The sequence below is a fragment of the Bacillus sp. JK74 genome (assembly GCF_053663395.1).
In genome coordinates this window covers 56,201-286,886 of record NZ_JBSJQB010000003.1, presented here as the reverse complement: position 1 = coordinate 286,886, position 230,686 = coordinate 56,201, and the positions used below count along the sequence as shown (strand labels likewise).

Annotated in this window: 225 protein-coding genes, 2 tRNA genes, 4 pseudogenes, 1 riboswitch and 5 other annotated features (2 of these 237 cut by a window edge); of the genes and pseudogenes, 48 read left to right on the top strand and 183 right to left on the bottom strand. The window is 47.2% G+C overall.

Translation table 11 applies throughout. The features are described 5' to 3' along the window. From rpmA to ACWJJ5_RS11505, 16 genes are all read right to left on the bottom strand, one after another. Positions 1-220, bottom strand: partial view of a 50S ribosomal protein L27 gene (gene rpmA / locus ACWJJ5_RS11580; RefSeq protein WP_003152662.1) — the 5' portion only. It extends 65 nt beyond the left edge of the window; only the first 220 of its 285 coding nucleotides appear in the window; it begins with the start codon at positions 218-220; its stop codon lies off the left edge, out of view. Positions 221-232: 12 nt separating this feature from the next. Then, the gene (locus ACWJJ5_RS11575; RefSeq protein ID WP_060674727.1) at positions 233-574 is read right to left on the bottom strand and encodes a ribosomal-processing cysteine protease Prp; all 342 of its coding nucleotides are present in this window, start codon (positions 572-574) and stop codon (positions 233-235) included. A gap of 2 nt (positions 575-576) precedes the next feature. Then, positions 577-885 carry a 50S ribosomal protein L21 gene (gene rplU, locus ACWJJ5_RS11570; RefSeq protein ID WP_003152660.1) on the bottom strand — a complete coding sequence of 103 codons (309 nt, stop codon included), beginning with the start codon at positions 883-885 and terminating at the stop codon, positions 577-579. A gap of 13 nt (positions 886-898) precedes the next feature. After that, positions 899-972: a sequence feature (ribosomal protein L21 leader region), on the bottom strand. 58 nt (positions 973-1,030) lie between these two features. Beyond that, entirely contained in the window at positions 1,031-1,897 is an 867-nt protein-coding gene (locus ACWJJ5_RS11565) for a M50 family metallopeptidase (protein ID WP_454022416.1), read from the bottom strand. After that, positions 1,890-2,693, bottom strand: a complete 804-nt coding sequence (locus ACWJJ5_RS11560) for a M23 family metallopeptidase (protein WP_007408168.1) — start codon at positions 2,691-2,693, stop codon at positions 1,890-1,892. Before ACWJJ5_RS11560 ends, ACWJJ5_RS11565 begins: the two co-directional genes overlap by 8 nt. 127 nt (positions 2,694-2,820) lie before the next feature. Next, positions 2,821-3,624, bottom strand: a complete 804-nt coding sequence (gene minD, locus ACWJJ5_RS11555; protein ID WP_003152655.1) for a septum site-determining protein MinD — start codon at positions 3,622-3,624, stop codon at positions 2,821-2,823. A 2-nt stretch (positions 3,625-3,626) separates the two neighbouring features. Continuing rightward, positions 3,627-4,307, bottom strand: coding sequence for a septum site-determining protein MinC (minC, locus tag ACWJJ5_RS11550; RefSeq protein ID WP_003152653.1), 681 nt, complete (start codon positions 4,305-4,307; stop codon positions 3,627-3,629). Between the two features lie 53 nt (positions 4,308-4,360). Further along, positions 4,361-4,879 (bottom strand): rod shape-determining protein MreD, encoded by a 519-nt coding sequence (mreD, locus tag ACWJJ5_RS11545; RefSeq protein WP_454022415.1) that lies wholly within the window; start codon positions 4,877-4,879, stop codon positions 4,361-4,363. Beyond that, the gene (gene mreC, locus ACWJJ5_RS11540) at positions 4,876-5,739 is read right to left on the bottom strand and encodes a rod shape-determining protein MreC (RefSeq protein ID WP_003152649.1); all 864 of its coding nucleotides are present in this window, start codon (positions 5,737-5,739) and stop codon (positions 4,876-4,878) included. Before mreC ends, mreD begins: the two co-directional genes overlap by 4 nt. A gap of 30 nt (positions 5,740-5,769) precedes the next feature. Then, positions 5,770-6,783, bottom strand: a complete 1,014-nt coding sequence (gene mreB / locus ACWJJ5_RS11535; protein WP_003152647.1) for a cell shape-determining protein MreB — start codon at positions 6,781-6,783, stop codon at positions 5,770-5,772. Positions 6,784-6,874: 91 nt separating this feature from the next. Next, positions 6,875-7,570, bottom strand: coding sequence for a RadC family protein (gene radC, locus ACWJJ5_RS11530; RefSeq protein WP_007408165.1), 696 nt, complete (start codon positions 7,568-7,570; stop codon positions 6,875-6,877). Positions 7,571-7,601: 31 nt separating this feature from the next. Beyond that, on the bottom strand, positions 7,602-8,171 hold the full coding sequence (locus tag ACWJJ5_RS11525) for a Maf family protein (protein ID WP_070082167.1): 570 nt from the start codon (positions 8,169-8,171) through the stop codon (positions 7,602-7,604). Positions 8,172-8,311: 140 nt separating this feature from the next. Continuing rightward, the gene (locus ACWJJ5_RS11520; protein WP_278071204.1) at positions 8,312-9,313 is read right to left on the bottom strand and encodes an SPOR domain-containing protein; all 1,002 of its coding nucleotides are present in this window, start codon (positions 9,311-9,313) and stop codon (positions 8,312-8,314) included. Positions 9,314-9,439: 126 nt separating this feature from the next. Then, positions 9,440-10,192 (bottom strand): prepilin peptidase, encoded by a 753-nt coding sequence (locus ACWJJ5_RS11515; RefSeq protein WP_367069102.1) that lies wholly within the window; start codon positions 10,190-10,192, stop codon positions 9,440-9,442. 139 nt (positions 10,193-10,331) lie between these two features. Further along, positions 10,332-11,624, bottom strand: coding sequence for a bifunctional folylpolyglutamate synthase/dihydrofolate synthase (locus tag ACWJJ5_RS11510; RefSeq protein WP_454022414.1), 1,293 nt, complete (start codon positions 11,622-11,624; stop codon positions 10,332-10,334). 58 nt (positions 11,625-11,682) lie between these two features. Then, positions 11,683-14,325, bottom strand: a complete 2,643-nt coding sequence (locus tag ACWJJ5_RS11505) for a valine--tRNA ligase (protein WP_003152640.1) — start codon at positions 14,323-14,325, stop codon at positions 11,683-11,685. A gap of 58 nt (positions 14,326-14,383) precedes the next feature. Beyond that, positions 14,384-14,605 (bottom strand) — a binding site (T-box leader). A 172-nt stretch (positions 14,606-14,777) separates the two neighbouring features. Here ACWJJ5_RS11505 and ACWJJ5_RS11500 point away from each other — a divergent pair. Further along, positions 14,778-14,969: a hypothetical protein gene (locus tag ACWJJ5_RS11500; RefSeq protein WP_003152639.1), complete on the top strand. Its 192-nt coding sequence runs from the start codon at positions 14,778-14,780 to the stop codon at positions 14,967-14,969. Between the two features lie 14 nt (positions 14,970-14,983). On the opposite strand, the gene ysxE is transcribed toward ACWJJ5_RS11500, so the two are convergent. The 8 genes from ysxE to hemA all read right to left on the bottom strand — a co-directional run bounded on the left by ysxE (position 14,984) and on the right by hemA (position 24,526). Next, the gene (ysxE, locus tag ACWJJ5_RS11495; protein ID WP_070082724.1) at positions 14,984-16,006 is read right to left on the bottom strand and encodes a spore coat protein YsxE; all 1,023 of its coding nucleotides are present in this window, start codon (positions 16,004-16,006) and stop codon (positions 14,984-14,986) included. 33 nt (positions 16,007-16,039) lie between these two features. Further along, positions 16,040-18,145 (bottom strand): LysM peptidoglycan-binding domain-containing protein, encoded by a 2,106-nt coding sequence (locus tag ACWJJ5_RS11490; protein ID WP_454022413.1) that lies wholly within the window; start codon positions 18,143-18,145, stop codon positions 16,040-16,042. A 132-nt stretch (positions 18,146-18,277) separates the two neighbouring features. Further along, on the bottom strand, positions 18,278-19,567 hold the full coding sequence (gene hemL, locus ACWJJ5_RS11485; protein WP_110085406.1) for a glutamate-1-semialdehyde 2,1-aminomutase: 1,290 nt from the start codon (positions 19,565-19,567) through the stop codon (positions 18,278-18,280). A gap of 28 nt (positions 19,568-19,595) precedes the next feature. Further along, a complete protein-coding gene (gene hemB / locus ACWJJ5_RS11480) occupies positions 19,596-20,570 on the bottom strand; it encodes a porphobilinogen synthase (protein ID WP_094247687.1) in 975 nt (324 codons plus the stop codon). Between the two features lie 2 nt (positions 20,571-20,572). Next, on the bottom strand, positions 20,573-21,355 hold the full coding sequence (locus tag ACWJJ5_RS11475) for a uroporphyrinogen-III synthase (protein ID WP_077722657.1): 783 nt from the start codon (positions 21,353-21,355) through the stop codon (positions 20,573-20,575). After that, positions 21,345-22,286: a hydroxymethylbilane synthase gene (gene hemC, locus ACWJJ5_RS11470; protein WP_454022412.1), complete on the bottom strand. Its 942-nt coding sequence runs from the start codon at positions 22,284-22,286 to the stop codon at positions 21,345-21,347. Before hemC ends, ACWJJ5_RS11475 begins: the two co-directional genes overlap by 11 nt. Before the next feature lie 34 nt (positions 22,287-22,320). Then, positions 22,321-23,151, bottom strand: coding sequence for a cytochrome c biogenesis protein (locus tag ACWJJ5_RS11465; RefSeq protein ID WP_003152629.1), 831 nt, complete (start codon positions 23,149-23,151; stop codon positions 22,321-22,323). A gap of 7 nt (positions 23,152-23,158) precedes the next feature. After that, positions 23,159-24,526, bottom strand: coding sequence for a glutamyl-tRNA reductase (hemA, locus tag ACWJJ5_RS11460; RefSeq protein WP_003152628.1), 1,368 nt, complete (start codon positions 24,524-24,526; stop codon positions 23,159-23,161). Positions 24,527-24,720: 194 nt separating this feature from the next. Here hemA and ACWJJ5_RS11455 point away from each other — a divergent pair, with 194 nt between their 5' ends. After that, a complete protein-coding gene (locus ACWJJ5_RS11455) occupies positions 24,721-25,212 on the top strand; it encodes a hypothetical protein (RefSeq protein ID WP_014305520.1) in 492 nt (163 codons plus the stop codon). Between the two features lie 32 nt (positions 25,213-25,244). Here the strand turns inward: ACWJJ5_RS11455 and yihA are convergent, their stop codons facing one another. From yihA to ilvB, 13 genes are all read right to left on the bottom strand, one after another. Continuing rightward, entirely contained in the window at positions 25,245-25,832 is a 588-nt protein-coding gene (gene yihA / locus ACWJJ5_RS11450; protein WP_003152626.1) for a ribosome biogenesis GTP-binding protein YihA/YsxC, read from the bottom strand. After that, the gene (gene lon, locus ACWJJ5_RS11445; RefSeq protein ID WP_454022411.1) at positions 25,829-28,153 is read right to left on the bottom strand and encodes an endopeptidase La; all 2,325 of its coding nucleotides are present in this window, start codon (positions 28,151-28,153) and stop codon (positions 25,829-25,831) included. Before lon ends, yihA begins: the two co-directional genes overlap by 4 nt. A gap of 199 nt (positions 28,154-28,352) precedes the next feature. After that, positions 28,353-30,011: an ATP-dependent protease LonB gene (lonB, locus tag ACWJJ5_RS11440; protein ID WP_003152622.1), complete on the bottom strand. Its 1,659-nt coding sequence runs from the start codon at positions 30,009-30,011 to the stop codon at positions 28,353-28,355. A gap of 149 nt (positions 30,012-30,160) precedes the next feature. Continuing rightward, positions 30,161-31,423, bottom strand: a complete 1,263-nt coding sequence (gene clpX, locus ACWJJ5_RS11435) for an ATP-dependent protease ATP-binding subunit ClpX (RefSeq protein WP_003152620.1) — start codon at positions 31,421-31,423, stop codon at positions 30,161-30,163. Positions 31,424-31,694: 271 nt separating this feature from the next. Then, a complete protein-coding gene (gene tig / locus ACWJJ5_RS11430; protein ID WP_003152618.1) occupies positions 31,695-32,969 on the bottom strand; it encodes a trigger factor in 1,275 nt (424 codons plus the stop codon). A 216-nt stretch (positions 32,970-33,185) separates the two neighbouring features. Next, positions 33,186-34,190, bottom strand: coding sequence for a DNA damage checkpoint antagonist DdcA (gene ddcA, locus ACWJJ5_RS11425; RefSeq protein WP_070082174.1), 1,005 nt, complete (start codon positions 34,188-34,190; stop codon positions 33,186-33,188). A 117-nt stretch (positions 34,191-34,307) separates the two neighbouring features. Then, positions 34,308-34,907, bottom strand: a complete 600-nt coding sequence (leuD, locus tag ACWJJ5_RS11420; protein WP_007408146.1) for a 3-isopropylmalate dehydratase small subunit — start codon at positions 34,905-34,907, stop codon at positions 34,308-34,310. Positions 34,908-34,922: 15 nt separating this feature from the next. Further along, the gene (leuC, locus tag ACWJJ5_RS11415; protein ID WP_007408145.1) at positions 34,923-36,341 is read right to left on the bottom strand and encodes a 3-isopropylmalate dehydratase large subunit; all 1,419 of its coding nucleotides are present in this window, start codon (positions 36,339-36,341) and stop codon (positions 34,923-34,925) included. A gap of 49 nt (positions 36,342-36,390) precedes the next feature. Further along, entirely contained in the window at positions 36,391-37,488 is a 1,098-nt protein-coding gene (leuB, locus tag ACWJJ5_RS11410; RefSeq protein ID WP_146284273.1) for a 3-isopropylmalate dehydrogenase, read from the bottom strand. A gap of 20 nt (positions 37,489-37,508) precedes the next feature. Continuing rightward, on the bottom strand, positions 37,509-39,065 hold the full coding sequence (locus tag ACWJJ5_RS11405; protein ID WP_454022410.1) for a 2-isopropylmalate synthase: 1,557 nt from the start codon (positions 39,063-39,065) through the stop codon (positions 37,509-37,511). Then, positions 39,052-40,080 carry a ketol-acid reductoisomerase gene (gene ilvC / locus ACWJJ5_RS11400; RefSeq protein ID WP_007408142.1) on the bottom strand — a complete coding sequence of 343 codons (1,029 nt, stop codon included), beginning with the start codon at positions 40,078-40,080 and terminating at the stop codon, positions 39,052-39,054. Before ilvC ends, ACWJJ5_RS11405 begins: the two co-directional genes overlap by 14 nt. 22 nt (positions 40,081-40,102) lie before the next feature. Beyond that, positions 40,103-40,621 carry an acetolactate synthase small subunit gene (gene ilvN, locus ACWJJ5_RS11395; protein WP_003152598.1) on the bottom strand — a complete coding sequence of 173 codons (519 nt, stop codon included), beginning with the start codon at positions 40,619-40,621 and terminating at the stop codon, positions 40,103-40,105. Next, positions 40,618-42,342 carry an acetolactate synthase large subunit gene (gene ilvB, locus ACWJJ5_RS11390; protein WP_060387298.1) on the bottom strand — a complete coding sequence of 575 codons (1,725 nt, stop codon included), beginning with the start codon at positions 42,340-42,342 and terminating at the stop codon, positions 40,618-40,620. Before ilvB ends, ilvN begins: the two co-directional genes overlap by 4 nt. Before the next feature lie 119 nt (positions 42,343-42,461). Beyond that, positions 42,462-42,713 (bottom strand) — a binding site (T-box leader). Positions 42,714-43,135: 422 nt separating this feature from the next. Between ilvB and ACWJJ5_RS11385 the strand changes: the two genes are divergently transcribed. Next, positions 43,136-43,486: a hypothetical protein gene (locus ACWJJ5_RS11385; protein ID WP_020954258.1), complete on the top strand. Its 351-nt coding sequence runs from the start codon at positions 43,136-43,138 to the stop codon at positions 43,484-43,486. A 39-nt stretch (positions 43,487-43,525) separates the two neighbouring features. Here the strand turns inward: ACWJJ5_RS11385 and ACWJJ5_RS11380 are convergent, their stop codons facing one another. The 14 genes from ACWJJ5_RS11380 to sdhC form a co-directional block, all read right to left on the bottom strand. Next, on the bottom strand, positions 43,526-43,711 hold the full coding sequence (locus tag ACWJJ5_RS11380) for a hypothetical protein (RefSeq protein WP_007408136.1): 186 nt from the start codon (positions 43,709-43,711) through the stop codon (positions 43,526-43,528). A 249-nt stretch (positions 43,712-43,960) separates the two neighbouring features. After that, positions 43,961-44,034 (bottom strand) — tRNA-Arg (locus tag ACWJJ5_RS11375). A gap of 121 nt (positions 44,035-44,155) precedes the next feature. Continuing rightward, positions 44,156-44,229, bottom strand: a tRNA-Arg gene (locus ACWJJ5_RS11370). Positions 44,230-44,342: 113 nt separating this feature from the next. Next, entirely contained in the window at positions 44,343-44,852 is a 510-nt protein-coding gene (locus ACWJJ5_RS11365) for a YfcE family phosphodiesterase (protein ID WP_038459402.1), read from the bottom strand. A 15-nt stretch (positions 44,853-44,867) separates the two neighbouring features. Next, positions 44,868-45,464: an XTP/dITP diphosphatase gene (locus ACWJJ5_RS11360; RefSeq protein ID WP_095315571.1), complete on the bottom strand. Its 597-nt coding sequence runs from the start codon at positions 45,462-45,464 to the stop codon at positions 44,868-44,870. A gap of 11 nt (positions 45,465-45,475) precedes the next feature. Further along, positions 45,476-46,213 (bottom strand): ribonuclease PH, encoded by a 738-nt coding sequence (rph, locus tag ACWJJ5_RS11355; RefSeq protein ID WP_003152583.1) that lies wholly within the window; start codon positions 46,211-46,213, stop codon positions 45,476-45,478. A gap of 109 nt (positions 46,214-46,322) precedes the next feature. Further along, the gene (locus ACWJJ5_RS11350) at positions 46,323-47,408 is read right to left on the bottom strand and encodes a GerMN domain-containing protein (protein ID WP_003152582.1); all 1,086 of its coding nucleotides are present in this window, start codon (positions 47,406-47,408) and stop codon (positions 46,323-46,325) included. A gap of 107 nt (positions 47,409-47,515) precedes the next feature. Next, complete coding sequence (gene racE, locus ACWJJ5_RS11345) at positions 47,516-48,334, bottom strand: glutamate racemase (RefSeq protein WP_012118125.1); 819 nt, start codon at positions 48,332-48,334, stop codon at positions 47,516-47,518. Positions 48,335-48,341: 7 nt separating this feature from the next. After that, positions 48,342-48,782, bottom strand: coding sequence for a MarR family winged helix-turn-helix transcriptional regulator (locus ACWJJ5_RS11340; RefSeq protein ID WP_003152580.1), 441 nt, complete (start codon positions 48,780-48,782; stop codon positions 48,342-48,344). Positions 48,783-48,968: 186 nt separating this feature from the next. Further along, positions 48,969-49,193, bottom strand: a complete 225-nt coding sequence (gerE, locus tag ACWJJ5_RS11335) for a spore germination transcription factor GerE (RefSeq protein ID WP_003152579.1) — start codon at positions 49,191-49,193, stop codon at positions 48,969-48,971. A 120-nt stretch (positions 49,194-49,313) separates the two neighbouring features. Then, complete coding sequence (locus tag ACWJJ5_RS11330; RefSeq protein ID WP_003152577.1) at positions 49,314-49,751, bottom strand: acyl-CoA thioesterase; 438 nt, start codon at positions 49,749-49,751, stop codon at positions 49,314-49,316. A gap of 59 nt (positions 49,752-49,810) precedes the next feature. Further along, entirely contained in the window at positions 49,811-50,569 is a 759-nt protein-coding gene (gene sdhB / locus ACWJJ5_RS11325) for a succinate dehydrogenase iron-sulfur subunit (RefSeq protein WP_003152575.1), read from the bottom strand. Positions 50,570-50,571: 2 nt separating this feature from the next. Beyond that, positions 50,572-52,332, bottom strand: coding sequence for a succinate dehydrogenase flavoprotein subunit (sdhA, locus tag ACWJJ5_RS11320; protein WP_003152573.1), 1,761 nt, complete (start codon positions 52,330-52,332; stop codon positions 50,572-50,574). Positions 52,333-52,365: 33 nt separating this feature from the next. After that, a complete protein-coding gene (sdhC, locus tag ACWJJ5_RS11315) occupies positions 52,366-52,974 on the bottom strand; it encodes a succinate dehydrogenase cytochrome B558 (RefSeq protein ID WP_003152571.1) in 609 nt (202 codons plus the stop codon). A gap of 296 nt (positions 52,975-53,270) precedes the next feature. Between sdhC and ACWJJ5_RS11310 the strand changes: the two genes are divergently transcribed. After that, positions 53,271-53,717 carry a YslB family protein gene (locus tag ACWJJ5_RS11310; protein WP_077722664.1) on the top strand — a complete coding sequence of 149 codons (447 nt, stop codon included), beginning with the start codon at positions 53,271-53,273 and terminating at the stop codon, positions 53,715-53,717. Between the two features lie 46 nt (positions 53,718-53,763). On the opposite strand, the gene ACWJJ5_RS11305 is transcribed toward ACWJJ5_RS11310, so the two are convergent. From ACWJJ5_RS11305 to ACWJJ5_RS11265, 9 genes are all read right to left on the bottom strand, one after another. Beyond that, a complete protein-coding gene (locus ACWJJ5_RS11305) occupies positions 53,764-54,993 on the bottom strand; it encodes an aspartate kinase (protein WP_454022409.1) in 1,230 nt (409 codons plus the stop codon). 125 nt (positions 54,994-55,118) lie between these two features. Then, positions 55,119-55,298, bottom strand: a riboswitch (Lysine riboswitch). Between the two features lie 61 nt (positions 55,299-55,359). After that, entirely contained in the window at positions 55,360-57,132 is a 1,773-nt protein-coding gene (gene uvrC / locus ACWJJ5_RS11300; RefSeq protein WP_071391533.1) for an excinuclease ABC subunit UvrC, read from the bottom strand. 143 nt (positions 57,133-57,275) lie between these two features. Further along, positions 57,276-57,590, bottom strand: a complete 315-nt coding sequence (gene trxA / locus ACWJJ5_RS11295; protein WP_003152560.1) for a thioredoxin — start codon at positions 57,588-57,590, stop codon at positions 57,276-57,278. 152 nt (positions 57,591-57,742) lie between these two features. Further along, a complete protein-coding gene (locus tag ACWJJ5_RS11290; RefSeq protein WP_454022408.1) occupies positions 57,743-59,233 on the bottom strand; it encodes an alpha-N-arabinofuranosidase in 1,491 nt (496 codons plus the stop codon). A 208-nt stretch (positions 59,234-59,441) separates the two neighbouring features. Next, on the bottom strand, positions 59,442-60,419 hold the full coding sequence (locus ACWJJ5_RS11285; protein ID WP_017418309.1) for an electron transfer flavoprotein subunit alpha/FixB family protein: 978 nt from the start codon (positions 60,417-60,419) through the stop codon (positions 59,442-59,444). Positions 60,420-60,450: 31 nt separating this feature from the next. Next, entirely contained in the window at positions 60,451-61,224 is a 774-nt protein-coding gene (locus ACWJJ5_RS11280; RefSeq protein ID WP_017418310.1) for an electron transfer flavoprotein subunit beta/FixA family protein, read from the bottom strand. Between the two features lie 13 nt (positions 61,225-61,237). Further along, positions 61,238-62,017, bottom strand: a complete 780-nt coding sequence (locus ACWJJ5_RS11275) for an enoyl-CoA hydratase (protein ID WP_102421648.1) — start codon at positions 62,015-62,017, stop codon at positions 61,238-61,240. Between the two features lie 13 nt (positions 62,018-62,030). After that, positions 62,031-62,615, bottom strand: a complete 585-nt coding sequence (locus ACWJJ5_RS11270) for a TetR/AcrR family transcriptional regulator (RefSeq protein WP_007408119.1) — start codon at positions 62,613-62,615, stop codon at positions 62,031-62,033. A gap of 88 nt (positions 62,616-62,703) precedes the next feature. After that, positions 62,704-64,392 carry an AMP-binding protein gene (locus ACWJJ5_RS11265; RefSeq protein ID WP_153986677.1) on the bottom strand — a complete coding sequence of 563 codons (1,689 nt, stop codon included), beginning with the start codon at positions 64,390-64,392 and terminating at the stop codon, positions 62,704-62,706. A 105-nt stretch (positions 64,393-64,497) separates the two neighbouring features. Between ACWJJ5_RS11265 and ACWJJ5_RS11260 the strand changes: the two genes are divergently transcribed. Continuing rightward, positions 64,498-65,175 carry a DUF2711 family protein gene (locus ACWJJ5_RS11260; RefSeq protein WP_436335074.1) on the top strand — a complete coding sequence of 226 codons (678 nt, stop codon included), beginning with the start codon at positions 64,498-64,500 and terminating at the stop codon, positions 65,173-65,175. A gap of 138 nt (positions 65,176-65,313) precedes the next feature. Here ACWJJ5_RS11260 and ACWJJ5_RS11255 read toward each other — a convergent pair whose 3' ends face one another. The 5 genes from ACWJJ5_RS11255 to zapA all read right to left on the bottom strand — a co-directional run bounded on the left by ACWJJ5_RS11255 (position 65,314) and on the right by zapA (position 70,729). Next, the gene (locus ACWJJ5_RS11255; protein WP_229154299.1) at positions 65,314-65,718 is read right to left on the bottom strand and encodes a DUF350 domain-containing protein; all 405 of its coding nucleotides are present in this window, start codon (positions 65,716-65,718) and stop codon (positions 65,314-65,316) included. Between the two features lie 16 nt (positions 65,719-65,734). Next, a complete protein-coding gene (locus tag ACWJJ5_RS11250; protein ID WP_454022407.1) occupies positions 65,735-68,092 on the bottom strand; it encodes an endonuclease MutS2 in 2,358 nt (785 codons plus the stop codon). Between the two features lie 20 nt (positions 68,093-68,112). Further along, positions 68,113-69,825 (bottom strand): DNA polymerase/3'-5' exonuclease PolX, encoded by a 1,713-nt coding sequence (polX, locus tag ACWJJ5_RS11245; RefSeq protein ID WP_102421682.1) that lies wholly within the window; start codon positions 69,823-69,825, stop codon positions 68,113-68,115. A gap of 105 nt (positions 69,826-69,930) precedes the next feature. Further along, the gene (locus tag ACWJJ5_RS11240) at positions 69,931-70,464 is read right to left on the bottom strand and encodes a CvpA family protein (protein WP_003152534.1); all 534 of its coding nucleotides are present in this window, start codon (positions 70,462-70,464) and stop codon (positions 69,931-69,933) included. A gap of 7 nt (positions 70,465-70,471) precedes the next feature. Continuing rightward, on the bottom strand, positions 70,472-70,729 hold the full coding sequence (zapA, locus tag ACWJJ5_RS11235; RefSeq protein WP_003152533.1) for a cell division protein ZapA: 258 nt from the start codon (positions 70,727-70,729) through the stop codon (positions 70,472-70,474). Positions 70,730-70,862: 133 nt separating this feature from the next. On the opposite strand from zapA, the gene rnhC reads away from it, so the two are divergent. Then, complete coding sequence (rnhC, locus tag ACWJJ5_RS11230) at positions 70,863-71,804, top strand: ribonuclease HIII (protein ID WP_012118136.1); 942 nt, start codon at positions 70,863-70,865, stop codon at positions 71,802-71,804. 37 nt (positions 71,805-71,841) lie between these two features. Here the strand turns inward: rnhC and pheT are convergent, their stop codons facing one another. From pheT to ACWJJ5_RS11215, 3 genes are all read right to left on the bottom strand, one after another. Beyond that, on the bottom strand, positions 71,842-74,256 hold the full coding sequence (gene pheT, locus ACWJJ5_RS11225) for a phenylalanine--tRNA ligase subunit beta (protein WP_146277289.1): 2,415 nt from the start codon (positions 74,254-74,256) through the stop codon (positions 71,842-71,844). 13 nt (positions 74,257-74,269) lie between these two features. Next, positions 74,270-75,304 carry a phenylalanine--tRNA ligase subunit alpha gene (gene pheS, locus ACWJJ5_RS11220; RefSeq protein ID WP_059367994.1) on the bottom strand — a complete coding sequence of 345 codons (1,035 nt, stop codon included), beginning with the start codon at positions 75,302-75,304 and terminating at the stop codon, positions 74,270-74,272. Between the two features lie 361 nt (positions 75,305-75,665). Next, positions 75,666-76,412, bottom strand: a complete 747-nt coding sequence (locus ACWJJ5_RS11215; protein WP_007408111.1) for a TrmH family RNA methyltransferase — start codon at positions 76,410-76,412, stop codon at positions 75,666-75,668. Between the two features lie 120 nt (positions 76,413-76,532). Between ACWJJ5_RS11215 and sspI the strand changes: the two genes are divergently transcribed. The 4 genes from sspI to ACWJJ5_RS11195 all read left to right on the top strand — a co-directional run bounded on the left by sspI (position 76,533) and on the right by ACWJJ5_RS11195 (position 80,731). Continuing rightward, entirely contained in the window at positions 76,533-76,748 is a 216-nt protein-coding gene (gene sspI, locus ACWJJ5_RS11210) for a small acid-soluble spore protein SspI (protein ID WP_003152527.1), read from the top strand. A gap of 60 nt (positions 76,749-76,808) precedes the next feature. Further along, the gene (locus ACWJJ5_RS11205) at positions 76,809-77,894 is read left to right on the top strand and encodes a CdaR family transcriptional regulator (protein ID WP_102421654.1); all 1,086 of its coding nucleotides are present in this window, start codon (positions 76,809-76,811) and stop codon (positions 77,892-77,894) included. 99 nt (positions 77,895-77,993) lie between these two features. Continuing rightward, positions 77,994-79,406 (top strand): glycolate oxidase subunit GlcD, encoded by a 1,413-nt coding sequence (glcD, locus tag ACWJJ5_RS11200; protein ID WP_094247674.1) that lies wholly within the window; start codon positions 77,994-77,996, stop codon positions 79,404-79,406. After that, a complete protein-coding gene (locus tag ACWJJ5_RS11195; protein ID WP_025649708.1) occupies positions 79,403-80,731 on the top strand; it encodes a (Fe-S)-binding protein in 1,329 nt (442 codons plus the stop codon). Before glcD ends, ACWJJ5_RS11195 begins: the two co-directional genes overlap by 4 nt. 67 nt (positions 80,732-80,798) lie before the next feature. Here ACWJJ5_RS11195 and cstA read toward each other — a convergent pair whose 3' ends face one another. From cstA to ACWJJ5_RS11135, 12 genes are all read right to left on the bottom strand, one after another. Beyond that, positions 80,799-82,595: a carbon starvation protein CstA gene (gene cstA, locus ACWJJ5_RS11190; protein WP_102421657.1), complete on the bottom strand. Its 1,797-nt coding sequence runs from the start codon at positions 82,593-82,595 to the stop codon at positions 80,799-80,801. A gap of 111 nt (positions 82,596-82,706) precedes the next feature. Further along, a complete protein-coding gene (arfA, locus tag ACWJJ5_RS11185; RefSeq protein WP_172614882.1) occupies positions 82,707-84,206 on the bottom strand; it encodes an arabinosylfuranosidase ArfA in 1,500 nt (499 codons plus the stop codon). An 18-nt stretch (positions 84,207-84,224) separates the two neighbouring features. After that, entirely contained in the window at positions 84,225-85,052 is an 828-nt protein-coding gene (locus ACWJJ5_RS11180) for a carbohydrate ABC transporter permease (RefSeq protein WP_007612991.1), read from the bottom strand. Between the two features lie 18 nt (positions 85,053-85,070). Further along, a complete protein-coding gene (locus ACWJJ5_RS11175; protein ID WP_367069110.1) occupies positions 85,071-86,012 on the bottom strand; it encodes a carbohydrate ABC transporter permease in 942 nt (313 codons plus the stop codon). A 41-nt stretch (positions 86,013-86,053) separates the two neighbouring features. Next, complete coding sequence (locus ACWJJ5_RS11170) at positions 86,054-87,349, bottom strand: ABC transporter substrate-binding protein (RefSeq protein WP_454022406.1); 1,296 nt, start codon at positions 87,347-87,349, stop codon at positions 86,054-86,056. Positions 87,350-87,380: 31 nt separating this feature from the next. Further along, on the bottom strand, positions 87,381-88,565 hold the full coding sequence (locus ACWJJ5_RS11165) for a sn-glycerol-1-phosphate dehydrogenase (protein ID WP_454022405.1): 1,185 nt from the start codon (positions 88,563-88,565) through the stop codon (positions 87,381-87,383). Continuing rightward, a complete protein-coding gene (locus tag ACWJJ5_RS11160; RefSeq protein ID WP_454022452.1) occupies positions 88,562-89,368 on the bottom strand; it encodes an HAD-IIA family hydrolase in 807 nt (268 codons plus the stop codon). The genes ACWJJ5_RS11165 and ACWJJ5_RS11160 overlap by 4 nt, the downstream gene beginning before the upstream one ends. Further along, the gene (araD, locus tag ACWJJ5_RS11155) at positions 89,346-90,035 is read right to left on the bottom strand and encodes an L-ribulose-5-phosphate 4-epimerase (protein WP_003152509.1); all 690 of its coding nucleotides are present in this window, start codon (positions 90,033-90,035) and stop codon (positions 89,346-89,348) included. Before araD ends, ACWJJ5_RS11160 begins: the two co-directional genes overlap by 23 nt. Next, a complete protein-coding gene (gene araB / locus ACWJJ5_RS11150) occupies positions 90,028-91,713 on the bottom strand; it encodes a ribulokinase (RefSeq protein WP_454022404.1) in 1,686 nt (561 codons plus the stop codon). Before araB ends, araD begins: the two co-directional genes overlap by 8 nt. A gap of 1 nt (position 91,714) precedes the next feature. Continuing rightward, entirely contained in the window at positions 91,715-93,208 is a 1,494-nt protein-coding gene (gene araA / locus ACWJJ5_RS11145) for an L-arabinose isomerase (RefSeq protein ID WP_173613159.1), read from the bottom strand. A 185-nt stretch (positions 93,209-93,393) separates the two neighbouring features. Continuing rightward, positions 93,394-94,359, bottom strand: coding sequence for a glycoside hydrolase family 43 protein (locus tag ACWJJ5_RS11140; protein WP_015387871.1), 966 nt, complete (start codon positions 94,357-94,359; stop codon positions 93,394-93,396). Positions 94,360-94,501: 142 nt separating this feature from the next. After that, the gene (locus ACWJJ5_RS11135; protein WP_007408096.1) at positions 94,502-95,587 is read right to left on the bottom strand and encodes a M42 family metallopeptidase; all 1,086 of its coding nucleotides are present in this window, start codon (positions 95,585-95,587) and stop codon (positions 94,502-94,504) included. Positions 95,588-95,770: 183 nt separating this feature from the next. Here ACWJJ5_RS11135 and ACWJJ5_RS11130 point away from each other — a divergent pair, with 183 nt between their 5' ends. Continuing rightward, positions 95,771-96,163, top strand: a complete 393-nt coding sequence (locus ACWJJ5_RS11130) for a hypothetical protein (RefSeq protein ID WP_003152498.1) — start codon at positions 95,771-95,773, stop codon at positions 96,161-96,163. Between the two features lie 13 nt (positions 96,164-96,176). Here the strand turns inward: ACWJJ5_RS11130 and ACWJJ5_RS11125 are convergent, their stop codons facing one another. The 8 genes from ACWJJ5_RS11125 to ACWJJ5_RS11090 all read right to left on the bottom strand — a co-directional run bounded on the left by ACWJJ5_RS11125 (position 96,177) and on the right by ACWJJ5_RS11090 (position 101,756). After that, on the bottom strand, positions 96,177-96,443 hold the full coding sequence (locus ACWJJ5_RS11125; RefSeq protein ID WP_003152496.1) for a DUF1294 domain-containing protein: 267 nt from the start codon (positions 96,441-96,443) through the stop codon (positions 96,177-96,179). 57 nt (positions 96,444-96,500) lie between these two features. Next, a complete protein-coding gene (gene rplT / locus ACWJJ5_RS11120; RefSeq protein ID WP_003152495.1) occupies positions 96,501-96,860 on the bottom strand; it encodes a 50S ribosomal protein L20 in 360 nt (119 codons plus the stop codon). A gap of 31 nt (positions 96,861-96,891) precedes the next feature. Further along, positions 96,892-97,092, bottom strand: coding sequence for a 50S ribosomal protein L35 (gene rpmI / locus ACWJJ5_RS11115; protein ID WP_003152493.1), 201 nt, complete (start codon positions 97,090-97,092; stop codon positions 96,892-96,894). 12 nt (positions 97,093-97,104) lie between these two features. Then, entirely contained in the window at positions 97,105-97,626 is a 522-nt protein-coding gene (infC, locus tag ACWJJ5_RS11110) for a translation initiation factor IF-3 (protein ID WP_071543361.1), read from the bottom strand. Between the two features lie 58 nt (positions 97,627-97,684). Next, positions 97,685-97,815 (bottom strand) — a sequence feature (ribosomal protein L20 leader region). Positions 97,816-97,996: 181 nt separating this feature from the next. Next, positions 97,997-98,680 (bottom strand): antiholin-like protein LrgB, encoded by a 684-nt coding sequence (gene lrgB, locus ACWJJ5_RS11105; protein WP_063174677.1) that lies wholly within the window; start codon positions 98,678-98,680, stop codon positions 97,997-97,999. Between the two features lie 12 nt (positions 98,681-98,692). Continuing rightward, positions 98,693-99,133 carry an antiholin-like murein hydrolase modulator LrgA gene (gene lrgA, locus ACWJJ5_RS11100; protein WP_003152485.1) on the bottom strand — a complete coding sequence of 147 codons (441 nt, stop codon included), beginning with the start codon at positions 99,131-99,133 and terminating at the stop codon, positions 98,693-98,695. Between the two features lie 129 nt (positions 99,134-99,262). Further along, a complete protein-coding gene (locus ACWJJ5_RS11095; RefSeq protein WP_058906272.1) occupies positions 99,263-99,997 on the bottom strand; it encodes a LytR/AlgR family response regulator transcription factor in 735 nt (244 codons plus the stop codon). After that, positions 99,975-101,756, bottom strand: a complete 1,782-nt coding sequence (locus ACWJJ5_RS11090; RefSeq protein WP_031379151.1) for a sensor histidine kinase — start codon at positions 101,754-101,756, stop codon at positions 99,975-99,977. The genes ACWJJ5_RS11095 and ACWJJ5_RS11090 overlap by 23 nt, the downstream gene beginning before the upstream one ends. Positions 101,757-101,940: 184 nt before the next feature. Here ACWJJ5_RS11090 and ACWJJ5_RS11085 point away from each other — a divergent pair, with 184 nt between their 5' ends. Then, positions 101,941-102,735 (top strand): HAD family hydrolase, encoded by a 795-nt coding sequence (locus ACWJJ5_RS11085; protein ID WP_014418604.1) that lies wholly within the window; start codon positions 101,941-101,943, stop codon positions 102,733-102,735. Positions 102,736-102,788: 53 nt separating this feature from the next. Here ACWJJ5_RS11085 and thrS read toward each other — a convergent pair whose 3' ends face one another. The 9 genes from thrS to ACWJJ5_RS11040 form a co-directional block, all read right to left on the bottom strand. Then, positions 102,789-104,720 (bottom strand): threonine--tRNA ligase, encoded by a 1,932-nt coding sequence (gene thrS / locus ACWJJ5_RS11080; protein ID WP_015417978.1) that lies wholly within the window; start codon positions 104,718-104,720, stop codon positions 102,789-102,791. A 409-nt stretch (positions 104,721-105,129) separates the two neighbouring features. Then, positions 105,130-105,960, bottom strand: coding sequence for a putative sporulation protein YtxC (gene ytxC, locus ACWJJ5_RS11075; protein WP_003152478.1), 831 nt, complete (start codon positions 105,958-105,960; stop codon positions 105,130-105,132). 65 nt (positions 105,961-106,025) lie between these two features. Beyond that, on the bottom strand, positions 106,026-106,667 hold the full coding sequence (locus tag ACWJJ5_RS11070) for a TVP38/TMEM64 family protein (protein WP_070082726.1): 642 nt from the start codon (positions 106,665-106,667) through the stop codon (positions 106,026-106,028). A gap of 31 nt (positions 106,668-106,698) precedes the next feature. Next, entirely contained in the window at positions 106,699-107,634 is a 936-nt protein-coding gene (gene dnaI, locus ACWJJ5_RS11065) for a primosomal protein DnaI (protein WP_007408085.1), read from the bottom strand. Between the two features lie 24 nt (positions 107,635-107,658). Then, positions 107,659-109,068, bottom strand: coding sequence for a replication initiation and membrane attachment family protein (locus ACWJJ5_RS11060; RefSeq protein ID WP_326359622.1), 1,410 nt, complete (start codon positions 109,066-109,068; stop codon positions 107,659-107,661). Between the two features lie 111 nt (positions 109,069-109,179). Next, the gene (gene nrdR, locus ACWJJ5_RS11055) at positions 109,180-109,638 is read right to left on the bottom strand and encodes a transcriptional regulator NrdR (RefSeq protein ID WP_003152473.1); all 459 of its coding nucleotides are present in this window, start codon (positions 109,636-109,638) and stop codon (positions 109,180-109,182) included. Positions 109,639-109,886: 248 nt separating this feature from the next. After that, the gene (speD, locus tag ACWJJ5_RS11050) at positions 109,887-110,267 is read right to left on the bottom strand and encodes an adenosylmethionine decarboxylase (protein ID WP_003152471.1); all 381 of its coding nucleotides are present in this window, start codon (positions 110,265-110,267) and stop codon (positions 109,887-109,889) included. Between the two features lie 238 nt (positions 110,268-110,505). Further along, complete coding sequence (locus ACWJJ5_RS11045) at positions 110,506-111,528, bottom strand: glyceraldehyde-3-phosphate dehydrogenase (RefSeq protein WP_063174674.1); 1,023 nt, start codon at positions 111,526-111,528, stop codon at positions 110,506-110,508. Between the two features lie 207 nt (positions 111,529-111,735). Beyond that, a complete protein-coding gene (locus tag ACWJJ5_RS11040) occupies positions 111,736-112,122 on the bottom strand; it encodes a winged helix-turn-helix transcriptional regulator (RefSeq protein ID WP_003152469.1) in 387 nt (128 codons plus the stop codon). A gap of 183 nt (positions 112,123-112,305) precedes the next feature. Here ACWJJ5_RS11040 and ACWJJ5_RS11035 point away from each other — a divergent pair, with 183 nt between their 5' ends. After that, complete coding sequence (locus ACWJJ5_RS11035) at positions 112,306-113,505, top strand: MFS transporter (protein ID WP_063174673.1); 1,200 nt, start codon at positions 112,306-112,308, stop codon at positions 113,503-113,505. A gap of 58 nt (positions 113,506-113,563) precedes the next feature. Continuing rightward, positions 113,564-114,406, top strand: coding sequence for an aldo/keto reductase (locus ACWJJ5_RS11030; RefSeq protein ID WP_003152464.1), 843 nt, complete (start codon positions 113,564-113,566; stop codon positions 114,404-114,406). Positions 114,407-114,444: 38 nt separating this feature from the next. On the opposite strand, the gene coaE is transcribed toward ACWJJ5_RS11030, so the two are convergent. From coaE to citZ, 9 genes are all read right to left on the bottom strand, one after another. Further along, entirely contained in the window at positions 114,445-115,038 is a 594-nt protein-coding gene (coaE, locus tag ACWJJ5_RS11025; RefSeq protein ID WP_031379146.1) for a dephospho-CoA kinase, read from the bottom strand. A gap of 15 nt (positions 115,039-115,053) precedes the next feature. Next, positions 115,054-115,686: a sporulation membrane protein YtaF gene (gene ytaF / locus ACWJJ5_RS11020; RefSeq protein WP_454022403.1), complete on the bottom strand. Its 633-nt coding sequence runs from the start codon at positions 115,684-115,686 to the stop codon at positions 115,054-115,056. A gap of 136 nt (positions 115,687-115,822) precedes the next feature. After that, the gene (gene mutM, locus ACWJJ5_RS11015) at positions 115,823-116,653 is read right to left on the bottom strand and encodes a DNA-formamidopyrimidine glycosylase (protein WP_454022402.1); all 831 of its coding nucleotides are present in this window, start codon (positions 116,651-116,653) and stop codon (positions 115,823-115,825) included. Between the two features lie 24 nt (positions 116,654-116,677). After that, positions 116,678-119,317 (bottom strand): DNA polymerase I, encoded by a 2,640-nt coding sequence (gene polA, locus ACWJJ5_RS11010; protein WP_156735640.1) that lies wholly within the window; start codon positions 119,315-119,317, stop codon positions 116,678-116,680. A 246-nt stretch (positions 119,318-119,563) separates the two neighbouring features. Continuing rightward, positions 119,564-121,303, bottom strand: coding sequence for a two-component system histidine kinase PnpS (gene pnpS / locus ACWJJ5_RS11005; RefSeq protein WP_101562335.1), 1,740 nt, complete (start codon positions 121,301-121,303; stop codon positions 119,564-119,566). Further along, positions 121,296-122,015, bottom strand: a complete 720-nt coding sequence (locus tag ACWJJ5_RS11000; protein WP_003152457.1) for a response regulator transcription factor — start codon at positions 122,013-122,015, stop codon at positions 121,296-121,298. The genes pnpS and ACWJJ5_RS11000 overlap by 8 nt, the downstream gene beginning before the upstream one ends. 215 nt (positions 122,016-122,230) lie before the next feature. Next, positions 122,231-123,169 carry a malate dehydrogenase gene (mdh, locus tag ACWJJ5_RS10995; RefSeq protein ID WP_003152455.1) on the bottom strand — a complete coding sequence of 313 codons (939 nt, stop codon included), beginning with the start codon at positions 123,167-123,169 and terminating at the stop codon, positions 122,231-122,233. A gap of 45 nt (positions 123,170-123,214) precedes the next feature. Continuing rightward, positions 123,215-124,486 (bottom strand): NADP-dependent isocitrate dehydrogenase, encoded by a 1,272-nt coding sequence (gene icd, locus ACWJJ5_RS10990; RefSeq protein WP_003152454.1) that lies wholly within the window; start codon positions 124,484-124,486, stop codon positions 123,215-123,217. Positions 124,487-124,646: 160 nt separating this feature from the next. After that, positions 124,647-125,765: a citrate synthase gene (gene citZ, locus ACWJJ5_RS10985; protein WP_017418343.1), complete on the bottom strand. Its 1,119-nt coding sequence runs from the start codon at positions 125,763-125,765 to the stop codon at positions 124,647-124,649. 454 nt (positions 125,766-126,219) lie between these two features. On the opposite strand from citZ, the pseudogene ACWJJ5_RS10980 reads away from it, so the two are divergent. Next, positions 126,220-126,327 (top strand): annotated as a pseudogene (locus tag ACWJJ5_RS10980) (peptidoglycan-binding domain-containing protein); the annotation flags it as partial. Between the two features lie 494 nt (positions 126,328-126,821). On the opposite strand, the gene ACWJJ5_RS10975 reads toward ACWJJ5_RS10980, so the two are convergent. Both ACWJJ5_RS10975 and ACWJJ5_RS10970 read right to left on the bottom strand, forming a co-directional pair. Next, positions 126,822-127,232 carry a YjdF family protein gene (locus tag ACWJJ5_RS10975; RefSeq protein WP_077722693.1) on the bottom strand — a complete coding sequence of 137 codons (411 nt, stop codon included), beginning with the start codon at positions 127,230-127,232 and terminating at the stop codon, positions 126,822-126,824. A 422-nt stretch (positions 127,233-127,654) separates the two neighbouring features. Next, a complete protein-coding gene (locus ACWJJ5_RS10970) occupies positions 127,655-128,119 on the bottom strand; it encodes a DUF441 domain-containing protein (RefSeq protein ID WP_077722694.1) in 465 nt (154 codons plus the stop codon). A 97-nt stretch (positions 128,120-128,216) separates the two neighbouring features. Between ACWJJ5_RS10970 and ytvI the strand changes: the two genes are divergently transcribed. Beyond that, entirely contained in the window at positions 128,217-129,332 is a 1,116-nt protein-coding gene (gene ytvI, locus ACWJJ5_RS10965; protein WP_007408071.1) for a sporulation integral membrane protein YtvI, read from the top strand. Between the two features lie 31 nt (positions 129,333-129,363). On the opposite strand, the gene ACWJJ5_RS10960 is transcribed toward ytvI, so the two are convergent. From ACWJJ5_RS10960 to dnaE, 7 genes are all read right to left on the bottom strand, one after another. After that, positions 129,364-129,747: an FxsA family protein gene (locus tag ACWJJ5_RS10960; RefSeq protein ID WP_012118168.1), complete on the bottom strand. Its 384-nt coding sequence runs from the start codon at positions 129,745-129,747 to the stop codon at positions 129,364-129,366. Between the two features lie 110 nt (positions 129,748-129,857). Further along, positions 129,858-131,615 carry a pyruvate kinase gene (pyk, locus tag ACWJJ5_RS10955; RefSeq protein ID WP_017418349.1) on the bottom strand — a complete coding sequence of 586 codons (1,758 nt, stop codon included), beginning with the start codon at positions 131,613-131,615 and terminating at the stop codon, positions 129,858-129,860. A 39-nt stretch (positions 131,616-131,654) separates the two neighbouring features. After that, positions 131,655-132,614, bottom strand: coding sequence for a 6-phosphofructokinase (pfkA, locus tag ACWJJ5_RS10950; RefSeq protein WP_003152443.1), 960 nt, complete (start codon positions 132,612-132,614; stop codon positions 131,655-131,657). Between the two features lie 191 nt (positions 132,615-132,805). Next, entirely contained in the window at positions 132,806-133,783 is a 978-nt protein-coding gene (gene accA / locus ACWJJ5_RS10945; RefSeq protein ID WP_007408067.1) for an acetyl-CoA carboxylase carboxyl transferase subunit alpha, read from the bottom strand. Further along, on the bottom strand, positions 133,768-134,640 hold the full coding sequence (accD, locus tag ACWJJ5_RS10940) for an acetyl-CoA carboxylase, carboxyltransferase subunit beta (RefSeq protein WP_003152441.1): 873 nt from the start codon (positions 134,638-134,640) through the stop codon (positions 133,768-133,770). Before accD ends, accA begins: the two co-directional genes overlap by 16 nt. Positions 134,641-134,968: 328 nt before the next feature. Continuing rightward, positions 134,969-136,201 (bottom strand): NAD(P)-dependent malic enzyme, encoded by a 1,233-nt coding sequence (locus ACWJJ5_RS10935; RefSeq protein ID WP_007613079.1) that lies wholly within the window; start codon positions 136,199-136,201, stop codon positions 134,969-134,971. Between the two features lie 139 nt (positions 136,202-136,340). Next, positions 136,341-139,679 (bottom strand): DNA polymerase III subunit alpha, encoded by a 3,339-nt coding sequence (gene dnaE, locus ACWJJ5_RS10930; protein ID WP_454022401.1) that lies wholly within the window; start codon positions 139,677-139,679, stop codon positions 136,341-136,343. A 142-nt stretch (positions 139,680-139,821) separates the two neighbouring features. Here dnaE and ACWJJ5_RS10925 point away from each other — a divergent pair, with 142 nt between their 5' ends. From ACWJJ5_RS10925 to ACWJJ5_RS10915, 3 genes are all read left to right on the top strand, one after another. Continuing rightward, a complete protein-coding gene (locus ACWJJ5_RS10925) occupies positions 139,822-140,163 on the top strand; it encodes a YtrH family sporulation protein (protein ID WP_017418353.1) in 342 nt (113 codons plus the stop codon). After that, positions 140,160-140,663: a sporulation membrane protein YtrI gene (gene ytrI, locus ACWJJ5_RS10920; protein ID WP_071391505.1), complete on the top strand. Its 504-nt coding sequence runs from the start codon at positions 140,160-140,162 to the stop codon at positions 140,661-140,663. Before ACWJJ5_RS10925 ends, ytrI begins: the two co-directional genes overlap by 4 nt. 105 nt (positions 140,664-140,768) lie before the next feature. Continuing rightward, complete coding sequence (locus tag ACWJJ5_RS10915; protein ID WP_003152436.1) at positions 140,769-140,960, top strand: hypothetical protein; 192 nt, start codon at positions 140,769-140,771, stop codon at positions 140,958-140,960. 17 nt (positions 140,961-140,977) lie between these two features. Here the strand turns inward: ACWJJ5_RS10915 and ACWJJ5_RS10910 are convergent, their stop codons facing one another. After that, positions 140,978-141,919 carry a DHH family phosphoesterase gene (locus ACWJJ5_RS10910; RefSeq protein ID WP_003152435.1) on the bottom strand — a complete coding sequence of 314 codons (942 nt, stop codon included), beginning with the start codon at positions 141,917-141,919 and terminating at the stop codon, positions 140,978-140,980. Between the two features lie 116 nt (positions 141,920-142,035). Between ACWJJ5_RS10910 and ACWJJ5_RS10905 the strand changes: the two genes are divergently transcribed. After that, entirely contained in the window at positions 142,036-142,338 is a 303-nt protein-coding gene (locus tag ACWJJ5_RS10905) for a YtpI family protein (RefSeq protein WP_003152434.1), read from the top strand. Positions 142,339-142,366: 28 nt separating this feature from the next. On the opposite strand, the gene ACWJJ5_RS10900 is transcribed toward ACWJJ5_RS10905, so the two are convergent. The 14 genes from ACWJJ5_RS10900 to sppA all read right to left on the bottom strand — a co-directional run bounded on the left by ACWJJ5_RS10900 (position 142,367) and on the right by sppA (position 154,924). Next, positions 142,367-143,683, bottom strand: a complete 1,317-nt coding sequence (locus ACWJJ5_RS10900) for a CBS domain-containing protein (protein ID WP_003152433.1) — start codon at positions 143,681-143,683, stop codon at positions 142,367-142,369. Between the two features lie 139 nt (positions 143,684-143,822). After that, positions 143,823-144,509, bottom strand: coding sequence for a metal-dependent hydrolase (locus tag ACWJJ5_RS10895; protein WP_003152432.1), 687 nt, complete (start codon positions 144,507-144,509; stop codon positions 143,823-143,825). A gap of 60 nt (positions 144,510-144,569) precedes the next feature. Then, positions 144,570-145,337 (bottom strand): SDR family oxidoreductase, encoded by a 768-nt coding sequence (locus ACWJJ5_RS10890; protein WP_003152431.1) that lies wholly within the window; start codon positions 145,335-145,337, stop codon positions 144,570-144,572. 137 nt (positions 145,338-145,474) lie between these two features. Further along, entirely contained in the window at positions 145,475-145,603 is a 129-nt protein-coding gene (locus tag ACWJJ5_RS10885; RefSeq protein ID WP_003152430.1) for a hypothetical protein, read from the bottom strand. A 74-nt stretch (positions 145,604-145,677) separates the two neighbouring features. Continuing rightward, positions 145,678-147,054 (bottom strand): argininosuccinate lyase, encoded by a 1,377-nt coding sequence (gene argH, locus ACWJJ5_RS10880; RefSeq protein ID WP_110085480.1) that lies wholly within the window; start codon positions 147,052-147,054, stop codon positions 145,678-145,680. Next, entirely contained in the window at positions 147,051-148,262 is a 1,212-nt protein-coding gene (locus ACWJJ5_RS10875; RefSeq protein ID WP_003152428.1) for an argininosuccinate synthase, read from the bottom strand. The genes argH and ACWJJ5_RS10875 overlap by 4 nt, the downstream gene beginning before the upstream one ends. Before the next feature lie 151 nt (positions 148,263-148,413). Continuing rightward, on the bottom strand, positions 148,414-148,926 hold the full coding sequence (locus ACWJJ5_RS10870) for a MogA/MoaB family molybdenum cofactor biosynthesis protein (protein ID WP_003152427.1): 513 nt from the start codon (positions 148,924-148,926) through the stop codon (positions 148,414-148,416). Between the two features lie 99 nt (positions 148,927-149,025). Continuing rightward, positions 149,026-150,213, bottom strand: a complete 1,188-nt coding sequence (locus tag ACWJJ5_RS10865) for an acetate kinase (RefSeq protein WP_003152426.1) — start codon at positions 150,211-150,213, stop codon at positions 149,026-149,028. 311 nt (positions 150,214-150,524) lie between these two features. Further along, positions 150,525-151,511, bottom strand: a complete 987-nt coding sequence (locus tag ACWJJ5_RS10860; protein WP_173613153.1) for a class I SAM-dependent methyltransferase — start codon at positions 151,509-151,511, stop codon at positions 150,525-150,527. A gap of 61 nt (positions 151,512-151,572) precedes the next feature. Continuing rightward, entirely contained in the window at positions 151,573-152,076 is a 504-nt protein-coding gene (gene tpx / locus ACWJJ5_RS10855; RefSeq protein ID WP_007408050.1) for a thiol peroxidase, read from the bottom strand. A 115-nt stretch (positions 152,077-152,191) separates the two neighbouring features. Beyond that, entirely contained in the window at positions 152,192-152,632 is a 441-nt protein-coding gene (gene ytfJ / locus ACWJJ5_RS10850) for a GerW family sporulation protein (protein ID WP_003152423.1), read from the bottom strand. Positions 152,633-152,644: 12 nt separating this feature from the next. Next, positions 152,645-153,334 carry a DUF2953 domain-containing protein gene (locus tag ACWJJ5_RS10845; RefSeq protein WP_069473535.1) on the bottom strand — a complete coding sequence of 230 codons (690 nt, stop codon included), beginning with the start codon at positions 153,332-153,334 and terminating at the stop codon, positions 152,645-152,647. Between the two features lie 77 nt (positions 153,335-153,411). Beyond that, entirely contained in the window at positions 153,412-153,903 is a 492-nt protein-coding gene (locus ACWJJ5_RS10840; protein WP_017418361.1) for an RDD family protein, read from the bottom strand. 13 nt (positions 153,904-153,916) lie between these two features. Beyond that, the gene (gene sppA, locus ACWJJ5_RS10835) at positions 153,917-154,924 is read right to left on the bottom strand and encodes a signal peptide peptidase SppA (protein ID WP_003152419.1); all 1,008 of its coding nucleotides are present in this window, start codon (positions 154,922-154,924) and stop codon (positions 153,917-153,919) included. Between the two features lie 181 nt (positions 154,925-155,105). Here sppA and ACWJJ5_RS10830 point away from each other — a divergent pair, with 181 nt between their 5' ends. Continuing rightward, positions 155,106-155,912 (top strand): NAD kinase, encoded by an 807-nt coding sequence (locus tag ACWJJ5_RS10830; protein WP_176283467.1) that lies wholly within the window; start codon positions 155,106-155,108, stop codon positions 155,910-155,912. Positions 155,913-155,928: 16 nt separating this feature from the next. On the opposite strand, the gene ACWJJ5_RS10825 is transcribed toward ACWJJ5_RS10830, so the two are convergent. The 5 genes from ACWJJ5_RS10825 to ACWJJ5_RS10805 all read right to left on the bottom strand — a co-directional run bounded on the left by ACWJJ5_RS10825 (position 155,929) and on the right by ACWJJ5_RS10805 (position 161,935). Continuing rightward, positions 155,929-157,524: an amidohydrolase gene (locus tag ACWJJ5_RS10825; RefSeq protein ID WP_176283468.1), complete on the bottom strand. Its 1,596-nt coding sequence runs from the start codon at positions 157,522-157,524 to the stop codon at positions 155,929-155,931. A gap of 23 nt (positions 157,525-157,547) precedes the next feature. After that, entirely contained in the window at positions 157,548-159,134 is a 1,587-nt protein-coding gene (mbcS, locus tag ACWJJ5_RS10820) for an acyl-CoA synthetase MbcS (RefSeq protein ID WP_020956201.1), read from the bottom strand. A gap of 147 nt (positions 159,135-159,281) precedes the next feature. Continuing rightward, positions 159,282-159,500 carry an alpha/beta-type small acid-soluble spore protein gene (locus ACWJJ5_RS10815; protein WP_003152415.1) on the bottom strand — a complete coding sequence of 73 codons (219 nt, stop codon included), beginning with the start codon at positions 159,498-159,500 and terminating at the stop codon, positions 159,282-159,284. Positions 159,501-159,580: 80 nt separating this feature from the next. Then, entirely contained in the window at positions 159,581-160,786 is a 1,206-nt protein-coding gene (gene thiI, locus ACWJJ5_RS10810; protein ID WP_032858466.1) for a tRNA uracil 4-sulfurtransferase ThiI, read from the bottom strand. Positions 160,787-160,789: 3 nt separating this feature from the next. After that, on the bottom strand, positions 160,790-161,935 hold the full coding sequence (locus tag ACWJJ5_RS10805) for a cysteine desulfurase family protein (protein WP_065180631.1): 1,146 nt from the start codon (positions 161,933-161,935) through the stop codon (positions 160,790-160,792). A 193-nt stretch (positions 161,936-162,128) separates the two neighbouring features. On the opposite strand from ACWJJ5_RS10805, the gene brnQ reads away from it, so the two are divergent. Next, on the top strand, positions 162,129-163,469 hold the full coding sequence (brnQ, locus tag ACWJJ5_RS10800; protein ID WP_454022400.1) for a branched-chain amino acid transport system II carrier protein: 1,341 nt from the start codon (positions 162,129-162,131) through the stop codon (positions 163,467-163,469). 113 nt (positions 163,470-163,582) lie between these two features. On the opposite strand, the gene ezrA is transcribed toward brnQ, so the two are convergent. Further along, complete coding sequence (ezrA, locus tag ACWJJ5_RS10795; protein ID WP_052586432.1) at positions 163,583-165,274, bottom strand: septation ring formation regulator EzrA; 1,692 nt, start codon at positions 165,272-165,274, stop codon at positions 163,583-163,585. Between the two features lie 195 nt (positions 165,275-165,469). Between ezrA and hisJ the strand changes: the two genes are divergently transcribed. Next, the gene (gene hisJ / locus ACWJJ5_RS10790; RefSeq protein ID WP_014305577.1) at positions 165,470-166,282 is read left to right on the top strand and encodes a histidinol-phosphatase HisJ; all 813 of its coding nucleotides are present in this window, start codon (positions 165,470-165,472) and stop codon (positions 166,280-166,282) included. Here the strand turns inward: hisJ and refZ are convergent. Further along, positions 166,272-166,895, bottom strand: a complete 624-nt coding sequence (refZ, locus tag ACWJJ5_RS10785) for a forespore capture DNA-binding protein RefZ (RefSeq protein ID WP_007408038.1) — start codon at positions 166,893-166,895, stop codon at positions 166,272-166,274. The genes hisJ and refZ overlap by 11 nt on opposite strands. Before the next feature lie 125 nt (positions 166,896-167,020). Here refZ and ACWJJ5_RS10780 point away from each other — a divergent pair, with 125 nt between their 5' ends. Beyond that, complete coding sequence (locus tag ACWJJ5_RS10780; protein WP_025853271.1) at positions 167,021-167,503, top strand: GAF domain-containing protein; 483 nt, start codon at positions 167,021-167,023, stop codon at positions 167,501-167,503. A 34-nt stretch (positions 167,504-167,537) separates the two neighbouring features. Here the strand turns inward: ACWJJ5_RS10780 and ACWJJ5_RS10775 are convergent, their stop codons facing one another. Continuing rightward, positions 167,538-169,286 carry a sensor domain-containing diguanylate cyclase gene (locus tag ACWJJ5_RS10775; RefSeq protein WP_454022399.1) on the bottom strand — a complete coding sequence of 583 codons (1,749 nt, stop codon included), beginning with the start codon at positions 169,284-169,286 and terminating at the stop codon, positions 167,538-167,540. A 290-nt stretch (positions 169,287-169,576) separates the two neighbouring features. Here ACWJJ5_RS10775 and rpsD point away from each other — a divergent pair, with 290 nt between their 5' ends. Continuing rightward, a complete protein-coding gene (gene rpsD, locus ACWJJ5_RS10770; RefSeq protein ID WP_003152406.1) occupies positions 169,577-170,179 on the top strand; it encodes a 30S ribosomal protein S4 in 603 nt (200 codons plus the stop codon). 142 nt (positions 170,180-170,321) lie between these two features. Here rpsD and ACWJJ5_RS10765 read toward each other — a convergent pair whose 3' ends face one another. Both ACWJJ5_RS10765 and ACWJJ5_RS10760 read right to left on the bottom strand, forming a co-directional pair. Continuing rightward, positions 170,322-170,471 (bottom strand): PhrK family phosphatase-inhibitory pheromone, encoded by a 150-nt coding sequence (locus tag ACWJJ5_RS10765; RefSeq protein WP_454022398.1) that lies wholly within the window; start codon positions 170,469-170,471, stop codon positions 170,322-170,324. Further along, entirely contained in the window at positions 170,472-171,584 is a 1,113-nt protein-coding gene (locus ACWJJ5_RS10760; RefSeq protein WP_454022397.1) for a response regulator aspartate phosphatase, read from the bottom strand. It abuts the gene before it with no gap. Between the two features lie 287 nt (positions 171,585-171,871). On the opposite strand from ACWJJ5_RS10760, the gene ACWJJ5_RS10755 reads away from it, so the two are divergent. After that, the gene (locus ACWJJ5_RS10755; protein WP_146284211.1) at positions 171,872-172,555 is read left to right on the top strand and encodes a hypothetical protein; all 684 of its coding nucleotides are present in this window, start codon (positions 171,872-171,874) and stop codon (positions 172,553-172,555) included. A 427-nt stretch (positions 172,556-172,982) separates the two neighbouring features. Here the strand turns inward: ACWJJ5_RS10755 and ACWJJ5_RS10750 are convergent. The 5 genes and pseudogenes from ACWJJ5_RS10750 to hmpA all read right to left on the bottom strand — a co-directional run bounded on the left by ACWJJ5_RS10750 (position 172,983) and on the right by hmpA (position 176,085). Further along, positions 172,983-173,254 (bottom strand): annotated as a pseudogene (locus ACWJJ5_RS10750) (HNH endonuclease). Positions 173,255-173,292: 38 nt separating this feature from the next. Further along, positions 173,293-173,475 (bottom strand): hypothetical protein, encoded by a 183-nt coding sequence (locus ACWJJ5_RS10745; protein WP_088461261.1) that lies wholly within the window; start codon positions 173,473-173,475, stop codon positions 173,293-173,295. Between the two features lie 162 nt (positions 173,476-173,637). Beyond that, positions 173,638-174,384: a hypothetical protein gene (locus ACWJJ5_RS10740; RefSeq protein ID WP_454022396.1), complete on the bottom strand. Its 747-nt coding sequence runs from the start codon at positions 174,382-174,384 to the stop codon at positions 173,638-173,640. Positions 174,385-174,606: 222 nt separating this feature from the next. Next, positions 174,607-174,785: pseudogene (locus tag ACWJJ5_RS10735) on the bottom strand (site-specific integrase); the annotation flags it as partial. Between the two features lie 109 nt (positions 174,786-174,894). Continuing rightward, positions 174,895-176,085 (bottom strand): NO-inducible flavohemoprotein, encoded by a 1,191-nt coding sequence (gene hmpA, locus ACWJJ5_RS10730; RefSeq protein WP_454022395.1) that lies wholly within the window; start codon positions 176,083-176,085, stop codon positions 174,895-174,897. Between the two features lie 236 nt (positions 176,086-176,321). On the opposite strand from hmpA, the gene ACWJJ5_RS10725 reads away from it, so the two are divergent. The 3 genes from ACWJJ5_RS10725 to ACWJJ5_RS10715 all read left to right on the top strand — a co-directional run bounded on the left by ACWJJ5_RS10725 (position 176,322) and on the right by ACWJJ5_RS10715 (position 177,515). Further along, positions 176,322-176,549, top strand: coding sequence for a hypothetical protein (locus ACWJJ5_RS10725; RefSeq protein WP_003152402.1), 228 nt, complete (start codon positions 176,322-176,324; stop codon positions 176,547-176,549). 181 nt (positions 176,550-176,730) lie between these two features. After that, positions 176,731-177,240 (top strand): type 1 glutamine amidotransferase domain-containing protein, encoded by a 510-nt coding sequence (locus tag ACWJJ5_RS10720; protein WP_063636788.1) that lies wholly within the window; start codon positions 176,731-176,733, stop codon positions 177,238-177,240. 146 nt (positions 177,241-177,386) lie between these two features. After that, entirely contained in the window at positions 177,387-177,515 is a 129-nt protein-coding gene (locus ACWJJ5_RS10715; protein ID WP_255219918.1) for a hypothetical protein, read from the top strand. 15 nt (positions 177,516-177,530) lie between these two features. Here ACWJJ5_RS10715 and ACWJJ5_RS10710 read toward each other — a convergent pair whose 3' ends face one another. The 4 genes and pseudogenes from ACWJJ5_RS10710 to ACWJJ5_RS10695 all read right to left on the bottom strand — a co-directional run bounded on the left by ACWJJ5_RS10710 (position 177,531) and on the right by ACWJJ5_RS10695 (position 179,821). Further along, positions 177,531-178,283, bottom strand: coding sequence for an SGNH/GDSL hydrolase family protein (locus ACWJJ5_RS10710; protein ID WP_029973317.1), 753 nt, complete (start codon positions 178,281-178,283; stop codon positions 177,531-177,533). 180 nt (positions 178,284-178,463) lie between these two features. Then, a complete protein-coding gene (locus ACWJJ5_RS10705) occupies positions 178,464-178,682 on the bottom strand; it encodes a hypothetical protein (protein ID WP_454022394.1) in 219 nt (72 codons plus the stop codon). Between the two features lie 47 nt (positions 178,683-178,729). Beyond that, positions 178,730-178,780: pseudogene (locus ACWJJ5_RS10700) on the bottom strand (hypothetical protein); the annotation flags it as partial. A 171-nt stretch (positions 178,781-178,951) separates the two neighbouring features. Beyond that, entirely contained in the window at positions 178,952-179,821 is an 870-nt protein-coding gene (locus ACWJJ5_RS10695; protein WP_007408764.1) for a cation diffusion facilitator family transporter, read from the bottom strand. A gap of 222 nt (positions 179,822-180,043) precedes the next feature. Between ACWJJ5_RS10695 and ACWJJ5_RS10690 the strand changes: the two genes are divergently transcribed. The 3 genes from ACWJJ5_RS10690 to ACWJJ5_RS10680 all read left to right on the top strand — a co-directional run bounded on the left by ACWJJ5_RS10690 (position 180,044) and on the right by ACWJJ5_RS10680 (position 181,974). Then, a complete protein-coding gene (locus ACWJJ5_RS10690; protein WP_017418381.1) occupies positions 180,044-180,850 on the top strand; it encodes a TrmB family transcriptional regulator in 807 nt (268 codons plus the stop codon). A 72-nt stretch (positions 180,851-180,922) separates the two neighbouring features. Further along, positions 180,923-181,654, top strand: coding sequence for an AzlC family ABC transporter permease (locus tag ACWJJ5_RS10685; protein WP_077722711.1), 732 nt, complete (start codon positions 180,923-180,925; stop codon positions 181,652-181,654). Next, complete coding sequence (locus ACWJJ5_RS10680) at positions 181,651-181,974, top strand: AzlD domain-containing protein (RefSeq protein ID WP_003152394.1); 324 nt, start codon at positions 181,651-181,653, stop codon at positions 181,972-181,974. Before ACWJJ5_RS10685 ends, ACWJJ5_RS10680 begins: the two co-directional genes overlap by 4 nt. 40 nt (positions 181,975-182,014) lie before the next feature. Here ACWJJ5_RS10680 and sr7p read toward each other — a convergent pair whose 3' ends face one another. From sr7p to acsA, 3 genes are all read right to left on the bottom strand, one after another. Next, positions 182,015-182,140, bottom strand: a complete 126-nt coding sequence (sr7p, locus tag ACWJJ5_RS10675) for a small protein SR7P (protein WP_255219922.1) — start codon at positions 182,138-182,140, stop codon at positions 182,015-182,017. Between the two features lie 119 nt (positions 182,141-182,259). Continuing rightward, positions 182,260-183,525, bottom strand: a complete 1,266-nt coding sequence (gene tyrS / locus ACWJJ5_RS10670; RefSeq protein WP_007613147.1) for a tyrosine--tRNA ligase — start codon at positions 183,523-183,525, stop codon at positions 182,260-182,262. Positions 183,526-183,575: 50 nt separating this feature from the next. After that, positions 183,576-183,808, bottom strand: a binding site (T-box leader). 53 nt (positions 183,809-183,861) lie between these two features. After that, positions 183,862-185,580, bottom strand: coding sequence for an acetate--CoA ligase (acsA, locus tag ACWJJ5_RS10665; RefSeq protein WP_003152391.1), 1,719 nt, complete (start codon positions 185,578-185,580; stop codon positions 183,862-183,864). Positions 185,581-185,738: 158 nt separating this feature from the next. Between acsA and ACWJJ5_RS10660 the strand changes: the two genes are divergently transcribed. From ACWJJ5_RS10660 to ACWJJ5_RS10650, 3 genes are read left to right on the top strand one after another with little or no spacing between them, the layout of a single operon-like run. Beyond that, positions 185,739-186,371: a GNAT family N-acetyltransferase gene (locus ACWJJ5_RS10660; protein ID WP_003152390.1), complete on the top strand. Its 633-nt coding sequence runs from the start codon at positions 185,739-185,741 to the stop codon at positions 186,369-186,371. A gap of 24 nt (positions 186,372-186,395) precedes the next feature. Further along, on the top strand, positions 186,396-187,040 hold the full coding sequence (locus ACWJJ5_RS10655; protein WP_003152389.1) for an acetoin utilization AcuB family protein: 645 nt from the start codon (positions 186,396-186,398) through the stop codon (positions 187,038-187,040). Continuing rightward, a complete protein-coding gene (locus ACWJJ5_RS10650; protein WP_070082223.1) occupies positions 187,037-188,203 on the top strand; it encodes an acetoin utilization protein AcuC in 1,167 nt (388 codons plus the stop codon). Before ACWJJ5_RS10655 ends, ACWJJ5_RS10650 begins: the two co-directional genes overlap by 4 nt. Before the next feature lie 8 nt (positions 188,204-188,211). Here ACWJJ5_RS10650 and motS read toward each other — a convergent pair whose 3' ends face one another. The 12 genes from motS to ACWJJ5_RS10590 all read right to left on the bottom strand — a co-directional run bounded on the left by motS (position 188,212) and on the right by ACWJJ5_RS10590 (position 199,808). Further along, the gene (gene motS / locus ACWJJ5_RS10645) at positions 188,212-188,901 is read right to left on the bottom strand and encodes a flagellar motor protein MotS (RefSeq protein WP_070082224.1); all 690 of its coding nucleotides are present in this window, start codon (positions 188,899-188,901) and stop codon (positions 188,212-188,214) included. Continuing rightward, a complete protein-coding gene (gene motP, locus ACWJJ5_RS10640; protein ID WP_094247648.1) occupies positions 188,891-189,706 on the bottom strand; it encodes a flagellar motor protein MotP in 816 nt (271 codons plus the stop codon). The genes motS and motP overlap by 11 nt, the downstream gene beginning before the upstream one ends. A gap of 68 nt (positions 189,707-189,774) precedes the next feature. Beyond that, the gene (ccpA, locus tag ACWJJ5_RS10635) at positions 189,775-190,779 is read right to left on the bottom strand and encodes a catabolite control protein A (protein ID WP_003152385.1); all 1,005 of its coding nucleotides are present in this window, start codon (positions 190,777-190,779) and stop codon (positions 189,775-189,777) included. Positions 190,780-191,057: 278 nt separating this feature from the next. Next, entirely contained in the window at positions 191,058-192,134 is a 1,077-nt protein-coding gene (locus ACWJJ5_RS10630; protein WP_003152383.1) for a bifunctional 3-deoxy-7-phosphoheptulonate synthase/chorismate mutase, read from the bottom strand. A gap of 237 nt (positions 192,135-192,371) precedes the next feature. Further along, positions 192,372-192,698, bottom strand: coding sequence for a bacillithiol system redox-active protein YtxJ (gene ytxJ / locus ACWJJ5_RS10625; RefSeq protein WP_017418385.1), 327 nt, complete (start codon positions 192,696-192,698; stop codon positions 192,372-192,374). Between the two features lie 25 nt (positions 192,699-192,723). Beyond that, positions 192,724-193,137, bottom strand: a complete 414-nt coding sequence (locus tag ACWJJ5_RS10620) for a YtxH domain-containing protein (RefSeq protein WP_003152380.1) — start codon at positions 193,135-193,137, stop codon at positions 192,724-192,726. Positions 193,138-193,169: 32 nt separating this feature from the next. Then, entirely contained in the window at positions 193,170-193,592 is a 423-nt protein-coding gene (locus ACWJJ5_RS10615; RefSeq protein WP_003152378.1) for a DUF948 domain-containing protein, read from the bottom strand. Positions 193,593-193,750: 158 nt separating this feature from the next. Beyond that, positions 193,751-195,049 carry a UDP-N-acetylmuramate--L-alanine ligase gene (gene murC, locus ACWJJ5_RS10610; RefSeq protein ID WP_003152377.1) on the bottom strand — a complete coding sequence of 433 codons (1,299 nt, stop codon included), beginning with the start codon at positions 195,047-195,049 and terminating at the stop codon, positions 193,751-193,753. 240 nt (positions 195,050-195,289) lie between these two features. Next, positions 195,290-197,872 carry a DNA translocase FtsK gene (locus ACWJJ5_RS10605; protein WP_102422694.1) on the bottom strand — a complete coding sequence of 861 codons (2,583 nt, stop codon included), beginning with the start codon at positions 197,870-197,872 and terminating at the stop codon, positions 195,290-195,292. Between the two features lie 167 nt (positions 197,873-198,039). Next, positions 198,040-198,645: a YtpR family tRNA-binding protein gene (gene ytpR, locus ACWJJ5_RS10600; protein WP_003152375.1), complete on the bottom strand. Its 606-nt coding sequence runs from the start codon at positions 198,643-198,645 to the stop codon at positions 198,040-198,042. A 14-nt stretch (positions 198,646-198,659) separates the two neighbouring features. Continuing rightward, entirely contained in the window at positions 198,660-199,469 is an 810-nt protein-coding gene (locus ACWJJ5_RS10595) for a DUF1444 domain-containing protein (protein WP_014305597.1), read from the bottom strand. 15 nt (positions 199,470-199,484) lie between these two features. Next, positions 199,485-199,808, bottom strand: coding sequence for a thioredoxin family protein (locus ACWJJ5_RS10590; RefSeq protein WP_003152373.1), 324 nt, complete (start codon positions 199,806-199,808; stop codon positions 199,485-199,487). 197 nt (positions 199,809-200,005) lie between these two features. Here ACWJJ5_RS10590 and ACWJJ5_RS10585 point away from each other — a divergent pair, with 197 nt between their 5' ends. Continuing rightward, complete coding sequence (locus ACWJJ5_RS10585) at positions 200,006-200,452, top strand: YtoQ family protein (protein WP_071391484.1); 447 nt, start codon at positions 200,006-200,008, stop codon at positions 200,450-200,452. Between the two features lie 252 nt (positions 200,453-200,704). Here ACWJJ5_RS10585 and ACWJJ5_RS10580 read toward each other — a convergent pair whose 3' ends face one another. The 3 genes from ACWJJ5_RS10580 to ACWJJ5_RS10570 all read right to left on the bottom strand — a co-directional run bounded on the left by ACWJJ5_RS10580 (position 200,705) and on the right by ACWJJ5_RS10570 (position 203,616). Further along, positions 200,705-201,193, bottom strand: coding sequence for an HPP family protein (locus tag ACWJJ5_RS10580; protein ID WP_026092269.1), 489 nt, complete (start codon positions 201,191-201,193; stop codon positions 200,705-200,707). Positions 201,194-201,663: 470 nt separating this feature from the next. After that, positions 201,664-202,245, bottom strand: a complete 582-nt coding sequence (locus ACWJJ5_RS10575) for a CGNR zinc finger domain-containing protein (protein WP_102422696.1) — start codon at positions 202,243-202,245, stop codon at positions 201,664-201,666. Between the two features lie 297 nt (positions 202,246-202,542). After that, entirely contained in the window at positions 202,543-203,616 is a 1,074-nt protein-coding gene (locus ACWJJ5_RS10570; protein WP_003152370.1) for a M42 family metallopeptidase, read from the bottom strand. Positions 203,617-203,774: 158 nt separating this feature from the next. Here ACWJJ5_RS10570 and ACWJJ5_RS10565 point away from each other — a divergent pair, with 158 nt between their 5' ends. Continuing rightward, complete coding sequence (locus ACWJJ5_RS10565) at positions 203,775-204,092, top strand: PepSY domain-containing protein (RefSeq protein WP_003152366.1); 318 nt, start codon at positions 203,775-203,777, stop codon at positions 204,090-204,092. Between the two features lie 55 nt (positions 204,093-204,147). On the opposite strand, the gene ACWJJ5_RS10560 is transcribed toward ACWJJ5_RS10565, so the two are convergent. From ACWJJ5_RS10560 to trmB, 3 genes are all read right to left on the bottom strand, one after another. Further along, entirely contained in the window at positions 204,148-205,845 is a 1,698-nt protein-coding gene (locus tag ACWJJ5_RS10560; protein ID WP_024085698.1) for an NAD-dependent malic enzyme, read from the bottom strand. A gap of 78 nt (positions 205,846-205,923) precedes the next feature. Then, positions 205,924-206,769 carry a YtnP family quorum-quenching lactonase gene (locus ACWJJ5_RS10555; RefSeq protein WP_454022393.1) on the bottom strand — a complete coding sequence of 282 codons (846 nt, stop codon included), beginning with the start codon at positions 206,767-206,769 and terminating at the stop codon, positions 205,924-205,926. Positions 206,770-206,827: 58 nt separating this feature from the next. Beyond that, positions 206,828-207,481: a tRNA (guanosine(46)-N7)-methyltransferase TrmB gene (trmB, locus tag ACWJJ5_RS10550; RefSeq protein WP_003152359.1), complete on the bottom strand. Its 654-nt coding sequence runs from the start codon at positions 207,479-207,481 to the stop codon at positions 206,828-206,830. Positions 207,482-207,667: 186 nt separating this feature from the next. Here trmB and ACWJJ5_RS10545 point away from each other — a divergent pair, with 186 nt between their 5' ends. After that, positions 207,668-207,946, top strand: coding sequence for a YtzH-like family protein (locus ACWJJ5_RS10545; RefSeq protein ID WP_003152357.1), 279 nt, complete (start codon positions 207,668-207,670; stop codon positions 207,944-207,946). Here ACWJJ5_RS10545 and ACWJJ5_RS10540 read toward each other — a convergent pair whose 3' ends face one another. The 4 genes from ACWJJ5_RS10540 to thpR form a co-directional block, all read right to left on the bottom strand. Beyond that, entirely contained in the window at positions 207,947-208,744 is a 798-nt protein-coding gene (locus tag ACWJJ5_RS10540; protein ID WP_003152355.1) for a phosphotransferase family protein, read from the bottom strand. Between the two features lie 270 nt (positions 208,745-209,014). Continuing rightward, complete coding sequence (locus ACWJJ5_RS10535) at positions 209,015-209,944, bottom strand: YegS/Rv2252/BmrU family lipid kinase (protein WP_138092787.1); 930 nt, start codon at positions 209,942-209,944, stop codon at positions 209,015-209,017. Positions 209,945-209,996: 52 nt separating this feature from the next. After that, a complete protein-coding gene (locus ACWJJ5_RS10530; RefSeq protein WP_454022392.1) occupies positions 209,997-210,923 on the bottom strand; it encodes a hypothetical protein in 927 nt (308 codons plus the stop codon). Positions 210,924-210,949: 26 nt separating this feature from the next. After that, on the bottom strand, positions 210,950-211,501 hold the full coding sequence (gene thpR, locus ACWJJ5_RS10525) for an RNA 2',3'-cyclic phosphodiesterase (protein ID WP_071391478.1): 552 nt from the start codon (positions 211,499-211,501) through the stop codon (positions 210,950-210,952). An 89-nt stretch (positions 211,502-211,590) separates the two neighbouring features. Here thpR and cysK point away from each other — a divergent pair, with 89 nt between their 5' ends. Further along, positions 211,591-212,562 (top strand): cysteine synthase A, encoded by a 972-nt coding sequence (gene cysK, locus ACWJJ5_RS10520; protein WP_454022391.1) that lies wholly within the window; start codon positions 211,591-211,593, stop codon positions 212,560-212,562. A gap of 37 nt (positions 212,563-212,599) precedes the next feature. Here cysK and pepV read toward each other — a convergent pair whose 3' ends face one another. Next, positions 212,600-213,991, bottom strand: coding sequence for a dipeptidase PepV (gene pepV, locus ACWJJ5_RS10515; protein WP_003152345.1), 1,392 nt, complete (start codon positions 213,989-213,991; stop codon positions 212,600-212,602). Positions 213,992-214,086: 95 nt separating this feature from the next. On the opposite strand from pepV, the gene ACWJJ5_RS10510 reads away from it, so the two are divergent. Next, on the top strand, positions 214,087-215,391 hold the full coding sequence (locus ACWJJ5_RS10510) for an NCS2 family permease (RefSeq protein ID WP_003152343.1): 1,305 nt from the start codon (positions 214,087-214,089) through the stop codon (positions 215,389-215,391). A 32-nt stretch (positions 215,392-215,423) separates the two neighbouring features. On the opposite strand, the gene ACWJJ5_RS10505 is transcribed toward ACWJJ5_RS10510, so the two are convergent. Continuing rightward, positions 215,424-216,584 (bottom strand): ABC transporter permease, encoded by a 1,161-nt coding sequence (locus ACWJJ5_RS10505; protein ID WP_003152341.1) that lies wholly within the window; start codon positions 216,582-216,584, stop codon positions 215,424-215,426. After that, a complete protein-coding gene (locus tag ACWJJ5_RS10500; protein ID WP_003152339.1) occupies positions 216,581-217,285 on the bottom strand; it encodes an ABC transporter ATP-binding protein in 705 nt (234 codons plus the stop codon). The genes ACWJJ5_RS10505 and ACWJJ5_RS10500 overlap by 4 nt, the downstream gene beginning before the upstream one ends. Positions 217,286-217,564: 279 nt before the next feature. On the opposite strand from ACWJJ5_RS10500, the gene ACWJJ5_RS10495 reads away from it, so the two are divergent. Beyond that, positions 217,565-217,786 carry a DeoR family transcriptional regulator gene (locus ACWJJ5_RS10495; protein WP_003152337.1) on the top strand — a complete coding sequence of 74 codons (222 nt, stop codon included), beginning with the start codon at positions 217,565-217,567 and terminating at the stop codon, positions 217,784-217,786. Positions 217,787-217,913: 127 nt separating this feature from the next. On the opposite strand, the gene ACWJJ5_RS10490 is transcribed toward ACWJJ5_RS10495, so the two are convergent. Both ACWJJ5_RS10490 and ACWJJ5_RS10485 read right to left on the bottom strand, forming a co-directional pair. Next, on the bottom strand, positions 217,914-218,633 hold the full coding sequence (locus tag ACWJJ5_RS10490) for a pseudouridine synthase (protein WP_007408795.1): 720 nt from the start codon (positions 218,631-218,633) through the stop codon (positions 217,914-217,916). 56 nt (positions 218,634-218,689) lie between these two features. Then, positions 218,690-220,327, bottom strand: a complete 1,638-nt coding sequence (locus ACWJJ5_RS10485; protein WP_071391475.1) for a putative polysaccharide biosynthesis protein — start codon at positions 220,325-220,327, stop codon at positions 218,690-218,692. A 206-nt stretch (positions 220,328-220,533) separates the two neighbouring features. Here ACWJJ5_RS10485 and ACWJJ5_RS10480 point away from each other — a divergent pair, with 206 nt between their 5' ends. Then, entirely contained in the window at positions 220,534-221,799 is a 1,266-nt protein-coding gene (locus ACWJJ5_RS10480; RefSeq protein ID WP_454022451.1) for an NAD(P)/FAD-dependent oxidoreductase, read from the top strand. Positions 221,800-221,975: 176 nt separating this feature from the next. After that, entirely contained in the window at positions 221,976-223,511 is a 1,536-nt protein-coding gene (gene opuD, locus ACWJJ5_RS10475) for a glycine betaine transporter OpuD (protein WP_012118228.1), read from the top strand. Positions 223,512-223,546: 35 nt separating this feature from the next. On the opposite strand, the gene ACWJJ5_RS10470 is transcribed toward opuD, so the two are convergent. Beyond that, positions 223,547-223,729 carry a sporulation protein Cse60 gene (locus ACWJJ5_RS10470; protein WP_003152309.1) on the bottom strand — a complete coding sequence of 61 codons (183 nt, stop codon included), beginning with the start codon at positions 223,727-223,729 and terminating at the stop codon, positions 223,547-223,549. 200 nt (positions 223,730-223,929) lie between these two features. Here ACWJJ5_RS10470 and ACWJJ5_RS10465 point away from each other — a divergent pair, with 200 nt between their 5' ends. Genes ACWJJ5_RS10465 through melA form a run of 5 tightly spaced genes read left to right on the top strand, consistent with a single transcriptional unit; the run spans position 223,930 to position 229,324 of the window. After that, positions 223,930-224,955: a LacI family DNA-binding transcriptional regulator gene (locus ACWJJ5_RS10465; protein WP_454022390.1), complete on the top strand. Its 1,026-nt coding sequence runs from the start codon at positions 223,930-223,932 to the stop codon at positions 224,953-224,955. Between the two features lie 41 nt (positions 224,956-224,996). After that, complete coding sequence (locus tag ACWJJ5_RS10460) at positions 224,997-226,274, top strand: ABC transporter substrate-binding protein (protein ID WP_176283484.1); 1,278 nt, start codon at positions 224,997-224,999, stop codon at positions 226,272-226,274. Beyond that, positions 226,271-227,185 (top strand): carbohydrate ABC transporter permease, encoded by a 915-nt coding sequence (locus ACWJJ5_RS10455; protein ID WP_176283485.1) that lies wholly within the window; start codon positions 226,271-226,273, stop codon positions 227,183-227,185. The genes ACWJJ5_RS10460 and ACWJJ5_RS10455 overlap by 4 nt, the downstream gene beginning before the upstream one ends. After that, positions 227,182-228,003: a carbohydrate ABC transporter permease gene (locus ACWJJ5_RS10450; protein WP_278071246.1), complete on the top strand. Its 822-nt coding sequence runs from the start codon at positions 227,182-227,184 to the stop codon at positions 228,001-228,003. Before ACWJJ5_RS10455 ends, ACWJJ5_RS10450 begins: the two co-directional genes overlap by 4 nt. A gap of 22 nt (positions 228,004-228,025) precedes the next feature. After that, positions 228,026-229,324, top strand: coding sequence for an alpha-galactosidase MelA (gene melA, locus ACWJJ5_RS10445; protein WP_077722724.1), 1,299 nt, complete (start codon positions 228,026-228,028; stop codon positions 229,322-229,324). 36 nt (positions 229,325-229,360) lie between these two features. On the opposite strand, the gene ACWJJ5_RS10440 is transcribed toward melA, so the two are convergent. The 3 genes from ACWJJ5_RS10440 to leuS all read right to left on the bottom strand — a co-directional run. Further along, on the bottom strand, positions 229,361-229,912 hold the full coding sequence (locus ACWJJ5_RS10440) for an N-acetyltransferase family protein (protein WP_454021491.1): 552 nt from the start codon (positions 229,910-229,912) through the stop codon (positions 229,361-229,363). A gap of 9 nt (positions 229,913-229,921) precedes the next feature. Then, complete coding sequence (locus ACWJJ5_RS10435) at positions 229,922-230,233, bottom strand: rhodanese-like domain-containing protein (RefSeq protein WP_003152299.1); 312 nt, start codon at positions 230,231-230,233, stop codon at positions 229,922-229,924. 116 nt (positions 230,234-230,349) lie between these two features. Then, on the bottom strand, positions 230,350-230,686 hold the 3' portion of the coding sequence (gene leuS, locus ACWJJ5_RS10430; RefSeq protein ID WP_003152297.1) for a leucine--tRNA ligase. Its footprint extends 2,078 nt past the window's final position; the window shows 337 of its 2,415 coding nt (coding positions 2,079-2,415); its start codon lies off the right edge, out of view; it ends in the stop codon at positions 230,350-230,352.

Genomic DNA, 230,686 nt, shown 5'->3' with positions numbered 1-230,686 from the left:
TTCCGTCGATTTTAGCAAAAAGAGTGTCATCTCCTCCGCGGCCCACGTTTTCACCTGGGTAGATTTTCGTTCCGCGTTGACGGTAAAGGATAGATCCGCCTGTTACGAATTGACCGTCTGCACGTTTAGCGCCTAAACGTTTAGATTCAGAGTCACGTCCGTTCTTTGTAGAACCTACACCTTTTTTAGAAGCGAAAAACTGAAGATCTAATCTAAGCATGTAACTCACCTCCTATATTTGGTTTGCAGTCAACCGTAAGTGTTCACTGTAATCCCGCTCGATCGTTTCAAGAGAAACAATCATGCCTTCAATCAGCAGCTGCGCTTTTTGCAAAGCTTCCTGATCAGCGGCTTCAGGGAATTCAAAGTAGAAATACCCCCCGTCCTCGCCTATATCAAGAATCGGTTCGAGAGGAGCCAGCGCGATAACCGCATTGACCGCTCCGAAAACGACAGCCGTGACCCCGGCGCAAACGAGATCTCGTCCATGTTCAGCAAAATCGGCATGTCCCGTCATTTCAAAGGACAAAATGCCCCCGTCATCCCGGGATCTTCGAATTGTTGCCTCAATCATGCTTACGCGTTGATTTTTTCGATTGTCAATTTAGTATAAGGCTGACGATGACCTTGTTTTTTATGAACATTTTTCTTTGGCTTGTAACGGAAAACAGTGATTTTTTTCGCACGGCCTTGTTTTTCAACTTTAGCTGTAACTGTCGCGCCTGCAACTGTTGGGTTGCCGACTTTCACGCTGTCTCCGCCAACAAACAATACGTCTTCAAACGTCACTGTTTCACCTGCTTCAGCAGCAAGTTTTTCGATGTAAACAGTTTGACCTTCTTCAACTTTGATTTGTTTTCCGCCTGTTTTAATGATTGCGTACATTCTCTGCACCTCCTATTAGACTAAGACTCGCCAGCAACAGGGGGCTTTAAAGCTCTTATCACCTGTCCCGAGCGGTTGTAGCATTGGTGCTACATCCATAACATTAAAAAATATATCAGAACCAAAAGGATATGTCAATCTATTTCTAGTAAGGCAGCAGCAGGTCTTCCATAGAGGAATCTGTCCGTTTATCGGCAAAATACGCATGAAGCACTTCATTTTCATCGAGCTGGCTGAGCTTTTCGCCGGCTTTTTCAATGATAATGGAGTGCTTGCATCCCCGTTTGAATTCGGCCATGACATGCTTTACTTTGGCATCGGCCGCGACCGTCAAAGGATGCAGCATGGCGACATCTCGGTTTTTGCCGTAGTATCTCTCCAAAAGAAACCTCAGCTGAATATAATGCCGCTTCCGGTATTCATCCCATAAAGAAGCGGCGAGAAAGACGAACAGCACCCATGCGCTGACCTGAAGGGGGACGGCCAGCACAATCCAGCAGCAGAGCAAAAGAGCGGAAACGGCCGATGTCTGCAGGCTGAGGAGATGCGCTTTTTGAAAAGCCATTTGTTTAGAGAAGTATAAAAACACGAACTTGCCGCCGTCAAGCGGCCAGATCGGCAAAAGATTGATGAAAAGAATGGAGAGATTATAAAAGGTAAACATCTCAAATGTCTGCTCACTTGCAAAGCCTGACATGAAAAAGAGCCAGGCTGCCGCCTGAAGCCACACATGCTGAAGCGGCCCCGCCAGGATGACCGCGAATTCCTCTTTAAGCGGCCGGTTTCCGTGCTCCTCCACCTCAACCGTCCCGCCGAAAGGGAGCAGAAAGATGCGTTTAATGCGCCACGAAAAAAACACAGCCAGAACAGCATGCCCCAGCTCATGAACGGATACGACCAGCAAAAGACACAGCAGCGCTTTGATGTGCCCCGTCATAAGACCGAGCCCCATAATAATCCAAAGAAAAGGATGGACATGAATTTTAAAAAGGAGGATGAGCCATTTATTCATCAAAAGTGATCACCTGGATCGGATCTATGAATTTATCGCCATCCTGGATCGCGAAATAGTACTGGCCTTTACTTTTATCGTTAAGCTTGATCGAACCGATCTTTTTCCCTTTATCGACAAAGTCGTACAATGAAACGTTAACATCTTTTAGCCGGCCGTAAATGCTGCTTGTATTGTCGGCGTGCTGCACCTTCACCGTCAGCCCTGTTTTTTTATCTTTGCTCACTTCCATAATGTAGCCTTCTTTTACGCTGTCAATGGCTTCACTGGCGGTTTCGACGACGACGCCCTCTCCGTTATTTTGAAAGTCCTGCTGGATTTTCCCCGCGGCAGGAACGGCCATATCCTGACTGACCGCCACCTGACCGTCCTTCTTTTTCGTTCCCGGCGTAAGAAAAGCGAGCGGGTTTCCGAAGGAAGATACGAACCAATTGCTTACGGCAGCAAACTGAAATTCTTTTTGAAAGGTTTGTGCGATTGCCGGTTTGATCTGACTCAGCGGCTGTTTGTCAGTTTTATAGGCAATAGCGGAGATCAGTACGAGACAGGCGGCCAGCAGGCATTTTAAAATAATAGAATGAGCGCTGATCAATGGATGCCGCCCGTTAAATTCGGGCGGGTGTTCCGTTTGATATTCGTAGTCCGGAAGAAGCTTGTGCTTTTCCTGCTCCTTGACCGTCTGCCACGCGGGAAAATTCTGCGTTTGAGCGTTTTGAACGAAAGTCCGTTTTGATTCAGGCCGCTGTTTTCTTCTTTTGGCCAGTCTTTTTCTAATTTCATCAGCTCTGTGACTCATCGCCATCATCCTTTGCAATCGTTGGGTTTGTACATCCTATGTCTTGTCCATTGCAAATATGCGCTCTTAAAAAACAAAAAAGACCTGATAAGCTGGGCTTCATCAGATCTTTGTATTCTGGTATATATTATGAACGCACGCCGAAAAATGACTTGATTTTCGCCATCATCCCTTTTTGCTGCTCTTCAAGCACCTGCAAAGGAACGGATTCTCCTAAAATGCGCCGGGCGATATTGCGGTACGCAATGCTGGCGCGGTTTTTGGAATTCATGGCAATCGGTTCGCCGATATTTGAAGCCCTGATCACTTCATCATCGTCAGCAACGATTCCGAGGAGATCAATAGACAGATGATGAACAACTTCATCCACATCCATCGTGTCACCGTTTTTCACCAGGTGATTTCTGATGCGGTTCACGATAAGGCGCGGCGGTTCGATATCTTCCTGCTCCAAAAGTCCGATAATGCGGTCAGCGTCCCGCACCGCTGATATTTCCGGCGTCGTCACAACAATCGCCTTATCAGCTCCGGAGACGGCATTTTTATAGCCTTGTTCAATTCCGGCCGGACAATCAATAATGACATAATCAAATTCCTGCTTAAGCTCCTGCACAAGCGATTTGATCTGCTCAGGGACAACAGCCGTCTTGTCGCTTGTCTGGGCAGCCGGCATTAAATGTAGCAGATCATCAAAACGTTTGTCTTTGACAAGCGCCTGATGCGTCTTGCATCTGCCTTCAATTACATCTACTAAGTCGTAAATAATTCTGTTTTCAAGACCCATTACGACATCAAGGTTGCGCAGTCCGATATCTGTGTCTACCAAACAGACGCGCTTCCCTAAAATGGCTAAGGCGGTACCGAGGTTTGCAGATGTTGTTGTTTTACCTACTCCGCCTTTTCCCGAAGTTATTACGATAGCCTCACCCAATTTCACATTCCTCCCTCAAGCCTTGTTAGATCAGGTCTTAAATGAGCCAATTGCTGAAGGCGTTCAATGACCATATTTCCGTCAGTATCTAAATAAGCACATTCCATGTCGTTCCCTTTTTGAATGTGGTCTGGGGAGCGATTTAACACGTGATTGATCCTCAATTGTGTCGGCATCATTTCGGATGCGGCGATCACAGCCCGGTTATTTCCGTTATAACCCGCGTGGGCAATCCCTTTTAATGAACCGAGAACAAATATATTTCCTCCGGCTCTGATCGTACCGCCGGGATTCACATCTCCGATTAAAAGCAAATCTCCCGTCACGTGAAGCACCTGGCCCGAACGGACGATTTTGGAAACCGAAACAATTTCCTGCTCCTCTTTCATCCGCTGCGCTTCTTCTTTGGCGATGACTTCACTGTCAATTGAATGCACGACTAAATCTTTCTTTGACGCGATCAGATCAGTCAGCTGCTCTGCCTGTTCCTGATACAGATACCGATGCCCGAGTTTAATATGAACACTGATTTTTTGGCCTTTGCCATCAGTATATTGTTCAATCGACAGCATGTTTTGAAGACCATCGAGGAGCTCATCAAAAGAACACGCATCATCCAGATGCAATGTTAAGCCGTTTTTTGTTCCTTTTATTGTTACATATTGCTGCTTTTTGGTCTTCATCAATGTTCACCTCAACAACATACTCTTTTCGTCAAAAAAAGATAAAATCCTTTTTACTCATCTCTTAATTCTTTCTTCAGACTTATATAAAACAGCCTGAAGGGCAGGACTAATATAACGGCTCCCGCGATATTCAGCAAAGCGGTCGGCAAGAACCGCTGAATGACAAAATCGTTAAACGTCATAGTGCCGCTGCGGATTAACGTCTGAATGCCGTAGACGTAAAATTCAAGCACACATACGCTCAGCACCGCGACCAGAATAACCATCAGGGCGTTTGTCTGCAGCACTTTAAACGCTTTGGCCGCCAGATAGCATAATCCGGCAAAACCAAACATATAAACGCCTAAAACACCCGTATAATTGATGTCATAAAGAAGTCCGAAAATGAGACCGTAGATCACCGCATGCTTTTGGTTGATATAAGCCGACATAAAAATCACCGCAAGCAAAAGAAAATGCGGAACGACCTGCTGCTCGACGGAAACGAAAGGAAAACGCACCAGATCGGTATAGATGCTTTCCGCACAAAAGACCAAAATCATAATCAAAGGGAGAAGGAAACGTTTCACGATCCTTCCTCCCCTGTTGCTACGCTTCGGTTCACGACGATGACATGGTCAAGATCGTACAAGTCGGCAGCCGGTTTCACGTAAGCGATTTTCGTCAGGCCGTAAGCATCTGATTCTACATCGGTCACTTCGCCGACCGTCAGCCCTTGAGGAAATACGCCGCCCGTTCCGGAGGTCTCCACGAGGTCGCCTTTTTTCACTTCACGTTTTTCATCCGGTTCAAGGATGGTCATTTTCAGGGTCTGTTTCTTTTTATCATACCCTTCAATTAAACCGTAGCCTTTGCTTCCCTTTTTGCCGGAGATTTTGGTGGCCACTCTGTTATTGCGGTCAACATCGCTCAGCAACTGAACGGCGGATGTGAAACTGTTGAGTCCGCTGCTTTTGATCTTCCCGACCAGCGCACCCTTTTCGTTCGTGACAGCCATGTCTTTGGCCACTTTGTGCTTCGTTCCCTTATTGATCATGATCTGCTTGTACCATTGATCAGGGTTTCTCGCGATAACGGTCGCTAAAATCGGATCATAGTCGGAAATTGATTTGACATGCCCGAGTTCATCACGCAGCTTCTTGTTTTCATCTTTGAGTTCTTGGAGCTTTGCTTCATATTGTGTCTGTCCGTCCAGCTTTTGTCTTAAGCGTTCGTTTTCTTTGTACGTGTTTTTCAGGTCTTTTATGTCCCCGAAGAACCCTGCAAAATATTCGGCAGGCGTGTGAAAAATGTTTTGAAATACTCCCGTCGTATCACCGATCAGCTTTTCAGGCCAGGTGGTATTACGGCCGTTCTTCAGCGAGAATCCAATCATAGCCACCAATATGATAATACACAGAAGTAATAGCATTAACCGTTTGTTCGGCATCGTGATACACCTCTTCTATTTAACTCCTGATTATCTTGTTTTTCCTTTGAAAAGATGGATGTGCTCCAGTGCTTTTCCAGTGCCGATCGCAACACAATCCAGCGGATCTTCAGCGATAAGAACAGGCATTTTCGTTTCGTCGCTGATGACTTTGTCGAGATTGCGGAGCAGGGCGCCTCCCCCTGTTAATACAATACCTCTGTCCATAATGTCAGCGGCCAGCTCAGGCGGTGTTTTTTCAAGCGTGCTCTTCACCGCATCAACGATTGAGAGAACTGTATCACGCAGTGCATTTGCAATTTCCGTTCCCGTGATTTCGATCGTTTTCGGCAGACCTGTCAGAAGATCACGGCCGCGGATTTCCATTGACGCATTTTCTTCACCGGTTTCGGCTGAACCGATTTCCATTTTAATGGCTTCCGCCGTACGGTCACCGATCATCAGATTATATGTTTTTCTGATATAGCTGATGATTGAGTCGTCCATTTCGTCACCGGCTACGCGGATGGACTGGGACGTGACAATGCCGCCTAAAGAAATGATCGCCACTTCAGTTGTTCCGCCGCCGATATCAACGACCATGCTGCCCGTCGGCTCCCATACAGGAAGATTCGCGCCGATTGCGGCCGCAAACGGTTCTTCAATCGGATAAGCGTCACGTGCGCCCGCTTGTCTTGTCGCGTCGATGACCGCCCGTTCTTCAACGGCCGTAATACCTGACGGCACACACACCATAACGTACGGCTTTCTCGCAAACAATCCTTTATTTTTCACAGCCTGATTAATATAGTATTTCATCATTGTCGCAGTTGTTTCATAGTCAGCGATAACGCCGTCTTTCATCGGACGGAGCGCAACCACGTTGCCCGGAGTTCTTCCGATCATGTTTTTCGCATCGTTACCGACCGCAACGATTGACTTCGTATCCGTTTGCAGAGCAACGACAGACGGCTCTCTCACTACGATTCCTTTACCTTTAACAAACACAAGCGTATTCGCGGTTCCCAAATCTATACCAAGGTCTCTTGTACCAATTCCGAACATATGTATGTATCTTCCTTTCTTAAAGCAAAAATACCCTAAAGGGAAAAACTCATAAAATCTATTATATCTTAAATCAACGAAAAAAAAAGTGTTACAAATATCCTTTTTCCTTTAAACTCACAAATTTTTTATCACCAATGACCAAATGATCCAGCAGCTCGATGCCGATTAAATTTCCGCACTCAAAAAGCCGCCTGGTTACCTCTATATCTTCCCTGCTCGGTGTAGGATCTCCTGAAGGATGATTGTGAACGCAAATGAAGGACGCGGCGGATCGTTTGAAAGCTTCTTTAAACACCTCCCGCGGGTGGACAATAGATGAATTCAGACTTCCGATAAAAACGGTGCGTTTATGAATGACTTGATTTTTGGTATTTAAATATAAACAGACAAAATGCTCCTGGGATAAAAAGCGCATATCCTCCATCACATACTTCGCCCCGTCTTCCGGAGAGCGGATGACGCAATGCTCCCCGGCGGATGTCTTATGAATGCGGCTCCCCAGCTCAATTGCGGCAAGAATCTGAACGGCTTTCACCGTGCCGATTCCCGGAATGCTGGAAAGCTCCTGGGCAGAGGCGCCTTTTAACAGGCGCAGCCCGTCAAACGTCCGCAGCAGCCGGTGAGCGAGGTTCATGACGGACTCATGTTTCGTTCCCGTCCGCAGCAGGATGGCGAGCAATTCATTGTTAGAGAGATGTTCGGCTCCGAAGTGCAGAAGCCGCTCTCTCGGTTTTTCTTTTTCGGGGAAATCTCTTAATTTTAACGGCAGATCACGGATGATCAACCCCTCCTTGTTCCCCTTCCCGGTTTGAACATCAAGCTTTTATATTAAATTCTTTCAAGGCTCTCATTGTTTTAGCGACAGGAAGCCCGACGACAGAATAAAAATCACCGTCTATTTTTTTCACTAAAAGCGCGCCTTTTCCTTGGATGCCGTATGCACCTGCTTTATCCATCGGTTCTTTTGTTTCAATGTAGAGCTGTATGTCGTCTTCACTGAGCGGCCAAAACGTCACTTCCGTCGTGTCACAGAATGTTTCTTTCCGGTCATGCGTCTGAATGCTGACCGCCGTAATGACTTGATGGCTTCGGCCGGAAAGCCTCCGCAGCATCTGTGCCGCTTCTTCCCTGTCACGCGGTTTGCCGAGGCACTCGCCGTCTATGCACACCATCGTGTCAGCCCCGATAACGACTGCATCGGGATTTTCGGCCAATACAGCACCGGCTTTTTGCTCGGCCAAACATTGGACGTTTTCTTCCGGCGAAAGGTTTCGATTTAATTTTTCTTCTGTGCGGCTCGCAATAATGCTGTAAGGAATCTGAAGAAGATTAAGGAGTTCTTTTCTTCGCGGAGATTGTGATGCGAGTATTAAGCGTTTTGTCATGGTTGTCATCCTTTCAGGGTTTGCTTAAGAAAAAAAGATACTTGTCTATCCTACCAAATCAAACGGGCAACCACAATTTCAGAAAAATAACTTTTTGATGACAAAATAAAAAATCCCGCCGGATGACGGGAAATGAGATACTATTTTACAACACTTAAAAGCTCTTTTTGGGCTTTCCAGCCGGATTCTGACCCCGACGTTTCCAGTTCTTTCAGCGCTTGAAGCACGGCCTCTTTCTGCTTTTTGTCAGCGGCGTCTGCGCCGTCTGCCGCTTTTGCCGCTTCAGCCACTTCCGTTTTTGAAAGATCTTTGCCGATAATCGCTTTGGCGGAGAGCTCAGATGCCTGTTTAAAAGAGTCTTCCAGCCCTGAATCGACCGCAAAGCTGAGCTCTTTTCCGCCCCAAGCCTCAAAATCATGGTCTATCAGTGTCTGACCCAATTGCTGTGATAAGCTTTTTTCCGCTGCAAGCCCGGCGATCACGTATGTGTATCCGTCTTCTTTTGCCAGAGAGACGGCCGAGTATCCTTTTTCAGTCAGCTGGTCAACAAGCGTTTGCGCTCCTTTTTCTGATGAAAATTTTCCGGCCTGCACCGCATATGTTTTATAGTTTCCCACTGAAGATTCCGCATCTCCTGTGCCGGCTGTTTCAGATTTGTCTTTAGAAACATCACCCGCTTTCACCGTCTGCCCTTGTGAACCTTTGTCAGCTGATGCCGGAGCGGAGGCTTCTTTACTTCCCGACATATTTAAGGCGACAAGGCCGAGCCCGGTGCCTAAAACAGCCGCAACGGCAATTGTCGTGACCGCTTTTTTAACTGGAGAAGACGGCTGCTTTTTTTTCGGAAAATGAGGGCCTGTTTTTTTCTTCTGGTATGGCGGAACGACTTTCGGGTCATCTTCAAATACCTCAGAATTCTTCTCATGATCCCAATTGAAATCTTCTTCTTTCGGATCTTCATGGGAAGCGGCGGTCTCCTGTTCCGCCTTTTTTGTTTCTTCCCAATTGGAAAATGTGACGGTCTTCTCCCCGCCTTCATTCACATCTTCTTGTCCATACATCGTTTCTTCTTGTCCGTTAATGGTTACTTTAAGGGCATTGTTTTTAGCTTTGCTGTGCTTTTTGCTCTTCCTTTTTTTCAACGTCTCTTCCCCCTTGCATTCGTCTTGGCCGTACCTTGAACTGATCATGGTTCACACTTTAGCATAGGCGAAAAAAAAAAGAACAAGACTTTTGTCGTCTTGTCCAAAAAACGTTCGCCAAATTTTTCAAGCTCCGCCTGAAGCGAGCTTGATGTAAAACGAAAACAGCTCATCACCGTATAAATAACTCAAAGCGCTCCCGGCTGAGATGGCCGGCGCAAACGGAAATGGCTGCTTTTTACCAAGACTGCCCCGGGCTGCAGCGCACATACCGTATACGGCTCCGATCATAACGGAAAGAAAGAATGCAATGAGCACGAGCTTCACGCCGAGCGTCAGACCGATCACCCCAAACAGTTTCACATCACCTGCGCCGATGCCTCCTTTACTGACAAACATGATAAAAACTAGCAGAAAAAATCCGCAAACAGCTCCGGCAAAACCCGCATACCATGAATCCAGCGGAGAAAACATACGGCCGGCGATAAAAAGCGGAAGAAAAAACAGCAGAACTTTGTCAGGAATCAGCATATATTGCAGATCCGTCATAGTAACAATCATGAGCAGAGACAGAAATAACAGCGCGACTAACAGTTCTTTTGAGAAACCGAAATGAATGCCTGCAGCCGTGAATAAACACGCCGTCCAGCATTCCGCCGCCGGATACATAACCGACAGCTTCGCACGGCAGTTTCTGCATCTGCCTCTTTGCAGAATATAGGAGACGACGGGCACAAGCTCCCCCCAGGAGAGCGGCAAGCCGCAGAACGAGCAGGCTGAACGCGGCGAAATAACCGAGATTCGAAGCGGGATACGGCACGCTGCTGTATAAAAAAAAGAACCGAAAATTAAGCCGAGAAAAAACAGAATCAAAAGCACTCAGACCACACCTTTACTATCAATCTGGCTCAGATTATAGCAAAGAAAAACACCATGACTGAAATGGCTGAAAATATATTTTCAGCATAAAAACACCCGGCAAAACCGGAAAATGGTCTGCCGGGCATCCGAGGGGCTGTCAGATAAGCCGCTTTCTCATTTCTGAAATAAAATATAAGGAGCCGGTAATGATGATGACATCATCCGCCCCGTCTTTTTGTTCTATCCATTCTTTCACACTGTCCGGGTTCTCATCGAAGCTCTTAGACGCAAGACTGCTTGCATTGTAAAGAGCTTCGGCGCTTGAAGCACGCGGAAAGTCAAATGATACAAAGTGAATGGAATCTGCTTCGGTTTCAAGCTTTTTAATCATTTCCTGATACGGTTTGTCTTTTAATGCGCTGAATACGACATGGACGTTTTTATCGGCAAAGCGCTGCCGGATCGTTTCTGTCAGCGTTTCAACGCCCTCTTCGTTATGCGCGCCGTCCGCAAACACTAAAGGGCGGCTTTGAAGACGTTCAAACCGGCCCGGCCAGGAAGCTTTTTTCAGGCCGTTTCGCATCGCTTCTTCTGAAATGACTGCGGCTTCCAGGCGATTCAGCCATTCAGCGGCCAATATCGCCAATGCCGCATTCTGCCTTTGGTGAATGCCGATCAGTGACGTTTGAATGTCTTCATAGCATTTCGTTTCTGTTTCCAGCGAAAAGCTTTCGCCGGACGGAAGCGCCGCTTCATTAAACAGTCTGCACGTTTTATAAAGTGACTGATACGGAGCCTGCTTTTTTTCGGCTTCCGCTTCAATAACGCCGAGTGCTTCCGGCTGATTGACACCCGTAATGACCGGAATGGAATTTTTAATAATACCGGCTTTCTGCCCGGCGATCTCCTCGATGGTATTGCCTAAAATGGCCATATGGTCATGTCCGATACTTGTAATGACCGACAGAAGCGGTTTCACAATATTGGTTGAATCAAATGTGCCGCCGAGCCCCGCTTCAAAAATGACAAAATCGATATCAGCCCGCTTCGCAAAATATAAAAATGCACACGCTGTAATGATTTCAAATTCCGTCACCGTTCCGGCATCGGTCTTATCAAGCTCATCGACTATCGGTTTTATGTCATTAACGAGCGTTCTCCATTCCTCATCGGTAATCGGCGTGCCGTTGACGCTGATTCGCTCATTAAACGTAATCATGTAAGGCGATGTGAACGTGCCGACCGTATAACCGGCTTCTTGAAGGACGGAACGGATAAAAGAAACGGTTGATCCTTTGCCGTTTGTGCCCGCCACATGAATGGCGCGAATGTTCTTTTCCGGGTGTTCCAGTTTTTGCATCAGCTTTTCCATACGGAGAAGGCCCGGCTTAACGCCGAACTTGAGTCTGCCGTGAATCCAGCTGATCGCTTCTTTGTACGTATTAAACAATGAAATCCCCTCTTTTATACGACAAGGCGGTTTCTTAGGAAACCGCCCCGCTGTTTTATCAGCCTTTCAGCTCTGCAATCCGCTGCCGGACAGCTTCGCGTTTTGCCGTGTAGTCTTTCTCTTTTCCGCGTTCTTCTTCAATGACATGCTCAGGAGCTTTTTTAATGAATCCTTCGTTGCCGAGTTTTTTCTGAACGCGTTCGACTTCTTTTGTCAGCTTGTCGAATTCTTTTTGCAGACGGGCGATCTCCTCATCAATGTTAATCAGCCCTTCAAGCGGCAGAATGACTTCCGCTCCGGTGACGACAGCTGTCATCGCTTTGTCTGCCGCAGCGATATCCGTCCCGATTTTCAGCGTGCTCGGATTCGTAAAGCGTTCAACGTAAGAACGGTTCTTCTCAAGGCGGCCGGCAATGTCTTCGGTAGATGTTTTAATGTAAAGTTCAACCTGCTTGCTCATCGGCGTGTTGACTTCGCTCCGGATATTGCGGACAGAACGGATTAATTCAACGAGCAGTTTCATATCCGCCGCTGCCTCTTTATCCGTATGTTCCGGCACCGGAACCGGCCAAGAGCTGATCGTGATTGACTCGCCTTCATGAGGAAGGTGCTGCCAGATTTCTTCCGTTAAGAATGGCATAAACGGGTGAAGAAGACGCATCGTCTGGTCAAGCACGTATGCCAGAACAGACCGGGTTGTTTTCTTCGCCGCTTCATCTTCCCCGTACAGCGGAAGCTTCGCCATTTCGATATACCAGTCGCACACATCGTCCCAGATAAAGTTGTACAGGTGGCGTCCGACTTCACCGAATTCATAACGATCCGCAAGCTGTGTTACGTCTTCTATCGTTTCATTCAGTCTTGTGAGGATCCACTTATCAGCAACTGATTTTTCACCGGACAGATCAAGCTCGTCATACGTCATGCCGTCCATGTTCATTAATGCAAAACGGGAGGCGTTCCAAATTTTATTTGCGAAGTTCCATGTGGATTCCACTTTTTCATAGCTGAAACGGAGATCCTGTCCCGGTGAACTTCCGGTTGCCAGGAAATAGCGCAGGGAATCCGCTCCGTACTTGTCGATGACATCCATCGGGTCCACGCCGTTCCCAAGGGATTTACTCATTTTTCTGCCCTGCTCGTCACGGATTAAGCCGTGAATCAGCACGTCTTTGAACGGACGCTCGCCGGTAAACTCAAGACCTTGGAAAATCATCCGGGATACCCAGAAGAAAATGATGTCATATCCCGTTACAAGTACATCGGTTGAGTAATACCGCTTAAAGTCTTCAGCGTTTTCATCAGGCCAGCCCATTGTAGAAAACGGCCAAAGCGCGGAGCTGAACCATGTATCAAGCACGTCTGAATCCTGCTCCCAATTTTCGCTGTCCTCAGGCGCCTCAAGGCCGACGTACACTTCTTTTGTTTCTTTATGATACCAAGCCGGGATGCGGTGGCCCCACCACAGCTGACGGGAAATACACCAATCACGGATGTTTTCCATCCAGTGCAGGTACGTTTTCTCGAAACGGTCAGGAACGAAGTGAACCTTCTCTTCTTTTGCCTGAAGGTCAACCGCAGCATCAGCCAGCGGCTGCATTTTGACAAACCATTGTGTGGACAGGTACGGCTCAACAACGGCGCCGCTTCTCTCACTGTGGCCGACAGAATGCATATGGTCTTCGATTTTAAAGAGAACGCCGGATTCCTGAAGATCTTTGACGAGTTTTTTGCGGCATTCAAACCGGTCCATGCCGTTATATTGCAGCGCTTTTTCATTCATTGTTCCGTCTTCATTCATGACGAGAATCCGCTCTAAATTGTGGCGGTTTCCGAGTTCAAAGTCATTCGGGTCATGGGCAGGCGTAATTTTAACGGCGCCTGATCCGAATTCCATATCAACATAATCATCGCCGACAATCGGAATTTCGCGGTTTGTAATCGGCAGAATCACCGTTTTGCCGATTAAGTGCTTGTAGCGCTCATCTTCAGGATGAACCGCGACAGCCGTGTCGCCAAGCATCGTTTCCGGACGGGTGGTCGCGATTTCAATTGAGCCTGAGCCGTCTGCTAACGGGTAGCGCAAATGATAAAACGCGCCCTGTACGTCTTTGTAAATCACTTCAATATCGGATAAAGCCGTTTTTGTGGCAGGGTCCCAGTTGATGATATATTCGCCTCTGTAAATCAAGCCTTTTTCGTACAACTTGACGAATACTTCACGCACGGCTTTGTTCAGCCCTTCATCAAGAGTGAAACGTTCGCGTGAATAATCGAGTCCGAGTCCCATCTTGGCCCATTGGCTGCGGATGAAATCAGCATACTCTTCTTTCCACTTCCACGTTTCTTCTAAAAACTTTTCACGGCCGAGGTCATAACGGCTTGTGCCCTGTTCGCGGAGTTTCGCTTCGACTTTTGCCTGAGTGGCGATGCCGGCGTGATCCATGCCCGGAAGCCAGAGCACGTCATAGCCCTGCATGCGTTTCATACGTGTAACGATATCTTGCAGCGTCGTATCCCACGCATGTCCGAGGTGCAGCCTGCCCGTCACGTTCGGCGGCGGAATGACGACAGAATACGGCTGTTTCGTTTGATCGCCGCCCGCTTCAAAATATTTTCCTTTCAGCCAAAAATCATAGCGGCCTTTTTCAATCGCAGACGGATCATATTTTGTCGGCATTGTTTGTTCGTTTGTATCCATGATAACCCTCCAGCATGTTTAGAAATGGCTGAGCAACTAAAAAAGAGCCTTCATCCTGATAAAGGACGAAAAGCTCTTTCGCGGTACCACCTTTTTTCATGAACAGATTTGTTCATGCACTTAAACGGATAACGGGTGCGACCCGAATTTCTCTACTGTATGTTCAAGAAATTATGCTCCCGGGCGACCTTCCAATGAGACGGCATAAGAAGCCTTTCAGCACAGTAGCTTCTCTCTCTTCATGCGTCTTTCTTGTACTCTTCCCGTTCAAAGCAGGTGTATTTATATCAGCTCATGATCTTATTTATTATGTTCTTTATTATAGTAAAAGTGTTTTTGATTCGTCAATCATCTTTTCCAAAAACCGCTGCCGTCATACATAAATGGGCATGCACCCCGCTCTTCCCCTTACATACGATACATAGAAAGGCGAATGTGAGGAGGAATTGCCCGTGAGAAAAAAATTCAATTCTTATTCGCTCCCCCAGTGGGCCAGACAGGTCCGCCTTGTATCCGTGCAAGTCATTATCCCGATTACGATCTTTCAGGGGATCAGGACGATTTTCTTTCCGACGACTTTTGATGTCCTGCTGCTTGCCATCCTGCTGTTTTTAGCGTGCGCCCTGCATTTGGAATGGATATAAAAAAACGAGTCCCGTTATGAAGAGGACTCGTTTTCCGCTTTTATTTTTTTCTCCCGCTCAATCTGATGAACCTTCATGAGAAAAGGCTCAACATTTTTCATCTGCCAAAACGCTCTTAATAATTGCGTGCATTCTTCTTTTTCAGAGCCCCTTTGGCCGGTCTGATACCGTTTCAGCACTTTGTACATGGCGGACGGATAAGCCATATAGCTGAGAAACAGGCTGATTTCCGCTTCACGGAGCGGGAATGATTTGTGATACGTATAAAACCAGTCCAGGCATTCCGGACATGCTTTCGGATAGCTTCTGAACATTCTGGAGTAAAAGCTGAGCAGGTCATTTTGCGGAGGGCCCAGCGCAGCTTTCTCGAAATTTGTGAAAAAGCCTGATCCCGCATCATTATACAGAAAGTGGCGGCTCGATAAACTGCCGTGGTTGATCACCGCTCTCGTCTTGTCATGATCCTTTGCCGCGTCAAACCATTCTTCCAGACGTTCGAGAGCAAAATTGACGGCGGAAACCGTTTCTGTAAGATACGTAACAGCCTGCAGTTCAAAAGGTGAAAGGTACCACTCTTTTTCCGCCCGGTCGGCGAATTGTTCATAGACAAGTTTATCATTTTCCCAATCTCTTTTCGTTGCTTCATAAAAGCGGCTGATATCTTCAGTCCGGATTTGGATGTCCCGCACAGTCGCAGAATGGAGCTTCGCGACCTCTTTAAAAAGGTAAACATGTTTTTGGTCCCGTTCTTCTTCCTGATCGTACTGAAGCCAAGGCATTAAATAATAAGAATTCTCCGTCTGTCTTCCCGCAAAAAAATCGCCTGCATACGTGCGGCAGATCGGCACAAATGATCGGTAGCCTTTCTCCTCAATCTCAATCATAAGATCCGTAAATTCACTGCTGCGGGCCGGCTTGAGCTGTTTCAAAGCAAAAATGCCGTAGTTTGAGTAGACCTTCCAAACATGCGGGCTGACAGGCTCAATGTACTCAGCCGTCAGCCCGTATTCCTGAAGCACTGATTGGACTGCTTCCATTCCATTCACCACATTTTTACGGCCTCTTTGTGCTTACACATGGCTGTTATTATATTCAGGTATATACAGAAGCTGACCTTCCTCAAGCTCGTCATCAAACGATAAAGCATTCGTTCGGATGAGCTGCTGGGATGTAATGTCATATCGTTCACACACCCGGTCGATTGTATCTTGCTGCTGCACGATACAAATTTTCATTCTTGAAAACTTTTCTTCTTCCCTTGTAAATAATTTTGTCAAGTAATGAGAGTTGTCATTTTCCTTCTGCTCGGTTCCCGGTGCCGCTTCTTCATTCTTTCTTTCAGGCTTAAGCGGCTCAGGCTGTTCCGCTTGCGCCGGCTCCTCCGGCGGCAGTTTGGAAAACTGAAAAGACAAATCGAGAGGCTTCCCGGTTTCCTCCTCCGGCGGCGCCATCTTCCTTACCTCAATTTCAAACCCTTCTTCATCATGAGCCTCTTCTTCAAGCAGCTTAGGAGCGCTGTAAAACTCCTCTTCCTGCCGTTCCGGAACGAACTCACGATAAACGGGCGCCTGCTCTTCTTGAAAAACCGCAGGCTCATCTTCGTCTTCTGCCGCCTTATGATCGCTCTGACGGAGAAGCGGCTCGGCCTCTGGCTGTTCTTCTTTTTGAAGGAAGGGCTGTTCCGCAATTTTTGTTTTTTCTGCATGCGGAGTCAGAGTGAATGCAGGGAAAACCGGTTCGATATCATCTTTTGGCTCTTCCTGCGCTTCTGCTGAATCATCCTCAAATACGGGTTCATTCCTCACAGCTGACATGATTGCAGGCTCCTCAGCTTCTTCCGGTTCTTCTTCGTGCTGAAAGGAAACGGGAGGAGGAGGCTCAGTAAAGGAAACAGGTTTCGGCACCTCTTCTTGCTCCCTCAGAATCGGGGCTGCTTCCTGCTCTTCTTCCTGCTCCCTCAGAATCGGGGCTGCTTCCTGCTCTTCTTCCTGCTCCCTCAGAATCGGGGCTGCTTCCTGCTCTTCTTCCTGCTCCCTCAGAATCGGGGCTGTTTTCTGCTCTTCTTCCTTCCGCTCCCTCAGAATCGGAGCTGCTTCCTGCTCTTCTTCCTGCTCCCTCAGAATCGCTGCTTCCTGCTCTTCTTCCCGCTCCCTCATAATCGGGGCAGTTTCCTGCTCTTTTTCCTGCTCACTCAAAATCGGGGCAGTTTCCTGCTCTTCTTCCTGCTCCCTCAGAATCGGGGCTGCTTCCTGCTCTTCTTCTTCCCGCTCCCTCAAAATCGGGGCAGTCTCCTGCTCTTCTTCCTGCTCCCTCAGAATCGGGGCTGCTTCCTGCTCTTCTTCTTCCCGCTCCCTCAAAATCGGGGCAGTCTCCTGCTCTTCTTCCTGCTCCCTCAGAATCGGGGCTGCTTCCTGCTCTTCTTCCTCCCGCTCCCTCAGAATCGGGGCTGCTTCCTGCTCTTCTTCCTGCTCCCTCAGAATCGGGGCTGTTTCCTGCTTTTCTTCTTCCCGCTCCCTCAGAATCGGAGCTGCTTCCTGTTCTTCTTCCTCCTGCCTGAGTGAAGGCGGGATTTCTTCCTCGTTTTTCTCTGTTTCTTGTGCTGCTTCTTCTGATACAGTCAAAGGTATTTCAGGCTCATGGCGTATCATTAATTCTGGTTCATTTTCGTCCTCTGAATGATGTCCGGCAAGATTGATCATTTCTTCTCTGGCAAATTCAGGCGCCACGTACAAAGGGATCTCCGGCTCTTTTGGCTCGGATTCCTCAAGCAGCCCTTCAATTGCCAAATCAGCTTGAATGGTTAAGATCCTTGAATCCGTCAGCTGATAATCAAAGGCATCAATAAATACGAAAACATCATTGAGGTGGCTCACTTTATTTTTCGGAATCGTGATGTCCACCGGGAAACAATGAATGAGCTCGGCCGTGCCATCCTCCCTTGCCCTCACTTCCTCTACATGCCTCAGCTCACTATTAAGCTCTTCAAAATGACTGCTGTGATCTATGTTGTACTCGCCAGTAAGTTCTAATGACCCTTTAATTGAGACATAATCATTTACTTCCTGCACCCTGATGTCAGGGTCTAATGAAATCGAAAGTAATTCAGAAACTTCCTGTCCTTTTTGGAAACAGATTGATTCTTCAACAGAAAATTGCAATCGGTGATTATGCGGCAAGTTCATATCCTCCTTTCATCTAATCCATACAATTAGATGTCACTAAAGGTGTATGCCGCAATCCGGGAAAATATGATAATGGAGGCATTGAAAAAAGCCGATACAAGTCTTGCTTGCATCGGCTTTTCGGTATCAGCGGCTGATCGCCTGGAACACTTTCTCAGCGGCTTGAATGGTATTTTCAATATCCTCCATTGTATGCGCAGTGGAGAGAAACAATCCTTCAAATTGAGACGGCGGCAGAAATACGCCTGCGTCGGCCATCCCTTTATAATACTTGGCGAACAGCTTTAAATCAGAAGATTTGGCTGATTCATAGTTAATGACAGGCTCATTGGTGAAAAAGAAGCCGATCATTGACCCCGCCCGGTTAAACGTGTGCGGAATGCCATGTGCTGCAGCTGCTTTTGAAATGCCTTCTTCAAGCATATCGCCTTTTTTCACAAATTCTTGGTAAGATTCAGGTGTGAGCTGCTGTAACGTCTCAAGTCCCGCTGTCATGGCAAGCGGATTTCCTGACAATGTTCCCGCCTGGTAGATCGGACCGCTCGGCGCGATTCGTTCCATGATTTCGGCTTTGCCGCCATACGCACCGACAGGAAGACCGCCGCCGATGACTTTGCCGAGACACGTTAAATCAGGCGTCACGCCGAAATATCCTTGCGCACAGTTATAGTCCACGCGAAAACCGGTCATGACCTCATCAAAAATGAGCAGCGCGCCATACTGTTCCGTAATGTCGCGAAGTCCTTGTAAAAAGCCTTCCTGCGGCGGAACAACGCCCATATTGCCCGCTACCGGTTCAACAATGACCCCGGCAATATCTTCACCGTACTCCCGGAATGCGAGTGCAACGCTTTCCAAGTCGTTGTATGGAACGGTAATCGTATTCATCGCTATTCCTTCCGGCACGCCCGGGCTGTCCGGCAGGCCGAGTGTCGCCACTCCGGATCCCGCTTTGATCAGCAGCGAATCACCATGGCCGTGGTAACAGCCTTCAAATTTCAAAATTTTGTTGCGGCCGGTATATCCTCTTGCCAGACGCAGGGCGCTCATTGTCGCCTCTGTGCCGGAGCTGACCATCCGCACGATTTCAACAGACGGCACACGGTCAATGACCAATTTGGCCAGTTCGTTTTCCACTTCAGTGGATGCCCCGAAACTTGTCCCGTTCTCGGCTACTTTTTTCAGGCTTTCAACGACCCGGTCGTTCGTGTGACCCAAAATGAGCGGCCCCCAGCTCAGGACGTAGTCGATATATTCATTGCCGTCAATATCAAAAATTTTCGATCCTTTTCCGCGCTGCATAAAGATCGGGTCCATATCAACTGATTTAAACGCGCGCACCGGGCTGTTCACTCCGCCCGGCATCAGTTTCTGCGCTTCTTTAAAAGCGGCTTTTGATTTTTCATAGCTTCTCATCTGCCTCAGCTCCCGTCAAATGAAATCGTTACTCAGCAAGCCATTTTGCTGCGTCTTTTGCATGATACGTCATAATCAGATCGGCTCCTGCACGTTTCATGCCCGTTAAAATTTCCAGCACCATTTCTTTTTCTTTAATCCAGCCGTTTTGGGCTGCCGCTTTCACCATGGAATACTCCCCGCTCACATTATATGCGACCAGCGGCAGGTGATGGCGGTTTTTCACATCACGCATAATATCTAAGTATGACATAGACGGTTTGACGATTAAAAAGTCAGCGCCTTCTGCCGCGTCTGATTCAGCCTCACGTAGCGCTTCCAGGCGGTTGGCCGGATCCATCTGATATGTTTTTCGGTCACCGAACTGCGGCGTGCTGTCAGCCGCGTCGCGGAACGGGCCGTAAAATTCACTTGAATATTTCACGGCATAAGACATGATCGGAACATTCGTGAATCCTTCTTTGTCGAGCGCTTCCCTGATCACTGTGACAAAACCGTCCATCATATTTGAAGGAGCGATGATGTCAGCGCCGGCTTTAGCCTGGCTGACGGCTGTCTGCGCCAGCAGTTCAAGCGACTCGTCATTCAGGATTACTCCGTCTTTCACGACGCCGCAATGGCCGTGATCCGTGTATTCACAAAGACATGTATCAGCGATGACGATCATTTCAGGATAATGCTTTTTAATCTCAGCAATCCCTTTCTGCACAATGCCGTGGTCGTGAAAAGCCTGGGTTCCGCAGGCGTCTTTTTCTTCCGGCACGCCGAAAACGATGACCGACTTAATGCCGAGCGATATCAGCTCAGCCATTTCATCCTTTAACAAATCGAGTGATACATGATAAACCCCCGGCATGGAAGGAACTTCTTTTTTTCCTTCGAGTCCTTCAACGACAAATAACGGGTAAATAAAATCTGAAGGGTGAAGACGTGTTTCTTTTACTAAATCTCTCATCGCAGCGTTCGCGCGCAAACGGCGGTGTCTGTTAAATGTTTGATTCATCATTATCTATCCTTTCCCGACATGCTGCACATGACGTCCAGCATGCCTTCAATCGTATAGGTGTCAGGCACATGGGATGAGATCCCGTATTCCAAGAGCGCTTTCTCTGTCAAAGGGCCGATGCTGATATAGCTCGCACCGCTGTTTTCCCACGCTTTTTCTCCGTCTCCGACCGCGTGCATAAACGTATGCACCGCCGATGAGCTGGTAAACGTAATAAAATCAAAATGAGAGCGGGATGCAGCCCGTCTCAGCTCGTCCATGCCTTTTTCATCCTGAATGGTATTGTATAACACCCATTCCCTTATTTGATAGCCAAGCGGCTCAAGCTCCGCTTTTATGACATCGCGTGATAAATTGCCCTTTATCACTGAAATGGGTTCGGCAGCTGATGCGTGCCGTTTTAAAGTATCAGCCAGACATTCCGCCACATACTCGTCAGGCATCGCATCCGTCCGGGCTCCCCGCTCTTTCAGGGCGCGCGCTGTCTTTTCACCGACGGCTGCGATTTTTTTCCGTCCCGAAAGCGCAAGGCCATGCTGATCAAGGTAGGAAAAAAAGAACCGGACACCGTTTACGCTTGTAAACACAAGCCAGCCCGGTTCAGAAAGGTCTTCCCGCAGACTGTCCGCACATTCATCCGGGAGCGCTTCCTGAAAAGCGATCAGAGAGGCGGAAACAGCCGTTCCGCCGAGCGCCTCCACTTTTTTTCGGAACGGTGCTGCCTGTCTTTTGTTCCGGGTGACGAGCACGGTCTTTCCTTGTAAAGGAAGGTCAATTGCCATCCTGATCGAGCTCCTGTTTCACGCTGTCGATTAGTGCTTTGGCTCCTTTTTCAGACATCATCGCCGCACAGCGTTTCCCGATTTCTTCCGGATCATGTCCCGCCGCTGTTTCTTTATAAATCGTCTTTCCGTCCGGAGACGCGACAAGACCGACCAATTCAACCTCATCCCGGTCATTGACGGACGCATACCCGGCTATCGGCACTTGGCAGCCGCCTTCCATCGCGTGTAAGAAAGCCCGTTCGGCTGCCACCGTGCGCTGCGTATACTCATCGGTAAATTGCGCAAACAGCTTCAAAAGCTCTTCATCCGACTCTCTGCATTCAATGGCAAGAGCGCCTTGGCCGACCGCAGGCAGACAGCGGTCCGGTTCGAGGAATTCAGATACGACATCATCTTTCCAGCCCATTCTCGAAAGCCCCGCAGCCGCTAAAATAATAGCATCGTAATCTTCCGTTTCAAGCTTTTGAAGTCTCGTATCGATATTGCCTCTGATCCACTTAATTGTAAGGTCAGGGCGTTCAGCAAGAATCTGGGCGCTTCTTCTTAAACTGCTGGTGCCGATGATGCCCCCTTCTTTTATGCCGTCCAGCATTTGATGCCCTTTTGAAATGAGCGCATCACGCGGATCCTCACGTTTCGGTATGCAGCCTATGACAAGACCCTCAGGCAAAACGGCGGGCATGTCTTTCATGCTGTGAACCGCCATATCAATCTCCTGATGCAGCAACGCCTGTTCAATCTCTTTGACAAACAAACCTTTGCCGCCCACTTTTGACAGTGTAACATCGAGGATGCGGTCGCCTTTTGTGACAATCTCCCGGATTTCAAAGTCATAGGAAGGATTCAATTCCTTCAGTTTGTTAATCACCCATTTTGTCTGGGTCATAGCCAGTTTGCTCCGTCTGGAACCTACCTTAATCGTTCTCATTTTCTTTCCTCCCGAATCTGTTTGGGCGCGTGCGTTAACTGAACCAATGGAATTGTGACAGGCTTCCGAGCAGGAAGTAATTAATCATCAGCACGAGAAAACATGCTGAATTCCATAACGCCGCCACTTTTCCCTGCAGTTCCTTAATCATTCTGATATATAAATAGTAGCTGTATAAAAGCAGCACAATAAACGAGCCGAGCACTTTTGAATCAAACCAGTACAGCGTTTCCAGCGACACATACGCCCAGATCACGCCTAATATCAGGCTCAACAGCAGCATCGGAACCCCGATGACATTTAAAACGTAAGCCATATAATCAAGTTTTGACAAATCTTCAATTCTCAACAGCCATTTTCCCCATTTTTTCTTCTTTAATAAAGAATATTGAAACTGATAAAGAAGCGAAAAGACAAAAGAAAGGGAAAAAGCGCCGTAAGACAGAATCGCCATTGTAATATGAATGACCAAAAGCTCTGAGACCAGCTGACCGGAAAAGGCGGCCGAATGCTGATCCGTCGGTGAAAACGTATGGATCGCAATCATCGAGAAACCGATGACATTCGTGAAAAACACGATAAAATCAACCCGCAGAATCTGCGTGACCACAAGTGAGAGCGTGACAAGCACCCACGCATAAAAGTAAAGGGCCTCTGTAATATTCAAGACCGGAAATCTGCCCGTCTGCCACATGAAATAAGAAAGATAGACGGTTTGCAGAGTCCAGACAATAGAAAGCAACCAGAAGGCTATTTTTCCAGCCTTCCGGTTGTGTTGAAGAAAATCTATAAAGTAAAAAAGGACGCTTACTGCATAAATAACAATTGTCGCTTCATTAAGTCTTGCCATTGCTGTATCAATCATACAGCCCTCACTCACTTACAAGCGGACGTAAGCCCGTTTTTGCTTCTGCCTTTTGAAACGAATGAACCGTCTGGCGGTTATCCAGGCTTTTGTCCAGCTGGCGGCCGGCCTCTTCCTCAATATCGAAAATCTGCATAAACAGCTTCAGCTTTTCATCTGAATCCGCTTCAGCCGCAAGCTCTTTCGCTTTCAGAATCGGGTCGCGCAGCATTTGGTTAATGATGCTTTTCGTATGTTTGCTGAGAAGTTTTTTCTCTCTCACCGTCAGATGAGGCAGCTTGCGCTCAATGCTCTGCATCGTATCGGACTGGATGGACAGCGCCTTTTCACGCAGCGCCGAAATGACCGGCACGACGCCGAGCGTATTAAGCCACTGCTTAAACTCAACAATTGCTGCTTCAATAAACAGCTCGACTTTTTCAGCGGTTTCGCGGCGTTCTTGTAAGTTGGCTTCAACGATTCCTTCAAGGTCATCAATATCGTACAGAAAAACACCTTCAAGATCGTTAAGCGCCGGATCGAGGTCTCTCGGCACAGCGATATCCACCATAAATAACGGACGGCCTTTCCGCTGTCTGCCCGCTCTCTCCATCATTTCTTTAGACACGACGAAATCACTTGCGCCTGTCGAACTGATTAAAATATCAGCTTCAGCGAGTGCATGTTCAAGCTGGTTTAAGCTGCGCGCTTCTCCGGAGAAACGGTCAGCAAGCGCTTTTGCCTTCAAAAACGTTCTGTTGATGACCGTTACTTTGCCGATACCCTGACCGTGCAGGTTTTCTGCGGCGAGCTCGCCCATTTTTCCCGCACCGAGAATCAAAATGTGCTTATTTGACAATGAGCCGAAGATTTTTTTCGCGAGTTCAACGGCGGCGTAACTGACGGAAACGGCATTAGCGCCGATATCGGTTTCGGCATGCGTGCGTTTGCCGACGGTCACCGCCTGTTTAAACAGCTCATTGAAAATGGTGCCGATCGTCTTTTCTGCCTGCGCCGTTTTAAAGCTCGAGCGGACCTGGCCGAGTATTTGCGTCTCTCCGATGACCATGGAATCCAAACCGCACGCCACACGGAATAAATGCTCGATCGCCGCGTCGCTCTCATAAAATTTCAGAAACGGAGACAGCTCTTCTTTCGGCAGCGAGAACCATTCGGATAAAAATGTCTTTATATAATAACGGCCGGTATGAAGCTGGTCGACCACCGCATATATTTCGGTGCGGTTGCAGGTTGACACGATAATGTTTTCAAGAACGCTTTTTTCTTCTTTTAAACGGAGCATCGCTTCTGCAAGCTCATCCGGCTGAAAACTTATTTTTTCGCGTATTTCAATAGGGGCGGATTTATAATCTACTCCCACAACAAGAATATGCATCGCTTTCATGCACCCCCGTACATCGCAATTTATTTATAATCATTCTAACATAGAATTTATTATTTATAATAATTATAACATAGTTTCTTCGGGAAAATGTGAACAGATTTCAAAAATGTTATGCTATAGTATAAAAAGCGCGTTTCCACTGTAATCATCATACTAAAAATCCTTTACTGCGGGTAGGTGACAGGATGAAAAAAACATCAATTTTATTACCGGGACTTCTGCTAGCCGCTTCATTATTCGCATGGCTTCAGAGCGGACAGGTTCACCTGTTTGCGAATCAGGGGGAATGGCCGGTGCTCCTTATGCTCTTGGGGGCCGTGCTCTTGTATCAGGGCAAAAAGGAAGCGGCCGGGCCTCACGTCCTGATCGGCATGCTTCTTTTCGGCATAGGTTTACACTTTTTCGCCAAACCTGAGCTCTCATGGTGGCCGGGAGATTTTGAAATGATTCTCTTCGTCTTCGGATTCTCCTTATTTGCGGCTGCCAGAAAAGAATATGTATACGAAGCGGCTGCCATGATTGGTTTTTCCCTCTTTTTATACTTCTTTAAACAAATTACGGCGTGGCTGGAGTCCGTCCATATTCCGACGGAACACTTCAAAACATACTGGCCGTATGTTTTCATCGGAATCAGCCTTTTATTATTGTTTATCAAGCGGAACAAAACTATACGATAAAACCCAAAACGCACTGCGTTTTGGGTTTTTCATTACCGGCTGATCATTTTTTTAATGGCTCCCCATGCTTCATCTTTGCCTTTTTTCGTTTCAGAGGAAAATAAAATCAGCTCATCTTCAGGATCCATATCAAGCGTCTGTTTGACAACCTTTAAGTGCTTGTCCCATTTTCCTTTTGGAATCTTATCCGCTTTTGTCGCGATAACGATGACGGGAATGCCGTAATACTTCAGGAATTCATACATGTTCACGTCTTCAGCAGACGGCGCGTGCCTGAGGTCGACAATCTGCACGCAGGCTTTCAGCTCTTCGCGGGTCGTCATATAGGTTTCAATCATTCTCCCCCATGCTTCCCGCTCGCTTTTGGAAACTTTCGCAAATCCGTACCCGGGAACGTCGACAAAATGCAATTCATCATTGATGATGTAAAAGTTTAAAGTCTGTGTTTTCCCCGGTTTTGATGACGTTCTGGCCAAGTTTTTCCGATTGATTAATGAATTGATAAAAGATGACTTTCCTACATTTGATCTTCCCGCCAGCGCGATTTCCGGAAGCCCCCCATCTGGGTACTGCTCAGGTTTGACCGCGCTGATCACGATTTCTGACTTTGTGACTTTCATTTCTTCTCTCCTACTAAGGCATGTTCCAAAACGTCATCCAGGTGAGAAACGAATATAAACTTCAGTCCTTCTCTGACGCTTTCTGGAATATCCTCTATATCTTTTTCGTTATCTTTAGGCGCAATAATCGTGGTCAGGCCCGCTCTGTGCGCGCCGAGCGCCTTTTCTTTCAGTCCGCCGATCGGAAGCACGCGGCCCCGCAGCGTGATTTCTCCCGTCATACCGACTTCGCGTTTTACCGCACGGTCCGTTAATGCTGAAACGAGCGCCGTGGCCATCGTAATTCCGGCAGAAGGGCCGTCTTTCGGCACCGCTCCTTCAGGGACATGGATATGAATGTCATACTTCTCATGGAATTTCGGGTCGATTCCGAACTGTTCCGCTTTCGAGCGGACATAACTGAAAGCGGCCTGCGCTGATTCCCGCATGACATCTCCAAGCTTCCCGGTCAGAATCAGCTTTCCTTTTCCCGGTGACAATGACACTTCGATTGACAGCGTATCTCCGCCGACCGTCGTATACGCGAGCCCCGTGACAACCCCGATTTGATCTTCGGTTTCCGCCTGTCCGTATCTGAATATCCGTTTTCCGAGATAGTCGGCCAGATTTTTCTCTGTAACGGTAATGCGTTTTCTCTCCTCAGACACAATGGCTTTCGCAGCCTTTCGGCAAATGGCGGCAATCTGGCGTTCAAGCGTTCTCACGCCGGCTTCCCTCGTGTAGTAGCGGATGATGTCCGTAATCGCCTGATCCCGAATCTGCAGGCTGCTCTTTGTGAGCCCGTGCTCTTTGATTTGTTTCGGAAGCAGGTGGTCTTTCACGATCTCCAGCTTTTCGTTTTCAGTGTAGCCTGACAGGCTGATAATCTCCATTCTGTCTCTGAGAGGGCCCGGGATGGAAGCAAGGTTATTCGCAGTCGCGATAAACAGCACTTTCGATAAATCGAACGTCTCTTCAATATAGTGGTCGCTGAATGTGCTGTTTTGTTCCGGATCCAGCACCTCAAGCATCGCCGAAGACGGATCGCCTCTGAAATCAGACGACATTTTGTCGATCTCGTCGAGGAGAAAGACCGGATTTTGTTTGCCGGCTTTTTTCATTCCCTGGATAATCCGGCCCGGCATCGCCCCGACGTATGTGCGCCGGTGCCCGCGGATTTCAGACTCATCGCGCACTCCGCCCAGTGAAATTCTCACAAAACGGCGTCCCATGCTCGTACTGATTGATTTTGCAAGAGATGTTTTACCGACTCCCGGAGGTCCGGCGAGACAAAGAATCGGCCCTTTCAGCGTTTTCGTCAGCTGTTTCACGGCCAAATACTCCAAAATCCGCTCTTTCACTTTCTCTAAGCCGTGATGCTCTTTATCTAAGATTTCCCCGGCTTTTTTAATATCAAGTTTATCTTCTGTTTCATCCGACCACGGAAGGGCGATGAGCCAATCAATATAGTTGCGGATAACAGAGCTTTCCGCTGAGCTTGACGGCACTTTTTCGTAACGGTTTAATTCCTTAAGCGCCGTTTCTTTGACACGCTCAGGCATGCCTGCTTCTTCTATCTTTTCCGTGAGCGACTGAACTTCGCCGGTTTTTCCTTCTTTGTCGCCAAGCTCCTTCTGAATGGCTTTCATCTGTTCACGCAAATAGTATTCCTTTTGAGTGCGTTCCATCGAACGTTTGACGCGCTGACCGATTTTTTTCTCAATCTCCAGCACTTCTTTTTCATTATGAATGGAACGAATGACCTTATTCAGACGTTCTTTAATATCCGCCGTTTCTAAAATGTCCTGCTTGTCCTTTAATTTCAGCGGGAGATGAGAAGCGACGATATCCGCCATTCTGCCGGGCTCTTCAATATCAGTCACAGCCGCATACGTTTCTGCGGAGATTTTTTTAGAAATTTTTATGTACTGGTCAAAATGGTCCAGCAGCGTCCGCATAAGCGCTTCGTCTTCCACGTCTTTTGAATCATCCTCATGCATCAGCTGTATATCGACCGAAGTATAATCTTCGAGTTCGGTGTATTCAAGGATCTGCGCCCGCTGAATGCCTTCTACAAGCACTCTGATCGTACCGTTGGGCAGCTTCAGCATCTGTTTAATTTTTGTATAAGTGCCGACGGCGAAAATATCCTCTTCACCCGGTTCGTCTATCGAAATATCCTGCTGAGTGGCTAAAAAAATCATATGATCATGCATCATTGCCTGTTCAAGAGCCTGAACCGACTTGTCACGGCCTACATCTAAATGTAAAACCATTGTCGGGTATACCAATAAGCCTCTTAAAGGGAGGAGCGGGATGCTGCGTTTTGTATCTTCTGCCATGTGACTGACACCTCCGTGACTTTAGTATGAACCATTATAATACAACTTTTTCATCGTTGTACAATTCCGGGATCGGGCTTTAATCGGCTTATCCGCCTGCCCTGTATATAAAACAGTCTCTTCGTAGTATACCCTTTCTTTCTGTTCTGAAAAAGGAAAAGATGTCCTCCATAAAAAAACCCCATTATAAAAATGGGGTTTATACAGATTCTTTATTCATTTGGATATCAAACGGTTTTTGTTCTGAAGGAGGGTCAACCAATATGACGTCAAGCACTTCCTGGAACGTTTTTACCGCTTTAATGGTGATTCCGTCTATTCGTTTCAGAATGGACTGCTGATTTTCATATGGGATAATGACCGTTTTTGCTCCGGCCTGTTTTGCGGCTTTAATTTTCGGAATGACGCCGCCGATCGGTTTGACAAGCCCCGTCAGGCTGATTTCTCCCGTCATCGCCACCGTATGGTCGATCGGGATGCGGTGAATCGCGGAAAAAATCCCCGCGGCCATCGCGATACCTGCTGAAGGTCCGTCAATCGGGCCTCCGCCCGGAAAATTGACGTGAATGTCATAGTCTGAAGGTTTGATGCCCATTGTGCGGAGAACCGTCAGAACATTTTCCACAGATCCCTTCGCCATGCTTTTGCGGCGGATCGACTTCGATTGGCTGCCGATGCTTTCTTCCTCTGCAATTCCCGTGATATTCAGGCTTCCTTTGTCCTGCGCCGGTGTGACATTCACTTCGATTTCCAGCAATGCGCCGCTGTTCGGCCCGTAGACGGCGAGTCCGTTCACGATGCCGACTTGCGGTTCATCGGCGATTTTCTGCTCATTTTTAGGTGTGAGCTGACTGGAATGAACAACCCATTCTATATCTTCTGTCGTGATTTCTTTTCTGTCCTCAGTCACCGCCATGCCGGCGGCGATCTGGATCATATTGACGGCTTCACGTCCGTTTCTCGTATATGCGGTCAGCACGCTGAGAGCTTCATCAGAAATCTCTTTCTGAATTTTGTCGGCTGCTTTCTTCGCAACGATTTTAAGTTCATCCTTTTCCAGCTCGCGGAAAAATACTTCAAGACAGCGCGAACGGATGGCCGGCGGAATTTCAGTCGGCATTCTCGTTGTCGCTCCGATCAAACGGAAATCTGCCGGAAGCCCATTTTGAAAAATATCATGGATGTGATTCGGTATTTGCGTATTTTCTTCACTGTAATACGCACTGTCTAAAAATACTTTTCGATCTTCAAGCACCTTCAGCATTTTATTCATCTGAATCGGGTGAAGCTCGCCGATTTCATCAATAAACAATACCCCGCCGTGCGCATGAGTCACAGCCCCCTGTTTCGGCTGCGGAATGCCCGCCTGGCCCATCGCACCCGCTCCCTGATAAATCGGATCATGCACTGAACCGATAAGCGGATCGGCAATCCCCCGTTCATCAAACCGCGCGGTCGTCGCATCAAGTTCAACAAAAACAGCCTGCTTTTGAAACGGTGACTGTTTATGTTTTTTCGCTTCTTCCAATACCAGCCGCGCCGCAGCCGTTTTACCGACTCCCGGAGGACCGTAAATAATGACGTGCTGCGGGTTCGGTCCGCAAAGCGCTGCTTTTAACGCTTTAATTCCGTCTTCCTGGCCGACAATGTCCTGAAAGCTTTTCGGCCGCACCTTTTCTGATAAAGGTTCTGATAAACTGATGGCGCGCATTTTGCGCAGCTGTTCCATTTCCTTTTTTGATTCTTTATCTATCGTCACTTTTTGTGTTCGCTGGTTTTTGAGCAGATTCCAAAAATATAGTCCGATGACTATCCCGAAAAACAGCTGTACAAATAATGCGATCCCTGTCCAACTCATACTGGTCCCTCCTGAAAAAACGATTTATGTATCCAATTCATTCCTCTGTCCGCTAGTATCTCCCAGCAAAGCCCGGAATAAACATTTTCAGAAGGGTCAGGACAAGAAAAAAACCTCCTGATCAAATCGGGTCAGGAGGTTTTGTCGTGTTATGCTGATGTTTTATCTTGGCCAACAACAGTGCCGTCTTTTAATACAAGACGCGGCGCTTCACCGTCTGCGACTGTCGCTCCGGTAATGACACATTTTTCAATATCATCACGGGACGGCAGATCAAACATGACGTCAAGCATGATGCCTTCAATGATAGAACGCAGGCCGCGTGCGCCTGTTTTACGCTCGATCGCTTTTTTCGCAATTTCAGATAATGCCTCGCCTTCAAATTCAAGCTCGACATCATCAAGTTCTAACATTTTCTTGTATTGTTTGACGAGTGCGTTTTTCGGTTTAGTCAGAATTTCAACCAGTGCCGTTTCGTCAAGCTGCTCAAGGCTTGCAATGACAGGAAGACGGCCGATGAATTCAGGAATCAGACCGAAACGGAGCAAGTCTTCCGGGAGAACTTTAGAAAGCAGTTCTTCTTTTTCCAGGTCCGCCGCTTTATTATCTGAGCCGAAGCCGATGACTTTTTGTCCGAGACGGCGTTTGATGATTTGTTCAATGCCGTCAAATGCACCGCCGCAAATGAACAGAATGTTCGTCGTATCGATCTGGATGAATTCCTGATGAGGATGTTTACGTCCTCCTTGAGGCGGCACGCTTGCAACCGTTCCTTCAAGAATTTTCAGCAGCGCCTGCTGAACGCCTTCGCCTGATACGTCGCGTGTAATGGACGGGTTTTCAGATTTCCGCGCTACTTTATCGATTTCATCGATATAAATAATGCCTTTTTCTGCTTTTTCCACATCATAGTCTGCTGCCTGAATCAGCTTGAGGAGGATGTTTTCTACGTCCTCACCGACATATCCGGCTTCAGTCAGAGATGTAGCGTCCGCGATCGCAAACGGAACGTTCAGAATACGCGCAAGCGTCTGGGCAAGAAGTGTTTTCCCGCTTCCAGTCGGTCCGATTAAAGAAATATTACTTTTAGAAAGCTCAACATCATCCACTTTACTGTTGGAATTGATGCGTTTGTAATGGTTGTATACCGCAACCGCAAGTGATTTCTTCGCCTGATCCTGTCCGATGACATATTCATTCAGAATCTCACGGATTTCCTGCGGCTTCGGAACGTCTTTAAATTCGACTTCTTCTTCTGTACCAAGCTCTTCCTCTACGATTTCTGTACAGAGCTCAATACATTCGTCGCATATATATACACCCGGTCCTGCAACCAGCTTACGAACCTGATCTTGCGTTTTTCCGCAGAACGAGCATTTCAATTGTCCTTTTTCCTCGTTGAATTTAAACATTCTTTCACCCCTTAATCTTGTCTCACTTTTTCTTTTACCTGAAGGGCAAAAGAAAACGGTTCTTGCTACGATCGAGTATGTATTGCATTTTACCATACTTTCCAGTAAGACGGTAACAATGTGTTTCGCACTTGCACATTCTATATGTATGACGAAAAACAGCCCGGCAATGACTATCTTGCCCCAAGAAAAAGAGTTATATCATAATTGTACAAAACAAGGCACGAATTAATCGCGCCCTGTTTTATTATGTCTATTATTATGAACCATATTAACGGTTTTCTACAAGAAAATCAATTGCTTTTCGAACTTTTAAATCTTCTTTCATCGCGTCAGTTGAACCGATTGCCTGCTTGATGTTTTCAACCGGCATGTTGTAAGCTTCAGCCATTTTAGTCAGCTCAGCTTCAACTTCTTCGTCCGTTACTTCAAGGTTTTCAGCTTGAGCAATCGCTTCAAGAGTCAGGTTTGATTTTACGCGTTTTGCGGCATCTTCTTTCATTTGCTCTTTTAACGCGTTTTCGTCTTGGCCTGAGAATTGAGTGTAAAGCTCAAGGTTCATGCCTTGCATTTGCAGACGCTGTTCGAATTCTTTCAGCATGCGGTCAAGCTCAGTGTCGATCATCGCTTGAGGAACATCAGCTTCAGCGTTTTCAGATGCTTTCAGAACAAGCTCTTCACGCAATTTAGCGTCAGCTTCGTTTTCTTTTGCTTCTTCAAGGCGTTTTTTTGTTTTCTCAGTTAATTCAGCAAGCGTTTCAACTTCTTCGTCAATGTCTTTTGCGAATTCGTCATTAAGCTCAGGAAGCTCTTTCGCTTTGATTTCATGAATTTTCACTTTGAAAACAGCTGGTTTTCCGGCAAGCTCTTCAGCGTGATACTCTTCAGGGAATGTTACTTCAACATCCTTTTCAGCGCCTGCTTCAAGGCCTGTTAACTGCTCTTCGAAGCCCGGGATGAATGAACCTGATCCTACTTCAAGTGAGTAGTTCTCAGCTTTTCCGCCTTCAAACGCTTCGCCGTCAACGAAACCTTCGAAGTCAAGAACGACTGTATCGCCGTTTTCAACAGCGCCTTCTTCTTTCACGACAAGCTCAGCCTGACGCTCTTGAAGCGCTTTAAGTTCGTTTTGTACATCTTCGTCAGTAACGGCAGTGTCATCTTTTTCGATTCCTAAGCCTTTGTAATCGCCAAGTTTCACTTCCGGTTTTACAGTCACTTTTGCAGTGAAAATTAAGCTTTCGCCTTTTTCGATTTTTTCAACATCGATTTCAGGGCGGTCTACAGGCTCAATGCCGGCTTCTTCAACCGCTTTAGGGTATTCTACAGGAAGTAAAATATCTAAAGCATCCTGGTAAAGAGCTTCAACGCCGAAACGCTGTTCGAATAAACCGCGGGGAACTTTCCCTTTGCGGAATCCAGGAATAGAAACCTGTTTTACTACTTTTTTAAATGCATCATCAAGAGCTGTTTTGAACGTATCCGCATCAACTTCAACCGTTAATACGCCTTCGTTGCCTTCTTGTTTTTCCCATTTTACAGACATGTGTTTCCCTCCAAAAATCTATTCAGGTTGTGTCGGTCTTCCATTCTAAAGCAATCCGCGGCTTTGTCAAAGAAAAAACCGCTTTGAATCAGAATCATTATGTAATGAACTGGCAGCCTGTCCAACCGTAATTCTCATTTCAGTTAAACCGCTATACATAAATACAACCACTATATTATAACATAACACCTACTGCTTTCAACTATATGGTGTGATTTACAAATAAGAAATTTCTTCAATATCCTTAATCATCGTGCAGGCTTCTTCGAGTTCGCGGCTGTCAAACTCGTACATCATATGAAGTTCCTCCGGCTCAATGTCAATGCCGTGCATCTCGTAACCGACCTTATGAAGCGCAGCCGCCCATAAATCCGCGTTCAAAAACTTCGGCATAAAAGGGTGCAGGACGTACAGATGCCTTCTCCACAGCTCCTCGACGGCAGCGTATAATGTAGGGTTTTCATTGCCGAGCGTTTCATCAAGCACCCGAAGAACGCGATGCAAAATCGGAGCTGCATCAGGCTGAACCGTTTCACTCGGAACCGCGGTCATTGAATCGCCGAATTTTGTAATATGAACCGGCTTGCTGTAGTCATGCTCCGCCATCAGCGTCAAAATCATCGTCTTGATAAGCGGATGCGCGCCCGGATCTTGAAGAATTGTTTTTAAGAGACCCGTGTATTTTGCAATATTGCGGTCTTTAAGAGAATGAATCAGATTCATTTGTTCAGCGGGGCTGTTCAGCACTTTTTCCGCATCAAGAATGTCCTCGTATTCCTCCTCCCACGCCTCATCCTGCTGATCGGGATCGGTCATTTTGCGGCTGAATTCGAGCAGCCGGTAGAATTGCTCCGCACTTTCTGCGGGCAGCTGGTTTTCTTCCAGCACAGCTTCAATTGTGCTTTTGACTTCTTCATATTGTTTCAGCTGAATTAAAATGGTCATGTACACCTGCAGCACGGTGAAATAATGGCCGTACCCTTCATTCAGCATTTTCTCGCAAACTTGTTTTGCTTCTTCCAATTCCCCGAGTTCCAGAAAACAAATCGCCATGCCTAAATGTACGTCGGACTCGGTATCGCCGTGGCTTACCGCCTCTGAAAACAGTTCGAGGGCCTCCTCATACTGTTTATCCTTCATGGCGGCCATCCCTTTATCAACCAAGCGTTCTTTCAGACGGGGGAAAGGAATGATATCAGCTTTTTTCTTGTCATGCGTCATACTTTATTTCCTTTCAGGCGCTATTTTGTTCAAGTGTATCAACACGCGTCATGAAACACAAGAAAGGATGATGCACACGGTAAAAAAAGCTGCCGGACAGATGCCGGGCAGCTTTTTTCAGGCTTGAAGCCATGAACTCCTTTTCGATTCAAACTGCTGAATGTCGTCCTCCAGCAGAAGTGTTAATGAAATTTCATCATAACCGTTAATCAGCATTTCCTTCCAGTGAGGATCGACTTCAAATGAAATCTCTTTTCCTTCACTGTCATGAATGAGCTGGTTTTCCAAATCAACCGTCATGTTAAGAGACTGATTTTCATATTGGCCGGCGAGTTTTTTCCACTGATCATACGGCATACGGATGGGAAGCATACCGTTTTTAAAACAGTTTTGATGAAAAATATCGGCAAATGACGGAGCAATGATGATTTTGAAGCCGTAATCATCCAACGCCCAAGGAGCGTGTTCACGGGATGATCCGCAGCCGAAATTCTCTCCGGCAATTAATATGGACGCGCCTTCATAGACTTTACGGTTTAATTCAAATTCAGGGTCAGGCTCACCGTTCTCAAGGTATCTCCAATCAAAAAACGCGAATCTGCCGTATCCGGTTCTTTCAATTCTTTTCAAAAACTGTTTCGGAATAATCTGGTCCGTATCGACGTTGATCCGGTTTAAGACGGCCGCTTTTCCCGTATGCGTTTTTAAAGGTTCCATCTTTTCGCGCACTCCTTACACAACTGTTTTTTCTTGATAAAACTTTCTTACATCGACGAAATGCCCGTGAATGGCCGCCATTGCCGCCATCGCCGGGCTGACAAGGTGTGTTCTCGCGCCTTTTCCCTGTCTGCCTTCGAAGTTGCGGTTGGAAGTGGAAGCGCATCGTTCCCCTTCAGGCACGACATCATTATTCATACTGAGGCACATGCTGCAGCCTGATTCTCTCCATTCAAAGCCGGCCTCGAGAAACACGCGATGCAGCCCTTCTTCCTCGGCCTGCTGTTTCACGCTTTGAGAACCCGGCACCACAATGGCTCTGACGCTGTCGGCGACTTTTCGGCCTTTGATCATATCCGCAGCCTGGCGAAGATCGGTCATCCGCGAATTTGTACAGGAGCCGATAAACACATGCTCGACTTTAATATCTTCAATTTTTTGATTCGGTGAAATTCCCATGTATTCGTACGCGCGGATGGCTTCTTTTTTACCGTCTTCAGAATCAATCGTTTCCGGCGCCGGTATTTGGGCATCGACCGGAAGAACCATGCCGGGATTGACGCCCCATGTTACCATTGGAGAAATCTCGCTGCCGTCTAACACGATGGAATGATCGTATACGGCGCCCGGATCGGTTTTTAACGCTTTCCATTCTGCGGCGGCTTTTTCAAATTCCTCGCCTTTTGGCGCGTATTTACGGTTTTTACAGTATTCAATCGTCGTGTCATCTGGAGCGATCAGTCCCGCCCGTGCTCCCGCTTCTATTGACATATTGCAGACGGTCATGCGTTCGTCCATAGACATGTTTCTGAATACTTCCCCGGTGTATTCAATGACATATCCGGTACCGAATTTCACCCCGTATTTTCCGATGACCGACAAGATGACATCCTTCGCTGTCACTCCTTTTTGGAGCGTTCCGTCAACGCGGATTTCAAGCGTTTTCGGCCGCTGCTGCCATAATGTCTGTGTGGAAAGAACATGTTCCACCTCACTTGTGCCGATACCGAAGGCAAGCGCTCCGAACGCGCCGTGAGTCGATGTATGGCTGTCTCCGCAAACGATCGTTTTTCCCGGAAGTGTCAGACCAAGCTCAGGCCCGACCACGTGAACGATCCCCTGGTCTGCGCTGTGAAGATCCGCAAGACGGACGCCGAACTCCTCGCAATTCCGTTCAAGCGCGGTTACTTGGCGCTTTGCGACTTCATCTTTAATGTCAAAACGGTTGACGGTCGGAATATTGTGGTCCATCGTCGCGAATGTGTTCTGCGGCCGTCTGACCTTTCTTCCCTTCTGCCTTAACCCTTCAAACGCCTGAGGAGACGTAACCTCATGAATGAGGTGCAGATCAATATAGAGAAGGTCGGGTTTTCCTTCACCGCTTTTTACAACATGCCGATCCCAAATCTTTTCGATGATTGTTCGAGGCATCATCTTTGTTTCCTCCCTCTACCTATGAACTAAGACCGCTTTCTTTAAAGCGTCACACTATAGATTTTGTATTCGAGCCGGCTAATGCGGCTTTTACTTTTTCAGTAATGTCATGCGTTCCGGCATATTGGCCGTCCCGGGCGATATCACGTGTACGGCTGCCATCTGCAAGCACCTTTGCGACCGCTCTTTCCACCGCCTGCGCTTCGTTTTCAAGTCCGAAAGAAGTTCTCAAAAGCATCGCCGCTGATAAAATCGCCGCAAACGGATTGGCCATCCCTTTACCGGCGATGTCAGGCGCAGATCCATGCACGGGTTCAAACAAGTGAAGACCTGAACTTGATAAACTGGCTGACGGCAGCATGCCGAGCGAGCCTGTCAGCATTGAGGCTTCATCGCTTAAAATATCGCCGAACATATTCTCTGTTACGATGACGTCAAACTGGCTCGGAGCGTAGATGAGCTGCATCGCGGCATTATCGACAAGCATATGTTCAAGCGTCACATCAGGAAATTCTTTTGCGATTTCATCTGCCGTTTCCCGCCACAGCCTGCTTGAAGAAAGCACATTCGCCTTATCAACGGACGTCACTTTTCCTTTTCTGCCGGCAGCCATCTTAAAGGCTTCTCTGACAACGCGTGCGATTTCTTCTTTCTTATAAAAAAGGGTATCGACCGCTTCCTTTTCTCCCGCTTCATTGACATACTGTCTGCTCGGTTCTCCGAAGTAGAGGCCGCCCGTCAGTTCCCTGACGATTACAAAGTCGACGCCGCTGATATATTCTTTTTTCAGCGGAGACGCCTCAGACAGGCTTTCAAATACGGTCACGGGACGCAGATTCGCAAACAGGCCGAGTTTTTTTCTGATGCCGAGCAGGCCTTTTTCCGGTCTGAGCTCCGGAGGATTTTGGTCCCATTTCGGTCCGCCGACTGCCCCGAGCAGGATGGCGTCGGATCTTTCACAAAGAGCCACCGTCTCCTCAGGAAGGGGGTTTTGATGGGCGTCAATGGCTGCTCCCCCGATCAGTCCGTTTTCAAATTCAAATTCATGTCCGAATTGTTCGGCAACGCTTTTCAATACATCTGCCGCTGATTCCGCCACTTCCGGTCCGATTCCGTCACCGGGAAGCAAAGCAATGCGTTTTTTCAAATCAAACGTTCTCCTTTCTATTACGAGCCGACCGCAGTCCGTCTCTTTAATCCGTCTAAATTGCAATCCAGCACCAACTGCCGGTTCACGGCGTTCAAATAAGCTTTAGCAGAAGCTTCCAGAACATCCTGCGCGATTCCCCGCCCTGATGTTTCTTTTCCGTTCACGGTCACTCTGACATAAACTTGAGCCAGCGCGTCTTCGCCTTTCCGGTTGGATTGGATGCGGTAGTCTGTCAGTTCAATATTTTTATCGATGCAGCGCCCGAGCGTATTATAAACGGCTTCTACGCTGCCCGCCCCCGTTGCCGCCTCTTGCATCAGCTGTTCGTTTTCCTGATTCTTCAAAGAGACTGTTGCAGTCGGCACCTGAGACGTCCCGTAATGCACTTGCAGAGACAGAAATTCATAGCCGATTTTTTTGTCCGTCACTTTTTCTTCTAAAATAAGAGAAATCAAGTCATCATCGGTGATTTCTTTTTTCTTTTCGGTCAGTTCTTTAAACATCGTAAAAAATTTATTGATTTCCTCACTATCAAACTGGAATCCAAGCGCATTCAGGCGGTCTTTGAACGCATGGCGTCCGGAATGCTTTCCGAGTACGAGCGCATCAGCAGTCACGCCGACAAGTTCCGGTGAAATGATTTCATATGTTGATTTTTCTTTCAGGAAACCGTCTTGGTGAATGCCGGATTCATGTGCGAAAGCGTTATCTCCGACGATTGCTTTATTGCGGGGAACGGCCATGCCCGTCAGTTTGCTGACAAGATCACTCGTCCGCTTCAATTCATGAAGATTGAGAGATGAATCGGCTTGATGCGCGTCATTTCTGACATGAAGCGCAACGGCGATTTCCTCTAGCGCGGCGTTCCCGGCTCTTTCTCCTATGCCGTTAATGGCGCATTCAATTTGATCAGCGCCGTTCTCAATTGCCGAAAGTGAGTTGGCAACCGCCATTCCGAGATCATCGTGGCAATGGGCTGAGAGCTTTACCCGGCTGATATTCGGAACGTGTTCCTTCATATATTTAAAGATGTTTCCGTATTCAGCCGGCGTCAGGTAACCTACAGTGTCCGGCAGGTTGATGACGCTCGCGCCGGCATCAATCACTTCTTCTACGATTTCAGCCAGAAACGGAAGTTCGGTGCGGCATGCGTCTTCTGCTGACCATTGAACGATCGAAAAGCGTTCTTTTGCATACTTCACCATTTCAACCGCTTTTTTCTTAACCTCTTCCCGCGTCATTTTCAGCTTATGCTTCAGATGAATGTCAGAGGTGGCGATAAAGATGTGAATGCGCGGGCTGGCCCCGTCTTTCAGCGCTTCCCAGGCTGCGTCGATATCACCTTTGACAGATCGGGCAAGCCCTGTTACCGAACAATTTTTAATCGTTCTTGCGATTTCCTGCACGGCTAAAAAATCACCTCGGGATGAAGCGGGAAATCCCGCTTCAATAATGTCCACCCCGAGTCTTTCAAGCTGCTTGGCTATCGCCAGTTTCTCCCGGGAATTGAGGTTGACCCCGGGAGATTGTTCACCGTCACGAAGGGTCGTGTCGAAAACATTAATTTTGCGCAACGGAGACCACCGCTTCCTTCTTCTTGCCTTGTTTGACAAACGGCATCATTTCACGAAGCTGTCTGCCGACCTTTTCAATCTGATGCTCGTTTTCGCTTGCATTGATCGCATTGAAACGAGGACGGTTCACTTGGTTTTCCACGATCCATTCTTTTGCGAATGTACCGTTTTGAATATCCGTTAATACTTGTTTCATCGATTCTTTTACCTTCGCATCGACTACGCGCGGTCCTGATACAAAGTCTCCCCATTGAGCCGTATCGGAGATAGAGTATCTCATGCCCGCCAATCCTTCTTCATACATCAAGTCTACGATCAGCTTCAGTTCGTGCAGACACTCGAAGTATGCGAGTTCAGGCTGGTAGCCGGCTTCTGTCAGCGTTTCAAAACCCGCTTTGACAAGCGCCGTTAAACCTCCGCACAGAACAGCCTGCTCACCGAACAAATCTGTTTCCGTTTCTTCCTTAAATGTTGTTTCAAGAACCCCCGCACGCGCTCCGCCGATTCCTTTTGCATAAGCAAGAGCCGTATCTTTCGCTTCGCCTGATACATCCTGGTAGATGGCAAACAATGCCGGTACGCCCGCGCCTTGTTCATATGTTCTTCTGACAAGGTGTCCAGGTCCTTTAGGGGCGACAAGGAATACATCCACATCAGCAGGAGGCACGATCTGATGGAAATGGACGTTAAATCCGTGTGCGAATACCAATGACTTGCCCGCCGTCAATTCATCTTTGATTTCAGCTTCATATACTTTTTGCTGCTGTTCATCCGGAAGAAGAACCATAATGATATCAGCCTGCGCAGCCGCTTCTCTTACCGAAAAGACTTGATGACCGTCTTCTTGGGCCTGTGTAAATGATTTGCCTTGTCTGACGCCGACAATGACATCAATTCCGCTTTCTTTTAAGTTCAGCGCGTGTGCATGACCTTGTGAACCGTAACCGATAATCGCTACTTTTTTACCTGCCAATACGTTCTCTTTGATATCACCGTTATAATATACTTTTACCATTTTAATCTCTCCCTTTTTTGTGTTATACAATTGAAATTGTTTTATTGGATGACGCCTTCTGCTGGGTTCCCCTCGCAAAAGCCGTTGTGCCCGTTCTCGCGATTTCTTTAATTCCGTAAGGTTTGAGAAGCTCTATGAGCGCTTCGATTTTATTAGATTCGCCGGTAACCTGAACGACGATGCTGTCTCTTGAGACATCAACGACAGAAGCTCTGAACGGCTCAATGATTCCATTGATTTCCGTTCTGGCCGACGGTGCGGAAACAACTTTGATTAATGCCAGCTCACGCTGTACAATCGATTGGTTTGTAATATCCGTCACTTTCAGGACGTCAATTTGTTTGTTAAGCTGCTTTGTCAGCTGCTCTACGTCATTTTCGCCTTCCACATGGACGACAAATGTAATCCTTGAAACACCGCTTGTTTCCGTGTGGCCTACAGTGATGCTTTCGATATTATAGTGTCTTTTTGTAAACAGGCCGGTGATCCGGTTTAATACCCCCGAGCGGTTGACCACCGTTAATGTGATAATGCGTTTCAAGGTTTCACCCCCACCATTTCATGAAGTCCTTTACCCGGCGCGATCATCGGGAATACTTTCTCGCTTTTGGCGACCCGGACGTCAATAACGGCCGGTTCTTTTGATGAAAGCGCCTTTTTAAGCTCTTCTTCCGCCTCTTCTTCCGATGAAATCCGGACGCCTTTAATGCCGTAGGCTTCTGACAATTTGACAAAGTCAGGCTGCGCCGAGAATTTGGATTCAGAATAGCGTTCTTCATAGAAGATTTCCTGCCACTGTCTGACCATGCCCAGACATTCGTTGTTCAAGATAACCACTTTGACAGGAAGATTCAGCTGCCGGATGACATCTAATTCCTGAAGGGTCATCTGGAAACCGCCGTCTCCGAGGATGGCAACGACCGTGGCGTTACGATCGGCCAGCTGCGCTCCGATAGCCGCCGGAAGGCCGAAGCCCATTGTGCCGAGCCCCCCCGAGGTCACCCACTTATCAGCCTTTCGGAAAGGATAAAACTGAGCCGCCCACATCTGGTGCTGGCCGACATCCGTCGCCACAATCGCCTCACCGTTTGTGAATTGGTGAATATACTCAATCAGCTTTTGGGGTTTCAAGCCCTCTTCTCTGTCGTCTGTATACCAAAGGGGATATTCTTCTTTCCATTCTGAAAGCTGCTGTTTCCATTCCTCTGTCTGTCCCTGTTTTCCGTTTTGCTTCAATAATTCCTGAAGGACGATTTTACTGTCGCCGACCACCGGAATCTGCGTTTCAATAATTTTTCCGATTTCAGCAGGATCAATATCGATATGCGCTACTTTGGCCGATTTTGCAAAATGCTTCAGATTTCCGGTCACGCGGTCATCAAACCGCGCTCCTATGCTGATCAGCAAGTCACAGTGGTAAAGCGCCATATTCGCTGTGTATGTGCCGTGCATCCCCGCCATTCCCAGAAAAAGAGGATGGTCTGCCGGGAAACCGCCCAGACCGAGAAGCGTGTGCGCTACCGGAATTTGCTGCTGTTCGGCATAATTTTTTAAATCTTCTGAAGCTTTACCATGCAAAACACCCGCTCCGGCTAAAATAACCGGCTTTTTCGCACTGCTGACAGCTTCCACGAGCTTTCGGATCTGCAGATAGTTAGGCTCTTTTACCGGCTGATAACCCGGAAGATTGATCTCGTGATCATATCTGAATTCTCCTTCAAATGCTGCGACATCCTTCGGTATATCAATTAATACCGGGCCCGGTCTTCCCGTCGTGGCGATATGGAACGCCTCTTTAATCACACGAGGGAGATCTTCCGGACGGCGGACTTGGTAGCTGTGTTTCGTAATCGGCATCGTAATTCCTAAAATGTCGGCTTCCTGGAAAGCGTCGCTGCCGATGACCGAAGTGGCCACCTGACCGGTAAACACTACGAGCGGCAGTGAATCAATCATCGCATCCGCAAGACCGGTAACTAAATTTGTCGCTCCGGGTCCGGAGGTAGCAATCACAACCCCCGGCTTTCCGGAGACTCTCGCATACCCTTCTGCCGCATGGATCGCGCCTTGCTCGTGGCGGGGCAGGATGTGAACCAATCCTGATTGATACAGTTTATCGTAAATCGGAAGGACGGCTCCCCCCGGATAGCCGAAGATCATCTCGACATTTTCTTTCTTTAATGATTCAATCAGCATCAGAGCCCCGTTCATTGTTTTTGTACAATCGGCAGACAAAGAATCCGCCTGTACATTTGTGCCCATTTTCAGTTCCTCCTTTTCAATGTTCCCTTCTAAAATCCAATTCATAAAACGCAGCGCCGGCTGACGCAAATAAAAAAGCCTTCCCACCCACATTCAGCCAAGCATTTCATGCGATAGCCAAAAGGGGCGAAAAGGCTTTGCTCTCCGCGGTACCACCCTTGTTTACGGTCATATGCAGACCGTCTCATGGATAATGATTATCCGTTTTGATAACGAGTAAACATTGCGTTCACTCGGCCGAGTCCTACTCTTTACATTTCAGACCGGCACTCTGAGGGGAGTTCACTTTGATTTGTTTTACCGGCTCTCAGCGTTACCGGCTCTCTGTGAAAAACTTCAGCAAAGCTACTTATCCTCTTCTGCGCTTTTTATTATGGCAGCTCTTTTATTAAAAAAGAACCTTCATTTGTTTGTTTTTTCAGTGTTTTATGATTTTTCTTTTTAGCGTGAATCATTTATTTATTTTTGTTTGAACTCATATTACGCCCGTTTGCAGACAGTGTCAACAGCATTTTTATAATTATTAGACAATTTAGATTAATCAATCTACTTTGTATACGCTTTCATTACTGGTACAAAGGGATCTGTAAATATTAAAAGTTTTTATCATTTTTTTATTAATCTCTCAAGATTACATGAAATTTTTCCGTTCATATACGAATATGTCACATTTTATTACACGATTTTTCTCTGTCCTTCCGGCATGCTTGTCAGATATTCCGTTCGATTGAACAGGCTCTTTATACAGACATACGCATACACTGTTCTTATCTCGTAAGAAATGAGTGATGTCATGAATAAGATGTTATCAGGCATGCAGGGCCTGCCTCCTGGATTTCCGCCTTTACCGGTCTTACCGCCGCAGTCTTACTATCCTCCGGCCCCGATGCATACAGCACCATATCAAGGCGGCCCTTCTTTTCAGCAGGGATTCCCGTCATCCGGATACGGACAGCAGACCCCGCAAAGCACGCTGTCATTCGCCGGACAGCAATTCGTTCCGTACCCTTATACATCCGGGTACTACGGCCAAACCTTCAGTGACGTCGGCGGAAGCCTCGGCGCCGGGGCACATCCCGGCGCGCTCGGAGGCGGTTTCAGCGGCCATGCCGGGGGCTTCAGCGCTCCGAGCGGATTCAGATGATACAAAAACCGGTCTCACACGGCCGGTTTCTTTTCTTATTCACAGAGTATAACGGTCATTCCACTGATTCATTTCCTGCTCCGTATAGTAATCAGCCCTTGAAACCTCAACAATGATTAAACCGCATTGAGTGATTAAAAATTGTTTCAGTTCCTCAAACAGCTCGTCTTTTCCGCAAAAGATCGTTTCTATATTGTGATTTTTATATGCAAATGCGTACTTCAAAAGCTAATTCCTCCTGCTGTCTTTCTAACAATCACCGACAAAACGTATGATAGAAATCAGATAATTTATCACTCAAGGGCGCCTTAAGTATCTTTATACATATATTTATTACGGTAAATATTACATTAAGTTTCATTTATATTAAAATTACTTTACAATTTTCATCAAATACGGAACTTTTGTTTCGTAAAATAAAAATAAAATACAAAAAAACCTCAAACCCATTGTCAGGGCTTGAGGTTTTTTATACGTCCCAGGAGAGATTCGAACTCCCGACCGACGGCTTAGAAGGCCGTTGCTCTATCCGGCTGAGCTACTGGGACATGAAAACAAATATCTGCTGATTATTTTACCATGATATCAGCGAATTGACAATATAGTCATCCGATAAAAAAGGCCAGCGGCATCAGTTTTCACTCTGATGTCACCAGCTCTTTTTTTGTACGTCCCAGGAGAGATTCGAACTCCCGACCGACGGCTTAGAAGGCCGTTGCTCTATCCAGCTGAGCTACTGGGACAGCTTTTGCTTTATGTATCAGCGACAAGATTTATTATATACAGGTTCAAATCATAAGTCAATATTTTTTTAAAAACTTTTGATGGGGAAGAATGAAATCTCCCCCATCACTTGTTAAAAACTGATTGTATTCCCCAAGTCCTTCAATTCCCGACCCGTTTCGTCGTAAAATGTCACGGCGCCTTCTCTTTCTGTAAGAGTAAGAATGGCATAGCTTTTCACATTGCGGACTCTCGGAAGACGAATGCTGCCCGGATTAATCAAAAGCTTGCCCCGAAGCACTTCACTCCCGGCAATATGTGAGTGGCCGAAGCAGACGATATCCGCCCCAAGCTCTTCCGCCCGGTAAAAAACAGTTAAAAGTGACTGTTTAATGCCGTGAAGATGCCCGTGAACGGCCAGAATTTTCTTTGAGCCGGCGTCCAGAAGGAGTTCATCCTGAAACCCGCCGCCAAAGTCGCAATTGCCTTTTACCGTGTGATACGGCGTGAGCGCCGGATGTGCGGCGTCAAGCTCTGAATCACCGCAATGAATCATCAGATCCGCTTCGTCTTCGTGCCGCTTTGCAATCGTCTCCAGCTCGTCTTCAAGGCCGTGACTGTCACTTATTATCAGCACTTTCATTGCATACGCTCCCCCTTATGAATCAAGCAGCTTTGACAGTTTCTTGAGCGCCTCAGCCCTGTGGCTGATTTTGTTTTTCTCAGCGCTTGTCAGCTGGGCCATGGTTTTATCTTTATCTTTTACAATAAAAATGGGATCATAGCCGAACCCGTTATCTCCTTCGGGTCCTTCCGCAATATACCCTTCAACATGACCTTCGACCGTTTTTGTTTCCTGCCCCGGCATGCTGACGGCAAGGGCGCAGCGGAAACGGGCCGTGCGCTGCTCTTTTTCGATGCCTTTTAATTCTGACAGCACCTTGTCCATATTCGCCTTATCATCTTTTGCTTCTCCGGCATAACGGGCTGAATAAACGCCCGGTCTGCCTCCAAGGTTGTCCACTGATAAACCGGAGTCGTCTGCAATGACCATTTTGTTGACGGCTTTTGCCACGGCTTCCGCTTTTAAGATGGCGTTTTCTTCAAAGGTATGTCCGGTTTCCTCAATTTCTTCCGTAAATCCGATTTCCGCCAAAGAAGAGACGCTGTAGCCTTTCGGTTCGAGTATTTCCTTGAATTCTTTCACTTTTCCCTGATTGTGTGTCGCAATAATGACTTCTTTCACGCTGATCAGGCCCCTCTTTCTTATTTCAGTTCAGGCAATGTTTCTCCCAGCACTTCTTTTTGCTTTTGAATAAGCGTCTGGATTCCTTTTTCGGCAAGGCTTAACAGTCCGTTTAAATCTTCACGGGAGAATGTGGCTTCTTCGCCCGTCCCTTGAAGCTCTACAAAACGTCCGCTTCCCGTCATGATGATATTCATGTCGACTTCAGCCGCCGAATCCTCTTCATAATTCAGATCTAAAAGAAGGCCTTCTTCTTTATCCATCCCGACAGAAATGGCCGCGAGATAATCTGTCACGGGAGAGGTTTTGATAACGCCGCTTTTTACGAGTTTGCCGGTCGCAATGGCCATTGCCAAGAATGCGCCGGTAATGGAAGCCGTTCTTGTTCCGCCGTCAGCTTGAATGACGTCACAGTCGATCCAGATCGTCCGTTCGCCGAGCTTCTCCAAATCAACGACGGCCCGGAGCGCGCGCCCGATCAGCCGCTGAATTTCCATCGTTCTGCCGGAGACCTTTCCTTTTGAAGATTCTCTTATCGTTCTTTGATTCGTCGCGCGGGGAAGCATGCTGTATTCCGCTGTGATCCAGCCTTTTCCTCCGCCGCGTAAAAATGGCGGCACCCGGTCTTCCACAGATGCATTACAGATGACCTTTGTATTTCCCGCTGTAATTAAAACAGAGCCTTCCGGGTGAGTGATAAAATCCAAATCAAATGTGATAGGGCGCAGCTCATCGTGCTGTCTTCCGTCGTGTCTCATATTTTACCTCCGATTATATGTACATAAACCTTTTGTTCCGGATTGTGAATAAAGAAAGAGGCAGCCGGAACGCTAACCTCTTTTTTACTAGTATATCAAAAATCGCAAATTAAAAACTACCCGTATTCACTTGTGCCGGCCTCGAAACAGGTTTTGAAAGGGATTCTCCTTTTTCATTCACCAGTTCTGATTTTCCATTTACTTTTATAGAAACACTTTTAATCGACGGCTGTTCGGTTAACGTGAGAACGATGCTGTCCAGTACGCCCGATGACACCATTTTTGTTTTTTCGTCGGCGCTTCCGTAAATAGAGCTGTTAAAGTCCAGTGTAACCTGGCCGTCTTTCACTTTCGGCTTGCTGAGAAGCTTAACATCGTTATTAAAGTCCGTCAAAAGCCCGCTTGCTTTGCCCGGTCCGTCGGTGAGCTGTTCAACGGCAGCCGTGATGTCATTTGTTTCCGAATTGTCAATCCGTTTTGTAACAGGCACGTAGTATTCGCTTGTCTCTGTTTCCGCCAGATAATATACAGTCAGCGGATGGGTGTCTGTCAGATCATTCACTCCGGCCGTTTCAATATTAATCCCGTCTTTTCTGCTTAAGTCGCCCGTAATCGGCGTGCCGCCCACCGGCATTTCTTTCAATTCGTGCCCGTTGATTCTGATTTTGACTTTATCTATTGAGCTGAATTGGGTAAGCGTCCATGTAATCGATTGCAGGATTTTTTGTTCGTCTTCTTTTTTATAGTTTTTAAATTCCTTCGAAAAATCAGCGACGGCAGTTCCATCTTTTTTAATATCGACATTTACCGTCGTATCCGCAGGGAGCACCGCTCTGAAGCCGTTCGGCAGGATTTCTGATACAGGCCCTCCCTGAACCAAGTACTCAAGGGCCTGCTTTGCGGTTCCCTCACTGTTCGGAAGAGGCAGTGTCTGTGCTGCGACATAGCCGTTTTTATCAATCAGATACAGTTCTCGCATGACTGTATTGGCCGGCTGGTCGGCTTTAGAAGTGCCGTTTTTCTCTGACTGCTTTGGTTTTGCCTGAATTCCCGCTTCATCCTTTACATATGAAATGTCTTGAGGCGGGTCAATTTCCCCGGCTGTTTTATCGGATTGAAACAAACCGCATCCAGATAACACAAAAGCCGAAGTAAGACATGTTGCAGCAATAACTGCAGGTCCTTTTTTCAGCATACTTTTCCCTCCTAAGGCTGTTTGTACTATGATGTATACGAGCCCTGTCCGGGAAATAGACCGGGAAGCGCAAAAAAACCCGCCGTAAACAGCGGGGTTTTTTTGATTTATTTTCTGACCGGCTCTTGAAGGGAGATGCACTCGACATGGCCGATTTCGTGGCCGAACCAGTCTTCGGCAATTTTTGCGAAGCCGTTCCGCTCTCCCGTTGTAAGAAATTGATGCTCCGGTGCATGTTTCGATTGGTTTAACAAACCTTTATAAGACAAGATGGTGCTCACTTCTCTCGCCGTCTCGTCTCCGGAGGAAATGATTTTCACATGCTCTCCCATATAATTCTGAATCGGGTCTTTTAAAATCGGATAATGCGTACATCCTAAAATCAAGGTGTCAATTGATGTACCTTTTAAAGGTTCAAGCGATGCTTCAACCGCTTCCTCCGCTGATTCCTGAAGAAACCGTCCGCTTTCCACAAACGGCACGAGCAGCGGACAAGCCGTGTTCTCAACTTGAAGTTCTGCGTTTAACCCGAGCAGCGCCTGCTCATATGCTCTGCTTTTAATGGTATTGACCGTGCCGATGACGCCGATATGCTGGTTTTTCGTGACCTTTATCGCCGTTCTCGCACCCGGCTGAATGACGCCGACAACCGGAATATCCGTTTTACGCTGAATATCCTCCAAGGCAATGGCCGTGGCCGTATTACAGGCGATCACGAGCATTTTGATATGGTGGTTTTCCAGCAGGTAATCGGTCATTTCCCACGTGTATTGAAGAACTTCTTCTTCAGGACGCGGGCCGTACGGGCAGCGTTTTGTATCTCCCACATAGATGATATTTTCCTTCGGTAGCTGTCTCATGATTTCCTTAGCAACGGTTAACCCGCCAACCCCGGAATCAATGACTCCTATCGGCTGTTCCAACAAAATCGCCTCATTTTCTTTTCATTTCATGCTGCAGTTTCAATAATGATTTTTCGAAAGCGGCTGTTTCTTCTTCGGAAAATGTCGCAAACATATCCCGCAAATAAGCCTGTCTTTTCAAAATCACTTCTTGGATAATGCGTTCTCCTTCAGCGAGAAGATGAATTCTGACGACCCGTCTGTCAGCCGGGTCTTTGACCCGCTCGACAAGCTTATTTTTTTCCATGCGGTCTATCAGATCCGTCGTCGTGCTGCAAGCCAAATACATTTTGCCTGATAATTCGCCTATTGTCATATCCCCCAATTCATAAAGCCATTGAAGCCCCACGAATTGCGGCGGTGTAATTGCATATTGGTTAAGGATTTCTCTTCCTTTTTGTTTAATGATCGCAGCGATATGGCGGAGTGATTTTTCGATATCCGCAACATGCTCTACAGATTTTGATGTCATTTGTCCATCCCTCACTCAAGGATCTTTCTGGGCTATGCGCTCCGTGTCTATTTTCCTTCTTTTTTTAAGAAAATGCAAGACTGACGGAGAAAAAGGAAAAACCGGGATTTTCACCGCATGCCCATCAGCCCGGGCGCCAACGCAAATAACCGGCTCCTTCTCGTAAAGAAGGAAAACCGGCAAGAATCAGAGCTCTAGCTCACCCATTCTAAGAAGCTCGACAACAGCTTGCGAACGCCCTTTCACACCTAACTTCTGCATGGCATTTGAAATGTGATTCCGTACAGTTTTTTCACTGATAAATAGCTCGCTTGCAATTTCCTTTGTTGTCTTGTCTTGAACGAGCAATTCGAATACTTCTCTTTCTCTTTTGGTCAGCAGCGGCTTTGATTGAAAATCTTTCTCCTTCAAGTATTGTAACCCTCCTTGCTAAGGTGAGAGCGAATCTGAAACGAATGGGTTTATATAGTCAAGATATCATATGTAAAGGGCGCTTCGGAGGTGACGTCTCTTAGAGAAATAGTTATCCGTTCAGGCGAGCAGAATGCCTTTCTCCCGCTCCGTCCAGCTGACCGCTTTGCCGCTTTTCTTCGACACTTGAACCATAACGACGGAACCTGTAAAGCACGGCAGGCCCGACTCATTTTCTCCAAGGTAATGAAGGGTGACGGACGCATTTCCGGCAGCGCTTGCTTTCACATAAATCCGCAGATTTTCATACGGCATCACCTGACGCATATAGTCGCACTGCTGGCTTGCGACGACCGTCATCGTTTCCGAGTTTTGCGCCGTCATGCCCCGCTGTTTAAAATAAGCGATCCGTGCTTCTTCAAAATAGATGAAAGGGGTTACATTATTCATATGGCCGAACATATCCGTTTCTGAAAAACGAACCGATACTTCAGTAAAGAAAGAAAACGACTGTCTCCATTCTTCAAACGGGATATCAATATATTGCGGTTGTTTCATCACCTTCAGCTCCTTATAAAAAAACCTCTCCCGTGCGGAAGAGGCTCTTTTTCTCTTTCTTATACTCTGTCGCTTCCGAAGAAATTACGGAATGCTTGTAAATTGGTATCTCTGTTCAAAGCAGCGATTGAAGTCGTAAGCGGAATGCCTTTCGGGCAGGATTGCACACAGTTTTGTGAATTCCCGCAATCTCCGAGGCCGCCGTCTGTCATTAAAGCTTCTAAACGTTCTGCTTTGTTCATCGCGCCCGTCGGATGGGCGTTAAACAGACGCACTTGCGACATCGGGGCAGGCCCCATGAATTTCGACTTGCTGTTGACGTTCGGGCAGGCTTCGAGGCAGACGCCGCATGTCATGCATTTAGACAATTCATATGCCCACTGGCGGCGTTTTTCCGGCATTCTCGGCCCCGGCCCCAAATCGTAAGTTCCGTCAATCGGCACCCATGCTTTCACTTTTTTCAGTGAATCAAACATTCTGCTGCGGTCAACCTGAAGGTCACGGACAACCGGGAATGTTTTCATCGGCTTCAGACGGATCGGCTGTTCCAGCTTATCAATCAGCGCAGTACATGACTGGCGCGGTCTTCCGTTGATGACCATGGAGCAGGCGCCGCATACTTCTTCAAGACAGTTCATGTCCCATGCGACCGGAGTGGTTTTCTCTCCTTTTGCATTCACGGGATTTCTGCGGATTTCCATCAGGGCGGAAATCACGTTCAGATTCGGGCGGTAATTGATTTCGAATTCTTCATCGTATGGCGCGCTTTCGGGCGTATCCTGGCGTGTAATGATAAACCGTATCTTTTTCTCACTCATGATTATTTCGCCACCTTCTTCTTCGAGTAGTCGCGTTTACGGGGCGCAATCAGTGATACATCGACATCCTGATATTCAAATTCCGGAGCTTCAAACGGACCGGCATGTTTAGCCATCGTCGTTTTGAGCCACTCATCGTCATTTCTTTCAGGGAAATCCGGTTTATAGTGCGCTCCCCGGCTTTCATTTCGGTTATATGCGCCGAGCGTGATGACTCTGGCAAGCTGAAGCATATTGGAGAACTGGCGGGTGAACATCGCCCCTTGGTTGCTCCATTTTGTCGTATCGTTGATATTGATTTTCTTAAAGCGTTCCATCAGCTCTTGGATTTTGTCATCCGTTTTCAAAAGCTTGTCGTTGTGGCGGACCACCGTGACGTTGGCCGTCATCCATTCTCCGAGCTCACGGTGAAGCACGTAGGCATTTTCGTCGCCGTCCATCTTCATGATATCGGCCCATTTTTCTTCTTCTTTTTTCACATAGGAATCAAATAATGAAGAAGACAGGTCTTCCGCTGATGTTTCAAGTCCGGAAACATATTTCACCGCATTCGGTCCGGCCACCATTCCTCCGTAGATGGCGGAAAGCAGAGAGTTCGCCCCTAAACGGTTTCCTCCGTGCATTGAATAATCACATTCACCCGCTGCGAACAGTCCGCGGATGCTTGTCATCTGATCATAATCAACCCACAGTCCGCCCATTGAATAGTGAACGGCAGGGAAAATTTTCATCGGAAGCTTGCGCGGATCATCGCCCATGAATTTTTCATAGATTTCGATAATGCCGCCAAGCTTAACGTCAAGCTCTTTCGGATCTTTGTGCGACAGATCGAGATACACCATGTTTTCTCCGTTGATGCCGAGTTTCTGATTCACGCACACGTCAAAGATTTCACGTGTCGCAATATCCCGCGGCACGAGGTTTCCGTAAGCCGGATATTTTTCCTCGAGGAAGTACCAAGGTTTTCCGTCTTTGTACGTCCAGACTCTTCCGCCCTCGCCGCGCGCCGATTCACTCATCAGACGCAGTTTATCGTCCCCCGGGATTGCTGTCGGGTGAATTTGGATAAATTCGCCGTTTGCATAATAAGCGCCCTGCTGATAGACGATTGATGCGGCAGATCCCGTGTTGATCATGCTGTTTGTTGATTTTCCGAATACGATTCCGGGTCCTCCCGTCGCCATAATAACGGCGTCAGAACGGAATGACTCGATTTGCATATTGGTCAGATTTTGGGCTACGATACCGCGGCACGTGCGCTCATCATCAAGAACGGCGCCGAGGAATTCCCAGCCTTCGTATTTTGTGACGAGACCCGCCACTTCATATCTGCGCACCTGCTCGTCCAGTGCGTAAAGAAGCTGCTGACCCGTCGTCGCTCCCGCGTAAGCGGTTCTGTGATGCTGTGTACCCCCGAAACGGCGGAAGTCCAAGAGCCCTTCCGGCGTTCTGTTAAACATAACCCCCATGCGGTCCAATAAGTGGATAATGGACGGCGCCGCTTCACACATCGCTTTTACAGGAGGCTGGTTTGCCAAAAAGTCGCCTCCGTATACCGTGTCATCAAAATGCTCAAACGGAGAGTCTCCTTCCCCTTTTGTGTTGACAGCTCCGTTTATCCCGCCCTGCGCGCAGACCGAGTGAGAGCGTTTGACCGGAACGATGGAAAACAATTTAACGGCCGTGCCTGATTCCGCTGCTTTAATTGTCGCCATGAGGCCGGCTAGACCCCCGCCGACTACGATAATGCTTGATTGACTCATGATAGCCCCTCTCCCTCTAGTAATCTAGTTCTCTTACACAAACGCAAAAATCGCTTTTAAACCTACGTATGAAAGCGCTAAAAATATAATCAGCGTCACGTAAGTCGAAATTCTTTGAGAACGCGGCGTAACCGTGATCCCCCATGTGACCGCAAAAGACCATAAGCCGTTTGAAAAGTGGAAAATGACCGATAAAACGCCTACAATGTAAAAACCGAGCATAAACGGCGAGCTCAGAATATTCGCCATCATATCGAAGTTGACTTCAGCGCCCATCTGCGCGGCAATCCGCGTCTGCCACACATGCCAGCTGACGAAAATAAGGGTGAGAATACCAGTGACACGCTGAAGCACAAACATCCAGTTTCTGAAATAACTGTAGTGGCCAGCGTTGTTTTTCGCAGTAAATGCTATGTACACACCGTAAACCGCATGATAAATTAAAGGTAAGAAAATAATAAAAATTTCTAACGCATACCTGAACGGCAGACTGTCCATAAAGCCGGCCGCCTTGTTAAACGCATCCGCTCCCCTTGCGGCAAATTGGTTGACGACTAAATGCTGGATCAAAAAGATGCCGACCGGAATAACACCGAGCAAGGAATGCAATCTTCGAAAATAAAACTCTCTGTTCCCAGACATTACTTTACCCCCTGTTTGATTTAAGTGCGAAATGTACTAAAATCTCTGCCCCCACTTCGTTTCAATTGTAAGCACTTTATTAAAATTTATTGACAATTTCATTTTACTCCTCCCTCAAAAGGGCGTCAAGAAAACGTGTACATAAATTATAATTTTCGGAATTGATTATCTGGAGGGAAAATTTTATTTTCCTGCGATATCTTTCTCACTTTTTTTCACGGGTTTTATAGGATCATCCTGTAATCCTCCCCCCTGTTTAAGCTATAATAAACGAAGGAGAGAGGGGAATACATAATATGAAGAATAATTATGAAGCAGCTTTAGAACCTTTAACTGAACTCGACGTCAGCGCATACGGCTACGAATTAATCCGGGAAATCGTGCTTCCGGATATCCTCGGCCCGGATCATTCATCGATGATGTATTGGGCGGGAAAACGCCTCGCCCGCAAATTTCCTCTTCAATCGTGGGAAGAAATCCCCGCCTTTTTTGAAAAAGCCGGCTGGGGAACTTTGACAAACGCAGGATCAAAAAAACAAGAATTGGAATTTGAACTGGAAGGACCGCTCGTGTCCAACAGGCTCAAACATCAGAAAGAGCCTTGTTTCCAGCTTGAAGCCGGTTTTATAGCCGAACAGATTCAATTGATGAACGATCAGATTGCAGAATCTTATGAACAGGTAAAAAAGAGAGCGGATAAAGTCGTCCTGACCGTAAAATGGGATATGAAGGACCCTGTATAATTGAAAAAGGCGGTGACTCAAAAGTCCCGCCTTTTTGCCTGCCCGTTTATACGGCAGACGGCTGTTTAGAAAGCTCAAACGCGTCATGAAGCGCTTCGACCGCTTTCACCATATCATTTTCGCTGACAACCGCTGATACTTTTATTTCGGATGTGCTTACCATTTTGACTTGTACATTTTTTTCCGCCAGTACGGCAAACATGTCCGCGGCGACGCCGGGATTTGAAACCATGCCCGACCCGACAATGGAGACTTTCGCCAGTTTTCTTTCGGTTTCAATTTTTTCATAGTTAAGCGCGTTTTTATATTCTTCAAGCACGGCGACCGTTTGCGCGGCATCTTCCGTTTTCACTGAGAAAGAAATATCCGCTTCCCCATCGTCCGACTGTGTCTGAATAATAATGTCAACGTTGATGTTTCGTTTTGCCAGCGCGGTGAAGATTGTTGAAAGTGTTGTCAGTCCGCTTGCAAGGCCCGTAACGGACACCCTTGTGATCTGGTCTTCAAATGCAATTCCTCTGACGATTAAATTCTGCTCCATTGATGATTCCTCCTCAATTAATGTTCCGGCTTCATGCTCCGTGCTTGACCGCACTTCTAAAGGCACTTGGTAGTTTTTTGCGAACTCAACCGCCCGCGGGTGAAGAACACCCGCTCCGAGATTTGCAAGCTCCAGCATTTCATCATAAGAAATCCCCGCCAGTTTTCTCGCTGACCGGACATACCGCGGATCTGTCGTAAATACGCCCGGAACATCTGTATAAATGTCGCATTTATCCGCATCCAGCGCTGCTGCAAGAGCGACCGCCGTCGTATCGGAACCGCCCCGTCCGAGCGTCGTGATGCCGCCGTCTTCCGTTACGCCCTGAAAACCGGCAACGACTGTAATTTTGCCTTCTGCAAGCTGCGAACGAATCGCCGTGATATCAATATCCGTAATTCTCGCATTGCCGTGAACGGCTTCCGTGCGGACACCCGCCTGCCAGCCCGTATAAGAGACGGCGTCATATCCTTTTTCCTGAAGCGCCATGGCCAAAAGCGAAATCGTGACCTGCTCCCCCGTAGACAAAAGCATATCCATCTCGCGTCTGCTTGGTTCAGATGTGATTTCAGCCGCGAGGTTAACGAGCGCGTCGGTTGATTTTCCCATTGCCGAAACGACGACTACGACATCATGGCCTTTTTGCTTTTCAGCAATGGCGCGATTTGCGGCATTTTGAATTTTTTCGGCAGAGCCCACGGAAGTGCCTCCGAATTTTTGTACGATAAGACCCATACTAGACCACCCTTTACATTTTGGTTCGTGCGGGTGAGGAGAAAAGAGCGTTTTGTCCACAATAAAAAAAGCAATGAGAGGAATAGCTCTCATTGCTTTTTCATATCATTACGATTGATTATGAACAACGAGATAGCCCTCCAAGAAAATGAATTCTTGACAGCCTTACATTTATTTAATGCAAGGCCAGCAAATCACACCGATGGGATGTGATACACTTCGGCGACGCTCCCCTTTCAGCCTTTTTCACAGAATCCATCATTCTCCAAAGGCTTACTATTGAAGTTCGCACCTCTATCTTCACCATATAACACGATCTTATGAAATTAGTTCACATTCTAGCAGATTTTTCAGGAAAGCACAATACTATTTTTTTAATTTTTCAAACAGCAGCTGGGCCGCCGCGGCCGGGACACCGGCTTTTTTGATATCGTCAAGGCTTGCTTCCTTCATCTTTTTGACAGATCCGAAATGTTTTAAGAGCATTTTTTTGCGTTTTTCGCCGATTCCGGGGATATCATCCAGAACGGATTGAAAGACGCTTTTTCCCCGGATCTGTCTGTGAAAGCTGATCGCAAAACGGTGAACTTCGTCCTGAATGCGCTGAAGCAGGTAAAACTCTTGGCTGTTCCGCTCCAGAAACACCGGTTCAAGCGGGTCGCCGATCAACAGGTTCGATGTCCGGTGTTTATCATCTTTCGCCAATCCCGCTACCGGGACATCAAGGCCGAGCTCATTCTCGAGCACGTCGCGCGCCGCGTTAATCTGCCCTTTTCCGCCGTCAATGATGATTAAATCCGGCAGCGGAAGGTTTTCGCGGAGCACCCTCGTGTATCTTCTTCTGACGACTTCCCTCATTGAGCCGTAATCATCAGGCCCTGTTACGGTTTTAATTTTATATTTGCGGTATTCCTTTTTATTCGGTTTTCCGTCTATAAAGACAATCATGGCCGATACGGGGTTTGTGCCTTGAATATTGGAGTTGTCAAACGCTTCAATCCGATGCGGCGTGTAAATATTCAGTGCGTCGCCAAGCCGTTCGGCTGCACCGATTGACCGTTCCTCATCCCGCTCGATTAACGAGAATTTTTCCCGCAGGGCGATTTTCGCATTTTTGTGCGCAAGCAAAAGCAGCTCTTTTTTCGGGCCTTTTTTCGGCTGATGCACGGCGGTTTCCAACAGCTCGCTGATCATGTCCCTGTCAACGCTGTCAGGCACCAGAATTTCCTTAGGCAGAAAGTGATTGTTTTTGGAATAGAACTGGCCGATGAAGGTCAGAAACTCTTCATCCGCTTCCTGATACATCGGAAACATGCTGACATCGCGTTCGATCAGTTTTCCTTGGCGTATAAAAAAGACTTGGACGCACATCCAGCCTTTATCGTAGGCATATGCAAACACATCGCGGTCCAGAAGGTCATTCATGGTCATTTTCTGCTTCTCCATCGTCGATTCGATGTGAGCAAGCTGGTCGCGGAATTCTTTAGCCCGTTCAAATTCAAGCTTTTCGGCCGCTTCTGCCATTTTCGCTTCAAGCTCTTTTTTGATTTCGTTATGCCCTCCCTTTAAAAAACGGGTGATGTCTTCAACAATCTCGCGGTTTGTCTCCTCAGATATATCCTTTACACATGGGGCGAGGCATTGTCCGAGATGATAATAAAGACAGACGCGGTCCGGAAGCTTTGAGCATTTCCTGAGCGGGTAAAGGCGGTCCAGCAGTTTTTTCGTTTCCCGCGCCGCCTGCACATTCGGATACGGGCCGAAATAGCGTCCTTTGTCTTTTTTGACATTCCGGGTGACAATCAGCCGAGGATGGCGTTCATGGGTGATTTTTATAAAGGGATAGGTTTTATCATCTTTCAGCATGACGTTGTATTTCGGATCGTATTTTTTAATCAGATTCATTTCCAAAATAAGCGCTTCAAGATTGGAGGAAGTCACGATATATTCAAAGTCCTCAATCTCCGTCACAAGCCGTTGGGTTTTTGCGTCGTGAGAACCGGTGAAATAAGACCGCACCCTGTTTTTCAAGACTTTCGCTTTCCCCACGTAGATGACTGTTTTTTGACGGTCTTTCATTAAATAACAGCCCGGCTGATCGGGAAGGAGGGCCAGCTTTTCTTTCAGTTGTTTATTCATACGTTACCCTTCCTTACATTCATTTCTCGTGTCCATTCAGTGTATCACGAACATTTGTTTTTCTCCATTCTCAGCTTTTGGAAGATCAAAAAAAGGCGATTCCCTTTCAAAGGAATCGCCCTGCCGTAACGGAAGCTTTCGGCTTACAGATGTTTGTTTACAAGCTCTTCAAGAGCTTCTTTCGGTTTGAAGCCGACAGATGTTTCAACGACTTCTCCGTCTTTTAGCACGAGAAGTGTCGGGATGCTCATGACGCCGTATTTACCGGCAGTTTCTTGGTTTTCATCCACGTCGATTTTGACGATTTTCAATTTGTCTCCCATTTCTTGATCAAGCTCTTCAAGAACGGGCGCGATCATTTTACAAGGTCCGCACCAAGGAGCCCAGAAATCAGCCAATACGACACCTTCACTTGTTTCAGCTGAGAACGATTGATCAGTTGCTTTTACGATAGCCATTTGTTATTCCTCCAATTGTCAAATGATGATTTTTAGTATAGCATCTCCCATTCGTTCATGCTAATTTAATGCTTATATTATTTTCTCCCGAACCCGCCGGAAATAATCTTATTTATACAGTGTATTATAACCGGGCGGCGGGCGTTCAAAACTTAAGATGGATCCGCAGGCAGCGTGATTAATACAATCGCCATCGGAGGAAGCTCCGCCTCAAGTTTTCCTCCCTTTTGAGCAAACCCGGAAAACGGCTTCGGTTTGACGTTTTCCGGACTGCTGAATGTATTGCGGGCATTCATTTTTTCCGCGTGCAGAATCGTTCCCGAAGGCGTCCCTGTCTTTTTCATGCCCCGCAGTTCAATCTTCACGTCAGCTTTGTGCAGATGATCGATATTGCAAATGCTGATATGTATGTCTCCGTTTTGCTGTTTGGACGCTGAAATGCTGACTTGCGGGAGCCGGCCGTCATTCCATTCGTACCCGGCCGCTATTGTTTCTGAGGCTAAAAGAGATGCGTCCTGGTGCACCTTAAACATATCAAACACATGATACGTCGGCGTCAACAGCATATCGTTCCCTTCTGTCAGGATCATTGCCTGAAGCACGTTGACGGTTTGCGCGATATTGGCCATCTGTACGCGGTCTGCGTGCTGATGAAAAATGTGAAAATGCGCGGCGGCGACAAGGGCGTCGCGGATCGTATTCTGCTGATACAGAAAGCCCGGATTCGTGCCCGGCTCAGGATCAAGCCACGTGCCCCATTCATCAATGATCAGCCCGACTCTTTTTTCGGGATCGTACTGATCCATGATGGCGCTGTGCCTTGTGATCAATTCATCCATATGCGCCGCTTTTTTCATCGTGATGAACCATTCATCTTCCGTAAACTCCGTCGCTGATCCTTTCCCCTTCCAGAAGTCGCCCGGTATTGTGTAATAATGCAGGCTCAGCCCGTCCATGAGATCAGCGGCTTTTTTCATTAAAATTTCAGTCCAGCGGTAATCGTCGACATTCGCGCCGCCGGCAATTTTATAGATTTCATTACCGCTGTAATTGCGGACATAGGTTTGAAAGTTTCGGTAAAGGTCGGCATAATACTCAGGATGCATGTTTCCGCCGCAGCCCCAGTTCTCATTTCCTATTCCGAAATATTTCAGCTTCCACGGTGTTTCCCGCCCGTTTTCTTTTCTCCAGTCAGACATCGGGGTGCCTGCTTCAAACGTCATGTATTCAATCCAATCAGCCATTTCTTTAACCGTTCCGCTGCCGACGTTTCCGGCGATGTACGGTTCGCATCCGAGCATTTCACAAAGCATCATAAACTCGTGCGTGCCGAATTCATTAGAATCAATCGTCCCGCCCCAATGGGTATTCAGCATGGTTTTGCGTTTCCCTACGCCGTTCGCCCAATGATATTCATCAGCAAAACAGCCGCCCGGCCACCTGAGGACGGGAATCTGAAGCTGTTTGAGGGCGGCGGCGACATCCGTCCTGACCCCTCCGGTATTCGGAATATCGGAATCTTTTCCGACCCAGATGCCCTCATATATGCCTCTTCCCAGATGTTCCGCGAAATGTCCGTATATGTTTTTATTAATGGTTCCCCGTGTGATATCAGTTTGAATGACTGCCGTATTGTGAGACAAACTTGATCATTCCTTCCCCTTAATAAGAATGAAAGCACTACAGCCGATCTATCTGGGATGTATGCTGACTGGATAAGTTTGTAAGCGCTTTACAAAAGCTTATTACATTGGTTCGTACATGTCAATCTATTGTTTTATCAATATGTAATTTGTACGAATCAATTAACGCAAACCAAAACCCTCTGACAAATAAGCCAGAGGGTTTTGATTATGAATGAATATTGGCATTTTTAAATTCCTGGGTCAGAAGCGGTACCACTTCGAACAAATCGCCGACAATTCCGTAGTCCGCTATTTTAAATATTTCCGCTTCCGGGTCTTTGTTAATGGCAACGATGACCTTACTGTTTGACATGCCCGCCAAATGCTGAATCGCTCCGGAAATGCCGCAGGCGATATACAAATCCGGCGTGACGACTTTCCCCGTCTGGCCGATTTGAAGAGAATAGTCGCAGTAGTCCGCGTCACACGCGCCGCGCGAAGCGCCCACGGCTGCTCCGAGCACCTCGGCAAGTTCTTTTAACGGTTCAAATCCATCTTTGCTTTTTACACCGCGGCCGCCTGCTACGATAATTTTCGCTTCTGATAAATCCACGCCGTCCGCCGTTTTTTTGACTACTTCTTCAATGACCGTCCGCAAATCTGCCGGAGGCGCCGCAAGCTCTTCAATATCACCCGTCCGGTTCGCGTCTTTTTCTAATGCCTGAATATTATTCGGACGAATTGTCGCCAGAATGAAAGGATCGGTTGAAATCACCTGTTCAAAGGCTTTGCCGGAATAGATCGGTCTTGTAAAAACGATGTTATCTCCGGTAACGCTTACATCCGTGCTGTCTGAAATCAGCCCCGTTTCAAACCGGGCCGCAAGCTTAGGTGACAAATCTTTTCCCATAGAAGTGTGGCCGAAAATGACCGCATCAGGCTTTTCATTTTCGATCAAATCCCCGAGAACCGCGGCATATCCGTCCGCCGTATACTGAGAAAGCCCCGGCGAATCGGCCGTAAATACTTTGTCGGCGCCGTACTGAATGAGTTCTGATGCTGCATCAGCCGCGCCCTTTCCCATCAGCACGCCGATGACATCTCCTCCGCCGGAAATGGTTTTGCCTGCGGCTATGGCTTCAAAGGTGACGTTCCGTAAGGCGCCGTCACGAATTTCTCCGAGTACGATCACTTTTTTTCCCATTCTGACATCCCCCAGTTTCTTTAATATCAGTTTATACGACTTTGGCTTCTTTTCTCAGCAGTGACACAAGCTCTTTCGCCTGCTCAGCGGCTTCTCCTTCGATCAGTCTGCCCGCTTCTTTTTGCGGCGGCAGAAAACGTTCGATCGTTTTGAGCTTCGGTGCGGCATCATCTTCATCAATGCCGAGATCATCGAGCTCAAGTTCTTCCAGCGGTTTTTTCTTCGCCTTCATAATGCCCGGAAGCGACGGATAGCGCGGCTCGTTTAAGCCTTGCTGTGCCGTGATGACTAAAGGAAGTGAGGTTTTAATGATTTCGGTATCCCCTTCGTTGTCTTTCTCTGCCACAGCTTCATCGCCGCTGATTGTCAGTTTTGTAATCGTTGTGACGCAAGGAATGTTCAGCAGTTCGGCAAGCCTTGGAGCCACTTGGCCGGAACCGCCGTCAATCGCGACATTTCCGCCGAGAATCAGATCATATTCCCGGTCCTTGAAATAATGATATAAGATAGTTGAAATGGAGTATTGGTCAGGATCGCTCAGATCATCTTCAATATTGATTAACACCGCCTGGTCACAGCCCATCGCAAGGGCGGTTCTCAGTTCTTTCTCCGCATCTTCTCCGCCGACGGTTACGGCGGTCACGGTTCCGCCGTGCTCTTCCTTCAGCTGAATGGCTTCTTCAATGGCGTATTCATCATACGGATTAATGATAAATTCGGCCCCGTCCTCCTGAATCTTTCCTGCTTCAATGACGATTTTCTCTTCTGTGTCAAACGTCCGTTTCATCAGTACAAATAGATTCATATTCTTATCCCCTTTATCTTCGCCCACCGAATTGAGGCTTTCTTTTTTCGAGAAATGCCTGAATGCCTTCTTTTGCGTCATCTGATGCAAATGCTTCCCCAAAGCGCTTTGCTTCAAGCTTTAAGCCGCCGTCATAAGAATAGACCTTGTTTGAATAAAGGAGCTCAAGCAGAGAAGCCATCGACTGCGGGCTTTTTTCCGCAAACTTGCCCGCGAGCATTTTCGCTTTTTGCAGCAGCTCTTCCTCATGTTCGGCGCCTATCGTGACAAGACCGAGGCTGAGCGCTTCTTCTCCGGTCACAGGTTCTGAAGTGCCGATCATTTCAAGCGCTTTCGCCGTACCGACGTACCGGGGAAGCCGCTGCGTCCCGGCAAAGCCCGGAATAATGCCGAGATTCAGCTCGGGCAGGCCGAGCTTTGCATCTAATGTAGCGATTCTGATATGGCAGGCCATGGCAAGCTCAAGGCCGCCGCCGAGCGCAGCGCCGTGAATCGCCGCGATAACGGGCTTCGGAAACCCTTCAATTCTTTCCATCAGCTGCTGGCCTTTATCCGCCATGGCAGAAGATTGCTCAAGATTTTCAAGCGACGTAAATTCCTTTATATCAGCGCCCGCCGAGAAAAATTTCCCCTCTCCGCGAATGATGATGCTTCTGACACTGTCATCTGTTTCACAGCGGTCGAACAGACCGGACAACTCATCTAAAACCGCGCCGGACAGCGCGTTTGCCGGCTGATGATTAATGGTGATCACCGCAACAGATTGTTCTACCGCCATCGAAAGGCTGTTCATCCGTCAACCCCCTTTAGTTTTGATGAATCCCTGACACCAACAGCTCCAATACCTTGTCTGACAAATCCGGAAGATCATATTTCTGATCGTTCATCACCCATGTTGTCACTGTTTCATCTATCGTCCCGAATATCATCTGCCGGGCGAGGCGGACGTCGAGATTGTCTTTCCATTCCCCCGACTTGATTCCTTCGGTCAAAATGGTGTCCAGCATGTTTAAATAACCTTTTAAAATATCATTGATTTTCAGGCGCAGCTTGATATTCGACTGTCTGAGCTCAAGCTGGGTCACAATCGCGAGGTGGCGGTCATTGCCGAGCAGTGTGAAATGCTGCTTAATAACGAGAGCGAGTTTTTCTTTTGCCGTCGTTTTTTCTTTCACTTCTTCTTCCATGCGTTCAATGAACTGGCCCATCTTTTCTTTAAAAAGAGAAATGAGTATATCCTCTTTGTTTTTGAAATATAAATAGATGGTGCCGTCCGCAACGCCGGCCTGCTTGGCGATTTTGGACACCTGTGATTGGTGATAGCCGTTTTCCGCTATGACTTCTACTGCTGCATCAATAATCTGCATATACTTTGGCCGTTTTTGGTTCAATGTCATCGTTCCTTCCTTCGATAAATGAATGACCATTCATTCATAACTTCATGATAAAAAGGAATCCGGATTTTGTCAAGTTTTTCTTTTAAGGCACCTTGTTTTCATGGGAAGCATCTTCCTCTTCGACTAAACGCCTTCTTAATATTTTTCCGACGGCCGTTTTCGGAAGCTCTTTTCTGAATTCGTACAGCTTCGGGACTTTGTACGGCGCAAGCCGCTCTCTTGCAAACGCATCAAGCTCATCGGCATCTGCCTCGGCGCCTTTTTTCAAAACGATAAATGCTTTCACCGTTTCCCCCCTGTAGGAATCAGGGACGCCCGCTACGACGATTTCCTGAACGGCTTCATGCTCATAAAGCGCCTCTTCCACCTCCCGGGGGTAAATGTTGTATCCGCCGGCAATAATGATGTCTTTTTTCCTGTCGGCGATGTAGAAAAATCCTTCCTCATCCATATATCCCATATCTCCGGTAAACAGCCAGCCGTCTCTGATGACACGCGCCGTCTCCTCCTGCTTATTCCAGTATCCTTTCATGACCTGAGGGCCTTTTACGATCAGCTCGCCGTGTTCATACGGCTCCGCAAGCCCGCCTTTTTCTTCTGAATAGATTCCCGCATCGGTATTGGGCCAGGGACAGCCGATGCTGCCGGGTTTATTTTTTCCCCAGATGAAGTTTGAATGGGTAACCGGTGATGCTTCGGATAATCCGTAGCCTTCCACAAGCTTTCCTCCGGTCACTTTTTCAAATTTCTGTTTGACCTCAACCGGAAGCGCCGCTGAACCGCTCGGACAGCTTTCAATGGAGGACAGATCATACTTATTCAGCTCCGGGTGATGCAGCAGCCCGATGTAAATCGTCGGCGCCCCGGGGAAAACCGTCGGCTTCAGCCTGTCGATTGTTTTCAGGGTATCAAGAGCATTGAATTTAGGAAGAAGGATCATTTCACACCCCTGCATAATGGAAAAATTGAGCACGGCGGTCAATCCGTACACATGAAAAAAAGGCACGATGCCGAGCACCTTTTCGGCTCCCTTTTTCATTTTGTACATCCAGGCGGCGCACATTTCTGTATTGGCCTGAATGTTTCGGTGTGTGAGCATGACGCCTTTCGGATAGCCGGTTGTTCCGCCCGTGTATTGAAGCACGGCGATGTCATGCGCAGGGTCAATATCAAATGGCTCCGCTTCCTCCGCTTTTTCGTTTTTTAAAATATCCGCTAATTTGTGAATTTGTTCGCAGCCGTCATAATCAATATGCACCTGTTGTTTTTGCGTGAGCGTATAAAGCATATTTTTCGGAAACGGCAAAAAGTCTTTTATACTTGTTGTAATAATGCGTTCGACGAGTGATAACGTTTTCATTTTTATCACTTTCGGAAACAGCATATCGAGGGTGATGATCACGCGCGGCGCACTGTCTTTCAGCTGATACTCAAGCTCGTGTTCCGTGTAGAGAGGATTGGTCTGAACGACAATGCCGCCGGCAAACAATACGCCGTAAAAAGCGATGACCGACTGCGGACAATTGGGCAGCATAATGGCGGCTCTGTCACCTTTTTTCAGGCCTGTTTTGCGTAAAAAAGCGGCTAGCTTTAATGAATCTGTGAGAACGTCTTGGAATGTGAGTTTTTTTCCGAGAAAATAAATGGCGGTATGGTTCGGGAATTGAGCTGCGGAGTTTGTCAGATTGGATGGCAGGGTTTGATCGGTAAATTCAAGCTCATGCGGAATCTCTTCGGGATATTGAGAAAGCCATGGCTTTTCAGACTGCATAATACCTCTCCCTTCTGTTTTCCTATACGCTATTATTATAGCAGAAGGGTGATTGGAATGGGAAAGCGTTTCATGTGAAATTTCGAGTTTCGGGAGGTGTTGAGTTTGCTGGAAACGCTGCATTTTGAAGAGGGAGTTCCTATCCTGCGCCAGCTGCCGAAGCCGTTTACGTCGGCCGCCTTTTTGCTCCATCCCTTTGTCCGGATGCCGGATGGTCGGGAAGAGCAAAAGCGCAAACGGCCTTATGAATATATGTATCCGAGTGATGAGGAGATCATCGCGATGGGCAGACCCGTTTCCTGGCAAACCGTCATGAGCATTTGCGGCCTGCGTTCTGAAAAAGAAACGGCGCTTGCGCTTATGACTGCTGTCATGGCATTGCGGGAGGAATATGCACATCCTGAATCCGCCGAGCGGTTAAATCGGCTCCATCATCCCGATCTGTACTTGCCGAGCGATGATGTCACTTCGCCATTTTTGATTCCGGGACTTTTGGATGTGTTCCGTTCAAAAGGCATAAAGCGCTGCACTTATTATGAACCTGTCGAAGAGAAAGGCATATTTTCACTCAATCAAACGGCGGCTTCGGATGTATGCGGACTGCTGCGGGCTGACATGATCATTGCCGATGTAAAGCGGCGCGCCGCTTTTATGAGCATATATGATTCTTTTACGACACTCTTTCTTATGGAAGAACAAGACATGCCGTCTGTTGTCCACGCCATGAATTGGGAAGCCGTCATTTGCTCTGATACGGCCTGCATAAACTGGTATTCTCAATAAAAAAGGCCGCCGATTTGAGTTCGGCAGCCTTTTTTCAGTATTAAGATGTCATGACCAGATAAATAAGTCCGATGAACAGAAAAATCCCCGCTGCCGACAGCAGCACTTTCGCAAGCTTCTCCATTTTTCCCCGTCCCCTTAAATCCCGGCGGCCACCACAAATGACAGGCCGACTGAGATGACAAATGAAATAAAGCCGACAGCTCTGTTATCTTTTTCAATTTCTTTATCAATTTTAAACCGGGGCGTCAGAAATTCAAAGATAAAATAGCTGATTAAAAGCATAATAAATCCGTATACGCCCCAGCCGATCATTTGCAAAAGCGAATTATGCTGGGCGATGCTGTGCTGAAAGACATTCGCGATACCAAGAATTTTCCCTCCGGTCGCCATTGCCACCGCAAGATTGCCTTGTTGGATTTCCACCCAGTTTTTATAGGATGTCACCAATTCAAACACGGTCAGAAAAATGACGAGACACAAGACGGCCACACTGTAATAAGCCGCGATTTCAACAAGCTCATTTTCCCAAAAAGCATTCATGACGTTTTCTCCCTTTTTATTTTAGTTCGACAATCGTTACGCCTGATCCTCCTTCTCCCGCTTCCCCGAACCGCGAGCTTTTCACGCTGCGGTGGTTTTTCAGAAGATCCTGCACCCCTTTTCGGAGGGCGCCCGTGCCTTTTCCGTGAATGATGGACACTCTCGGATAGCCGGCAAGCACCGCGTCATCTAAATATTTTTCGACGCGGCTGAGGGCGTTTTCGTAACGCTCTCCCCTGAGGTCAAGTTCAAGGGATACGTGATAATCCTTCCCTTTTACGGCGGTGATTGCTTTTTCTTTTTTCGGTTCAGGAGCCGATTTGAGAAACTCGAGATCTTTTTCCTTCACCTTCATTTTGAGGATGCCGATTTGGACGTTCCATTCTTTCTCGCCGGTTTTTTCAAGCAGCGCCCCTTTTTGTCCGAATGTGAGCACCTTTACTTCGTCGCCCGGCTTCAGCTCGCGTTTTTTCTCTGTTTTTCTTTCCGGCTGCTTTGATTTTTCAAAAGCCGGCATCGCGTCTCCGAGACGTTTTTTGGCGTCAATCAGCTCGTGTTCCTTAAAGGATCTGTGTTCTTGCTTGATGGACCTGAGCTCGCGGATAATCTGTTCGGCTTCATTTGCGGCGGCTTCCAGTTTTTCAGCAGCTTTTTGCTCGGCTTCTTCCATCATTTTATCTTTTTGAGCGTTAAGCTCAATGATTTGCTGCTGAAGCTCTTTGTGCAGTTTTTCTGCTTCTTTTCTGAGTGATTCGGTTTCAGAAAGCTCTTCATCCGCTCTTTTTTTGCTTTTTTCAAGCGATGCAATCATCAAATCGACTTCGTTATGTTCGGCGGTCATTTCTGACTTCGCCTGGCCGATGATATGCTCCGGAAGCCCAAGGCGTCTTGAGATTTCAAATGCGTTGCTTCGGCCCGGCACTCCGATCAGGAGCTTGTAGGTAGGCGAAAGCGTTTCAATGTCAAATTCAACGCTGGCATTCATGACGCCTTGTCTGTTATATCCGTATGCTTTCAGTTCCGGATAATGGGTTGTCGCAAGCACTCTGGCGTTTGTCCGGTGAACTTCGTCAAGGATGCTCATGGCAAGCGCCGCCCCTTCCTGCGGATCTGTTCCGGCACCGAGTTCGTCAAACAGCACAAGACTGTTTTCAGACACGTCTTTTAAAATATTGACGATATTGACCATGTGGGATGAGAACGTACTCAGACTTTGTTCGATCGACTGTTCATCGCCGATATCGGCAAACACATTGTCAAATACAGCTGCTTCCGAGCCCTCGTCAGCCGGTATGTGCAATCCTGCCTGCGCCATTATCGTCAGCAGCCCGAGTGTTTTTAACGTAACGGTTTTACCGCCCGTATTCGGTCCCGTGATGACGATCGTTGAATAATCTCCGCCCAGTTCAATATCGTTGGCCACGACTTGATCTTGGGGCAGCAGCGGATGGCGCGCTTTTTTCAGACGGATAAAGCCGTCTCCGTTCATGAATGGTTTTGTCGCCTTCATTGCTTTTGCGTATCTCGCTTTGGCGAAAATGAAATCCAGTGTCTGCAGCACTTCCACATTTTGAGCGATTTCTTGTGTGTGTTCAGCCGTATGCTCCGTCAGCATCCGGAGAATCCGTTCGATTTCCTGTTTTTCTTTTACTTTCGCCTGCTGAAGCGAGTTGTTCATATCTACGATCGCCTGCGGTTCAATAAACAGTGTCGCACCGGATGAAGATGTATCGTGGACAATTCCGCCGTAGCTTGATCTGTATTCCTGTTTGACCGGGATGACAAAGCGGTCATTCCGAATCGTAACGATGGTGTCAGACAGCATTTTAGAAGCGGAAGATGAACGCAGCATCGATTCAAGCCGGTCTCTGACTCTTGATTCAAGCGTCCTGAGCTGCGTGCGGATTCCCCTTAAAGCGGGAGACGCATGATCAAGCACTTCACCATGGTCATCAATGCAGGAGTTAATCTCCCTTTCCAAATCGCCTAATGTAATCAGCTCTTCTGCATGGGCCTGTATCAGCGGAATGCCGACGCCGTCTTCTGTCATTTGGCTGATAAAATGCTTCATTTGTTTAACGGCATACAGCAGCCCGGACAATTCGGTGAATTCCGCCGGCGTCAGCACACTGCCGATTTCCGCCCGCCGTAAAGCGGATCTTATGTCGGTCAGGCCGCCGAACGGAGCATGGCCTCTCAAGCGCATGACCGCGGATGCTTCTTCGACTTCATCCAGCTGTTTTTGGATGTCGGCGAGATCCGTCAAAGGTTTCAGCTGCAGAAGCTTCTCCCTGCCGAGCGATGAGGCGGCATGTGCGGTAATCTGTTCTTTTACTTTATGAAATTCAAGTGATGATAACACTTTTTGCTGCACGGTTTTATGGTCCTCCTTACTTAATCATTGCGCGTCAGAAATGCTTTGACCTCATGTAACGGCCGGGCGTTTAACACATGTTTTGTCTCCGTCCAGCCTTTGCGCGCAGCGGTCACGCCCGTTTTCATATCATCGAGCATCTCGATATTATGGGCATCGGTATTAATGACCAAAGTCACACCTTTTTCATTTGCTTTGATCAGATGCTCAGTCCGTAAATCGAGGCGCGCGGGGTTTGCATTCAGTTCAAGCGCCGTATTTGTTTTGGCTGCGAGTTCAATCAGCATGTCGATGTCGACTTCATAGCCGGCCCGTCTGCCGATCAGGCGTCCCGTCGGGTGAGCGATAATGTCCACGTGCTTATTCGTCAGCGCCTGTTCAAGCCGTTTCATAATGACATGCTCCGGCTGGCTGAAGCTTGAATGAATAGATGCGATGACAAGATCCATTTCAGACAGAACGCTGTCATCATAATCAAGCGAACCGTCGGGGAGAATGTCCATTTCTACGCCTTTAAAAATATGAAAATGTTCAAATTCAGCGTTTAACGCGTCAATTTCTTCCGCCTGTTTTCTGAGCCGTTCGGCCGTTAACCCGTTGGCTACCTTTAAATATTGGGAATGGTCGGTGATCGCCATGTACTGGTAGCCTTTTGCCATACACGCTTCTGCCATTTCTCTGATGGAAAAAGCGCCGTCACTCCAGGCTGAGTGCATGTGGAGATCGCCTTTTATCGCTTTATGCTCCACAAGGTCCGTTTCTTCCCGGTACGTGTCGACCTCCTGCCCGCTTTCTCTGAGCTCAGGAGGAATAAACGGCAGACCGAAGTGGGCGTAAAACGCTTCTTCGCTCGGGAATGTTTTGACGTCTCCCGTTTCTATGGTTTCTACTCCGTATTCACTGATCCGTTCACCGCGCTCTTTCGCCAGCTGGCGCATTTTAATGTTGTGATCTTTAGAACCGGTAAAATGATGCAGTGTGGTGGCAAACTGTTCCTCTGTCACAAGCCGGAAATCCACACTCGTCTCATATTCAAATGTGAGGATAACCGATACTTTTGTATCCCCGCTCGCTATCACGTCTTTTACGTTCGGGAGGGAAAGAAGCTGTTCTCTGACAGCCTCCGGATGATCTGTAGCGATAATGTAATCCAGATCTTTTACGGTTTCCCGCGCTCTTCTGAGACTGCCGGCCCGGGAATATTTCTGAATATCCGTCAGCCGGGCCAAATGTTCTTCAATGACTGAAGCAATGCTGAGCGCATAGCCGATCGGAAACCGTTCCGGCTGTTTTCCGGCTTCTCCGAGAGCCTGAAGGATTTTCTCCTCCGTTTTTTTGCCGAAACCGGCGAGCCCCTGTACTTTTTGCTGCTCGCATGCTTCTTTCAGCGATTCCGCGTCATGAACACCCAGTTCCTGGTACAGCTTGGCGATTTTTTTGCCGCCGAGGCCCGGAAGCTTCAAAAGAGGAACCAAGCCTTCCGGGACTTCTTTCTGCAATTGGAGAAGCGTGCCGGACACACCTTCCTGCATATATTCACGAATGACGCCGTAGGTGCCTTTTCCGATTCCGGATAAAGACATCATGTCGTCGATTTCCGACAGGCTGCGGTCATCCTGCTCAAGCGCCGCTGCCGCTTTTCGGAAGGCTGATATTTTAAACGGGTTGTCCCCTTTCAGTTCCATATAGACCGCAATCGTTTCAAGCAGCCTGATGATATCTTTTTTATGCATACTGTTAACCCCCAGTCGTTTCCTGCTTTTCATCATACAAATTTTTCTCCTCCGGCACAACTGACGCAGAGCTTGAAAAAAACTTCTCCGGTCAAGAGAAGTTTTTTATGCCCCGTACTGGGCCCACAGTTCTTGCAGGAGCCCCGACAGATACGGCGTATGATGTGTGATGATATTTGCAAGCGTCGATTGTGCGAGCATATCCTGAAGCGCGCTTACCGGCAGTACGGATGCGACGTATAACAGGATAAACGCAAATAAATAGACTTCCAGAAATCCAAGCACCCCGCCCAGCAGTTTGTTGATCTGTTTAATGACCGGAATGCCGGCGATGATATTAAGCGCCGCTCCGATAATCCGGAGCAGGATCTTTGCGATGATAAACAAAATGACAAACGCGATCGCGTTGTAATAAGCCGTCTCCACGTTTCCTTTAATAAAAGACAGAGCCGCCTGCCCGCCGGAAAAATCAGGGGCGGGTATAAAGCTCAGATGCGGGGCCAGGTTTTTGTAAAAAAGCGCCGCAAACGCAATCGAGAGGATGAAACTCGTCAAGTATATAAATTGGAGGATAAATCCTCTTTTTAATCCAAGCAATGTGCCCATTAAGAGCAGAACTAAGATGATGATATCTATCATATGGTGTTCATTCCTTTTCTTTAAGCTGCCGCTCCAGTATTTCATATTTTTCTTGCAGTTTCATATAATCATGCACGACATTGACCGCAGTCAATACAGCGAGCTTATTTATATCAAGATATGGATTTTTCTCGTTGATTTCTCTCATTTTATCATCAACCATTCCGGCCACATGGCGCATGTGCGCTTTGCTTTCTTCCCCGATAATGGTGAAGTGCTGGCCGTAAATGTTTACTGTCGTTTTGGTTTTTTTGCCGTCAGACAACGTTTCTCCTCCATTCCGCGAGAATCCTAGTTCCTATCATACCACGATTATCGTTTGAATGGAAAGACGAGCCTCGGGCTGTTATGATACACTGGTATATACAGTGAAAAGTGCCAAAAAAGGAGATTATATCGTGTCCCATTCTGTTATAAAAGTATCCGCTTCCGCTATGGAACAAATGAAACAATCCTATGCCGGCTCCCTTACTCCCGCCGTTCCGCAGGGCGCCGTCTTCCAGGCCAAGCCCCCGGGCTGTACCATTACAGCCTACCGCTCGGGCAAGGTTCTCTTTCAAGGAAAAAACGCCGGCACAGAAGCGGCCCGCTGGGGAACGGCTGAGGCGCCGAAGGCAAAGAAAACCGTCAAAAAAGCGGCCGACCCGCTTTACGCTCCCCCGGCGGGCATTGCCTCCATGTCAGTGATCGGCTCTGATGAAGTCGGAACAGGCGATTACTTCGGGCCGATAACGGTTGCCTGCGCTTACGCCGACAAAACAAAGCTTTCTTTAATGAAAGAACTCGGTGTGAAGGATTCGAAGGATTTAAAAGATCCGCAGATTATTGAAATCGCCAAACTGTTAATTAAAACCATTCCTTACAGCCTGCTTGTGTTAAAAAACGAAAAATACAATCAGATGCAGGAAAAAGGCATGAGCCAAGGAAAAATGAAGGCGCTCCTTCATAATCAGGCGATTTCCAATCTGCTGAGAAAAATGAACGGCGTTAAACCGGAAGCGATTCTGATTGACCAATTCGCAGAGCCCGGCATTTATTTTAAGCATCTTTCCGGACGGGATATCGTAAAAGAAAAAACGTTTTTCAGCACGAAAGCGGAAAGCATACATCTTTCCGTCGCCGCAGCCTCTATCATTGCGCGATATTCTTTCTTAATTGAAATGGATAAGCTTTCCCGTGAGGCTGGGATGACGATTCCAAAGGGCGCGGGGCCGCACGTCGATGAAGCTGCCGCCAAGCTGATCATCAATAAGGGAGAAGGTGCGCTCAGAACGTTCACCAAACTTCATTTTGCCAATACGCAAAAAGCGAAACGCCTTGTAGAACGGAAACGGTCATAATAAAAAAAGCTTGCAGAATGATCTGCAAGCTTTTTCTTTATCCTCTTAATACCGCTTGATACGTTTCTTCCAGCGCTTTCAGCACGTTTTCATGTACTTTTGTCACTTCTTCTTCTGTCAATGTTTGTTCAGGGTTAACATATTGGAGCGAGAAGGCGACGGATTTTTTGCCCTCTTCCATATGCTCACCTTCGTACACATCAAATACGGTGACTTCTTTCAGCAGCGCGCCGCCGGCTTCTTTGATCACGGCTTCGAGCTGTCCGCTTGTAACGGTTTTATCTGCCACAAGCGCAATGTCGCGCGTGACAGACGGGTACTTCGGAATCGGCGTATACACGACAGGTTCTGTTTCCTCGGTCAGAAGCGCGTGCAGATCAAGCTCGAACACATACGTTTCTTTGATATCCAGCTCTTTTTCCATTGCCGGATGCACCTGGCCGATAAATCCGGCAAGCGAACCGTTCAATAGAATGTTTGCCGTCCGGCCGGGATGCATGTTTTTGCGTTCAGACTGGACAAATTCAACCCGGTCTGACACATTCAATTGATGCAGCAGGCCTTCAACGATTCCTTTGGCGACGAAGAAATCAACCGGCTTTTTCTCACCCTGCCATAAATTTTTGCGCCACAATCCGGTTACAGCTCCGGCAACCCGTTCTTTTTCAACCGGTTTTGTGTTTTCTTCTTTCGTCAGAAATACAGAACCCGTTTCATATAAAGCAACGGAATCAGTCTGTCTGGCCAGATTGTATGAAACGGCTTCAAGAAGATTCGGCACGAGGCTGTGTCTGAGAATGCTTCTTTCTTCGCTCATCGGCAGAGAAAGCATCGTGTTGAATGATTTTTCGATCGCAAAAGCGGCCGCTTTTTTATCATTCGTTAATGAATAAGTGGTCGCTTGTGAAAGACCCGCTCCTTCAAGGAAACGTCTCACTTTCCGGCGTTTTGCCTGATACGGTGTCAAGCCGCCTGTCGTGCCGGCCGTTTCCGGAAGCGTGGACGGAATATTGTCATATCCGTACAATCTCGCCGCTTCTTCAATCAGGTCTTCTTCTATTCTAATATCTCCGCGGCGCGACGGCACCGTTACGACGAGAACGTCTTCAGCTTCACCGACTGCAAACCCGAGGCGCTTGTAAATGCTGATGATTTCTTCTTTAGCGATTGCCATGCCAAGCACGGCGTTCACTTTTTCAACAGACACGTGAATGTTGTTTGCTTCGATTTTCAGATGGTTTTCTTCAACCGTGCCTGAGAGCACTTCTCCGCCGGCATATGCCTGAATGAGACTGCAGGCCCGTTCAGCCGCCAGCAATACGCGGGCCGGATCAATGCCTTTTTCATATCTGGCGCTCGCTTCGCTTCTCAGTCCGAGGTCTCTCGATGCTTTGCGGACGGTCTGTCCGTCGAAATAAGCGGCTTCCAGTAAAATCGCAGTGGTGTCTTCACGGACTTCAGACTCAGCTCCGCCCATGACTCCCGCAACGGCTTGCGCTTTTTTTCCGTTTGTGATGACCAAATGGCTGCTTGACAGCTTGCGCTCTTGTTCATCCAGCGTCACGATGGTTTCGTTTTCCGCCGCTTTTCTGACGACGACCTCTTTTGAACCGAACCGGTCGTAATCGAAAGCGTGAAGCGGCTGTCCGTACTCAAGGAGGACGAAGTTTGTAATGTCCACGACGTTATTATGCGGGCGGATGCCTGCATTCATCAGCTTCGTCTGCATCCAAAGCGGTGACGGGCCGATTTTGACGTTTTTAATGATTTTTGCGGCATAATGCGGATTGGCCTGCGTATCTTCAATCTTGACGGAGACAGCATCCGCCGCTTTTTCTGCCGCTTTTTCATATGAAGCCTCCGGAAGCTTTACCTCTGCGCCGAGGATAGCCGCCACTTCATAAGCCACGCCAAGCATGTTCATCGCGTCGGCGCGGTTCGGCGTTAAGCCCAATTCTAAAATCGCATCATCAAGCTGAAGGGCCGCCATTGCGTCAGCTCCCGTTTCAGCATCATTCGGAAAAACGAAAATGCCCTCCGCATATTCTTTCGCCACGAGCTTGCTTTCAATGCCGAGCTCCTGAAGGGAACAGATCATGCCGTGAGACGCTTCGCCGCGCAGCTTGGCTTTTTTAATTTTGAAATTGCCGGGAAGCACGGCTCCGACCGTTGCAACGGCAACCTTCTGTCCTTTATCAACATTCGGGGCGCCGCAGATAATCTGCACGGGTTCCTCCGCACCGATATCAACAAGGCATTTGTTGAGTTTGTCGGCATTCGGGTGCTGTTCACGCTCAAGCACGTGTCCGATGACAACGCCTTTTACGCCTTCCCCTTTATACTCGATACCCTCAACTTCAATACCGGCTCTTGTAATTTTTTCTGCAAGCACGGCCGGGTCGATTCCCTGCAAGTCAACGTAATCTTCTAACCATTTATATGAAACAAACATGTGTATCCTCCTCTTACGCCTGTTTAAACTGCGAAATGAATCTGACATCATTGGTATAGAAATGGCGGATATCTTCAATGCCGTATTTCAGCATCGCGATACGTTCAACACCCATTCCGAAAGCGAAACCCTGGTATTCCTCAGGATTGAATCCGGCCATCTTCAGCACGTTCGGGTGAACCATGCCGGCGCCGAGAATTTCGATCCAGCCTGTTTTTTTGCAGACGGAGCAGCCTTGGCCGCCGCACTTAAAGCAGGTTACATCCACCTCGACAGAAGGCTCTGTGAATGGGAAGAAGCTCGGACGGAGCCTGATTTCACGGTCTTGGCCGAACATTTTTTTGGCAACCAATTCAAGCGTGCCTTTCAGGTCGCTCATGCTGATTTTGCGGTCCACGACGAGACCCTCGATCTGCATGAACTGATGGGAATGTGTCGCGTCATCGTTGTCGCGGCGATACACTTTACCGGGACAAATGATTTTGACGGGGCCTTTTCCTTTATGCTTTTCCATCGTGCGCGTCTGCACCGGTGACGTCTGCGTTCTCATCAGCATTTCTTCTGTAATGTAAAAGCTGTCCTGCATGTCGCGGGCCGGATGTTCCTTCGGCAGGTTCAGCGCCTCAAAGTTGTAATAATCCGTTTCCACTTCAGGGCCTTCTTCGACGGTATATCCCATGCCGATAAATAAATCTTCAATTTCTTCAATAACGACCGTCAGCGGATGGCGCCCGCCGATGTTTACCTGACTGCCCGGCAATGTGACGTCAATCGTCTGGCTGCTGAGTTTTTTATTCATCTCTTCTTGTTCAAGCTGTTCATTTTTCGCCGTAATGGCTGCTGCAATGCGCTCTCTCACTTCATTGGCGAGCGCTCCCATTTTCGGGCGCTCTTCGGCGGACAGTTTGCCCATGCCGCGGAGAACTTCTGTAATCGGCCCTTTTTTTCCGAGATATTGCACCCGAATGTCGTTAACTTCTTTTAATGAACCCGCCGCTTCTACTTTTTCTGCAACTTCCAGTTCAAGCTGTTTAAGCTTCTCTTCCATCATGCATCCTCCTTTTATGTAAACCAAACCGTTCTATGCCTTTTTCAGAAAACAAAAAAACCCGCCCCTTGAGAGAAGGGACGAGTTGTGGCCGCGGTACCACCCTTTTTAAGGCAGACTTCATCTGCCGACAGCTTCATTGACATAACGGAAACGATCGTTCCGGTTCACCTTTACGCGCGTTTGGCGCGGTCCCGGTGACAACTCGAGAGGTGAAAATCAATTTCTGTGCTGCGATAAAAATGCTCTCAGTCAGCGGCATTTTCTCCCTGGAAGGCAGCGTGTGCAAAAATTGACGTCCTCTGTCACGGTTTTTACATTATTGCTATCTATTATAGTGAAATCCAAGGTTTTTCGCAACCTATCCTCTGAGATGATAAACGAGGATGGCGGCCGCTACCGCCACATTCAGCGATTCCGCCTGTCCGTACAGCGGAACGTACAGGTTGAGATCGGTTTTTTGCAGAAGGCCGGCGTCCACTCCCGCCCCCTCGTTCCCGACGATTAACGCGAACGATTCTTCAGGCTTCACGCTTTGATAAGCGGCACCGTTTTCAAGCGCCGTGCCGTAGATCGCGACGCCTTGTGATTTCAGCTCAGCGGTAAACTCATCAAGCGGACGTTTCAAAATGGGAATATGAAAATGAGATCCCTGTGCTGAACGCAGCGTTTTTCCGTTGTACGGGTCTGCCGTTCCCTCACCAAGGACAACGGCGTCGATTCCCGCCGCATCTGCCGTTCTGATCATTGTTCCTAAATTCCCCGGGTCCTGTACGGCATCAATCAGAAGCAGCCGTTTCAGCTGATCAGGCTGCTTATCCGGCATATGGCAGACCGCGGCGATCCGCTGCGGCGTTTCCGTTTCCGTCACGGCTGAAAACGCGTCTTCGCTCAGCACGTAGCACGGAATGCTCATGTCCAGATCGGCCGGGATGGCGCTCTCATCGTTTACGAGAATTTCTTTTACCGTTCCCTTTGATTTGAGCGCTTCTTCTGCCAGATGCTCTCCTTCTATCAGAAATGTATTCGTTTTAAGTCTCTCTTTTTTTGTGTGAAGTTTTTTCCAGTCCTTCACTTTTTGGTTTTTTGCAGAGTCGATTCGTTTCACTTTATGTCTGTGCTCTCCTTTTTTCATGCATGTTGTTATTATATCTCAAGAACAGCACATAATAAACCGCGTGCGCGGTAAGAATATGCGTATCACATTCAGGAAAAAGGAGCGGTTGTAATGGATCTTAATTTACGCAACGCCGTTATTGCCAATGTAACCGGCAATAACCAGGATCAGCTGGAGCATACTATCGTTGACGCCATCCAAAGCGGTGAAGAAAAAATGCTTCCGGGCCTCGGCGTCTTATTCGAAGTTCTTTGGCAGCATGCGTCAGACTCAGAAAAAAATGAAATGCTCAAAACACTTGAAGGCGGATTAAAACCTGCGCAATAAGCATGAACCGGGTGATGGCACACCCGGTTTTTTTGTATAATAATGGCGAGGGGGATCGCCATGCAGTTACAGCCGGAACTGGCAAAAAAATTGATTGCCGAAGTCAAACATATGTACAGCCGCGAAGTGATTATTGCCGATACAAAAGGGATGATCATCGCGGGCACCAACGAGGCGCGCGCCGGATGGTTTCATGAAGGCGCACTGATCTGCGCCCGCGAAAAACGGAATGTCATCATTACGAAAGAAGATGAAAAACGGCTCCAGGGCGTAAAAGCAGGACTGAACCTCCCCGTTTTTTCAGGCCATGAGGTGATCGGAGTGTTCGGTCTGACAGGAGACCCTGACGATATCCTGCCTTTCGGAGAATTGCTCAGGAAAATGACGGAGCTGTTTATTAAAGAAACGCGCCATATGGAAGAAGCGCAGTGGCGTGCGAGAATGCTTGAATCCTTTATGGTTGATTGGCTGCAGCTGAAAGAATGGTCTCCGGGCTTTTTAGAAAAAGCAAAGCTCATCGGCGCAGACCTTCACGCATACCGCCGGATCATACTCATTCAAGGACGTTATGAGCAATATAAAGCGGAGGAGCTCGGGCGGCTCTGGCAGAACGAATGCCCTGAAGACCTGTTTGTCCGCTGGGGAAATGAACGCATTCTCATTAATCATGAAGCAAATTCGGCTTCCAAAACACAGCTCATCAAAAAGATCGGCGCCGTTTTTGGGCAGCCTGTCACCGCCGGCATCGGACGGATCGTTCCGGGAGAGCGCCTCGCGGAATCATACGAACAGGCGGATAAAGCACTTTCAGCCGGAATCGGTGACAAGCAGGCCGTCTTTGAAGAAGATTTAAAACTGGATATGTGTATTGCCGATATCGCACCCGGCACGCGGTCGGAATTTTCACGGCGGGTTCTCAAGCATGTACTCGGCCGGGAAGAACTTCTGGATACGCTGCGTGCCTTTTTCGACCGGCAATTATCGTTAAAGCGCACCGCCGACGACATGCATATTCATATCAATACATTGCGCTACCGTCTTTCCAAACTGGAATCACTGACAAATATGAAGCTTGACCATCCCGAAGACATAACGGCTTTTTATTTGGCGCTCCGCTTTTTAGATCAACATACAAAAAGTACGTAATCATATCATCATTTTTCATATGTTTCTCCATAGTGTGCGGAATCGTTTTTCTTTACAATTAAATGAAAACGCTTTTCTTATCAGGGAGGTTGGGAGAACATGATTTCACGAGAGGCAAAAGAAGCGTTCATCCGGACGGTCGGGAAGGAGAATTATGATGATTCGGCGGCGGGGCGTCTAGTGTATTCTTATGATGCGGCTCCTCAGCTGCAAGCCATGCCGGATGCGGTAATCGCCCCCCGCAGCGCGGATGACGTGTCCCGTATATTAACGATTTGCAGCAGGCATGACATTCCGATCGTGCCGAGGGGTTCAGGCACAAACTTATGCGGCGGCACATGTCCGTCTGAAGGCGGGCTTGTGCTTTTATTCAAACATATGAACCGCATTCTTGAAATTGATGAAGAAAATTTGACGGCAACCGTCCAGCCGGGCGTGATTACGCAAGATATGATCCGTGCGGTTGAGCAAAAAGGTTTATTTTATCCGCCTGATCCGAGCAGCATGAAAATATCGACGATCGGCGGGAATATTAATGAAAATTCCGGCGGACTGCGCGGTTTGAAGTACGGCGTCACCCGGGATTATGTCCTCGGCCTTGAAGCCGTCTTGGCTTCAGGCGATATCATCCGCACAGGAGGGAAGCTGACAAAGGATGTCGCCGGTTATGATCTGACCCGGCTTTTCGTCGGATCAGAAGGGACGCTCGGCGTTGTGACGGAAGCGACTTTAAAGCTGGTTCCGAAGCCGGAAACGAAAAAAACGCTGCTTGCACTCTATGAACATATTGAAGCGGCTGCGGAATCTGTTTCTGCCATCATCGCTGAAAAAATCATTCCGGCGACACTCGAATTTCTGGATCAGCCGACATTGCAGGTCATTGAAGATTACGCCAAGATCGGGCTTCCGACCGACGCAAAAGCGGTGCTGCTGATCGAACAGGACGGTGACATCGAAACGGTCAGACGGGATATGGAAAAAATCGAAGCCATCTGTAAAAACGGAGCAGCCGTATCCGTCCAAACGGCCGAAACCGAGGAAGAGGCATTCGCGCTTACAGAGGCCAGACGGTCCGCATTATCAGCCCTTGCCCGGCTGAAACCGACGACGATTCTGGAAGACGCGACCGTGCCGAGATCACAAATTGCCGGCATGGTCAAAGCCATTAACGAGATTGCAGAAACATACGGCCTGTCCATCTGCACATTCGGCCATGCCGGAGACGGCAACCTCCATCCGACGTGCACCACCGATATCCGAAATACAGAGGAGATGGAACGTGTCGAAAAAGCTTTTGCCGCCATTTTTGAAAAAGCGATTGAGCTGGGCGGGACGATAACGGGTGAACACGGGGTCGGTATCGTAAAAGCGCCGTATTTAGAAATGAAGCTGAAAACAGAAGGCATCACCGCTATGAAAGCGATCAAACAAGCGCTTGATCCCCAAAATCTGCTGAATCCGGGAAAAATATTCGCCAATTCATCAAGGAAACGCGTGGTGGTGATGAAATGACAACTGCTAAAGAGCAGCAACACATTCAAACAGAATTCAAAACCCGCATGGATGAAGGTGAATTGCTGAACTGTATGCGCTGCGGCTTTTGCCTTCCTTCCTGTCCGACCTATATCGAATCGGGATTTCAAGAATCCCATTCGCCGCGCGGCCGGATCGCCCTGATGAAAGCCGTCACAGACGGACTGATCGAGCCGGATGAAGATGTCGAACGCTCACTTTCGCTGTGTCTCGGATGCCGGGCATGCGAGCCCGTTTGTCCGGCAGGGGTCAATTACGGACAGCTGCTTGAAGAAGCGAGGGATATCATTCATCAAAATAAAAAACATAAGCCGGGCGTGCGCCTCTTGCGGAAAGCCGCCTTCACCGGGCTTTTCCCTCATCAAAACCGCATGCAGGCAGCCGTGAATCTTCTCGGAATATACCAAAGATCGGGACTGCAGACAGCCGTCAGAAAAACCGGTATGCTGCGCGTTTTACCTGAACATCTGCGCACGATGGAACAAGTGCTCCCGCCCGCCCCGAAACGGAAAGACATGAAGGAAAGGCCGCGTTTTCTTCCTGCCGCGGGTCCCGTCCAAAAACGGGCCGCTTTTTTCTCGGGCTGCTTAATGGATACGATGTTTTTAGCGACAAATCATGCGACAACGGCGCTTTTACAGGCAGCCGGGTGTGAAATCGCGGTTCCGGACGGCCAGGCGTGCTGCGGCGCGCTTCACGGGCACAGCGGAGAAAAAGAGATGGGAAAAGAACTGGCCAAGCGGAATATCGCCGCTTTTGAGGCGCTTGACGCTGATTATATCATTACAAACGCCGGCGGATGCGGCGCCTTTCTTCAGGAATATCCTCATTTACTGAAAGATGAACCTGGATGGGCGGAACGTGCCGAACAATTTGTCCGGAAGCTCAAAGATTTTTCATCCGTACTGGTTGATCTGAAGTTCCATCAAAAAAACCTGCGGGCGCAGTCTCCTCATATCGTCACATATCAGGACTCCTGCCATCTCCGCAATGTGATGCATACGTCAGAGGAACCGCGAACGCTTTTGAAAAGCATTAAAGGGGCGGAGTACAGAGAAATGGAAAAGGCCGACAGCTGCTGCGGGTCGGCGGGAATTTATAATATAACAGAGTCAGAGATGTCTATGAAAATATTAGACAGCAAGATGAAAGCCGCCGGAAAAACGGAGGCGGCCGTCATCGTGACAGCCAATCCCGGATGCCTTTTGCAAATGCAGCTCGGCATTTTACGCGAAGGATTAACAGACCGTGTCCGCGCGGTTCATTTGGCGGATTACCTTTTGGAAGCGGCGGATTTGTCATAAGCTGATAGCAGAGAGACCGATCGGCTCTCTGCTTTTATGATGCTGCAATGTTCGGATCGGCCGCGGATTATCCTGGTATTGAAGCTTCCAGTCTGGCACTCGGATCACGCCATACATTCGCCCATTTTTTCACAGCCGCAATGATAATTACAAGGCAGAGAATGAGCATGATAATGGATAAAACGCCATTCAGCACGTTGTATCCCGCCGCTTCGGGGTTCAAATACACATACCGCACCATCCAATAACCCGCATAGTTGACGGTCACGTACAAATAAGCGAGAGGAATCAGGCATGTCAGCATATAGCGCCGCTTATCCGCTATTTTCAATACGACGGTCGCACCGATAATTAAGCCGACAGACGCCATAAGCTGATTGGATACGCCGAACAGCGCCCAAATGGAACTGATGTCGCCCGAATACAGAAGATAGCCCCACAGCAGGCAGGCGAGCGCGCTTGAGAAAATCGAGCCCGGCAGCCAGTCTGTTTTTTTCAGCGGCTTATAGACCTCTCCGAAAAACTCTTGAATCAAGTACCGGGCGACACGGGTTCCCGCATCAATCGCCGTTAAAATAAACACCGCTTCAAACATAATGACGAATTGAAAAAAGTATGAAGCCAAATGACTGAAAAACGGAATCTCCGTAAAGATATACGTCATTCCGACGGCAAGCGTAACAGCGCCGCCCGTTCTTCCCTCCAGACTGAGCCCGATTTCTTTGCTCAATTCAGGCAGATGGACGACATTCATCCCGAGGGCGCGGAATATTTCAGGCGTGCTGTTAATAGCAAAATAGTCGGCGGGCTCAAGAGCGGCAGCTGCAATGAGCGCCATAATTCCGACGAGACATTCCACAAGCATCGCTCCGAAAGCAACCGGTTTTATATCACTCCATTTATCCAGCATTTTCGGCGTTGTGCCGGAACCGACAAATGCATGAAAGCCCGAAATGGCGCCGCAGGCAATCGTTATTGAAATAAACGGCCAGACAGGACCCGCGATCACCGGCCCTCCGCCTTGAATAAACTCCGTTACGGCCGGGAATTTAATGGCGGGATTGACGAAAAAGACGCCTGCGATCAAAGCGGCAAAAACCCCGATTTTCATAAAACTGCTTAAATAGTCACGCGGAGCCAGCAAAAGCCAAACCGGAAGCGCCGCGGCGAAAAACGCATAGACGGGAAGCGCCACTGCAAGCGTTTTCGCATCCAGTGTCAGCATGTCCCCGAGAGCCGTTGTCTGCAGCCGCGGCCCGATTACAACACCGGCCATTAACAAAAGAAACCCGACTGTTGATGCGAGTTTGAGATTGCCCGTTTTTTTATAGTAGAGGCCGACCCCCATCGCGATCGGAATCGTAATCCCCACCGCAAACGTTCCCCACGGGTTTTTCTCAAGCGCATGCAGCACAACCATGGACAGCCCCGCCATCGTGATCGTAATGATAAACAGCATCGAAAGACCGGTGCAAAAGCCCGCCACCGGGCCGAGCTCTTCTTTGGCGACTTCAGAAAGCGTTTTCCCGTTTTTCCGCATTGATGCAAACAATACGACAATATCGTGCACGGCTCCCCCGATCACCGCCCCGATTAACAGCCATAAAAGCCCGGGCAGATAGCCGAACTGAGCTGCCAGAATCGGTCCCACAAGCGGGCCGGCAGCGGCGATTGCCGCGAAGTGGTGGCCGAATGATACCCACTTATTCGTCGGCACATAATCTTTCCCATCCTCAAGCACATGGGCCGGAGTCGGTGTCTGATCATTGATTTTTAATACTTTGACCATCATAAAGGTACCGTAAAGCCGATAGGCGATCGCCAAAATACATATAGACGCTATGACGATTGTAATCGCATTCATTTAATCCCAGCCCCTTTTCTCTTTTTCTAAATATTATCACAATTATCAGATAACAAGAGATGATTTTTGCGTAAAAAAAAGCCGGCAGCGGCAGCCCGGCTTTTCGGAACATTATTTTCCTGATAAACGGATGACATTCCAGGACAGCGGAGTAAAATGTGCCGTTATCCCTTCAGCGTTTGCCGAAGACGTTCCGTTGGAGTGAGGAATGACTTCTTTTCTGTTTTTTTGATTGGTCGCTTTCATATCCTGATGCTCCAGCACGATATGCTCAATGATGCGGTAATCTTCAAACCCTCTCAGTTTGATCTCCGTTTCCATCAGTTCCTTGCTTTTGTTGACGGCGAAAATGGTCAGGGCTTCATCCTCTTCGCGGTAAACGGCCGCGGCATCAACATACGGCACATCCGTAAAGTCCGCCGAGTCGTATTTCGGGGAGGTGATCAGCAGCTTCATTGAAGCCCCTCTCCCGTAGACTGAGGCGTGCATGTAAGGGTAAAAGATCGGCTGCCTCCATGCTTCTCCGCCCTTTTCAGTCATGATAGGCGCAATCACGTTGACAAGCTGGGCGAGACAGGCGATCTTCAGTCTGTCCGCATGCTGCAGCATCGTAATCAGCAGTGAACCGATCAACAGCGCATCTTCAAAATTGTAGATGTCTTCGAGAATCGGCCGGGCCGTAATCCATGGCTCCACTTTTTTATCCGCTTCATTTGAGTGATACCACACATTCCATTCATCTAAAGAAAGGTGAATCGTTTTTTTGCTGCGTTTTTTCGCTTTCATATAATCACATACGGCTTTGACGGATTTAATAAAATGGTCTAAATCCATAGACTTCGCCAAATAGTTCTCAAGATCATTTTCATGGTTGCCGTAATACGTATGCAGTGAAATGTAATCCACATGCTCGTACGTATGCTCAAGCACCTCGGCCTCCCACTCGATGAAGGACGGCATGCCGCTGTTTGAGCTTCCGCAAGCCACCAATTCGATCGTCGGGTCCGTCCATTTCATCACCTTTGCTGTTTCAGCGGCAAGCCGTCCGTATTCATGCGCCGTTTTATGACCGATCTGCCAAGGGCCGTCCATCTCATTTCCTAAGCACCATGTTTTGATGCCGTAAGGTTTTTCATATCCGTGCGATTTTCGTAAGTCGCTCCAGTATGACCCTTCAGGATGGTTGCAGTATTCGACGAGGTTCCGGGCGGCATCGATCCCTCTCGTCCCGAGATTGACCGCCATATTCACTTCGGCGTTCACTTTTTTCGCCCACGTTAAAAATTCATTCGTCCCCACTTCGTTCGTTTCTGTCGTCTGCCATGCCAAATCAAGCCTCCGCGGGCGGTCCTTCACCGGCCCGACGCCGTCCTCCCAATTGTAGCCTGAGAGAAAATTCCCTCCCGGATAGCGGATGAACGGCACTTGCAATTCTTTGATTAACTCCTGCACGTCTGTTCTGAAGCCGTCCTTGTCGGCTTTCGGGTGTCCGGGCTCATAAATGCCTTCATACACCGCCCGACCCATATGTTCTATAAATGATCCGTACATCCGTTTGTCCACTTCACCGATGATATATTCTTTATCTGCTGTAATTCCCGCTTTTTTCATTACATTTCCTCCCTCTCTCTATCCCTTCACTCCGCCTACTGTAAGGCCGGAAATGAAGTATTTTTGGAAAAACAAGAATATGATGATCACCGGCAGTATCGCAAAAACGGACCCGGAAATCAGCATGTCATAGTTGTTGCCGTACGGACTCAGCAGCCCTGAAAGTCCGATTGGAAGCGTAAACATTTCTTTCGACCGAAGCACGATCAGCGGCCATAAAAAGTTATTCCAGCTGTTTAAAGATTGAAGAATGATCATTGCTCCGAATGCCGGTTTCATGAGCGGCGCCATAATTCTGAAGAAAATGCCGAATTCGGTGCAGCCGTCCATTCTCGCTGAATCAAGCAGATCCTTCGGAAGTCCGAGCGCATATTGCCGGAAAAAGAACACGGCGACAGGCGACACAATAAACGGCAGAATCACCCCCGTATAAGAATCGATCAAATGAAGACCCACCGTCAATTTGAACAACGGAAGCATCATCACTTCAAGAGGCACCATCATAATGATCAGCACAAGAACGAAAATAATATTTCTGCCTTTAAACTCGTAGACACCGAGTCCGTAGCCGATCAAAGAGGAAAAAAACAGCGTGAGAACCGTGGTGAGGACGCCGAGCAGCAGGCTGTTAAAAAACCATTTGAAATAAATGCTCCCCCCGTTGAACAAATAGGTGTAGTTATCAAGGCTCATCACATCCGGATCAAGACGCAGATTCAGCCCGATGCGCATCAGCTCAGATGACGGCTTTAAAGAACCGAGCAATAGACAGATCATCGGAAAGATATACAGCAGGCTCAGCATGATAAAAAACAAGGTAAACGCGACTCTGTACACGGAAAACATGTAATTGTTACGCAACGCTTATCCCTCCCCTTTAAACGAACCGGACAGTTTCAGTGAAACAAGGCTGACTAGTAAGATGACAAGCAAAAGCACAATTCCGATTGCGGCACCGTACCCTATTTCGTTGTATGCAAGCCCCTGCTGATATAAATAACCGACAAGCGTGAGGCCGATATTGCCCGGGGAATTATTCTGCCAAAGCACATAGCTTTCCTCAAACATTCTGAAACCGCCGATCATACTGATCGTTAACACATAAACGGACACCGGCTTTAAAAATGGAAGGGTGATATGCCGGAACTTTTTCCACGTACTTGCCCCGTCAATTTCAGCCGCCTCATACAATTCTTTCGGCACGTTTTGCAATCCCGCCAGAAAGTAAAGAATGTTAATGCCCATCCACCTCCATGACGCAAGCAGCACCATTAAAAACATGCCGGTACCTTTGTTGTTGAGCCAGTTTTGGGGTGATGCGCCAAGCTTCATCATCAGCTCGTTTGCAAGCGACGTATTCATTTCTCCGAACATCAGCCGGAAAATAATCCCCGCTACGATCGTCGATGTTAAAGCCGGTACAAACAGAGCCGATTTAAACACATTTCTGAACCTGACGAGCTTCGAATTCAGAATCACCGCTAAAAGAAGCGGCACCGGAATCAGCACGATCAGCGTCCAGAAAGTATATTCCAATGTGTTAAATAATGCCGTATAAAAGGTTGGATTAAGAAGAGCGGTATAATTGGAAAACCCGACAAATGTAATTTCTCCCGGCAGTATCCGCTGAAAGCTCATGATAAACACGCTGATGATCGGATACAAAAAGAAAACGAGAAACGAAATGATAAATGGCGCCGTAAAAAGATAAGGCGCCGCTTTTTTTGAATACAGCACATTGCGCCGGCGCGGCTTCTTCCGGACTGCAGAAACGGTTTGCGCTGTCTCTGTCTTTACAGGTCTCATAAAAGCTCCCCCGCTTTCACTGTTAAATAGGGCGGCTTCTCCTATTTTTCCAATTGCTCTGCCGCCTCGTCCAAGGCTTCCTCAGGTGTTTTTTCCTGCGTCTTCAGCGCATCGAACAGCACCTGTCTGACAACGAGATCAGCCGCTTTAGAGAAGTCTTCATGCAGATAAATCGGATTGATCTCATCTTTTATTTCAAGAAGCGAGGAAAAAATTGACGTACCGTTCCGGAAGAAATCCGTGTACTTGTTTTTCTCCTTCAATTCTTTTGAATCCCACACGTCCCAGCGGAGCGGGTCAAAGCCGAGCACCGTCCACAGCTTTATGTTCCCTTCCTTTGAACCTTTCGCAAATCCGAGAAATTCTTTCGCGAGCTCCAGATGTTCAGCCTGCTTCGGCACGACGGTGGCTGTTCCGCCTAAACCCGCTGATCTGTCACCGCCTTCTTTCCAGGCCGGCATAGGGTAAATCGCCATTTTTCCTTTTAAATCAGGCATATAATCGATAAACCGTCCCATGTACCAAATGGGCATCAGCACGGAGGCTGCCCCGCCCTGATTCATAAAACCGTAGTATTCTTCGCTGTGATGGCCGCCGCCGGGAGCCGGCAGAAGGGTTTTATCATTCACCATGTCCTTTACATCATTCAGTGTATCTGTATTCGTCTTGCTGTTCAGAATCAATTTTCCGTTTTTGCTGTAGTAGCCTGACCCTTGCTGCGAAATCATGGATAGGAATGTGGCGGAGTCGTTTGTTTCAACCGTTCCCATCGGTTTCCCCGCGGCCTTACGCACTTTTTTCCCTGCCCGCCGGTAATCTTCCCATGTCTTAATGGAGGCGGGATCAACGACCGCTTTTTTCATGATATCCATGTTGTAAAACATGACGGTCGTCCCCACATGTGTATCAAGGCCGTACAATTTTCCGTTTTTGCTGTATAAGGCCAGACGCGCTTCCACAAACTTATCGCGGTCTTTTTCAATCAGCGGCGTCAGATCGGCAAGCGGGATATCCTTCCCCTTCAGAAAGTTCGAGAACCGGCTTAATTCCACGTCGGCTATATCGGGAAGCCCCTCACCCGCGATCAGCGAAACCGATAAATTATCATGCATTTGTCCATAAGGATAAACAACGGTATTCAGCTTGATTTTGCGATCCGGATACTTCTGATTCCATTCTTTGACCATTTCCTGATAAAACTGTTCGTGCAGGCCGTTAAATGTCCAAAACGTCAGCTCCGTTTCTCCCGGCCGGCCGGCAGTCCGTTCTTGTGAACAGCCGGCGGTAAACAAGAAGAGCATCATCAGCACCAAACATACAGCGGTCGTTTTTTTCATGTCATTACCCCTTCCACTTTAGGCCGTGCGGCTATTGATGCAAATGATGTGCAAAGAGCGCTGCATTTTCATTTATGATGGTTAAACCGGTATAACGGTCTCGCAGTGTGTGCGCATGCTTAAGCGCATCGCTGACAAGGTCCTTTTTTACACCGATCTCATCGAAACAGGCGGGACCTCCCGCAGATGCGAGCCACCCGGCAATTGTTTTGCCGTCGGGAAGCCCTTCATATGCGGACTGAATCGCCTCGCGAAAGTGCGGCGGCAGTTCAGCCAGCTTTTCGTGACAAGCCAGTTCTTTGTAAATATCACTCAGCACCGCGCACGCACAGCCGACCTTCGCACCGTGGAGAATCGGAGGCTGTTTTGCCTTCAGCATTTCCATCTCAATCCAATGCGAGATGTGATGTTCTCCTCCTGAGGCGGGGCGGGAGTGGTCGAGAGCAAGCATGACAAGACCCGAAACGATCAGCGCTTCCATCAGTATCTGAATGCCGGCCTCCGTTCCCATGGCAATGTCAGCGCGGTGATCAATGCACTGCCAAAGCGCGTCTTTCACAAGCTTCGCCCCTGCTTCTGAGTACGGCTCACCCGCAAGCCTGCGGGAAATCTCCCAATCTGCCAGCGATGTTATTTTTCCGAGCATGTCTCCGAAGCCCGCGGCTGTCATTGAACGGGGCGCTTCTTTTAATACATTCGTATCGGCAAATAAGGCGATCGGTGCTTTCGTTTGGATCGTCGTTTTGATTCCGTTTAATATGAGCGGCGCTCCCGCCGATGTAAAACCATCGACTGACGGAGCGGTGGGGAATGAGATAAACGGCAAACCGCGCTGATAAGCGGCAAACCGCGTAATGTCGTGAATCGTTCCTGAACCGGCCGCAATGATGACATCCGTCTCTTCCGCGAGATTGATCAGCGTATAGACCAATGTCCTCTCATCAGCCGCGGCGGCCCCGGCTTCATGCTCCGGAATGATGACTTTTGATGCTTTGATTCCGCCTGCCCTTAATTCGTCCGCAAGCAGACGTCCCGCCGCCTCGTACGTGTTCCGGTCACAGACGAGGACCGGATGATTCCAGCATTTTTTTTGCAGAAATCTGAGAAGCTCTTCTTTTGCATTCGCCCCGATCACGATATCTTCTATTTGAATCGGTGAGCGGCTGGCCCCTTCCTTGTCAAACTCGGATTGAATGTCCTCAGGAGAACGTTTCATAAAAGGATTCCCTCCTTCGCTAATTCTGTCAGGTCTTTAATAGAATTAAGGACGATGTCAGGTTCATATAGACGGGGCTCCCCAAGTTTGGCCGACCCCGTCAGAACCAATACGCTTTTCATTCCGTACAGCCTGCCCATTGCGATATCAGATTCGAGGCTGTCTCCGATAATGGCGCATTCCTCAGGGGGAAGTCCGAGCGCTTCACATGCCGCCTCAGCCATCAGCCAAGACGGTTTGCCGATGACAAGCTCCGTTTTTGCTCCGGCGGATGCTTCAATGGCCCCGATCATTCCCGCGACATCCATGGCATGGCCGCCTTCATTCGGAAAAGAGCGGTCCCGATTCGTGGCGATGATGCGCGCGCCGGAGGAAGCCGCCTTAAAAGCGAGATTCAGATCCTCATAGGTGACGGTTTCATGCAGGGAGATGACAAGCCAGTCTGCCGCCTGCGGATTTTGCGCCAGGGTGACACCCGCTAAAGCGAGTTCATCAGTCAGCTCTTTCTCTCCTAACACCCAGACCTTTGACAAAGGATAATGCTTCTTTAAAAATGATGCCGTCACACTGGAGGACAGCACGATGCTCCGTTCATCCGTGCGGATACCTGCACCCAGCAGTTTCTTTCGGCACATTGCTCTTGATAGATTGCCGCGGTTGCATAAAAAGACAACGGCTTTGCCCAGTGACTGAAGGGTATGAACGGCTTCTTTTGCGCCCTCAATCAGCTCCCGCCCCCTGAATACGGTTCCGTCTAAATCAATCAGAAACCCGGCTGCGTCAAGTTTGGCCATAATAAGCATTCGCCCCGTGTTTTCTGTAAAAATGCTTATCATGCAGCACTCTGTCGATCGGACTGAGCTGTTTGTTCAGCATAAGCGAATGGTAGGCCATTTCCGCTACCGTTTCGAGCACAACGGCGTTATGCAGGGCATTCAGCGCGTCCGTTCCCCAGCAGAACGGGCCGTGGCTGTGGACGAGGACACCCGGATTTTGTTCATACGGTTCGTTTTGAAAGGTTTCGGCTATAACTTTGCCTGTATGATACTCGTAATCTTTGACAATTTCTTCTTCATACATTTCCCTCGTGCAGGGTATAGCGCTTTCAAAGTAATCCGCGTGAGTCGTTCCGAGAGCGGGTATGTCTCTTCCGGACTGCGCCCAGCTCGTCGCCCAGCGGGAGTGAGTATGAACGATTCCGCCGATAGCCGGAAACGCTTTATACAGATAAAGATGGGTCGGCGTGTCAGAAGACGGTTTCAGCGATCCTTCCAAAATGTCTCCGTCCTCATTCAGGACGACCAGTTTGTCAGCGGTCAGCTCACTGTAATCGACACCGCTCGGTTTAATGACGATTCTCCCGCTCTCTCTGTCAATGCCGCTGACATTCCCCCATGTAAACGTGACAAGGTTATGTTCCTCAAGCTTCAGATTGGCGGCGAGCACTTCTTCTTTTAACGCTTCAAGCATGGCGGCTCCCCCCTTTCGCAAAATCACGGTTTTTAATGGCTTTCAGGCGTTTCATGACATTGTTTTCTTTACCGAAGTAGTGTACGAGCTCTTTATATTCCGCATATAAGCTGTCATAAATCTCAGCTCTTTCCCGGTTCGGGGCATAAAAGCCGTCTTTTAATTTCCCCATATGCGCGCATGCTTCAGCAATATTGGAGAATCCTCCGTTTTCCCGTCCCGCGGCGAGCGCTCCGAAAATCGCGGAGCCCAGTGCAGGCGCCTGCGGAGATCCGGATAATTGAATGTCCATATTTGTGACGTCTGCGTAAATCTGCATGACAAACTGATTTTTTTCGGCGATTCCTCCGGCTGCGTAAAGCTCTTCGACCGGAACGCCGTTTTCCCGGAACGTTTCGATAATCATCCTTGTTCCGAACGCCGTCGCTTCAATCAATGCCCTGTAGATTTCTTCGGGCTTCGTGTGCAGCGTCATGCCGAGCATCATGCCCGTCAAATCGGCGTCCACCAAGGTTGAGCGGTTTCCGTTCCACCAGTCAAGCGCGAGAAGGCCGCTTTCCCCCGGAACAAGTTCTGCCGCTTTTTTGCTGAGCAGCTCGTGAATGTCTATGTGTTTATCCTCAGCTTCCTTCTCATAGTCTCTCGGAACGCACGTTTTGACGAACCATTCAAAGTGGTCGCCGACACAGGACTGCCCCGCTTCATATCCCGCATATCCGGGCAAAATGCCGTTATTGACGACCCCGCACATACCGGGGACGATATGTTCTTCCTCGCCGAGCAGCACATGGCAGGTAGACGTTCCCATGATCATCAGCATTTTCCCCGGCTCTGTAATACCGACCGCGGGCACTGACACGTGAGCGTCGACATTGGCGACGGCAACGGCCGTCCCCGGCAGAAGCCCGGTCAGCTCCGCCATTTTTTCGGTCAAACCTCCTGCTTTTTCCCCGACTGAATAAATCGTGCCGCTTAATTTATCCTTTGTAATCGTTTTCATTAACGGGTTGAGCTTTTCGAAAAAATGATCCGGCGGATATCCCGTCTCCTCATTCCAGATTGCTTTGTAGCCGGCCGTGCAGTTGCTTCGCTTCAATGAACCGCACAATTGATAGACGATCCAGTCTGCCGCTTCCACAATCCGATCTGCCGCCTTGTATATATGCGGCGCTTCTTCCGCGATTTGCATGATTTTCGGGATCATCCATTCAGAAGAAATTTTACCGCCGTATCTTTTAAGGAATGTTTCTTTTGTGCCTTCGGCAATCGTGTTCAAACGGTCTGCATGTTTTTGAGCCGCATGATGCTTCCACAGCTTCACATAACTGTGGGGCTCCCGTTCAAATTCCGGCAGCATACAAAGCGGCTGCCCCGCGCCGTCTATCGGCAAAATCGTGCAGGCGGTAAAATCAATTCCTATGCCGATCACGTCTTTTGGATCAGCACCCGCCTGCTCAAGCAGGTTCGGAATCGCCGTTTCCAGAACTTCGATATAATCGGCAGGGTGCTGAAGCGCCCAGTCCCGAGGGAGTTTTTCACCCGTCTTCGGCAGCTTGCGGTCGATGACGGCATGAGTGTATTCTTTTACCGCAGAGGCGATTTCTACGCCCGTGCGGACATTGACAAGCACCGCCCGGCCGGACAATGTGCCGAAATCAACACCAATCGTATACGCCATATCAATTCCCTCCCAACCGGTATAATACGTCATTCCATTTCAGCTCTTTTTTCAGCTCATGTATTTCAGTATTGCGGGAAATAAAGATGCTTTCAATGCCTGCCATCTCAGCCCAGTCAAGCATCTGTTCAGCCGTAAGCCGGAAGGACATACAGGTATGGTGGGCGCCTCCCGCCAAAATCCATGCTTCTGCAGCTGTTTTCAGCGATGGCTCCGGCTTCCACAGCACCCGCGCCACAGGGAGATTCGGCATATCATGATCAATTTCCCTGCCTTCCGCTTCATTCAGAATGAGACGGAATCGCCCGCCGATATCAATGATGCTGGCGATGATGGCTGAACCGCCGATTCCGTTAAAGACCAGCCGGGCCGGATCTTCCTTCCCTCCGATTGAGAGAGGATGGACTTCGATTTTCGGCTGATCAAGGGCGATCGTCGGACATACTTCAAGCATATGTGATCCGAGAATCATCGCACGCCCCGGTTCAAAATGGTACGTATAATCTTCCATGAAGGAGGTTTGTTCTCCGTCCGCCATTATTTTCATCATTCGCACAAGGGCAGCCGTTTTCCAATCGCCTTCTCCGGCAAATCCGTACCCTTTTTCCATGAGACGCTGAACGGCAAGACCCGGAAGCTGCTTCATTCCGTGCAAAACTTCAAAGGAGGTCGAAAACGCTGTATATCCGCCCCGTTCGAGAAAGGCCGTTAATCCGAGTTCAATTTTCGCCTGTTCTTTAATGGAAGCAACTTTTGCTTCATCCCGCTTCGTTTCGTCGCTGATGACATACAATTTGTCGTATTCCTCATAAAGCGCCTCAATTTCTGCGTCGGTGACATTGTTCATCACCTCGGTAAGATCGCCGATTCCGTACCCGTCAACCTGCCAGCCGAATTGAATGTGGGCGCCGACTTTGTCTCCGTCAGTAACCGCCACATTCCGCATATTGTCGCCGAACCGGGCTACTTTAATATTCCTGCTTTCATTCCAAGCGGCAGCCGTGTTCATCCATTGCGAAATGTCATGTTTGACTTCCTCATCATCCCAATAGCCTGCGATGACTTTTCTCGTCTGCCCCATTCTTGACTGGATATATCCGTATTCCCGGTCTCCGTGAGCGGATTGGTTGCTGTTCATAAAGTCCATATCAATCGTTTCCCACGGGATGTCGCGGTGATATTGGGTATGCAGATGAAGCATCGGCTTTTGAAAAGCAGAAAGACCTTCAATCCACATTTTCGCAGGGGAAAATGTATGCATCCATGTCACGACCCCGGCACAGTTTTCTTGATACTGCGCTTCCCGCAAAACCTCTCTGATCGTTTCAGATGACGTGACAACCGGTTTATGCCTGATCTTGTATCTTGATGACACCCCGCAGAGACCGTCACATATTCCCTTTGCGTGTTTATCGACAAGCTGCAGCGTTTCCTCTCCGTATAAGTGCTGGCTTCCCGTTACAAACCAAAATTCATATTCTTTGTTCTGAAGCACATTCATTTCCCCTTCCCATCAAAATAAAGCGCTTGCATTTTTAAATAAATATACGTACGAATATAAATAATAAAACTTTTATTCTTTTATTTGTACGAACAACTTCATTATAGTTAAGGAGGAATCAAACTGTCAATCTTTTATTGCAAGTAAAAAAAGCCGGACACACATGCCCGGCTGATCAATTAATAGGAAGGCCAGCCTGAACTCCAATCGATATCATTGATGAGCATCTTCGGAATTCCGCTGTTTTCGGCATCATACGCATGACGCACTAAAATATTCCCGTTCACAATGTCCTGACCGCCCGGGCCTTTCCAGCGGTCATTGCCGGAATCAAGAATCGTCCCTCCGCCTTCAGACATGCTTTTCCCGCTTTTATCGAGATATGGGCCGGTGATGCTTTTGGATCTTCCATAAGCGATTTTGTACGTACTATTCACGCCTGAACAGCATTTATCAAACGACACCATTAAGTAATAGTAGCCGTTCTGGTAGGTGATGGCCGGCGCTTCCAAAGCTCCGCCGTTATTCGGCCTGGCAGCGATGGAATAAAGTGATCCCGTCGGTTTCATTGTATTTTTATCAAGCTTTGTCAGCTTAATGCCGCTCCAAAAAGAACCGAAGGCAAGCCAGGGGTTTCCGTCTTTATCAATTGTCAGCTCCGGATCAATTGCATTGTAGTTATTGGCGCTTGTTGAACGGATGACGAGCCCTTCGTCCTTCCAGTTTCCCGAACTGAGGCTTGTAGATGATGCAAGACCTATCGCGGAGGTATTTTTGCCGAATGAAGAAACGGCATAATACAGCCAATACTTTCCGTTAAAATATTGAACATCGGGGGCCCATTGATTCAGCCCGTAATTCGGCACATAATTGCCCCACCATGACAGCGGGGAAGTAAAGATTGATTTCTGAACGGTCCATACGCCGCCGCTGCCCGCCTTTAAGACGCGAAGCCCCCTCTCCCCTTCCAAACCGGTTCCGAAAGCGTACCACGTGTTTCCTTCCTTCGCCATTGTCGGATCATGAAGCAATTCATTTGATGCCCCCCAAAACGCGGCAGATGCCGGAGATGAAGACATCAGAAGCAGACCGGCTGTAACGGCTGCGCATGAAAAGCGGATCATGCGTCTGAATCTGTTTTTCATTTGTAAACCCTCCCCTTTTAAAGCGCTTTCAAAAACATGTTGTCAGATTTTTCTATGTCTTCTCTTATTGTAGACACACGGCTCATATTTGTACAGACAAAAAAAAAAGAATCTGCTTAAAAAAGCAGATTCTTCCGTATCTTTATTGATAAGTAATACGGTCAACCGTTTCCCGGTCTAATTTTTTAATCACTTCTGTGATCAATTTTACCGTATTCTCATAATCATCCCGATGCAAAATAGCGGCATGAGTGTGAATGTAGCGCGTCGCGATCGTAATGGACAGCGCCGGCACTCCGTTTGCGGTTAAATGAATAGAACCTGAATCCGTGCCCCCTCCGGCAATGGAATCGAATTGATACGGAATTCCCGCTTCTTCCGCCGTGTTTACGACAAGGTCGCGCAGCCCTTTGTGAGATACCATTGACGCGTCATACAGAATAATTTGCGGCCCTTCGCCGATTTTGCTTTGCGCCTCTTTTTCAGAAATTCCCGGTGTATCTCCGGCAATTCCGACATCCACACCGAACGCGATATCAGGCTGGATCGTATGTGCCGCTGTTTTCGCCCCGCGCAGCCCGACTTCTTCTTGAACCGTTCCGACCCCGTATACTTCATTCGGGTGATCACTGTTTTTCAGATTTTTTAATACATCGATGGCAATCGCACAGCCGATACGGTTGTCCCACGCTTTCGCCAATAAATGCTTTTCATTGTTCATCACTGTAAATTCAAAATACGGCACAATCTGATCACCCGGAAGAACGCCCCATTCCATTGCTTCTTCACGGCTGGACGCCCCGATATCGATGAACATCTCTTTAATATCAGCGGCTTTTTTTCTGGCGTCAGGAGGCAGAATGTGAGGCGGTTTCGAACCGATGATCCCCGTGATGTCCCCTTTTTTTGTCACGACGGTGACGCGCTGGGCCAGCATGACCTGAGACCACCAGCCGCCGACGGTTTGAAAGCGGAGAAAGCCTTTATCAGTGATTTGCGTCACCATAAAACCGACTTCGTCTAAATGCCCTGAGATCATGATTTTCGGACCGTTTTCTTTGCCGGTTTTTTTGGCGATTAAGCTTCCCAGCCGGTCTGTTGTGACATCATCGGCAAATGGTTCTATGTATGATTTCATCACTTGTCTTACTTCTCTCTCATTTCCCGGTATCCCTTTTGCATCCGTTAAGGCTTTCAGCATGGTGAGCGTTTCATCTAATTTTGTCATCAATAAACCTCCTTTTTTTCACTACCCTTCTTATTATACAAAACCAATGCTGAAGCATACGATTAATTCGCCTGAAAAACGGGTAAATGTTTTTATCTATTTCTTTTAAAAAAATGAAACTTTTTGTTTTGTTTTTCGTATTACATCAGATCATGACAAAGGTGAGGAGGTGCCTTCACACATATGGCCATTACAGTATTAAGGATTGTCTTGCTTGCACTTCTTATTTATTTTATTTACATGTGCGTCAAATTTTACGCAAACCCGAAAAGAAGGCTCAGACTGGCGCAATCAAAAGAGAATTTTTATTTTATTGACGAACAGAAAAACACGCGAAAAAATCTCCAGCTTACTTATAAAGGAGTGCTCTTTGAAGGAGAAAAGCATATCCCTTCCAAAGATCATCCGCTGTTTATCCATACAATATTTGTATGGACCGAAAATCCGGAAAAGCTGAACCGCTTTTCTGCAGGTGATTTTGAAGAAGTCGAAAAAAAGGTATTGGAGCGGTACCCGAATTGCAAGATTGATTGGGACCAGCCCATCAAAAAAGCGAAAAAAGCAGGCGAGCGATAAGCTCTCCTGCTTTTTATTTTTTATACATCAAATACATGAGTACAAGGGCGGCTTCAGTGAGAAAAAGCAGCGGCACCCCGTATAAAAAGGATTTGTGCTTCGTCTTATGCCTGAAGGTGCGCATGCCGATCCATACGCCGAGTGAGCCGAACATGGCGGCTGTGAGCCATATTCGTTTCTCTGATATTCTCCACCTGTGCGCCTTTGCTCTTCTTTTATCAGCGCCCATGATCCAAAAGCCGTATCCGTTTATCAATACGGCGTAAATGAAGAGAGCCATTGATTGTCACCCTTTACGTAAAAAAACCGCTCCCGGAAAGAGAGCGGCTTTTTCAACTTACTTGTCTAACTGAGCTTTAGCAGCATCAGCAAGCTGATTGAAAGCAGTAAGATCGTTTACAGCAAGATCAGCAAGCATTTTGCGGTTTACTTCGATGCCTGAAAGCTTAAGACCGTGCATTAAACGGCTGTAAGAAAGACCGTTCATACGTGCAGCAGCGTTGATACGAGTGATCCAAAGCTTACGGAAATCACGTTTTTTCTGACGGCGGTCACGGAATGCATAGTTTCCTGATTTCATGACCTGCTGGTTTGCTACTTTGTATAATGTATGTTTTGAACCGAAATAACCTTTTGCTAATTTAAGAACCTTTTTACGACGCTTACGTGTAACAGTTCCGCCTTTTACTCTTGGCATTAGATTTCCCTCCTAATTGTTCCTTGTCCGATTACTTGATGTTGGCAAGCTGTTGTTTGATGCGTTTGAAGTCTCCTGCGCTCACAATAGCACCCTTGCGAAGCTTACGCTTTTGCTTTTGGGATTTGTTGGCGAATAAGTGACTTGTGTATGCATGAGAACGTTTTAACTTCCCAGAACCTGTCTTTTTAAAACGTTTAGCAGATCCGCGGTGAGTTTTCATTTTTGGCATGGGATTTCCTCCTTATTGCTTTTCGTTTTTCGGCGCGAGCATTAAGAACATGCTGCGGCCGTCCATTTTTGGTTTTGTTTCGACTGTCGCAACTTCCGCACATGCTTCAGAGAAACGGTCCAATACGCGCTGGCCGATTTCTTTATGAGTGATTGCGCGCCCTTTAAAGCGGATAGAAGCTTTCACTTTATCGCCTTTTTCAAGGAATTTAATCGCATTGCGCAATTTCGTGTTAAAGTCATGCTCATCGATTGTCGGACTTAATCTAACTTCTTTTAAGTTAATGATTTTTTGATTTTTGCGTGCTTCTTTGTCCTTTTTCTGCTGCTCGAATCGGAACTTACCGTAGTCCATGATGCGGCAGACAGGCGGTTTTGCATTTGCTGCAACTAACACAAGGTCAAGATTTGCGCGGCCGGCGATTTCAAGTGCTTCCTGACGGGACTTGATGCCGAGCTGATCGCCATTTTGTCCGATCAGACGAACTTCACGTGCACGGATACCCTCATTAACCAATTGATCTTTGCTAATAATGAGCCACCTCCATAGTTTCTTCGAATTGATTCACAACGCTTTTTGACTGCATTCTGCAGGCAAACAAAAAGTGCGGGCATGACAACACACCCACACTACGAACATCTGCATAAATAAAAATGTACGGTCAACCTGCCAACTACATGAATGTGTCAATCAGGTGAGAAGCGGGTGCCTCTGCTTGTGATTTATATTCAATTCAATAACTATTCTACACAATACCGGATCATTAGTCAAGAATGACTTCTCCGGATCAACTTTTTCATTTTAACACGATGCCGGGGTGAGCGCAAGGAAAAATGTGAAATTTCGTTATATGCCGCCCGCGGGCGTGCCAACACAATAAAAAACCCGGGTCTATAACCCGGGTTTATCCTCCGATGAGCTGAACGAATACCGGAATGACCAGCACCGTCACCACTCCTACGACGACAACCGCGATACTTGCCATTGCCGCTTCTACTTCCCCCATCTCAATGCCGACCGCAACACCGAGTGCGTGTCCTGATGTGCCGAGAGCCAGTCCCTTAGAGATTGGGTGCTTTACTTTAAACAGTTTTAAGAATAAAGCGCCAAGAGCATAGACGATAACGGCGTTGAAAATAACGGCGAAAGCGGTGATGTCGGTGATGCCGCCGATCCCTTTTGACAGCGGAAGGGCAATTGCCGTTGTCGCCGCCTGCGGAAGCATGCTTTTCATAACGGCCGCGTCAAGATGAATGCCTTTTGCGATCAAATAGACAATCGTGACTGAGCAGATAGAGCCGACAATGATGGAAGACATGATCTGCCACCAGTATTTTCTCAGCTTGTCACGCTGTTTGTATAAAGGGATGGCAAAAGCGATCGTCGCGGGCTCCAGGAAGAATTTAATAATGTCTCCTCCGCTTTTATAATCTTCATATGAAAAACCGCCGAGCTTCAGAAAAAGAATTCCAAGCACCATCGCGACAAACAGCGGGGTGAAGAGGAAAAAGCCTCTCGTTTTTTTAAATAAATACGTGCCGATGCCAAAGGCCGCAAGTGAAACGACAATACCGAAATATGGACTCATCCGTTTTCCCTCCTAATGCTGCACAAGTTCGTTTTCCTGATTGGAACGGCGCACCGTTTGTTTATCAGCCGGAGCAGCCTTCTGACGTTTTTGGCTGACAGACAAGATCAGCTGAGAAAAAAGGCCCGTCGCCCCTAACAGAATGATGGTGGCGAGTAAGATGACGAGTGCGATCTGCACGCCGTACTGCTGCATGACGCCAAGTGAATTCATCACGGAGATGCCCGACGGGACAAATAAAAATCCGATCAGTGACGTTAATGATGTTCCCAGCGTTTCTACTTGTTCAAGCTTAATCACTTTCAGGCATAAGAGGACAAATAATAACACCAAACCTACTACGGAAGCGGGTATAGGAATGGGGACAATCGCTGCAATCCCATTAGATATGAGCATAATTACGGCAAAAATAAATGCTTGTGTCAGAAATCCGTACACTTTTTTCGCACTCATTTTCTTCACCTCTTTCTCTTTGTTAGGTCCATTATAAAAGAGAAATCGCTTTTTAAAGCGCTTTCATAACAAACGGCTGAATATTCATTCTGAAATGCAAAAAACGGCTGCTGAAATGCAAAAGCCGCCTCATATAATATGAAGCAGCTTTTTTAAGTCCTTGGCGTATGTACGGCTGACGGGAATTTTAGAGCCGTCTTTTAGAATCAGATTGTAAGTCGAATTAAACCACGGATGAATTTCCGTAATATGCTCCGTATTCACGATGAACGCGCGGTGCACTCTCAAGAAACCCGTATCAGGCAGTTTTTTCTCAATGACCGCCAAAGTTTCATGAACGGAATAAGACGCGGCAAACGTTTTGACGGAAACGTGTCCGTCCTCCATGCCGGCGTAAATAATGTCCTTCGTATCTAAAATGACAATAGATTCACCGGCTGATACAGCCAGTTTATGCGCTCCGGCTGCGGACGGCTGCTCCGAGACGGCTCCTGCCCTGTCCAGCTTCACTCTTTTAAACTTTCTGATCGTCTGGCGCACTCTTTCTTCATCAAAAGGCTTCGTTAAATAATCGAGCGCGTCGACTTCAAAAGCTTTTAAAGCAAATTGGTCATACGCCGTCGCAAAAACGACGGCCGGCGGATTTTTCATGTTTTTCAGCCGTTTGGCAATGTCAAATCCGTTTTCTCCTGACAAATCAACGTCCAAAAACAGCAGATCCGGTTTTTGATCCATCATACTGTCAAAAGCGGATTCAATATTTTCAGCTTCGTTTATGTCACTTACTTCATTCGTCCGTTTCAGCAAATAAGCTAATTCATCTCTTGCCAGCATTTCATCATCAACGATTAACACCTTCAGCATGTTCTTCTCCTTTAGTCATCAGTTTCAAAGGCAGCTCAAATGATACGTCCGTACCTTTGCCGGCCTCACTTTCCAATCGCAGGGCTGCTTGTGGGCCGAACAGCCCGATCAGCCGCTGATTTAAATTGTAAAGCGCGGTTCCCGTCCCTTCTTTAGAAGGGAGCGGACGGTTTCCGAGCACGGACAGCAATTCCGGATCAATTCCCCTACCGTTATCTCCAACCCGCATTAAAACCGACTGACCGGCGGATACCACGCTGACATTGACGGCACAGCTGTCCTGCTTTCTTGAAAATGCATGGCGAAGCGCATTTTCGACGAGAATCTGCAGCACAAAAGGAGGAATTTCGATGTCCTCCAAACCGCGTTCGATTTCAAGACTGATTTTATATTTCCCGGGAAAACGGGCCTGCTCCAATGATAAATACGCCTGCAGATGGTTCAGTTCTTTAGAAAGCGGGATGAGCAGCTGCCTTGCCCCCTGCAGATTGGAACGGAAATAGACGCTGAGCTGCAGCAGAAGCTTTCGGGTTTTTTCCACATCCGTACGGCAAAGTGCAGAAATCGTATTGATCGCATTAAACAGAAAATGCGGATTGACCTGTGCTTGAAGCGCCTTTATTTCTGCGTCTTTCAGCAATTTGCTCTGCAGTTCCGCCTCGCCGAGTTCAAGCTGGGTGGAAAACAGCATGGCGAGTCCTTCTGCAAGCTCTTCTTCAACCCGGCTTAAACCTGACGGGCTTTTAAAGTACATTTTCAGCGTCCCGATCGTTTTGCCGTTTGACGTCAGCGGCAATACAATCGCCGCATGCAGCGGACAGGGATCGTGCGTGCATTCAATTTCTTCCTTTGATGTCGCTTTCATAATATGACCCGTTTTAATGACGCGTTTTGACAATCCGGTGATCAGGCTTTCAGACGGAATATGATGGTCGGCACCCGCGCCGACGTGCGCCAAAATCTTTTCGTTATCCGTAAGCGATACCGCGTCCGTTCCTGTTTGCCTGTGGATGATGGCGGCGACGCTTTTGCATGAGCTTTCATTCAGCCCTTGGCGGAAAAACGGAAGCGTCTGATCGGCAATCATCAGCACCCTGTGGGTTTCAAGGGCTCTCGCCCGTTCTTCCTTTCGGATAATCGACTGAATGATCGAAAGAAAAATAAAAGTCCCTGACCCGTTTACCAATATCATCGGGATGCCGATGATGCTCACAAGCGTCCAAGCATCAGAAAACGGCTTGGCCATCAAGAGGATGAGCAGCATTTGCAGCGATTCCATTCCGAGTCCGACAAGCGCGGCCACACGCGGTGTCGGCATCGCATAGCGTTTTCTGAAATACCGTCCGATCCAGCCGGACAAAATGCCCGCTAAAACGGATGAGACGGCACAGCTGACTGCGGTCGCGCCGCCGAGTGATAAACGATGCAGGCCGGCCAGTATGCCGACGCCGATTCCCACATACGGACCGCCTAAGAGTCCGCCGATTTCAACGCCCATAATTCTTGTATTGGCAATTGAACCGGACGGATTAATTTGAAACACCCAATCATTATTCATGATTGTATTCCGCTGAATTTCTATTCCCGTATAGTTGCTGATGATACTGAACAGCGAGAAAATTGAAATCAGCACCGCTTTGCCTTTATAGCTCTCAGGCTGCTGGAGCGCCTGTCTGAACAATCTGGTATGAGCCAGAACAAATCCCAATATGACGATAATTCCGACTCTTTCCAGCATCATGATGATCAAATGCAGCATACTTTTCACCTGTTCTTTCAAATTGTATTTTATCACGTTTTAGAGCCTGAGACAGAATCTGACACAAACCTGCCTGTTTTTTTCAAATCATCTGAAAACATCTTTCACAGTCTATGTATCTATTGTAGAATAAACGGGAGCCTTGCGGCAGAGAGTTTCAGAATATAACAAAGAGGAGAAGATCATGAAAGCCGTATTTTTTGATTTGGACGATACACTGTTATGGGATGAAAAAAGCGTCAGAACAACATTCAGGGAAACATGTTTACAAGCGGAAAAAAAATATGGCCTTGACCCGCATACATTTGAAGAGGCGGTTCGGAAAGCGGCACGGGAATTGTATATGTCATACGAAACCTATCCTTATACGGTCATGATCGGCATTAATCCGTTTGAAGGATTGTGGGCGAATTTTTCCGAGCCGGTCAGCGAAGGATTTAAACAGCTGAATCGGATTGCGCCGGAATACAGACGAAACGCCTGGACGAACGGCTTAAAAAGCGTCGGTATAGACGATGCGGCTTACGGCGAATATTTGGCGGAGTTTTTCGCGGCGGAACGCAGACAGCGCCCGTATGTGTATGATGAAACGTTTGCGGTGCTTGATAAGCTGAAAGGTGTTTATGAATTGCTTCTGCTGACAAACGGCGATCCCAGCCTGCAGAAAGAAAAACTCGCCGGCGTTCCTGAGCTGGCGCCTTATTTTAATGAAATCGTCATCTCAGGCGCTTTCGGAAAAGGGAAACCCGATGCCTCCATATTCGAACATTGCCTCGGCCTCCTGAACCTGAAAAAAGAAGACGCCATTATGGTCGGAGATAACCTCAATACTGATATATTGGGAGCGAAACGGGCAGGCATTACGACAGTCTGGGTAAACCGGACGCAAAAGAAAAATGATACGGACATTGCGCCTGATTACGTGATCAGCGATCTTCACGAGCTGTTTGCGATTATAGAGAAACAAAAAGAAAGATAATTTTACACGCAAAAAAACCCCATTCTGAATGAACGGGGTTTTTGTATTTCCGGTTATTTTTTCGCTTCGGCTACAGCCTTTTTCACAAAATCGTCCAATGAGACGGTTTCTGATTTCTGCTCGCCGTATTTCCGGACGTTTACCGCGCCGTTTTCCGCTTCTTGGTCACCGACCACAAGCATGTACGGGATTTTTTGCATTTGCGCTTCACGGATTTTATAGCCGATTTTTTCGTCCCGGCTGTCAAGCTCGACACGCAGGCCTTCGCGCTGCAGGCGCTCCTGCACTTTTTTCGCATAGTCAAGATGCACGGACGGTGATACAGGAATGACTTGGAATTGCACCGGCGCAAGCCATGTCGGAAGGGCGCCTTTGTGCTCTTCAATTAAGAAAGCAACGAAACGCTCCATCGTTGACACGACGCCGCGGTGAATAACGACAGGGCGGTGCTGTTTGCCGTCTTCTCCGACGTAAGTGAGATCAAAGCGTTCCGGAAGAAGGAAGTCAAGCTGTACAGTTGACAATGTCTCTTCTTTGCCGATCGCCGTTTTCACCTGCACGTCAAGTTTAGGGCCGTAAAACGCCGCTTCGCCTTCCGCTTCATAATAGTCGTGCCCCATCTCATCCATTGCCGCCTTCAGCATGGATTGCGCTTTGTTCCACATCTCATCATCATCAAAATATTTTTCCGTGTCTTCAGGATCGCGGTAAGACAGGCGGAATGTGTAATCATTCAGGCCGAAGTCTTCGTATACGTCTTGAATCAAACGGACCGTGCGGATGAATTCTTCTTTAATCTGATCAGGGCGGACGAAAATGTGCGCGTCATTTAACGTCATGCCGCGTACGCGCTGAAGACCTGAAAGCGCCCCGGACATTTCGTATCGGTGCATCGTTCCCAGCTCTGCAATCCGGATCGGAAGCTCGCGGTAGCTGTGAATGTCCTGTTTATAAATCATCATATGGTGAGGACAGTTCATCGGACGGAGCACGAGTGTTTCATTGTCCATTTCCATCGGCGGGAACATTGTATCCTGATAATGATCCCAGTGGCCTGATGTTTCGTACAGGTCTTTGCTTCCGAGGACAGGCGTATAGACGTGCTCATAACCGAGGCTCAGCTCTTTATCCACAATGTAGCGCTCGATCACGCGGCGGATGGTCGCGCCTTTCGGCAGCCAGAGCGGCAGACCTTGTCCGACTTTTTGAGAGTTGGCAAACAATTTTAATTCTTTGCCCAGTTTTCGGTGGTCACGCTCTTTCGCTTCTTCAAGCATGCGCAAATGCTCTTTTAAGTCATCCTTTTTAAAGAAGGCCGTGCCGTAAATGCGCTGAAGCATTTGGTTTTTGCTGTCGCCGCGCCAGTATGCGCCCGCAAGGCTCAGCAGCTTAAATTCTTTAATTTTGCCTGTAGACGGCACATGCACGCCGCGGCACAGGTCAAAAAATTCGCCCTGCTCATAAATGGAGACCGTTTCGTCTTCTGGGATGGCATCCAGCAATTCAAGCTTCAGATTATCGCCGATTTCCGCAAACATGGCTTTTGCTTCATCACGGCTCACTTCTTTTCGGATGATCGGCAGATTTTCACCAATGATGCGTTTCATTTCTTTTTCAATCTTCGGAAGGTCATCCGGCGTCAGCGCCTGCTCCATTTCAACGTCATAATAGAACCCGTTTTCAATGACGGGGCCGACTCCGAATTTCACATCTTTATAAATGCGTTTAATCGCCTGGGCCAATAAATGCGCCGTGCTGTGCCGCATGATGTTCAAGCCTTCTTCTGTGCCTTCTGTAATGATTTCTACGGCACCGTCCTCTTGAATCGGCGTTCTTAAATCAATTTCCTGTCCGTTCAGTTTTCCGGCTAAAGACTTTTTCTTTAATCCCGGACTGATGGATGCCGCGATATCTTCTGTTGTTGTTCCTTTCGGAAATTCCTTTACCGCTCCGTCCGGAAATGTGATGTTGATCATATCTGACATCTTCGTCACTCCTTTTTTTATGCAAATCAAAAACCCCGCCCCCTATGAAAGGGACGAGGTTAAATAAACGGAATCGTGGTTCCACCCTTTTTTCCGCGCGGCCGATTGTTTCGGCACCTGCGGCTCTAAACTCTGTAACGGGAGTTCCCGTCAGCTATTACTGGCGCTTATTCCGGCGTTCACAGCTGAAGTTCAAAGGCGGTAAAGACAATGATCCATAGCTGGAAAGCTTTCAGCCTGGGCTCTCCTCTCTTATAAAGCCGGTATCAATGCTTCATGTCCTTATCAATACGTGTAGCAATCATTAATCTTTTATGTATTATAAAATGTCTGTGAGAAAAATGCAACTCGGTTTTCCGTCTGATTTCGCACAGACAGCCCTGCCGCTTACGCAAGGCCGTCCGAGCGGCTATCCTTCCGTCTTCTCGGCTGCAAACGCGCCCAGCGGAAAAAGGCGCACCCTCTCCTGAAACACGTTTTGAATCGTTCTGGACATCATATGTTCCGGTTTGTCCGTATACAGTTCTACCGTCTCAGGCGCAATGGAGATCAGCGGCGCAAGGAGATGGGAATCTATATACATCGGGTGCTCCCGCACAAACCGTCTGTCTATGTATTTTTTCTGTTCCCGTTCTGACACATAGCGCAGCTCCCACAGCGTAAAAGCCCGGTCATGTACGATGCGGACTTTCTTCATCCGCGGCGGATTGGATGTCACATAATCTCTCAGAGACTGGATAAAGTTTTGATATTCCTGTTCCATCCGGTATTCATCTATCGCAGCCTCCGCGTATTCTCTGAGCCTCTCATAATACCTGCCGAGCCGGAACGTCTGAAACGAACGCACGGAAAAAACACCCGCATCAAGTGAAATCGTCCGGAGCGCATCTGAAATAAACTGTGTGCGCGGCTCTTTCTTCGGCTCAAACGGATGATCCTCAAGCTCTCCTTCCATAATGCTGTGTGCAAGCTGAAGGATTTGCTGCTGTTCATCCTGATCGGTGAAGCAGTATGCGTCCTCAATAAGCGAAAGCATATGCTCGTCTTCTTTGCATTCCAAAAAAAACCTGACAAGTATCGGCTCAATAAAGCGCTGAACGCAAAAAGCCGTTTCAGACCTTGCGATTCCGACTTTTTTTATGCCTTCACGGACAATAAAATGTCTCCGGTCGTCCGATTGCTGAATGAGATGTAAAAAAGCGGCGGTATCGTGGTCATCTTCAAAGATCACTTCAAGCATATTTGTCCCCCCTTACGGCATCTGTTACAAGTATATGGGGGATGTTTTTAAAATAGACGTAAAGGTTAGCTTTCACCGCCGAACAAATGACGCACCTTCTTTTTAAATATAACGGGAAGCGATAAAAATACGACGTAAAGACAGATCACGCAGAGTACGGTCAGCACATTGCCGGACATAAAGCTCGCGCCGAGCACATTCAGGACGATCGTCCCCGGAATGATGCCCGCTGCGGTCGCCAAAAAATACGTTACCGGCCTGACTTTCGATAGGCCCGCGGCATAGCTGATCACATCAAAGTTAACAGGCAGAATGCGCAGGATAAAAATATAAAAGAAGCCATTGGTTTTCATCTGCTTTTGAATGGCTTCCATTTTTCCATGACGGCTTTTCTCATTAAAGGCAAACAGCCCCGCCGCAAAAAAAGACGCGGCGGCAGCGCCCATTGAGCCCGCCAGCGTATACATGGTGCCGAAAAACGGGCCGAACGCCAATCCTCCGGCGACGGAAACGATTGATACGGGAAACAGCACAAAAGGCCTGACGATGGAAATTCCGATAAACACAAGCGGCGCAAAAACACCGAACGATAACACCCACAGCCGGATCTCCTTAGGCGACAGATTCAGATATTTGCGGTTTGCCCACAGCAAAAGACCCGCTCCCGCCGCAGCCGCAGCCCAAGTGACAGCCTTCTTATTCCTCATTCCCTCAAATCCTTCCCATTGGACGCCGGCATCATGAACGGCGGCGGTTTTCCCCGTCAAGACGGACAGGCGAAGCCAAATATAAAATCCGCTCCATCAGTCTTGCCGCTTTTACTTCTTCCTTTTCTCCCCGCTGTGAATACGTAAAATGATGCTTCAGCTCGTCTGGTGAAAAATTAGACGAGAAGAAAGTGGGAAGCTGCTGGCTCATTCTGTGCTGAAGCACGGTGCCGATGACTTCATCCCTGACCCAGCTTGTCATTGATTCCGCTCCGATGTCATCAAGCATCAGTACGGGCGTCGTTTTCACCATATTCAGTTTCGCCTCCAACGACTGATCCTGGAGCGAGTTTTTCAGCTCTCTGACAAATTCGGGAACATATACGATCATTGATGAATACTCTTTTTCCGCCAGTTCGTTGGCAATGGCGGCTAAAATAAATGTCTTTCCGATTCCGAATTTTCCGTACAGATACAGGCCTTTGCCTTTTCCCGTTTCATTATAGCTCTTCAGAAAATCCGTCACATGCTGGAAAATGCCGAGTCTGCTCGGATCGGTAATGTCGATCTGCTGAAACGTCGCGCCGAGAAGATCCTGCTGGATATACATGCTCTTCATCAGGGACTTTTGCCTTTTCTGGCGGTCGAGCTTTCTCTTTTCCGGACATTCGTAATATTCAATATCAATGGAACGCCCGTTGATCACAAGCTTCGGATGGTAGCCTTCAAGCAGGCTGTTCGTCCGGCTGTCTTTCGAACAGAAGGCGCACTGTTTGCTTTGCTGAACGAATTCGTACAGTTTATTTAACCCTCTGTCAATCATGCTTTGATTGATTACATCTTTCTGTTCCTTCAAAAAAGCCTGGACGTCTTCGTCGGCCATGACTTGCTGCTGCATTCGTTCCAGGCGTTTTTGAAAGTCAGGTCTTTTCGTCACGCCTTCTAAGGATCGGCTGATCGGTTCCATTCAATATCACCCCGCTTCTCTGTCTCAATAGGCAGAGTATTTTTTCAGTTTTTTCATTTCTTCCATCATTTTTTTCTTCTGTTCTTCAAGATCCTGTGCGGAAAGAGCCGGCTGTTCTTGTTTCTTCCCGGTTTCTTCTTCTTTCATCCAATCAGGGCGCTTTTCTTCCCGGACGGTTTTTTTGCCGCGCGCCGCGCCGTTTGTTTTGCCGTCCGCCCAATCAAGATATTGCCTGTGCTCTTCGATTGCGAGCTTCATTGCTTCCCGTACCGTTTTGACTTTCTTTCTGGCCCAGTGGGCGGCGATTTTTTGGATATAGTTTTTGGACAGCTTCATATCCGTTTTCAGCATGACATAATAAATCAGCACATTGGTGACGCCGGGCTCAAGCTTTTGTTCGAACATAATATCGGCAATAATCTGCAGGTCGGCTTTTGACGGCTCGGTCCCGTCCGCAATGTCCTGAAGAAGCTTTCTCGGTGATATGGTCTCAAGCTGTGCGATGAGTTCGCCGTTCAATGAATCGTCCTTTTCCGTCCGGTTTTCTCTCAAGGTGACAGGCTGTGTTTTATCAATCAGTTCCGGAAGCTTGCCGCTTCTTTCAATTTGGTACCAGTCGCTGGCCGCTTTCCTCAGCGCTTCTGCCGTTATCGTATCCTGTTCATTAATTGCGGTCATGACGACGTGCTGCATGGAGATAGGATCTATTCCGTATAAATATGAAAGCTTTTTAATGCTCTCCCGCACATCCTGTGTGATTGATTTGCGCGGTATCATCGTTTCTGATAACCCCGCCAAAAACAGCTCAAAATCAAACACTTCCTCCGTCACCGTATAGGAAGGCGCTTGTCCGACAGACGCCGTCTCATAGTCCTCGGGGAGCTTCATCACCTCTTCCATATCAGGCGTCATTTTCCATTCACTCGGCTGAAAAGAGGCAAAGGCGTGATTAAACGGACGGGTAATTTCCCTTGCGCCCGCGCCGACGGAAGGGTGCGTGTAAAATTGTCTCAGCTGCTGGTATTTCGTTTTACCGACTCTGTTATAAAGAAAGACATTCAGCATGCCGTCTTCAAAAAAATCATTCGGCCTGAGCGGGGGCAGCAGCTCATAAATAAACATCCGCTCTTTTTGCTCGGACTCCCGGATATACACTTTCAGCAGCCCGATTCCTTCAAGCTTTCCCTGTTCATGATGAATCTTTTTTAAATTTGACTGCATCATGCCCATCAGCTGCCTGTGCGTGGATTCCGCTCCCCACAAGCGGTTCTGCTCAAGCTCCCCCCACAAGGTCATATAAAGGGAGAATGCAAAAGAACCGATCAGCGGCTGGTACAGATGTGTCAAAACCTGTCTGTCGACATCCTGAAGAAGCGAACGGCTTTTGACCGTATAAGGATCTACAGGCAATACGTCATTCCAATAGTCAGCCATGATTCTCAAACCTTCCGATATGTTTCTACTCTCATTTTACACCGTTTCTGCGATCTATCAAATGCCAATTTTGCTCATGAGAAAAGAGCCAGACACAATCTCTTAGCTCTCTCAGCGTTCTTTCTTTATTAAATCTTTCAATTCATCGATAAACACGTTTATATCCTTAAACTGCCGGTAGACGGAGGCAAAGCGGACATAAGACACCTCATCGATTTTCGCCAGGCGGTCCATTACCATTTCACCGACAAGTTCGCTTTTGACTTCAGATACGCCTTGGTTTCTCAGCTCTTTTTCAATGTCAAAGCACATGTCTTCCAATGTTTTTAAAGGAACGGGCCTTTTTTCACAAGCTTTAATTAACCCGCGCAGCATTTTTTCACGGCTGAATTCTTCCCGGACGCCTTCTTTTTTCACGACGATCAGAGGCATCTCTTCAAACTTCTCAAATGTAGTGAAGCGGTAATGGCAGGCTTCGCATTCCCGCCTTCTGCGGATTGATTTCCCTTCGTCCGCAGGCCGTGAATCAAGTACGCGGGAACCGTTATGCTGGCATGAAGGACATTTCAAATTGGATCAGCTCCCATCTGTTTCGTTGCTGTAATGCGGTTCGCAAGCTTCCGGTAAATGCCCGCCAACGTTTCTAGGATGAGCCTATTTGTTGGGAGAGCCGATAGACCGGCCTTATCTTTTCTATTTTACAAAAAAAATGCTTAAAGAAAAAGCAATGCTGTTTTTTTACATTAGAAAAGGAGCATCAGCTTCAAAGCGCGTAATGGCTTTTTCAGCTTAGCTCCCTTGTGTTTGCGTTTTGAAAATTACAGTACTTTCGCTTGTGCCTGTTTAATCTGTACAGGCCCCATTCCTCTCGGTATTTCAATGTTTTCTCTTGTATCTGCATGTAATGCGTCCGCAATGTAATCCGCAGCCACATTAGGATCCAGGTCTCCACAAGTATAAACATCAATGCTTGCATATCCGTGTTCAGGAAAACTGTGAATCGTTAAATGTGACTCAGAGATAATAACGACTCCGCTTACGCCTTGCGGTGCAAATTTGTGAAATGCGACCTCGCGCACCTCAGCTCCTGATTTCAAAGCAGCATTTACAAACGTTTTTTCAATAAAATCCATGTCATTGAGCTTATCAAAATCGCATCCCCACAGCTCGGAGATGACGTGACGCCCCATTGTTTCCATAATCATGGACCCCCCTTAACAAGAATTAAAAAAGTGAATTTCCGAGAACTGACCCGGCCATTTACCACGGGGGAAAGTTAGTCCGGAGAGGTCCTAACCCTTTAAGTAATTCCGAAGCAGTCACGAGCAAGAAGTTCACGAAAGATAGTATACTGTGTTTAAGTTTATTTTGCAAGGTGTGTTTTTTGCGAATATGCCGTTAAGGGTTTTTTTCTAACAAATGTCCATGATCTTTAGTCTACACAGCTGACGGGTGTTTCATTCGCGCGGCGACGTGACGGATAAGATCAACGACCCGGCAGGAATATCCCCATTCATTGTCATACCAGGCGAGCACCTTTACTTTTCGGTCTTCCATCACCATCGTTGTCAGTCCGTCGATGATCGCAGAGTGTGAATTCGTATTATAATCCGAAGAAACGAGCGGCTCATCCGAATAATCAAGAATTCCGTACATCGACGTTTTTGCGGCTCTTTGGAAAGCGGCGTTCACTTGCTCGGCAGACACATCTGTTTTCAGATCGCAGACAAGGTCCACTAATGACACATTCGGAACGGGAACACGCAAAGCAAGACCGTGAAGTTTTCCTTTCAAATGAGGCAGCACGAGCGACAGCGCTTTAGCGGCGCCTGTAGAAGTCGGAATGATGGATTCTCCGCACGCTCTCGCCCTCCGCAGATCTTTATGCGGATTGTCGATATTTTTTTGATCATTCGTGTAAGCGTGAACAGTCGTCATCAGGCCGCTTTCAATCCCGAATTCCTGATCAAGCACTTTGACGACCGGCGCAAGACAGTTTGTCGTGCAGGATGCATTTGAAATAATGACATGTTCATCGGGATTGAACTGCTCTTCATTTACTCCCATGACAATGGTAACGTCTTCATTTTTGCCCGGAGCCGTCAAAATGACTTTTTTCGCCCCTGCTTCAATATGGCTCATCGCTTTTTCTTTTGAATTAAATTTCCCCGTTGCCTCTACGACGATGTCTATTCCGCATTCTTTCCACGGAAGCTCTCTCGGGTCCCGGCGATTGAACAGCATAATATGTTTTCCGTTGACGATCAGGCTGTCGTCGGCGGTCTCAACTTCTTGATCGTATTTGCCGTGAATTGTGTCATACTTTATCAAATGAGCAAGCGTTTCCGGGGGATAGCTTGCATTAATGGCTGTTATTTGAATTTGATCATCTTCCATTGCTTTTCTGAACACCATTCTTCCGATTCTTCCAAACCCGTTGATTGCTACTTTTACCTTCATGCTCAGGTCACCCCTTTTTAATATGCCACTCTAATTTACCTTTATTTATATATAGTATAACACATTAAAAGAAATCCGCCAGTACAACTTGATAAAAATCCACCCTTATACCGATCAATATGTTGTTCAATCGGTTTTTTTGCATATAAAATGATCTTTCTTCCATAAAAAAAGCAGGATCAGCGTCTCAGGCTGCCTGCTTTTTTCTTATATTTGTCCCGGTTCTTTAAATTTGTCATTTAAAATGCTGTCCTCTAAAACGGAAGACACCTCGCCGTACCGTTTAGCAATATGCATCGCGCCCCAGTCACACAGCGCATTTAAAATTCTTTCCAGACTGTGCCCGTATTCACTCAGCTCGTATTCCACTTTCGGCGGCACCTGATTGTACACGATCCGGTTGATGACGCCGTCAGCTTCCAGCTCCCGCAATTGCTGTGTCAGCATCTTCTGGGTGATGTCCGGCATAAGCCGCTTCAATTCGCTTGTCCGTTTTTTCCCGCGCATGAGGTGGCAGAGGATCACACACTTCCATTTTCCGCCGATCACTTCAAGCGCCGCCTCTACGGATATATTGTATTTTTTCTTCAGCAACGGTAATTCCTCCTCATCTATAGGAACTAAAAAGTGCCTATGGCACTTAAAAGTACGTTCTTTTCAATGACACTTCTATCAATCATAATGACATTTGCCGGCTGAAAAGGAATGTACTCTTATACTTATATCGTTTACCCGGCATCATTTCAACCATACATTATCGTTCAAGGAGGAAAACAGATGTCTTCACATCGCCAAAGCTATTTACCAGCGCTGCTGGCATTAGCCGTCAGCGCTTTTGCGATCGGCACAACCGAATTTATCAGCGTCGGACTGCTGCCGCTTATATCTCAAGATCTGCATATACCTGTGACAACGGCGGGACTTACCGTTTCCATGTATGCTCTGGGCGTGACATTCGGCGCGCCGGTTTTAACGTCTCTCACATCCGGCATGTCGCGGAAAACGCTGCTGCTCTGGGTAATGTTGATTTTTATCGCCGGAAATACACTCGCAGCGAGCGCTTCCTCAATCGGCGTCTTACTGGCGGCACGGGTCATTTCGGCTTTTTCCCACGGCATTTTCATGTCAATCGGGGCAACGATCGCCGCCAATATCGTGCCGGAGCATAAAAGAGCAAGCGCGATTTCTATCATGTTCACGGGGCTGACGGTGGCTACGGTGACCGGCGTTCCGTTCGGCACCTATCTCGGCCAGCAATTCGGATGGAGGATTGCCTTTGCCGTCATTGTGGCGGTAGGAATCATCGCATTCCTCACAAACGCGCTTCTCGTTCCGTCACATTTGCGAAAAGGGACGAAAACCGCATTTTCCGAGCAGGTCAAACTCGTCACAAACGGCCGGTTATTGCTTTTATTTATTATTACGGCGTTAGGCTACGGCGGAACGTTTGTCGTGTTTACGTATTTATCTCCGCTTCTTCAGGAGGTAACCGGTTTTCAGAAAGAAACCGTCGCGGCCATCCTGCTCATTTACGGAATTGCGATTGCCATCGGAAACATGATTGGCGGCCGTTTATCAAACCGGAATCCGCTAAAAGCCTTGTTTTATATGTTCATTGTCCAGGCTGCTGTGCTGTTTGTCCTGACTTTTACCGCACCGTTTAAAACAGCCGGGCTGATCACCATTATTTTCATGGGGCTGTTGGCGTTTATGAATGTGCCGGGGCTTCAGGTATATGTCGTGATGCTGAGTGAACGTTTTGCGCCAAGCGCCGTTGATACAGCATCAGCCTTAAATATCGCAGCATTTAATGCCGGAATCGCGATCGGCTCGTTTGCCGGCGGAATCATTACAGACTCAATCGGAATCATTCATACCGCTTGGATCGGGGCGCTGATGGTGCTCAGCGCGGTCGTATTAACCGGATGGAGCAGGAAGCTTGAAAAGCGGGATCGCACTGCCATTGAAAGGAGGTGAGTTTTTCTTCAGCGCATTTTGATTTTTTCAACAGACAAATAATAGGAGGAATATATACATGACAACACATTTACAAGCAAAAGCAACATTGCATAACGGAGTAGAGATGCCTTGGTTCGGCATCGGAGTTTTCAAAGTAGAGGAAGGCGCGGAACTCGTCAACGCGGTGAAAACGGCATTGGTTCACGGCTATCGCAGCGTTGATACCGCCGCGATTTACGGAAATGAAGAAGGTGTCGGCGAAGGGATCCGCCAAGGGCTGCAAGAAGCGGGATTAAAACGTGAAGACATTTTTGTCACGTCAAAAGTATGGAATGCCGATTTAGGATATGAAGAAACGTTAAAAGCGTTTGACACAAGCTTAGAAAAACTCGGTTTAGATTATTTAGATTTATATTTGATCCATTGGCCTGTCGAAGGAAAGTACATCGATGCGTGGCGGGCGCTCGAAACCCTCTACCGGGATGGACGCATTAAGGCGATCGGGGTCAGCAATTTCCAAATTCACCATCTGAAACATCTCATGAAAGAAACGGAAATCAAGCCGATGATCAACCAGGTGGAGTACCACCCGCGCCTGACACAGAAAGAACTGCTTGCTTTCTGCACTGAACAAGGCATTCAGCTTGAAGCGTGGTCGCCATTGATGCAAGGGCAGCTGCTTGATCACCCCGTCTTACAGGAGATCGCTGAGAAATACGGCAAATCAGCCGCTCAAGTGATTTTGCGCTGGGATTTGCAAAACGGTGTCATCACCATTCCGAAATCAACTAAAAAACACCGTATTGAAGAAAATGCAAATGTCTTTGATTTCGAACTGTCAGCTGACGATATGAAGCGGATTGATGATCTGAACGAAAATCTCCGTGTCGGTCCGGACCCTGACAATTTTGATTTTTAACCAGAAAAACACCGTTCGGCTTTCCGAACGGTGTTTGTTTATGCCCAGCCGCTCAATACTTCCTCAAGCTGGTGCTTTGTATGTTCAAGACTGCCGCTGTTATCAATGACGGCGTCAGCTTTTTTTGCTTTGTCAGCTAAAGGCATTTGCGACGTTATCCGGCTCATCGCTTCTTCTTCTGTCAGGGAATTCCGCTCCATCAGCCGTTTTAGCTGAATGTCTGCCGGTACGGTGACGACGAGCACCTTGCCGACAAGATAATCAAGCCCGCTTTCATACAAAAGCGGTATATCCAAAACGACGAACTGCTCTTTTCTCGCAACGGCTTCATCCCGCTGTTTCAGCATTTCCGCACGCACTGCCGGATGAACGATCTGATTCAGCTTCAGACGCTTCTGTTCGTCAGTGAAAACGATAGAACCGAGTTTTTTTCTGTCAATGCCGCCGTTTTCCAGCAGGATGTCTTTTCCGAATGCTTCCACAATTTGTCCGTAAGCCGGCATTCCTTTTTCCACCGCCTGTTTCGCGATGACATCCGCATCAATGACTGTTATTTTTTTGTCGATCAGCATACGCGCTACCGTGCTTTTGCCGCTTGCGATGCCTCCCGTTAAACCGATGACCAAGCTCAAAAAGCCCACTCCTTCCTACATTTTCCAAATACCGATGATAATCAGCAGGACTCCCGGCAAAAATGTCATTTTATCTATCCAATTCCATCTTGAGAGCAAATGCCCAGCGTTTATGCCGAGTGAAACAAACAGCGAGCTCATCAGCCCGACAGTCACGCTCATCATAACCGGAGAAAAGCCGAGAATGGCCGCTCCCAGCCCGGCGCCAAACGCGTCAATGGATAAGGCGATACCGAGCAGAAGCGCCTCGACTCCGTTAATGGTTCCGGATTGATCAATATCGGCGCTGGTCGGTTTTTTCAAAATATGAATGACGATGCCGAGCGATTTCACTTCAAGATTAAGCAGCGTTTTTTCATGCAATAAGTAATCCGGCTCTTTAGCCGGTTTAAAAAATTGCCAGATGACCCATGCCCCGATTCCGATTAAGATCAGCCCGCCCAGTTTCTCCGTGACGGATACGGGAAAAATCTTTGTCAGAAAATGGCCGATCAGCATGGATATAAACATCACAGAGGCTGAACAGCAGGCGATCACGGCAATCGCTTTGAACGGGATTTTCATTTTTCTCAAACCGTACGTAAACCCGACTGAAAAACTGTCCAAGCTGACAGCAAAAGCCAAAAGCAGCAAAGAAACCATCTCCATATCCGTTTCTCCCTTTCTCTTGATCGGCAATTGTGGCATATGCCTATTGGGTGAATCACAATATATATATGGAGAAAGGTCATCAACTGTGTTAGAAAAAAGTCATTCTGCTGCCGCCTGCTTGAACAGCTTCAGTTTATGATTTTTTTTGGCAGCGGGCGCAAAAATGCGTCCCCCTTCCGCCGACCACGATTTTAGAAATCATCGTGCCGCACGTTTTGCACGGTTCATCCTTTTTGCCGTATACGTAATGTTTGAGCTGAAACATTCCGATTTTCCCTTGAGAATTGATATAAGACCGGACGGTGCTCCCGCCCGCGTCAATCGCTTCCTGAAGGGTGTCTTTAATTTCTGTATGAAGCGTTTTTATCTGCCCGTCAGACAGGCTGTTCGCTTTTGTCTCAGGATGAATACGCGCCCGGAATAAAGCTTCATCGACATAAATGTTGCCGAGGCCGACGACCGCTTTTTGATCGAGCAGGGCGGTTTTCACCGCGCGGTTCGTTTTTGCAAGCCGCTCTTTTAAATAATCGGCGGTAAATGCTTCATCATCTGGTTCGGGCCCGAGCTGTGAAAGCGGCAATGCAATCCGTTCCTCTCCCGGCGCAAATAAATGCATCGTGCCGAATTTCCGGACATCCCGGTAGCGGAGCTGTGTTCCGTCCGTCATGTGAAACACGACGTGCACATGTTTATCGTCAGGCTCATCGGCCTGATGAAGACCGTATTTCCCCTCCATCCGCAGGTGGGACACCATGACATAATGATCCAGATGGAAAAGCAAAAACTTTCCCCTTCTTCCGATGGATCGGATCGTTTCTCCTGCAATCTGCCGCGCGAATTCCTCCGGCTCGGCGGGTTTTTTGATGATATTCGGCCATCTGATATCCGCCGATTCAATCGTTTTCCCCTTCACAAGACCGGTCAGAGTGCGCCGGACCGTTTCAACTTCTGGTAATTCCGGCACAATCATCACTTCCTTTTTTTCTGTTTATTTTGCATCGTACCAGGACGGCCCTGAAGCATAATCAGCCTTCAGCGGCACGTCTAATGCCAAAGCATGCTCCATCACTTCAGGAACCAGCTTTTCTAATATTTCAATTTCTTCCTTAGGCGCTTCAAAAATCAATTCATCGTGCACCTGAAGCAGCAGTCGCGCCTTCAGGTTTTTCTCTTTCAGCTCAGCTGCCATGTCAATCATGGCTTTTTTAATAATATCAGCGGCGCTTCCCTGAATCGGCGTATTCATGGCCGTCCGTTCCGCAAAGCTCCGCAGGTTGAAGTTGCGGCTGGTCAGCTCAGGGATATAGCGGCGGCGCTGCATAAGTGTCGTCACATATCCTTTTTGTTTCGCTTCCTGCACCGATTCTTCCATATATGCCTTGACGCCCGGGAAGCTCTCCAAATAGCGGTCAATAAAAGCGCCCGCTTCTTTCCGGGTGATGCCGAGGTTTTGCGACAGCCCGTAATCACTGATGCCGTAAACGATCCCGAAATTGACGGCCTTTGCCTGGCGGCGCATCGCTTGTGTCACTTCATCTTCACTGACATGAAACACGTCCATGGCGGTTTTTGTGTGAATGTCCATGTCATTCGTAAATGCTTCGATCAGATTTTCATCTTTTGAAATATGCGCAAGCACCCTTAATTCAATTTGTGAATAATCGGCGGCGAAAATAAGCCAGTCCGGTTCGGACGGTACGAAAGCCTGACGGATTTTCCGCCCTTCCTCCAGCCGGATCGGAATATTTTGCAGGTTCGGATCCGTTGAGCTGAGTCGTCCGGTTTGCGTCAATGCCTGATTGAATCGTGTATGCACCTTATGAGAATCCTTGCGCGTGACTTTCAGCAGCCCTTCAATATAAGTCGATTGGAGTTTGCCGATTTGTCTGTATTGCAGAATGTACGCGACGATATCATGTTTGTCGGCGAGCTTCTCAAGCACATCAGCTGAAGTGGAATAGCCTGTTTTTGTTTTCTTTACTGGCGGCAGGCCGAGTTTTTCAAACAGAATGACGCCGAGCTGTTTTGGTGAATTGATGTTAAACGGCTCACCGGCGATGTCATGGATTTTTTCTTCATATTCTTTCAGTTTTGCCTTGAGCTCTTCTCCCATTCGCTTCAGTCTTTCAACATCCACTTTGACGCCCATTGATTCCATTTCTCCGAGAATTAGCGCAAGCGGGAGTTCAAGATCTTCATAAAGCTCAAGCTGATTATTTTCTTCCAAAGCGTCAAGCAGTTTGTCACGGAGGCTGTTAACGGCAGACGCTTTCCGCGCGAGATGATCGGCAAGCTCTTTTTCAGCCGGAACGGCGCGTTTTGCGCCTTTTCCGTATACCGCTTCATCTTTTGAAACGATATTCAGCCCGTATTCTTTCGCTACGCTCGCGACATCGTCGTACGAATTGCCCGGGTTTATAATGTAGGCAGCAAGAAGCGCGTCAAATTCCGTTCCCTTCAGCTCAATTCCCTGCCAGCGCAAAGCGACGACGGAACGTTTGCTGTCGAACACCCATTTTTTCATTGATTCATCTTCAGCCCAAGATTTAAAAGCTTCAGACTGAATGGCGATTTCTTTCGGAATATAATAAAGACCTGTTTCATTCACGATGGCAAAGCCGAGGATCGGTTCTTCGTGATAGTTATCACCGATTTGTTCGACGACCAAAGCGGACGGCGAAACGAGCATATCTTCGGTGATTTCTTCTGCCGTTTCGACATTGATGTCTTCAAAATTTTCTTCCGCCGTTTCCCCGCTTTCTTCTCCGAGCCGCTCAAGAAGCGTATTAAAACCGAGGTCTTTAAAAATGGCAACAACTTGTTCACGGTCAAACCCTTGGTAATCTAAATCTTCGGGCTTGACTTCAATCGGCGCATTTGTCATAATCGTCGCCAGCTCTTTGCTCATCAGGGCTTGTTCCTTATATTCTTCAAGCTTTTCTTTTAATTTTTTTCCGCTGACTTCATCAATGGAATCAAGCAGTTTCTCAACCGAATGGAACTGCTTTAAGAGCTTAATCGCGGTTTTTTCTCCGACGCCGGGGACGCCCGGTATGTTATCGGATGAATCCCCCATTAATCCCTTCATATCAATGATCTGCAAAGGGGTCAGACCGTACTTTTCCTGCACGTGCTCCGGCGTGTAATCTTCTACGTCGGTAATGCCTTTTCTCGTAATGGCAACGGTCGTTTTCCCGGTGGCAAGCTGGGTTAAGTCCTTGTCCCCCGAAACGACCTTCACTTCAAAGCCGTCTTTTTCAGCAGATACGGCAAGCGTGCCGATAATATCGTCCGCTTCATATTCAGGAAGCTCGTAGCGGCTGATGTTGTAGGCATCGAGGAGCTCACGGATGAACGGCATCTGTTCTGAAAGCTCCGGCGGCGTTTTTTGTCTTCCGCCTTTATATTCTTTAAACGTGCTGTGGCGGAAAGTGGTTTTTCCCGCATCAAAAGCCACCAGCATATGGGTCGGTTTTTCATCCTCCAGCATTTTCATTAAAATCATCGCAAACCCGTATACGGCATTTGTATGAATGCCTTTTTCATTGCTTAAAAGCGGCAATGCAAAAAACGCCCGGTACGCCAGACTGTTTCCGTCGACAAGCACTAATTTTTTTCGTTCCGTCATTCAATATCCTCCTAAGAGCAAAAGCTCGTCATTCCTCTGTTTTTTAATCTCACAGCTTCTCTTATTTTAACAAAGTTCAATTTGAAAGGAAAATGAGCGGACCCCGTGAAAACGCAAAAAAGGACGGGAACAAGAAAACACGTTCCCGCCGTCAAAATTGGCTCCTTGGATGAAGGGGTTCTGTTATATCCTAACAAGATAGGTTTAACAGGTCATGAAGAAATTGTTAATCCTTTGTAAAGCTGATCACGCTGCCGGCGGCCGCTTCAGCGTCACGGTGAACACAGTTCCCTGTCCAGGCTCACTTGTGACCTCGATTTTACCTTCATGGGCTTCTATTAAGTGCTTCACGATGGCGAGGCCGAGTCCGGTTCCTCCCGAGTTGCGGCTTCTGTCTTTATCCACGCGGTAGAATCTCTCAAATATCCGCGGGATCTCTTCCTTCTGAATGCCGATTCCCGTATCGGACACTTTGATATCGACAACGGTTTCTTTCACATGTACCGAAATTCCCACCGTCCCTTTTTCAGGCGTGTAGGTCAGGGCATTGTTCGCCAGATTCAAAAATACCTGCTTCAGCCTGTGCGCATCACCCGTCACAAAAATCGGCTCTTCCGGGAGATCGAGCTGAAAGCTGATGCCTTTTTCCTCAGCCTTATGCTGCAAAAGCGCCTCAATTTCATGCAGAATTTTTGCTGCATCAAAGGACTCTACGCGCATCGTAAAGTTTTGCTGCTCCATCTTGGATAAATCCAATAAATCCTGCACGAGAGATTGGAGCCGCTCACTTTCTTTCAGAATGATAGACAGAAAGTCTGAAAGCGCCTTTTCGTCTTTCATCGCTCCGTCTAACAGTGTTTCCGTAAATCCTTTAATCGAGGTGATCGGTGTTTTCAGTTCATGGGAGACATTGGCGACGAAGTCCTTTCTCATCTGCTCCAATTTTTTAATTTCCGTCATATCGTGAAAAACAAGGACGATGCCCTTCCATTCATCGTCAGGGCCCATGATCGGAACGCCGTCAACTTCAAAGTAGCGCCGCTCAATGTTGATGGGAAGTCTGAGCAGCTGGCATTTTTTCGTCTCCGTCATAAAAATGTCTTCGACAAGCCGAATGATCTCCTCATGTTCAAACGCATCGTGGTAAAGGCGCCGAAGCAGACGTTCAGGCTTTGTATGAAACTGCTTCGTGTATGACCGGTTCACGAGATTGATAAAACCTCTCCCGTCTATTAAAATCAAACCGGATCCGATATTTTCAATGACCGTTAATAGACGATCGCGCTGCATATCCTGCGTTCTTGTCATTTCCATTAAATCAACCGCCAGGCTGTTCATCGCACGCCCGAGACGGTCCGACCGCCTTGCGTAACCGCTGTAGGAGCGGGCGTCATAATTCCCCTTGGACAGCTCCGTCGCCACCTTTGTCGCGGCGTCGATTGATTTTTTGTAACGGGACGTCATGTTTGTATAAAAGAAAACGATAATGATAAAAGCGGTACAAAGACTTGCTGCCAGCATGCCCCACATTTCTCCGGTAACGCTTGAACCGCCGTTGATCTCCGAGGAAACGAGTACATACCCCGCAATTTTCCCTGCGTCATTTTTTACAGCAGTGCCGCGGATGACTTTGCTTTTCGACTGTACAGCTTCCTCGCTTTTATTGTGAGAAATGAACTCCTTTACGGCTGAATCATCAGCACGACTGCCGGAATGATATACGGCGTCACCCTTCTCGTTGAGCACGGAGACGTTTATACCGAGGGTGCGGCCGGCGTCACGGATTACCGTTTCATTGCTTTTATTGCCGATTCGGCCGGTGTCAAGAAGGCCCGCTATGTATACCGATTCCTTTTTCAGCTGATCCGCCGTTCTTTCTTCAGCGGATGAAGAAATAAGCTGCTGTAAAAAAAGACCGAGAACACTGAAAACCAATATGATACATACAACGAGTAAAGCGAACAGACGCACACGGACTTTATTCATTCATTTTTGGCTCCTCCAGTTTATACCCCAAACCTCTGATTGTTTTAATATAGATGGGTTTTTTGGTATTTGATTCGATTTTGTCGCGCAGATGGCTGATATGAACGTCAACAATCCGGGTATCCCCGGCAAAATCATAGTTCCAGACCGCGCTCAGCAGAAGATCTCTCGTCAGCACTCTTCCCTTGTGTTTTCCCAAATACAGAAGCAGTTCAAATTCTTTAGGCGTCAATTCCAGCTGTTCTGACTTAAAATACGCTTCGTAATGCTCCGGAAGAATTTTCAGCTCGCCGATGAGGATCTGCCCGTCCTTTTCCTCTTCTCTGCCTTGTGACAGCGAAGAAATGTCAGCCCTTCTTAAAATGGCTTTCACCCGCGCAGTGACTTCCCGCGGACTGAACGGCTTTGTCATGTAATCATCCGCTCCGAGCTCCAGTCCCAGCACCTTATCAAATTCCTCATCTTTTGCTGTCAGCATCAAGATCGGGACCATCATTTTCTGCTGTCTGAGCTGTTTACAGACATCGATTCCGTCCACTTTCGGCAGCATGACATCCAGTACGATTAAATCCGGATTTTCATTCTCTGCCAGCTCCAGAGCCTCTTCGCCGTCTGATGCGGTTATGACATCATAGCCGGACCGTTCCAGATTATACTGTAAAAGAGTAACGATAGATTGTTCATCATCTACAACTAAAATTTTTTTGTTCATGCTGCGCCCTCCGCTGTCTATTTTCCCCGACATCCAATTTTCTCTATTTTATGTGCTGCATATCACTTTATGATTTCATTTTATCCAATACTGCCCGTTCAGACAATTCGCCTTTTTGATCATTTTCAGAGAAAGGATCGCTCAGGGAAAAAGAAAACGCTTTCATTAATTGTAAAAAGAGGAAGGCTTCTGATTCGGAAGCCTTCCCTTTTTTCTTATGACAATACTTTCATCACGTTTTTGACAGATTCAACTGATTTACTCAGCTGCGCTTTTTCATAGTCTGTCAGTTCAAGCTCGATGATTTGCTCTAGGCCGTTTCCTCCGATAATCGTCGGTACGCCTAAGTAAATGCCTTCATGACCGTATTCGCCTTCTAAGTAAGCGATGGTCGGAAGCACGCGGCGCTGATCTTTCAAAATGGCTTCTACCATTTCAGTCAATGATGCAGCAGGCGCGTAGTAGGCGCTTCCGTTTCCGAGAAGGTTGACGATTTCCCCGCCGCCTTTTCTTGTGCGTTCTACAATCGCATCAAGACGGTCTTTCGGGATAAGCGTTTCAAGCGGAATGCCGCCCGCATAGGAATAACGGACGAGAGGAACCATGTCGTCACCGTGTCCGCCAAGAACAAAACCGGTCACATCTTTTACAGACAGGTTTAATTCTTCAGCAACGAATGTTCTGAATCGCGCAGTGTCAAGCACTCCGGATTGTCCGATGACGCGTTCTTTCGGGAAGCCTGATTCTTTGTACACCGCATATGTCATCGCATCAACAGGGTTTGTCAATACAACGATAATGCAGTCAGGAGAGTATTTCACGATCTCACGTGTGACGCTTCTCATGATTTTTTCGTTTGTAGATACGAGATCATCACGGCTCATGCCTGGTTTTCTCGCAATTCCGGCTGTGATGACGACGATATCAGAACCGGCTGTGTCCTCGTAGTTGGACGTGCCTGTGATTTTCGCGTCAAATCCTTGAACCGGACTTGCTTCGAGCATGTCTAGCGCTTTTCCTTTTGTCGGGTTTTCTAATTGCGGAATATCAACGAGCACAACGTCCGCAAGCTCTTTTTGAGCTGTAAGAAAGGCTGTTGTCGCTCCCGTAAATCCTGCTCCGATAACAGAAACTTTACTGCGTGTTTTTCCCATGATTCTCTTCTCCTTTTTTGGCTTCATTAGAAGTCTGCTTTAGGTTCAGTCCATGTTTTTGATGAGCTCTTCACCGAACTCTGAACATTTCACTTCGGTTGCACCGTCCATTAATCTAGCAAAATCGTACGTTACTACTTTTGAAGCAATCGTTTTTTCCATAGATTTAATGATCAAGTCAGCAGCCTCATTCCAGTTCAGGTGTTCAAGAAGAAGCACTCCTGAAAGGATGACGGATGACGGGTTGACCTTGTCAAGGCCGGCATATTTAGGAGCCGTTCCGTGAGTCGCTTCGAAAATCGCATGCCCTGTTTCATAGTTGATGTTCGCTCCCGGCGCGATTCCGATTCCGCCTACCTGAGCGGCAAGCGCGTCAGAGATATAGTCTCCGTTTAAGTTCATTGTCGCCACGACGTCGAATTCGCTCGGACGGGTCAAGATCTGCTGAAGGAAAATATCAGCGATGCTGTCTTTGACGATGATTTTTCCTGCCGCTTCCGCTTCGCTCTGCGCTTTATCAGCCGCTTCTTTTCCGTCTTTTTCGACAATGCGGTCATATTCAGCCCAAGTGAATACTTTATCTCCGTATTCTCTTTCGGCAAGCTCGTAGCCCCAGTTTTTAAATGCCCCTTCAGTGAACTTCATGATGTTTCCTTTGTGGACAAGCGTGACAGACTTACGGCCGTTTTCGATCGCATACTCAATGGCAGCTCTGACTAAGCGGCTTGTGCCTTCTTCAGAAACAGGCTTGATCCCGATTCCTGACGTTTCAGGGAAACGGATTTTGTTAACGCCCATTTCATTTTGCAGGAAGCTGATCAGCTTTTCAACTTCTTCAGAACCTTTCGCATACTCAATTCCGGCGTAAATATCTTCCGTATTCTCGCGGAAAATGACCATATCCGTATCTTCAGGACGTTTGACCGGAGAAGGCACTCCCGTGAAATATCTGACAGGGCGCAGGCACGTAAACAAATCAAGCTCCTGTCTCAGCGCCACGTTCAGAGAACGGATACCGCCGCCGACCGGCGTCGTCAGAGGACCTTTGATGGCGATGAAGTACTCTCTGATGTCTTCCAGCGTTTCGGCAGGAAGCCACTCACCTGTTTTATTATAAGCCTTTTCACCGGCATAAACTTCTTTCCACGTGATTTTTTTCTCGCCTTTATATGCTTTTTCAACAGCGGCTTCCAATACTTTAGAAGCGGCGTTCCAAATATCAGGGCCTGTGCCGTCGCCTTCAATAAACGGGATAATCGGATTATTTGGTACGTTTAATACTCCATTAGAGACTGTAATTTTTTCACCTTGTGACACAATATTACCTCCCAGTATGTAATTCATATTTAGAAAACATTTTATTTTTCTTGTATAAAAAATAAAATGACTTTTCTCAAGATTCTATCAAAATTGTAAACCAATCCGGGCTTGATTAACAAGAGGCTAACGACATGAAAATCACCAGCCTCCCGTTTGATCAGGCTCTTTCATCAATCGGAACAAAAGTCTGCTTATCCGGGCCCGTGTAATCAGCGCGCGGGCGGATGAGGCGGTTGTTATCGTACTGTTCAAGAATATGGGCGATCCATCCTGACATTCTGCTGATCGCAAAGATCGGCGTGAACAGATCGTGATCAATGCCGAGACTGTGGTATACAGATGCGGAATAGAAATCAACGTTAGGCGGAAGTTTTTTCTCCGACGTCACGATTTCTTCGACACGGATTGACATCTCGTACCATTTGCTTTCACCCGTCAGATTCGTCAGGCGTTTGCTCATTTCTTTTAAGTGTTTGGCGCGCGGGTCTCCATGCTTATACACACGGTGTCCGAAGCCCATTACTTTTTCCTTTTTCTCCATTTTGCTGCGGATATAAGGCTCGGCGTTTTCCACTTCGCCGATTTCTGTCAGCATTTTCATGACGGCTTCATTGGCTCCGCCGTGAAGCGGTCCTTTTAAAGCGCCGATGGCGGCAGTGATGCCTGAGTAAATATCAGATAAGGTGGCGACACATACTCTCGCCGTAAATGTTGATGCGTTCAGCTCATGATCCGCATGAAGAATGAGCGCTTTGTTAAACGCTTCCACTTCGATCGGAGAAGGCTCTTCACCGTTTAAGGTGTAAAGGAAGTTCTCCGCGATTCCGTACTCTTCCTTCGGTTCAACAGGATCAAGTCCTTTGCGGATTCTTGAGAAAGCGGCGACAATGCCCGGCACTTTCGCCTGCAGACGGATGGCTTTTCTGTAGTTCGCTTCCGGATTCATGACATCGGCTTCACTGTCAGTCAGACCGAGTAATGAAATCGCCGTCCGGAGCGCAGCCATTGGATGTACGTTATTGAGGGGATAGGATTTGAAGTGCTCAATGATTTCTTGTGGAACGGCAGCTTCTTTCGCAAGCTGTTTTTTCAGTTCAGCAAGTTCCGTTTTATTCGGCAGGCGCAGATGCCACAGCAAATAAATGATTTCTTCAAAACTTGCATTCTCTGTCAAGTCGTCAATATCGTACCCTACATATGTAAGGGTATCGTCGATAATAGAGCTTACAGATGATGTTGTTGCTACAACCCCTTCAAGACCGCGTGTTGCTGTCATATTCAACCTCTCCTTTTCAATCAAAATTCCCCTTTAAAGAGTATATAAAACATACGGCTTACTTAAAATGAGTCATGCAAACAATCCCTTTCCCCTTTAAGAAAATGCTTACATTTCACTGGTTGCGGTTACATAACCGGTATGCTTATAGAGGAACATAACAAATTCTTATAAGCTTATTTAAGTTTAAGCCTATTCTTATTATAAACAATAATCTGATTAATTTGTAGACTTTTAACTAAAAATGTTTTAAAAGCCCTATATATCAAGGCTTGGCGTTGATAAATTTAATCGCTTGCTTTCAGATGCTTTGTAAAACCATGTATTCTATGTCTTCATTTGGGGGAGCTTTGGGGAAACATTAAAAGGACAGGCGCGACAACTTCACCGCAAATTTACCCCCCCTTCTTAGGAAAGTGAATAATATGAATGGGGCAGAGTTCTCAATTTTATCGGACCGAAAACAGCAAATGCAGTCAAACGATTCCAGTCCATGTACGGCCTGACTGCTGACGGCATTTATGGGCCAAAGACAAAGACGAAAATATGGTCCTTGCTATAATATAAAGCCTTCCCATTAATGTCTCTTAGTGGCAGCCTTATAGAATTTACGGACATTGTTAATATATCTTTACATAAAAGTTCTTACATAAAAGTTCTTACATAAAAACATCAAATAGCTCTTGAGAATCTTTTAGGTTCTGGCGGTGTTCTGTTTTAACAGCAGCCACTGTGATAGAGCTTAACGAAAATATAAGATCAACAATACAATTAGTTTTTCAAATTAATCATCTCCCTTCATAAAAAAAGAGAGTTTATGATTACTTCAGCTAAGACAAGATTTTCGCTTTTGCACTCAGCCCGTAAATATCCTCATCAAACCGTTCATCAATTGAAACTGACTCATTTACTGATGTAAGTGAAGTTAAATAAATGCAGAAAAACCCTCCTCATCTCGAGAAGGGCTCGATTTCTGCTTCTTTTTTCTAAATCAGTCCGAAGAAAAAACGGATGCCGCTCAACTTTTCAATCGAAGGGCTTCATCGGGTTCTCCAATTATTTGCCCCTATGCTTTTCTTTTGCTTTTTGTTTTCTGATTAAATATTTTTGTTCCTTTATTTTTTCTCTTTGTTTTCTATTCAGTTGTTTTTTCTTTTCTTTTCTTGCTTCAAGCTCCTGTTTTATCGCTTTTTGCGCCTTAGTTGATATCCCGATATTTTTCATCTCTTTAGAAGCTTGCCGTTGCAATCTTTTTGGATTTAATTTCTTAGATTTTGCTTTAACACAAACCCCTTCTTGTCCAGTGCGGGAGAGAGTCTGTAAAAGTTGATTATGAACAAAATGCATGATTTCTGAATCCTTGGGCTCTTGTCCAAACAAATGACGAACTGCTCTTAATTTCCCATTATTCACAACTTCAATGACTCCTACCCAAAACTGACCATCGTAGTAAACCGTTAATTTCATAACGATTCCCTCCTCCTAAATTTACTGAAGAATGATGGACATCCCGAGGAGGGGAAGGTTACTGACATTTTAAATCATGCATCCGGACTACCAACCGAATTGTGTTTTTTCATTCTCATTATAAATTTAACAAACTTTCAAATTGAAGGAAAGGGTCTCCGCTTATTTTAACAACACTTCAAGTTTTGATTTGGTTCAAGTGCATAAATTCCATCAGCTTTTAATCCATTCATCAATTGGAACCGCCTTACTGCATCGCTGTCATCGCAAAATATGCGCCGGCGATTCCGAAGTTCTTTGTTACATGGTAAGCCACTTCATTCCTCGGAATAATGCAAATGGCATTTGTCTGAACTACAAAATGCGCTGCAAACTCTTATTTTCACTCGCAAAAAAAAGCAGCTTTACGCCGCTTTTTTACTTTATGGAGTGAATATTTTAACGATTTGCATGGCCAAGTAGGCGATTCCGGCGCCGATTAACGGGCCGACGGCGACGCCTCCGAAAAGCGCGACGGCAAGTATCGTGCCGATGACCAGCGCCGTTGTAATATGAGGGTCGTTTTCCAATAAGGTAAGACCGTTTTTGGCGATTAAGGCAACCGCGATCCCGGCACCGAGAGCGATCCACGCATAATATGATTTCATCGCTTCTCCGAGCTGTTTAAAACCGATATCACCTGTGGCAATCGGCACTAAAACGGCGATTGTAATGACGGTGACCCCCCAGTTGATGCCTTTTGACTGAATAACCGGAAATAGTTTCTGATCAAGACCGACAGCTTTTATCACAATGAGAAAGCCGACGGCAAAAAGCAATGACTGATTTTTGGCTACCAATGCGATGGCCAGCAATAATAGTAAAAATAAATTCGCCTGTGTAAACATCCTGAAAGCACCCTCTTTCATCATATCTGTAATCATATCCTTTTTTTTGACGAATAAACTAATGTAATAGGACGTGCCGACCGAGAGGAGGATCGATGTGAATCCGCACTATGCAACTGTTTTTTTCCGCGCGCTGTTTGTACTCGCTGCGGCCGGCGGCGCTTTAGCGGCCGGTTACGCCTCATTTCCGTTAACTTATCCGTTTCTGATCGCCCTTATTCTGTCATCAGCGATCATTCCCGTTGTTGACTGGCTGGACAAACTGACGGGGCTGCCCCGGTCAGTCAATACAGTCATTGTCCTGGTCTTCTTTTTGCTTATTCTTCTCGGCGCGGCGACATTTCTCGTTGCGGAAATCATTTCGGGAACCGCCTATCTGGCCAAAACGCTCCCTCCCCATATCAGCGCCTTTATGACGTATTGCGAAGAGCTGTTCACTTCCCGCATTCAGCCATTGTACCACGAGCTGACCGTCCTATTTAACGGGCTGGAAACCAATCAGCAGGCCTCCATCGTGACGCATATTCAGACCCTCGGTGATACAGCCGCTAAAAATGCAGGGCTCATGCTTTCACATCTTTTGGAGCTGGTGCCGAAATGGATTGCCTTCCTTCCCAATACAGCTGCCGTCTTCATTTTCGCAATGCTGGCGACTTTTTTTATGACAAAGGACTGGCATAAGCTGAAGGCGCTGCTTTATTCCATTCTTCCGGAACGGGTTTCGGCAAACGCCAAGGCCGTATCGGGAGAGCTGAAAAAAGCGATGGCAGGTTTCATTAAGGCGCAGGCCGTGCTCATACTTTTCACGATGATCATTGTCTTTATCGGACTTTTTCTTTTAGGGATTGAGCATGCGGCAACCATCGCCTTTTTTATCGGCCTGGTTGATCTGCTCCCGTATCTCGGCGCCGGGTCGGTCTTTGTTCCCTGGATTATGTATTTGGCCATTGCCGGTCAGCTTCCCCAAGCGATCGGTCTCGGTGTTTTATATATTGTGGTTCTCATTCAGCGCCAGCTGACGGAGCCGAAAATTTTAAGCAAGTCAATCGGACTTGATCCGCTTGCGACCTTAATCGCCCTGTTTGCCGGCTTTAAATTGTTCGGAATTTTAGGACTGGCTGCCGGGCCCGCGCTGCTCGTTTTCATTCAGGCCTTTATCACAACTGGCGCTCTAAAAGAAATATGGGCCTATATTACTGTTCAATCCAAATAAAAACAGCAGCCCTGTAAGAAGGCTGCCGTTTTTATTTGATAATGATCCGCTTGTTTTTTGACATTCCTCTCAGCCATTTGAACAAAAGCGGCTTCATGCGGTTCCGAGTGAACGGAATCAGAAGACAGGCCCCTGCAATATCGGACAGAAAACCCGGAAGCATCAAAAGCAGGCCTCCGAAAAAGACGCATATTCCGTCAAGAAGCGCTTCCCCCGGCATTTTGCCGTGCTGCAGGTCGCGCATCACCCGATGATACACATCGGTTCCCTGTCTTTTTGCCACCAAAGCGCCTAACACGCCTGTCAAAATGATGAGAAGGAAGGTCGGAAAAATACCGAGCCATTTTCCCGCCAGCAGAAACAAACCGATTTCAATTGCCGGACACACGATAAACAGTAAGAATAACACTCTCATTTTTCTGCCCTCCTGCCCTTCTAAAAGCGCGTCACCGCCCGCATAGGAATAGGAAAATCAGCCTAAAGACAAAAGAGAAGGGAGAACCCCCCTCTCTTTTTTAAAGCTGTTTAAAGAACGCTTGCGCGGCCTTCATACACAGCGCCGCGGGCAGCGTCAACTGTGATAACCTGTCCTTCTGTTAAAACTGAAGTTGCGTTCTCAAGGCCGACAATAACCGGAATGCCCAAGCTTAAACCGACAACGGCTGCATGGCTTGTCAGACCGCCTTCTTCAGTGATGAGCGCTGATGCTTTTTCAAGTGAAGCGATCATGTCGCGGTCAGTGCTTGAAGCAACCAATACTGCGCCGTCTGTCATTTTTTGTTCAGCTTCTTTCGCATTTTTTGCAACAACGACCGGACCGAATGCAGATTTGCGTCCGATGCCTTGTCCTTTCGCGATAATGCTGCCGACAGTGTGGACTTTCATCAGATTCGTCGTGCCTGATTCACCGACAGAACCTGCTGTAATGACAATCAGATCACCGCGTTTCACGATGCCGCTGTCAAGTGATTTTTGAACCGCGTCTTCAAGCATTTCATCGGTTGAATTCGCGTTTTGGCCGCTTGACGGGAATACACCGAATACAAGGCCGAGTTTGCGTGATACAGACTCATTAACCGTAACGGCTACAATCGGAGCCTGCGGACGGTATTTCGCGATCATACGCGCCGTATGGCCGCTTTCTGTAGGCGTAACGATAGCTGCCGCACTCAGATTGATCGCCGTGTGCGCAACTGATTGGCCGATCGCATCGGTAATCGTCATGCCGACCTGATCTCTGCGTTTAGACAGAATTTCTTTGTAGTTCAGAGATTCTTCCGTGCGTGTGGCGATGTTAAACATTGTTTGAACCGCCTCAACAGGATATTGTCCCGCAGCCGTCTCACCGGAAAGCATGATCGCATCTGTGCCGTCGAAAATGGCGTTGGCAACGTCACTTGCTTCAGCGCGTGTCGGACGAGGGTTGCGCTGCATGCTGTCAAGCATTTGTGTCGCTGTAATAACCGGTTTGCCGAGCGCGTTGCATTTTTTGATCATTTCTTTTTGCACGAGCGGCACTTCTTCGGCCGGAATCTCTACGCCGAGGTCTCCGCGCGCTACCATTAGGCCGTCAGATACTTCCAGGATCGCATCCAGGTTGTCCACGCCTTCCTGGTTCTCGATCTTAGGAATGATTTGAATGTCAGACGCGTTATGCTCTTCAAGCAGTTCGCGGATTTCCAGGACATCCGTAGAACGGCGTACAAATGACGCAGCGATGAAATCAACGCCTTGCTCGATACCGAATACGATGTCTTTGGCGTCTTTTTCAGTAATTCCGGGAAGGTTGACGCTGACGCCGGGAACGTTTACGCCTTTTTTATTTTTCAGCGTGCCGCTGTTTAAGATTTTTGTTTTGATTTCGTGTTTTTCCGGATTTGATTCCAGCACTTCCAATCCGATTAAACCGTCATCCAGCAGGATGATAGACCCTGCTGACACGTCGTCTGCCAGGCCTTCATAAGAAACTGAGAATTTTTCAAGCGTTCCCAGCACCTGTTTCGTAGAAACGATAATTTCATTTCCGGCCTGAAGCTCAAGCGCGCCGTTTTCCATATCGTGCGTGCGGATTTCCGGACCTTTCGTATCGAGGAGAATCCCCACGTTTTTGCCGAGCTTTTTGCTGGCTTCTCTGATGTTTTTGATTCTTGCGCCGTGCTCTTCGAAATCACCGTGTGAAAAATTCAGACGAGCAACGTTCATACCCGCTTCCATCAATTTTGTCAGCATTTCTACACTTTCACTGGCCGGACCGATTGTACAAACGATTTTTGTTTTTTTCAACTCGTTCACTTCCTTCTGAAATCTTCAGCTTCTTCCGCCTTAAATAGACAGTTCTTTTGAAAGCTGATACATGTTTGGTTCAACAGTATGTTTTGATTCTAAAATTTCTATAATATCATGGTCTACAAGCTTGTTGTTTTGTATACCTACGCAGCGTCCGCCTTTTCCTTTAAGCAGAAGCTCAACCGCGTAAGCGCCGAGGCGGCTTGCAAGAACCCGGTCAGAAGCGCTTGGAGATCCGCCGCGCTGGATGTGCCCTAAAACGGATACCCGTGTTTCAAGGTTCGTTTCTTCTTCGATGCGTTTTCCGAATTCAACCCCGCTGCCTACCCCTTCTGCAACGATGATGATACTGTGTTTTTTGCCGCGGTCGTGCCCTCTCTTCAAACGGCCGATAATTTCCTCCATATCGTAGTCCGCTTCAGGAATTAAAATTGATTCCGCTCCGCCTGCAAGACCTGCCCATAAAGCAATGTCGCCCGCATGGCGCCCCATTACTTCAATAACGTATGTACGCTCATGAGACGTAGCGGTGTCACGGATTTTATCAATCGCATCAATTACGGTGTTTAACGCCGTATCAAATCCGATCGTAAAATCAGTTCCCGGGATGTCATTATCTATCGTACCCGGTACACCTACACACGGAAACCCGTGTTCCGTTAATTTTTTCGCACCCATGTATGAACCGTCTCCGCCGATGACGACAAGACCTTCAATGCCGAGTTTCTTTAAATTTTCGATTCCTTTTTCACGGCCTTCAACTGTTTTGAATTCAGGACATCTGGCCGTATACAGCTTTGTTCCGCCGCGGTGGATGATGTCACCGACCGAACCCAGCTCCAGTTTCTCTATTTTTCCGCTGATTAATCCTGAATAACCGTTATAAATTCCGTACACTTCGACGTCGTGGTAGATAGCTTTCCGCACAACCGCGCGCACCGCAGCGTTCATACCCGGGGAATCCCCGCCGCTCGTTAGTACTCCTATACGCTTCATTTCCTATTCACCTCAGCAACATATATATGTTAAACATATCATGATCATTGCCCTAAAACAATGAAAAGGGACGCCTGAGCTCCCATGAAACCTTACCTATTATACAATTAAATAAATTGTTTTTAAATAAAATTTAAGGAATATCACAAAAATCACAAAAAATAAACGTGAGCCATAGGCTTCACGTCTATTCAGTTTACCCCGATATATTGATCCTCAACCGAAACTTTCCCGATTGCTTTATATTTTTCATAGCGCTGTGAGATCAACTCTTCGGCGTTCAATTGAAGAAGAGATTTTAACGTTTCTTTAAGAATACCGTCAATGTAGCCCGCCTGCTGCTTGATATCATGGTGAGCTCCGCCCTTCACTTCTTTAATCATATCATCAATAATTCCTAATTCTAATAAATCGGGCGCAGTAATCTTCATGGTTTCGGCCGCTTTTTTCGCAAGGCTGGAGTCTTTCCACAAAATGGACGCGGCTCCTTCAGGAGAAATAACGGAATACGTCGAGTTCTCAAGCATCAGCATGCGGTTGCCCACACCTAGCGCAAGCGCGCCTCCGCTGCCGCCTTCCCCGATGACGATACAAACGACAGGCACAGTCAGGCCGGCCATCTCGAACAGGTTCTTGGCGATGGCTTCACTTTGTCCCCGTTCCTCCGCCGCTTTACCCGGGTACGCTCCCTTCGTGTCGATGAAGCAGATAATCGGGCGGTTGAACTTATCCGCCTGCTTCATGAGACGAAGCGCTTTGCGGTAGCCCTCAGGGTGAGGCATCCCGAAATTGCGGACAAGGTTTTCTTTCGTGTCTTTTCCGCGCTGATGTCCGATGACGGTGACCGGCATGCCGTGATATTTGGCGACTCCGCCGACAATCGCAGCATCATCTCCGTATGTTCTGTCTCCGTGGCACTCAAAAAAGTCGGTAAACAGGTATTGAATGTAATCAAGCGTCGTCGGCCGGTCGGGAAGGCGTGCGATCTGCACTCTGTCCCACGGCTTCAGGTTTTTATAAATCTCATCCTGGAGCTTGCTGAGCCGGTCTTCAAGCCTTGCGATTTCAGCGCTTAAATCCATCTCCGAATCTTGGGTGAATTTTTTCAGTTCGGCGATTTTCGTCTGCAGTTCAATCACCGGTTTTTCAAATTCTAATCTTGCAGCCACTCATGCTCACCTCCTGTTTGGTGCATGTCCAGCAGAAATGCGAGTTTGTCTTTCATGTCGTTTCGGTGAATCACCGCATCAAGCTGGCCGTGCTTTAATAAAAATTCCGCCGTCTGGAAATCTTCCGGCAGTTTTTCCCCGATCGTCTGTTCAATAATACGTCTTCCTGCAAATCCGATCAAGGCGCCCGGTTCAGCGAAATTATAATCACCGAGAGACGCGAAACTGGCCGATACGCCGCCTGTCGTCGGGTGGGTCATGACAGAAATAATCAGTCCCTGCTCCTCACTGAACAGTTTTAATGCAGAGCTTGTCTTTGCCATTTGCATAAGACTTAAGACCCCCTCCTGCATACGTGCGCCGCCGGAAGCGGTAAAGATGATAAACGGGACTTTTTCCTCTTTTGCTTTTTCAATTGCAAGCGTGATTTTTTCGCCGACAACCGAACCCATGCTGCCCATTCGGAATGTTGAATCCATGATCGCGATCACGGCAGGGAATCCGCTGATGGTTCCTTTTCCGGTAACCACCGCTTCATTCAGAGATGTTTTCTCACGGTCTTTTTCGATTTTTTCTAAGTATTCCGGGAAACCGAGCGGGTTTTCAGATATCATTCCCTGGTTGAATTCTTCGAATGAATCTTCATCCAGGAGGCTTTCAATGCGCTGCTTTGCATTCATCGGGAAATGGTGCCCGCAGTTCATGCAGACGCGCAGGTTTTTATCTAACTCTTTTGTGAGCATGATTTTTTTACATTTGGGGCACTTTGTCATAATGCCTTCCGGAACATCATGTTTTGCCTGCTCAGACGGCACGGAAGCATATTTTTTCTTTTTTGTGAATATATCCTTTAACAAATGATTACCTCCCTTTTGTGAAGGGTTCTCTTCACTGCATGTCTTCCGATTAGATAGACTTAATAATAACTTTACCGAAACTATTGTACTTTTTTTGTCAAACGGTGTCATCCTCCATTCGACATTTTTTGCTGCAAAACAGACGGAAACGGACGGATTTCATACCGTCAAAAGCGTTGTTCAGCCTTATCTGTCAGCGTTTTCAAAAGAAATAAGGATTCTGCTGAAATTTTTTTAAGACCTGCCCTTAAAAAAATGCCGGCAGTCCGTATATTGAACAGCAGCGCGTTGTTTTTTTCCAACGCGCTGCCATTTCATTTTTGTGTTATTATTCGCCGATGACCGTGAGCTGTCTTGTTTTTTCAGCCACTTCTTCAGGATCGACCGTAATTCTGGCGACGCCCGTTTCCATCGCTGCTTTCGCAACAGCTTTCGCAACGGCAGGAGCCACGCGTTTGTCAAATGGAGCCGGGATGACATAATCAGCGCTTAATTCTTCCTCTGAAACAAGGGAAGCAATCGCTTCAACCGCAGCAATTTTCATTTCTTCGTTGATGTGAGTCGCGCGTACGTCAAGCGCCCCGCGGAAAATTCCTGGGAATGCCAGTACGTTGTTAACCTGGTTCGGGAAATCAGAACGGCCTGTTCCGATTACGCTAGCGCCGGCTGCGCGCGCGTCTTCAGGCATGATTTCCGGATTCGGGTTGGCCATTGCGAAGATAATCGGATCTTTCGCCATGCTCTCCACCATTTCTTTTGTCAGCGCGCCTTCGACTGATACGCCGATAAAGACGTCTGCATCTTTAATGACATCCTGCAGCGAACCGTCGTTGCGGTCTTGGTTTGTAAACTTGGCCACTTCGTTTTTCACCGCGTTCATGCCAGCCGGACGCCCTTCGTAAATCGCTCCTTTAGAGTCGCACATCACGATGTCGCGTACGCCGAAATGGTAAAGAAGCTTGATGATCGCGATGCCTGCCGCTCCCGCTCCGTTTGCCACAACTTTAATGGATGACATGGATTTTCCTGATAATTTCAGCGCGTTTACAAGTCCGGCAACGGTTACGATGGCAGTGCCGTGCTGATCATCGTGGAAAACCGGAATGTTTGTTTCTTTTTTCAGGCGCTCTTCGATAATGAAGCAGTTCGGCGCCGCAATATCTTCAAGGTTGACACCGCCGAATGTCGGTGCAAGCAGCTTTACAGTGTCAATGATTTTGTCCACATCGTTTGTGTCAAGCGCGATCGGGAATGCATCCACGCCCGCGAAACTTTTGAACAGCACCGCTTTCCCTTCCATGACCGGAAGTGAAGCTTCAGGCCCGATATTACCGAGACCGAGAACGGCTGATCCGTCTGTTACGACTGCTACCATGTTCCCCTTCATTGTATAATCATATACTTTATTTTTATCGTCATAAATCTCTTTACAAGGCTCAGCTACTCCGGGAGAGTAGGCAAGGCTTAAGTCGTCCGCGTTTCTGACTTCTACCTTTGCTTTTGATTCCAGCTTTCCTTGATTTACTTTGTGTAAATGTAACGCTTCTTCTCTTAATGACATTCTAAACACTCCTTTTAAGTACTTTGTTACATATTCTGCCGCATAGACTGGTACAATCGCTGGAGGTGAAAAATTTCAGAATCTTTAAATAAGATAGCACAATTGTTTCAATTGTATAACAAAACGATTATTGTTACCACTATTTTAACACGACGTTTTCGCGGCCCAGCAGCTCTTTTAAACGGTATAACGCCTGATGGTCCGCCTGAATATGAAAAGTATCCGGCAGCCTGATCGTCTGCTTGTCTTTTTCATAATATAGATAAACGCCGGTTTCCCCTTTATGCTCCAGTAAAATACGCTTCATCTTTTCCAAAAACTCCTGATTGTGCCGGCTGCCTTCGATTTTGATGTAAACAGACGGCGCTCTGTCTGCCTCCGTCTGCTCAAGAAGAGAGGCGGATGACATGATGAATTGTGTCTTCTCCTGACGCTCTTCCATTTTTCCGGCGGCGAATAAAAGCGCGCCTTCTTTTAACAGCGGAGACAGCCTTCTATATTGGTCAGGAAACACGACGGCTTCCATTTCTCCCGTTTCATCGCTTAATGTGAGAAACGCCATATGCTGACCTGTCTTTGTCCGAATCGTTTTGATGCCCGCGAGCAAAGCGCCGATTGACAGCTGTCCCTTCGGCATCTGCCGCGCTGCTGTGATCGCTTGCGCCCCCCGTTTGTTCAGGAGATCCCTGAAAGCAGACAAAGGATGGCTTGAGAAATAAACACCGAGAGCTTCTTTTTCGAACCGAAGCTTGTCCACGAGCGGAAATTCCTCAGCCTCTACATATTTTGGCTTAATGGAGAACGATTCTTCCAAAAACAATCCCATTTGGTCATCGTCTGCACGAAAAAGTTCAGCGTGCTCTAAAGCCACATCAACGGAAGCCAGCAAGGCGGCGCGATTTTGATTGAATTCGTCCATGGCGCCAGAAAATATAAGGGCTTCGATGGTTTTCCGATTCACGCTTTTTGCAGGTACGCGAAAGCAGAAATCGAAAAGATCCTCGAACGGTTTATGTGTTCTTGCTTTATAAATATCTTTCACTGCCGAGACGCCTACGTTTTTAACGGCCCGCAAACTGTATCTGACGGCTCCGTTTTCCGGCGCAAACGGAAAACCGCTTTTGTTTATTGACGGCGGAAGGACTTGAATCCCGCTCCCCTTCGCTTCATGCAGATATTGCGATATTTTGTCCTCATTGCCGATGACGCTCGTCAACAGCCCGCACATAAAATATAACGGATAATGCGCCTTTAAATAGGCGAGCTGATAGCCGATCATGCTGTATGCGACAGCATGGCTTCTGTTGAATCCGTAGTTAGCGAATTTTACAATCAGATCGTAGACCTCGTTTGCAGTGACTACAGAATACTCCTTTTTTAAGCACCCTTCAACAAAATGGCTTCGCTCTCTGTCCAGAATGTCCTTTTGCTTCTTACTGACAGCCCGTCTGAGCAGATCCGCTTCACCTAATGAAAACCCTGCCATGCGCGAGGCGATCATCATTATCTGTTCTTGATAGACGATGACGCCGTAAGTGTCACTGAGAATATTTCTTACGTCCTCGTGCGGCACTTCCACACGCGCCCGTCCGTGCTTCCGATCGATAAATAACGGAATATTTTCCATCGGTCCCGGCCTGTAAAGCGCGTTAACCGCGACAATGTCTTCCAGTCTTGACGGCTTCAGGCGCTTCAGCACGTTTCTCATTCCTGATGATTCCAGCTGGAAAATACCCGTCGTATCACCGTTTGACAATAGCGAGAACGTTTTTTCATCCTGATAAGAAATCTCGGAAAAATCAATTTTCGTATTCGTCTCTTTTTCAATCATCGTTTTAATGGATTCAATAAGCGTCAGGTTGCGCAAACCTAAAAAGTCCATTTTCAAAAGACCGAGATCTTCCAGGTGATCCATCGCATACTGCGTTAAATACACGCCGTCATGCCCTTCTTGAAGAGGGACAACTTCCGAAAGCGGCTCTTTACTGAGAACGACCCCGGCCGCGTGTGTTGACGTGTGTCTCGGAAGACCTTCGATTTTCCTTGCGATCTGAAACACTTTATGAAGAACGGAGGATTCGGACAGCCGCCTGTTCAGCTGAGCGGACTGCCGCCTCGCCTCCTCAAGCGTCATTCCCGGTTTTGACGGAATCAGGCGGGCAAGCTGGTCGGCTTCTTTCGGGCTGATTCCGAACACTCTCCCGGTATCCCTTAACGCCGCCTTTGCGGCCAATGTCCCGAAGGTGATAATCTGGGCGACGTGCATGGCCCCGTACTTATTTTGCACATACTGAATGACCTCATCCCTTCTCGTATCAGGGAAATCGATATCAATATCCGGCATGCTGATCCGCTCGGGATTAAGAAATCTCTCAAACAGCAGAGAATGTTTAAGCGGATCCACGTCGGTAATGAAAAGCGAGTAAGCGACAAGCGAGCCTGCCGCGGACCCCCTTCCCGGGCCTGTCACAATGCCCTTTTCATGCGCGTACTTCATAAAGTCCCATACGATGAGAAAATAATCACTGAATTTCATGCGCCTGATGACGTCCAGCTCATATTCAAGCCGGCGGACAGCCCGCTCATCAGGAGTGCCGAAACGGAGACGCAGCCCCTCATGACAGACTTCCGCCAAATAGTCATCGGCTGATTTGCCGTCCGGCGCCGGAAAAGACGGAAGCTGTGTCTGTCCGAGGCTGACATCGACCCGGCATTGCCGGGCGATACGCGCGGCTGCTTCAATCGCCTCCGGATGCCGCGTGTAAAGCTCTGCCATTTCTTCAGGCGTCCTCAAGTATAAGTCCGGCAGATTCCCGCTCTGATCCTCCCATTTCTCTCCGGCTTTAATAGCGCACAGACAGCGGTACGCATCTTGATCTTCTTTCTTGATATAGCGGACATCCCCCGCAGCGCAGACAGCGATTTCCGTCTCGGCTGACAGGCGGAGAATCTCTTCTGATAACGTCTCATGTCCTTTAAACGGCTGGTATCCTAAATAAAAACGGCCGTCTCCGAACAGCTCCCGGAATCCTTCGGCAGCCCGGACCGCTTCTTCAAACTTCCCGGCTTGAAGCAGGCTTTCAATGTACCCGTTTTCACCGGGCGTAATGGCGATCAGCCCCTCATGATAGCTCTTCATCCATTTTCGCTTCATGCCGCCCTTTGCCATGGATTGCAGCGCACTTGAGATTTTCACCAGGTTCTGATAACCGGTGTTTGTCTCCGCTAAAAGAATGAGCGGGTGCGCTTCAAGCTCCGTATCGTCCGTGTATATAGAAGCCGTCAGACCGATAATCGGCTTAATTCCGTTTGATTTGCATGCTTTATAAAACTCAATGGCGCCGTACATCACATTTTCGTCCGTCAGCGCCAATGATGAATATCCGAGTTTCTTCGCTTGTGTAACAAGCTCTTTTACAGAAGCGGCGCTGTTTAACAGGCTGTAGCCGCTATGTACTTGCAGGTGAACAAAAGACAATGCCGCCACTCCTTTCCCATACGTTCATTTTGCCTTTCTACATTATAAGACGGGTTTTCTTAAGAAACAAATGTTCTTTTTTGACTCATCATCATACTTGTCCGTTTCCATCAATATGATAGAAAAGTGAGGTGGTGTATATATGGATCAGGAAGCCGGCTTTATGGCGAATTTCATCAGCAGTTATTTTATCGCCCTCGGTGTGTTGCTCGGAGGCGCGCTGATCGGCGGCCTCGGAGCTTATTTATCAGGCGAGCCTCCGCTGACAGCGATCACAAAATTGGCGAACAGGCTGAAGATCTGGGCGCTTGTCGCGGCCATCGGGGGAACATTTGACGCGGTATACAGTTTCGAGCGGGGGCTGTGGGAAGGCAACACGCGCGACATCTTCAAACAGCTTCTTTTAATTATTTCAGCAATGGGCGGCGCGCAGACCGGCTGGCTGATTATTTCATGGCTGACCCAGGAGAATATGTCATCATGAGAATTCCCGAGTATTATAAAAAACCGGGATGGCAGCGTTTTTTTGCGGGAATGATGTGCGGAGCCATCGTCAGCTGGCTGTTCTTTCTGTTTACATACGGAACGTTTCAGGAAGAACAGGTGACGTTAATTGAAAAGCAGCGGGAGCACGCGCGGGATTTAAAAAACCAAATCTCCATCTATCAGAAAGATCTTCATAAATTAAATGAGGATAATAAGCAAAGACTTCTCATCCAAAGTGTTGATGTGAAGCTGATTAATTGGGAAAAATACAGAATCGCCCAGCCTGACAAGATGAAATTTGAGGAACAGGTGAAAGATAATATTTCTGAAGTCATCACAAAGGATATTGAAAGCGTGTATAAAACAAAGGAGCTTTTAAAACGGACGATTGAAAACAAAATATACACCATAAATGAGAAGGAATTTAAAGCTGAAGTAAAGGAACTGACGATTTATACGAGATTGTCTGTCGAAATTCATATTTCTTTTGCGACGTAATTATGTCATTTTTAAAAATTTTCCATAGATCTGTCGCTTTTTTCTCCGCTTTTTTATAAACTGTAGATGAGACATTTTCAACGATTCTGAAGGGAGGAAGGGAAAATGGAGGTTTTTAGTGAACGCCGCTTGGCAAAAGATCATGCAGCCCGAATCAGACAAGGCTATTCCGCATATGCAGAAACAGACACACTCGCTTCCCTCATAAAAAAAGAACTCCAAATCTGTAATCTCCGCGTCTACGAAGACCTGACTGAATTCGGCTGCTGGTTCATCCCCGTGACAGATGAACACTAAGAAAGAGGGTCTCCCCTCTACTTGTGTTCGTTACATACCTCTTCCAGATCAGCAAGAATCTGATCGGTTTCATCCCAGCTGAAGATGGATGCGCCGGCCGCAAGCGGATGTCCGCCGCCATTGTATTTCCGGGCAATTCCGTTGATGACCGGACCTTTTGAACGGAACCGGACTCTGATTTGATCGTCTTCTTCTACGAAAAACACCCAAGCGCGGATACCCGAAATATTTCCGAGTGTTCCGACAAGCTGCGACGCTTCAGAAGCGGTGGTTCCATATGTCTCCAAAATGTCTTTTTTAATGAAAACGGAAGCGACGCCGTTTTCAGACAGTGACACATTTTGATAAATAAAGCCGTTAAGCTTCACCACATTTAATTTTGTTTCATACAATTGATTGAACAGCTCTGACGATGAAAATGGGAACTCAATGAGCTCTCCCGCGTATTTTAATGTCTTTTTTGTGGTGTTCGGGAATAAGAAGCGCCCCGTATCACCGACGATACCCGCGTAGATCAGCTCAGCTGCTTTCGTATTCAGTTTCCAGCCGTGCTGCTTTCCTTCCAGGTACAGCTCATAGATCATTTCGCTTACGGAGCTTGCATTCGTATCGACCCATAACAGATCGCCATACGGATCTTCATTTGGATGGTGGTCTATTTTCATGAGCTTTGCGCCGGAATGGTAGCGCTGATCGTCGACCCTGCCTTGGTTTGCGGTGTCGCACACGATGACAAGAGCATCTTTATAGGTTTCATCATCCACCTCATCGAGGGAATATAAAAAAGACAAAGACGGTTCAGGCTGTCCGACGGCAAAAATATTTTTTTCGGGATACGTTTCCCGCAGGATTTCCGTAAGGCCGCACTGCGAACCGTAGGCGTCCGGGTCAGGCCTCACATGTCTATGTAAGATAATGGTGTCATATAATGATATGGTTCTGATCAGTTCGGATTTCATCGTTTTCTCCTTTTCGTTTTTATTCATTTAATCATACTCTTTATCCATGGAAAAGGAAAATCTTTCAGCAACGGTATAAACGGTTTTGCAAACTCATATAATGGAGGATTTCATTTATGCTGGTTTTTGTTTTTCTCATCGGGCTTTCTGCCTGCTTTTACGTGTATTACAAAGTAAAAGGAATCCAGACGAAACGGGCGCTGGAGAAGGAATGTTTTTCGGCTAAATCAAGTATGGCATTAGGCGCGCTGGTGCTTTTGTACGGAGTAAACCAAATGATTCTGTTCCACTCCGTTCTGACCCTGGTCATCGGCGGCGTCTTCATTTTAATCGGAGCAGGCAGCGCATGGGCCGGGTATAAAGCCTATAAGCATTATGAGCCCATCCATGCAAAGGAAGCGGAGAGGGACCACGCATAATGAATGTCAAGGGACCCGGGTGCGTCCCTTAACTTCTCTCCATCAGCTGCACCATGAGCATCGCTTTTGAAACGATGCCGCTTTGGCTTGACACTTCCACTTCCATTTTCCCGAATTTCCGGCCCGCCTCTAAAATGCGCGGTTTCACTTCAATGACCGACTCCATCTGTACGGGCTTCAGGAAGAAAATCGTAATGCTTTCAATGACCAGCTCGCCGCGTTTGCGGGAGCGTAAAAATCGGCTGGCGGCCTGGGTTAAAATCGTGGTAAACACCCCGTAAGAAATCGTGCCGAGCTGATTGGTCATTTGCGGCGTGACTTCATATTGATAAACGGCCGGCGTTTTGTTATCTTCCTCTTCTTTAAATCCCCTTGAAACAATATCATCCAGCTTTTCTCCGACCTGAGGCTGCTTTTGAACCATCTGAAGCGCTTTTAAGACATCCTGGCGGCTGATCATTCCGATCAGTTTGTGATGCCCGTCTGTCACCGGAAGCACTTCAATTCCTTCCCAAACCATCATTTGAGCCGCTGAGGCGACAGATGTTTTTCCGATCACCGTGACAGGGTTTTTGGTCATTACTTTTTCAATGGGAACTGACCGGTCATGCCCCGCGATATCTTTCGGCGTGAGGATTCCGTGGATTTTCATCTGCTGATCGATAACCGGAAAGCGGCCGTGTCCGGTTTCATAGTTCTTTTCGTACCATTTCTCCAGTTTATCCTTAGGGAACAGCGTCACTGTCCGATCTGCGGGCGTCAAAATATCTTCCACGAGCACAATCTCTTTTTTTATGAGCTGATCATAGATCGCCCGGTTGATCATCGCGGCTACCGTAAAGGTATCGTAGCTCGTGGAGAGAATCGGAAGCTCAAGCATATCGGCCAGCTCGATAATGCTGTCGTCGGTATTAAACCCTCCTGTTACCAAAACGGCCGCGCCCGCTTCAAGCGCCTGGCGGTGGGCGTTGATTCGGTTCCCGACGATTAACAGGTTCCCCGCCGCCGTATAACGCATCATCGCGTCAAGCTCCATCGCCCCGATCACAAACTTATTCAACGTTTTATGCAGACCTGCTTTTCCGCCGAGCACCTGGCCGTCGATCACATTGACGACCTCAGCGTATGTCAGCTTTTCAATATTTTCTTTTTTCTTCTGTTCAATCCGGATGGTCCCCACACGTTCAATAGTGGAAACGAATCCTTTGTTTTCGGCTTCCTTAATGGCTCTGTAAGCCGTTCCTTCACTGACTTTCATTTCTTTCGCAATTCTTCTGACCGAAATTTTTTCACCGACAGGAAGCGAATCTATGTATGATAGGATTTGTTCATGCTTTGTTGCCAAGCGTTTCACCTCTAAGGACAGTCTTCTGCTTTTATTATAAGGGTACGGGGGATTCATTCGCAATGAGACGCCCGAAAAAAGGCGGCATCACAAAAAAGACCTTCTGAATGCTTGATTCAGAAGGTCTTTGACACATATGTCAGGCAAGCTCAATGGTCTCGCCGACCGCCATGACTTTGCCGACGCCTCCGGGCAGACTTTCAGCGAAAGCGTCAGGGTCCTGTTCAATGACGGGGAATGTATTGTAATGAACGGGAACGACCTGTTTCGCTCTCAGCCATTCAGCCGCGAGTTTCGCATCTTCAGGCCCCATGGTGAAGTTATCACCGATCGGCAGAAACGCCAGGTCAATGTGATTCAGTTCCCCGATCAGTTTCATATCTGAGAACAGCGCCGTATCGCCGGCGTGGAAAATCGTTTTGCCGTCAATCGTTAATAAAATCCCGGCCGGCATCCCGGTGTATGTGATGGTTTTGTTTTCTTCATCAGTGACCGCCGATCCGTGGAACGCCTGTGTCAGTTTTACTTTGCCGAAATCAAATTGGTGCGCCCCGCCGATATGCATCGGGTGGACCTTTAACCCTTTAAAGCCGAGATAAACGGCCAGCTCGTTCGGCGCAATGACGAGCGCATCGTTTTGTTTGGCGATCTGCTCTGTATCTCCGACATGGTCATTGTGTCCGTGAGTAAGCAGGATGACATCCGCTTTCACTTCTTCCGGTTTCAAATTTGTCAGACTGTTTCCGGTCAGAAACGGATCAAAAATAATGTTATGGGTTTTCGTTTCCACTTGAATGACAGAATGTCCGTGATAAGTCACTTTCATCGTTTTCACCTCATAAAAAATTAATATTTATCAAGTTCCCTTTTTGACAAACGAAAAAACTTACAGGGATTGATGCCTGTTAATCACATTCAGCCCGCCTGTTGCTTCAATGACCGTTCCAGTTACAAGATCGGAATCTTCTTCACATAAAAAGGCGATGATTCTCGCAATGTCCTCTCCGGTTCCGGACCTGCCGATCGGCGTCTTTTCTTTGCCGATTTTCCGTCTTGCTTCCTCTATAGACGCTTCTTTCATATCTCCTACAATATCGCCCGGGCAGACCATATTGGCTGTAATGCCTGATTCGGCTTCTTCAATCGCAATGGTTTTCGTTAACGAAGCCAATCCGACTTTAGCCGCTCCGAAAGCGGAACGGTGAAGCCAGCCGGGGGCATGGTCCGCTCCTTGAAAACCGTATGTAATAATCCGGCCGAAGCGCTGCTGTCTCATGACCGGGATAACCGCTTTAAACAGATGGAAAACGGCGCTTAAATTCCCTTCAAGCATGCCATACCATTCGTCATCGGAGTAATCGGCAAGCTTTTTGCGCTCAAATATGTACGGCCCGGCATTGTTAATCAGTATGTCAATCCTTCCAAACCGCTGAAGGGCTGCATCGGCGATCCGCATGAGATCTTCTTTCCGGGTTACATCGCCCTTAACGAATTGCAATCTGTCATGGCACCCGGGATAATCCGCCTTCAGACAAGCGACCGCTTCTTCGTCCTGTCTGTAATTCACTGTGACAGAAAAGCCTTTTTCCAGAAGCATTTCAGTCACTTTTCGGCCCAATCCCTTTGTACCGGCAGTGATTAGAGCATGTCGCACATTGAATACCCTCCCCAGGCAACGTAGCCGCTTCAATAAAATCAAGACGTTTCTCCCTCTACTTTACTATAAACAAACGGCAATATCACTTTTTTGCACTTCGTCCGCACGAAAAAAAAGCCGTCTTTACAGACAGCTTAATTTTCTGAAGGAGCCGAGGCTTCCTCCATGCCGACATAACCGCTTTGGTATGCCTCTGAGATGAGCCTGGCCGTTTCTTCACTTTCTTTTTCATCATAGATGTAACGGTCTTGTTCTTTGCGCATTCCTTCTACCTCCCATCTTTTATAGATGTAGGGTGTCTGATATGACGGGAAAATATGAAGGAAATTTCAGCAAATTAAATGCCGGCGCAGGCTTTTGCTTTTACGAGCGCCTGTTCTACCTGCTGAAAACCCGTTCCGCCGGCGCTCATTCTTTTTTCAACCGCATGATGCGGATCGAGCACGGTATAGATATCTTCTTCAAAGAGACTGCTGGCTTGAAGGAATTCTTCAAATGCCATGTCACTTAAATAGATTCCTTTTTCAATACAGCTGTACACAAGCTTGCCGACCACTTCATGCGCTTCTCTGAACGGCATGCCTTTTTTAGCTAAATAATCGGCAAGTTCCGTCGCGTTTGAAAAATCTTGTTTTGTCGCTTGTTTCATGATGTCTTTGTTTACCTTCATCGTTTCAATCATGCCCGTGAAAATCTGAAGGCTTCCTTCTACGGTTTTCACCGTGTCAAACATGCCCTCTTTATCTTCCTGCAGGTCTTTGTTGTAAGCGAGCGGGAGCCCTTTCATAATCGTGAAAAGCCCCATCATATCACCGTATACGCGTCCGGTTTTACCGCGGATCAGCTCCGCCATGTCGGGGTTTTTCTTCTGCGGCATCATGCTGCTTCCCGTCGCGTACGTATCATCCAGTTCAATGAATCTGAATTCCTGCGAGCACCATAGAATGATTTCTTCTGATAAACGTGAAAGGTGCATCATCAGCATGCTGCTGCCGCTTAAAAACTCGAGAATAAAATCTCTGTCACTGACTCCGTCAAGACTGTTCTCATAAATGGAGTCAAAACCAAGCAGCTCCGCCGAATAGTTACGGTCTATCGGAAACGTAGTTCCGGCAAGCGCCCCGCATCCGAGCGGCGATATGTTAATCCGCTTCATAGCATCCCGAAAACGTTCTTTATCCCGTTCAAGCATCCAAAAATAAGCAAGCAGATGGTGGGCGAAAGAAATCGGCTGAGCCCGCTGCAAATGGGTGTACCCCGGCAGAATGGTCTCGACATTGGCCTCGGCTTTTTCGATCAGCGCTTTTTGGAACTGTTCAATCAGCACGATGATATGTGAGACATGATCTTTCAAATACAAATGCATGTCGGTCGCCACCTGGTCATTCCGGCTTCTGCCGGTATGGAGCTTGCCGCCTAGCGGTCCGATTTCTTCGATCAGCATTTTTTCAATATTCAAATGGATATCTTCATAATCAACAGAGAATTCAAGCGTTCCTTCCTCTGCTTTTTGCAGGAGGGTCTGCAGCCCCTGTCGGATGGCGCCTTCTTCTTCTTCCGTCAGAATGCCGCATTTTTTCAGCATTGCCGCATGAGCGAGAGACCCTGTAATATCCTCTTTGACTAAGTTTTGGTCGAATGCGATGGATGCGCCGAACTCATCGACCCACTTTTCCGGTGTTTTTTGAAAACGGCCTCCCCAAAGCTTCTTCATGCTTCAATCTGCTCCTTCTTTTTCACAATGCTGTTTACTTTTGTCGGCAGTCCCCAAAGCTCGATAAAGCCGATTGCCGCATGATGGTCAAACGCATCGTCTTTTGTATATGTCGCAAGTTTTTCATCGTAGAGTGAATATTCCGACTTGCGTCCTTCTACAATGGCATGGCCTTTAAACAGCTTGACTCGCACAACGCCGGTGACGTGCTTTTGGGTTTCTTTCAGGAATGCAAGCAGCGCGTCTTTTAACGGCGAGAACCATAAACCGTTATAGATGATTTCAGACAGTTTTTGTTCAATTGCCGGTTTGAAATGGGCCACTTCTTTCACTAAAGTCAGATCCTCAAGCTCTTTGTGAGCCGTAATTAAAGTCATGGCGCCCGGGCACTCATAAACTTCACGGGACTTAATGCCGACCAGGCGGTTTTCCACATGGTCAATCCGGCCGATGCCGTGTTTTCCGGCAGTCTCGTTCAGCTTGAGAATTAAATCAGCGAGCGGGTAGGTTACGCCGTCGATTGAAACCGGAACACCGGCTTCAAATGCGATTTCGATGATTTCCGGAACGTCCGGCGTGTTTTCAAGAGATGCTGTCAGGTCATATGCCCCTTCAGGCGGCGCCGCCCACGGATCTTCTAATATACCGCATTCATTGGCGCGTCCCCATAGGTTCTGGTCGATGGAATACGGGCTGTCAAGATTGATCGGAATCGGTATGCCGCGGCTTGCGGCGTATTCAATTTCTTCTTCACGCGACCATTGCCACTCACGGACCGGAGCAATGACCTCCAGATCAGGATTTAATGATTTAATGGATACTTCGAAACGAACCTGATCGTTGCCTTTTCCCGTGCAGCCGTGCGCTACGGCCACCGCGTTTTCCTTTTCCGCCACTTCAACGAGTTTTTTCGCGATTAACGGACGGGATAGTGCAGATACGAGCGGATACTTGCCTTCATACATTGTATGGGCCTGCATAGAAATGAGCGCGTACTCCCGGGCGAATTCTTCTTTCGCATCAATCACATACGAATTTACGGCGCCAACTTCCAGCGCTTTTTGCTGAACGAATGCCAAATCCTTTCCTTCCCCAACATCTAAGCAGCAGGCAACAACATCGTATCCCTGTTCTTGCAGCCATTTTATCGCTACAGAAGTATCAAGACCTCCTGAGTATGCCAATACAACCTTTTTTTGTTCTGCCATGTTAAAAGCTCCCTTTGTATAAAAATTAGTTTTAATTAATAAAAATGCATTTTGTATGTATACACTGTAACAAGTAAATTCTGTTTTTTCAAGCCTTTTATAAAAAAAACCCCACCCAATTTTTTGAGCGGAGCAAAGCCTTTTTATACATTTATAAATCTTTTCGGATTTCCCGGAGCACATGAGGCAGTTCAGGAATAATCAGTTTACTCATTGCAAGCTTTACGGCGCCTGAGGAGCCGGGCGTGCAGAAGACTGCGGTATTTCGGATCACACCCGCTGCCGCTCTGGACAAAATGGCGGCGGAACCGATGTCCTCCGTATAGCTCAGCATGCGGAACAGCTCGCCGAATCCCGGGAGTTCTTTTGAAAACAGCGGCGTGACCGCTTCAATTGTGACATCCCTTTCGGCAATGCCCGTCCCTCCGTTTAACAGCACCGCATCTGTATATTCATCCATACAGCCGGATAAAACGGCTTTCTGCAATTCATCTTTTTCATCTTTTACAATGTCATAAGCGACCGTTTCAAATCCCGCTTCTCTGATGAAATCCATCATGACGCGACCGCTTTTGTCGGTTTCTTTCGTTCTCGTGTCGCTGACTGTTATCACCTTGCAGCGCACGGCTGACGGGGCTTCTTGTTTATGTTCATGCACACTCATTGCTTCACCTCATCGTTTATGTATTAAACATATCGTAACGTTTGACTCTGGGGCATTCAATAAAAAAGCACACCCTAAAGGATGTGCTTTTTTCGATCATTACTGTGCAAGGCGGACAACGTCGCGTGCGATCATGACCTCTTCGTCAGTCGGAATGATGATGACTTTGACAGGAGAGTGAGGGTAGCTGATAAACGCTTCCTCGCCGCGCACGTTGTTCAGCGCAGGATCCCAATATACACCCATGAATTCTAAGCCGCGAAGCACGCGTTCTCTGACTTCAACGCTGTTTTCACCGATACCCGCAGTGAAAATAATCGCGTCAACGCCGCTCATTCTCGCAGCGTAAGAACCGATGTATTTATGGATTCTGCTTGCAAACACTTCAAGAGCCGTTTCCGCTCTTTCGTTTCCTTCTTTTGAAGCTTCTACGATATCGCGAAGGTCGCTGGAGAAACCGGATATGCCAAGCAGTCCGCTCTTTTTATTTAACGTATTTAATACTTCATCTGCCGTCTGATCCGTTTTTTCCATAATGTACGGGATCAATGCAGGGTCGATGTTTCCTGAACGTGTTCCCATCGCAACACCCGCAAGCGGTGTGAAGCCCATTGACGTATCAATGGATTTTCCGCCTTCTACGGCCGCGATACTTGCGCCGTTACCGAGGTGGCAGGAAATCAGACGCAAATCTTCAAGCGGGCGGCCGAGAAGCTCAGCTGCGCGCTGTGTCACGTATTTATGAGAAGTGCCGTGGAAACCGTATTTGCGGATGCCGTATTTCTCGTAGTATTCGTACGGAAGGCTGTACAGGTAAGATTGCTCAGGCATCGTTTGGTGGAACGCCGTATCAAACACTGCAACCGCAGGCACATCCGGAAGCACTTCTTTAAAGGCTTTAATGCCGACGATGTTAGCCGGATTATGAAGCGGCGCAAGTTCTGAAATCTCTTCAATCTCACGGATTGTTTCATCCGTAAGCAAAACAGAATCGCTGAATTTTTCTCCGCCGTGAACCACACGGTGGCCGATTCCGTCAATTTCATTTAAATCCTTTATAATACCGAATTCAGTCAGCTTGTGAAGCAGCATCTTCACCGCAACCGCATGATCCGGAATATCTGTCACTTCTGTATTTTTTTCGCCGTTAACAGAGATAGTGAAAACGCTGTCGGCGATACCGATCCGTTCTACTAAACCTTTTGTTAGCACCTTTTCTGAAGGCATTTCGAATAACTGAAATTTTAAAGATGAGCTTCCTGCGTTAATTGCAATAATTTTAGACATAAATGACGCTCCTATCAAAATTCTTCTTCGTTTGTTCGTTCTTTTTTCCCAGACCATAACTGCGGTCCAAAAAATATCTGACTTTTCCATTTAAACATTGTCAACCCAGCATTTCAAGTCAACATCCACATTGGTACCGCTTACAACACGAAGTCGATATTTTCTGATAAATCTCATTTGTGCCAAATGGACGGCACGGCCTTACGGAATATTATTTTCTTTCCTTAATTTGTGTTTTCGCCCTGATTTCCATTCATTTTAAAAAGCGAAAAGCAGCGCGGGATTTTGCGTCTCACACTGCTTTTTCGTCATTATTTTTCTTTTTGAATCCATTGATCCAATTTTGCCATCATCTCCCGCATCGCCTGCTGGTTCGCAAAAGAAGGAAGATTCGCCAAAAGCGCTTGTTTCGGCGGCTTTGTGTCTTCGCCTTTTTTCTGCAAGATTAAAATGCTCTTTGCCTGCGCTTCGTCTTTAAACATCGTAGCCGGCAGCTGGAGAAGGGCGTTGATATACACTTTTTCCGCAAAAAACCGCTTCAGTTTATCGCTTTGCGCGCTGTCAAACAGATGGTTCGGAATCATAAAAAATAAGTATCCGCCCGGTTTTGTATGTTTGACGCTCTGCTCAATAAATAAGTGGTGAGCAAATGAGTGGCCTTCATCCGCTTTCAGCTCAAACGCTTGAGCGCCTTCGTCATTCGGATAGTAGCCGACCGGCAAATCGCAGATAACCGCATCGGCCGGTTCGATAAATAACGGCTGAAGACTGTCCTGGCAGAACAGCTCCATTTCTTTTTCCTGCAGATTCGCCTGAGCATAAGCGATCTTCAGAAGGACATCGTCGATTTCAATGCCGAAGCTTTTTGCCGCTTTGTCAGAAAGCTGGTTTGCCGCGGTCAGCAGAAGATTTCCGGTGCCGCAGGCGGGGTCCAGCAATGTCAGGCCTTTTCGGCCGCCCGTAAATTTATTCACGAGGTAACTGATGAAAAGGCCGATCGTATCAGGCGTCATCTGTCTGTTCGGATGGGACTTATCTTTCAGTCCTTTTAAAATGGCGAGCTGGAACGCCTTGCGGATCCATTCATGCTCCCATTTTCTGAAGTCTGCTTTCGCAAGCAGGCTTTTAAGCTCGCCGGCTTGCTTTTCCTGAAGCGGAAGCTGGTCGGCCGTTTCAAGAAAATACATCTCTCCCGCCTCCGCAAGCCCCTCAATATAAGAAATCTCAAGGCCTTCTGCTATCACTTGGGCGGCTTCATCTAAAAGTTCATAAATCTGACCGACATGGTCGTGTTGCATGCTGTTTCCTCCTTGCCATGAAAAGAGCTCCGCGGCAGCACCCGGAGCTCTTTTTCCCTCTTTACTTGATTAACGCTTTTGCAGCTTCGATAGGCTTTTCATAATTCGGGTGGTTTGTCGCTTCGCTTACGTATTCCGCGTAAACGACTTTTCCGTCCTGATCAAGGACGAATACGGAACGCGCCAAAAGACGAAGTTCTTTGATGTAAACACCGAATGCTTCACCAAATGACATCTCTTTATGATCCGATAATGTTTCCACTTTATCAATTCCGTTCGCTCCGCACCAGCGCGCTTGTGCAAACGGAAGGTCGGCGCTGATTGTATAAACGTTCACATCACCGAGTTTTGCGGCTTCTTCGTTGAAGCGGCGTGTCTGCGCGTCACATACGCCTGTGTCAATGGAAGGAATAACGGATATGATCGTTACTTTCCCTTTCATATCTGCTAATGTCTTCTCTTCTAATCCGTTTGTCAAAACCGTGAAGTCAGGAGCTTGGTCACCCGGTTTCACTTCTTGTCCGATCAGCGTCACGGCTCCGCCTTTAAATGTAATTTCAGCCATTCTGATTCCTCCCTTTATCTATGTATAGCTCTATCATAGTCGAGTTTTATGCAAACTGCAAAGGTTATGCCGCATCGTAAAAAAAGCTAACTGCGGGCGGCAGTTAACTTTTCTGTTATAAATCGATATCCGTTCTTTTTTGGTTCCGGCCTTTTTCATTCTTTTTAAACATATGCTGGATGCGTTCAATCGTTTGAGGCGCGGAGTCTAACAGTTTATCAATCAGATGGGTGTTTTCGTCTAAATGAAGCATACGCACGCCGTTTGTTCCGACAATCAGAAACGCAATCGGCGTAATGGATACTCCGCCGCCGCTTCCGCCGCCGAACGGGAGCTTCTGCTCTTTTCTTTCATCATCATCGGTTCTTTTTTCAGCCGGCTTTCCTCCAAACTCGCTTCCGCCCGCCGCAAATCCGAATCCAACCTTTGAAACCGTTAAGATTACGCTGCCGTCAGGCGTTTCAACAGGATCGCCGATGATTGTATTCACGTCAATCATTTCTTTTAAATTTTCCATAGCGGTTTTCATTAAACCTTGAATGGGGTGGTCTGCCATATGCGCTCCTCCTTAAACTGATGAATCATTCTTTGAAGCAACCGGAACCGGCTGTTTCTTTCGTATGATAGAAAGTCCGTTCCGCCCGTATTTGAGCAATTTGAAAGCTGCACCTATAAGATGTCCAAAACGAAAAAAGAATATACACTGCAAATGCGTCTTGGATGCAGGCACTTGAAAAGACGGAATGACTTCGTACACCGGTTTATGTATGAAACGCAGATGATCATACAGCATCGCCGTAAGGCCTCCCTTTACGGCCCACAATCCGCCGGCGGCGATTCCCGTAACGGCGGCGTCTTTTATTCCGATAACCGTCACCCATTCGAACTTCGTAACACGGACTCCCGCAAGAAATGAGGCGGCGATTTGGCGCATCTGAAAGACTTGGTGCAGAATCATTTCTATTCTGTGAATGCTCTGTTTGACATCTTCATATGTGATTTTTTTCTTCTCTTTTTTCTGACCTTTCATTTCTGATTTCGTGTCCTGTTTGACATCAATAGACGCGTCTTCGCTGTTTACTTTAATGACGGGCAGCGTTTTTTTAAAACGGACCAGCCCGTATAAGGCCGAGAGTTTAAACGTCAGTTTGTCGTTATCTTTATCGTGAAGATATTCGAAAGTCAGATGGATTTTCATCCTCATGAGCAGCCAGACCAAAATGAGAATGAGAATAACAGCTGCTGCGGCATATCCCATAAGCTTCACTTCCTTAGCAGCATTATCGCCAAAACCCAAAAAAATAAACCCGGACGTTTATTCCGGGTTTACTGCTTTTATTTGCGGTACAGCGCTTCGTGAATCACCGTTGTGTCGGCGATCAAATCGTGAATGCCCTGCTTTTTGGGCGTAAACGCAATGACGATATAGAGAATCCAGATTTTATCGATATATCGCCCCACCGCTTCTCTGAAAATAACGGTGCTCCAAGTCAGCGGCTTTCCGGGCGTCAAAGAAGTGACCTTTAACCCGAAGACCATTTTGCCGAGTGTCTGATGAAACCATTTCGTCATGAACACAAAATAGGCGAGGTAGACGATCAGGGTTGTGACGGAATAAGCTGAGATTGTAAACATTCCGCTTGTTGCCGGGAGCTTCATCAGCGTGAAAATCGGTGAAACGATGAGATGGTTAAGTCCCCAGACCACCAGCCAATCAAGAAGAAACGCCCAAAACCTGATCCAAAAGCCCGCATATGCCTGCTCGGGCGCCTTCTGTTGTTCGGCTTCCTCTTCTTTGCCGTGAAAGCCTTCGTAAGTCGCGTCCATTCTTTCTTCCCCCCTACTTTGCATAGAGATACATCATCCGCGGCGAACCGGATTGCGAAATGAGTTCTTTCATATTCAGAAAATCAATTTCGCTTTTAAACATTTTCGCTGCGCTCATGGAAAAGAGCGAGCCTAATCCGAATCCTTCCTCGTATGTGATGACTGAAGCGTTTTTCATATTTTTATGGTCCTTTTTCATCGCGCTGATCGTATCATCGTAAAAACCCAGCTCATCAACGAGGCCGATTTTTTTCGCTTGTCTGCCGTCGTAAACACGGCCGTCGGCAATTTTTTTCACATCCGCTTTTGACATGTGCCGGCCTTTTGAAATGACATTGACAAATCCTTCATAAGAATCGTTGACCATTGTCTGCATGATCTTTCTTTCTTCCTTCGTCATGTCGCGGGTCGGGGACATGATGTCTTTATGCGCGCCGCTTTTAATGGTTTCAAACTTGATGCCGAGTTCATCGGCGAGCTTGGAATAATTGACGCTTTCCATGATGACGCCCAGTGAACCCGTGAGCGTTTCCGGTGAAGCATAGATTTTATCGGCGGCCGTTGAAATATAGTAGCCTCCCGATGCCGCCATGGAGCCCATGGATACATAAATCGGTTTCTTCGTTTCTTTCTTTAGTTCTTCCAGTTTTTTATGTATTTCCGCGCTTTCGTACACGCCTCCGCCGGGGGAATTGATTTTCAGTACAATTCCTTTGACGCTTTTATCTTCTTTCGCACGCTCAACCTGTTTTAAAAATGATCTGTGATCATACCCGCCTGAGCTGAGCAGGCCAGCGGACCCGCCGTTATCCTCAATCGTGCCGTCCACTTCAAGCACGGCGATTTTACTGCCGGGGCTGCCCTTATCCAGCGTCACTTCCTCTGTGTCATCTGTCAGTGATGCAAAGTCAGACCCTGTATCTCCGATATTCTTCAGCACCCCGACGGTCACACTTGCAATGACTGATACGCCGAAAATGCCGAGCGCGATGACGAGCGCAATCCATCTTTTTGCATTCATTTGTTCTCCTCCTTTTCTGTCAATATTCGTACGTTCCCCCGTAAAAAAAGATTCATTTTTTTCATGAAGCGCTTTCTCTTAACGGATAAACAGGAAACATGTTACACTATTGCCACAGGTATTTTAACACAATACCTGCTGGGAGAAAAACGTAAATATGACAGCAAAGGGGAATGGGGATATGACCGATCTTCGCCGCAATGTTTATTTTTTTCACAAACAAAACAACGAAACAAAAGAACAAGTCAGCTCTTTGAAGCAGCTTGCTGAATCGCACGGTTTTACAGTTGCGGCTCAACCGGAGGATGCCGGTATTATCGCCAGCATCGGCAGCGACGGCTCATTTCTGCAAGCCGTCAGAAAAACCGGATTCCGTGATGACTGCCTGTATGTCGGCATCGCTAAAAAAGGGAAAGCCCATTTGTACTGTGATTTTCACAGCGATGAGCCTGAAAAAATGGCGGCCAGCATGACCGCGGAACAGCTTGAGGTCAGAAAATACCCGCTCATTCACGTAACGGTGGACGGCAGCAATCATTTTCACTGTTTAAACGAGGTTTCCATCCGTTCAAGCATTATTAAAACGTTTGTGATGGATGTGTTAATTGATGATCTTCATTTTGAGACGTTCAGAGGAGACGGGATGATCATTTCCACCCCGACGGGCAGCACCGCCTACAATAAATCTGTCTCAGGCGCCGTTGTTGATCCTTTGATTTCCTGCATGCAGGTATCCGAACTGGCGTCGTTGAACAACAACACATACCGTACACTCGGATCTCCATTTATTTTAAGCTCAGACCGGAAGCTGACACTGCAGGTGGTGCAGGACGGAAATGAGCATCCGATTATCGGGCTTGATAATGAAGCGCTCAGCACGCGGAATGTCAAAAAGGTTGAGATTACACTATCCGATAAAAAAATCAAAACGGTGAAACTGAAAGACAACTCTTTCTGGGAAAAAGTAAAGCGATCATTTTTATCATAAAAAAAGAGGACGGGCATCACTGCCTGTCCTCTTTTTCATATACGATACGGCCGCCGACGACGGTTTTGACCGCTTCCAATTCATGAAGCTTTTTCGGATCCGTCCTGAACGGATCACCGCTGAGTACGGTAAAGTCGGCATCATAGCCGGGGGCGATCCGTCCGCGGCTATGTTCTTTATGGACGATGGCCGCGCTTCCCTCCGTGTAAAGCTGAATGGCTTCGTACACGGTCAGGCACTCTTTTTCATAATAGGCCGGACCTTCCGGGTGCTGCTTGCTTGTACGGAGCACAGCCGATTGAATGCCCAGAAGCGGATCGGCCGGCTCAATCGGGGCGTCTGAGCCTCCGGCGCACAGCAGCCCTTTTGACAGCAGTGTTTTCCAGGCGAAAGCCGTTTTCATCCGCTCTTCTCCGAGCCGGTCAATCACCCACGGAAAATCACTGGCCACAAAATGCGGCTGAAGATCAAGTCCGATCGGCAGCCGGGCGGCTCTTTCAATCAATCCGTCATCTAATACTTGCGCATGAATGAGCCTGTCTAGCTGTCCGGGCTTTGCCGGATATCTTTCGATAACATCGAGCACCTTTTCAAATGCAAGGTCGCCAATCGCGTGTACGGCGATTTCCATTCCTTTCTCTCTCGCTTTATAAACAAGAGCGGCAAGGGTCTCGTCATCGTGCACCTGAACGCCGGAAACTGACGGATTATCATGATAAGGCTTTTTCAACAGAGCGGTTCTGCCTCCGAGCGCGCCGTCAGCAAAAATTTTCATCGCTCCGTATTCCAGGTAAGGTCCGGTCGATTTATCCAGAGCGCTCCAGCTGTCGACGGCTTCGTGATGAACGAGCAGATGGGCGCGAAAAGGATAAAGGCCGCTGCCGGTTAATGACTCGTACGCGGCAACGGGAACGGACGCGTCTCCGTAGTAAGCCAGATCTTCTGAATGCCCGCCTGTCAGGCCTTTTGACCAGCAGTCCGTAATCGCCGTTTGAAGCGCGCGTTTGACATAGTGAAGTGAGACGGGCGGCAGGGCCTGTGTCACAAGCTCTTGGGCTTTATCCAGCAGAAGACCTGTCGGACCGGTGCCGTCCCGGACGATAATCCCGCCGTTTGGATCAGGTGTTTCGGTTGTAATTCCCGCCTCGCGCAATGCGGCCGAATTAACCGCAACGGCGTGCCGGCATACCCGCTTCAGCAGGACGGGGCGGTCGGGAAAGAGCGGGTCAAGGTCATGCTTCGTGACGTAATCCGGCCGTTCAAACAGATTTTCATCCCAGCCTTCGCCGATCAGCCATTCGCCATCTTCCAATTCACGCTCTGCTTCTTTTGCGGCCCGCAGGATCGCTTCTTTTGACGTCAGCTGCGACAAATCGAGGCGAAGCTGTTTTTCCCCGTGTCCGATTAAATGCATATGACTGTCCGAAAACCCCGGGAACATGACAGCTCCATGTAAATCGATTTCCTCCGTATCAGGCGAACCGTATGTTCCCTGGAGCTCCCGGAAGCCGCCCGTCTGTTTGATGATGCCGTCTTCGGTATAAACGGCTTCAGTGACATGATTCTCGTCAAGCATTGTATAGATGGTGCCGCCGTGCCAAATCGCTTTCATCCCCGCTCACCCTTTATCCTGTATTATGCTTTTTTATCAGCCTTCAGCCGTTCTTCACGCTGTCTCAACTCCACACGTCTGATTTTTGCGGACGCCGTTTTCGGCAGGCTTTCGACAAATTCAATTTCTCTCGGATATTTGTAAGGCGCCGTAATCGTTTTTACGTGGTTTTGCAGTTCTTTGACAAGTTCGTCACTGCGCTTTTCATCGTCTTGTAAAACGACATAAGCTTTTACGATTGAACCTCTGATTTCATCCGGGCTCGCCACGACTGCACATTCTTTCACTTCCGGATGCTTCACGAGCGCGTCCTCTACTTCAAAAGGCCCGATTGTATATCCGGAGCTGACGATAATGTCATCATTGCGGCTCTCAAACCAAAAGTAGCCGTCCTCGTCTTTTTTCGCGCGGTCTCCTGTAAGAAAGTAATCTCCGCGAATCTGCTTTTTCGTTCTTTCGGGATCTTTATAATATTCCTTGAATAAGGCCGGTGTGCTCAAATGCACGGCGATATCGCCAGTTTCGCCTGTTTCGCATATTTCGCCCTTATCGTTTATAATCTCTACTTGATTTCCGGGGGTCGGTTTGCCCATGCTTCCCGGCTTAATATCCATATCCTTCAGGACGCCGACTAACAGGGTGCTCTCCGTTTGGCCGTATCCGTCTCTCACTTTAATGCCGAAATGCTTCCGGAATACGTCAATGACTTCCCGGTTTAATGGCTCACCCGCAGAAACTGCGCTGTGAAGAGCAGAAAGATCATATTTGTCCAGCTCCTCCACTTTTGCCATCAGGCGGTATTCCGTCGGGGTACAGCAGAAGACATTTACTTGATGGCGCTCCAGCAGCTCTAAATACGTCTTGGCGTTGAATCTGCCGTGATAAATGAATCCTGTCGCGCCGCTTCCCAGAACGGCGAGCAGCGGGCTCCACACCCATTTCTGCCAGCCGGGCGCCGCGGTGGCCCACACTGTATCGTCTTCGGAAATATCCAGCCATGCACCGGCTGATGTTTTTAAATGGGCAAAGGCCCAGCCGTGTGTATGTACAACGCCTTTAGGCTGGCCGGTCGTGCCTGAAGTATAGGACAAAAACGCCATGTCCTCTCTTGTTGTATCAGCTGTTTGAAAACTGTCTCCGTCCGCTTCAATCGTTAGGAGGTTTTTCCAGCCGGCATCATTTTCACCGATTGACAATGTCACCAGCTGCTCGGTATTCACCTCGTCAAATGCGTTTATAAATGAAGGATAAACGATAGCGCCTTTCACTTCGGCGTGTTTGATCCGGTATTCAAGGTCTTTGGCGCGCAGCATTTCCGAGCAAGGAATGACGACCATCCCCGCTTTTAAGATCGCTAAATAAACGGCATACGCTTCAAGCACTCTCGGAACCATGACAATCAGCTTATCGCCTTTTTCAAATCCGAGACCTTTCAGGCGGGCTCCGATTTTATTCGTTTCTTCCATCAATTTTTCATACGTCCAGACTTTCTTGCCGCCTGTTTGATCTTCCCAAATAAGCGCGTTCTTCTCTTTGGAACGGCTGAACTTTTCGATTTCATTTACAAGGTTATAGTTCTTTGGGGCGATTAAATCTTCTCGTTTTAACACGAACAACTCCTCACTTTCTTTCCCCATTATACATAAACATAGGCCATTACAATAAAAATATGCATAAATTGCTTCCCGCTTCTATCTATACTCATGAAAAAAGAGCGGGGAATTCCCCGCTCTCTTAGCCATTATGTGAAGTTGTGATTAAAACTGCTGCTGGCTGCTTCCGCCCATGCTTTGCTGAGCAAAAGAGACAAGACGTTTTGTGATTTCTCCACCGACAGAACCGTTGGCGCGAGAAGTTGTTTCCGGTCCAAGGTTTACACCGAATTCAGAAGCGATTTCGTACTTCATTTGGTCGATAGCTTGAGCAGCGCCTGGCACTAAAAGCTGGTTGCTGTTTCCGCTGTTTGATTGTGACATGTGTATCACCTCCTTGTGAGTATAGAATGTGATAAAACACATGTCTTCATTCAAAAAAACTTTGGTAATTGTATACAGTTTTAAAACAGGCCGGCAAACTTATCGTGAGCTTCCTGCTCTGAGTAAACAGTGATGGTTTCGATGCCGGCAGCGGCCTCTGCAATCAGCGGTTCAAAATCAACGAAGCTTTCGAAGTGCTCGATTTTTTCTTTTTTCGGACGTGTTTTCGGACTTGGCGGCGTAAAGATGGTGCAGCAGTCCTCAAACGGCTGAATGCTTGTTTCATAAGTGCCGATTTCTTTTGATTTCTCGATGATTTCTGTTTTGTCCATTCCGATTAAAGGGCGCAAAACCGGTGTTGCCGTCACGGCATTGATCGCATACATGCTTTCAAGCGTCTGGCTCGCTACCTGCCCGAGGCTTTCCCCCGTAATGATCGCGAGCGCTTTTCGTTCTTCTCTGATTCTGTCCGCGATTTGCAGCATAAGACGCCGCGTCGCCGTCATCGTATAGTTTTCCGGGATTTGTTTTTGGATGAGTTCCTGCGTCTTTGTAAACGGCACGATATGAAGTGTCATACTGCCGCCGAACTTCGCGAGGCATCCCGCGAGATCCATGACTTTCTGCTTTGCCCGTTCGCTCGTATACGGCGGACTGAAGAAATGTACGGCTTCAACTGATAATCCCCGTTTCATCGCGTAAAAACCGGCGACCGGACTGTCAAAACCGCCGGAAAGCATCAGCATCGCTTTACCCGCGGAACCGACAGGAAGGCCTCCGGCGCCTTTTTCGTTACGAATGGTCAGGAATGTCGCTTCCTCCCTGATTTCAATCCGAAGCGGAATATCGGGATTTTTCACATCGACGGTTAATCCATCCGTGTTTTTCAAAATATGGCCGCCGATTTCAGCGTTCATCGCATTCGTATCTAATTCAAACTGCTTGTAAGCCCGTTTGGTCTCGACCTTAAACGTATTCCCCGGTTTATATTCGCCTTCTATCGCGGCTAAAGCCGTTTTTTTAATGTCTTCCAGCTTGCTTTCGCATTTAATTGCGAGACTGAAACTTTGAATGCCGAATATATTCTTTAATAAGGAACAAATTTCCTCCGGGTTTTCTCCATTAAGTGTAATTGACATCCGGTCCCGGTTTGAAAAGTATTTTACTTTTTTATAATCCTTTAATACCAGGCGGATATTCTGTTTTAATCTTTCAATAAAACTGCGTCTGTTTTTTCCTTTTGTGGATATTTCACCAAAACGGATTAAAATATGATCGTAATTCATATGCTACCTCATCATTTTTTTTAGTTTTTGAACAGCCGGCACCAGCGCGGCCATAAACGGCTCCGTGATGTCAGCCGTATGGCTGAAGTTCAGGCTGACTCTGATGCTGCTTGATGCAATCTGTTCGCCTTTATTCATTTGCAGAAGAACACGGCTCGGTTTGTGCTCTCTTGCCGAACATGCCGCGGTTGTGGAGACATATATTCCTTTTTCCTCAAGCATGTGCAGCAGCACTTCCGCCTTCACACCCGGAACGGAAAAATTAATGATATGCGGCGCGCTGTTTTCGGCGGGAGTGTTGATGACGACCCCGTCCGTCCCGCTCAGCCTTTCCATGAGCGCATTCTTGGCAGCCTCCACGGAAGAAAGCCGCTCATTCATGTCACGCGCGGAAAGATTGATCGCTTTCGCAAGGGAAACGGCGCCTGCCGTGTGTTCTGTTCCGGCGCGGACGCCTTTTTGCTGCGAGCCGCCCGTTATAAGCGGAATGAGCCGCGTTCCTTTTTTGACGATAAGCGCTCCGGTCCCTTTTAAGCCGTGAAACTTATGCCCTGAAACGGTGCAAAGGTCAATGCCCGCTTCTTCTATAGACAGAGGAACTTTATGAATGCCCTGCACATGATCAACATGAAACAGAATATTCCGGTGCTGCTTCAAAAACCCGCCGATTTCCTTTACGGGCTGAATGGAGCCGACTTCGTTATTGACATGCATGACGCTGACGATTATCGTATCCGGCCTGATAGCCGATTTGACGTCTTTCAAAGAAACGAAGCCGTTTTGATCGGCCGGAAGATATGTGACTTCAAAGCCGAACAGCTCTGTCAGCTGATCAAGCGTCTCCGTCACAGAAGGATGCTCAATCGCCGAAGCAATGATATGTCTTCCTTTACTCATGTTTGCCCAGGCCGCTCCCTTTAACGCAGCGTTATTCGCTTCAGTCGCGCCTGATGTAAATACAATATCATAATTTTTTAAACGTAAGGTTCTTTTTATTTGCTGAGCGGCCGCTTCAAGGAGCTGTTCCGTCTCAGTTCCTAACTGGTGCAGAGACGAAGGATTGCCGAAATAACGGCTGCTCGTCTGTTTATACACTTCCAAAACCTCTTCATACGGCTCGGTCGTTGAACTGTTGTCTAAATATATCATTTTTTTTACTCCTTTTATGAAAACGGTACATCGTATGATATTTATGCTACCATAACAAAAGTAAATAGAAATTTGCAATAAATCGAGTATTGACTTCTCTGTACATTGCCATATAATAAGTAATGTTCGTTTTGTTATATTATCTGACAATTAATTGACAGAATATTTCAACATAGTATTTAGGAGGACTTTTATGAAACACTCACTACCTGTCAAAGATACCGTTATTATCGGTTTCATGCTCTTCGCACTTTTTTTCGGGGCAGGAAATATGATATATCCGCCGGAGCTTGGGCAAGCGGCGGGGCATAATGTCTGGAAAGCGATGGGCGGTTTCTTACTGACCGGCGTAGGACTGCCGCTTTTGGGTATTATCGCCATCGCATTAACAGGCAAAGACGCGAAAGGACTTGCCGATAAAGCTCACCCGGTATTCGGCACTATTTTCACCGTTGTGCTTTATTTATCAATCGGGCCGCTTTTCGCGATTCCGAGAACCGGAACCGTTTCATATGAAATCGGTGCAGTTCCGTTTTTAAGCGGCATTCCGGAAAGATTATCTTTATTTGTTTTCACGTTGATCTTTTTTTCTATTACGTATTATTTAGCTCTTAACCCGTCCAAAATCGTGGACAGAGTCGGAAAGATTTTGACTCCCATTAAATTCGGTATCATTTTAATCATTGTCGTAAAAGCCATCGTCACTCCGATGGGCGGGCTGGGCGCCGTACATCAGGCATATTCCGGAACGCCGGTGTTCAAAGGATTTTTGGAAGGCTATAAAACAATGGATGCGCTCGCCTCAATCGTCTTCGGCGTCGTTGTCGTCAACGCTGTTAAAAGCAGGGGCGTCACCCAGCGTAAAGCGCTCGCGGCCGCTTGTATTAAAGCGGGTCTGATTGCAGCGGCGGGTTTGACATTCATTTATTTATCTTTGGCCTATCTGGGAGCGACAAGCACGGACGCTGTCGGGCCGCTCGGCGAAGGCGCAAAGATTTTATCAGCTTCGTCTGATTACCTGTTCGGTTCACTGGGAAACATCGTTCTCGGCGCCGCCATCACCGTTGCGTGTTTTACGACAAGCATCGGGCTTGTCACATCTTGCGGCGAATATTTTTCAAAATTGATTCCCGCTTTATCATACAAAATGGTGGTTACGATTGTCACGCTGTTCAGTCTGGCGATTTCAAATTTCGGACTTGCTGAGATTATTGCATTTTCAGTTCCTATTTTATCAGCCATTTACCCGCTGGCGATTGTCATTATCGTCCTTTCCTTTATTGATAAAATCTTTAAGGAAAGACGCGAAGTCTATATCGCCTGCCTGATCGGAACGGGACTGTTCAGTATCCTGGACGGTTTGAAGGCAGCAGGCATTCCGCTCGGATCATTAGATTCATTCTTAAACGCAAATCTTCCGCTTTACAGCATGGGAATCGGCTGGGTGCTTCCGGGCATTGCCGGAGCGATCATCGGCTGCATCATCACGTTTTTTATCAGCCCGCCCATCGAATTAAATAAAGCAAAATCGTAACATTCAGCGCCTGCGGTTTGATGTATATCAGCCATAGGCGCTTTTTATATTCCGTGAGAAACAAAAAAACTGCACCTCTGATTTCCATCAGGGTGCAGTTTTTGCTTGTGCGTCTATGAAGCAGATTGATCAGCTTTAATTTTTTTCACGGCGCCGGGAGCTGCTTTTTCAACAGCAGCTGCCGCCATCTCATAAGCTTCATTATAGCTGTAAGCGTAAAACAGCCGTTCCGCTTCTTTCAGCTGTTCGGATAAAATATGATTCTGGCTTCGGAAGCGGTTGCCGTACTGGATGATCCGCTCAATCAGCTTCACCTGAATCACAAGTTCTTCCGCCTCTTCGCTGACTTCCGCAACCACCTTTTCAGCTTCGGTCAGATGTTTGGCGGCTTCCTCCATGTTTAACGGCAGCTCTTCCAATTGGCTGACGGTCTCTTCTATATGATGATTTGCCGTCTCGAGCTTGTCCTTGACTTGTTCAGGAATTCCCGGCACGTTGCTTTTTTGCAGCATTCGGGCCGTGTCAGAAATGGTTTTCCGAAGATTCATCAGCGTTTCCCGCGCCTGCAGTTCTTCTTTTCTGAGCGCCTGCAGATTTTCACGGTATTCGGCATGTTCTTTCTGAGCCTCTTCCATCTGCTTTTCGATGGCCTCGACTTCTTCAATCAGCAGCGAGTAAGCGACATGCTCGCCGTCAAGCTTTTCTCTCGCCTGCTCAAGGAGCCGGCCTATCGTTTCCAGCTGTTTTTCGAAAGCATGCTGTCTGCCGATTTCTCCCGCCGTCAGCTGATAGCTTTCCTTGACGAGCTCCGTTTCGGTTTTTGTGCGGTCTTTTTCTTCCTCAAGCTTCTCATACGCGATGATCAGCTCAGGCATTTTGCTTAATACGGACTGTCCGGCTTCCACTTCGCCTTCCAGCTGTTCATACATGGATTGAATGGTTTCATCAATCAGCTGAAGAATGGCGGACGCTTCGTCGACATCTAATTCTTCCAAAAGCGCGCTTTCGGCCCGTTTCAATTGATTTGTGAGTGTCTCCAGCTCTTTTTCGATTTGAATATGCTCCAATTTGTAGCCTTTTTCCGTCATTTCCCGGTAGCCGTCTTTCAGCTTGGCAATTTGGTTCGGCACGGTCTGTTTACAGTCCGCGAGCAGTTTCGGAACGTCATCTATGTATGTTTGAAGCTGATCCAGTCTGCGGTCCTGTTCAAGCAGCACTTTTCTCGCTTTGATGTAATTGCCGCTTTCCGTCTCTTCTTCGAACTTTTTTATGCCGCTCCAGATTTCGTCGAGATCCGTCTCCAGACTGTTATATAGCTCTCCGTAGAGATGGCTGTACGCCAGAAGGTTTTTTCGCGCTTTTGAATACCGCTCACGCACCTGTTCAATCTCTCCGCGGCTTTTTTCCTCGCTCGTCACAAGATCGCTGATCTCACGCAGTATGCCTTCTATATTTGATTCGGCTGCAGTGAGGAGGTCGTCGATGTGGACAAGCACCTGATTCGCTTTTTTAAACCGGTATTTGTCGGCGTTCTCTTCGGCATCATAAAGGAGCTCTTCTACTTTCGGCAGATGGGCTGTGACAATTTCATCCCACTCTTCGCGCCATCTTTCAAAGAACTCTTCCGTCTCTCCGGTCATTTTCAGATGTTTGATCTTGGACATTTCTTCCACTATCGAACGGTTTAAAATTTCAATCTTCCATGACTCCAGCCGGTCAATTTCCGTATAAATTTTTTTCCTGAAAAAGTAGCCCGCCGCAAAGAGCGCGAGCAGTATAACCAATAATCCGATGACTAACTCCATAATGAGCCCCCTTGTTGTTCTCTTAATCTGTCAGGGTGTTTTATGTATTCAGAAAGATTTCAATATATGTATTGAGAAAATCTGTCGTTTTCATTGTTATTATGATACCATGTAACCAACATTTTTTGACCAGAAATCAAAAACTTTTTGCATAATTTCGGCAGGATTCTGCAATTTTTTAATGGAGTGACACAAATGGAAAAACGAGACGCTCATATCCACACGCCTTTTTGCCCTCACGGCTCGAAGGATGCGCTGAAAGAATATGTCGAAAAGGCCCTGGAAAGAGGCTTTGACTCGATCACATTTACAGAGCACGCCCCCCTTCCTCCGTCATTTCAAGATCCCGTACCGCTTCAGGACAGCGCGATGGATCTCAGACAGATGGAGGTTTATTTGGAGCGGCTGTCACAGCTGAAAAAGGAATACGATGGACAAATCAGCATTCTGACCGGGCTAGAAACTGATTTTATCACAGGGTATGAAGAGGAAACCGCGGCGTTTCTGAACACGTACGGCCCCTCACTGGATGACGGCATTTTATCCGTTCATTTTTTGAAGACCGGTCCGTCTTATATCTGCCTCGATTTTGACGAGCACGCCTTTCAGCAGCTCGCCGCGCACTTCGGAAGCGTTGAAGCCGTATATGAACAATACTATGAAACTGTGTATTCTTCCATTGTAACACCGCTCGGCCCCTTTAAGCCAAAACGGGTCGGCCATATCACGCTCGTCAAAAAATTCGCGCGCCTTTTCCCTTACAGCATGTCACCTCAAATAAGAGAGCTTGCGGCCCGCTGTCTTGACGCCGTGAAAGAACACGGAATGGAGCTGGATGTGAATACATCCGGGCTCAGAAAGAAGTTTGCCGGGGAAGTATACATGGAGGATTGGATGGCTGAGACGGCGAAGCAAAAAAAAATCCCGCTCATATTCGGGTCGGACGCCCATCAAGCGGAAGATGTCGGCAGTTCCTATGAAACGTACAAAAGCATCATTACTTCATAAGCGCCGCATCAGGCCGTCGGAACACGCTTTCGATCCAGATCTTCACCTCTTCAAAATACCTTTTATAAAAGTACGGTTCATGAGGCTGCATATAGAGCACCTCTGTAATGTATTGAGGCTGAAGATACGGCATCATCAAGAGGGATTTCAATTGCAGAATAAAATGCGGCACGGGCAGCGTCAGCCGTCTGTGGCGTGACTGCCCTTCTTCAATCACCAGCTGGAAAATATATTTTTCTTTCATTAAGTAAGTAGACATAATTTCCCTGATAAGCACGGAATCAATCGTCACTTCCCGGTACACAAACCGCGTTAATTGACGGTTATCGTGCTGATAGGATAAAATATCGAAAATCACCCGCAGGATGCGTTCCTGCGCGTCTTCACCGTTCATACTGACGGCGGCTTTTTCCAGCGCTTCAGTATAGCCTTCGTAAAACTCGGAAACTAAATGTTCCATTAATCCGCCTTTCCCTTTAAAATAGTAGGAGATGTGCGCAACATTTACATCAGCTGACTTTGCGATTTCACGGACGGACGTGCCGGAATAACCTTTTTGGTTAAACAGCTGGACAGCGGCGTTAATAATTTTGTCTTTGGTGCTTACTTTCATACGGCTCACCCCTTTATGTGTAACAATTCAAGCAGAAAGGCGCCGTTCCTGTAAGAACTTCTCGACAAATGCCGGCAGAACGGCCGGAACTTTGTTTGATATTATAGAAAAAGTGAGGGTTTTCCATGTTTCATGTCGAAAAACAATCCGGAGATAAAGAAAAAAGTTATCAGCTTCTGCTTAAACAGCTCGAAGCCATGACAGAAGATGAAACGGATGCGATCGCAAATTACGCGAATGCATCAGCGCTTTTATACCATTCATTACATGAAGTCAACTGGGCGGGGTTTTACTTCGCTAAAGAGGGCGAGCTCGTGCTCGGACCGTTTCAAGGACTTCCTGCCTGTGTGCGCATCCCGTTCGGCAGAGGCGTATGCGGCACTGCCTACTCTAACGGCGCCGTGCAGCGGATTGCCGATGTGAATGCGTTCCCGGGACATATCGCCTGTGACGCGGCTTCCCAGTCAGAAATCGTCCTCCCGATCCGCGTAAACGGTGAAGTGATCGGTGTGCTGGACATTGACAGCCCTGTGAAAAACCGTTTTGATGAAACGGACGAAGCCTATTTAGCAAAGTTTGTTGAAACGCTTGAAAAACGATTAGGATAAAAAAAGGAGCCCGGCCGGCAGGCCGGCTCCTTTTTTATGTCGTCGTGCTGTTTTGGTGGATGATCAGCCGGTTTTTGCCGTTCCGTTTGGCGATATAAAGCGCCTCGTCCGCTTGCTGAACGAGCATTTTCAACGGCATCGGGCCTGTCTTTGACCAGCAGGAAACGCCGCAGGAAATCGTCACGCGCGGCTCGGTGTTTTCCCGGATGGCGCGAACCAGCCTTTTAGCGATGCGTTCTCCGGATGACACGTTGATATTCGGCAGATAGACAGCCAGCTCCTCGCCCCCCCACCTTGCAGCGACATCATGCTCACGAATATGGTTTTTCATAACGGAGGCCACCTGAATCAGGATCGAATCTCCCGTTTGATGACCGTATGTATCATTAATGGTTTTGAAATTATCGATATCAACGAGGATGAATACACCCCGTTTATGAATTTTCATGCTGTATTGAATTTTCTCATCCAAATAGGTTCTTGAATACAGCTCCGTCAGCTGGTCTGTCTGAACAAGATGCTCAAGCCTGTCGCGCAGCATGGAGTTCGTGACCGCCAATGTCGCATGGTGAATGAGCGCTTGAAAAAGCTTATACATTTCAAACGTAAAAGCATACAAATCCTTTTTCAATAAAATCGCGAACCCGAAGACGGTGTCATTTTCGATCATCGGCACCGCCATCAGCGAGCCGAAGCCGTTTTCGCCGAATACAGTCTTTCCGCTGCCGATAAACACGCCCTTTTCTCCCTCGAACAGCTTTTCTTTCACAATGCTGATATAGGGGTTCGCACGTTCTGTCTTAAAAAAAGCGGTATGTCCCGGAAGCAGATTTTGCGTCTCAAAATGATCAATATGAAAAAAAGCCACTTCTTCCGCATGAAATGATTGGGTCATAATGGCGGCGAGTTCCCGCATCGTGTCAGTGAGTCTGAGGCGCTGATTCAGCTGGCGCGATGTTTCATTAATGAGCTCCAGATTCGCAATGCTTTTTTTCGATTGCTCATAGAGCTGCGCATTTTCAAATGCTTTTCCCGCTGCGCCCGTAAGCAGCAGCATTTCACTGAGAGTACTGCACGAAAGAACGGCATCCTGCAGCCCCTCCGTCTTCAGAACCCCGTAAGTCCCCTGCTGGCCTTTGATCGGCAGGTAAGCAGATGACCTGCCTTTTCTGAGCAGTCTCCCCGATAAATAAACCTTCAGGGCAGACGGATCGGCATCTTTTCCGTCCATATGTAATTCTTTTGCGGGAAGCTGTCTGTCCGTATCCTGATCCTGCGTGATAAACAGTGAAAAGCGGAAAGACCGGAAAGCCGTACTCAAACTTGCCTGCAGTTTTTCCAAAACCTCATTTTGATCCAAAAGCGAATGGAACATTTCTGTCATTCTGTGAATTTTCCGCTGATGCTTCGTTTTGTCAAACAGCCCGCTTTGTCTCACAGATTGATTGATAAACAGAGTAACGATCTCAGGCAATGATTCCGGGATCGGCAGCCCGCCTTCCGAGCGCAGATAAAAGGATCTGCCGGACGTCTGATTCCTGATCATAAAACGGCCGTCACTCTCTTTCAGCGGAGCATAATGCGGTTCATCTTCTGTTTTTATGGTGAAACGTGTTGATTCTGCCGGTGAAAGGGTCAATGAAAGAGATGTAAAGCAGGATTCTAGAGCTGAGGCCAGCCATAACAGCGAGTCGGATAATGAGACGGATTCAGATTTCGTTAAGAAAAAAGAAAGCATTTTCTGATGAAAGGCCGTCACTTCATCAATTGTTTGTTTTTTCATTTTTATCACCTAAACATGTACTACTCATTTTTGTACATTATATCATAAACCGACACTCTTCATGGAGAAATGGTTGACGGCGGCGGGGAAAAATCATATAATGTTCTTTGTGTGAAATATTGCAGCCTTTTTGTTCAGCTTCTGTGTTTGCATTTTGTTCCTTAGCTGTAAGGTGTATCGTGTAACTCTCTGCTGCTGGAGCGAGGATACATGAAAACAAAATGTGCACGGTCGGATCGAACAGACGGTTTTTATTTTCCACAAAATAAAACCAAAGGAGGAGTCACATTATGGCTCGCTATACAGGTCCATCTTGGAAACTGTCCCGCCGTTTAGGAATCTCTCTTAGCGGTACAGGTAAAGAATTAGAAAAACGCCCTTACGCACCAGGTCCCCACGGTCCGGGACAGCGTAAAAAACTATCAGAATACGGTTTGCAATTGCAAGAAAAGCAAAAACTTCGTCACATGTACGGTGTAAACGAACGTCAATTCCGCACATTGTTTGACAAAGCTGCAAAAATGACTGGTAAACACGGCGAAAATTTCATGATTCTTTTAGATGCACGTCTTGATAACGTTGTGTACAAGCTCGGTCTTGCACGCACTCGCCGTCAAGCTCGCCAATTAGTTAACCACGGTCACATCCTTGTTGACGGAAGCCGCGTTGACATTCCGTCTTACCAAGTAAAACCTGGTCAAACAATCGGTGTTCGCGAAAAATCAAGAAACCTTTCTATCATCAAAGAATCTGTAGAAGTAAACAACTTCGTTCCTGAGTACCTTACTTTCGACGCTGAAAAGCTTGAAGGTACATTCACTCGTCTTCCAGAGCGCTCTGAGCTTGCTCCGGAAATTAACGAAGCGCTTATCGTTGAGTTCTACTCCCGTTAAGTAAAACGCTCTTTAAAGAGCATTGGATTAAACCCTAGAAACGTTGTTATATCAACATTTCTAGGGTTTTTCTTTTGGGCTGTCAGAATGTGGACAGATGCTCCCTCTCTTTATTAAAAAAAGCCCCGGACAGGGGCTTTTTTTATGTGCCTACTGGCCGCTCTGCTAATTTTAGAGTACCCACCGGGCGCTCCGTTATTTTAACATCTGATGATTCTTGATTAATCTTGACTACAGCTAAACCACTTAACGTAACGAAGGTGAGAGCTGCACAAAGAATAACTTTTTTCAATTACAATCCCTCCAGGTGCCTCATTTTCTCCTCGGCTAAAATAGCATGCTTAGAAAATTCAAGCGCCTCTTTATAGAGTCCATGCTTCTCACAGTGTTCTGAAATAACCAAAGAAAGATCAAAGACGCTATCAAGGTCATTTACTTCATATAAGTAAGAAATACCACCTCGACAAGTTTCAATGCTTTTCCTCTGATCCTGCTGCAGAAGTCCGTAAATAATATTTATTTTAGCCTCATACACCTTATTCTCTTTTCGTTTAAAATATTCCTTTGTCTTTTTATAATAATATGGAATTTTATTTACATCCCCTATTTTATAAAGCTCTTTCAGAAACATATACAGGGAATTTATATAATAAACCGAGTCCCTCCAATCTTTATTTCTGATGGCTTTTTTCAAGGCATTTATACAGTCTTGGGAACGATTTGCTGCAGAATATGTAATACTTAAATTATGATGTATTAATGCGGTAAATAGTGAATCTTGTAGAACTCTCGAAATTCTGATTGCTTCTAAAAAACTTTCCTCCGCTTTTTCGTAAAGCCCTAAATCAGTGTAGTTTTGCCCGACAATCATAAGAGACGTGGCAAGCTTTCGTTTATAGCCTTCGTTCTCTCTATAAATTTGTACAGAGTCATTGATATAATTCAAAGAAATTAGACTCTGCCGCAGCATCATATACATAGACGCCACTTTCGAATAAAATTCAGCCCGCTCTATACAATCGGGTATATCTTTCAATTTTTTCTCGGCTATTTTGAACAAAGTAATTGCTTTCTCAAAATTCCTTTTGTGCGACTCATATAACGCTTCAAATAGAAAGAAATAATATTCAATCATATGGTCTGTTTTTTTTATTTCCTCAGCGTGGTTTTCATTAAAATATGAATGAGGCGGAAGCTCCTCCCCTTTCACCTGATACAAAAGCATTTTATGCCTTTCCTCCAACAAAGAATAATACATCAAAACTTCCTGATCCTCTTCCATCTCATCAAACAATGGTTTGACCTCTTCAAAATATTTCTCAGCAGACTCAGCGTCTTGTTGTTTTATCGCGATATACCAATCATTTAATATATTTGCAACACATTCAGAAGCCAGTTTACTCATAAGATAAACCCCTCTTTCTACAAATATTCTAAATTTTCTCAAACAATATTCTAGCATACCTTTAACATAAAATGTAATTAATAGGATTTTTTTCGACATCACGCAATTTTCTCTTTCGACATCGCGCAATTACAAAAAAAGGCTATTTACCCACTTTTTCAGAACGGTATTATAGCGGACTATTTATCTCCATTGTCGAATTTACACTTCGCTGTCCCTATTCTTAAAAAATAACAATACCGGTATAATTTGGGTCGTAACGAATATACAATAGGGAGTGTGATTGTTTGAAGAAATTCAGGTCAGCTTTACTTTTGTTTTTGGTCACTGCATTGGTTGTAGGTATTATGCCCAACTTTAAAGCCAAAGCAGAAAGCAATGAAATGTTGAACATCCCTGCATCAATGTCAAATGATACTGTAGGTGAGAATGTTTTTGAGATTGATGGGGAAAAGTATGTCTATTCTTACGACTTTACTGACCCAGCTGTGAATAAAGCTAAAGTTACTGAGGAAAATGGGGCAGTTACAAAATTTGAATACAACAACGAAACAAACACACTTTATAAAAACGGTGAGGTCGATTTTAACCTTACTATGGAGGAAGATGGGGTATTTTCTTCTTCTAATATGTCAACTATGAAGATACCGCCCGGTGGAAAATACATGGGGAAATACAATTATAAATACAATTTGAAAGGCGTTTCTGTCGGTGTGGCAGCCACAGCTATTTCAACAATAACAAAAACACCTTACAACGTAGTATTCGCTATTGTAGGGTTTTTAGCAGGTACCCAAACAACTGCATACTATACAGTATTCCAATATCGTTATGCCTTTAAATGCAGCGCATACCCTTATGCTAATAGAACAAAATTCTACGAAGACTCTAAAAGAAAGAAAGTCCTTAAAACGGCAGACAGTCCCAAATTCTTTGGAAGCAGGCCAATCCCATCAACTTGCCGACCATAAAAACGAGGTGAAAAAATATGCAACAAGAAAAAACAACGTCTAATATTAACAGGATATTAAAAAGATATATCCTACTGTTCCTTGTTTTATGTGCATGTTATTTTGTTTACATGGGCGTTTTGGGTAATAAATTCACTCCAGTCCCATTGATTATTTTCATCGCTGGATCAATTATTGGGGAGTTAATCAGAATAGGAAGAATGAGAAGATAGGGGGTTACATCCTCCTATCTTTTTTAAAACACACAAGCTTCACAAATTTGTTTTTACCCATCTTTCTTTTATGCTCGGTATATGACAGTGAAGACAATAACATCGAAACAGATGAAGTTAAGTGTACGCAAAAGAATTTAATTTTTAGTCTTGGGGAATTTGTACATTCTTTCATTTGATGTTCTGTTCCCAAATCCTCCATCCTCCGTCGTTGTCTACCGGCCATGACACGAGGCGCATAAGGGCCCATTTACTTGAGGTTCATACCGCCTTTATGCGGAACGATATGATTGATAACTGTCGCCGGGGTTCTTCTTCCTTGCATTAAGCAGACAGCACATAACGGACGCTTGGACAGGTAACCAGCGCGCGACGGCCTCCACTTGCTGTTATACCCCCGTTTGGCAGCTGATGATTCCCGGTATTGGTCATAGGCTTGCGTGGTTCTCTTATGCTGTTCGCAGTAGTCCTCCCTTTCCCCTGAAATCCTTCGATTGTATGCAACAAAAAAGCACCCGAAGGATGCTAATCTAGAATTTCAAAAGAGGAGACGTGTTCTGCATTCAAATATATTTTTTCTTCATCATCTACAGAAAAATACAAAACCTCATCTGGTGATTGTCCTAATTTAGTCGCTAAGTCTTCTTTTGATTCAAATTTCACTGTTACATATTCTTTACCACTATCCATAATGATTTTTATTTTCATACTAATCCTCCTATAATCTCTTCTCATAGGATCGAGAAGAATACTATAATTATTATCTGCTTTCTTGAGAACCAGAGAACCTTCTTAAATTTATTACCTATTACCATAATACCTCACTTAAAAGAAAATGGTGTGCCGTTATTCTGCCAAGTTTGTGCCATTTTAATAACTGACTTCTACTTCTTCCTCTTCCTCTTGTTGCTTATTTTCTTTGAGAGTACCCCAATTTATTAGCTCGTTCAAAAAATAACCTTGAAACGCATTTAAGTTAGCTGAATAATGCTCGTAACCTTTTGATACTACTTTAAACAACCAACCTATAAGTCCAAGATAAATTATAAATATAACTAAATTGAATATATACATATTTGGATTGAAGGTTGAATTAAAATAACTATCAAAATTATATTTTGTTAAAGTGACCAAATTAATCACAAAGGAAATCACCAGAGAAACTCTAAGAGTACCTAAACTATGAATTGTGCTAAGTATATGCCTATATCGATCAGCTACATAATCTCTTTGAGCATCTTTTAATCTCAATAACCCCCTATGCCAAACATATTCAAATACATAATAATCTTTATGATGATTTTCGCCCCACTCAAACAGACTTACACCCTTAACGTGCTCCTCAACAGCATTTATCATTCTAGCAGCTTCATCTATGATTTGTTTATTTTTAGACCACCGACTAGAAAAGTGAATTTGTTGCATTATGTATCCGATAGTTACTCCGAAAAAAGCTAATGATACAAAAAGACCCAAGGTCTTGGATATATCTATTTTTAATTTAAGTAATTCATTATGATATAAAAATAAGATTGGCAAGCTTATTAACATAATGAATACCCATCCTGGTATTCCCCACCTAATAAGATACTTCGTATCAAAGTTCAAATTTTTCACTCCTAAACTTTTCCCCTATTATATAACATTTACAGGAAGTATCCACATTTATCCACGAATTACCCATATGTTATATACTGTGCAACTGCCCGAAGCCCGTCAGCCCTCGCCACCCTTGTTTTCAAGCAATATGACTAAAATGAATTCCACATATGCTTTTTGAAGGGAATCAATAAAAATATGCAAAAAAAAAGGCTCATCTTGTTTATGAGATGAGCCTGCTTATATCTTGAATTTCTTCATAGCGTTGTTCATGGCATCCTGATTGATTCCAATGAATCGAAGGGTTGTCCGTCCTGCAGCATGGCAACATCTTTTGTTTGCTTGTAAAAATGGTACCCGAATATTTTCCTCAGCGTGTGCGTGCCTATATCATCCAAACCGACATACTCAGCGGCAGCCATCGACGGGACAACCCGCTCTAATTCCCTGTTCGTTCTGTTATCTAGAATAAAAAAGCACCCAACCCGGGTGCTTCATACATTAAAATCATCGTCCTTCCTTCTTCAATCACACCATACTCAGCTGCGGTTCGAATAATTCATAGCGAATCGATTCCGGCGGTGTATTGAATTCAGAAATCAGCTTTTTCATTTCTTTAATGAACGACGGTGATCCGCACAGGAAAAAATCAGCATCTTTATCTGTCATCACTTCTTCTAACAGCTGTTTGTCAATCCGGCCTTCCCGAAAACGAATGTTTTCTGAACGGTCTTGTTCGGACGGCTCACTGTAAATAAAGACGGTGTCAACGGATGAGTGTTCTGCGGCTTCTTCAGCTTCATGCCGCAGCGCATGATACTCTCCGCTCCTTGCCGCATGGATAAAGAGAACGTTTCGCTGCGGCTGGGTTTTGGCAACCGTCTTTAACATGCTGATCATCGGGGTAATTCCGACACCGGCACTGATGAGAACCAGATTCTTTTTGGAATCAGGGTCTAATACGAAATCCCCGGCCGGAGCGCTGATCTCAATTGAATCCTTTTCGTGTAATTGGTCATGCAGATATGAAGAAACAATTCCGTCTTTTTTCACGGAAATCCGGTAATAATCCTTACCGGATACATCCGACAAACTGTACTGGCGGACATGCGTATAGCCCGTGTCCGGAATGTATACTTTTACACTGATATACTGTCCCGCTTTGAATTCGGGGAGAACTTGTCCGTCTTCCGGTTTTAAATAAAACGACGTTATCTCTTTGCTTTCTTTTACCTTTTTATCAATTTTAAACGCCTTATCGTCTTTCCAGCCGCCTTTTTGCGTTTCCGCTTGTTCATACATGTCCTTCTCAATTCCGATAAAAGCGTCTGCAATGACGCCGTATGCTTTTTCCCATGCCTGAATGACCTCAGGAGCAGCCCCGTCTTTTAGCACATCCTTTATCGCGATTAACAAGTACTTTCCAACGATTGGATAATGCTCGGGCTTAACACCGATACTCCGGTGCTTATGGCTGATTTGTTTGACGACGGGGACTATATTTTCCAGCCGGTCAATATTGGCTGCGGCCGCAATCACAGCATTCGACAAGGCCGTACGCTGTGTTTTTTTCTTTTGATTTGTCTGATTAAAGATATTCAGCAGCTCAGGGTGATGCTGAAACAGCAGGTCATAAAATCGGCCTGTGATTTCTTCACCATGCTCTTTTAAGACCGGCACTGTGCTTTTAATGATTTCAATCGTTTTTTCATCGAGCATTCTGAAATCCCCCTAAAGATGTATGCATCTCGATTGACCTGAGAAAAGAATCGTTTTTGAATTCTTTTTTATAGATTTCCCCGTTCAAAAAGGGTTAGCCATACCAATTTGAGACGGATTCAGGAAAAACCAGAAAAACGAAATTGCAGCTGAAAAATTGTGGACTTGCCATGGTGTACTTGTCCGATGCAAAATCCTCCTTTTCAGCATTTAATAAAGTACGGGAGGTGAGATGAATGGGTAAAAAATCGAAAGTGTATTACTGTGACCCTAAGTATATTGTGACTGACAAGTATACTGACAAAGAAGTGGTTTACGTCCATCCCATCAAACACATTAACAGAGAACATATCCGTTATGTTCCCCGCCACGTTTATCAGGAAGAAACAATTCACGAAGTCATTGATCCGGGCGATCCGGGGAAATGCGGGTGTAAAAAGGATAAAAAAAGACGCAAAAAGTAATTGGTTCGATTTCTTGCCTTATCTCAAGTTAAACACGTAAGTTTCAGCAGACCTCCGTACCTTTTGGCTCCTCTTTTTCAGAGGGGTCTTTTTTTCATGCCGTATCTTCAAGCAAATACGTTGTGAGGCGGCAATCCGCCTGATATTCTTGTCATATACAAATTCACAGGAGGCATGATGTATGAGCAAAAAAATCGCAGTTCTGATGACAGATCAATTTGAGGATATTGAATATACAAGCCCGGCGGAAGCATTTAAAGAAGCGGGCCACAGTGTGGTGACAATAGATTTGGAAGCAGGGAAAGAAGTGACGGGCAAGCACGGTGAGAAAGTAAAGATCGATCAAGCGATCTCAGACGCAGACCCAAAAGAATTCGATGCGTTATTGATTCCCGGAGGCTTTTCACCGGATCTTCTGCGCGGAGATGACCGCCCGGGTGAATTCACTAAAGCATTCGTGGAAAATCAGAAACCCGTTTTCGCGATCTGCCACGGCCCGCAGCTGCTGATTGATACCGACCTTCTTAAAGGAAAAGATATCACTGGATTCCGCAGCATCCGCAAAGACTTAATCAATGCCGGCGCAAATTATAAAGATGAAGAAGTCGTCGTGAGCCATAACATCGTAACGAGCAGAACGCCTGACGATTTGGAAGCCTTTAATCGTGAATCATTGAACCTGCTGAAATAAGCGAATAAAAATGCACAGACCCGTTCAGTCTGTGCATTTTTTTATGGATTTATAAAGAAACACCAATAGTTAGACCTATTCTCTTCCCCATCCATAATAAGTAAAATAAAGAGTGGGTTTTTCAACACTCGACGGGAGGTTCACTGATGTGGATGATCATTTTGCTGCTGATCATTTTAATCGGTTTTACCGGTAATATCGTCTCGCTTTTGAGAGCGCAAAAACACGCATCTCAAAGAATAATTGAGCTTTTAGAAAAGCAAGGCCGAAAATAATCTGTTAGCGCTGTGTTACCCATAATAGTAATAATAATTCCGGCAGATTTCCTGAAATATGATTTGATGCCCTTTCTCGTTCGGATGAAGACCTTCTGACATGCACATGCTTCGGAAAGCGGGATTATACGGGTCGATGAGATCTGTATCAAACAGGTCGGCATACGGTACAGAGAGGAGTGTGCAGGCTTCTTTTTGGGCTTTCACATAGTCAGCCAGCTTCAGGCCCAGTTTATTTTTATCAGTATCACGGCGGACGATTTTTCCTTTTGATATTTTTGCTTGTCTCGTTGGGGTCACCACAATGATGCTCGCGCCTTTATTTCCGCTTCGCAGCTGCTGAATCACTTGACAGAAGCCTCCGTAAAATGTGGTGATATCCTTTTCATCTGTGCCGATGGGAATGTGGTTGCACCAGTCATCATCTGTTCCCTGGACAATAATGACATCATGTCCTTTTGTTTTAAGCGCTTGCTGATAAATGTTATCGCTTCCGTTGTTGCTCATATTAACGCCGCTGACAGAGAGATTGGTTATTTCAGCGTCTGTCCGGTCTTTCAGAATGTCACCAAAGCCGTATTCCGCACGCAGCCCCCGGGCGACGCTGTCACCTAAGATCGCGATTTTTGAAGCCTTCCGCAGCCTGCTTATGCTGATGAAGTCAACGCTGATATGCCCGCTGTCCGTGATATGCAAAAGCTTGCTGCTTATGTTTTGCGAAGAGACTGTCTTTCCTTCAGAGTTATAAAAGTCCTCATTCAGTTTCATTCGGCGTCATCCCTTCCTTTTTATCCTCCGGCATCTTTTTTTGACACGAAAAACGGACACGAACAAACAGCGCCATGTTGTCAGTTCAGTGTCCGCAGATGATGATACCGGATCTTTTATGCAGTTCTCTTGCCATTATAGCAGATCTCCGTTACTTGTAATAGAGTCTGCAGTCAGCATTTAAAACAGCGCTTGCGGGTACGTTTTTGATGGGACCGTCTGCTGCGTGAACGGTGTGTCCGGTGATGGCTCCGTCTTCTGCTGCGGGAGCGGTGTGTCCGGTGATGGCTCCGTCTTCTGCTGCGGGAGCGGTGTGTCCGGTGATGGCTCCGTTTTCTGCTGCGGGAGCGGTGTGTCCGGTGATGACTCCGTTTTCTGCTGCGGGAACGGCCCGAACATTTTTTGGAAACCGGTTCTTGGTATAAATACTCCCCTAAACCTTCTCTTTCCGCAACGGCAACTCCATGTTCAATTTCTTTAACAGAAATAGCGTTCAATTCTGTTCACCTCCCTTTTTCTTTACAACATAACGTATGAAATGTATCCCTCACGTGTATAAGCTTCTCTCTCATATGAGCGAGAAATGGACATTTATACAACAAAAAGACCCGTGGGAACGGGCCTTTTGCAGGCATTTTGCCGGGAACAAACGCAAACATAAGATCGATTTATTTCTTCCTCTCGCTCTCCGGCTCGGGGTGAATCATTACCTGTGCTTGTTTGAATTCATTCGTAATATCTCTTTCAATGCGGTCACACAGGTCGTGCACGTCTTTAATCGTCACGTGAGAGGCTACGACCAGGTGAAAATCAATATACTCTTGCGGGCCGGAGCGTCTTGTACGAAAATCGTGAATTTCAATAAATTCCTGTTGAAATGTTTCGATAATCTTTAAAATTGTTTTTTCTTCCTCTTCCGACAAACGGGTATCAATCAGCGGCGGGAATGCTTCTTTCATTAATTTAAACGCTTCATATATGATATACACCGCCAGCACCATACCTATAATGGGATCAAGTATGTACCACTCCGTTAAGGTAACGACCAAAAGGCTTGCCGCTACGCCTAATGATGTGTACACGTCAGTCAGTAAATGCAGGGCATTTGATTTCATTGCCACGGAATTAACCTTTTCGGCTTCTCTTTTTACGAACTTCGAAACGATCAAATTAATGAGAGCCCCCGCAAGCATCACAACAATTCCCAATACGGGCAGATGAACCGGCGCCGGGTTCACCAGTTTTTGAACGCATTCATATATCATCCAAATCCCTGCCGCAAAAATCAGAATCGTCTCGATGGTCCCCGACAGATTCTCGACTTTTCCATGACCGTACGGATGCCCTGTATCAGCCGGCTTTTTTGAAATCCTGACGGAGATAAAGGCGATGAAGGCGGCGATCAAATCTAAAAAAGAATGAATGGCTTCAGAAAGTATCGCGACAGATCCGGTTATTATCCCCACCACTATTTTGAGCATGACGACCAGGGAATTGCTTATAACCGATAAAAAAGCGATTTTAGAGGTGTTTTCCACCGTGATCCTCCTCTTTTTGACTTCTTGTATTTATCGTATCAAACGGAATTCGTGTGGGTCTACGGCAACGTTTTTCACAAAAGCCATACATGTAACTCATCATAAACTAAGTTGGAAAGCGACAAAACAGGCGAACCTTTCTTTCAGCACTCAAGTCCCATTGACAAGATATAACCGCTTACATTATAGTAGTTTCATGAATAACCACTACGGAGGATGTTTATGGACGATGTTCTGAAAGAATTACAGAAGTTTGGATTTTCTCAATATGAATGTAAAGCATATATCGGCTTGTTGAAACACTCGCCTGTTACCGGATATGAAATCAGCAAAAGGTCAGGCGTCCCCCGCTCAATGATCTATGAGGTATTGGGGAAATTAGTTGATAAAGGCGCTGTCCATATTGTACCGTCTGATCCGGTTACATATGCCCCGCTGGCCGGAAAGGAATTAATCGACCGGCTCCGGCACGATTTCGAGAACTCATTCGGCTACCTTGAGGAAAAGTTATTGGCGCTGGAAAGCGAGCAGGAGATGAATGTCATCCGCCGCATCAGCACGAATGATCATGTCATCAATGAGATGAAGGATATGATTGAAAAAGCCGAGGAAGAGTTGTGGCTGTCTGTCTGGGAACAGCAGATTCCCTTTATTCAAGAAGCCGCTAATAAACGCGCCGCCGAACAATTGCCCGTCTTTTCGATTGTGTTCGGCCCTCCGGAAGTGAAGCTCGGAAATACGACAAATCATAATATGTCTCCTGAAGTGGCGGAGAAACGGATGGGCGGAAGATTAACGATAGCTGCCCGAGATAATAAAGAAGTCTTAATCGCCAATTTTTCTCCGCAGACCAATGCCTGGGCCATTAAATCAGAAGATCCCGCTCTCGTTCTCGTGGCCATGGAATATATGAGGCACGATCTGATGTTCGCAGAGCTTGTGAAAGAAGTCGGGGCTGAAAAAGTTGAAGGCCTGATGAAACAAAACCATTCGTTATTTCATGTCGTCACCGGAAATCGGTTCATATAAATGTGAACCGTATTTTCTTTGATTTTTTCATTAGTCGTTATCATTATAATCTCTATGAAAGGAGTATAAAAAATGATTAACACAGAAGTGCAAAAAACCGCCGTTTCCCGGGAAATGAACGATACGTTTTTACAGGGGGTGCGGGATTGTGTGCCTACGCTGCTGGGCTATATGAGCATCGGTTTTGCTTTCGGCATCGTCGGCGTTGCCTCTCATCTAAGCATTCTTGAAATCTGTTTGTTATCCTTGTGTGTCTATGCCGGCGCCGCCCAATTTATTATTTGCTCGCTCCTTGTTTCCGGGAGTCCGATTTCCGCCATTATTTTAACGACGTTTATCGTCAATCTGCGGCACCTTCTGCTGAGCCTGACCATCGCGCCGTATTTCACGAAATACTCTCTGGCGAAAAATATCGGCTTCGGGGCTCTGCTTACTGACGAATCTTTCGGAGTAGCGGTGAACAAAGCGGCTCAGAACGGCAGGTTACACGATAAGTGGATGAACGGCCTCAATATAACCGCTTACATGTGCTGGGTTATTTCCTGCGTGATGGGCGGGCTTCTCGGGCAATGGATATCTGATCCTTACGCGCTCGGCCTGGACTTTGCTTTGCCCGCTATGTTCGCGGCGCTGCTTGTGCTGCAATTGCAGTCATCCGCTTCGGAAAAGCTGAAGCACAGCCTCTCCTTAATTCTCTATATGATCATTTTTATGGTCTTGTTATCGTATTTCGTCCCGTCACACATCGCGGTCATCGTCTCAACCGTGATTGTGGCAACGATCGGGGTGGTGACGGACAAATGAGCATCAGCACACAAATGATCTGGATTATACTCGGCTGCATGATTGTTACACTTGTGCCGCGCATTGTTCCGTTTATATTTGTCCGGAACATTCAGATGCCTGAATTGGCTTTAAAATGGCTCTCCTTTATTCCGCTTTGCATTTTGACTGCTCTGGTAACGGAAAGCATGATTGTGAAAACAAACAGCGCTTTGACCTTTGATTGGAAAGCAATGATCGTTCTCATCCCGACATTGCTTTGTGCGATGCTGACAAAAAGCTTATCCATCACGGTCATCACAGGAGTCGTGCTGATGGCCGCCGTCAGGCTGATATGGTGACAATCAAAAGCCTCCATTCCGCAGAATGGAGGCTTTACCTTTATGATATCGGATTTTCTTCTTCCGTCTCTGATTCCTCGGCTTCGGCTTCGGCGTTTATGCTTTGCTGCTGTTCCCAATGATCCCGCTGCAATCTTTCTTTGGCGATGGTAAACATAAAATTCACGGCGCAGCACCCCTTCCCTGTTTTGCTTATACCATGTACTGTACTCATTTCCCCGTGCAGTATTCACAAAACATAAAAAAGCAGCCTGCCGCATGGAGCGGCCGGACTGCTTTTTATTTTTAGTACGTGATCAGGAAGTATTTTTTCTTTCCGCGGCGCAGTACGGTAAATTGATCTTCAATGCGGTCTTCCGCAGTCAGAAGATGCCCGATGTCCGTCTGGCGCTCGCCGTTAATGTAAACAGCTCCGTTTTGAATGTCTTCGCGGGCCTGCCGTTTTGAAGGCGATAATTTAGATTCCACTAGCACGTCTACTAAAGACAGTTCTTCAGAGCGGTCTTTTTCAAACGAAGGTACATCTTTAAATCCTACCTTGACGTCTTGAGCAGAAAGCTCTTTAATATTGCCGCTGAACAGCGCCTGGGAGATATGAACGGCCTGCTCAAGCGCTTCGCGGCCGTGTACAAGAACCGTCACCTCTTCAGCGAGACGTTTCTGCGCTTCTCTTTTCTCAGGAGCCGTCTCCGTTTTTTCAGCATAAGCTTCAATTTCCTCTTTTGACAAGAAAGTAAAGTATTTTAAGTATTTGACGACGTCGCGGTCATCTGTATTGATCCAGAACTGGTAGAATTCGTACGGCGATGTTTTTTCTTTATCAAGCCAAATGGCGCCGCCTTCCGTTTTGCCGAATTTCGTGCCGTCAGCTTTTGTGACGAGCGGAATGGTAAGACCGAAAGCTTTCGCCCCTTCTTCTTCTGATTTTCTGATCAGTTCAAGACCGGCCGTGATGTTGCCCCACTGGTCACTGCCTCCGATTTGGAGTTTGCAGTTCTTTTCTCTGTACAGATTCAGAAAATCGTAGGATTGCAGGATCATGTAGCTGAATTCCGTGTAAGAAATTCCGGTTTCAATTCTTGAGCTTACAGTATCTTTCGCAAGCATGTAGTTAATTCCGAAGTTCTTTCCGACGTCGCGGAGAAATTCAATGATGCTCAGCTTTCCGATCCAATCAAAGTTGTTCGCTATGACAGCGGGATTTTCTCCCGCCTCGAAATCTAAAAATCGGGAAAGCTGATTTTTAATTTTTTGCGACCATTCGACAACGATATCCTGAGTATTTAACGTACGCTCCGCTTTTTTGCCGCTCGGATCGCCGATCAGTCCCGTCGCGCCGCCTACAAGCGCAATCGGATGGTGGCCTGCAAGCTGGAAACGGCGCAGTGTCAATATCGGCAGAAGGTGTCCGATGTGCAGGCTGTCAGCCGTCGGGTCAAACCCTGAGTATAAACGGATTTTTTCTTCGTTCAGCTGTTTATTCAGTCCTTCTTCATCCGTCATTTGCTGGATTAAGCCGCGGAATGATAAATCCTCTAATAAGTTAGTCATTTTGTCTGCTCCTTTGTTTATGAAAATAAAAAACGCCCCTTCGTTTAAAACGAAGGGACGATATAATCGCGGTACCACCCTACTAATAAAAGCATAAAAAAGCTTTTATCACTCTTTTTGATAACGGACCGTGTCCGTTCTTTCACTACTGAAAGCCTTGGAATGACTTTGTTCGCAAAAGCGGTTCATGAGTGTATTCGGCATATCTTATGTGCTGATTTTCACCGGCCATCAGCTCTCTGGAACAATCAGATATCCTACTTGTCTCAATCAAAACCTTTTCGTATGAAGCTTACTCATTTTTAACATAAATAAAATACGATGTCAACGCCGTCTTTAATCTTCCATTGTGGACAGGTCGCCTGCCGGCAGGTTCAGCTCCCACGCCTTCAGCACACGTCTCATGATTTTTCCGCTCCGTGTTTTCGGAAGTTTATCTTTGAATTCAATTTCCCGCGGTGCGGCATGCGCGGCAAGCCCCTGTTTTACAAAGAGGCGAATGTCCTCCTTCAGCTGATCGGATGGCTCATGCCCTTCTCTGAGCGCGATAAACGCTTTAATAATTTCTCCCCGGACAGGGTCCGGCTTTCCGATGACCCCGGCTTCGGCAATTGCCGGATGTTCAACAAGTTTGCTTTCGACTTCAAACGGGCCGACGCGCTCGCCGGATGTCATGATGACATCATCGACTCTGCCTTGGAACCAGAAATAACCGTCTTCATCCATATAAGCAGAATCTCCGGAAACATACCAGCCGCCCGGCATGAAATAAGAATCGTATTTCTCTTTGTTGTTCCAAATGGAATCCATCATCGACGGCCAGCCCTTTTTAATAGCGAGATTTCCCATTCGGTACGGCGGAAGCTCATTTCCCTGATTGTCAACGATCGCCGCTTCCACTCCCGGAATCGGTTTCCCCATTGAACCCGGCTTGATCTCCATGCAAGGATAATTGCAGATGAGCTGTCCGCCCGTTTCTGTCATCCACCACGTGTCATGGATGCGCTTGCCGAATACTTTATGTCCCCACTTGATGACCTCGGGGTTCAGAGGTTCTCCGACACTCAGGACGTGACGAAGTGAAGTAAGGTCAAATTTGGATGCCATTTCATCTCCGGCGCCCATAAGCATTCTGAAAGCCGTCGGAGCGCTGTACCAGACGCTGACACCGAGCTTCTCAATCGTGCCGTACCAGTTTTCCGGACTGAATCTGCCGCCGACGATCACGTTCGCCGCTCCGTTCAGCCACGGCGCAAATATCCCGTACACCGTCCCGGTCACCCAGCCCGGGTCCGCAGTGCACCAGTAAATATCGTCTTCTTTAAGATCAAGCACCCACTTGCCGGTCTGGTATTGCTGAATCATGGCTTCATGAACATGGAGCACACCTTTGGGCGTTCCGGTAGACCCTGATGTGTAGTGAAGCAGGTAGCCGTCTCTTCTGTCCATCCATTCAATATCAAGTCTCGTGCTTTCTCCCTCAGCCGCTTTATCATAATGGATGATTTTATCTCCCGCTTCTTTGCTGCCGCCGACAATGAAAATATGCTCGAGGTCGGGCAGGCTGTCCGCCGGAATCCGTTCGGCCAGTTCAGGTGTCGTCACGACAACCTTTGCCTGGCTGTTCAACAGGCGGTCTTTGACGGCGCCTTCCATAAACGCTTCAAATAAAGGGCCGGCGATCGCACCGATTTTAATTGCGCCGAGCATGATAAAGTAAAGCTCCGGCGAACGCGGCATGAAAATAAAAACGCGGTCCCCTTTTTCCACGTTTCCATACCGTCTCAGTACATTTCCCGCCCGATTCGATTCCTCCATCATTTCTTTAAATGTGTATTTTTCATTCCGGTTTGCGTCCTTGTAATACAGCGCTACTTTGTTTTTTCGAAATGATTCGGCATGACGGTCAATCGCTTCGTACGCCGCATTCAGCTTCCCCGTCTGATGCCAGGAAAACTCCGCTTCGACCTCTTTCCAATCGAAGCTGCGGTACGTTTCCTCATAATTTCGCAGATGATAATTCCCCTTTTCCGCCGGCAACGCTTTCAAATTCATGCAACATCCCCCTTTGCTTATCTATAGACTAATTATAGTAGATGTTCACAGTTTTCTCAATTTTTAAAATATAAATTACAACACTATTGAAAACGCTTTATATTTTGTTATGCTTAAGAGAGATGTGTTTTTATTAAGAACCGACAGGCGGTGAATCAGTGAAACATCATAAAACGTACCATTCTTCATCAATTCAGACAGCAGCCGGCCCTCTATTGGTAGAAGGGCCCGTTCCTCCAAAGGACCTAGCACAGTATGAGTTTCATGAAGGCCTGACAGCCTTTCGCCTTCCTCATGAACAGCACAAAGCGTTAATCGAGATCGCCGGGCTTCCTGAAGGTCGGATCATTATCGCCAGGGACGGACAGACGATTATCGGCTATGTGACGTATTTATATCCTGATCCGCTTGAACGGTGGTCTGACGGAAATATGGAAGACCTCCTTGAACTCGGTGCGATCGAGGTCGCTCCCGGCTACAGGGGCTGTTCTGTCGGAAAAACGTTGCTGACAGTCAGCATGATGGATGAACAGATGGAACGGTACATCATCATGACGACGGAATATTACTGGCATTGGGATTTAAAAGGAATGAAAAAAGATGTGTGGGAATACAGAAAGATCATGGAAAAGATGATGAATGCCGGGGGTCTTGTCTGGTTTGCAACGGATGAACCGGAAATCAGCTCTCATCCGGCCAATTGTCTGATGGCCCGCATCGGCAGGCACGTCAGTCAGGAGTCAATTGAACAGTTCGACAGGCTTCGTTTTTATCAGCGATTTATGTATTGACTGACATACAAAGGGGATAAAAAGATGATTGCAGAACAAATCATGAAACGGGACGTCATCACCGTCTCAAAACACGACTCCATTGAAACAGCCGTCCGTAAAATGAAGGTATATCATATCCGCCATCTCCCTGTCATCGACGACGAGCTGCACGTCACCGGTATTGTCACAGACAGAGACATTAAACAGGCCGGCCCCGGCAGCTTCGAACAAAAGGAACGCGGCGCGTTTCTGACAAACAAAGTGGAGACCATTATGAAGCGGAATGTCATCTGCGCCCATCCGCTTGACTTTGTGGAAGAAATATCCGCTTCCTTTTATGAGCACGGCATCGGCTGTCTGCCGATTACGGTAAATCATAAGCTGACGGGCATTTTAACGAAAACCGACGTGCTCCGGACTTTCGTCAGCCTGACAGGCGCGGCCCAGCCGGGATCACAGGTGGAAATCCTGGTGACGGATATGACAAAAAGCCTTGCTGATCTCAGCTGCATGTGCCGTGATCTTCAGCTGCAAATCCTGAGTGTGCTCGTCTATCCCCATGATTCCGCCGGGTCGAATATTCTCGTCTTCCGGGTGAAGACGATGAATCCGCTCCCTTTTATCCGTGCCGTTCATGAAGCCGGATACAATGTCTTATGGCCGAAACATCTGAGGGATCAGCCATGAGAGACAGCGTTTTTGTTTACTCGCCTTCTTATCAGACGTATCAATTTCATCAGGATCATCCGTTCAATCAGCAGCGCGTGCTTTTAACATACGATCTGCTTCAGGCGGCGGACGCGTTTGACGAAGGAGACATCGTCACTCCGCGCACGGCCTCTAAAGAAGAGCTGGCTCTCGTTCATACAGAGGATTATATACAGGCGGTGGAACTTGCGGGTGCGGGCCGGCTCCCTGCCGCAGAAGGAGAAAGCTACGGTCTCGGAACGGAAGACACCCCCGTTTTTGCCGGCATGCATGAAGCTGCGTCGCTTCTGGTGGGCGGCACCTTAACGGCGGCTGATTACGTCATGACGGGACAAGCTAGGCACGCCTGCAATTTAGGAGGCGGCCTTCACCACGGCTTCCGCGGCAGGGCGTCAGGCTTTTGTATCTATAATGACAGCGCCGTGGCCATCCAATACATCCAGAAGAACTACGGGGCAAAAGTGTTATACATTGATACAGACGCCCACCACGGCGACGGCGTTCAATTTACGTTTTACGACAGGTCTGATGTCTGCACTGTTTCTTTTCACGAGACCGGGCGTTATTTATTTCCCGGGACGGGGCAGGTACTGGAAAAAGGAAGCGGGCAAGGCTACGGCTATTCTTTTAACATTCCGCTGGACGCTTTCACAGAGGACGATTCCTTTCTCCACGCTTACAAAACGGCCGCCTCAGAAATCGCGGCTTTTTTTAAGCCGGATGTCATACTTACCCAAAACGGTGCGGACGCCCATTATTACGACCCGTTGACACACCTGTCCAATACAATCTCCATTTATCAGGAGATCCCGCGGCTCGCTCATTCATTAGCCCATCAATATTGTAGCGGCAGATGGATCGCGGTCGGCGGCGGCGGATACGATATTTGGAGAGTCGTCCCGAGAGCATGGAGCCGCATTTGGCTTGAGATGAAAGGGATTGATCCCGGGGAGCGCATACCGCAGAAATGGATTGATAAATGGCAGAAGCACTCCCCCTGCACGTTGCCCGCTTTTTGGAGTGATCCTGAACAATTATATCCTCCGATTCCCCGCAAAGAAGAAATTTCAGAAAAAAATGCCCAAACCGTGGAAAAAGCACTTTTTGCCATCCGGTCTGAGCAGCGGTATAAAACAAAATAAAAACGACCTTATGAGGAGGTCGTTTTTTTGATCACAATTTCTACACGGCGGTTTTCTTTCATATGTCCGGGACTTTTGTTGTCCTTCACAGGTTTCGTATCCGCATACCCGGCAGAGATAAACCGTTTGGCGGAAAAGTCTTCATTCGCGGTAAAATACCGGATCACACTCGCCGCTCTTGCAGACGACAGCTCCCAGTTCGACGGGAATTGATAGGTGGAAATCCGGCGGCTGTCCGTATGGCCTTCTACCTGTATGTCATTCGGAATTGTTTTTAAAAGCACCGCGATCTGATGCAGAACCGGCTCGGCGTTTTTCAGCACATCCGCTTTTCCCGTCTGAAACAGAACGGCCTCCTGCAGCACAAGAACCACTCCGCGCTCATCGCGCTTCGCCGTCAATTTGGAACTCAAATGATGCGCTTTTATGTATGTCTTCACGTTTTGTAACAGCAAATCCTGTTCTTTATTTTCGTTTGCTTTGTCTGATGACGCCGGTTCACCCCCGCCGCCGTTTGTATGAATCGATGAAACGGCAGATTGAAATTTTTCCGCGTCTATTTGCGACATCGAAAAAAGCAAGATAAAGAACACGAGAATGAGCGTGATCAAGTCTGCGAACGTCACCATCCATCTCGGTGAACCGCCGGAATGTTCCGGTTTGTTTCTTCTTTCAAAACGCTCTTTTCTAAGCTTCATGGACAGCGCCCTTTTTCTTGTTAGCAGGCTGTCCTTTACGCCAGTCTTCTCTTGAGCTGAAGACGACGAGCTGACTTTCGAGGTTGCGGGGATTTTTGCCCGATTGGATGCCGACAACCCCTTCGATCATGACCTGTTTGATGAAAATTTCACTTTCCGTTTTTTCTTCAAGCTTTGCCGCGATTGGAATAAACACCAAATTGGCAAGCAGCGCTCCGTACAGCGTCGTCAATAGCGCAACGGCCATGTTCGGTCCGAGGGTATGCGGGTCATTTAAATTTTTGAGCATAAGAACGAGTCCGACGAGCGTCCCGATCATTCCCCAGGCGGGTGCGAAATCACCGGCTTTTTCAAAAACGCGTCTTCCTTTTCTGTGTCTTTCTTCCATTGCGGCGATCTCAGAATCCATCACCAGCCGGATCGTTTCCTCGTCCCAGCCGTCAATCGCAAGCAAAAGCCCTTTTTTTAAAAACGGATCATTGATCTCCCGCGCCTGGTCATCCAGAGACAGCAGCCCCTGCCTGCGCGCCTGCTCCGAAAGGCTGACAAATACTCTGACAAGCTCTTTCACATTGTCATCCTGACGGGAGAATACCTGTTTCAGAACAGAAGGGGTTTTCTTTAAATCCCTCGGCGGAAAGCTGATAAAGACCGCCGCGGTAAGGCCGCCTGTGACGATTAAAAAAGAAGTCAGATCTAAAAATGAACTGATTCCCGCCAGTCCCGTCCCTGACAGAATACCGATTGCGACGATAATACAGCCTAACATAAAGCCAACGGGCGTCAGATAATCAAAACGTTTCATATCTTCTCCTTACTCAAGTAAAAAAGCAAGATTCCACCCCTCAGAGTGAAGCTTGCTTTTCCGTTTTTTTATGACTTGGTTGATTGTCTTAATTCGATGCGGTGAGGCAATTCGACGATATGCTCTTCAACCGGCTCTTTGTTCATCAGTTTTGTCAAAAGTCTCATCGCCACGGCGCCGATATCGTACGTAGGCTGCACGACTGTTGAAAGCTGAGGGCGGACCATCAGGCTCAATCTCGTATTGTCAAAACCGATAATATCAAGATCATCAGGTATCGAAAGACCTTGATCTTGGGCCGCATGGATAATGCCGAGGGCCATTTCATCCGTCGCAGAAAGAATCGCCGTCGGTTTCCGGTCAAGGCCCATCAAACTTTGAAGCGCCTCCATACCGGAATCATAAGTGTAATCGCCTTCCGCTACGAATTGCTCGTTAAACGGAATCGCCGCTTCTTCAAGCGCCCGTTTGTACCCTTGCAGTTTTTTCGAACGGTTGATCGGCTCTTGCATCGGTCCGGAGACGAAAGCAATATCGCGATGCCCTTTATCAATGAAAAGCTTAACGGCATCATAAATCGCCTGTTCATAATCAATGGCGACAGAAGGCGTCTCGCCCTGTTCTTCCACTGATGCCGCCAAGACGATCGGCACAGGAGAGCGCTTAAATTCTTCGACATGCTCGTCCGTAATGTTGCCGCCCATAAATACGATACCGTCCACTTGTTTGCCGAGCATCGTATTTAACAGATGCAGTTCTTTCTCAAGATTTTGATCCGAGTTGCTTAAAATAATATTATATTTGTACATCGTCGCGATATCTTCAATTCCACGCGCAAGTTCCGAGTAGAAAATGCTTGAGATATCAGGGATGATGACGCCGACCGTTGTCGTTTTTTTGCTTGCAAGCCCTCTTGCCACCGCGTTCGGGCGGTAGCCGAGCCGGTCAATGGCTTCCAATACTTTTTTTCTGGTCGTCGGTTTTACATTCGGGTTGCCGTTCACGACGCGGGAAACAGTCGCCATACTGACATTTGCTTCTCTGGCCACATCGTATATCGTAATGTTGCTCACTGAAACCACTCCTTTTACTGGATACACTTATCCTTATCTATAGCATAAACACTTTATGTAAAGAAATGTCGTACGATTTCGCATTCTGTCGTTTATGATTGTAAGCGTAAGTCAGTAGTGTACATTATTTTTCATTATTCATCAAATTTAAATATCTCTCATGAAATTATACACGTTTTTCCCAGTGATGAAAACGTTCACTTTCATTTTATAATTAAATAAAATGAAGATACGAAAAAAAGCCGCGCGAGGCGGCCTTTAAAGAGCGGAACGTTGTATTATGCTTTTACTTTCAGCATCGGCTTTAATTCGTTCAGCCATTTCTCGAATTCAGGGATATCCATCTGCTGCGCAGAGTCTGAAAGGGCAACGGAAGGATCAGGATGAACTTCGGCCATCACGCCGTCAGCGCCGATCGCAAGCGCCGCTTTTGCTGTCGGAAGCAGGAGATCGCGGCGGCCTGTTGAGTGTGTGACGTCAACAAACACCGGCAAGTGAGTTTCCTGTTTCAAAATCGGCACGGCAGAAATGTCGAGTGTGTTTCTCGTTGCCGTTTCGTACGTTCTGATTCCGCGCTCACAAAGAATGATTTGGTCGTTTCCTTGTGACATGATGTATTCAGCTGCATTGATGAACTCTGAAATTGTTGCGGCAAGACCGCGTTTTAACAATACCGGTTTTTTAACGGAACCGGCGGCTTTCAGCAATTCAAAGTTTTGCATGTTCCGCGCGCCGATCTGAATGACGTCAATGTAATCAATCGCTTGCTCAATGTGGGCGGGCGTTACGATTTCACTGATCACCGCGAGGTCATATTCATCAGCGACGCGTTTGAGAATTTGCAGGCCTTCTACACCGAGACCTTGGAAATCATACGGACTTGTGCGGGGTTTAAACGCGCCCCCGCGCAGGATTTTAATGCCTTGTTTTTTCGCTGCGGCCGCGACTTCGGCAACCTGCTCATAGCTTTCTACGGCACAAGGTCCGACGATGAATCTCTGATCGCCGTCACCGATTTTTTCGCCTTTAATGTCAACGATCGTATCTTCTGCTTTTTTCTTCCGGGAGACGAGCAACGCTTTGCTGTGATCCTCTTCTTGAAGTTCAAGTCCGGCTTTGAAAATTTCTTTGAAAATATGCTGGATCGTTGAGTTTTCAAATGGGCCGTCATTGCTTTCAATAATGCGGTTAAGCATTGTACGCTCTCTGACAGGGTCAAATCGGTTGACACCCTGTGCTTCCTTTGCTTTACCGATTTCTTTTACAACGGCTCCGCGTTCATTGATTAATTTAAGGATTTCTAAGTTTAGTGCGTCTGCCTGCTGTCTTAGGCTCTCTAATTCCTTGTTGCTCATCTTTTTCATCCCTTCTATGCTATGTTTTATTTTAATGGTTAACATGCATCTTACTACAGTTATGCGAAAATAGGAATATGAAATAATAAATTTTTTCACATTCGACTTTATCACCAAAACGCTTTTAAGCTTTTATGCGTTGAAGCAGTATATATTGATATCCTACATGATCCGGCTGAAATGATCAATAGTTTTTTTCAAAAAAAAAAACCGCCGGTATCAACCGGCGGCCAGCAATTATGAAAGGTGCTGCTCTATTGCGTTTTTTGTGATTTGTGAATGAGACGCGTGCCATTTCACTTCGCCGTTTGTAATGACGAATACTTGCGGGCTTTCATGTTTCACGCCGTATGTCTCGGCGATATAGTTTGAAAGCGGCCGGCTGTCCTGCACATGCAGGTAATAAGAAGGTACTTCTGAATGCTCCGATGCAAAGGCGTCAAACTCCTGAAACGCGGCTTGGCTGATCGGGCAGGTTGTGCTGTGTTTCAAAAACACGAGCGTGTTTTCTTTCTCAGCGGCATTTTTGAACTCTTCTTCAGACGATATCAGCTGTTTTGTCATGTCGGTTATCTCTCCTTATTGAAGGTCAGCGATTTGCCTGACCGGCTTTTTCCCCGGCGTCTTCCGCTTCGGCCTTGATGCTTTGGGCCGTGTCCTGCATTTCGCTTCTCGTCTCTTCGGCTTTCTCGGTTAGTGTGCTCTTAGAACGGTCTTTTAAATCCTTCACTTTATTCATAATCTGGCCTGACTGATCAGCTACCAGCTGGGTGATATTAGATGTTTTGTCCTTGGCGATGCTGACATATTGAGAGCCTTTTTCTTTCGCATCGGCCGTCATTCTGTCCGTCTTATCCTTTAACGCAGAAGCCTGACTGCCGAGATCGTCGCGCAGCTCCTTACCTGATTTAGGCGCCAGAAACAACGCCGTTGTCGCGCCGATAATTCCCCCGATCAGCGTTCCGATTAAAAAATCCTTACTATTGATTCCATCTTTGCTCATTATGATTCCTCCTTAGTGGATTTTTCTTATGATTAAAGCGATGTTTTTTTCTTTTGCTTCCACTTGTCCCATATTTCCATAGCGGCCTGGCTCCAGGTGACAACCTGACTGATCTTATCCTGATTCTCTCTTACAGAGGCCGTAACGGAACCTGCTGCCTGCTTTATGGATGTATTAAACTGCTGGACGGAAGTTCCCACTTCCTGAACAGCATGGACAACCGTATTTAATTTCTCTGATTTTTCCTGAATGTCTTCCGCGAGACGGTTTGTCTTATGTAACAGCTCGGCTGTCTCTGCGGTAATGCCTTTCATCTGCCCTTCAAGGCCGTCTAAAGTCGAGGCTACGTTTGTTAAAGTCATCTGCACGGACTTTAATGTTTTGGACAGATAGATGACGAGGATGAGAAATGCAACGGCAATGAGTGCGACGCTTAAGTAAAGAATGATGATCATCTAATACCTCCTTATAATGCAGGATATAGTGGTATATACCCAATTCTCAAAATGATAAACATATATGAAAGGTCTGTATGTATACTATTTCTCCGTTTATCGGTAAATCCCTTTTGCAGCACGCGCAAAAAAGCAGTGAGAGCCCCACTGCTTTTTTGTTACGCTATGACGTTTTCATAGGCTCTCATATATTTTTGAATGTCTCCGGCGCCCATGAAGATCAGCACTGCGCCTTCATGCGCTTTTAACACGGATGTGTCATTTTCTTCAATGAGTTCTGCGTTATCGATTTTTTCCTGAAGATCCGTGATCGTGAGCTTGCCGACGTTCTCGCGGGCAGAGCCGAAAATGTCGCACAGATACACGCGGTCGGCCGCGCTTAAGCTTTCTGCGAATTCATCCAGGAATGATTGCGTCCGTGTAAACGTATGCGGCTGAAATACCGCGATGATTTCACGTTCGGGATATTTTTGGCGCGCCGCCTCAATCGTGACTTTGATTTCAGTCGGATGGTGGGCGTAGTCGTCGATCAGTACCTGGCTGCCGATCACTTTTTCATTGAATCTGCGTTTGACGCCGCCGAATGATTCAAGTCCGAGCTTAATCATGTTCACGTCTATCTCTTCATAGTGGCAGAGCGCAATGACCGCTAAGGAATTGAGGACATTGTGATGGCCGTATGCCGGGATGTAGAACGTATCGTAAAACGTATTGCGGACAAAGACGTCAAATGTCGTGCCTTCCGTATTTTTTACGATGTTTCTCGCTTGAAAATCGTTTTCTTCTCCCGTGCCGTAATAAACGACAGGCACATTGGCGTGAATTTTCGGCAGGTACTCGTCATCACCGCAGGCAATGATGCCTTTGTTGACTTGAAGCGCCATGTTTTGGAAAGCATCAAACACATCGTCAATGTTGGCGAAATAATCAGGGTGGTCAAAATCAATATTCGTCATAATCGCATAATCAGGCTGATAGCTTAAGAAATGACGGCGGTACTCGCAAGCTTCAAATACAAAGTATTCGCTGCTTTCATTTCCTCTGCCCGTCCCGTCCCCGATAAGAAACGAAGTCGGCTTCGCCTGCTGCATCACATGTGCCAAGAGGCCCGTTGTGGACGTCTTGCCGTGTGCGCCCGTTACCGCGACACTTGTGTATTTTTTCATATATTCAGCTAAAAATTTATGATATCTGATGACAGGAATCCCTTCATCGAGCGCCTTTGCAATTTCCGGATGAGAATCAGGAAATGCGTTTCCGGCGATTACCGTTAAGCCGGGTTTGATGTTATCGGCGCTGAACGGATAGATCGGGATGTTTCTTTTTTCAAGGGCAGCCTGAGTGAAAATCTGCTTCTCGATATCCGATCCCTGCACCTGATACCCCGTATCATGCAGGATTTGAGCAAGCGGGCTCATACCTGTCCCTTTTATTCCAACAAAATGATAAACAGTCATAATCGTACCTCCAACAAACGTCTATCTGTTCCCCAGTATATGACGCTCATTTCATTTTGCGACCGCAGCGGGCGAAAAGCCCGCACAGCGGCGCTTCCATTTATTTTTACGTTATCGTCAGTATCTGTAACTTTCTTTTTGATTAAACCTGCCGCATGATATTTCAGCGCGTGACAGTGATGCAGTTTTGATGGTCCATCCACTATCATACCATGTTTGTGAGAAAAATGAACGATATTCTTATTCTTGAGAAATGTCAGCGGCCGTAATCAGCACTTCACGGGGTTTGCTGCCCTTCGCTTCTGAGATCATGCCTTCGGCTTCCATCATGTCAATCAGCCTCGCGGCGCGGTTATAACCGATTCTGAACCTTCTTTGAAGGCTTGAGGTGCTGGCGCTGTTTTGCTCCACGACGAATTGGCACGCCTCAGGAAACAGTTCGTCTTCTTCCTTAAGGGCGGTTCCCTGCCTGATCAGTTCTTCCTGTTCAAACAAATAAGAAGGCGGCAGCTGTTTTCTGACATGAGAGACGACGCGGTCAATTTCTCTGTCGGACACAAAGTTGCCCTGCAGGCGCACCGGTTTTCCGGTACCGTTTTCCCAGTACAGCATGTCGCCTTTTCCGAGCAGCTTTTCCGCTCCCGCCATGTCGATGATCGTTCTGGAATCTACCTGGCTTGAGACGGAGAATGCAATTCTCGTCGGTATGTTCGCCTTGATCATTCCGGTAATGACATCGACAGACGGACGCTGTGTCGCGACAAGCAGATGAATGCCGCAGGCTCTCGCTTTCTGCGCGATTCTGGCGATGCTTTCTTCCACATCGTTCGGCGCGACCATCATTAAATCGGCAAGCTCATCAATGACCACTACGAGGTACGGAAGCTTTTCGCCTGTCTTATGATCGGCCGTTAATTCATTAAAGCGGCCGATATCTCTCACACCCGAATGGGCAAACAGTTCATACCGCCGTTCCATCTCTTCCACAACCCATTTTAACGCGGCGGTCGCGGCTTTGGCGTCCGTGATGACGGGGCTGACCAAATGCGGTATTTGGTTATAAGGCGCAAGCTCGACCATTTTCGGATCAATCAGAAGCATTTTGACATCACTCGGATCCGCCTTATAAAGCAGACTGACCAAAATGGTATTGATGCAGACGCTTTTTCCCGATCCTGTCGCACCCGCTATCAACCCGTGCGGCATCTTTTTCAAATCAATGACGACCGGGTTTCCGGAAATATCGACACCGAGCGCCGCTGTAAGCGGAGACGGATTCGTCCTGAAAGCGGCGCTTCTGATCATCTGCCTTAAATCGACGACTTTGCTTACGCGGTTCGGAACTTCAATGCCGATCGTGTTTTTACCGGGGATCGGCGCCTCAATCCGAATATCCTTGGCAGATAAACTCAGCTTTATATCATCTGCTAAGTTTGTAATTTTGTTCACTTTCACTCCGGGCTCAGGATGCACTTCAAAACGTGTGACGGACGGGCCTTGTGTGACATGAACGACTTGGGCGCGCACATTAAAGTTTTTCAGCGTTACGTTTAAAAGCTCGCGCTGTTCTTCAATCCACGATTGGTCGTCATGTCTTTGCGCCGGCGGTACGTCCAGAAGCGACAGATTCGGAAAGACATAGCTCGCTCCGCCCTCTGGCGTCTTCGTCTGCTTGTGTTTATCGCTTTTAAGCATCATGACGTTAAACGGAACATTGCGCTCTTTCGGCCGCTCCGCTTTTCTCACAGTCTGAGGCTGTCCGTGATGCTCCGTTTTTTCCTCGGCGAGCCGGGACGGGGCATCAGCCGTCTCAATGCTTGCAGGTTCAGGCTCAAGGTCTGAATGCCGGTCTGCTTCATTGTACTCAGGCTGAGAGTCTGCTTCCTGTTTCGCGTCGGTTTCAGCTGATTCGGGCTTGTCTTCAGACTGCGGCTGAACTTCCTCATCGTATCCGGGTTCTGTGTATGTATACACCGGTTCTTCTGCGGTTTCAAAAGGCGGTGCTTTTTCCGGCTCAGGCTCCTGATATTCCTCTGTGTTTTCAGCCGTTCGGGATGCTTCATACTCAGGCTCTTTAATAGGCTGCGGTCGGGTTTGTTCATGCTCTTGTTCTTCTGTAAAGCCGGCAGACTCCGCGCTTTCGGTGTGCTCCCGCTCTTCAGCCTGCTGCGGTTCTGGTGCTGCAAACACTTGCTCTTTTGCATTCTCAGCCTCGGTGTGAAGCTCCTCTTTTTTAACGGCCTGGATTTCTTCCGTTTCTTGTTTCGCAATCGGGTCTGGCCGGTCATTCGTCTGTTTTGTTATGCCGGATGTTGTGAAGACGGGCTCTTTTTCCGTTTCCTGACCGGATTTTGGCGGAACAAATTGCTCCTCTGACAGCAATGTTACGTTCTCTTCACGCCGCTTTTCGGAAATAGGCGCTTTTTTTATGCTGTGCTGAGATTGAAAGCCGTAAACCGGTGAAGGAATGGATGACGGTTTAAAGGGCTTTTTCACGGCATCAGGCTCTTTATGTGTATGCTGTTTCCGCTCGGTTTGCTCCTTCCCGGCGGCATAACCCCGGGACGGCTGGCGGCGTTCGTGCCTTTCCCGCTGTCTTTGGTTTTGCTCCGTTCGCTTATAGCCGTCCGGAACGACCGGGAAGCGGAAATTCCCTTTCGGATATTCGTAATATATTTTAGGATCTTCCATGCGCGTTAATTTGCCTTCTGGCTGATCCGGTATGTGCTGTTTCGGGATTTGGGCATGCGTGTTCGGTTCACGTTCATGCTCTTCTTCTTTTTCACCTAAAAATAAGTCAAAAAATTTATTCAGCCAACTCATGTTTAATCACTCTCTAACTCCCTTTTTAGTAGTCTGGGACGATATTTAGTATACCATTGCCGGGCGGTTCAGAAAAGATTAAGCTCCCAACTGAAGAAAGCCGTTAAGCAGGCCTGCTTAACGGCTTTCTCTCACATCATTCGATTCTGTGCGCTTATTTATGGGAGTTAGAATTGAAATGCTTCGCCGGCCTCGCGGCTGTCTTCAAGAACAAGAATCCCTTTTTCCGCCGGCGCATCCGGCAAAGCGAGTTCTTTCGCGGAGCAGATCATGCCGCTTGACGGAACGCCTCTTAATTCAGCGTCTTTAATCACAAGTCCGCTCGGCATTACCGCGCCGACTTTAGCGACGACGACTTTTTGCCCTTTGTCCACGTTCGGCGCGCCGCAAACGATTTGAAGGGTTTCCTCTCCGACATTCACTTGGCAGATATTCAGTTTATCCGCATTCGGATGTTTTTCTTTCGATTCAACGTGACCGACAACAAATTTCGGAGAAAGGTCAACCGTCAGCGTTTCTGAAACGCCGTTTCTGTTCAGTATTTCATTCACATCCTGAACGAATGTCTCAGACAAAGCGACGGGGCCGTTGTCTTCAATCTGTAAGTAAGAAGACACGTTAAAAATGTTAAAGCCCGTCGTTTCTTTTGTTTCTTTGTTAAAGATTCTGACGACATCGCCTTCTCTTTCATAGCCGATTTCTTCGCGTGCTGCATCTTTAAGAGAGATCAGAAGCGTATCTCCCACACCTTCTTTATTGTAAAAAGCGTTCATAAGAAAAATCCTTTCTAATCCTTTTTCGGCCGGCTTTTCGCCATGATAAACACAGGTTCCAGTCTGCCTTCATTATACAGAAATGAAAGGGCCGTAATCGGCACCGTGCCGCTTGCAAAGAAGCTCATGGACATTTGCCCTAAAATATCATAACCCGATTCATTTCGAATGTCAGCAAGTATTAATACATCCTGATGCGGAACGGAAATCGCTAATTCGCCTTCAGCGGCCTGCTTGTATTCATGAAGAATCGAATCATTGAGAATCCGGCTGGCGTCATAGCCGTCATTCGCCCTGAAAAAATAAAAATAATTGTCCGCAACCGTATCCTGTTTCACGACCGAAGGAAGAGAGCGGAGATTGAATGACGCCGTCTCCCTGATCCGTTCTTTTGTCCAGCTTTCTTTCTCGAGCATACGGCTGTCTATTAAGCGGTACGTCTTGCCAAGGTCAAGCGCGTAGTAGATTCTCGTTTCGGCCGTATGGTCATCATACACGAGCGGAATGCCGTCGCTCGTTTGATCGGGAAATGACGTGGAGCGGATGACCGGATAGATTCCGGCTTCCTTTCCGGACATCTCCTGTCCGCTGCCTTCCATCGCCTCCATCGCTTCTGACACATAGTAGACGATTTCGTCGATCGCTTCTTCTTTTTTCGTCTCCCATTTCGCAATGATCGGCGGGAGCTCCAATGTGATGCCTTTTTTGGTCGTTTGATCCTCAACACGGAGGGTGTCTTTTTCTCTGTCAAAAAAGAAGGATCGGTTCTCGTGCTGCAGGCGCTGTTTTAATAAATCCGCCAGCTTCCTTGACGTCATTTTCAAAGCCCGTGGCCTCCTTTATGCTTTAGCAAGGGAATCGGTTAAAAATTGCTCAATTTCTTCTTTTGTTTTACGGTCTTTGCTGACGAAGCGGTTCACTTCTTTTCCTCCGTTAAACACAACAAAGCTCGGAATGCCGTAAATTTCCCATTCCGCGCATGTATCAATAAATTGATCGCGGTCTACGTAGTAATAAGTGAATTCAGGAAAGTCCGCTTCCAGCTCAGGAAGAAACGGCTCCACAAAGCGGCAGTCCGGGCACCAATCCGCTGAAAACATAAATACCGCCCAATCGTCTTGTACCGCTTTTTGCAATTCTTCCGTGCTTTCAATCTTTTTCATTGTCATTCCTCCATCTGGATTATGAGTTTTTTATATGCTGATGTTTGTCCAATTGGATCATACCAGACTGTTTACGGCAAGACCAACTATATGCAATATCATTATCATATTTCATTTGCATTATCAAGCAAGTTTCGTTTACCATTTTGCTTGTAGCCGTACGAAATTCTGAATATGTACATAAGGAGGGGCAAAAGATGCAGTTTGTCGTGTATTTAGCCGGTGAAATCCACAGTGATTGGCGGGATGAAATCAAACAAAAAGCAAAAGCGCTGAACCTGCCGATTACGTTTGTCGGTCCGATGGAAAACCATGAACGCTCAGACAATATCGGAGAAGAGATTATGGGCGTGCAGCCCGATTCTGTTTTAAAAGACGCCAGAGCTTCTGATATCAACAATTTCCGTACAGAGGTGCTGATGGAAAAAGCCGATTTTGTGATCGCCCTGTTTGGCGAGAAATATAAACAGTGGAATACCGCGATGGATGCTTCTTATGCCGTCGCAAAAGGAAAGCCGCTCATTCTCATCCGCCCGAAAGAACTTCATCATCCGCTGAAAGAGCTTTCCGGAAAAGCGAATATCACGGTCGAAACCGTAAATCAAGCGATGAAAGCACTCTCTTATTTATTTGAAACAGAATAAGCAGGCCGCCTTTATGCGGTCCTGCTTACCTATTTACAATAGAATGGTATCAAATCTTACTTTTCAGACTTTTTTCTCGAATCCAAAAGAATTTGTCCGCAATAAATTATTCCCACAGCCCTCTTTTTCTTCACTTCATTCATGAATTATTTTACTCAACCTCAAACTAACTATATATTGTTTTCTTTATATGTAAGGAAGGAGAGCGAAATCTGCGCAATAACGGATACATATGCTGCTCGTTGAAATTGATTAAAACCAAAAAGTGGGATACTGCCGATTATTTCGCAAGTTATTAATAATAACTGCTGCCGCAACAATAATTACAGATCCCACAAAAACCGGAAAAGCTAAATAGCTCCAAGCATACGCCCCTTGAATAACTACAATAGGGTCCGCTCCAGCAGGTGGATGAGTAGTCTTTGTAACCGCCATAAAAAATATAGCTAGCCCCACTCCTAAAGCCAATGTCCAGGGATGAGAACCAAGAAGATTATATATAACAAGTCCAGTCAATGTCGAGATGAAGTGTCCGCCAATAATATTTCTAGGTTGTGATAAAGGGGCATTCCACGCTCCGAAAGCCAGTACACAACTTGCCCCAAAAGGCGCCATCAGCCACAGAGATCCAGTTTTATAGGTTATCAATGACAAGATTAAAATTGTTATAAAACCACCTAATAAGCCTGTTGAAGCATCTTTAACATTTACTTTTAAAGGACTTTTTCCTCCTCCTTTCATTTTTTTGAAATAATATCCTTTTTTACTTTGTGGATTTTCTGCTGTTTGCTCAATCTTCAATATAACCCCTCCTTTTCACTAAGTTTAAAACAATTAAAATAACCTGTCAATTTAATTTCAAAGGGTTATAAATCTGAAATTACAATCCTTCTCTCTTTCAAAGATTGTTCTTCTATTCAAAAATGATCTTTTAAGAACGCTTGAAATATCATTTTCCTGTTTGTTACTTTAACCTTTTTTTATAATTCAACTGGGTTTTAGCTGCAAATTGGTTGTTTTATGAGCGACATTTTAATTTTCCGTAAAAGCCGTTAAGTTACTTATTGATTGTTTTTTCTAAAAAAGACAAACAACCTTACTCAAAAGAATATTGAAATAAGGCTGTTCATTAACTTTTTATTTATATGTGATTATTCAAAATTAAAGTAAAGTGCAAGATGATTTCGACAATACAATAAAGAAAATTTGTTCTATGTTTTTTTAAGATGACGGGAAACCTTTTCTCTGTTACCACATATCTTCATTGAACACCATTTTCTCCTTCCAGTGTTATCAATGAATAATAAAACACATTCCTCATTAGCACATCGCTTAATTAAATTAATCTTTTTTGTATATATTAGCGATAAGCCATCATAAGCAATGAGCGAAATAATTGCATCATCAATATTTCCAATTGGAATACGAGCAAGTTTAGTATCGAGAATCTTATATGTAAATGGAGCCAATTCAATCTTTTTTTCTAAAAAAGTGATAAAAGATTCTCCAGGTTCTTCACCATCTGCAATTTTCTCAAAATTTTCTCTTAGTGTTGATCGTAACTCAAGTATTTTTTCAACCATCACAGTAGTCAGTTCATCTTGTGCTTTTTTTAATGTTAATTGATTGAAAAAAGGGGTTACTTTACTCATTAACCTTAACCATTCTAAAAGATCCTCTTTTGACTTTAACAAATTATGACGTTTACCATAACTGACCACCTCAGTATTAACCAGATCAAGAGGAAGATTGTTAGAGATGAGAGGAAATTTTATGTTTGTCTTTTTTGTCATAATCATACCTCCTTGCAGAACAAATAAAAAATGCAAATGACTCGACTTTGTGAAATCGCTGCTCATCTCAATGCTTGCAGCATGTTTTTGATTTAAAAACGTTTATCATTGCAATAAAGATTCGTGGTTGTTTATTTGGATTGGAACCATTTTGATAATAATATTGAAAAATAATATGTGTTACCTAATTCTATTTTCAATACGCTTTAATGAACTGTCTCGATCACGCGGCTTAAAACAGAATGTAAAAACAGCAGTCAATAAGTATTCAAAGGGACTTATTGACTGCTTATTTTTTTACACATTTTCTCTGATCGTTTCGACCGTCTGTTTGTCACTCGCCATGACCAGCTTAATGAGCATTTCTTTCGCCGCGGCATAATCATCGACATGGATGATAGCGGCATTTGTATGAATGTATCTTGAACAAATGCCGATGACGGCAGACGGAACCCCGCTGTTTGATATGTGGACCCGTCCGGCGTCCGTTCCCCCGCCTGAAGCGAAATATTGATAAGGGATATTGTGCGTTTCCGCCATATCAAGGACGAACTCTCTCATCCCGCGGTGCATGACCGTCGTTCTGTCGAGAATGCGGAGCAGCACCCCCTCGCCGAGACGGCCGAACAGCTCCTTATCGCCGCTCATATCATTTGCCGGGCTGGCATCAAGCGCGAAGAAGAGATCAGGCTGAATCATGTTGGCCGCTGTCTGCGCCCCTCTCAAGCCGACTTCCTCCTGAACGGTGGCCCCGGCGTACAGATTGTTCGGCAGGTCTTTTCCGTGCAGCTCTTTTAATAGTTCAATGCTTAACCCGCAGCCATAGCGGTTATCCCACGCTTTGGACAATATTTTCTTCTCGTTGGCCATCGGGGTGAACGGGCAGACCGGCACGACCTGCTGTCCCGGTCTGATCCCCATTTTGACCGCGTCCTCTCTGTCATCGGCACCGATATCAATCATCATATTTTTGATCTCCATCGGCTTTGCGCGCTGGGCATCCGTTAAAATGTGGGGCGGGATGCTTGAGATGACGCCGATAATCGGTCCGTTATCCGTCTGCACCTCGACGCGCTGGGCAAGCAGCACCTGGCTCCACCAGCCGCCGAGCGTCTGAAATCTCAGCATGCCGTTATCCGTAATCTGTGTTACCATAAACCCGACTTCGTCCATATGCCCGGCTACCATAACGGTCGGCGCATCTTCAGCGCCGCGCCTTACTCCGAAAACACTTCCGAGTCTGTCCTGCACGATGTCATCCGCATATTTCGCAAGCTCCCGTTTCATAAAGGAGCGGACCTGATGTTCATTTCCCGGTGCGCCGGGAAGCTGCGTCAGCGTCCGGAAAAGCGTTTTCGTTTCCTCATTCATATTTTCCCCTCATTTCTATGTAATGCTTTTATTTTATTAGAAAAACAACTGTTTTCCAAGCGCTCAGATTGAATGGGCTGTAAAACCGCCGCTTTACTTAACACCGTCTGGCATCTTCTGTATAATAAAAACTACGACATAATTGGAGGTGCTTCATATTGAAATTACGTCATTTTCTCTTAGGTGCAGGAGTCGGATTATGCGCTGCCATCGCAGTGAAAAAGTATGCGATGAAACCTTATATCTCTTCAGAAAAAGCGCTCCGTATCGTGAAAGCGGCTTTTAAACAGCGCGGGCCGATAGACGGATCATGGATTTACACAGAGCCCGAGCCCTACCAGGTAAACGGAGAAACCATCCAGGTATACAAAACCGGCGTGACACGTTCGGCATTCGGCGAACTGGAGCAATATGAAGTTATGGTCAATGCAAAAACAGGCCAGATTGTCGATGTCATTGATTCTGTCGCCTCATAATTCGGACAAGCAAAAAATAAAGCCCAAAACCATCAGCGTTTTGGGCTTTATTCGGTTACATCGGCCGAATTCGTTTATATACGGGGTTCCACATCGCGTCCTGCACCGCTTGGATCAGATCCTCGGGTTCCGTTTCCGCTACACCGTCCTGAATCGCAGCTTTAGCTACGGCTACCGCCACTGTTGCCGATACCGTCCTGAGATCCTCCACTTTCGGAAGCATCGGCGCTCCCGGCTTGCCGACGTCCACCATACCGGCGATGGCATTCGCGCAGGCAACGAACATATTGTCCGTAATGAGCCTTGCTTTTGTCACAATCGTGCCGAGTCCGAGTCCCGGGAATACGAGTGCGTTATTCGCCTGTCCGATATGGTAGGTAACGCCGTTATACGCAACAGGCGGGAACGGACTTCCCGTTGTGACAAGCGCGCGGCCTTCCGTCCATTTAATTAAATCTTCAGGTTTTGCTTCTGATAATGTCGTCGGATTTGACATCGGCAAAATAGCCGGCCGTTTGACATGTGAGGCCATTTCTTTGACGATTTCTTCCGTAAATGCGCCTGAAACGGTGGATGTGCCGATCAGGATCGTCGGCTTGGCCTGACGCACCGTCTCCGCCAGATCAATTGATCCGCCTTCACCGCTGCGGCCGTACTCTTTCACTTCATCAGCAGGGCGGGCGTACGGAACCTGAAAATCACGCAGGTCCTTCATATCATCCGTTAACAATCCGTTTCTGTCGATACACCAAAAGCGGCTGTATGATTCTTCTTCGCTTAATCCGTCATGCACCATAGCTTCGCGCAGCTGCTCAGCAATTCCGATACCGGCCGTTCCCGCGCCGAAGACGACGACTTTATGCTCTTTTAAAGGCACTTTTGATGCTTTCGCACACGCTAAAACAGCTGCAAGTGACACCGCGCCCGTTCCTTGAATGTCATCGTTAAACGTACAGACTTTATCTTTATACCGTTTTAATATGCCGCGGGCGTTAGCCGTACCGAAATCCTCCCAATGAAGCAGCGCATTCGGGAATGTTTCCCGGGCAAGCGAGACATACTCATCAATAAAGCGGTCATATTTCTCGCCGCGCACTCTTGAATGCTGGTTTCCGACGTACAGCGGGTCATTTAAGAGGCTTTCTTGATTTGTCCCGGCATCTAATACGACCGCAAGCACTCGTGACGGATCAATTCCGGCCGCCGCCGTATACACCGCGAGTTTTCCGACAGAAATGGCGATGCCGCCGACGCCCCAGTCACCGATTCCCAGAATACCCTCCGCATCTGTGGCAACGATTAAGTCAATGTTTTCATTTTTTCCGAACTGCTGAAATGCGGCGCGCATTCCTTCAGGGTCATCTATTGACAAATACAGACCGCGGGGTTTTCTGTACTCGTGGCTGTAACGCTGGATCGCGGTGCCGACGGTCGGCGTATATACGATCGGCAGCATTTCGCCTAAATGATCATTTAACAGCCTGTAAAATAACGTTTCATTCCGATCATGGAGAGCGGTCAAGTAGACATTTTTGCTCAGCTCATCAGGCTGCGAACTGAATTGTTCGTAGGCCCGCCTCGCCTGCTCTTCGATTGTCAATACTTTCGGCGGCAGAAATCCCTCGAGCCCGAGTTCCTTTCTTTCCTCCTGTGTAAAGGCCACCCCTTTATTTAAAAAAGGCGTAGAAAGCACTTCTAATCCGCGCAGAGTTGTTTTGATTTCTCCATCTTTCGTCACTTGAAATTGATTCACCTGTCTCTTCCTTTCAAAGCAATTTGTCTTAGGTTTGCTTTTATTCCCGAAATTCATACAGGTAAATCATCGATCCGCCTATTTTTTCTCCCGTCTGACAGATGCAGCCACTTCGCCGTCTTCTCCCCATTTTACCGCTCTGTAAATCGCGTCGTGATAGAAAATCAGCCAGGCGTCTTTTTCTGCCGCGAACGTCTGCCATTTCTGCTTTTGCGGAATGGAGGTCATCGGATAATCATCATATGCCAGCACCCATAGCGGATTTTTATGCGCATTCGTCGGCATCAGGTCGGCAAAATGCACAGCCGTCTCCCCGCCGTCTTGTAAGACGATGACGCTGTGGCCGTCGCTGTGGCCGCCGGTGTGGTGCATCGTAATGCCTTCTGTCAGCTGATACTCGTTCTCAAAGGTTTCGACCTGATCTTGTACCGCCTCCCAATTTTCTCTCCAATATGTATTTTTCGATCTGATATTAGGGTTTCTCATTTCGCGCCACTCTGTTGCAGAAGTGATAATGCGGGCATTCGGGAAAACAGAGACAAGCTCCTCTCCGCTGTATTCCGTCAAGCCGCATGCATGGTCAAAATGAAGATGGGTCATCGCCGCAATATGAATGTCCTCACAGGAAAGCCCGAGTTCACGAAGAGAGTGTTTTAAATTGGATTCCTGTGTTACACCGTAATTCCTTTTTTGTTTATCAGAAAATTTCCCTCTGCCGATACCCGCGTCAACCAATATATTCAGGCCGTTTGTTCTGATCAGAATCGGGTCTGTTCTTAATTCAATCTGGTTTTTGTCATTTACGGGGTATTTTCTCGACCATAAAGGCTTCGGGACAACGCCGAACATCGCTCCGCCGTCCATATGCGTTACACCGCCGTCCAGCCATGTTAATGAAATATTCCCAATATTCAATGTCTCCATCTTGATCCCTCCTGATGTAATGGTAGCAAATGGCGGCATAAAAAAACAGACTCCCGCATCAGAGTCTGTCTTTTGTTCTCCATTCAACTTCGGCCCGGTAAATCGGCTGGCCGAGCGCGGAGAATTTTTCTTCGTATTCTGTCATAATATTGCCCTTCGGATCGCTGTTGTGCAGATCAAGGCTGACTTCCGTCAGAAGCAGGCCGTATTCGGAAAAGCTTTTCAGAGAGTATTCGAATAAACCGCGGTTATCGGTTTTGAAATGAATCTCACCTGTTTCGCCCATCACTTCTTCGTATTTTTTCAAGAACGTTTTAAATGTTAAACGGCGCTTTTCGTGACGGTTTTTCGGCCACGGGTCAGAAAAGTTTAAATATACGCGCTTGATTTCTCCCCGTTCAAATACGTCATTCAGTGTTTCCGCGTCTATATTTAACAAACGGACATTGTGAGCCCCGCTGTCCTTTACTTTTTGGACGGCAGTGACGATGACGCTTTTAAACAGCTCAATTCCGATATAGTTGATATCCGGATTCTGCTTGGCCATTCCAGAAATGAACTGCCCTTTTCCCGTACCGACTTCAATATGGATCGGGTTGTCATTGCCAAAGACCGTGTTCCACCGCCCTTTATACTGGGCCGGATCACTGATGGCGATGTCAGCGTTTTCTGCCAGAAAATCATTCGCCCAAGGTTTATGGCGCATTCTCATATGATTGACACCTCTATCTATAATTTCGAGTAACAACATACCATGAAACATAAAGAGCCGCAAGCGCCTTTTAAAGGCGCCGGCTGCATAAAAAAAGAGGCTCCCCCGGTCCGGAACACTCATGTGATGCATAAAACCGCACCGCTTTGCACAATGTATGACACAGAAAGGATGTGTATATGAATCATGGGCTTAACAAGCGAACATCAGGTCCGGTTATTAAAGGACATATTGGCCGACCATCAATTGGATTGCTGCGGCACGGTTGCCGAGTATGAACAGCTGGAGCGCGTCATCAAATCACTGATGGCCAACACCGGGCTTGATTCAAATATAAAAAACGTGCTCGAGGATGTCTACCGCTACAGCCAGTCCGGCATCACGGCCGATTCCATCGACACGCATATTCAGGAGCACCAAAACCATTTGTCCCAATGGGTGGAGCAGATGGATTCGTACTCCTGACTACTTGACAATCCGCTTCATCAGGGCATGAAGCTCTTCCATGGCATCATGATACGCTTTGTCGTTTCCTTTTGATTTGTGCCAGGCGATGAAGGTGATGGTCTCCGATAACATATACCACGCCATCCGCAGCCGAAGCCCTTCCGTGAGCTTCATGCCGTACATCCCAAGCCAGCTGTCCCACGCTGGCTCTTCGACGTAATGATACAATAAAGGGCCGAGATCCATGGCCGGATCGGCTATCATGGCGCCGTCCCAATCTATTAAATACAGCTGGTTGTCTTCTGACAGAAGCCAGTTATTATGATTCACATCACAATGGCAAACGACTTTTTCACCGAATTGCACCTGATCCACATGAGCTTCCAAATAAGCAAGGCCTTCCTGAATAAGCGGCGAAAATTGCCGCACAGCAAAGACGGCCTGCTTCAGCTGCGACAAAAGGGCGCCCGGATCAAGCGGTTCTTTTCCCAATCTTTTCAGCATGTCGAGCAAAGCTTTTGATGTGTGGATTTTGCGGAGCAGCTCAGCCACCGGGCGTCCGCTCATATCCTTTGCCTTCAGCTCCCTGCCCGCCATCCAATGCTGAGCCGTAATGACGTCTCCGTTTTCCATCCGTTTTGTCCAAACCAGCTTCGGAACAATGCCTTCGGCGGATAACACGGCTAAAAAGGGCGAGCTATTACGTTTTAAAAAAAGCTGTTGGCCGTTATGTTTCGCATAATATGCATCTCCTGTAGCTCCTCCGGCGGGGAAGATCTCCCAATCGCTACCTAGTAATTGTCCCAACCAGTTCATATCAATGTTCAACCCATCATTTCTTAAAATATTTTAGAATAGGCCTCCAGCCTTTCTCTATTGGCGGAGCGGCCTGTCATAAACAATTTCATGAGAATAAAAAAGACAGCTATTGAGAGTCTCATATGCTAATCAATAGCCGTCCTATAAATTTTAGCGCTACAGCACAAACTTCGTCAAGCAAAACTAGCAAGAACGCCTGTGAATTCTGAAGATTTATGCCGCGAACCGCTCTTTTCCGTGAAACATTTGACGGGTTTCATTTGTTTATTATGTTTTTATTTTCAACGGCGCGCCGCCCGGCATAAGCCGAAACGGCGTCGTTCCGATCAGCTCGCCGTCAGCGTGAAACGGAATTTTTCCATCTGTTTCAAAAACGAATTCCTTCCCCTTTATCATCGTCACTCCGTCCATTTTGATATGCCGGCCGAAGCTCATCGCCCATAAAAAACGATACAGCGAGAAAAAGGACAGGTTTTCTGCAATGACAATATCAAAATGGTTTTGACGGGGATTTGCTGAAGGAGCCGCTTTCATGCCGCCTCCGTAATAAGGGTGATTAGCCGCAATGACAAACCAGACATTGCGGAATTCACGCCTCTGGCCGTCTGCCGTGCAAACAAATCTGAACGGCTGAAACCCTGAGGCCGTATGTAAATGCGCGAGCGGGTAAATCACAAAACCGAGACGCAAAAACCGAAGAACGCGCGATAACGGAAAATTCGCGGCTGCCTTCAAAACTGAGGCATCGAAACCGACAGACAGGTGGTTAATAAAATAAAGTGATTGCGCTTTGTCATGAAAAAAGTTGATGTTTCCCGCAAAAAATTTCCGTGTGAGCGGGCGGTGCAGACTTTTGATTTCTTGGAGGAGCGCCGACTTCTTAATACCGAGCCCTTTGGAAAAGTCATTGTACGAACCGGCGGGCACAAAGGTCAGCTCAATCTGATCCGTTCCTTTCAGTCCGTTAATGACTTCATGCATCGTCCCGTCACCGCCGATGACGAACAGCCGCTTAAGCTTATGATCCTGCATCATTGAAATCTGCCTCGCCAGCACCTCCGCATGTCCGGGATGCCCGGTCAAAAAAGAGCGGTGGCTGACCCCGCGCCTGGTCAGCTCTTTTTGAACTGATTTCCAGACACGCCGGCCCCGCCCGCCTCCTGAGACCGGATTAATAATAAAAAACCATTGACTCATCGTTTGTTTTCACCTGCTTCATAGATGAAGAGACAGCCGGCAAACGTCCGCTTTAATCAAGCCATTCCTGTCTCCGGCTTGAATCGCTCAACCCGTAAGACAAAAGAGCCTTCGCCGCCTTCAGCTGGTGGTGCTTGATCGGCGCCGTATTTTTCTGCTGCTTTTCCAGCCACCCTGCGGCAGTCCGTTTATCAGCTATTTCCAGCCCGTACGGCGGCTCCGGGTAATCAATATAAGACGTTCTGCTGAGCAAAAGCTTCCGCACGGGAATGTCGGCCTGCTTTTCTTTTATGATTTGCGAAACGACCGAGCCCGTCCGGTGCAGGCTGAGAGACGGATTTAACACTTGGCGCGTGCTGCCGGAGCCTCTTTCTTCCCAAAAACGGTGTTTTGATCCGATATATACGCTGTCCTCTTCCGCTTCCATAAAAGCGGTGCAGAAAATCTCCAGCGGCGAGATGATGATAATGCTCAGTTCGACGGACGCCTGCTGAATTTGCAGAACCGGATGATACATCACAAAATAGGAATCGGGCAGCTTTTGAGCCAGCATTTTTAACATCCTGTCCCTTTTGACCGCCTGCGAAAGCTCAGACTTTTGAGAAAGCGTGGAGCTCGCCCATTTTAATTGAAAGTCATACAGCTGATCTTTGAAAAAAGGCGCGAGCTCAGACTTTTGAGACGGAAGATTCCCGAACAGCGCCTCTTCTCCCTCCGGTTCATCAAACCATTGGTGCCTCTTTTCATTTATATCGGCCGTATTTTCTTCTTTTCTCTTTTTTAAGGAAAATTTTTTCCTGGCCGGCGCTTGACCGGTTTCCCCGCCGGCAGCCGTTTCCGTTTCTTCCGTTATCCGGTCAAACGCTTCAAGAAGCGCCTCCCAGCGTTCTTTCTTCAGCCGGATAAACTGGTTCATATAATGGTATGGATCAAGTTCATATCTGGATATGCAGTCGTGAATTTTGATGATCTGTGCCATGTGATTTCTCCACTCCGAATATTTGTTTATGTCAATTGAAACTGTGCGATTTCTTCGTATTTAGGCGACCGGTCAAGATGGGTCTGAAACAGGGAAAACCGGCTGACGGCACTTTGCACCCTGCCGCTTTCAAACGGCATATCGTCAGGAAACGGCCGGTCTCCCGCCCACTTCCGCGCCATCGTCATATGAGGGTGATACGGCCGTTTTTCCACTTGAAAACCGGCTTTCAAAACAGCCTGTTTTGTTTTTTCCCGCAAATCAAAGAGCAGTTCATTCCGTTCGGGCTCAAGGTGAAGCACTCTCGGCTGTCTGCGGTCGCCGAAAATATCCAGATGCTGAAACTGTACGGTAAACGGCTGCGCTGCCGACGCAGCATCTGCGAGCAGAGACGATAATTTCGCAAGCCGTTCTTCATCCGCGGCTCCGAGAAAAATGAGTGTAATATGATAGTCATGCGGGTGCACCCATTTTTTGAATGATAACGCCGGCTCCTTTTTGGCTGCTTCCCAAATCGGTTCAGCAATGTCAGCCGGAATCGGAATGCCGATAAAATAATGCGGCAATGAAGCTTTCATACGAGGATCTCCCCCTCTTTGGTTATGGTGTTATTATAAAACGGATAAGCGGAGAGGAGAACCCTGTCCGCTCATTATGATAGGATATTATGTACCGAACGTTTTATACAGAAAGGAATGAGCCGGCCTTGAAAATCGCAAACAGCACGGCGGAGCTGATCGGCGGCACACCGATCGTAAAGCTCAATCGCCTTCAGCCAGAACATGCAGCACAGGTCTATTTAAAATTAGAATCGTTTAACCCGAGCGGCAGTGTCAAAGACAGAGCGGCTTTCAATATGATCATTGAAGCGGAAAACAGCGGGCATTTAAAACCCGGCTCTGTCATCATCGAACCGACAAGCGGCAACACAGGCATCGGCCTGGCGATGAACGCGGCGGCGCGCGGCTACAAGGCAATCCTCGTCATGCCTGACACGATGACGAAAGAACGCATCAACCTCCTGAAAGCGTATGGCGCGGAGGTTGTGTTAACACCAGGGGCGGAAAGAATGCCCGGCAGCATCAAAAAAGCGAAAGAACTCGCCGAACAGATTCCGGGAAGTTTTATCCCGATGCAATTCGATAACAGCGCAAATCCAGATGCCCACCGAAAAACGACAGCCATTGAAATCTATCAGGCCGTTCAGCAGCTCAACAGACCGCTCGGTGCTTTTGTGGCAACGGCGGGAACGGGCGGAACCATTACCGGAACCGGAGAAACGCTGAAAGAGCTTTTTCCGGATATGCTTGTTCATGTCGCCGAGCCTGCGGGATCCCCCGTCCTGTCTGGCGGAAAACCCGGCGCTCATAAGCTTGTCGGGACAAGCCCCGGATTTATTCCCGGCATACTGAATCAGGACGTTTACGATGAAATCATGAAAATATCTGATGAAGATGCGTATACGACAACACGGCGTCTGGCCCGGGAAGAAGGCATACTCGTCGGCCCGTCTTCAGGCGCCGCCTGCTTTGCCGCCATTGAAACCGCCAAACGCCTCCCTTCCGAACAGATCGTCATCTGTATGACGGCCGATACGGGAGAACGTTATTTATCAACGGATTTATGGTCATTTGAATGATAAAAAGGGATGCCGCATTCGGCGTCCCTTTTTATTATCACTTGGCAAGCTCATAAATGGCTTCGGCATATAAAGCCGTTGACCTGAGAAGGTCATCGATTTCAATGTACTCATCCTTTTGATGCGCGCTGTCAGGCCGGCCGGGGAACAGCGGCCCGAACGCGACGCCCGCCGAAAGGGATCTCGCATACGTTCCTCCGCCGATTGAAATCAGATCCGCTTTCTTTCCCGTTTGTCCTTCGTAAACCTTTTGAAGCGTCTTTACGAGCGGATGATCGGCAGAAACGTGGTGCGGTTTGCTGTCTTTAAATTCTTCAAGCCGGAATTCTTCAGCAGACGTAAAAGCATCACGGATGGCTTTGCTGTCTGAAGTGACGGGATAACGGATGTTGATGCCGAGTTCTCCTTCCTCACCCTTTCTGTATGTAAAGGTGCCGACATTCAATGTCAGCTCTCCGCTGATGTCATCCCTGCAATCAATTTTCAGCTTTTTGCCTCGTGTATCATTTGAAAAATAGTCACTGACGGTTTTGACAAAGTGCTTTCCGGCTCCATCCAGCTCTGTTCCGTTAAGGCATTCAGCAAGCTTTAAGCCGGCATTGATACCATTATCCGGTTCCATCGCGTGGCATGATTTTCCGTACACCCGAAGCGTCAGTTTTCCATTTTCCGAAACTGCTTCACCTTGTGTTTTTGACTGCTCAAGCCATTTGCTGAAATATGCGTGCACGGCATCAAGACCGTTCCCTTCAATAACCGCTTCAGCCGCATCCGGCACCATGTTCAAGCGCAGTCCTGAACGGAATGACAGAAGCACGTTTTTTGCGTCTTTGTCAGAAGCGCTTTTTACAATGCGCAGTGACGCATCTATAATTCCTTTTTCCGCGTTAATGATCGGAAAATCTGCGTCAGGAGCAAAGCCGATGTCAGGCATTTTTTCGTGTTTGAAGTAGTGATCCACGCATCTCCAATCACTTTCTTCATCCGTTCCGATGATGATTCTCACGCGTTTGGATAAAGGGAGCTGCATGTCTTTGACGATTTTCAGCGCATAAAACGCCGCCATTGTCGGCCCTTTATCATCAATGGCGCCTCTGGCATATATCCGGCCATCCCTGATATCGGCTGAAAACGGATCGCTCGTCCAGCCGTCTCCGGGCGGAACGACATCGACGTGGCACAAAACGCCGACGATTTCGTCACCCGTTCCCCATTCAATATGGCCCGCATAGCCGTCAAGATTCTTTACGGTGAAGCCTTCTTTTTTACCGAATTCCAGCAGTGACGTCAGGCTGGCATTGACGCCTTCTCCAAACGGCCGGCCGGGGCCGGCTGTTGATTCGTCCATTACGCTGTTGATCTGCAAAAACTTCTGCGTGTCACGGATCAGATCTTCTTTGTTTCTGATGACTTCAACTTCCCAGTTCATCACAAATCCCCTTTCTTGATAAAGACTTGCAAAATGTCGATAAAACGAATAATATAGATGATGTTTTGAAAAAATGTTCGTCATTGGAGGTACTTATGTTTCATCTCGACAAGCATCAAACGACAATAAAAAGAGAAATTACCGCGGGATTGACCACCTTTTTCACAATGGTGTATATCATTGTCGTCAATCCGGTGATCCTTTCCAATGCGGGAATTCCGTTTGACCAGGTGTTCACCGCGACGATTATCGCTTCCATTGTCGGAACTTTATGGATGGCTCTCGCTGCGAATTTTCCGATCGCCATTGCCCCCGGCATGGGCTTAAACGCGTATCTCGCCTTTCACGTTGTCGGCACAGGCAGCGGCATTACGTATCAGACGGCTTTCAGCGCCGTTTTTATCGCGGGAGTCATCTTTATTATTTTATCGTTAACGCCTTTAAGAAAACAACTTATAGAAGCGATTCCGGACAATTTAAAATACGGAATTACGACCGGCATCGGCTTATTTATCGCTTTTATCGGCTTACGCCAATCCGGAATCATCACGGCTGATAAATCCAATCTGGTCGCACTCGGCGATCTTCATTCGCCCGCCGTCATTTTAACGCTTATCGGACTTATCATCAGTATCGTGCTGATGGTGCTGAATGTAAACGGGGCTCTGTTCATCGGAATGGCGCTGACCGCCGTCATTGCCTTTTTGACCGGACAGATCCATTTTGCGAAAGGGTTCGTTTCATTCCCGCGCCTGCCGGAGGGGCTTTTGATCACAAATCCGTTCGGTGCCCTCGGGGATGTCGTGCATCACGGTCTGTACGCCGTTGTGTTTTCTTTTCTTCTCGTTACGATTTTTGACACGACCGGCACCATGATCGGTGTCGCCGAACAGGCGGGATTGATCAAAAACAATCAGCTGCCGAATGCCAGAAGAGCGCTGTTGGCTGATTCGACAGCTACGACGGTCGGAAGCATCTTCGGCACCAGCCCGACGACCGCGTTCGTTGAATCTTCAGCAGGTGTGGCCGCCGGCGGAAGAACGGGTCTGACGGCGCTGACGATTGCCGTTATGTTTGCCGTTTCCATGTTTTTCAGCCCGCTTGTCAGCGTCTTATCGGAAGTGTCCGCGATTACGTCACCGGCTCTGATTATTGTCGGCAGCCTGATGATGGGTGCTGTGTCGAATATCCGCTGGAATGAGCTTGACGAAGCGTTCCCGGCCTTTCTCGTCATTTTGGCGATGCCTTTAACGTCCAGTATTTCAACCGGAATCGCACTCGGCTTCATTTCATATCCGCTTGTTAAAGTAGCTAAGAAAAAATGGCGCGAAATCCATCCTCTAGTCCTCATCTTCGCCGTGCTGTTTTTTATTCAGCTTTTTATTTTGAACGGACATTAAGAAAAATCCCTTTCCTTTTCGGAAAGGGATTTTTACATATAAAGAACGGAAAGAATCGCGGCAATGAGACACCAGGCGGAACAGATAATTTGAATGACGGTTAATGCGCTGTTTCGCGCCCGGAAATAGTCATCGCTGTCTCTCTTGATACCGCTTAAAACCGGTTTATCCGTGATCCGGTCAAATAAAAGTGACGCGGCATAGCGGCTGACGATCGCAAATAAAATAAGGACTGCCGGCTTCACTAAGAGCGGAAGAACGAGAATAAGAGCCGTAAAAGCCGCGGTTAAAAGGTAAAGCTGCCGGAGATACCCGCCGTTTCGGATCAGCACTTTAAAGAACAATTCTTTCCACGCCGTATACGCCGACCGTTTTGTAAAGATGTGCTTTGAGCCGGGATATAAAAACGGCTTGTTCCGCCCTTTATTTTTACCATTCGGGAGCTGCACATCATGGCTGAGCATCAAAACAGAGGCCGCGAATGAAAGCTTCCGCCTGTTCTCCTCAAGCACTTCTTCCTCAAAGGCTGATAATGTCTCCGTCCCTTTCCAAATCAAAAAAGCGGAACAGATGAACAATATACATCCCGCCGGCCAAAGCCAATACCATTCGGCGGCAAAGGCGATCATAAAAAACGCACCCGCCATCAGAACCATCACTTTCAGCCAGCCCGCCGCCTGATTCCCGAATGTCCGCCTGCTGTTTTTTCTGTGCCGGTGCACCGCTAATATCGCGGTATGGAAGCCGAACAGACAGCAAAACATACCTGAATATGCCGGTAAGGTACAGTCACCGTACTGGAGCCATAAGGGAAATAACAATACGGCAAGCGCACCCCATTTGATAAGGGAAAGGAACATCGAATACAAAAGCGCGTACCGTTTCAGCTTTTGCATCAGATGTTTTGCATGCACCAAAAACACGTGATCCGCTTCCAGCAAAAAGGTATGAATAAAACCCGTGCACAACAGCAGGGCACTGAATACATACAGCCAGCCCCATCCCAATACACCTGCCGCTCCATTAAGAAGCCCCCTGCCGTTCAGCCATTCAGCATATTGATAAACGGCAAATGCGGCAGCGGGAAGAACGATATACAGCGCGACCGTCCAATCAATGACCGTCTGAAACACCTTCCATTGATACCGCCAATAATGAAACAGCCTTTGAAAAAACAGAGCCCGCCCGGTCATCGCTGACTGCTCCGAACCGCTGAATAAAAGCAATCCAGCAGTGAACGGCTCCCCGTTTTTTCCTGAAGCTCCTCTAATGTGCCTTGAAGAAGCAGAGCTCCCTGATCCAGCAAATAAAATCGGTCGCAGATTTTTTCCGCCGTATCCAGAACATGCGTGCACATCAAAATCCCCGCGCCCCTTTCTTTTTCAGCAATCAGCATGTCGGTAAACAGCTTTGTTGAGATCGGATCAAGTCCGATAAAAGGCTCATCAATGATGTAAATATCCGGCTTCGCCAAAAATGCCTGTATGAGCATCAGCTTTTGCTGCATCCCTTTTGAAAAACCGGAAGGCAAATCATGTTTTACAGACGTCAGCGAAAACTCTTCAAGCAGCCGCCCTGCCCGCTCACGGCACTCTTCCCCTTCTATACCCCGCAATGACCCGGTCAGCTCGAGGTGCTCCCAAAGCGTCAGTTCATCGTAAAAACTCGGACGCTCCGGTATGTAAGCATAAGAAGAATCATTCCACTCAATACCGCCTTCTATATCCCGGGACAGCCCGAGAACCGCCTTTATCACTGTACTTTTCCCCGCGCCGTTCGCTCCGATTAAACCGGAAATTTCACCAGCGTTGACTGACAGAGATACATTCGAAATCACCTTCGGCCTGTCAGCATAACCGGCGCAGACAATGTTTGCATTCAATAATTCTCCCAAACTTCTCACTCCCCCGTTTTCATACGGACATGTATAAAAAAAGTTTCAGTTTCCATAATAATAAAAGCGGGCCGGACATAGTAATGCACCAAGGCTGTACCCATTTGAAAAAATTACCTGCGCTTATTCCTAGATTCATGTCGTCCATATCGTGTATAATGGAGGCAGTTAAAAGAGAAAAAACAGAATGTCATCCTTTGTTGCTTATTCGTACGAAGTTTTAGAGTCGAAAGTTGTGGTATATCAAGTCCATCCGATCTTATGATAGGGAGTGGTTTTTTGAAACCTTCAACAAATCGTATGCTGACTCGGATTAAATCAGTTTACATGTTCATCCAGGAAAAAGGCCTTGTGACAACACAGGAACTGGTTGATGAATTCGGCATTACACCTAGAACCATTCAGCGAGACTTAAATGTGTTAGCATACAATGATCTTGTTCATAGTCCTAGCCGAGGCAAGTGGGAGACAACACGAAAAAAAGTGAAAATTACATCTTAAGCGAACAATTACATAAGGCCCTTTTCGGCCTGACATGCTGCAAGGCAAAGCAGCGTCTTTGCCTTGTTTTTTGTTCCTCTATATAAAAAGCCCAAAACAAATCTGTTTTGGGCTTTTCTGATATCGATTACACTTCTGCGCCTCTCAGCGTTTCGAGCTCCTCTTCAGTCAGCTCGCGGAATTCTCCCGGTTTAAGATCCGGGTCAAGAGAAACAGCCCCCATCGAAAGCCGCTTCAAATAAGCCACTTCATTTCCGACAGCCTTTGCCATCAGCTTCACCTGATGATATTTGCCTTCTGTAATGGTCAAGTGTATCACCGTTTCATCCGGGCTTTCTGTAATGATTTCAACGGCTGCCGGCTTCGTCTTATAGCCTCCTTCAATGACGACGCCTCTTTCCAGATGAACGATGTCTTCCGGTGACAGAGGTGAAGTTAACCGGACCTCATATGTTTTAGGCACATGCTTTTTCGGAGAAAGCAGGCGATGAGCGAGCTGCCCGTCATTGGTGAGAAGCAAAAAGCCTTCCGTATCCTTATCAAGACGTCCCGCCGGAAACGGTTCAAATCGCTGTTCTTCAGGCGTCAGCAGATCAACCACCGTTTGCTGGCGGCTGTCTTCTGTAGCGGACAGCACTCCTTGCGGCTTATTCATCATGACATAAATAAATTCACGATAGTCTGCCGGCTCTCCGTATACCGTGATGTCCTGTTTTTCCGGGTCGACATGGGTTTTCACATCTTTCGCCGGCTCTCCGTCAATCATGACAGCCCCGGCCTTGACGATTTTTTTCACATCTTTTCTTGAGCCGAATCCGCTGTTGGCAAGCAGCTTATCAAGTCTCATCCTGATCCTCTCCTTTAAAAAGAAAAGCCCGCGATAAGCGGACTATTCATTATTTCTCAATGGGCGGAATGCCTGCCTCTCCTCAAAACGCGGGGCAGACGGTTTCCAAACATTTTCTGTAAAAATCCGATTCGGTACGCGGCAAACATGTACACCGCACCGCCGACAGCGGCGCAGACAAAGACGACAATCGCCGCATGCATCTGGCCGCTTTGGTATGTTACAAAGAAGCTGAGCAGCCATTGAGTCAGCTTGACCGCAACTCCCATCACGACGGACAGGACTGCGATTAAAATGACCCGTTTTATAAGTACCGTATACGAATAGCCCGCATGGCGCTTAATCATGATAAAACCGTACAGAAGAGAAGCGATATAACCGAGCGCCGTTGCCAAGATGGCCCCGTCTCCCTGAAACAGCTTGATCAGCGGCACGTTCAGCACCACTTTGATAATGACGCCGATGAAAAGGCTCACGACAGCAAATTTCTGCTTATTAATCCCTTGCAGGATCGCGGCGTTTACAGTAAACAGAGAAAACAGAATCGCGACAGGCGCGTACCAGAACAATATATCCTGTCCGATATCCGGGCGAAGACTTTCAGAGCCGTAGAAGAACGTATAGGCCGGACCCGATAACACGGACATCCCGACAACGGCGGGAATAACCAAAAACAGAATGATTTGCATCGTCTGGTTAATCTGCTGGTTCAAAAGCTTATAATTCCTGCTCGTAAACGATTCAGTAATCGTCGGAATCAGCGTCAGACCGAAAGCGGTCGCCAGAGAAACCGGGATCATCACAAGCTTCGGCACATAAAGGGTGACAATCGCAAGCATGTCCTGGCTGATATCCTTATGGCCCGCCGCAATCATCGCTTTATTAAACGTATTCGTATCGATATATGAATACAAAGGAATCGCCAGTCCGACAAATACGTAAGGAGCGGCATAACTGAAAAGCTCAATGAACATTTTTTTATAACTTAAGTTCGCAGACGGGACGAGATTCGGCTTCATCGCCAGAAGATCGCCCTTCCGCTTATTCCAGTAAATATAAAGGACGACAAGCCCTCCGAATGATCCGATCAGCGCCGCGAAAGTCGCGTATCCGACTGCGATGACAAGGCCGCCGTTGATCACTCTTAAAATCAAATACGTTGCGCCCAATAAAAAGATGATCCGGGCAAGCTGCTCCACAACCTGTGAAACGGCTGTGGGCCCCATCATCTGATGACCTTGGAAAAAACCGCGCACAAGACTCATAATCGGCACGACCAAAAGTGCCAGACTGACCATCCGGATGACATAAACGACGTGGTCAATCGTAAGTCCGTTGTTACTCGTGCCGCCGAGAGATGTTTCCGCAAAAAACGGCGCCGAAATATAAAGAATTGAAAAAGCGATCATCCCGGTTACGAGCATAACCGACATTCCCGCTCTCAGCATCCGCCTGCTCGTCTCATAGTCTCCTTTGGAGTTATATTTCGAGACAAATTTTGAAACCGCGGCGGGAAATCCCATCGTGGCAATGTTTAAAAACAGTGTATATTGATTATATCCGTATTGAAACAAAGCTCCGCCCGTCGCTCCGACCATCGCTCCGAACGGGATCAGATAAATCATCCCTAAAATCCGCGATATATAGGTGCCGAGCGTCAGCACGAACGTGCCCCTTAACAATTTGCTTGACATGTTTCCTCATCACCATTTTCTACGAAGATTCAACTTTTCTATTTTAACACAACTGGGCAATTAGACGGTAATAATTACAGCGGGAAACTTTTTGGGAAAGCTCTTTAAAAAACAAAATACGTTTAAGGAATCCCTTTCTTTCGCTATAATAGCAGAAAGCGGACATTTCCGCCTATTATACGTGAAAAAGAAAGTTGTTGATGAATATGAAACATTATGACGTGATTGTAATCGGCGGCGGTCCGTCCGGTTTAATGGCTGCGATTGCGGCAGGCGAAGAAGGGGCGGACGTATTATTAATCGATAAAGGAAACAAGCTGGGACGGAAGCTGGCGATTTCCGGCGGCGGACGCTGCAACGTGACCAACCGCCTCCCCGTTGAAGAAATCATCAAACACATCCCCGGCAACGGCCGCTTTTTATACAGCGCGTTTTCCGAATTTAATAATGAAGATATCATCGCCTTTTTTGAAAAACTCGGCATTCAGCTGAAAGAAGAAGACCACGGGCGCATGTTCCCGGTGACGGACAAAGCGCAAAGCGTTGTCGATGCGCTTTTGAACCGATTAAAACAACTGAATGTCACCATCCGCACAAATGAAAAAATCAAAGAGGTGCGGTACGAGAACGGCAGGACAGCGGGCATTACGACAAACAATGACGAACACATTAACGCAGACGCCGTCATTATCGCGGTCGGCGGAAAATCAGTCCCGCATACCGGCAGCACCGGAGACGGCTATGCATGGGCGGAAGCGGCCGGTCATACCGTGACCGAACTCTTTCCGACGGAAGTGCCGGTTACGTCGTCAGAACCGTTTATTAAACAAAAAACACTTCAGGGGCTGTCCCTTAGAAACGCGGCCGTCAGCGTCCTGAATAAAAAAGGCAAACCTATTGTCACACACGTGATGGACATGCTGTTTACCCATTTCGGCTTGTCAGGCCCCGCCATTCTCCGCTGCAGCCAGTTTGTCGTCAAAGAACTGAAAAAGCAGCCCGATGTCAAATTACGCATCGATCTGTTTCCCGGCATCAACGAGGAAGCGTTATTTCAAAAGATGCACAAGGAACTGAAAGACGCACCGAAAAAAGCGCTCAAAAACGCGCTGAAGCCGTGGATGCAGGAACGGTATCTGCTTTTTCTTCTGGAACGGAACGGTCTTGATCCGCAGACAAGCTTTACGGAACTGCCGAAGGATCAATTCAGGGCTTTTGTCAAAGACTGCAAACAATTTACGGTTGCCGCTGACGGAACGCTTTCTTTGGACAAAGCGTTTGTCACAGGCGGAGGTGTTTCCGTAAAAGAGATTGAGCCGAAACAAATGGCGTCTAAAAAAATGGAAGGCTTATATTTTTGCGGAGAAATACTCGACATTCACGGCTATACCGGGGGCTACAATATCACTTCAGCCTTTGTCACGGGGCGTCTCGCCGGTTTGAATGCAGGACGTTTCTCACGCTCGCTGTAAATGGTTTAAAGCGCATTTACCTGAGCGCCCCCGTTGATAATTGACCAAAAACATGATACAGTTTTCTGCGTTTTGTTTCACCTGATTGAGGGAACAGGAAGAAAGGAATGATCTGCAATCGTGCGACCATACTAAAAAGTGGCGTATTGAAAAAAATAGTCAGAGGGTGAGAACGTTTGAAGAAGAACATCTCCAGTGTTTTTTGGATTGTGATTGTCATCACAGCCGCTGCGGTTTTATGGGGGGCCATTTCTCCTGACAGCCTGCAGCAAGTCACTGATACGGCACAAAAATTTATTACGGATTCTTTCGGCTGGTATTATCTGCTGGTCGTTTCTATATTTGTCGGTTTCTGTCTCTTTCTCATTGTGAGTCCGATCGGCACAATAAAACTCGGAAAACCCGGGGAAAAACCGGAATTCGGCTTATTATCATGGTTTGCCATGCTTTTCAGCGCGGGCATGGGAATCGGTTTGGTATTTTACGGGGCTGCGGAACCGATCAGCCATTACGCCATCAGCTCTCCCTCAGGTGAAACAGAAACACCCCAAGCATTTCGTGATGCGCTCCGGTACACGTTTTTCCACTGGGGGCTGCACGCTTGGGCCATCTATGCGGTCGTCGCTTTATGTATTGCATATTTTCAATTCCGAAAAGACGCGCCCGGTTTGATCAGCAGCACACTGACACCGCTTTTGGGCGATAAAGTAAACGGGCCGATCGGCAAAGCAATTGACTGTATCGCGGTGTTTGCGACCGTTGTCGGTGTTGCGACAAGCTTAGGGCTCGGAGCGACTCAGATCAACGGCGGTCTGCATTATTTATTCGGCATTCCGAAAACATTTTCCATTCAGCTGATCCTGATCGCTGTCGTGACCGTGTTATTTTTGATTTCTGCGTGGAGCGGAATCGGCAAAGGGATTAAATACTTAAGCAATACCAACATGGCGCTCGCGGCTATTTTAATGATCTTTATGCTCATTGCAGGCCCGACGGTGCTGATTATGAACTCATTTACCGATTCTATCGGCCAATACATCCAAAATATCGTGCAGATGAGCTTTCGCTTGTCTCCGAATGATCCCCAAAAACGCGAATGGATTAACAGCTGGACCATTTTCTATTGGGCCTGGTGGATATCCTGGTCGCCGTTTGTCGGCATTTTTATCGCCCGTGTATCAAGGGGCCGGACGATCCGGGAATTTTTAATCGGGGTGTTGGTGACACCTTGTATTTTGGCTTTCTTATGGTTTGCGATTTTCGGTGTATCCGCGATGGATCTTCAGCAGAAAGGCGTATTCAATGTCGCGGGAATGTCAACGGATACGATGCTGTTCGGCGCACTCAGCCACTATCCGCTGACAATGGTGACATCCGTATTAACGCTTGTTCTGATCGCTGTATTCTTTATTACATCAGCGGATTCAGCGACATTTGTGCTTGGAATGCAAACGTCTTACGGCTCTTTGGACCCGTCCAACCGGGTGAAAATCATCTGGGGCGTCATCCAGTCCGCCGTGGCAGCTGTATTATTATATTCCGGCGGTCTGGCCGCACTGCAAAACACGGCCATTCTCGCCGCGGTTCCGTTTTCAGTCGTGATCCTTCTGATGATCGTGTCTCTGTACAAGTCATTAGCGAGCGAAAGAAAAGGAATCAAACAAGCGGAGAAATACCAAAAACCGAGAAGTCCCCGCGTCAAAAAAGCATAATGCATAAAAAAGCCCGGTATTTCATCCGGGCTTTTTTATTTTCGGTATAAAATGAGAGCGGAAAAACAATAAAGCTGCTCACCTTCAGGATCACAGGCCGCCGCTACCGTATATTTAATATCAACGAGCTGTTCATCAGAAATCCCCTTTAAAAATGTATTGACTTCAGTCTGCAGATCCTTTTCATGCTCCTCATCAAAAACAGCTATCTTCAGCACATCACCCTCTCCTTTCTCTATCAATTTATTCCGGTTCAATTGAAATATGATAGAGAAAAACAGATTTTCTTTTTTACTGATTTTTACTAAAAGTAACCAAAAATAGTCGTTGAAAACGCTTACTCTCATATGATAATATCATTTTAACAATAACCAGGTCATTTCTGTTTAGTAAATATTTAGTAAAAAGGAGATGCGAAATGGTCCGTCTCAAAGATATTGCCTTACAGGCATCTGTATCCAGCGCGACAGTATCGAGAATTTTGAATAAGGATGACTCTTTGGCCGTGACTGATGAAACAAGAGAAAAAGTTCTGAGGATCGCCGATGAGCTGGGCTATCAGCCGTCGGCAAAAAAACGGAAGAACCGCAGCCGCAGCGATTCAGCGCCCCTGATCGGCGTTGTCAGCTGCCTGTCACCGGAAGAAGAACGGCAGGATCCTTATTTTTCAGCGATTCGAAAAGGTATTGAGGAAGAATGCTTTCGGCAAAAAGTTTTTATCACATCTTCTATCCATCTCGGTTCTTTTCAAGAGCATATGTTTCACGAACTGGACGGCGTGATCGTAATCGGCAGCCTGCAAGACGAGGCGCTTACGAATATCAGCGCCGCTTGCAGGCACGCGGTTTTTGTTAACGGCACCCCCGATCCCGCCCGCTACGATTCCGTCAGCGTGGATTTTTATGCCGCAGCACAGAAGGCGATCGAACATCTTCTGTCGCTCGGTTACCAGCGGCTCGGTTATATCGGCGGCCGGGAGCGGGAGCATACCGTCATAGACGGTGTAAACAGCAATAAAACGATTGAGGATAAGCGTCTGACCGCTTTCTTACAAATGGCCGGCGCCAGGCCGGAGCATGTACTGATCGGCGAATACAGCATGCACGAAGGGTTCCGGCTGATGAATGAAGCCATCAAAGGCGGAAGTCTCCCCGATGCCTTTTTTATCGCAAGTGATTCGATGGCTGTCGGCGCTTTAAAAGCCTTGCAGGAAGCCGGCCTTCAAGTCCCGCGCGATACGGCAATTGTCAGCTTCAACGGAATTGATGAGGCAGAATACGCCAGCACGCCGTTATCAACGGTAAAAGTATACACGGAAGAGATGGGCCGGACGGGTGTCAAATTGCTTCTCGACCGTTTAAACGGCAGAACCGTCCCGCTGGCCGTGACGCTCCCCACTTCATTGATTGTCAGACAAAGCTGCGGCTCACAAGAAAGGAGGTGACATGTCCCGCAGCGTTTATATCATATTTAAAGGAGGAAAAGATGAAACGCTTACTGGCTTTGTTTCTTTCTTTTACTTGCATGATACTTCCCGGCTGCTCGGCAGAACGGAGCGGCGCCGGAGAAAAGCAGAAAACATTGACAGTCTATTCCACAATATCCTCAGACAGCGAACGCGCCGTATTCAGAAAGTTGGCTGATTCATTCCAAAAAGAACATCCGGACATTCAAGTAAACGTTCATTTCCCAGGCAATGACTACGAAAATATGATGAGGGTCAGAATGGCGGCCGGTGACATGCCCGATCTTTTCGACACACACGGCTGGGCCAAAATCCGCTACGGAGAATATACCGCCGACCTCAGCGGCATGTCTTGGACGAAGCGGCTCGATCCGAATTTAAACAGCATGCTCAAAGACGCCAAAGGCAGAATATACGCCTTCCCTCTGAATCAGGCAAAGGACGGACTGGCCTACAACCGCACAATGTTGGAAAAATACAGAATCAAACCGCCGGAAACAATGGATGATTTTATGAAGGCACTGAGACAGATTAAAGAAAAAAGCGGCGGAACAGTCACCCCCTTCTGGTTTGCCGGCTATGAGAAAAGCTCATTTGCCCAATATTACGATCAATTCGCCGCACCGCTTCTCATCACAGATCCCGCACACCGTTTCAAAAAACAGCTGTTAAACGGAACCTTCCGCTGGACACACTTCACCTATTTATCTGACAAACTGAAAGAGATGCAAAAGGAAAACCTGCTCAATATAGATGCCGTGACGGCAAAACGGTCCCAGCTCATTGAACTGATGGCGCAAAACAAAATCGCCTTTACGCTGCAGGGCGGCACCCTCGGCCAAGACGTCGCTCAAATCAATCCTAAGGTAAAAGTCGGCATCATACCGACCCCGGCCGTCCACAAGGGAGACGCGCCGGTTTGGATCGGAGGCGAACGTTACACGCTGGCGGCATTCAAGGATTCCCCGCGGCTTGAAGAAGCGAAACAGTTCATCGCATTTATGGCCCGTCCCGAGCATGCGAAATCAATTGCCGAAGCGACCTCGCTTCCGGCCGGATTAGTGAATGTGCAAACGGACATTTTCTACGCAAATGACTATAAGCGCTATCAGCATATTAAGGTGCAGCCTTATTTTGACCGCCTTTATTTGCCGAACGGAATGTGGGATGTGATGGGGACAGCCGGGCAGGAGCTGATGGCCGATATCTTAACCCCCGCGGAAATTTCGGCGAAACTCGGCAGGGAATATAAGCGGCTCCGTCTTCAATCTGATTCACAAGGAGCTGAAAAAGAATGAGTGATCTTGCAAGAGAACCCCAAGGATTTCAACATCAAAAGCCGGTAAAACCCGCGTCACTGTGGTGGATGTACGTTCCCGCTCTTGCCACGGTTTTTATTTTCATGATTTTTCCGTTTGTCAAAGGCGCTTTTATCACATTTACAAACTGGAACGGCTTCTCACAGACGTATCAATGGGTGGGGGTCACTCAATATAAAAGGCTTTTTACAGATCCGGACACGTGGCTTGTTGTGAAAAACACTTTGCTTTACGGCATCGGAAGCACTTTTTTTCAGAATATGCTCGGACTTTTATATGCGCTGCTTTTGAATCAGAGCTTAAAAATGAAGGCGCTCACAAGAACGATCGTCTACCTGCCCGTCATTATCAGTCCGCTGATTATGGGATACATTTGGTATTTTATTTTCTCATATGACGGGGGTGCGCTGAATGATGTACTGGGCGCACTGGGAATCGGTCCTGTCAACGCCTTGGCAAGCCCTGCGGCAAACCCTTGGATTATCGTCATGATTAACACGTATCAATACGCAGGCATTGCGATGATTGTATATTTGGCGGGGCTGCAAAGCATTCCGAAAGATTATTACGAAGCCGCAAAAATGGATGGCGCGGGAGGTCTTCAGCCGTTTTTCACCATCACCCTGCCATTATTGATGCCGGCTGTCACCATCAACATGGTCATCAATATCATCGGCGGGCTGAAGCTGTTTGATGTCATTTTCGCGCTGACCGCAGGCGGGCCGGGCAATTCCTCTCAATCGATGTCGACGTTTATGTATGATTTATATTTTAAACGGCAGGATGCGGGATATGCCGCCGCCCAAGGCGTGTTTATGTCCGTTATTATCCTTGTCATCAGCTTTTCGGCTCTCGTGTATTTCAAGCGAAAGGAGACGGAAATGTCATGAAAACAGCCCGAATGCGAATCTTTACGCTATTGGCTGCCGTTATATCGTGCTTTCATATTGTCCCCTTTTATATTTTGCTGACCACGTCATTAAAAGCAAAAGGAGACTACAGTTCAAAATGGTCGCTGCCATCCGCCTTTTCATTTCAGAATTTTCGTGAAGCATGGGAGCGTGCCTCTCTCGGGCAATCCTTTCTGAACACGATCATCATTACAGCCGTTTCCGCCGCCTTGCTAATTTTCATGGGTTCGCTTGCCGCATACCCGCTCGCTAGAAGAAATACAAAGCTGAACAAAATCGTCTTCGGCCTTTTGATTTCCATCATGATTATCCCGCCTTTGACTTCCATGGTTCCTTTATACAAAATGGTCGCTGATGCGGGGCTGGTCAATACGCATGCCGCAGCCATTCTCATTAATACGGCTGCATATATGCCGCTGACCGTTTTCTTATATTCAGGGTTTATCCGCTCTTCCATTCCGAAAGAACTTGAGGAAGCCGCCAGGATGGACGGCGCGGGATTGATCAGGACTTTTTATACGATCGTGTTTCCTTTGTTGAAACCGATTACCGCAACGGTCTGCATTATTTCCTGCGTGTTTATCTGGAACGATTACCAATTTGCGATTTTCTTTTTACAAGATCAAAAGGTGCAGACATTGACCGTGGCCATGGCGGGATTCTTCGGCGAAAACGCGAACAATCTTCACTTAGTCGCCGCAGCCGCAATTATGGCGATGTTGCCGATGGTCGTATTGTTTTTGGCACTTCAAAAATATTTTATCTCAGGGCTGTCCTCCGGGGCGGTCAAAGGCTGAGAAGAAAAGGGAGGAATTTCTGTTGAAGAAAATTACGTTTATCGGAGCGGGGAGCACGATTTTCGCAAAAAATGTATTGGGGGACTGTTTACTGACTGAAGCATTAAACGGATTTGAATTCGCGCTTTATGATATTGACGCTGTACGGCTGAAAGAATCTCAGCTCATGCTGGAAAACATGAGAGACCGCTACAATACGAGTATATCCATCATCTCTTACGATGACCGAAAACAGGCGCTTACACACGCCGGCTATGTGATAAACGCCATTCAGGTCGGAGGCTATAAACCCGCGACGGTCATTGACTTTGACATCCCGAAACGGTACGGTCTCCGCCAGACGATTGCCGATACCGTCGGAATAGGCGGCATTTTCCGTTCCCTTCGCACCATCCCCGTTTTATTTGACATCGCAAAAGACATGGAAGAGGTCTGCCCGGATGCGTGGCTGTTAAACTATACAAATCCGATGGCCTCTCTGACCGGAGCGATGCTCAGACATACAAATGTCAAAACGGTCGGCCTGTGCCACAGCGTCCAGGTCTGTACCAAAGATCTGTTTGACTCACTCGGCATGGATCACGAAGGTACGGAAGAACGCATTGCCGGCATCAACCATATGGCTTGGCTTTTGGAGATTAAAAAAGACGGAATTGATTTATATCCGGAAATTAAAAGACGGGCACGCGAAAAACAAAAGACGAAACATAAGGACATGGTGCGGTTTGAGCTGATGGATAAATTCGGCTGCTACGTAACGGAATCATCTGAGCATAATGCCGAATATCACCCGTATTTTATAAAAAGCCGGTATCCGGAGCTGATAGATGAACTCCAAATTCCGCTTGATGAATATCCGAGGAGATGCGCGGAACAAATCAAAAATTGGGAAACGATGAGAGACGGCATCATCAACAACCAAAACCTGACGCATGAACGCTCGAAAGAATACGGTTCGAGAATTATAGAAGCGATGGAGACGGGCCGTCCGTTCACATTCGGCGGCAATGTGCTGAATACAGGGCTGATACCGAATCTGCCGGCGAAAGCGGTCGTTGAAGTGCCGTGCGCCGCCGTTAAAAACCAAATTATGCCGTGCTATTCCGGCGAACTTCCGGAGCAGCTCGCGGCGCTCAACAGAACAAACATCAACACACAGCTTTTAACCATCGAAGCAGCCGTTACATTAAAAAAGGAAGCCGTATATCAAGCGGCCATGCTTGATCCGCATACGAGCGCCGAGCTTTCCATGAATGACATCATCTCTTTGTGCGATGACTTATTTGAAGCGCACAAAGACCGGCTTCCGGCTTATCATTGATCATTCGCGATCCGGTCCTGGGCGGGCCGGACGCTTTTATATGTTCAGCACCAGTTTGACCGTCTGTAAGGTGTGTCCTTTAAAATCTTCTTCAAATCCACATACCCTTTGAAACCCTTTCGCTTGATAAAAGGACAAGGCGATGCGGTTCTCTTTTTCTGCATGGACATAAAGCTTTTTTACCCCGCCGGACTGCCTGATGCATTCTTTAAGAAGTGCCGTGCCTATCCCGCTTCCCTGGCAATCCGGGTCAATATAGATGGCGGTCAGCTCCGCATTTCCGTCTTTTTGAACCGGGGTGGCATTTGCAAAACCGAGCACTCGCCCCTCTTCTTCTGCCACAAAAAACAAAGAATGCAAGAGCCGGCGTTCCATCATCTCATCCTGATAGGCGGATTCGAGAAACTGATCCTGAATGTGTCTGGGAATAATCCCTTCATATGTATGATGCCAGCTTCGTTCTGCGACTTGCCGGACCTGTTTGATATCGTTTGTTTTCATCGCGCGGATCATCGGTTTCATCTGATTCGCCTCCCGTTTTTTTATAAAAAAAGAAGAAAAAGACTCACGTCCCTTTTCTTCTTTCACTTCAAAGCGTTATTTCTTCGGCTTTGTTTCGCCTTCCCACTCCAGCATGCCGCCTTCAACATTAACTGTACGGAAGCCCTGCTCATGTAAATACATACAAACGTTCATGCTTCTTTTTCCGGAACGGCAGATAAATACATATTCCTTGTCCTTGTCTAACGCATCCATCTTCTCAGGGATGTCCCCCATGCGGATATGAACGGCCTCCGGGATCATTCCTTCGGCAACTTCTTCGTCTTCTCTGACATCAATCAGATACAGCTCTTCTCCCGCTTTTAATTTTTCTTCCAGTGCGGCTGTGCTGATTTCATTTATTTTCAATGTGTGACACTCCCATTCATCTTTATGGTGTTAAGTATACCAAAGCCCGCGGTGCAATTTCTATGATAGAGGCCTGATAAAAAAGCCCCTCTCTGGAAGAGAGGGGCTTCGTCCGGTCAGTTTGCCACGATATTGACAAGCTTGCCCGGTACGGCAATGATTTTTCGGATCGTTTTTCCTTCAAGCTGCTCTTTTACTTTTTCGTCAGCTTGTGCGAGCTGTTCTAACGCTGCTTTATCAGCATCAGCCGGAACCATTAATTTCGCTTTTACTTTTCCGTTCAGCTGGACGACGATTTCCACTTCATCGTCCACCAGTTTTGATTCATCATAAGCAGGCCAAGCCTCGTATGCAATCGAACCTTCGTGGCCGAGTTTTTCCCACAGTTCTTCCGCCAAATGCGGCGCAACAGGAGAAAGCAGCTTCACAAAACCTTCGATATATTCTCTCGGC

Excerpts from the sequence above, each read along its gene's own strand:
- ACWJJ5_RS11165 (WP_454022405.1), bottom strand. The coding sequence starts at position 88,565 with ATGAAACGTTCTCCTGAGGACATTCAATCCGAGTTTGACAAGGAAGGG.
- motP (WP_094247648.1), bottom strand. The coding sequence starts at position 189,706 with ATGAAACGTTTTGATTATCTGACGCCCGTTGGCTTTATGTTAGGCTGT.
- ACWJJ5_RS11385 (WP_020954258.1), top strand. The coding sequence starts at position 43,136 with ATGAATAAGATGTTATCAGGCATGCAGGGCCTGCCTCCTGGATTTCCG.
- ACWJJ5_RS10860 (WP_173613153.1), bottom strand. The coding sequence starts at position 151,511 with ATGCAACACGACCATGTCGGTCAGATTTATGAACTTTTAGATGAAGCC.
- leuD (WP_007408146.1), bottom strand. The coding sequence starts at position 34,907 with ATGGAACCTTTAAAAACGCATACGGGAAAAGCGGCCGTCTTAAACCGG.
- ACWJJ5_RS11525 (WP_070082167.1), bottom strand. The coding sequence starts at position 8,171 with ATGACAAAACGCTTAATACTCGCATCACAATCTCCGCGAAGAAAAGAA.
- ACWJJ5_RS10830 (WP_176283467.1), top strand. The coding sequence starts at position 155,106 with ATGACCGATCTTCGCCGCAATGTTTATTTTTTTCACAAACAAAACAAC.
- sspI (WP_003152527.1), top strand. The coding sequence starts at position 76,533 with ATGGATCTTAATTTACGCAACGCCGTTATTGCCAATGTAACCGGCAAT.
- cysK (WP_454022391.1), top strand. The coding sequence starts at position 211,591 with ATGTACCGAACGTTTTATACAGAAAGGAATGAGCCGGCCTTGAAAATC.
- ACWJJ5_RS10450 (WP_278071246.1), top strand. The coding sequence starts at position 227,182 with ATGAAAACAGCCCGAATGCGAATCTTTACGCTATTGGCTGCCGTTATA.
- ACWJJ5_RS11085 (WP_014418604.1), top strand. The coding sequence starts at position 101,941 with ATGAAAGCCGTATTTTTTGATTTGGACGATACACTGTTATGGGATGAA.
- mdh (WP_003152455.1), bottom strand. The coding sequence starts at position 123,169 with ATGGGAAAAACACGCAGTAAAGTTTCTGTTATCGGAGCAGGATTTACG.
- ACWJJ5_RS11330 (WP_003152577.1), bottom strand. The coding sequence starts at position 49,751 with ATGAAACAACCGCAATATATTGATATCCCGTTTGAAGAATGGAGACAG.
- ACWJJ5_RS10775 (WP_454022399.1), bottom strand. The coding sequence starts at position 169,286 with ATGAAAAAACAAACAATTGATGAAGTGACGGCCTTTCATCAGAAAATG.
- pepV (WP_003152345.1), bottom strand. The coding sequence starts at position 213,991 with ATGAACTGGGAAGTTGAAGTCATCAGAAACAAAGAAGATCTGATCCGT.
- sdhA (WP_003152573.1), bottom strand. The coding sequence starts at position 52,332 with ATGAGTCAATCAAGCATTATCGTAGTCGGCGGGGGTCTAGCCGGCCTC.
- ytpR (WP_003152375.1), bottom strand. The coding sequence starts at position 198,645 with ATGAACGCTTTTTACAATAAAGAAGGTGTGGGAGATACGCTTCTGATC.
- ACWJJ5_RS10915 (WP_003152436.1), top strand. The coding sequence starts at position 140,769 with ATGGAGGTTTTTAGTGAACGCCGCTTGGCAAAAGATCATGCAGCCCGA.
- hisJ (WP_014305577.1), top strand. The coding sequence starts at position 165,470 with ATGGAAAAACGAGACGCTCATATCCACACGCCTTTTTGCCCTCACGGC.
- lon (WP_454022411.1), bottom strand. The coding sequence starts at position 28,153 with ATGGCAGAAGATACAAAACGCAGCATCCCGCTCCTCCCTTTAAGAGGC.
- glcD (WP_094247674.1), top strand. The coding sequence starts at position 77,994 with ATGATTTCACGAGAGGCAAAAGAAGCGTTCATCCGGACGGTCGGGAAG.
- ACWJJ5_RS11305 (WP_454022409.1), bottom strand. The coding sequence starts at position 54,993 with ATGGGTCTTATCGTACAAAAATTCGGAGGCACTTCCGTGGGCTCTGCC.
- ilvB (WP_060387298.1), bottom strand. The coding sequence starts at position 42,342 with ATGGGCACAAATGTACAGGCGGATTCTTTGTCTGCCGATTGTACAAAA.
- ACWJJ5_RS10760 (WP_454022397.1), bottom strand. The coding sequence starts at position 171,584 with ATGAGTAAACTGGCTTCTGAATGTGTTGCAAATATATTAAATGATTGG.
- ACWJJ5_RS10650 (WP_070082223.1), top strand. The coding sequence starts at position 187,037 with ATGAGAGACAGCGTTTTTGTTTACTCGCCTTCTTATCAGACGTATCAA.
- ACWJJ5_RS11000 (WP_003152457.1), bottom strand. The coding sequence starts at position 122,015 with ATGAACAAAAAAATTTTAGTTGTAGATGATGAACAATCTATCGTTACT.
- ACWJJ5_RS10570 (WP_003152370.1), bottom strand. The coding sequence starts at position 203,616 with ATGAATGAGGAAACGAAAACGCTTTTCCGGACGCTGACGCAGCTTCCC.
- ACWJJ5_RS10615 (WP_003152378.1), bottom strand. The coding sequence starts at position 193,592 with ATGATCATCATTCTTTACTTAAGCGTCGCACTCATTGCCGTTGCATTT.
- rpmI (WP_003152493.1), bottom strand. The coding sequence starts at position 97,092 with ATGCCAAAAATGAAAACTCACCGCGGATCTGCTAAACGTTTTAAAAAG.
- hemL (WP_110085406.1), bottom strand. The coding sequence starts at position 19,567 with ATGAGAAGCTATGAAAAATCAAAAGCCGCTTTTAAAGAAGCGCAGAAA.
- ACWJJ5_RS11160 (WP_454022452.1), bottom strand. The coding sequence starts at position 89,368 with ATGCTTATTATGGCCAAACTTGACGCAGCCGGGTTTCTGATTGATTTA.
- leuC (WP_007408145.1), bottom strand. The coding sequence starts at position 36,341 with ATGATGCCTCGAACAATCATCGAAAAGATTTGGGATCGGCATGTTGTA.
- ACWJJ5_RS10925 (WP_017418353.1), top strand. The coding sequence starts at position 139,822 with ATGGATCAGGAAGCCGGCTTTATGGCGAATTTCATCAGCAGTTATTTT.
- ACWJJ5_RS11575 (WP_060674727.1), bottom strand. The coding sequence starts at position 574 with ATGATTGAGGCAACAATTCGAAGATCCCGGGATGACGGGGGCATTTTG.
- rpsD (WP_003152406.1), top strand. The coding sequence starts at position 169,577 with ATGGCTCGCTATACAGGTCCATCTTGGAAACTGTCCCGCCGTTTAGGA.
- ACWJJ5_RS10655 (WP_003152389.1), top strand. The coding sequence starts at position 186,396 with ATGATTGCAGAACAAATCATGAAACGGGACGTCATCACCGTCTCAAAA.
- ACWJJ5_RS10905 (WP_003152434.1), top strand. The coding sequence starts at position 142,036 with ATGCTGGTTTTTGTTTTTCTCATCGGGCTTTCTGCCTGCTTTTACGTG.
- mreC (WP_003152649.1), bottom strand. The coding sequence starts at position 5,739 with ATGCCGAACAAACGGTTAATGCTATTACTTCTGTGTATTATCATATTG.
- pheT (WP_146277289.1), bottom strand. The coding sequence starts at position 74,256 with ATGTTTGTTTCATATAAATGGTTAGAAGATTACGTTGACTTGCAGGGA.
- ezrA (WP_052586432.1), bottom strand. The coding sequence starts at position 165,274 with ATGGAGTTAGTCATCGGATTATTGGTTATACTGCTCGCGCTCTTTGCG.
- ACWJJ5_RS10460 (WP_176283484.1), top strand. The coding sequence starts at position 224,997 with ATGAAACGCTTACTGGCTTTGTTTCTTTCTTTTACTTGCATGATACTT.
- araB (WP_454022404.1), bottom strand. The coding sequence starts at position 91,713 with ATGGCGTATACGATTGGTGTTGATTTCGGCACATTGTCCGGCCGGGCG.
- ACWJJ5_RS10970 (WP_077722694.1), bottom strand. The coding sequence starts at position 128,119 with ATGTTTACACAGGCGAATTTATTTTTACTATTATTGCTGGCCATCGCA.
- ACWJJ5_RS10510 (WP_003152343.1), top strand. The coding sequence starts at position 214,087 with ATGTTTCATCTCGACAAGCATCAAACGACAATAAAAAGAGAAATTACC.
- citZ (WP_017418343.1), bottom strand. The coding sequence starts at position 125,765 with ATGACAGCAACACGCGGTCTTGAAGGGGTTGTAGCAACAACATCATCT.
- ACWJJ5_RS10935 (WP_007613079.1), bottom strand. The coding sequence starts at position 136,201 with ATGTCATTAAGAGAAGAAGCGTTACATTTACACAAAGTAAATCAAGGA.
- ACWJJ5_RS11205 (WP_102421654.1), top strand. The coding sequence starts at position 76,809 with ATGCAGTTACAGCCGGAACTGGCAAAAAAATTGATTGCCGAAGTCAAA.
- lrgA (WP_003152485.1), bottom strand. The coding sequence starts at position 99,133 with ATGAGTGCGAAAAAAGTGTACGGATTTCTGACACAAGCATTTATTTTT.
- ACWJJ5_RS11095 (WP_058906272.1), bottom strand. The coding sequence starts at position 99,997 with ATGCTGAAGGTGTTAATCGTTGATGATGAAATGCTGGCAAGAGATGAA.
- ACWJJ5_RS10815 (WP_003152415.1), bottom strand. The coding sequence starts at position 159,500 with ATGTCACAATCAAACAGCGGAAACAGCAACCAGCTTTTAGTGCCAGGC.
- ACWJJ5_RS11090 (WP_031379151.1), bottom strand. The coding sequence starts at position 101,756 with ATGCTGCATTTGATCATCATGATGCTGGAAAGAGTCGGAATTATCGTC.
- ACWJJ5_RS10545 (WP_003152357.1), top strand. The coding sequence starts at position 207,668 with ATGGGCTTAACAAGCGAACATCAGGTCCGGTTATTAAAGGACATATTG.
- ACWJJ5_RS10845 (WP_069473535.1), bottom strand. The coding sequence starts at position 153,334 with ATGGGATATGCCGCAGCAGCTGTTATTCTCATTCTCATTTTGGTCTGG.
- ACWJJ5_RS10480 (WP_454022451.1), top strand. The coding sequence starts at position 220,534 with ATGAAACATTATGACGTGATTGTAATCGGCGGCGGTCCGTCCGGTTTA.
- lonB (WP_003152622.1), bottom strand. The coding sequence starts at position 30,011 with ATGAGTTGGACAGGGATCGCATTATTTGTACAGCTGTTTTTCGGGATA.
- tig (WP_003152618.1), bottom strand. The coding sequence starts at position 32,969 with ATGTCTGTAAAATGGGAAAAACAAGAAGGCAACGAAGGCGTATTAACG.
- ACWJJ5_RS11125 (WP_003152496.1), bottom strand. The coding sequence starts at position 96,443 with ATGGCTCTCTTCATTTACGCCGTATTGATAAACGGATACGGCTTTTGG.
- ACWJJ5_RS11035 (WP_063174673.1), top strand. The coding sequence starts at position 112,306 with ATGTCTTCACATCGCCAAAGCTATTTACCAGCGCTGCTGGCATTAGCC.
- minC (WP_003152653.1), bottom strand. The coding sequence starts at position 4,307 with ATGAAGACCAAAAAGCAGCAATATGTAACAATAAAAGGAACAAAAAAC.
- ACWJJ5_RS10910 (WP_003152435.1), bottom strand. The coding sequence starts at position 141,919 with ATGAAATCCGAACTGATCAGAACCATATCATTATATGACACCATTATC.
- ACWJJ5_RS11475 (WP_077722657.1), bottom strand. The coding sequence starts at position 21,355 with ATGGCAATTGACCTTCCTTTACAAGGAAAGACCGTGCTCGTCACCCGG.
- hemC (WP_454022412.1), bottom strand. The coding sequence starts at position 22,286 with ATGAGAACGATTAAGGTAGGTTCCAGACGGAGCAAACTGGCTATGACC.
- motS (WP_070082224.1), bottom strand. The coding sequence starts at position 188,901 with ATGAAGCTTAGAAAAGAGCGTTTTGAAAGAAGAAACAAACCGGAACAT.
- hmpA (WP_454022395.1), bottom strand. The coding sequence starts at position 176,085 with ATGCTCGATGAAAAAACGATTGAAATCATTAAAAGCACAGTGCCGGTC.
- ACWJJ5_RS11060 (WP_326359622.1), bottom strand. The coding sequence starts at position 109,068 with ATGGCTGACTATTGGAATGACGTATTGCCTGTAGATCCTTATACGGTC.
- sppA (WP_003152419.1), bottom strand. The coding sequence starts at position 154,924 with ATGAATGCAAAAAGATGGATTGCGCTCGTCATCGCGCTCGGCATTTTC.
- polX (WP_102421682.1), bottom strand. The coding sequence starts at position 69,825 with ATGCATAAAAAAGATATCATCAGGCTGCTTGAAACGATTGCGGTCTAT.
- ACWJJ5_RS11340 (WP_003152580.1), bottom strand. The coding sequence starts at position 48,782 with ATGACATCAAAATCTGTAGAGCATGTTGCGGATATCGAAAAATCACTC.
- acsA (WP_003152391.1), bottom strand. The coding sequence starts at position 185,580 with ATGAATTTGAAAGCGTTGCCGGCGGAAAAGGGGAATTATCATCTGCGA.
- ACWJJ5_RS10540 (WP_003152355.1), bottom strand. The coding sequence starts at position 208,744 with ATGAACTGGTTGGGACAATTACTAGGTAGCGATTGGGAGATCTTCCCC.
- ACWJJ5_RS10885 (WP_003152430.1), bottom strand. The coding sequence starts at position 145,603 with ATGCGCAAAGAACAAGACCGTTACATCTATGATGAAAAAGAAAGTGAA.
- rph (WP_003152583.1), bottom strand. The coding sequence starts at position 46,213 with ATGAGACACGACGGAAGACAGCACGATGAGCTGCGCCCTATCACATTT.
- trmB (WP_003152359.1), bottom strand. The coding sequence starts at position 207,481 with ATGAGAATGCGCCATAAACCTTGGGCGAATGATTTTCTGGCAGAAAAC.
- pnpS (WP_101562335.1), bottom strand. The coding sequence starts at position 121,303 with ATGAATAAAGTCCGTGTGCGTCTGTTCGCTTTACTCGTTGTATGTATC.
- ACWJJ5_RS10960 (WP_012118168.1), bottom strand. The coding sequence starts at position 129,747 with ATGAGAGTGTTATTCTTACTGTTTATCGTGTGTCCGGCAATTGAAATC.
- ACWJJ5_RS11175 (WP_367069110.1), bottom strand. The coding sequence starts at position 86,012 with ATGAGACCTGTAAAGACAGAGACAGCGCAAACCGTTTCTGCAGTCCGG.
- ytaF (WP_454022403.1), bottom strand. The coding sequence starts at position 115,686 with ATGGAGATGGTTTCTTTGCTGCTTTTGGCTTTTGCTGTCAGCTTGGAC.
- murC (WP_003152377.1), bottom strand. The coding sequence starts at position 195,049 with ATGACTGTTTATCATTTTGTTGGAATAAAAGGGACAGGTATGAGCCCG.
- ACWJJ5_RS10555 (WP_454022393.1), bottom strand. The coding sequence starts at position 206,769 with ATGGAGACATTGAATATTGGGAATATTTCATTAACATGGCTGGACGGC.
- ACWJJ5_RS10805 (WP_065180631.1), bottom strand. The coding sequence starts at position 161,935 with ATGATATATTTAGACAACAGTTCAACGACCGAGCCGTATGAAGAGGTT.
- ytxJ (WP_017418385.1), bottom strand. The coding sequence starts at position 192,698 with ATGACAAAACAGCTGATATCGTCTGAAGAAGAGTTCAAAAATGCCGCT.
- ACWJJ5_RS10505 (WP_003152341.1), bottom strand. The coding sequence starts at position 216,584 with ATGACCGGGCGGGCTCTGTTTTTTCAAAGGCTGTTTCATTATTGGCGG.
- brnQ (WP_454022400.1), top strand. The coding sequence starts at position 162,129 with ATGAAACACTCACTACCTGTCAAAGATACCGTTATTATCGGTTTCATG.
- ACWJJ5_RS10870 (WP_003152427.1), bottom strand. The coding sequence starts at position 148,926 with ATGAGTGTGCATGAACATAAACAAGAAGCCCCGTCAGCCGTGCGCTGC.
- dnaI (WP_007408085.1), bottom strand. The coding sequence starts at position 107,634 with ATGGAACCGATCAGCCGATCCTTAGAAGGCGTGACGAAAAGACCTGAC.
- ACWJJ5_RS10630 (WP_003152383.1), bottom strand. The coding sequence starts at position 192,134 with ATGAGCAACAAGGAATTAGAGAGCCTAAGACAGCAGGCAGACGCACTA.
- ACWJJ5_RS10585 (WP_071391484.1), top strand. The coding sequence starts at position 200,006 with ATGCAGTTTGTCGTGTATTTAGCCGGTGAAATCCACAGTGATTGGCGG.
- ACWJJ5_RS11350 (WP_003152582.1), bottom strand. The coding sequence starts at position 47,408 with ATGCTGAAAAAAGGACCTGCAGTTATTGCTGCAACATGTCTTACTTCG.
- lrgB (WP_063174677.1), bottom strand. The coding sequence starts at position 98,680 with ATGAGTCCATATTTCGGTATTGTCGTTTCACTTGCGGCCTTTGGCATC.
- ACWJJ5_RS11140 (WP_015387871.1), bottom strand. The coding sequence starts at position 94,359 with ATGAAAAACAGATTCAGACGCATGATCCGCTTTTCATGCGCAGCCGTT.
- ysxE (WP_070082724.1), bottom strand. The coding sequence starts at position 16,006 with ATGGAAGCAGTCCAATCAGTGCTTCAGGAATACGGGCTGACGGCTGAG.
- ACWJJ5_RS10725 (WP_003152402.1), top strand. The coding sequence starts at position 176,322 with ATGGGTAAAAAATCGAAAGTGTATTACTGTGACCCTAAGTATATTGTG.
- ACWJJ5_RS10825 (WP_176283468.1), bottom strand. The coding sequence starts at position 157,524 with ATGAAAGCGATTTGGCACGGCGGCACCATCTATACAATGCTTGACGAG.
- clpX (WP_003152620.1), bottom strand. The coding sequence starts at position 31,423 with ATGTTTAAATTCAACGAGGAAAAAGGACAATTGAAATGCTCGTTCTGC.
- ACWJJ5_RS11240 (WP_003152534.1), bottom strand. The coding sequence starts at position 70,464 with ATGATAGATATCATCATCTTAGTTCTGCTCTTAATGGGCACATTGCTT.
- ACWJJ5_RS10580 (WP_026092269.1), bottom strand. The coding sequence starts at position 201,193 with ATGAAAGGAGGAGGAAAAAGTCCTTTAAAAGTAAATGTTAAAGATGCT.
- cstA (WP_102421657.1), bottom strand. The coding sequence starts at position 82,595 with ATGAATGCGATTACAATCGTCATAGCGTCTATATGTATTTTGGCGATC.
- ACWJJ5_RS10975 (WP_077722693.1), bottom strand. The coding sequence starts at position 127,232 with ATGAAATTAACGGTTTACTACGATGGTCAGTTTTGGGTAGGAGTCATT.
- ACWJJ5_RS11070 (WP_070082726.1), bottom strand. The coding sequence starts at position 106,667 with ATGAGGAATAAGAAGGCTGTCACTTGGGCTGCGGCTGCGGCGGGAGCG.
- speD (WP_003152471.1), bottom strand. The coding sequence starts at position 110,267 with ATGGAAACAATGGGGCGTCACGTCATCTCCGAGCTGTGGGGATGCGAT.
- ACWJJ5_RS10710 (WP_029973317.1), bottom strand. The coding sequence starts at position 178,283 with ATGAAACTGAATGAGGACTTTTATAACTCTGAAGGAAAGACAGTCTCT.
- hemA (WP_003152628.1), bottom strand. The coding sequence starts at position 24,526 with ATGCATATTCTTGTTGTGGGAGTAGATTATAAATCCGCCCCTATTGAA.
- ACWJJ5_RS10535 (WP_138092787.1), bottom strand. The coding sequence starts at position 209,944 with ATGAGTCAATGGTTTTTTATTATTAATCCGGTCTCAGGAGGCGGGCGG.
- thiI (WP_032858466.1), bottom strand. The coding sequence starts at position 160,786 with ATGAATTACGATCATATTTTAATCCGTTTTGGTGAAATATCCACAAAA.
- ACWJJ5_RS11285 (WP_017418309.1), bottom strand. The coding sequence starts at position 60,419 with ATGGGAAAAAAAGTGATCGTACTCGGAGAAATTCGTGACGGCGCCTTA.
- ACWJJ5_RS10780 (WP_025853271.1), top strand. The coding sequence starts at position 167,021 with ATGTTTCATGTCGAAAAACAATCCGGAGATAAAGAAAAAAGTTATCAG.
- ACWJJ5_RS11130 (WP_003152498.1), top strand. The coding sequence starts at position 95,771 with ATGGCCATTACAGTATTAAGGATTGTCTTGCTTGCACTTCTTATTTAT.
- ACWJJ5_RS11365 (WP_038459402.1), bottom strand. The coding sequence starts at position 44,852 with ATGAAAGTGCTGATAATAAGTGACAGTCACGGCCTTGAAGACGAGCTG.
- ACWJJ5_RS11275 (WP_102421648.1), bottom strand. The coding sequence starts at position 62,017 with ATGAACAGCCTTTCGATGGCGGTAGAACAATCTGTTGCGGTGATCACC.
- ACWJJ5_RS10705 (WP_454022394.1), bottom strand. The coding sequence starts at position 178,682 with ATGTTCGGGCCGTTCCCGCAGCAGAAAACGGAGTCATCACCGGACACA.
- ACWJJ5_RS10745 (WP_088461261.1), bottom strand. The coding sequence starts at position 173,475 with ATGAAAATAAAAATCATTATGGATAGTGGTAAAGAATATGTAACAGTG.
- ACWJJ5_RS11565 (WP_454022416.1), bottom strand. The coding sequence starts at position 1,897 with ATGAATAAATGGCTCATCCTCCTTTTTAAAATTCATGTCCATCCTTTT.
- ytxC (WP_003152478.1), bottom strand. The coding sequence starts at position 105,960 with ATGCTTGAAGTGATCTTTGAAGATGACCACGATACCGCCGCTTTTTTA.
- ACWJJ5_RS10490 (WP_007408795.1), bottom strand. The coding sequence starts at position 218,633 with ATGAGACTTGATAAGCTGCTTGCCAACAGCGGATTCGGCTCAAGAAAA.
- mreB (WP_003152647.1), bottom strand. The coding sequence starts at position 6,783 with ATGTTCGGAATTGGTACAAGAGACCTTGGTATAGATTTGGGAACCGCG.
- sdhB (WP_003152575.1), bottom strand. The coding sequence starts at position 50,569 with ATGAGTGAGAAAAAGATACGGTTTATCATTACACGCCAGGATACGCCC.
- polA (WP_156735640.1), bottom strand. The coding sequence starts at position 119,317 with ATGACGGAACGAAAAAAATTAGTGCTTGTCGACGGAAACAGTCTGGCG.
- ACWJJ5_RS11280 (WP_017418310.1), bottom strand. The coding sequence starts at position 61,224 with ATGAATCTATTTGTACTGATGAAACGGACGTTTGACACAGAAGAGAAA.
- ACWJJ5_RS11180 (WP_007612991.1), bottom strand. The coding sequence starts at position 85,052 with ATGTTTTCCGTGTACAGAGTCGCGTTTACCTTGTTTTTTATCATGCTG.
- ACWJJ5_RS10465 (WP_454022390.1), top strand. The coding sequence starts at position 223,930 with ATGGTCCGTCTCAAAGATATTGCCTTACAGGCATCTGTATCCAGCGCG.
- ACWJJ5_RS10840 (WP_017418361.1), bottom strand. The coding sequence starts at position 153,903 with ATGGACGCGACTTACGAAGGCTTTCACGGCAAAGAAGAGGAAGCCGAA.
- arfA (WP_172614882.1), bottom strand. The coding sequence starts at position 84,206 with ATGAAAAAAGCGGGAATTACAGCAGATAAAGAATATATCATCGGTGAA.
- thpR (WP_071391478.1), bottom strand. The coding sequence starts at position 211,501 with ATGAAAGCTTCATTGCCGCATTATTTTATCGGCATTCCGATTCCGGCT.
- ACWJJ5_RS10620 (WP_003152380.1), bottom strand. The coding sequence starts at position 193,137 with ATGAGCAAAGATGGAATCAATAGTAAGGATTTTTTAATCGGAACGCTG.
- pheS (WP_059367994.1), bottom strand. The coding sequence starts at position 75,304 with ATGGAAGAGAAGCTTAAACAGCTTGAACTGGAAGTTGCAGAAAAAGTA.
- uvrC (WP_071391533.1), bottom strand. The coding sequence starts at position 57,132 with ATGAATAAACAACTGAAAGAAAAGCTGGCCCTCCTTCCCGATCAGCCG.
- ACWJJ5_RS11465 (WP_003152629.1), bottom strand. The coding sequence starts at position 23,151 with ATGATTGATACAGCAATGGCAAGACTTAATGAAGCGACAATTGTTATT.
- trxA (WP_003152560.1), bottom strand. The coding sequence starts at position 57,590 with ATGGCTATCGTAAAAGCAACTGATCAATCGTTCTCAGCTGAAACAAGT.
- ACWJJ5_RS11560 (WP_007408168.1), bottom strand. The coding sequence starts at position 2,693 with ATGAGTCACAGAGCTGATGAAATTAGAAAAAGACTGGCCAAAAGAAGA.
- ACWJJ5_RS10715 (WP_255219918.1), top strand. The coding sequence starts at position 177,387 with ATGTGGATGATCATTTTGCTGCTGATCATTTTAATCGGTTTTACCGGT.
- ACWJJ5_RS10690 (WP_017418381.1), top strand. The coding sequence starts at position 180,044 with ATGGACGATGTTCTGAAAGAATTACAGAAGTTTGGATTTTCTCAATAT.
- ytfJ (WP_003152423.1), bottom strand. The coding sequence starts at position 152,632 with ATGGCAGACCACCCCATTCAAGGTTTAATGAAAACCGCTATGGAAAAT.
- ACWJJ5_RS10720 (WP_063636788.1), top strand. The coding sequence starts at position 176,731 with ATGAGCAAAAAAATCGCAGTTCTGATGACAGATCAATTTGAGGATATT.
- ACWJJ5_RS10605 (WP_102422694.1), bottom strand. The coding sequence starts at position 197,872 with ATGAGTTGGCTGAATAAATTTTTTGACTTATTTTTAGGTGAAAAAGAA.
- ACWJJ5_RS10455 (WP_176283485.1), top strand. The coding sequence starts at position 226,271 with ATGAGTGATCTTGCAAGAGAACCCCAAGGATTTCAACATCAAAAGCCG.
- ilvC (WP_007408142.1), bottom strand. The coding sequence starts at position 40,080 with ATGGTAAAAGTATATTATAACGGTGATATCAAAGAGAACGTATTGGCA.
- ACWJJ5_RS10530 (WP_454022392.1), bottom strand. The coding sequence starts at position 210,923 with ATGGCACAGATCATCAAAATTCACGACTGCATATCCAGATATGAACTT.
- ACWJJ5_RS10590 (WP_003152373.1), bottom strand. The coding sequence starts at position 199,808 with ATGAAAAAGATTGAAAGCACGGAAGAATTGCAAAAAGCGGTACAAGAC.
- ACWJJ5_RS11135 (WP_007408096.1), bottom strand. The coding sequence starts at position 95,587 with ATGACAAAATTAGATGAAACGCTCACCATGCTGAAAGCCTTAACGGAT.
- ACWJJ5_RS11170 (WP_454022406.1), bottom strand. The coding sequence starts at position 87,349 with ATGAAAAAAACGACCGCTGTATGTTTGGTGCTGATGATGCTCTTCTTG.
- ACWJJ5_RS10680 (WP_003152394.1), top strand. The coding sequence starts at position 181,651 with ATGAGCATCAGCACACAAATGATCTGGATTATACTCGGCTGCATGATT.
- argH (WP_110085480.1), bottom strand. The coding sequence starts at position 147,054 with ATGAAGAAGCTTTGGGGAGGCCGTTTTCAAAAAACACCGGAAAAGTGG.
- rplT (WP_003152495.1), bottom strand. The coding sequence starts at position 96,860 with ATGCCAAGAGTAAAAGGCGGAACTGTTACACGTAAGCGTCGTAAAAAG.
- thrS (WP_015417978.1), bottom strand. The coding sequence starts at position 104,720 with ATGTCAGATATGATCAACATCACATTTCCGGACGGAGCGGTAAAGGAA.
- tpx (WP_007408050.1), bottom strand. The coding sequence starts at position 152,076 with ATGGCTGAAATTACATTTAAAGGCGGAGCCGTGACGCTGATCGGACAA.
- ACWJJ5_RS10895 (WP_003152432.1), bottom strand. The coding sequence starts at position 144,509 with ATGAAAGTGACTTATCACGGACATTCTGTCATTCAAGTGGAAACGAAA.
- ACWJJ5_RS11455 (WP_014305520.1), top strand. The coding sequence starts at position 24,721 with ATGAAAAAAACATCAATTTTATTACCGGGACTTCTGCTAGCCGCTTCA.
- ACWJJ5_RS10685 (WP_077722711.1), top strand. The coding sequence starts at position 180,923 with ATGATTAACACAGAAGTGCAAAAAACCGCCGTTTCCCGGGAAATGAAC.
- ACWJJ5_RS10485 (WP_071391475.1), bottom strand. The coding sequence starts at position 220,327 with ATGTCAAGCAAATTGTTAAGGGGCACGTTCGTGCTGACGCTCGGCACC.
- ddcA (WP_070082174.1), bottom strand. The coding sequence starts at position 34,190 with ATGACGCATGACAAGAAAAAAGCTGATATCATTCCTTTCCCCCGTCTG.
- ACWJJ5_RS11255 (WP_229154299.1), bottom strand. The coding sequence starts at position 65,718 with ATGAATGCTTTTTGGGAAAATGAGCTTGTTGAAATCGCGGCTTATTAC.
- yihA (WP_003152626.1), bottom strand. The coding sequence starts at position 25,832 with ATGAAAGTCACAAAGTCAGAAATCGTGATCAGCGCGGTCAAACCTGAG.
- ACWJJ5_RS11505 (WP_003152640.1), bottom strand. The coding sequence starts at position 14,325 with ATGGATACAAACGAACAAACAATGCCGACAAAATATGATCCGTCTGCG.
- araD (WP_003152509.1), bottom strand. The coding sequence starts at position 90,035 with ATGCTTGAAGCGTTAAAAGAAGAAGTGCTCGCCGCCAATCTGAAGCTT.
- sdhC (WP_003152571.1), bottom strand. The coding sequence starts at position 52,974 with ATGTCTGGGAACAGAGAGTTTTATTTTCGAAGATTGCATTCCTTGCTC.
- hemB (WP_094247687.1), bottom strand. The coding sequence starts at position 20,570 with ATGAATCAAACATTTAACAGACACCGCCGTTTGCGCGCGAACGCTGCG.
- refZ (WP_007408038.1), bottom strand. The coding sequence starts at position 166,895 with ATGAAAGTAAGCACCAAAGACAAAATTATTAACGCCGCTGTCCAGCTG.
- ACWJJ5_RS11310 (WP_077722664.1), top strand. The coding sequence starts at position 53,271 with ATGAAGAATAATTATGAAGCAGCTTTAGAACCTTTAACTGAACTCGAC.
- ACWJJ5_RS11265 (WP_153986677.1), bottom strand. The coding sequence starts at position 64,392 with ATGCAGTCTGAAAAGCCATGGCTTTCTCAATATCCCGAAGAGATTCCG.
- ytrI (WP_071391505.1), top strand. The coding sequence starts at position 140,160 with ATGAGAATTCCCGAGTATTATAAAAAACCGGGATGGCAGCGTTTTTTT.
- ACWJJ5_RS11195 (WP_025649708.1), top strand. The coding sequence starts at position 79,403 with ATGACAACTGCTAAAGAGCAGCAACACATTCAAACAGAATTCAAAACC.
- ACWJJ5_RS11045 (WP_063174674.1), bottom strand. The coding sequence starts at position 111,528 with ATGAAGGTAAAAGTAGCAATCAACGGGTTTGGAAGAATCGGAAGAATG.
- rplU (WP_003152660.1), bottom strand. The coding sequence starts at position 885 with ATGTACGCAATCATTAAAACAGGCGGAAAACAAATCAAAGTTGAAGAA.
- pfkA (WP_003152443.1), bottom strand. The coding sequence starts at position 132,614 with ATGAAGCGTATAGGAGTACTAACGAGCGGCGGGGATTCCCCGGGTATG.
- ACWJJ5_RS10865 (WP_003152426.1), bottom strand. The coding sequence starts at position 150,213 with ATGTCTAAAATTATTGCAATTAACGCAGGAAGCTCATCTTTAAAATTT.
- ACWJJ5_RS10875 (WP_003152428.1), bottom strand. The coding sequence starts at position 148,262 with ATGGCAGAACAAAAAAAGGTTGTATTGGCATACTCAGGAGGTCTTGAT.
- ACWJJ5_RS10575 (WP_102422696.1), bottom strand. The coding sequence starts at position 202,245 with ATGACAAAAAAGACAAACATAAAATTTCCTCTCATCTCTAACAATCTT.
- ACWJJ5_RS11030 (WP_003152464.1), top strand. The coding sequence starts at position 113,564 with ATGACAACACATTTACAAGCAAAAGCAACATTGCATAACGGAGTAGAG.
- tyrS (WP_007613147.1), bottom strand. The coding sequence starts at position 183,525 with ATGACTAACTTATTAGAGGATTTATCATTCCGCGGCTTAATCCAGCAA.